Raw genomic sequence first — 223,925 nt, 5'->3', positions numbered from 1 at the left:
GATCACGCGGCGAGGCGCAATTGAGGCTGCCGTCGTCCGAACGCACCGAGTAGAACCCACCGAGCGCATGGTCCGTGAGTGCCGTCGCGCCATATCGGCTGTTGGACATCCCCAGCGGCTCGAACACGTACTTCGTATAGAGCTGCGGCAGCGACATGCCGGTCACGCGCTCGAGGACGATGCCCAACAGCACGTAGCCGGTGTCCGACGGGGCGAACTGCGTCCCCGCGTCGAACGCACGCTCCTTCGAGAGCCCGTACGCCGCGAGCTCCCCGGCGGTCCAGACCCGCTCGGGCGTTGCGAGGACGCGCGCGAGGATCGAATCGGTGTACTCGCCGATACCGCTCGTGCCGTCGCACAGCTGCCCGAGCGTGATGTCCTTCACGTTGGGATACGAGTCGGTCCACTCCGACACCGCGTCGTCCACTCCGACGGTGCCGTTCTCCACCAGGGCGTACAGCACATCGCACGTCATCGAGCGCGTCGCAGCCGTCGCTCTGATGGTCATGTCGGCGCTGACCGCCGAACCTTCCGGGCTCGTCGTGCCGAGTCCGGCAACCCACTCGCCCGCCCACGGCGCGTACACACCGACGATGGCGCCCGGAGAACCGGTCGCGGACATCGCCGTCTCGGTGGCGGCTTGGAGCTGCGCCCGGACGTCGTCGGGCAACGCGGCATCCACCTGATCGATCCCGAGATCGATGACCTCGGCCGCGGGGGCGCACGCCGCCAGACCGACGGCGAGTGCGGCCGCCGCCACCCCCGCGATCGCCCGTCGAATGCCGATGTTCCTCACGCGCCGGTCACCCCCCGTCTGAAGCCTCAGACGATTACAACACACCGCGCCCGGTCCGCCCTGCGCCGCGCAGCCTCAGTGCGGGCGCGGCTCCACGCCCAGGCGCGCGCACGCGGCGTCGTAGAGCGCCACGATCTCGCGTCGCACATGGGGTCGTTCCGAGATCGCCCCGCCCGGCCACGGCACGCGGATGACGTCCTCCGCGCCGTCGGCCGTGATGACGTGCCACTGGCCGGCGGCGCCGTCGAACGTGGTCATCGTCGAGGAGATGACGTCGGGCAGCGGCGAGAACGCGCGCGCGATGAGGACGTTGTCGTCGCGGTGGTCGTCGTTCATGTGCGCGAGGACCGCCGTCACCACCTGCGGCTCGAAGACGTGGGGCATGCCGTCAGCCTACGAGAAATTGCACCTTCAGGTTAGCTGAGCCTTACTGTACGCTTCTGGCCATGTCCGAACTCATCCCGTTCTCCACCGCCGTGCGCGAGCGCTCGTCTGCGGCGCACTCCTCCAGCGAGGGCGCCGGCTTCATGACCGACCTCATGCGAGGGAACGGGACGCGCGAGGACTACATCGCGCTCGTCGCCCAGCACTGGTTCATCTACGAGGCGCTCGAGGCTGCCGCCGCACGGATGCGCAGCGACCCGCTGGCATCCGTCTTCATCAGCGAGAAGCTGACGCGGCTCCCCGCGCTCGAGGCCGACCTGGAGTTCCTGCTGGGCGATGACTGGCGCGACCAGGTCACCCCGCTCCCGACCACCGCGCGCTACGTCGCACGCATCAACGAGGTCGGCGCGACGTGGCCAGGCGGCTTCGTCGCCCACCACTACACGCGCTACCTCGGCGACCTGTCGGGCGGCCAGTTCATCGGCAAAGTGATGGCGCGCCAGTTCGGGTTCGAGACGAACGGCATCGGGTTCTACATCTTCGACGAGATCGCCGACCCGCACGCCTTCAAGGACGTGTATCGCGAGCAATTGGATGCCGCGCCCTGGGACGCCGCCGAGCGCGAGCGCGTGATCGACGAGGTGCTCCTCGCGTACCGCTTCAACACCGAGCTGTTCGTCGACCTCGCCGCGGCGAAGGCGGCGTCCGCGGCCTGACCGGGCTCAGTCGGCGGCGGGTTCGCCCGCCGTCGCGCCGCCTGCTGTGGCGGATGCCGCGGCGCGCACGCCGGCCATGAAGCGGCGCACGTCGCGGTCGACCAGGATGTCGGCGGGGCGCAGCGGGCGCGACAGGTAGAGCCCGTCGAGCGAGGTGAGCCGCGACAGCGCGACGTACGTCTGGCCGGGAGCGAAGGCCCCCGTGCCGAGGTCGACGATCGCGCGGTCGTAGGTCTTGCCCTGCGACTTGTGGATCGTGACCGCCCACGCGAGCCGAAGCGGGAACTGCGTGTACTCCGCGACGATCTCACGCGTCAGCTTGCGGGTGCCCGGGTCGTACGCGTAGCGGAACCGTTCCCAGACCGCGGGCTCGACGTCGTGCTCCTCGCCGTCGAGCTCGACGCGGACGTTCGCGCCGGCGATGCGGGTCACCGTGCCGATCGACCCGTTCACCCAGCGCGGGCCGTCACCGCCGTAGCCGCCGATGTCGTTGCGCAGGAACATCACCTGCGCGCCCACCTTCAACTGCAGCTCCGGGTCGGCGGGATACGCGTCGTTCCGACCGAAGTCGCCGCTGATCTCGGCCCGCGCCGTCTGCACGGGACCCGGCAGCGCGTCCAGATGACGCTGATTGATGCGGTTCACGATGTCGTTCCGCGTCGCGAGGGTGATGACCGGCACCTCGCCCTCCGCTGGCTCCGGCGGCGTGCGCGAACCCGCGGCGTTCAGCGCGCCGGCGATGTCCGCCGTCACGATCCCGTGCCGCACGGCGTTCAGCATCGCCTTGAAGTCGTCATCCGACTGACGGTGGATGTCGCGCAGCTCGGCGATGTGCAGGGGCGCACCGACCCGCCCGAGGTCGAGGAGCCCGTCGGAGCGGATCGCCCCGCCATCTGCTCGGGGACCGGCCCACACCTGCGCGTCGAAGAACCAGAACGACCGGTAGTGGTCCTGGATGTAGCGCAGCTCGTCGCCGCGAGGCGGCACCGGCGACAGCTGATACGGGTCGCCGAACATCACGACCTGCACGCCGCCGAACGGCTCCGAGCGGCGGCGGCGCGCCTGGCGCAGCGACCGGTCGATCGCATCCATCACGTCGGCGTTCACCATCGAGATCTCGTCGATGATGAGCGTGTCGATCGCGTTCAGGATCTTGCGCGTGGCATCCGACTGTTCGAGCTCACTGTCGGCGATGAGCCCGATCGGCAGCTTGAACAGCGAATGGATCGTCTGCCCCTCGACGTTCAGTGCCGCGACGCCGGTCGGCGCGCAGACGGCGATCTGCTTCTCGGTGTTCCACGCGAGGTGCTGCAGCAGCGTCGACTTGCCGGTTCCCGCGCGGCCGGTGACGAACACGTGCTCACGGGTGTCTTCGATGAGACGGAAGAGCGCGTCCTGTTCGGGCGACAGGGGCGGCGTGCTCACCGGAACCATGGTAGCTATCAGCCGGGGGTTCCTAGACTGAACACGTGGAGCGTATCGGTGAAGAGGAAGGGGCGGATGCCGCCGTGCCCGACACCCCCACGCGCACCTCGACCGTCGCCGAGCGACGGCGCCGCCGCAAGCTCGCGTTCGATCTGACCGCGCTGGCCCTCGTGGGCGTGCTGTTGGCGGGCGCCCTGTACGCCGGCGGCAACGCGCTGTATCGGCAGTTCTACAGCCCGACCGCGTTCGTCCTCGAATACCTGCAGCTCCTCGCCGACGGACGCGCGAGCGACGCGCTGCTGCTCCCCGGGGTGTCGGTCGACTCGGACGAGCTCACCGGCGCGGACCTGCCCGACACCGCCAGCGCTGCGCTCCTGCGCGGTGAGGCACTCGCCCCGCTCAGCGACATCGAGGTCGTCTCCGAGAAGGTGCGTGATGACGGCGACACCGCGGTGACCGTCTCGTACCGGGTCGGCGGGCACGCCGGCACCACGACGTTCGACGTCGAACGGGACGGTTCCATCGGGGTCGCACCGACGTGGCGGTTCGCCGAGAGCCCCCTCGCGGTCATCGAACTCGCCGTGCGCGGGTCGATGCAGTTCCTCGTCAACGGGTTCGCGGTCGACAAGCGGCAGATCTCCCCTGACGGCCCCGAAGCCGACCCGCTCGAACCGGTGTCGATGCTCGCATTCTCGCCCGGGTTGTACTCCATCACCGTCGACACCGCGACGACCGCGAGCGCGGGGGTCGCCGTGCTCACCGACGCGCCGCTCGCGGCCGTCCCAGTCTCGTTCCAGGCCGAGCCCACCGCCGCGTTCATCGACGTCGTCCAGACGAAAGTCGAGACGTTCCTCGCCGACTGCGCCACCCAGAAGGTGCTGCAGCCCACCGGCTGCCCGTTCGGCTATTACGTCCGCAATCGCATCGTCGAAGCCCCGACGTGGTCGATCACCGAGCAGCCCACCGTCGCGCTCGAACCCGACGGCGCCGACTGGGCGATCACCCGCACCCAGGCCGTCGCGAAAATCGACGTGCAGATCCAGTCGCTTTTCGACGGCACGCTCTTCGACGTGAAGGAGGAGGTGCCCTTCTTCATCACGGGGAAGATCACGATCCTCCCCGATGGCACCGCCTCGATCGCGGTCTCCGCCTCGAACTGACGGGCGGATGCCGCGGCGTCAGCCTCCCGAGCGCGACGCTCGCGCGTCGCGCTCCAGTGCCGTCACCCTCCTGAGCGCGACGCTCGCGCGTCGCGCTCAGCGATCTTCGCGAGGCGGGCGTTGTAGGCCTCGAGCTCGGCGTCGCCGGTGCGGTCGGCGTGGCGGTCGGCCGACTTCTGCTGGCGCGCGTCCGAGCGGCTCCACTGCACGGCGACGACGATCGCGAGGATGAGCGTCGGGATCTCGCCGATCGACCAGGCGACACCGCCGCCCATGTACTGGTCGGCGAGCGGATCGGCACCCCAGGTGCGCCCCATCGAGCCGAACCACTCCGCGACGAACAGGCCCGACGACATCATGATCGAGATGCCGAAGAACGCGTGCATCGCCATCACACCGATGAGGGTGAGCAGCCGACCCGGGTGCGGCAAGCGGTACGGCACCGGGTCGATGCCGACGAGCGACAGCACGAAGAGGTATCCAGTGATGAGGAAGTGCGCCACCATCCACTCGTGCCCGATGTGGTCGTACAAGGTCCAGCGGAAGATGTCGGTGTAGTAGAACGCCCACAGCGAGCCGATGAACAGCCCCGCCGCGACAAGCGGATGCGTCAGCACCCGAGCCAGCGGGTTGTGCACGGCCCACAGGATCCACTCGCGTCCGCCGCGGCTGCCGTCGTCGCGCTTGCGGATCGCACGCGACGCCAGGGTCACCGGCGCGCCGAAGACGAGGCACAGCGGGATCGCCATCGACAGCAGCATGTGGCCGATCATGTGCATGCTGAACAGGTAGTCCTGGTACGCGTTCACCGAGCCGCAGGTCACCCAGAGCAGCACGGCGAGCCCCAGCATCCACAACACCGTCCGCCACACCGGCCACCGGTCGCCGCGACGGTGCAGCCGCCACACGCCGGCCGCGTAGAAGAAAACGCCGAAGCCGACCGCGAACGCCCAGATGAGGTCGACGTCCCAGGCGGTGAGCCAACGGATCGGCGTGAGCTCGGGCGGCAGCGGGGCACCTGTGAGGTACTCCGCCGGGGTCGCAGCGCTCGGGAGCGTCGTGTCGACCGGCGGCGGCGTCACGGACAGTGCGACCGCCGCACCCGACGCGATGCCCATGAACACGACCTCGACGGCGACGAGGGTCCAGAATCGGGCGGCGGTCGCCGCATCCCGGATGCCGCGGATGAGGTGCCGACGATAGATCGCCCCGAGCACCCCCATCGCCACGAGCGCGACGATCTTCACCAGCAGCAAGGCGCCGTACGGCGTGAGCAGGTCGTCGAGCGAGACGATGCCGACGATCGCGCGGGCCGTGCCCGACAGCGCGACGACGATGAACGCGGCGAGCGCGATGCTCGAGTAGCGGCCGAGCACCGCCGCGACACGATCACGGTCGAGGAGCGGCCGCAGCAGGATGACGATGAGGAGCCCACCGAGCCAGACCGCGGCGCCGATGATATGCAGCGCGAGCGCGGTGACGGCGGTGTTGTGGTTCGCCTCGGATCCGGCGTGACCGACCATCGCCATCGGGATGAGCGCCGCGATCGCGAGACCCGCGATCAGGAGCGTCGGGATCCATCCGCGGACGGCGAAGGTGAGCACCGTCAGCACGGCGGCCGCGATCGTCACGATCAACCAGGCGATACCCGGTTCCGTGTCGACGAGGAACCGGCCCAGCTGCTGCCCGAACGCCGCGTCAGCGCTGAGCTGCGTGGGGAAGGCGTTGAGGAAGGTCAGGAAGGCGGTCGTGGCGCTTGCCACGGTGAGGATCGCGGCGCCTGCGGAGGCGGCATCCAACGCCCTGTCGAACTCCGGTGTGCCCGCCTGCAGGGCGAACAGCGCCACCACGAGCGACCCGACGAGGAGCGCGGCGGAGAGGTTCACGACGAGCTCGGCGATCGGGAGCCCCCACCGCACGAAGGGACCGGCATCGAGCACCGCGAGCGGGGCCGCGCCACCACCGAAGGCCAACCCGATCAGGAGGGCGACGAGCGCGGACAGTCCCAGGATCGCGGGCCCGGCAAAGCGAAGGGCGCGCGGGTTCACCGTGCCAGCCTACGCGCGCCGCCTGTGCCTCCGCCGCGCGGGCGGTCGTGCGGGAACGCAGAAGGGGGATGCCGCGTGGCATCCCCCTTCGTACGCGTGCGTCCGTCTTACTTGACGGCAGCCTTCAGCTTCGAACCAGCGCTGACCTTGACGCGCTTGCCCGCGGGGATCTTGATCTCCGCACCCGTCTGCGGGTTGCGGCCCGTGCGAGCTGCAGTCTCGACCTGCTCGAACGCGATCCAGCCGGGGATCGAAACCTTCTCGCCCTTGGCGACGGCCTCGGAGACGGACGAGAACAGGCCGTCGACGACGCGCGAGACGGTGGCCTGGCTCTCGCCGGTGGCGCTGGCGATGCTGGCGACGAGTTCGGTCTTGGTGATGGCCATGGTGCTCCTCCAGACGGCTGATCGCCGTCTTCAGTTACTCGGACCGGCGGCGGAACCGTCGGCTGGTCTGTGCGACCGGTCCCGAATATACCCACGAACCGCGTGATTCCGCGGATTTCGGCGGAACGGGAGGTGAATTTCCCGGCGTGTCGCGTAACAGAAGTGACTGTTGCGACGAATGTCGCGTCCGACTTCGCTTTCCGCGGAATTCCGCGGCTTTCCGGCGGTTCGGCGGATGTCGGCCGCGCGGGGCGGTCGCAATTCAGGCTGCACGGCTCCGAGGCATCCGATTCGGCTCGAAATCGGACGTTCTGCCTGAGTTCTGCGCTCGACCTGGCGTTCATCTCGTCGAGTTCGTGGAACCTCGGTCACGGCGTCACGACGCCGGTCGAAGCGAAGATCGAGGCGAAGCGCGCCGCGGTCGAATCCGCCGAGCGGTCGGTGCTCATGGCCGACAGCTCGAAGTACGGCCGCTTCGCGAAGTACCGCGCCCTGCGCCTCGACGAGGTCGGCACCGTCATCACGGACGCGGGCCTCGCAGAGTAGGCGGCGTCCGATCTGACCGCCGCCGGCATCGACCTCGTCCGCGCCTGAGGCGCTGGCTCGGGCCTGCCGCGCAGCGGCATCCCGGCATCCCGGCATCCGCTCACGCCCCGGCATCCGTGGCATCCGTGGCATCCGCTCGAGAGAACACCTGCGCGCCGAGAGTACGACCGCGACCCGTTCCCTCGGCGCGGATGTGTTCTCTCGCGGACTCAGGACCACGAGACAGCAGTGGGAACCCGAGACACCGGTCGTGGACCAACGTTTCGGGCTGCGGCTGCTGTCTCGCGGTCAGCGCACGCGCCGAGCGGATGCCGCACGCGCGACGCCCCGGAACGACGAAACCCCCGTCCGAAGACGGGGGTTTCGTGCGTGAAGCGAGTGCTTACCAGCTCGACTTGGTCACGCCGGGCAGCTCGCCACGGTGCGCCATCTCGCGGAAGCGGACACGCGAGATGCCGAACTTCGACAGGTGGCCGCGGGGGCGTCCGTCGATGGCGTCGCGGTTGCGCAGGCGCACGGGCGACGCGTTGCGGGGAAGCTTCTGCAGGCCGACGCGGGCGGCCTCGCGGGCCTCGTCGGTCGCGTTCGGGTCGACGAGAGTCTTCTTCAGCTCGGCACGCTTCTCGGCGTAGCGGGCGACGATGACCTCGCGCTGGTTGTTGCGCGCGATCTTGCTCTTCTTCGCCATGCGATCAGCGCTCCTCTCGGAATTCGACGTGCTTGCGGATCACCGGGTCGTACTTCTTGAGCACGATGCGGTCGGGGTTGTTGCGGCGGTTCTTGCGCGTCACGTAGGTGTACCCCGTGCCGGCGGTCGAACGCAGCTTGATGATCGGACGGACGTCCTGAGCCTTCTTCGCCATTAGAGCTTCACACCCTTCGCGATGAGGTCCTTCACGACCGACTCGATGCCGCGGGCGTCGATGACCTTGATGCCCTTAGCCGAGACGTTCAGCGTGATCTTGCGACCAAGCGAAGGAACGTAGTAGGTCTTCTTCTGCACGTTCGGGTCGAAGCGGCGCTTCGTCCGGCGGTGCGAGTGCGAGATGTTGTGACCGAAGCCGGGAACAGCTCCTGTCACCTGGCACACTGCTGCCATAGTGATTCTCCTTAGTACCGTGAGGCCGGACGGCCCCACCCAAGATCCCTTGTCTGCATCCCGCTTCCGGACACGGCCGTAGACCGTCTTCAAGAGGTGGGATGCGAACTGCGTGCTGGAGTGCGCGCAGACGAAGAGTCAGTCTAGCACGGCCGGGCGTGTCGCCTTGACTCAGGATGCCGCAGCACGCGGCATCCGCTCGTCGGTCACCGCTGCTCGGCCTCGGCCTCGACCGCGGCGACGGCCTCGTCGAAGGTCAGCTCGGGATCGTGCAGCAGCCGTGCGGTGACCGCGGCGTGGGTGCGGACGTACGGCCCGCCCGCGGCGACGGCGCGCGCGACGACCCGCTCGGCGTGCTCACCGAGCGCGGCGAGCGCTTCACTCAGGCTGCGCTGCGTCTCGCGCTCGCCTCGGGCGAGCTGCGTCGCGAGCACACGCGCGAGTTCGGGCTTCGCCGTCTCGGGCGCGGTGCGCACGGCGGTGCGCCAGGCGACGCGGGCGACCTGATCCTCGGGATCGGTGAGGAGTTCGGTCGTCACGGCGGCCCAGACCCGCGGCCCGCCGATCTTCGAGAGCGTGTGGAGCGCCTGGCTGCGCACCTGCGCGCCGCGCGAGCCGAGTTCCGGAAGGAGAAGATCGGTGACCTGCTCGGCGTCGTGCCGGGTGAGCGCCCACGTGAGCATCTCGCGCACGAGGAACTCCGGCTCGAAGCGGCACTGCGCCACGAGCACCGGCACGTACGTGGGGTGCGGGTGCGTGCCCGCGGTCATCGCCGCCTGCACCCGAGCCGACGAGTCGGTCGCGTCGAGCGCGGCGCGCAGCCGCCCGGCGGCATCCACTTCGGTCATGTCACACCTCCCCCGCTCCAGCACACCACACCGCGGCACGGGTATGGGCCGCTCACCGCCTGCTCAGGTGGCAGAACACGCCGCTACCCCGGGTGCGAAGCGACAAGAGGTGCCACCTGAAGCGGGGCTCAGGCCTCGCGGGCGCCGCGGCCCCAGCGGAACGCCGACACCGTCGGGTCGCCCGCGATCCAGAAGCGCCACGGGAACGCGGCGGTCCCGGCGACCCCCGCGACGCCGACCCGCGGACCGGATGCCACCTCGGCGAGCGGCCGCGAACGCACGAACAGCCGCGCCGAAGCCCCCGCCTGCACCTCACCGGTCACCGCGTCGATGCCGTCGTGCAGCGGATGCCGCAGCCCCACCGCATCGCCGAACCGGCCGGGGCCGCGTGCGAGGTCGCGGGCCGACCGCGCCGCGGGGCGGCGCGCGTGCGCGGCATCCGCTCCCTCGATCACCTCGCCGGCACGGAGCAGGATACCGCCGGCGACGCCCTCGGGCCCGCTCACCACATTGACGCACGAGTGGATGCCGTGGCTCAGGTAGACGTAGAGGTGTCCGGGCTCGCCCCACATCGTGGCGTTGCGCGCGGTGCGGCCCATCCGCGCGTGCGAACCGGGGTCGGGCGCCTCGCCGGTGCCCTGCCCGTGGTACGCCTCGACCTCGGTGAGCCGCACCGCGACGACACCACCGGCCGTCTCGACGCGAAGCACGCCGCCGAGCAGCCGCGGCGCGACGTCGGCCGGCAGTCCGAGCAGGTCGTTGCGCGTCACCGGCCGCACCCCTGCCAGCGGGTCGAACCCGCTCACAGCGACGGCGCCCGCCGGCACCACGACAGGTCGAAGCCCGACACGGCGACGACCTCGGCGCCGTCGGCGAGCGCGACGACGCGGGTCTCCACGCGTTCGGGCAGGGGCAGCAGGTAGCCGTCGTACGGGTTCGACACCGCGTCGGGCGCGACGACGAGCGCCGCGTACCGGCCGCTCGGCGAGACGCATGACTGCAGCAGCGTGTCGGTGACGGCGATCGTCGCGAGAGGTGTCGCCTCGCCATCGGCGTCAACACGGGCGACCGTCGTGTCGAGCGCGTCGAGACCGTCGAACGGCGTGAGGGCGCGCAGCGTTTCGCCGCCCGGGAGCGCGAGGAGCGAGCCGATCTGCCCGAGCGACTCGTCGGTCGCGGCCAGTGCGGTCCCGTCAGCCGTCGCGAGATCGACGACGGCCGGCCCTTCGACGCGTTCGATGTAGGCCGAGGTGCCCGCGATGTCGTCGATGCCGATCGCGTTGCCGAGTGCGACCGAATCGCCGCCGTCGGGCGCGATGAGACTGAGCGCGCCGTCGAACGTGAGCATGAGGATGCTGTCGGTCGCCGGCACGAACCGCCAGTCCTCGACGCGCGCGTCGCCCGCGGAGCGTTCGACGGGCACCGGCGCGGCATCCGGGTCGGCGGTGGAACCGGTGAAGAGCAGGCTCTCGCGACCCTGGTCGGCCGAGATGTCGGCGTCCGTGAACGTGTAGCCGATCGTGTTGCCCGCCTCGGCGCTCTGCAGGTTCGTCACCGTGCCCTCGCCCGGGAGTGCGAACTCCTCGGGGCTCGAGCCGTCGAGCCGCGTCACGATGAGGTGCGAGACGTCGTCCTCGATCGTCGAGACGACGAGCCGCGCGGCCGTCGCCCGGAAGTCCTCGATGTGCGGGTGCTCGAACACTGGCACCGCGTCGCCGGCGAGGTCGACGCGGAAGATCGTGTCGGTCTCGTCGCCGCGCTGCAGCACGAACCCGTGCAGCGCCGGCGTCGTGAAGGTCTGCTCGATCGTGGCATCCGGTCCCCCGCCGACACCGCGCACGCTCTCGATCCGCACCGTGTACTCGGTGTCGTCCCACAGCGGCAGCGCGAACCGCAGGCCGACACTCCGGCCCGAGGTGTCGACGGTGAAGTCGGTCGCCGGGCTCACGGTCACTTGCGACGGGTCGACCTCGGCGAGCGACTGCGTCGTCGTGAAGATGATGCGCGAGCCTGCGGATGCCACCGACGCGGCCGGGTCCGACTCGACCGACGTGACCCGCGGGCCCTGCACCGTCGTGAGTACGCCCGTGACCACGGCGACGACGGCGAACACGCCGATGACCGCGAGTGTGCGGAGGACGAACGCGCGCGAGAGTCGGGCCCGACGCCGATCCGCGCGGCGGGGTGCGTCAGAACTCATACGGGTCCTCGGGCTCGTCGACGACCTCGACGGATGCCGCGTCGACGCGCAGCTGCCCGTTCACGTCGCGGATCGTGCCGCGCACCGTCACCCAGTTGCCGTCGGCGGGGACGTCGTCCGCCGCGATGGGGAGGCTGGCGGGCTGCGCGTCGATGACGCAGTGCGTGATGACGAGGCGCGTCAGGTCGAAGCCGTCGGAGCCTGGCGAGACGAACCCGGTGAGTGCGATCTCGGTGCCGTCGAACGCCTGCGGGTCGGTCGCCGTCGCGAACACGCTCGCCCAATCGCCGACCCCGAACGCGTCGGTGTCGCCCATCACCGCGAGGGCGACGGCGTCGGCGCCCTGGAACAGCGGCGGCGAGCCGGTGTCGCGCTGCATCGCGAGCTCCGCCGACAGTGTGGCCGGCGGGACGACGAGCATCGCGCCCGCCACCGACGCGGCGAGGACGCCGCCGACGACGCTCGCCGCCGTGCCGGCGAGCTCGCGGCGCGGCATCCGCTCGGCGTGGTCATCGTCGGTATGGCCGTGCTCGTCGTGCCCGTGCCCGTCGCCGTGGTCGTGCCCGTGGTCGGCGGCGTCGCCGAGGCGCAGGGTGCAGCTGAGCACCGCGCCGACGAGGGCGACGACGGCCATCGACACCGCGAACCAGGCCGAGTCCGGGTTGATGTAGAGCCCGAGGCGGCCGGTCAGCGCGAGCGCGACGGTGACGGCGGCGATGATCGCGGCGAGGCCGACGCCGAGCAGACGGAACCAGATGGTGTCACGCAAGGAGGTTCACCACCCCTCCGATCGCGGCGGCGAAGAGGATCACCGTGACGACCAGCACCGCGAGCACGCGCGTCCGGAAGGTCGTGCGCAGGAGCGCGAGCATCTTCACGTCGACGAGCGGGCCGACGAGCAGGAACGCGACGATCGCGCCGGGGGTGAACGTCGACGCGAACGACAGCGCGAAGAACGAGTCGACGTTCGAGCAGATCGCGACGACGATCGCGAGCAGGATCATCGCGGCGATCGACAGCGCCGGGTTCGATCCGATCGCGAGCAGCACGTCGCGCGGGATGACGACCTGCACGAGCCCGGCGATCGCCGAGCCGATGATGAGCGCCGGCATGACGGCGCGGAGCTCGACGACGAACTGCGCGAGACTGCGCCGCCAGCGGTCACCGGACGCCTGCTGCTCGACGAGGCACGCGTCGCGGAAGCGGTCGGTGAGGAGGGAGTCGGGATCAGGGTGCCGGCTGTACAGCCACCCGATCACGTTGGCGATGAGGTAGCCGCCGAGCAGCCGCGCCACGAGCACGCCGTCGTCGAAGCCGAACGCCTGGTGCGTCGTGATGATGACGATCGGGTTCACGATCGGCGCCGCGATCAGGAACGTCAGCGTCTCGGACACCGCGAAGCCGCGCATCATCAGCCCGCGCGCGAACGGCACGTTGCCGCATTCGCACACCGGGATCAGCATGCCGAGGAGCGACAGGACGGCGCGGCGACCCCACGGGTTTCGCGGCATCCACCGTTCGATCACGCCCGGCGGCACCCACACCTGCACGACGATCGACAGCAGCACGCCGAGCACGACGAACGGCAGCGACTCGATGAGCACGCTGAGCGAGAGCGTCAGGCCGTCCTGCGCGCGGGTCGGGAGCTCCGGCAGCGGTGTCCACAGCGCGAGGGCCAGCAGCGCACCGACGACGACCAGGCCGACCGACACCGCGACGAGTGTGCGGGTGCCGGGCGAATGGACGCGGACGGATGCCACCTCCCCGGTGCGTGTGCGAGCCGTCACGGCTCAGTCGGCCGAAGCCGCCGCGCGTGCCGCGCACTCGGCGCAGGTGCCGAAGATGTCGACGACGTGCTCGGCCTGCGTGAAGCCGTTCGCGGCGGCGGTCGCCTGCGCCCACGTCTCGACCTCGGTGGCCTGGATCTCGACGGCCTTGCCGCAGCTGCGGCAGATGAGGTGGTGGTGATGACCGGTGCTGGCGCAGGCGCGGTAGATCGCCTCGCCCTCGGGCGACTGCAGCTGGTCGGCCTCGCCGGTCGCAGCGAGGTTCGCGAGCGCGCGGTAGACGGTCGCGAGCCCGATCCCGGTGTTCTCGCCGCGGAGCGCTGCGTGCAGGTCTTGCGCGCTGACGAACCCGGGCGCGTCCGACAGAGCGCTGCGTACGCGCTCGCGCTGCCACGTGTTCCGCTGGGCCATGGCCGAAATCCTACCCGCGGGCGCTGGCCATGGGCTGGGTCCGGTGCGCGGCATCCGCTCTCTGAACCCGGCCGCGACGCGCGCCGATGATGCGGCACACGAGGTAGATGGCGAACGAGATGGTGGTGATGTACGGGCTGACGGGCAGCGTGCCGGCGACGGCGAGCAGGATGCCGCCCACCGCCGAGACCACGCCGAAGGTCGCCGCGAGCAGCGGGACGGCGATCGGTCCGTGCGCGACGCGCACCGCAGCGGCAGCCGGCGTCACCAGCAGCGCCATCACGAGCAGCGCGCCGATGATGTGGACGGCGACCGCGACCGTCAGGCCGAGCAGCAGCATGAACACGAGGGAGATGCCCACCGTTGGGACGCCGCGGGCGGCGGCGGACTGGGGGTCGAGCGAGTCGAAGCGCAGCGGGCGCCAGATGAGCAGCAGGGCGACGAGGACGACGCCGGCGATCACGATGAGCCAGGTCAGCTGCGCCGACTGGACCGACACGATCTGGCCGGTGAGCAGGCTGAAGCGGTTGGCGCTGCGCCCGTCGTAGAGGGCGAGGAAGAGGATGCCGAGGCCGAGACCGAACGGCATGAGCACGCCGATGATCGAGTTGCGGTCCCTGGCGCGCGAGCCCAGCCAGCCGATGAGCGCCGCGGCGATGAGTGACCCGACGATGGAGCCCGAGACGACGTCGGCGCCGATGAGGAGCGCCGCGGCGGCGCCGGCGAACGAGAGCTCGCTGATGCCGTGGACCGCGAAGGCCATGTCGCGCTGCAGGACGAAGACGCCGATGAGGCCGCCGACGAGGCCAAGGATCGCGCCCGCCCAGACCGAGTTCTGCACGAGCGCGAGGATCTCGCCGTACACGGGCAGGCCGCCGAACATGGCGTCGCCGATGTCGTCCCAGCTCATGCGTGGCCCTCGTGATCGTGGTGGTGGTGCGACGCCTCGGCATCCGGCGCCCCGACGACGACCAGGCGGTCGCCGGCGCGCAGCACGAACACCGGCGCACCGTAGAGGTCGGTGAGCACCGGTGAGGTGAGCACGTCCTTCGGCTTGCCGAGCGTGAACCGGCCGTTCGCGATGTAGAGGATGCGGTCGACCTTGCCGAGCACCGGGTTGATGTCGTGCGTGACCAGGAGGACCGCGGCACCGCTGCGGCGATGTTGGTCGATGAGCTTCACGACGGCCTGCTGGTTCGCGAGGTCGAGGCTCGTGAGCGGCTCGTCGCACAGCAGTAGCTGCGGGTCGTCGGCGAGCGCCTGTCCGACACGGAGGCGCTGCTGCTCACCGCCCGAGAGCACCCCGACCGGCCGGTCGGCGAATGCCTCGGCGCCGACCGCCGCGACGAGCTCGTCGACGCGGTCGCGGTCGGTGCGGCGTGGGAGAGGAAGGCCGAAGCGGTGCCCGCTGACGCCGAGCGCGACGAGGTCGCGGCCGCGGAGCGCGGTGTCGCGGGGCAGCGGGCGGGTCTGCGGGAGGTAGCCGATGCTGCGGTTGCCGGCGCGGCGCACCGGCTTGCCGCCGACCGCGATGGAGCCCTCGCTGAGGTCTTCGAGGCCGAGGATCGCGCGCAGCAGGGTGGTCTTCCCCGATCCACTGGGGCCGAGGACCGCGATGAGCTCGCCGGGCTCGACGGTCAGATCGAGGCCGGCCCAGAGCTCGCGGCCGTCACGGCGCAGGGCAGCGCCGTGGATCTCGAGGATGGGCTGCGATGCGCCGCGGGAATCGGATGCCGCGGGGTCACTCACTCCGTCAGGCTACCCGCGAGCGCGTCGATGTTCGCCTGCATCCAGGACACGTAGTCCTCACCCTCGGGCAGCAGCTCGGTGAACTCGATGACCGGGATGCCCTGCGCCTCGGCGATCGAGATGACCTCGGTGGTCTCGGCGCCGCCGGTCTGCGCGTTCGTGATGACCGCGCGGACGTCGCCCGACTCGAGGATGTTCGTCGCTTCGAGCAGGGTGGCCGGCGGGACGTCCTGGCCCTCTTCGACGGCCTCGCTGAACTCGGCGGGCGTCGCGTCGACGAGACCGGCTGCGGCTGCGAGGTACACCGGGACCGGCTCGGTGACGAAGATCTGCTCGCCCTCGTGGGCTGCGGCGATCTCGCCGAGCGAGGTCTCGAGCCCTTCGATGTCCTCGATCAGCGCGACGGCGTTCGCCTCGTAGGTCTCGGCGTTCGCGGCATCCACCTCGCCGAGCTCGTGCGCGATGTCTTCGACGACGTGGACGATCGTGTGCGGGTCGTACCAGACGTGCTCGTTGAAGCCCTCGATGTGGTCGTGACCCTCGTGGTCGTGGCCGTCTTCTTCGGCGTGCTCGTCCTCGTGGGCGTGGTCCTCTTCGGCGTGCCCCTCGTTCTCGGGGTAGCTGTGCGAGAACTCGACGGCCGTCAGCACGGCGGCATCCGAGCCGCTGGCTTCGACGAGGCCGTCGATGAACGCGTCGTAGCCGCCGCCGTTCTCGATGATGAGGTCGGCTTCCGAGATGGTGAGCTGGTCGCGAGCGGATGCCTCGTACGAGTGCGGGTCCTGCGAGAGGGAGTCGATGATCGACGTCACCTCGACGGTGTCGCCGCCGACGGCCGCCGCGAGCGAGCCGTAGACGTTGGTGGATGCCACGACCTGCAGGGTTGCGTCGCTCTGCTCCGCGGCCGGGGTCGCCGTCGCGCAACCGGCGAGGACGAGGGCGGAGCCGCCCAGCAGGGCGAGAGAAACGGGCACGCGAGAAGTCATGCCGTCAGTCTAGGCGGTGTTGATAATCGTTCTCAAATCGGGAGAGCGCCCCGACTGCGCCTCAGTCGAGCAGCAGCGCGGGTTCCTCGAGGACGGATGCCACGTCGGCGATGAACCGGCTGATGCCGTCGCCGTCGATCACGCGGTGATCGAACGAGCCCGACACCGTCGTGACGTAGCGAGGGCGCACCTCACCGTCGACGACCCACGGCTTCTGGCGGATCGTGCCCATCGCGATGATGCCCGACTCCCCCGGGTTGATGATCGGGGTACCGGCATCCATCCCGAAGACACCGATGTTCGTGATCGTGAACGTGCCGCCCTGCTGATCGGCGGGAGTCGTCTTGCCGTCGCGCGCGGTGACGGTGAGCTTCTCGAGCGCACGCGCGAGGCCGCGCATGTTGAGGTCCTGCGCGTCCTTGATGTTCGGCACGAGCAGCCCACGCGGGGTCGCCGCGGCGATGCCGAGGTTCACGTAGTGGCGCACCCGGATCTCGGCGCCGCTCTCGGTCTCGACCCACGCCGCGTTGATCATCGGCGTGCGACGCAGCGCCCAGATGACCGCACGCGAGAAGATCAGCAGCGGCGAGACCTTCACGTCGGCGAAGTCGGGCGACGTCTTCAGCCGCTTGACGAGCTCCATCGTCCGAGTGGCGTCGACGTCGGTCCACACCGACACGTGCGGTGCCGTGTACGCGCTCGAGGTCATCGCGTTGGCGGTCGCCTTGCGCACACCCTTCACGGTGATCGCCTCTTCGCGGGCGGCATCCGCTGCATATGCCGGAGTGGATACCGCAGCCGCGGCCACCGGGATCGACAGCTCGCGCTCAGCCGGAGCTTCGGGGGTCTGGATATTGCGGAACACCGACGCCTGCTCGGCGTGGCGGAGCACGTCGTCGCGCGTGACCTCACCGGCCGCGCCGCTCGCCGAGACGTCGGCGAGGTCGACCCCGAGGTCGCGCGCGAGCTTGCGGATCGGCGGCTTCGCGACGACGCCGACGGCCTTCGTGACCGGCTTCTCGGCGGGCTTGCGGCGACGCGACTTCACGTCGCCACCGGTGCCGTAGCCGACGAGCACCGCACCGGCGCCCTCGTCCTTCGGCTTCTCGCCGTGCTCCGACTGGCCGATGTCGCTGTCGGGCTGGCCCTCGCCACCGGCGATCGTGATGATCGCGGCGCCGACCTCGACGGTCGCGCCCTCGGCCGCGAGGATGTCGCCCACCGTGCCGGTGAACGGCGACGGTAGCTCGACGAGCGACTTGGCGGTCTCGATCTCGACGAGGACGTCGTTCACGGCGACCGCATCGCCGGGCGCGACGCGCCACTGCACGATCTCGGCCTCGGTGAGGCCTTCGCCGACGTCCGGGAGGTGGAAGGTCTGCGTGCTCATGTCGGCTCCTTCGATCGAGCCCCCACGCTACCGGCGAGGGAACAACTCCGCGCCGAGAGCACGGGTGCGAACCGTTCTCTCGGGGCGCAGATGTTCTCTCGCGGAAGAGAGGGCGCGACGCGTGTCATGTCGGCGGGGAATGGTCAGTAGGCGAGGGCGCGGTCGACGGCCTCGAGGATGCGGTCGGCATCGGGCAGGTACTGCCCTTCGAGCTTGGCGGGCGGGAACGGCACATCGAAGCCCGACACCCGGATGACAGGCGCCTCGAGCGCGTAGAACGCGCGTTCCATGACGGTCGCCGCCACCTCGGAGCCGACCGACACGTTGCCGGGCGCCTCCTGCGCGTAGACCATACGGCCGGTGCGCCGCACCGACTCGATGATCGGCGCGTAGTCGATGGGCGACAGCGAGCGGATGTCGATGACCTCGCACGACGTGCCCTCGCTCTCGGCGAGCGCCGCCGCCTGCAGCAGGGTCGTGACCATCGCGCCGTGCCCGACGAGCGTCACGTCGGTGCCGCGGCGGACGATGCGCGACGCGTGCAACGGCAGCGCGCGCTCGGCGGTGTCGACCTCACCCTTCATCCAGTACTTGGCCTTGGGCTCGAGGAAGATCACCGGGTCGGGCGAGGCGATCGCGTCCTGGATCATCCAGTACGCGTCGTTCGGCGTCGAGGGCGAGACCACGCGCAGGCCCGGGGTGTGCGCGAAGTACGCCTCGGGGCTCTCCTGGTGGTGCTCGACGGCACCGATGTGCCCGCCGTACGGAATGCGGATGACGACCGGGAAGGATGCCGCGCCCTCGTGCCGGTTCGTCAGCTTCGCCAGCTGCGTCGTGATCTGGTCGAACGCGGGGAACACGAAGCCGTCGAACTGGATCTCGATGACCGGGCGGAAGCCCGCCATCGCGAGGCCGATCGCGGTGCCGACGATGCCCGACTCGGCGAGGGGCGTGTCGAGCACGCGCTGCGGGCCGAACGAGGCGTGCAGCCCCTCGGTCACGCGGAACACGCCGCCGAGCGGGCCGATGTCCTCGCCCATCAGCAGCACGCGGTCGTCGGCCGTCATCGCGGCGCGGAGGCCCGCGTTCAGGGCCTTCGCGAACGGGAGGTTCTGGATGTCGCTCACTCGGCACCTCCCTCGAAGGATGCCTCGTAGTCGGCGAGCCACTGCTGCTGCTCGGCGACCAGCGGGTGGGCGTCGCTGTAGACGTGATCGAACATCGCGGCGACGGGCAGATCGCCGAGCGCGTTCGTGCGGACGCGCACATCGTCGGCGTAGGCCGCGGCCGCGGCATCCACCTCGTCGAAGAACGCAGCCGAAGCGCCGCGCCCCTCGAGGAACGTGCGCATGCGGGCGATCGGGTCGCGCTGCGCCCACGACTGCTCCTCGTCGGAGGTGCGGTACTTCGAGGGGTCGTCGCTCGTGGTGTGCGCGCCCATGCGGTAGGTCAGCGCCTCGATCGCGCGCGGACCGTCGCCGCCGCGCGCCTCGTCGAGCGCGAGCTTGGTGGCAGCGTAACTGGCGAGCACATCGTTGCCGTCGATGCGGACGGCCGGGATGCCGTAGCCGTCGCCGCGGCGCGCGAGCGGCACGCGCGACTGCGTGGTCACCGGCACCGAGATGGCCCAGTGGTTGTTCTGGAGGAAGAAGACCTGCGGGGTGCGGTAGCTCGCCGCGAACACCATCGCCTCGTGGACGTCGCCCTGGCTCGATGCGCCGTCGCCGTAGTAGACGATGACCGCCTCGTCCTTCTCGGGGTCGCCGGTGCCGGTGCGGCCGTCGAACACGAGGCCCATGCCGAGGCCCGTCGCGTGCAGCGTCTGCGCGCCGAGGACGAGCGTGTAGATGTGGGTGTTCTGGTGCTCGGCGGGGTTCCAACCGCCGTGCGTGAGTCCGCGCATGAGGCGGATGATGTCGATCGGGTCGACGCCGCGGGTCGTCGCGACGACGTGCTCGCGATACGACGGGAAGACGTGGTCGTGCGCGCGGGTCGCCCGCACCGAACCGACCTGCGCGGCCTCCTGCCCGAGGGACGGCGGCCACAGCGCGAGCTGTCCCTGCCGCTGCAGGTTGGTCGCCTGGCGGTCGAAGGCGCGCACCACGACCATGTCGCGGTAGAACGTCTCGAGCTCAGCGTCGGTCAGCGCGTCGATGAGCGGCAGGTACCGCTCCGCGCCGGCGGACGGGGCGTACGAACCGTCGGCCGCGAGTACACGGACGACGTCGGGGGCTTCGGCCGGAGCCTCGAACGAGGGGGTCACGCTTCCACGCTATCCCGCGAGGCATGACCCGTTCTGCATGAGGTCGACAACGGATGCCGCGATTCGCCGTGCGTTCAGGACAAGCCGGCCGCGTGCGGCCCGGCATCCGCTTCAGCCGTGCTTCAGCGTGCGCACGCCACACTGGGCGCATGCGTGTTCTGGTGGTCGACGACGAGGTGCGCCTGGCGGACGAGCCTCCACGAGAAGTTCCACGCGCGCGGGCTCTCGGCCGTGGCCTTCCATCCCGGCAACGTCGCCACGAACTTCGCGTCCGAGACGTCGAGCATCCTCCGGCTCATGTACCGGACCGTCCTGCGTCGACTGCTCATCACGCCCGAGCGCGGCGGCGAGACGCTCGCCTGGTTCATCGACGGTGTCCCCGGAGTCGACTGGGTCTCCGGCGAGTACTACGACGAGCGCGCTCGCACCGACCACGTGAACCCCCGGATCCACGACGCCGACCTCGCCGAAAGGCTGTGGCAGCGCAGCGCAGCGGTCACGGGAATCTCCGCGACCTCGGGATCCTGACCCGCGACACCGCTATTTGTTAGCGAGCCTGCTGAAATTGTCTCGCCTGTAACGGCGGTGTTTCAGCGCGATGACATTTGCCAGAACACCTTGTGGACATTTAGTTCGTTAGGTTTACTAACGCTTGTGCTCACCCACCACCAGCCCGGATCGGCCCTCCGCCCCACGCGCAAGGTCATGCCGGAAGAAGCCCGCTCGCACAATCGCTCGCTCGTGCTTCAGACGCTCTACTCGACGACGGGCCTGAGTCGCGCCGACGTCGCCCGCGAGACGGGGCTCACGAGAGTGACCGTGTCGGACCTGGTCGCCGATCTCATCGACGACGGACTCATCGTCGAGGGCGGCCCGACGAAGCGCACCGGACCCGGCAAGCCCGCGACCGTGATCGAATTCGCCAGCTCGTCGTTCGGGATCATCGGGATCGATCTCAGCGGGCACTCGCTCTTCCGTGGGGCACTCATGGATCTCAGCGGCACCGTGCTGCTTCGCGTCGAGGTGCCTCTGCGCGGCCGCACGGGCACCGAGGCGCTCGCTCTGGTCGACGAGCTCGTCGACCAGCTGATCTCGGCGGCCGAGGTGCCGCTGCTGGGCATCGGCGTCGGCTCTCCGGGCATCGTCGACCTCGCGGGCGTCGTGCTGGCGGCTCCGAACCTCGGCTGGAGCGATGTTCCCGTGCAGGCGGACCTCGCGACACGCGTCGGGCTTCCCGTCGTCGTCGCGAACGACGCCAACATGGCGACGCTCGCCGAGCACAGCTTCGGAGGCGGCGCCTCCGACATGATCCTCGTCAAGATCGGTCACGGCGTCGGCTCGGGCCTCGTCGTGGGCGGCACCGCGATCTACGGCAGCGAGTTCGCCGCGGGCGAGATCGGCCACGTCGTCGTCGGCGACGACGGGGCACGCTGCGTCTGCGGCAAGGACGGCTGCCTCGAGACGCGACTCGCGACGCCCCGACTCGACGCAGCGCTCGCCGAGACCGCGGCGCCCGCCGAGCACGACGCCGTCCTCGCCGACGCGGGACGCTGGCTCGGCGTCGCGCTCGCGCCCGTCGTGGGCGCACTCAATCTCACGGAGGTCGTGCTCAGCGGTCCCGTGCAACTCCTCGACGGACCTCTCGTCGAGGCACTCACCGACACGCTCCGCGCCCGCACGATGGCCGAGTTCCACGGCGCCGTGGGAGTTCGGATGACATCCCTCGGCGAGGACATCGTGCTGCGCGGCGCCGCAGCGATGACCCTCTCGCGGGAGCTCGGCGTGTCATAGCTGCACCACCCCCCCCATCACCCGACCGAAGTCAAACGTGGCCTCTCACACACAGAGAAGAAGATCATGAAGCGAATCGTGCAACTCGGCTCCACCCTCCTCGTCGCAGCACTCGTCCTGACGGCCTGCTCCGGCTCGCCCGGCGACGACGCCGCGCCGAGCGACGACGTGCCCCGCGAACTCATCCTCGGAAACAACGGAGACGTGCTCTCCTGGGATCCGGGCGAGATGAAGGAAGGGGCGATCATCAGCTACGCCGAGGCGGTCTACGACCCGCTTCTGCGCAAGACCTCAGAGGGCGTCGTCGAACCGAACCTCGCGACCGACTTCGAGTACAACGAGGATCTGACCGAGCTGACTCTCACCCTGCAGGAGGGCATCTCGTTCACGGACGGCGAGCCGTTCGACGCCGAGGCCGTCATCGCCAACATCGAGGCGCGCAAGGCAGGATCTGGCAGCGCGTCCGAGGCGGCTGCCTCGATCGACGAGGTCGTCGCGACCGACGACAGCACCGTCGTCCTGCAGCTCTCGGCGCCCAACCCGGGACTCCTCTCGGCCCTCGCGACCTATCTCGGCTACATGGCGAGCCCGGCGGCGATCGAGGCCGGCACGATCGGCAGCGAGCCCGTCGGCTCGGGTCCGTACGTGCTCGACAGCGGCTCGACGATCTCGGGCTCGAGCTACGCGTTCGAGCGCAACGCCGACTACTGGAACGCCGAGGCGTACCCGTTCGACACGGTCGTCATCAAGCCCTTCGAGGACTTCACCGCGCGCTTCAACGCCCTGACGACCGGCCAGATCCAGTTCATGTATGCAACGCCCGACATGGTGGAGCAGGCCGAGGCCAGCGGCCTCACCGTGCAGACCGTGCCCGGCGAGTGGCAGGGAGTGATCCTGCAGGATCGCGCCGGCACGCTCTCGCCCGCTCTCGGTGAGGTCGCCGTCCGCCAGGCGATCAACTACGCCATCGACCGCGAGGCGATCCTCGACACCTACTACAACGGCTTCGGGCAGGTCTCGACGCAGACGTTCAACCCGGCGTCGCAGGCGTGGATCGAGGAGCTCAACGAGCGCTACCCCTACGACCCCGAGATGGCGCGCGAGCTGCTCGCCGAAGCGGGCTACGCCGAGGGCTTCGAGATCCCGATCTCGTACTCCGAGGGATTCATGTCGCCGCTCGTCCCGATCGTCCAGCAGTACCTGGCCGAGGTCGGCATCACGATGACCCCCGTCCCGATCAACGGCTTCGCCAACGGCGGACTCGAGACGCTCAAGGGACAGCCCGCGTTCATGCTCTCGTTCTCGACGAACATCCCGGCGTGGACCGACGTGCTCAACAAGCTCACCCCGACCTCGCTCTGGAACAACTTCGGCTACACCGACGACACGGTGCAGTCGCTCCTCGAGGAGATCCCGCTCACGCAGGGCGACGAGCAGACCGCTCTCTACCAGGAGCTCAACACCCACCTCGTCGAGGACGCCTGGTTCGCGCCGATCGTGCTGCAGCAGAACGTGTATCTCGCCAGCCCCGAGATCGACGTGACGATGCAGCAGGCCCAGCTCATCCCGAGCCTGCGGTTCTTCGCTCCGGCCGACTGATCCACGACCGCGGCGGGGCGGGCCTCGGCCCGCTCCGCCGCCCGTGAGAGGACTATCGACAATGTTGCGATTCGTCATCAAGCGACTCCTCGCGGGGCTCTTCCTCGCGTTCGTCGTCGTGACGGGGATGTTCTTCTTCCTCGGACTGACGGGGGCGGATCCCGCGCGAGGATCCGTCGGGCTCTATGCCACCGACGCGCAGCTCGAGACGCGCCGCGCGCAGCTCGGGCTCGACCGGCCGCTGATCGTGCAGTACTTCGACTGGCTCACGAGCGCCCTGCAAGGCGATCTCGGCACCTCGTCGGCGCAGAACGTCGGTGTCTTCGAGCTCCTCGTGACCCGGCTTCCCGTGACCGTGTCGCTCGCGCTCGGCGCGGTGCTCGTGGCCGCTGTCCTCGGGGTGGCGCTCGGCATGCTGGCGGCGGTCCGCCCCGGGCTCATCGACCGCGGCCTGCAGATCCTCATGCTGCTCGGCTTCGGCCTCCCCAACTTCTGGATCGCGATGGTCCTCGCCCTTCTCTTCGCCGTCCAGCTCGGCTGGCTCCCGGCGACGGGCTACGTCCCCTTCCTCACCTCCCCCACCGGCTGGCTCATGAGCATCGTCCTGCCGGTCATCGCCCTATCGATCGGCTCGATCGCCGCGATCGCGCAGCAGCTGCGGGCATCGGTCGTGACGGTGCTCTCGCAGGACTACGTCCGCACCCTCCGCAGCCGAGGCCTGCCGCCGCGACAGATCCTGCTCACGAACGTGCTGCGCAACGCCGCGCCGCCCACACTGACGATGCTGTCCTTGCAGTTCATCGCAGCCATGAGCGGGGCCGCGATCGTCGAGCGCGTCTTCGGGCTCAACGGCATCGGCTCGGTCGCCATCAACGCCAGCGGCAACAGCGACGTTCCCGTCATCATGGGCGTCCTGCTCTTCACGGTGCTGCTCATCGTGACCGTGAACCTCGTCATCGACCTCGCCTACAGCGCGCTCAACCCGAAGGTGCGTACCGCATGAGCAGCCCCGACCCCGGATCCATCGCGCTCGACAACTCCGCGCCCGCGTCGCTGCGGAGGCTGCGTCGCTTCGCCCGCAATCCCCTGGGCGTGGGCTCCGCCGTGATCCTCCTGGCCATCACGCTGAGCGCCGTCTTCGCGCCGGTGCTCGCCCCGCATGATCCGAACCTCATCGTCCTCTCGAACACCCTGCTGGGCCCGAGCGCCGACCATCTTCTCGGAACCGACGCGAGCGGCCGAGACGTGTTCAGCCGGCTGCTCTACGGCGGTCAGGTGAGCCTCATGGCGGGCGTCATCATGATCACGACCGCCGTCGCCGTGGGGGTGCCCCTGGGCCTGCTGGCGGGCTACTACGCGAAATGGATCGACAGCCTGTCGAGCTGGGTCGCGAACCTGCTGATGTCGCTGCCCGAGATCCTCATCATCATCGTTGTGATCACGTCGCTCGGCAGCGGCCTCGCGCCGACCATGGTCACCCTCGGGATCCTCGCGTCGCCCGACCTCTTCCGCCTGACGCGCAGCGTCGTCGTCAACGTCCGCTCCGAGCTGTACGTCGACGCTGCTCGCGTGTCGGGACTCGGCGACGGACGCATCATCTTCCGTCACGTTCTCGGCGTCGTCGTCGGTCCTGTGCTCGTGCGAGCGTCGTTCGTCTTCGGCATGGCGATCATCGTCCAGTCGGGGCTCGAGTTCCTCGGGTTCGGCGATCCGAGCCGACCCAGCTGGGGCGGCATGCTGAGCGAGGCGTTCCAGACGATCTACCGGGCTCCCGAGCTCGTCTTCGCGCCGGGCGCCGCGATCGGCATCACGGTGATCTCTCTCGCGGTCCTCGGCACGGCGATCGCCGATGCGCTGGGCACCGACCGCTCGATCGCCCCGCGGCTGCGCTCGCGCAAGACCTCGGGCGCTGCGGCCACGTCCGCGACAGGTTCGGCGAACGGATCCGCGACCGCCGATCAGCGTCCGAGCGCGAACGAGCACGCGCGCGCGACCACGCAGCCGGGTCCCGCCGACGCCGGCCTGCTGCGCGTCCACGACATGCGCGTCGTGTATCCGACGGGCGACGGGGGCGAGAAGGTCGTCGTCAGCGGCGCGAGCCTGCACGTCGACCGCGGCGAGGTGCTCGGTCTCGTCGGCGAGTCGGGCTCGGGCAAGTCCCAGCTGTCGTTCGGGATCCTCGGGCTCCTCTCTCCCGAGGCGGTCACCTCGGCGACGTCGGTCACCCTCGACGGGCAGTCGCTGCTCGGGCGCAGCGCTCGGTCGCTGCAGGGCCTGCGCGGCACCACGATCGCCTACGTCCCGCAGGAGCCGATGTCGAACCTCGACCCGTCGTTCACCGTCGGCTCGCAGCTCATCCGGCCGATGCGCCACAACCTGGGCATCAGCCGCCGCGAGGCTCACGAGCGCGCGATCGCCCTGCTCGATCGCGTGGGGATCCCCGATCCGGCGCGGACCATGAAGGCGTACCCGCACGAGCTGAGCGGAGGCATGGCTCAGCGCGTGCTGATCGCGGGCGCCGTGTCGTGCGATCCCGAGCTGCTCATCGCCGACGAGCCCACCACCGCCCTGGATGTCACCGTGCAGGCGGGCGTCCTCCGGCTGCTGCGCGAACTCCAGCGCGAGCGCAACATGGGCCTCATTCTGGTGACGCACGACCTGGGGGTCGTCGCCGACATCTGCGACCGGGTCGCCGTGATGAGCGCGGGCGAGATCGTCGAGACCCGGCCGGTGGCCGAGCTCTTCGCCGCTCCCGAGCACCCGTACACGCGCAAGCTGCTCTCGTCCACACTCGAGGACGCACCCCCGCGGGCCGAGCGCACGACCGCAGGGAGGACCTCATGAACACCCCTCTCCTCGAGGTCCAAGACCTCGCCGTGACCTATCCCGTCAAGGGGTGGCGACGCCCGGACTTCCGCGCGCTGAGCGATATCTCGTTGACGGTCGAGCGCGGCGAGACCGTCGGACTCGTCGGCGAGTCGGGATCGGGCAAGACGACCCTCGGCCGCGCGGTGCTGGGCCTCGCCCCGGTCGCCTCCGGGCGCATCGTCTTCGAAGGACGCGACATCTCACGGTTGCACGCCCGCGAACGCCGCGGGCTCAGCAGCGACATCCAGGTCGTGTTCCAGGATCCGTACTCGTCACTCAACCCCGCGATGACGATCGCCGACATCCTGGCCGAGCCCCTCTCGATCAGCGGACTGTCGCGCACCGATGCGCTGCAGCGCGTCCGCGAGCTGCTCGACCAGGTCGGGCTTCCGCAGGACTCGTCGCGACGGCTGCCGCGGGAGTTCTCGGGCGGCCAGCGTCAGCGCATCGCGATCGCGCGTGCACTGGCTCTGCGGCCCAAGCTCATCGTGTGCGACGAGGTCGTCTCAGCGCTCGATCTGACGACCCGCTCGAGGGTCCTCGACCTGCTGATCGACCTGCAGGAGCAGACGGGCATCGCCTATCTCTTCATCGCGCACGATCTGTCGGTCGTCCGTCACATCAGCCACCGCGTCGTCGTCATGCGACGCGGGCGAATCGTCGAGAGCGGCGATGCCGCGACCATCACGACGGATCCCGCCGAGCCGTACACGCAGCGGCTGCTGCTCGCTGCCCCCGTTCCCGATCCCGCCCGCCAGGCGGCGCGGCGAGCCCATCTCGAATCCCTTCCCCCGATCACCGACGTGGTCACCCTCGACAAGTAAAGGTCTGCCATGCAGTTCGGCTTCAGTTCCTACTCGTTCTACCAGCACCTCCGCGACGGCCGGATGACTCTTCTCGATGTCATCGACTGGATCGCCGAGAGCGATGCGACCCACATGGAGATCGCGACCGTCTCGCTGTCGCCCGAGATCAGCAACGACACCTCGACGCTCGACCAGGATCCCGCGTTCGTCGAGGCGATCCGCGACCGCGCTGCTGAGCGCGGCGTGACGCTGTCGAATCTCGTCGTCCCGGCGGATCTGCTGGGCTCGGGCGCCGAGGCCAGCATGGCTCGGCTCAAGCGGCACATCGATGTCGCCGCCGAGCTCGGCATCTCGCTCTTCCGTCACGATGTCGCCCCGTGGGGCATGAAGGCGCGCGATGTAGCGGAGTTCGAAGAGCTGATGCCCCGCATGGTCGCGGCCTCGAAAGAGCTCGCCCGCTACGCCGCTCAGTACGACATCACGACGAGCGTCGAGAACCATGGCCTGCTCATGAACGGTGGCGAGCGCGTGCGGCGCCTCATCCACCTCGTCGACGAGCCGAACTTCAAGACGACGCTCGACGTCGGCAACTTCCTCTCGGTCGACGACAACGCGGTCGTCTCGACCGCGCTCAACGCACCCCTTGCCTCGATCGTGCACCTCAAGGACTTCTACATCCGCGACAGCTTCCCGGGCGACGGTTGGCACCACACCCCGGGCGGCAAGTATCTGCTCGGCGCGATCGTCGGCTACGGCGACCTCGACATGAGGCGCATCGTCGAGGGCATCGTCGCCTCGGGGTACGACGGATTCGTCTCGATCGAGTTCGAGGGCATCGAGGATGCGCTGGTCGGTGCCGAGCGCGGCCTCACGAACACGATGCGTCTCTTCAGCGAGGCGACGGAGGCGGCAGCGTGACCCGGCTCGGAGTCGCCGTCATCGGAGTCGGCAGCATCGCCGGTCAGCACCTGCGGGCATACGCCGCGCATCCCGACGTCGAGCTCGTCGGCGTCTTCGACGCGGTCGCCGAGCGCACCCGCGCCGTCGCCGAGCAGTGGGGCGGACGCGCGTACGCATCGCTCGAAGAGCTGCTGGCGGATCCCGCGGTCGAAGCGGTGAGCATCTGCACGTGGAACGACAGTCACGCCGCCATCGCCGATCAGGCCGTGCGCGCCGGCAAGCACGTGCTCGTCGAGAAGCCGCTGTCGAAGACAGTCGCCGATGCCGAGGGTCTCGCGGCCACCGTCGCCGAGAGCGATCGCGTCGTGCAGGTCGGCTTCGTGCGGCGGTTCTCGGCGAACGCCCGCACCCTCAAGACCTTCATCGACGCGGGTGACCTCGGCGGGATCTACTACGCCCGCGCGACGAACATCCGCCGCCTGGGCAACCCGGGCGGCTGGTTCGCCGACTCGTCGCGCTCGGGCGGCGGCCCGCTCATCGACATCGGCGTGCACGTGCTCGATCTGTGCTGGTACCTGATGGGCTGCCCTCGGCCCGTCACGGTGAGCGGCGTCACCGACTCGCGTCTCGGCAACCGTGCCGGGGTCACGTCGCTGTCGCGCTACAAGGTGGCCGACTACGACCCGACGCTCAGCGACGTCGAAGACCTCGCGACCGCCCTCATCCGCTTCGACAACGGCGCATCGCTCCTCCTCGAGACGAGCTACTCGCTGCACGCGAGCGCCGATCGTCTCGAGGTGGCGGTGTTCGGAGATCAGGGCGGCGCCGAGCTCGAGCCCCGCTTGACGATCGTGACCGAGAAGCACGACACGATCCTCAACATCGCCCCGCAGGTGGATCTCACGACGTTCGACTTCGAGGAGGGCTTCGACAGTGAGATCGGACACTTCGTCGCGGCGTGTCTGGGCGAGGGTCCGCAGATCGCGCCCGTCGAACACGGTCTTGAGATGATGCGCATGCTCACCGCGATCTACGAGTCGGCGGCCGCCGGCCGCGAGATCGTGCTCGACTGAGTGCGCCGCCTCCCGTCATGACAGGAACCTCCGCACTCTCTCCTCCCGTCCGTGTCGGCGTCATCGGCTGCGGCAATGTGAGCCGGCAGTATCTGGCGAATCTCGTCCTGCAGGACGAGACGGATCGCACCGACCCCGACGACGCGCACCTCGTCGTCGTCGCGTGCGCAGACGCCGAGTCGGCACGGGCCGACGAGCTCGCACGCGCGTTCGGGATCGTGCAGACCCTTTCCGTCGACGAGCTCGTGGCCTCGGCCGAGATCGACCTCGTGCTCAACCTGACGTCTCCGTCCGCTCACGCAGCCGTGTCGATGGCGGCGGTCCGGGCGGGCAAGCACGTCTACACCGAGAAGCCGCTCGCGACGAGTGTCGCCGATGCGCGTGCCCTGCTCGATGCGGCCGACGCCGCCGGGGTCTCGGTGGGGTGCGCCCCCGACACCTTCCTCGGACCGGGCCTCTCGCGCTGCCGTGAGCTCGTCCTCGCGGGCACCATCGGCACGCCCGTGTCAGCGAATGCGTTCTCGATGGGTCCCGGCCCCGAGGCCTTCCATCCGCAACCCGACTTCCTCTACCATCCGGGGGCGGGTCCGCTCTTCGACGGCGGCCCGTACGCCGTTTCGGCTCTCGTCAGCCTGCTGGGTCCTGTCGCCGCCGTGACGGGCATGGCGACGACCGGATCCGCCCGTCGCACGGTGCGGACGGGGCGTCGGGCGGGCGAGACCTTCGCGGTCGAGGTGCCGACGCACGTGAGCGCACTTCTGCGCTTCGCGGGCGGCGCCGTCGCGACGCTCGTCATGAGCTTCGATGTCCAGGGGACGCGCACGCCCCGTCTCGAGATCCACGGGACGGAGGCCTCGCTCGTCTGCCCCGCACCGAACTCGTGGGGCGGGCCAGCGGTGATCCTGCCGGGCGGATCCGCCGATCCCGTCACCTTTGCCGTCTCGGGGGGAGACGGCAATCGCATCGGCCTCGGCGTCGTCCAGATGGCTGCGGCACTGCGGGCGGGCTCGCGTCCCGCGGCGAGCGGAGACCGCGGCCTCCACGTCCTCGAAGTTCTCGACGCGATCGACCGATCGGCCGAGTCCGGCGGAGAGACCGTGGCACTCGATCCCCCGCGCGGCGAGATCGATGTCAGGCGGACCACATGGTGAGGATCGGCATCGACATCGGTGGCACCAAGACGGTCGGCGTTCTCTTGGCGCCCGACGGCTCGGCCCTGCACAGCGTCCGCCGCCCCACGGGTCACGGCAACGCCGATGTGACCTCGACCGTCGAAGCGGTGCTCGCCGAGCTCTCCGAGAAGTCGGGTGTCCATCGACGCGCGTACTCGTCGCTCGGGATCGGCGTCCCCGGAGTCGTCGATGCGGTCTCCGGAGAGGTGACGCACGCCGTCAACCTCGGCATCACTCGGCTGTCGTTCGCGCGGGAACTCGCCCCGTCGCTCGACCCCGGGGTCGTCGTGGCGGTCGAGAACGACGTCAACGCGGCTGCCGTCGGCATCTGGCGGCACCTCGACGATCCGATGCAGCCGTCGATGGCCTACCTCAACCTGGGCACGGGAGTAGCCGCCGGGATCGTGCTCGACGGACGGCTCTGGCGGGGTCGCGGCGGCACCGCGGGCGAGGTCGGGCACATCGCGGTGGATCCGACCGGTCCGCTGTGCGCGTGCGGGCAGCGAGGCTGCCTCGAGCTCAGCGCTTCGGGCTCCGCGATCGCCCGCGCATGGCCGGCCGGCGGATCCAAGCCCCTCTCACATCTGCTCGCGGCCGCCGACGGAGGCGACGTCGACGCGCAGCGGATCTTCCGATCCTTCGTCGAGAGCATCGCGGCGGCCGTCCGCATCCTCGTCCTGACGCTCGATGTCGATGTGGTCGTGATCGGCGGCGGTCTGATCGCGAAGCGGAGCCGACTGATCGACGGAGTGCGGCGTGTACTCGCCGAGGGCGCCGAGCAGTCGCCCTTCCTCGCGTCGCTCGATCTGCCCCGTCGTGTCGCGCACGCGCCTGACATGGGGACGATCGCGGCGGTGGGCGCTGCCCTCATCGCGGAGCCCGCGGCGGCCGCTGTCGATCCGTCGGCGACGGCCGTGGTGGCACGTCTCTAGGCTTTCGGCACCGTCACGTCGCCGAGCCGGCTTCCGGGCTGGCTCAACGTGATTCTTCTCGTCGCGGGCATCGTCGCGAGCACCGAGCGGGCGCTGCGCCTGCGCAACAACTGGCTGCTCGACGGCGGGTTCTTCGAGGGCGACGACTGATCCGATTTGATCCGGGGGCGTCCGCGACCCGGCGCGCTCTTAGCGCTGTCCGAGCTAGGAGCCTTCGTGCGGCGCGAGCCCGGGGAGGTACCGCATGCCGATCTCGTCGCCGTAGTAGACGGAGGGCATCGCCGGCCAGGTGAGGACGAGCAGGTGCGCGGCACGGGCCTGCTCGGCGTCACGGGGACCGCTGACCATGCGCGTGAAGTCGTGGTTCGCCGTCGGGAGCCCGACGACGCCACCCGGTCCGTCGCGCTCGATCGCGTCGGCGGCCTCCCGCCACGCGGCGACGAAGTCCGCCGCGTGGCCCGTGCCGTCGGCGCCGGCCCACACCTCGGTCTGGTTCCACGCCTCGTGCACGGTGCCGGCGTTGTCGTTGAAGAGGGACTTGAGCGGCCAGCCGTCGCTGTCGCCGCCGAACTGGAGGAAGAAGCCGCCGTGGAAGCCCGCCGGGACCGCCCACGCCGAGTCCCCCCATTCGGACAGAAGCACCCGGCCCGGGTGGGTGGCGTCGAGCCGGGACCGGATCCCGTTCCAGAGCTTCGCCGTCTCGACGTGGCCGGGGTCGTCCTTCACGAGCGAAGCGGCCATGTCGACACGGAACCCCTGCACCCCACGGTCGTACCAGCGGCGGATGATGTCGACGAGCGCATCCCGGTTCTGCCGGGGCCCGTCGGCGTCGACGGACTGTCGCCACGGCTCATCGGCGGCGGCGCGCGTACCCGAAGTCCAGCGCGGGCTGGAAGGCGAAGAAGTTCGGCTTGTAGAAGCCGCCGCGCGGGCCGGGAACCGGCTCGAACCCCTCGGCGGCGCGGTCCGAGAAGACATACCGATGATCAGTGTCGTCGGCGATCGCCGCCTGGAACCAGGGATGCTGGTCGGACGTGTGCCCGGCCACGAGGTCGAGCAGGACGGCGATGCCGCGTCGGTCGGCTTCGGCGATCAGCCGGTCAAGGGCGGCATCGCCTCCGTACCGCGGGTCGACGTGATCGAAGTCCGCGACGTCGTACCCGGCGTCGCGCATGGGCGAGACGAAGCAGGGGTTGATCCACACGGCGTCGACGCCCAGCCACGACAGGTGGTCGAGGCTGCCCGCGAGCCCGTCGAGATCGCCGATGCCGTCACCGTCGGCGTCCGCGAAGCTCTGCGGATACACCTGGTAGAGCACGATCCGATCGAGGCGATCGGCGAGCGTCGTTGCAGGTTAGGTAACCGGTTACCACGGGGGCTGTACCCGATGTATCCGGTTACATCCAGGCCGGGCATACGTCGACATCGACAGGGTGTCGGCCGTCGATGCCACCATGCTCACGTGTCCGATGCCCTGCGCTCGCGCTGCCGCCTCTGCGGCGGCACGATCGGCGAGCGCCACGACGACGCCTGGTACTGCACGCGCTGCGGATGGCGGCTGGGCGACGCCCCCGACCCCGACATCCCGCCGCCGCGGATCGACGTCGTCTACTACCTGCGGTACCGCGACCGCGTGAAGATCGGCACGTCGGCGACGCCACGGCGCCGGTTGGCCGCGATCATGCACGATGAGCTGCTGGCCTTCGAATCGGGCGACCGCGCTCTGGAACAGCAGCGGCACCGCGAGTTCGCCGAGCTTCGCGAGGGCGGCGAATGGTTCACGCTCACCGGGGTGCTCGCGGCGCACATCGACGCCGTGCGAGAGCGCATCGGCGACCCGTGGGCGGCCTACGACCGCTGGCTCGGCGACGCGTTCCGACGCCGATCCTCGTAGGCGCCGAAAGTTTCACCACACGAGGCTTGTCCCCCGGAAGGGGGACAAGAACGTCGCCCCACGTGAGTAGATTCTCACGTGCTGCTGGTTTGCCCGCACTCGGATTGGCCTCTGGGGGACAAGGGCGTTTCTGCACGCGGGCCCCGGAACAGCACCACGACCCGGCTGGGGTCCGGGGGAGACCCCCCTCCAGCCGGGTCTCACCCCTTCCGCTCGGGCGGATGCACGCGTATCCTCGCGGGCAACCCAGCCCCGGGTCGTCCGCGCGGAATCGCGTCTCCCCTGTCATGGCGACGCGTCCGGGAGCCCCGGGCCGTCGAGCCGACCTCCCCCCGCGGTTCGGGCCCGGGGACCCTCCCGCAGCGTCAGGCGCGGACCGCGGCGGCGATGCGCGCGACGACGACATCGACGTCAGCGGCGGCACCACCGGCATCCGCGTCGTAGAGGAACTCGGTCCGCCCGCGACGCACCTCGCAGTAGTCGAGGATGCCGGTCTCGATCTGGGTCGCGAAGGCGCGGTCGTACCCGCGCCGCTCGTAGAGCGCAGCATCCGATCCCGCGACGGGCACCAGGTGCACCGTGAGCCTGCCGAGTCCGGGACGGATGCCGCCGCCCTCGCCGACGCCGAAGGCCCACCCGTTCGCGAACACCCGATCGATCCAGCCCTTGAGGAGGGCGGGCCGGCCGCGTCGTGGTGGTCGCCGGCGAGAGCGACGACGCTCCGGCGGTTCTGGCCGACGGACACAGCGCCGCCGCGGAGCTCACCCGCCACCTCATCGAGGTGCACGGCCATCGCCGGCTCTCGTTCGTCGGCGAGCCGGCCGGATCGCCCGACACCACGCTGCGGTACGAGGGCTTCCTCGACGCGCTGCGCGCAGCGGGCCTCGGCGAAGCGGGCGATCCGCTGCGGTACGGACTCGACGTCCGCAGCGGCACCCTCGCCGCCCGTCAGGTGCACGAGACCGGACTCCCCGACGCCCTCGTCTGCGCGAACGACGAACTCGCGATCGGGCTGCTCGCGACGCTGCCCGGCCTCGGCCACCGCATCCCGCAGGACGTCGCGATCACCGGCTTCGATGACCAGTCGCTCGCCGAGATCGCCTCGCCCCGCCTGACCACGGTGCATCAGCCGGTCGCCGAGCTCGGCGCGCGCGCCGCCGCCGGCGCCCTCGGCGAGACCCTCGACCCTCGCACGGTGCTGCCGACCCGGCTCGTGATCCGCGAGTCGTGCGGGTGCGCAGCCGACCCCGACGCGATCACCGACTGAGACCCGGGCGCGAGTCGCCCCCACCCGAGGAACGAGGAGGTTCCGATGAGAAAGCGCTCGCCACCGCCGTTTGCGACAGGCGAGCGGCGATCAACCGCCACCCGTATCGGTTTTCGTCACGCGCGCAACGGCGGCCATGCCCCGTCGAGAGGGCGTACCCTCGTCCGAGTGAGTAAGACAGGAACGATCCCCGCCGACGCATTCTCGTTGAAGAGCCCCTACGGACGGCGGGCGATCGGCCTGTCGGTCGCCGCCGCGGTGGGCGGCTTCCTGTTCGGCTTCGACTCGTCGGTGATCAACGGCGCGGTCGATGCGATCTCGGGCAACTTCGAGCTCGACCCGGTGCTCACGGGCTTCGTCGTGGCGGTCGCGCTGCTCGGCTGCGCGGTCGGCGCGGTGCTCGCCGGCGGTCTGTCGGACCGCTGGGGCCGCTTGAAGACGATGATGCTCGGCGCCGTGATGTTCCTCGTGTCGTCGGTGGGTTCCGGCCTGACGTTCAGCGTGCCCGATCTCATCATCTGGCGCGTCGTCGGCGGTATCGGCATCGGCATCGCGTCGGTTGTGGCGCCCGCCTACATCGCCGAGATCGCACCGCGACAGATCCGCGGTGGTCTCGCCTCACTCCAGCAGCTCGCGATCACGCTCGGCATCTTCGCCGCCTTGCTCTCGGATGCCGTGCTCGCGAACTCCGCGGGCGGTGCAGCCGAGCAGCTGTGGTGGGGGCTGGAGGCCTGGCGCTGGATGTTCCTCGTCGGGATCGTGCCCGCCGCGGTCTACGGCGTGCTCGCGTTCACGATGCCCGAGTCGCCGCGGTATCTGCTCGCGAAGGGCCGCACCGACGAGGCCCGCGAGATCTTCGCGCGGCTCGTGCCCGAGGCCGACCTCGACAAGTCCGTCAACGAGATCCGCTCGGCGATCGACGCGGACCGCAAGAGCAAGGGCGCGTCGCTGCGCGGCCCCGTCCTCGGCCTGCAGGGCATCGTCTGGGTCGGCATCATCCTGTCGACGTTCCAGCAGTTCGTCGGCATCAACGTGATCTTCTACTACTCCACGACCCTCTGGAAGGCGGTCGGGTTCGACGAGAGCGACTCGCTGTTCATCAGCGTGATCACCTCGATCACGAACGTCGTCGTGACCCTCATCGCCATCTGGTTGGTCGACCGCGTCGGCCGCAAGCCCATCCTGCTCACCGGCTCGGTGCTCATGACGCTGTCGCTCGCGACCATGGCGCTCGCCTTCGCGTTCGCCGAAACGGTCGACGGCGAAGTCTCGCTGCCCGGCGCATGGGGACCCATCGCGCTCGTCGCGGCGAACCTGTTCGTCGTCGGCTTCGGTGCCTCGTGGGGACCGCTCGTGTGGGTGCTGCTCGGCGAGATCTTCCCGAGCCGCATCCGCGGCAAGGCGCTCGGCGTCGCGGCGGGCGCGCAGTGGATCGCCAACTTCCTCATCACGGTGTCGTTCCCCGCGATGTCGGGCTGGTCGCTGCCGATCACGTACGGCATGTACGCGCTGTTCGCGGCCCTGTCGTTCGTCTACGTGGCGTGGCGCGTGCCCGAGACGAAGGGGATGGAGCTCGAGCAGACCGAGACGCTCTTCACCAACCGAAAGCGCCGCTGACGCGGGTGCGCCCTCAGGGGGCGACGGATGCCGCGATGTCGACGATCCGCCGCAGCGACTCGGCCTCGCCGACCGAGATGCGCACGCCGTCGCCGGCGAACGGACGCACGACCAGGTCGGCGGCCTCGAACACCGCCGCGACCTCGAGGGCGCGCTCACCGGCGGGCAGCCACACGAAGTTGCCCTGCGCGGCCGGGACGTCCCACCCGGCGTCGCGCAAGCGTGCGATGAGCGCGTCCCGGCGTTCCGCCACGATCGCGACGCGAGCGCGCAGCTCGTCTTCGGCGTCGAGGCTCGCGAGTGCGGCGGCCTCGGCCTGCGCGGTCACCGACAGCGGGATGCCGGCGCTGCGGGCCGCATCGAGGATGCGGGGGTGCCCGATCGCGTAGCCGATGCGGAGGCCCGCGAGCCCGTAGGCCTTCGAGAATGTGCGCAGCAGCACGACGTTGGGGTGCCCGGCGGCCACGACCGTGACGCCGTTCACGGCGGCCGGGTCGGTCACGAACTCGGCGTACGCCTCGTCGAGGACGATCAACACGTCGCTCGGGACGGCCGCGACGAACGCGTCGAAGTCGGCCTGCGAGACGACCGCACCGGTCGGGTTGTTCGGCGTGCAGACGAAGACCGCGCGGGTGCGATCGGTGACTGCGGCGGCCAGCGCAGGCAGGTCGTTCGCCGCGGCATCCGTCAACGGCACCATCACCGGCGTCGCGCCCGTCACGGTGACGATGCCCGGGTATGCCTCGAACGAGCGCCACGGCAGGACGATCTCATCGCCGACGGATGCCGCGGCCTGCGCCAGCTGGTACAGGATCGAGACCGATCCGGCGGCGACGTGCACGTGGTCGTCGCTCACGCCGAACCGCTCGGCCAGGCGCGCACGGAGACGTCCGGCGAGGGCGTCGGGATACCGGTTGAAGGTCGTCGCGTCCTGCACCGCGGCGACGACGCTCGGCAGCGGGTCGAACGGGTTCTCGTTGCTCGAGAGCTTGAACGCCGAGGCGCCGGCCTGCTTGCCCTGCTTGTACGACGGGAGTGCGGCGATCTCGGGGCGGACCCGGACGGGGATATCGGTCACCCGCGACAGTCTACGAGCGTCCGCGCAAGTCCCTGGGCGCGCGGCATCGGGCGTGGGAGACTGCCCGCATGCGCTTCATCATCCGCGTCGTGATCAACGCGTTCGCGATCTGGGTCGTCACCCTGATCGAACCGCTGCGCGTGCAGGTCACCCCGTTCGCACCCGGCGAGACGCTGCAGCTCGTCATCTCGCTGCTCGCAGTCGCCGCCGTCTTCGCGATCGTGAACACCGTCATCGGCACAGTGCTGAAGGTCCTGGCCTTCCCGCTCTACATCCTCACGCTCGGCCTGATCTCGCTGATCATCAACGGCTTCCTGTTCTGGCTCACCGGCTGGTTCACCGAGTGGTGGGGCTGGGGTCTTACGGTCGAGAGCTTCTGGCTGGGCGTCGTCGCGGCGCTGGTCATCTCGATCATCAACTGGATCTTCGGCATCATCCTTCGTCCGCAGACGAAGCGCTGACCGCGTCGTAGACGAACACGTCGACGGATGCTGCGCCGTCGAACCCCGCGAGCCGTTCGCGGACGCCGTCCAGTCGCGGATCGCTCGACGCGTCGAGCTGCTCCGCCGATTCGACGTACGCGTCGAGGTGGTGCACCTGCGCGGTGAGGTCGCCGAGCGACGGCAGCGGATCGGCGGAGCGCTCGGCGACGAAGCTGCCGGGCGCGCCGATGGTCGCATCGTGCCCGCCGAGCGCGAGGGCCGACACCGGGTCGTCGGTGTGCCGCACGTCGACCTGCAGGGTGCCCTGGCCGAGGTCGGCCTGGATCGGGTTGCCGAAGCCGATCATCGCCGTGACGTCGTACTCGCTGTCGAGGGCGAGGTGCGAGACCGCCATCGCGCCCTGCGAGTGCCCCGCGAGCAGCACCGTGTCGCCGGGCTTCGCACCCGATCGCTCGAGCGCGATCCGCGCCGCCGCGAGCGATGACGCGTCGCGACCGCCGTACAGGTCGAGGTTCGAGCCCATGTCGAAGACCTCCGTGCCGCCGATCGCGCGCGTTCCGGTGAGATACAGCGCGAAGCGCTGCCCGCCCTGCGGCATCGAGTACCGCTCAACTCGGATGCCGCCGCCCGAGGTCCCCGGGATGCGGGCGGCGACGTCGCGGAGCGACGTGGGTGCGGCCGCGGTGCCCTGCTCGACCAGCGAGACCCGCGGCGCGGCGGCCGTACCGACGGTGCGCGCGTGGGCGTGCACCCGACCACGGTCCAGGTCGCGCACGAGTCCCAGGAGACCGGCGCCGGCAACGAGGACGCCGCCGCCGGCGACCGCGGAAGTGAGCGCCAGTTGCCCGAGAATGTCGGCGTGCGGGCTCGGGGCGGTGCTGCGGAGCTCGTCGGCGAGCGCGGCCGGTACCGGTGCCGCGGCAGCGAGTTGCGAAGCGCGCTCGGCGAGAATCCGCGCCGCATCACGGTCGCCGACGACGAGCGCAGCCGTGCGGGCAGCCTCGAGCTCGACGAGCTCGTAAGCCGTCGCGAGGATCCGCAGCGTGCCCGCGAGCGACGCCGCGCGCTGCGTCAGCGCCGCAGTGCGGTCCACGAGCGGATGCACGCGCCACCCCGACGTCGAGGCGTACAACGTCGACTGCGCCTCGGCGAGCGAGGCGTGCAGGCGCGCGGCATCCGTCTCGAGCACATCGAGCAGCCCGGCGGCGTGACGGAGGGTTTCGGGGTCGACGGCGATGATGCGTCCGCTGCGGATGTCCCAGTCGCCGTCCGCCATCAGAACCCACGCTCGAGTCGTTCGGCTTCGGCCCGCAGTTCGCCCGCCGCGATGTCGAGGTCGAGGGCCACCCGGGCGATCTCGGCCACCCACTCGCCGACCGTCGCACGGAACACCTCCGCCGCGGACGACTGCCAGTCGGTGACCCTTGCCACGCGCAACGCACCGACGTGCAGGTCGAACGCCTCGCTCTGCGCCCGGGTCAGCGGCACGAGCGCAGAGCGGATCGCGGGTGCTGCGACGTCCGCGGGTACGGCCCACGCGCCAGGGATCTCGGGAAGCGGCGCGACGTTCGTCATGCCGAAATGCTGGCCGCGCGGCATCCGTCGATCGACGGGTCCGATGCGGTCGGTGGATGCCACCGCGCGAAGCTCATCTGTGCAGAACGCCCGCAGATCACCACAATGGAGTGGTGCCACAGTCCGATGCTCCGTTCCGCGTCGTGTTCGTGTGCACCGGCAACATCTGCCGCTCCCCGATGGCGGAGGTGGTGTTCCGCTGGTTCGCCGACCAAGCCGGACTCGGCGACCGCGTCGTGTCGACGAGCGCGGGGACCGGTGAATGGCACGTCGGCGAGCGCGCCGACTCGCGCACCCTCGCCGCACTCGAGCGCCACGGGTTCGACGGGTCGAAGCACCGCGCCAAGCAGTTCACCCTCGACGACTTCGACCGTAACGACCTGATCGTCGCGCTCGACCGGTCGCACGAGCGGGCGCTGACGGAGTGGTCGCGCACGTCCGCCGACACCGACAAGGTCAGCCTGCTGCTGCCCTTCGACGCGCGGGCCGACGGGGTGCTCGACGTGCCCGACCCCTACTACGGCGGGCCCGAGATGTTCGATGACGTGCTCGGTATGATCGAGAGTGCGAGCCGGGCGCTCTTCCGGCAGCTCGAACCCGCGATTCGCCGGTGAGCACCCCCACACCCGATCGGAGTCGTGTGTCCTCCCTGCCCTCGATGTCCCTGAGTCCCCTTGACGGACGGTACGCGGCAGCTGTCGCGCCCCTCGCCGATTACCTCTCGGAGGCCGGCCTCAACCGGGCCCGCGTCGAGGTCGAGGTCGAGTGGATCATCACCCTCACCGACCGCGGGCTCTTCGGGTCGTCGCCGCTCACCGACGAGCAGAAGGCGTCGCTGCGTGAACTGTACGAAGGCTTCGGCGCAGACGAGATCGGCTGGCTCGCCGAGAAGGAGGCCGTCACCCGGCACGACGTGAAGGCGATCGAGTACCTCGTCCGCGACCGCCTGTCGTCGCTCGGACTCGACGCCATCGCCGAGCTCACCCACTTCGCGTGCACGAGCGAGGACATCAACTCGACGTCGTACGCGCTCACCGTGCAGCGCGCCGTCGTGAACGTGTGGCTGCCGAAGCTGCACGCGGTCATCGACGCGCTCTCCGCCCTCGCCGAAGAGCACCGCGACGCCGTCATGCTCTCGCGCACCCACGGTCAGCCCGCGACCCCGTCGACGATGGGTAAGGAGCTCGCCGTCTTCGCGTGGCGTCTGCAGCGCGTCGCCGGCCAGATCGCCGGCGGCGAGTACCTCGCGAAGTTCTCGGGCGCCACCGGCACCTGGTCGGCGCACCTCGCCGCCGAGCCCGACGTCGACTGGCCCGCGCTCACCCGCGAGTTCATCGAGGGCCTCGGCCTCGGCTTCAACGTGCTCACGACCCAGATCGAGTCGCACGACTGGCAGGTCGAGCTCTACGACCGCGTGCGTCACGCCGGCGGCATCCTGCACAACCTCGCCACCGACATCTGGACCTACATCGCGATGGGCTTCTTCGCGCAGATCCCCGTGGCGGGCGCCACCGGCTCGTCGACGATGCCGCACAAGATCAACCCGATCCGGTTCGAGAACGCCGAGGCGAACCTCGAGATGTCGGGCGGCCTGCTCTCGACCCTGGCATCCACCCTCGTGACCTCGCGCATGCAGCGCGACCTCACCGACTCGACGACGCAGCGCAACATCGGCGTCGCGTTCGGCCACTCGCTGCTGGCGCTCGACAACCTGCAGCGCGGCCTGAAGGAGATCTCGCTGTCGCGCGACGTGCTCCTCGCCGACCTCGACGCGAACTGGGAGGTGCTCGCCGAGGCGATCCAGACCGTCGTCCGCGCCGAGATCGTCGCCGGTCGCTCGCAGATCACCGACCCGTACGCGCTGCTCAAGGACCTCACCCGTGGCCGCCGCGTCGGTGCGCCGGAGCTGGCCGAGTTCGTGAACGGCCTCGACATCGGCGACGCCGCCAAGCAGCGCCTGCTCGCGCTCACCCCCGCGACCTACGCCGGCCTCGCCGACAGCCTGGTCGACGAGCTGCGCTGAGCGCCGCTCTGGGCATCGACACCTGACCCGGGCGCGACAGGCGGCTCACAACTCAGGCAGAACTGCTCCGGTGGGCGCCCAGCCGAGCCGCGAGCGCCGATCAGCCTGAGTTGTGCGCCGCTCGTGAGTGACGACGCGAGCGGATGCCGCGGCGCAGCTAGTGCCCGCGCGGCTCGCGCGGTGCGGCGGGGCGGTCGTCGTCGCCCGGCCCGGGCTCGGGGTCGAGCAGCAGCCCGCGATCGACGGTCTTGCCGACCTTCGACGGGTCGACGGCCAGCAGCGACAGCGCGATGATGACGAGCGTCGCGATGAACGTGACGCCGGCGACGATCGCCGCGACCATCCAGGCCCGTACGTGGGGGTGCAGCGCACCCTCGGGCACGGGGCGCGGGTCCTGCAGGATGCCCATCGACACCAGGGTCACGATGCCCGCGAACGCCGCCGCGATGAGTGCCATCGTGATGAGCTGCGCCGGGCGCAGCAGCTGACGACGGGTCGGGTCCTTCTCGGTCACGCGGTGCCTCCCGGAGCGTCGGCGACGTCTGCAGTGGATGCCACGGGGCGAGGCGAGAACGCGGCGATGCCGAGGAACACGGCGACGATCGCGGCGTACGCGCCGAACAGGCCCACCCCGATGGTGATGCCGGTGAGCGTGAACGAACGTCCCGCTTCCTCGATGAAGTAGTCGAGCCGATACGCCGGGTTCGTGACGATCAGACCGGCGCCGAGCACGAGGGTGAGCGCGCCGACGAAGATCGCGTCGCGCGAGGCATCCCAGCCGCGACGGCGGCCGACGATCCCGATCACCAGTTCGACGACACCGAACACGAACGCCCAGATCGCGACGAGGAGGAAGTAGCCCTCCGTCGTGCGCACGGCGGGGAACGTCGCGACCATGCCGGCGACGAGTGTCACAGCCCCCAGCAGCACCGACGGCCACCGGGCACCGGCGGGGAAGACGAGCCACACCGAAATCAGGAAGATCAGTGCCGTCGCGGTCGCGAATCCGCCGAACACCGAGACACCGACGGGTGCGGAGTGGTCGCTCGAGAACGTGATCATCACCGCGGCGACGGCCGCGAACAGGGCGCGCGCCATCTGCAGGTGTCGCACGGCGAAAGTGCGGGGGGCGGCGTCAGGCACGGCGAAGCTTCTCACAGACGGGGACGGACTCCCTCCAGTTTAGGTCGTCCAGCCCGTTCGGCTTCCGCCTCGGCCGGATGCCGGGTTGACTGGGGGCATGCAGCGGTCCGCGCGCCACACCTTCGCACTCGCCGCCGCGCTGCTCGCGGCATCCGCGATCACGGCCTGCGCGCCCGCCGAGCCCGACGCGACGGCGACGACGACCCCGTCGCCGAGCGCGACGCCGACACCCACACAGACCCCGACACCCACGCCCACCCCGACGCCGACCCCGATCCCCGACACGCCCCGGACCGTCATCACGGGGCTCGACTCACCGTGGTCGATCGCGGTCGCCGACGACACCGTGTTCGTGAGCGAGCGTGACACCGCGCGCATCGTCGAAGTCCCCACCGACGGCGAGATGCACGAGGTCGGCACGGTGGACGGCGTCGTGCACAGCGACGAGGGCGGCCTGCTCGGTCTCGCGGTGAACGGCGACGGCTGGCTCTACGTCTACTCGACCGCGGCGGACGGCAACCGCGTGCAGCGCTACCCGATCTCGGGCACGACCGGGTCGCACCGGCTCGGCGCACCCGAGGTCGTCATTGACGGCATGCCCGCGGGCACCCACCACAACGGCGGCCGCATCGCGTTCGGCCCCGACGGCATGCTCTACATCGCGAACGGCGACACCAGTGACGAACCGGCGTCGCAGAACCCCGACTCGCTCGCGGGCAAGATCCTGCGGATCGAGCCGGACGGCGGCATCCCGTCGGACAACCCCGATCCCGGCTCACCCGTCTACAGCCTCGGCCACCGCAACGTGCAGGGCTTCGCGTGGGACGAGGACGGCACGATGTTCTCGAGCGAGTTCGGTCGAAACTACCGCGACGAGCTCAACATCATCGAGCCGGGCGGCAACTACGGCTGGCCGTACGTCGAAGGCACGGGCGGCGAGGGCGACGGGTTCATCGACCCGGTGCAGACCTGGACGACGGATGCCGCGAGCCCCAGCGGCATCGCGATTGTGAACGAGACCATCGTGATCGCCAACCTCCGAGGCGAGGTGCTCCGCGCGGTGCCGGTCGCCGACCCGTCGAGCTCGTCCGTCCTCGCGGAAGGGTACGGACGCCTCCGCGACGTCGCCGCGGGCCCCGACGGCACGCTCTGGGTGCTGACGAACAACACCGACGGCCGCGGCTGGGCCCGCGAGGGCGACGACCGGATCGTCAGCCTGTCGGTGCCGCGGTCCTGACAAGTTCGCGGAGCTTCGCCTCGACGGCATCCGTCACCTCGAGCACCGCGAACGAGACCGGCCACATCGGGCCGTCGTCGAGGGCCGCCGGTTCGTCGAACGTGACGGTGCCGTAGCGGGTCTTGAACTTGGATGCCGGCTGGTAGAAGACGACCACCTTGCCGTCTTCGTTCGCGTAGGCGGGGAAGCCGTAGAACGTCTTCGGGCGCAGGTGCGGTGCCTCTTCGAGCACGATCACGTGCACACGCTGGCCGATCGCACGGTCGGTGCCCTCGAGCTTCTCGATCGCCTCGACGCACGCCTCGTTCTCTTTCGCGAGCTTCGCCGCGCCCTTGAGCCCCTTCATCGCCTTGAGCTCTTCGGCGCGCTGCTTCATCGCGGCCTTCTCGTCGTCGCTGAAGTCCGCGCCGCCGCTGGTCTTGTCTGCCATGGTCTGCCTTTCGTGGGTCACTGCTGCTGGATGCGGAGGAGGTTGCCCGCGGGATCGCGCACTGCGCAATCGCGGACGCCGTAGTCCTGCTCGATGGGTTCCTGCACGATGTCGGCGCCGGCGGATTCGAGCTGCGCGAACGTCGCGTCGAGGTCGTCGGTGGCGAGGTTCACGCCGAAGACCGACCCCTTCGCGACGAGCTCCTCGAGCGTCTGCCGCTCGGCGTCCGAGGCGTCGTGCCCGACCCCGATCGGGTGCAGGACGATCGCGGTGTCGGGCTGCCCGTGCGCCTCGACCGCGCCGAAATGGCGGTAGTGCTCGGCTGTCGGCGTGACCGCGGACGGGCCCCACGACGGCAGGTCGGTCATGGTGCGAGGGTACGCGGCGGCTCGGATACAGTCGAAGCGTTCTCGTGACGTGGGGAGTGGTGCGGATGACGACGGGCGACCGGTCGTTCGCGCGCGATGCCTTCGCAGAAGATCTGCAGCAGCTGCGAATCTCCGCGGGGAATGTGTCCTACGCGCTCATCGCAGAGCGGGTGGCAGCCGCGCGTGCCGCCCGCGGCATGAGCGCGTCCGCGTCGCGAGTCGCACGGTCGACGGTGTACGACGTGTTCCAGCCCGGACGTCGACGCATCGACCCCGACCTCGTCGCCGACATCGTCATCGCGCTGGGTCAGGATGCCGAAGGTGCCGAGCGGTGGCGCGCGCGATCGCTCGAGCGCCACCTGGTCGCGCCTGCGGCCCCCAGCCCTGCTCCGGAGCCGGCACCGTCACCCGCTCCTGTTCCTGCTCCTGCGCCGTCCGACCCGTTGCTCCCCCGGCTGCGGACCGCGCTGATCATCACGATCATGGCCGCGGCGGTGTTCATGAACCTCTTCGGCAGCGCGGTCGCCTCGAAGCTCCAACTGCCGCTGTTCCTCGACATGGCGGGGACGGCCCTCGCGGCATTCGTCTTCGGCCCTTGGCACGGCGTCGCAGTCGCGATCGCCACGAACGCACTCAACACCGTGATCTCGAGCCCGGAGACGATCGCGTTCGCACTCGTCAACGTCGCGGGGGCGCTGGTGTGGGGGTATGGCATGCGTCGGCTCGGCCGTTCCTGGGCGCGCATGAGTCTGCTGACCATCGCCGTCGCCCTCGCGTGCACGCTCGTGAGCGCACCGCTGAACATCCTCATGTACGGCGGGATGGGGCACGCCAGCAACACGTTCGTCCTCGCGGTCGAAGCAGTCGCCGGCATCGTCCCCGCAGTGTTCTCGGTCGGCTTCCTCGTGTCGATCGTCGACAAGGTCGTCGTGACCGTGCTGGCCGTGGCGCTCGCGCACTGGATCGCCCGGCTGCACCTCGAGCCCGATGCGCCGTGGCACGCGGCATCCGCACCCCGCCCCTGACGAGCCGCCTCGGCTCGCGCCGCGGCGCGCGGCCGCGGTTGGACGCATGCCGCGCCGCGCGGCTACTCCGCGAGGAACGCGACGGCGGCCTCGCGGAAGGCGCGAGAGCCGGGTGCGTTGAAGTGGTGGCGATCGGGGATCTCGACGAACCGGCCGTGCGGAGTCGCCGCGGCGAGCGCCTTCGAGCCCTCGATGATGCCGTCCTTCGACCCGGTCGCGAACAGCACGGGCTGCCGCGGGGCGTTCGCCGGGTCGGGATCGACGGTGCCGGTCGCGCGCATGCCGCCCGCGATCGCGAGCAGTGCGCGCAGGTCGTTGCCCGGCACGCGCTCGGTGAGGGCGATGTAGTTCTGGGTCACGGCATCCGTCACCGGCACGCCGTCCTCGACGTACGCCCGCACCTGGTCGAGGTCGAGGCGCCCGAGCGGCACGCCGTCGGGGACGCCCCCGAGCACGACGCGGTCGATGCGGGTTTCGAAGTCGCGGGCGACCTCCCACCCGACGCGCGCGCCGAGCGAATACCCGACGTAGAGCGCCTCATCGACGAGGTAGGTGTCGAGCACGGCCTCGACGTCGGTCGCCATCGTGCGGAGGGCGTAGGCGGCGGCCTCGTGCGGCTTATCACTCGCGCCGTGGCCGCGCTGGTCGACCGCGAGCACGCGGTACCCGGCCCGCAGCAGGTCGCGCACCCACCCGGTGTTCACCCAGTTGTCGCGCGCGCTCGACGCGAACCCGTGCACCAGCAGCACGGTCGTCGCGTCGTCGGGGCCCCAGGAGTAGGTCGCGACGCGGTAGCCGTCGCCGACCATCACGAACCGCGGGTCGGGCATCTCGGTCAGCGGAGCGAAGGCAGTCGACACCCCACGATTGTGCACCCTCGGTGGCGACCTGCACGAAGCGGATGCCACGAGCGCGGCATCCGCTTCGGATCAGTCCTTGCGGATGCGCGGCCTCGTCGGGCGGCGGCGCAGCGCGCGCTGCATGCGCGACGACGGCTGCGGGAGCCGCACCGGCTGGGTGACGACCGCTTCGACGTTCATCGAGCCGTCGACGGGACCGATCACCGCGATCGGCGTCGTGGGCGTGATCGTCATCGGCGCCATCGGCATGCTGGCGAGGCGCTTGTGCGCGCGGACGTAGGCGGGGACGAGGATGATCGCCGCACCGATCCAGGCGAAGGGGTTCGACCATGCGACGCCGATGAATCCCATCGTCGCGCCGAGGAGGACTGCCGCGCCGGCTCGGGCGAAGAGCTCGACCACGCCGGTGACGGTAGGGATCACGGCGTCACCGAGCCCCTGCAGCGCGCCGCGGGTGACGAACAGGACTCCGAGGAAGCTGTAGCTGAGGCCGTTGATGATGAGCATCCCGACGGCCATGTGGACGACATCGTCCGCACCGTCGCCGACGAAGAGGCGGACGAGCGGGCCGCCGAGCGTGACGAGGAGCAGACCGAGGGCGACGGCGCCGATAATCGACATCCAGATCGCCTGGACGACGCCCTTGCGGATGCGGTCGGGGCGACCGGCGCCGTAGTTCTGCGCGACGTACATCGACACGGCGAGCGACATCGACTGGAGGAGCGCGACGGCGAGGCCGTCGACACGGGACGCCGCGGTGTACGCGGCGACCGCGTCGGAGCCGAGCGTGTTCAGCGCAACCTGGACGGTGAGCGCGCCGATGGCGATGATCGAAGCCTGGAAGCCCATCGGAAGGCCGAGTCGCAGGTGCTCGATCACATCCGCGCGGGTGATGCGCCAGTCATCGCGGCGCAGGTGCAGCTCGGGGATGCGGCGGCGCATGTACTCGAGGCACAACAGCACCGAGATGGCCTGCGAGAGGACGGTCGCGAGTGCCGCACCGCCGACGCCGAGGCCCAGCCAGGCGATCGCAGCGATGACGAGGACGACGTTCAGCACGCACGCGACGATGAGGAAGACGAGCGGGGTGCGCGAGTCGCCGATCGCCCGGATGACGGCCGACAGGAAGTTGAAGAACATCAGTGCGCCCGCACCGAGGAAGCTGATCACGGTGAAGGTGGTCGCGTCGTCGAGGAGTTCGGGCGGCGTCTGCAGCGCGACGAGGGCGGGCCGGGAGAGGAACGGCGCGCCGATCGTGAGCACCACGCTCGTGACACCGCTGAGAATCGCGCCGGTCGCGACCGAGCGACGGACGGCGTCGGCGTCACGGGCGCCGTAGGCGGTGGCCGTCGGGATCGCGAAGCCCGAGGTGAGGCCCCATGCGAACCCGAGCAGCAGGAACAGCAGACTCCCGGTCGCGCCGACGGCGGCGAGCGCCTCGACGCCGAGCAGCCGACCCACGACGACGGTGTCGGCGAAGTGGTACAGCTGCTGCACCACGTTGCCGATCATCAGCGGCACGGTGAATAGGAGGATGACGCGCCAGGGGCGGCCCGTCGTGAGGGAGGTGGCCATTCGGTCTTTCAGGGGCAGGATCGAATCGATTCGAGGAATTATTGTACGGCGGATGCCGCGCCGCCCGAAAGCCCGGTGAGACGACGAATGGGCCCCGCCGGAGCGGAGCCCATTCGTGTGGCGCGTCAGAAGGTCGCGGTGTCGGGGTCGGCGCCCACGCGCTGGCCCCGGTCGAGCGCGTCGATCGCGGCGATCTCGTCGGCGGTGAGCTCGAAGCCGAAGACGTCGAAGTTCTCGGCGATACGGGCCGGGGTCGACGACTTCGGGAACACGATGATCCCCTGCTGCAGGTGCCAGCGGATGACGATCTGCGCCGGGGTGACGCCGTGCGCCGCAGCGGCATCCGCCACGGCCTGCTCGCCGAAGAGGTCGTACTTGCCCTGGCCGAGCGGACCCCACGCCTCGGTGAGGATGCCGCGCGGCTCGCCGAACTCGCGCAGCGCGCGCTGCGCGAATGCCGGGTGCAGCTCGATCTGGTTCACGGCCGGCACGGTGTCGGTCTCGGCGAGGATGCGCTCGAGGTGCGGCCGGTGGAAGTTCGAGACGCCGATCGAGCGGGTGAGGCCCTCGGCCTTGAACTGCTCGAGCTGCTGGAACGTCTCGACGTAGCGATCCAGGTCGGGCCGGGGCCAGTGGATCAGGTAGAGGTTCACGTAGTCGAGACCGAGGGTCTCGAGGCTCGCCTCGATCGCGCCGCGCGAGGTGGCCGCGCCCTGCTCGGAGTTCCAGAGCTTCGTGGTGATGAAGAGCTCGTCGCGGGGGATGCCGGATGCCGCGATGGCACGGCCGACTCCGGCTTCGTTGCGGTAGACCGCGGCGGTGTCGATGTGGCGGTAGCCGGCCTCGAGCGCGGCGCTGACGGCGCGCTCGGTCTCGGCGGGGTCGACCTTGAAGACGCCGAAGCCCAGCTGCGGGATCGTGTGGCCGTCGTTGAGGGTCAGGGTGGGAACTGTCATACCTTCAAGCCTGTCACGCCGCGCGGGGCGGAGGGGCGGGAACTTTCACGGGAGGACACGCTCACCGCGGCGGCCCGGCGTGCAGCTACCGGTCGCGACAGTCTGCCAACCCCCGCCGCGGCCACCGGCTGCCGCGACCGTCGGTGACCGCAGTTCAGGCGTGCGGGCGCACCGTGAGGGTCTGTGCGACGGTGCCGATCGGGCCGTCAAGGTCGTGGAGCACGGTCGAAGTGAGGCCGAGCCCGGTCGCACCGAAGCTCACGGTCGTGTCGAAGCCGATCCACTCACCGACGGGTGGGCGCAGCAGGTGCAGGGTCAGGTCGAGGTTCGGGAAGGCCACTTCGGTCGGGTGCACCCGCGGGGTCACACCGTTGGCGATGTCGACGAGCGCGACGAGCCGTGCCGTCGGCGACACCGACTCATCTGCGAGCAGCGGCACCTTCGGGTGGATCCAGGTGAACGCGCGTCCCGGCTCGACCTGTCGCCGCCGCACCTCGCCGACGGTCTCGATGAACGCGCCCGGCCAGAGTGCGCTCGGGTCGACGACCTCGACCTCGTCGTGCGGGGGCATGTCGGGCAGCGCCGAGCCGGCGAGCGCCGACGTGTCACGGGCGTGCTGCAGCCACGCCCGCGCGATGAGCGCCGGCCGACCGGCGTGCGACAGCGCGCCCTCCGCGAGCTCGATGCTGCGACCGGGACGGACGACTGCAGTGGTCACTTCGACGACGTCGATCGGGATGGTGCCGAGGATCTCGATGCTCAGCCGGGTGAGCTGCATCGGCTGCGGGCTGCGGGTCGCGTGGCCCTGCTCGATGACGTGCGCGAGCAGGCCCATCGGCGGAGCGACGTGCTGCTCGGCGACGTTCCACGCCCCGCCGACGAAAGAGGTGGCGCGGAAGTGCGTCGCGTCGACGCGCTCGAAGTAGGCGTTGGGGATCGCACGGTCGGTCATCGTTCCATCCTCACCCGCGGCACGTTCGCGTCACAGTCCCAATCCGCGGAGGAAGTCGTTGCGGAACGCGCCGCGGGCATCGAGACGGTTCCGCAGCTCGCGGAACCGTCGCCATTGCGGGTACAGCTCCGCCCACGCCTCGACCGGGCGCGGTGTGAACACCTTGCCCCAGTGCGGGCGCGGCGAGAACGGTGCCAGCGCGGCTTCGAGGTCGGGCAGCACGCGCGCGACGCCGTCGCCGTCCGAGGTCCAGGTGAAGTGGAACGCGACCGAGTCGCGGTCGTACGAAGGTGACAGCCACAGCCCATCGGCGGCGATCCTCCGCACTTCGCAGACCTGCAGCACCGGGCGCAGCTGCTCGGCGAGCTCGCGGACGGCGGCGAGCGTGGCGGGTCCGTGCTCGTGCGGCACGAGGAACTCCGACTGCAGCTCGTCGCCGTTCGACGGGGTGAACTCCAGGCGGAAGTGCGGCAGCCGATCGAGCCACGGCCCGGGCGTCCCGCCCTGCACTGTGCACGCCGCGGCAGACACCTCGGGGAGCGGATGCCGCGGCCCCGCCGCCTCGCGATCGATCAGCGCCGCCGGGAGCGGGGTCTGCGCGGCATCCGTCCGCGCCTTCCGCCACACCTGGTCGACGACCGCGTCGTCGCGGAGTGTGGTGAACAGCGAGGCGCTGTAGGCCGACCCCATGATCTCGTCGAAGCCGGTGGTGACCGCGTCGAACGGGATCTGTTCGTAGACCGTCTGCGCGACCTCGAACGTCGGCTCGATGGCGAGTTCGACGGTCGTCACGAGGCCGAGCGCGCCGAGGCCGACGACCGCGCCGGGCAGATCGGGGTCGCCGTCACTGAACACCACGAGGTCACCGGCCGAGGTGAGGAGCTCGAGCCCGGTGACCGCGGCAGCGAGCGAGGGAACGCCGACGCCCGACCCGTGTGTACCGGTGCTGATGGCGCCGGCGACCGAGATGTGCGGCAGCGACGCGAGGTTCGCGAGCGCCCAGCCGTGCTGCTCGAGGTACTGCGCCAGCTCGCCGTAGCGCACGCCGCCGCCGACCCGCACCCGCTGCCGGGCGGCGTCGATGCGGATGGGCACGTCGAGATCGGCGAGGGAGATGTGGATGCCGCTCGTGTCGGCGATCCCGGTGAACGAGTGCCGCGATCCGAGCGCCTTCACGGCGTCGGCGCCGGCGACGAGCTCGCGTGCCTCGTCGATGGTCGTGGGCCGCGCGATGCGCGTTGATGCGTAGTGGACGTTCCCCGCCCAGTTGACTTCGTCGCTCATGCGAGACCGTCGAACGCGAGGACCGCAGCCCCGACGAGCGGGCCGGCGCCGTCGAGCCCCGAGGGACGCACCTCGACGGTGGCCGCGTACGGCAACATCGCCTGCTCGCGGACGGCAGCCGCCACGAGCGGGATGTAGTCGGGCGATACCCCGCTGAACCCGCCGGCGATAACCGCGACATCGAGGTCGAGCAGCGTCGAGACGTTGGCGATCGCGGTGCCGACGGCGAAGGCGGAGCGTTCGACCGCGGCTCGCGCGACGGGGAGCCCTGCCGCTGCGTCGCGGGCGAGGTCCTCACCGGTCGCGCCCTCCCAGCCCTGCGACTGGGCCCAGCGCACGATGTGCGGACCCGACGCGATCTGCTCGACGGTGCCTGCGTCGATGGCCCCGTCGCCGCGGGGTTCGATGCGCACCTGGCCGACGTGACCGGCGTTGCCGCTCTTGCCGCGCACGGGCTGCCCGTCGATGATGAGGCCGCCACCGACGCCGGTCGAGACCACCAGCGCGAGCGCGTTGCGAGCACCGCGGGCGGCACCGAAGCGGTGCTCGGCGAGCGCGATGCACGTGCCGTCGAGGGCGAGTGCGACGGGAGCGGATGCCACCGCCTCGAGGTGCGCGAATCCGGCACCGGCCGCGTCGGGCATGTTGACCGGGGCGACCACGCCGCGCTGCAGATCGAGCGGACCGGCACTCCCGACGCCGACGCCGACCACGCGCGCACCCGGATCGAGGTGCGCGAGCGCCCGGGTCGCGGCATCCGTCGCCGCCTGCTCGAGACCGGCCTGCGTGATCGCCCGCCCGGTGGGGACGCGGGACCGGGAGGCTTGGACGACCTCGCCGGCGGCAGTGACGAGCGCCGCCTCGATCTTGGTCCCGCCGACGTCGACGGCCAGTGCGTACGAGGAGGCTGCTTCGCTCACGACTCCACCCTAGAGAAGCAGAGGGGCTAGAGAAGGCGGTGGAGTCGTGAGCGTCGCGTCAGCCGATCGTGTCGATCGCGCCGGTGCGGGCGAGCTTCTCGTCGCCGCGCTTGCGCGTGAACCGGGCGATGAAGAACAGCACGACACCGACGACGATGTAGCCGGCGGTGCCGAGCCAGACGATGCCGGTCTGCTGCGTCAGCAAAACGATCGACGCGATGATCGCGAGGATCGGCACGATGCGCGGCACCGAGAAGTGCTTGTGCTCGACCTTGTCCTTCTTCAGCACGAGCACGCTGACGTTCGCCGAAAGGAAGACGAGGAGCAGCAGGAGCACCGTCGTCTCGGCGAGCGTGCCGATGTCACCGATCGCGGCGAGCAGCATCGTGGCGCCGGCGACGACGAGGATCGACACCCACGGCGTGCGGCGCTTCGGCAGCACTCGACCGAAGGCGTGCGGCAGCAGCCCGGTCTCGGCGAGGCCGTAGCCGACACGGCTGGCCATGACCATGAACAGGAGCCCGCCGTTCGAGATTGCGATGAGTGCGATCGTGCTGAACAGCCACGGCGGCAGCGCGAACCCGCTGGCGGTGACGACTTCGAGCAGCGGGCCGGTCGACTGGGCGAGCACGGCCGGGTCGACGACGATGACGGCGCCGATCGCGATGAGCAGGTACACGACGGCCGCGGTGCAGATCGCGCCGAACAGCGCGCGGGGGTAGGCCTTCGACGGGTTCTTGACCTCTTCGGCCATGTTCGCCGCCGCCTCGAACCCGAGGAACGAGAAGAAGGCGACGATGGATGCCGCGAAGGCACCCTGCAGCGGCGGCACATCGGGTGCGAACGCGAAGATGCGCGCCGGCTCGCCGCCGCCGCTGCCGAACACCATCGCGGCGATGACGATCACGATCACGAGGCCGGTGACCTCGATCATCGAGGCGACGAGGTTCGCGCCGAGCGACTCCCTCACGCCGCGCAGGTTGATGAGGGTGAGGATCACGATGAAGCCGATGGCGACTGGGAGCGCGGGGACATCGAACAGCGATGCGAAGTAGTCGCCCGCGAACGAGTTCGCGAGCGCAGCGGCCGTCGTGATGCCCGACGCCATCATCAGGAACCCGACGAGGAAGGACAGGAACGGGGTGCCGAAGGCCTTGTCGACGTATCTCGCTGCGCCACCGGCGTGCGGGTACTTCGTGATGAGTTCGGCGTAGGTTCCGGCGGTCAGCAGGGCGACGACGAGCGCGATGAGCAGCGGCAGCCAGATGGCGCCGCCGACATCGTTCGCCATCGTGCCGACGAGCGTGTAGATGCCGGCGCCGAGGGTGTCGCCGACGATGAACGCGAAGAGCAGGGGGGTGCCGATCGCGCGCTTCAAGCCTGGCTGGGCCTGGACGGCACGCGAGTCCATGTCATTCGTCATCGTGACACTCCACTCGGTGGGCCTACGAAATGCTAACCACTGGTGTTCGGGTCGGATCTGTGGCAGTCGCCCCGGTTGTGTCACTGTGCCGCCATTGTGGCGCCGCCTAGGCTGACGGCATGCGGGAGTTCTTCGGCGGCGTCGGCACGCTCGTGCGCGGCTTCGGGTACTGGCGTCGCACGCCCGGCCCGATGGTCAGGGGGCTCATCCCGGCCGGCATCGTCGGGCTCGTCATGGTCGCCGCACTCGTGACGCTCGCCGCATTCCTCGGCACGATCACCGAGGCGGTCAGCCCCTTCGCCGACGACTGGGACGACCCGTGGCGTCAGGTCGTGCGCGTCGCGATCGGCACGGCGATCTTCGGCGGCGCGATCGTGCTCGCCGCGGTGTCGTTCACCGCGCTCACCCTGATCGTCGGCGAACCGTTCTACGACCGGGTGTGGCGGGCGGTCGAGGCCGACCTCGGCGGCGCACCCGCCGACAGCGACTACGGGTTCTGGCGGTCGGTGCGCGACGGCATCGGGCTCGTCGTCCGCGGCATCCTGGCGGCGATCGCCGCCGGTCTCGTCGGCCTCGTCCCGGTGGTCGGGGGCGCGCTCGGTGTCGTCACCGCGGTGTTCCTGACGGGCTGGCTCCTCGCCGACGAGCTCACGTCGCGTGCGCTTTCGGCGCGCGGCATCCCGAGCGGCGAACGGCGGCGGCTGGTGCGGGGGCAGCGCGCCCGCGCCCTCGGCTTCGGGGTCGCGACGCAGCTGTGCTTCATGGTGCCGCTGGGCGCTGTCGTGACGATGCCGGCCGCAGTGGCGGCATCCACCGTCCTCGCGCGACGACTGCTGGGCGATCAGCCCGCGGAGCGACCCGGGGAGTAGGCCCGCCACAGGATCCGCGCGTGCGCCAGCTTCGCACGGGCGACGCCCCGTTCGTCGCCGCGCAGCGCGCTGAACCACTCCGCGGCGCGCGTCATCGCGGCGTTCCACACCATCGCGACGTCCGAGTGCCGCGCCGGCGGGACGGACGCCTCCTCCGACGTGAGCTGCCCCCGCTGCGGCAGTTCGTCGCCGATGTGACGCAACACGAGGTCGGCGACACCGACCGCGTGGCCGTTGATGATCGAGTGTGAGGCGCCGAGGATCTCCCAGCGGCGGCTCCGGGACGCCGCGTCGACGAGTCGAGAGTGGAACCGACGCGGTGAGGTGGTGTCGAACTCGCCGCGGATGAGAAGGATGGATGCCTCGACGTCGGCGATCCGGTCGACGAGTCGATAACGAAGCAGGTGCGGGAGCACGGTGAGGAAGTAGACGACGCCGCAGAGCAGGTAGGCCGACAGCGCCATGAGCGCGACGTGCATCGACTCCTTCGTCGCAGACTGGCCGAACCGCAGCGCGACCTTCTGCGGCGCCGCCTCGCGGTCGTTGACGACGGGGCTCACGAGCACGCCGTGCGAGAGCTCCGTCCGGCGATGCAGCACTTCGGTGACGATCTGCGTCCCCATCGAGTGCCCGATGAGCACCGGGTTCTCGAGCGCGAACTTCTCGATCACGGCTTCGACGTGATCGGCGAAGTACGCCGCGGTGGGCTGATCGTCGGGCCGCGGCATCCCGGCGAACCCGGGAAGGTCGAGCGCGAACACCTGGCCGTGGCGCGCGAGGATCGGCGCGAGGAACTCGAAGTAGCTCGCCGCGACCCCGACACCGGCGACGAGGATGAACGACGGCGGCGATCCCTCGGCGATCGACTCGACGTGGGTGATGCGGGTGCGCGCGCCGTGCACCTCGACGTGATCGACGGTGACGTCGGTCGGTTCGTGCGCGCGGGCCATCGCTCCAGGATGCCAGTCGGATCGGCATCGCCAGGTCGAGTTGATTTCGGAGCACCGAAACCCTACGTTTTCGGTGTGCCGAAAAATCGTTGTCTCGCCCTGCCCGTCGCCGCGCTCCTCGCTGCGACGACGCTGGCCGGATGCACCGGCGAGACGGATGCCGCAGACGACCGGCCGCTCGTCCTGACGACGTTCACGGTGCTCGCCGACATCGCCCAGAACGTGGGCGGGGACCATGTCCGCATCGAGTCGATCACGAAGGTCGGCGCCGAGATCCACGGCTACGAACCCACCCCCCGCGACGTCGCCACCGCATCGGAGGCTGACCTCATCCTCGACAACGGGCTCGGTCTCGAGGCGTGGTTCGCGCAGTTCGTCGAGTCGGTCGATGCCCCGCACGTCGTCGTCTCGGACGGCGTCGAGCCCATCGACATCGCCGCCGACGCGTATGCCGGCAAGCCCAACCCGCACGCGTGGATGAGCCCGTCGAACGTGCAGGTCTACGCCGAGAACATCGCCGACGCCCTCGCGGATCTCGCGCCCGAGCACGCCGACGACTTCGCCGCCAACGCCGACGCGTACGCGGCCGAGCTGCAGACGATCCAGGACGACCTCGTCGCGGAGCTGGCGACGCTGCCCGAGCAGCAGCGTGCGCTCGTGACCTGCGAGGGCGCGTTCTCGTACCTCGCCCGTGACGCCGGCCTCACCGAGGCGTACATCTGGCCCGTCAACGCCGAGCAGCAGGCGACGCCGCAGCAGATCACTGCGGCGATCGAGTTCGTCGAGGCGAACGATGTCCCGGCGGTGTTCTGCGAATCCACCGTCTCTGACCGGCCGATGCAGCAGGTGGTGGATGCCACGGGCGCTGCCTTCGGCGGCACGCTCTACGTCGACTCGCTCTCCGAGGCCGACGGCCCGGTGCCCACCTACCTCGACCTCATCCGCCACGACGCCGACACGATCGTCGCGGGGCTGACGGGCACGTCATGAGCGCCGCGATCTCGGTCACCGACGTCACGGTCCGGTACGGCGAGGTGCACGCCCTCGACGACGTGACCCTGCAGGTACCCGCCGGCGCGGTCACCGGCCTCATCGGCATGAACGGGTCGGGCAAGTCGACGCTCTTCAAGTCGATCGCGGGACTCGTCAGGCCGCAGGCCGGCACGGTGCTGCTCGAGGGCGCGACGCCCGCGGCGGCGCGGCGGCGCGGACTGCTCGGGTACGTGCCGCAGAGTGAGGACGTCGACTGGGCGTTCCCGGTGTCGGTGCGCGACGTCGTCACGATGGGGCGGTACGGGCACCTCGGACCGCTCCGGCGAGCGCGACGCGAAGATCGAGCCGCCGTCGACGAGGCTCTCGAACGGGTCGACCTCACGGCCCTCGCCGACCGGCAGATCGGGCAGCTCTCGGGTGGGCAGCGCAAGCGCGCGTTCGTGGCCCGCGGCATCGCCCAGGACGCCGGCATCCTGCTCCTCGACGAACCGTTCGCCGGCGTCGACAAGGCATCCGAAGCGCTCATCGTCCGCCTGCTGCGCGACCTCGCCGCGGCCGGTCGCACCGTCCTCGTCTCGACGCACGACCTGCACGCGCTGCCGACGCTCGCCGATCGGGCGGTGCTGCTGCAGCAGCGGGTCGTGTTCGAGGGGCCGGTCGCCGAGGCGCTGAAGCCGGAGCAGCTCGCGAAGGCGTTCGGGTTGGACATCGCATGAACCCGCTCGACTTCCTCCTCGAACCCCTGCACTACGACTTCATGCTGCGGGCGCTCGGCACCACGGTCATCGCGGCCGTCGTGTGCGCGGTCCTCTCGTGCTGGCTCGTGCTGATCGGCTGGTCGCTCATGGGCGACGCGGTCTCGCACGCCGTACTCCCCGGGGTCGTGCTCGCCTACGTCGTCGGCGCCCCGTTCGCCCTCGGCGCCCTCGTATTCGGGCTGCTCGCGGTGGCGCTGATCGGGCTGATCCGCGGCACGAGTCGAGTAAAGGAGGATGCCGCGATCGGCATCGTCTTCACGACCCTGTTCGCGCTCGGGCTCGTCCTGATCTCGGTGACGCCAAGCCAGACCGACCTGAACCACATCATCTTCGGCAACATCCTCGGTGTCGGGGTCGCCGAGCTCGTCCAGATCGCCGTCATCGCGGTCATCGCGTTCGCGATCCTCATCGTGAAGCGGCGCGACCTCACGCTCTACGCCTTCGATCCGGTGCACGCGTTCGCGATCGGGCTCTCACCGCGACTGCTCGGTGGTCTGCTCCTCGGTGTCCTCGCCCTCACGACGGTCGTCGCGCTGCAGGTCGTCGGCGTCGTCCTCGTCGTCGCGATGCTGATCATCCCCGGCGCGACCGCCTACCTGCTGACCGACCGCTTCGGACGCATGCTCGTGATCGCGCCGGCACTTTCGGCTGCGGCATCCGTCGTCGGCATCCTGCTCAGCTACTGGCTCGACGCCGCCTCGGGCGGCCTCGTCGTGGTCGTGCAGGGCGTCGTGTTCGCGATCGTGTACCTCGTGAGCCCACGGCACGGTGTGCTGCTGCGGCTGATCCGGCGGACGCGCATCCGCGCGTGATGCGCAGGGGAAGAATGGACGCATGCCGTTCTTCGACCCGGATGCCTCAGCCGCACTGCAGGTGATCCATGGCTGAGCGCGCCGCCGAGATCCTCACGCGGTTCGTCGATGCAGTGGATGCCGCGGGCATCGCCGCCCACGGCGTGCACGTCCGGGCTGCGGGCGAGGTCGCCGAGCACCGCTGGACGCGCGACGTCCGTGAGGACGTGCAGTCCGTCGCGAAGGGCGTCTGCGCGCTCGCTGCGGCGATCGCCGTCGACGAGGGGCTGATCGAGCTCGACGCACCGGTGTCGCGGTACCTGCCCGACCTCACCCCGCCGGACTCGCCGCTTACGCTGCTACACCTGCTCACGCTCACGAGCGGCGTCGACTACCCGTGGTCGCCGACGATGTTCGAGGACTCGCCCGACGTCGCGGCGGAGTTCCTCTCCCGGCCCGCTCCAGAGCGCGCGTTCCAGTACTCCAACGCGAGCACGTACACCGCGATGCGCGCGCTCGCGACGGTGACGGGCGATCTCGTCGACTGGCTGACCCCGCGCCTGTTCGCCCCGCTCGGCATCGACGACGTCGAATGGGAACGGTGCCCGCTCGGCCACGTCCTCGCCGGCGGCGGACTGCGTCTGCGCACCGAGGAGCTCGCGCGCATCGCACTGCTCATCCGGGACCGAGGTCTTTGGGACGGGCACCGCCTGGTTTCGGCGGCGGGTGTCGACACGCTGCACACCGGCTGGGTGGCATCCGGAACCACCCCCGGCTACGAACGGTACGCGCTCGCGGGGTGGGACGGGCCCGGCGACGGCTGGCGCCTGCATGGCGCGTTCGGACAGGTCGTCGTCTTCTCGGGCGACGTCGTACTGACCGTGACCGCCGACGACTTCGAGGGCGGCTTCCAACTCCCCGACCTCGCGTTCGCCGCGATCGCGAGCTGACGCGCCGTTCGGGACTGTTGCTTCGGGTTACCGCGGAATGGAGTGGGCGGCGAGCGCGCTTTAGCGTCGGAGACAGGGCATCCCGCCCGCGCCCTTGCCCTGCACCGCCTGCCCGTTGGAGCACACCATGACCGAGCCGAGCTCGACCCAGTCCGAGATCACCGCGCACCTCGCCAAGCAGAAGTCGCGCCGCGGCTGGTTCATCGGCGGCGGCATCGTCGCCGTCGCGGCGATCGCCGCGGCGATCACGATCCCACTTGTCACGCAGAACTCCGGGACGCCCGCCGCCGGCGGCGCCGACGAGCCGATCAAGCTCACCCTCGCCGACACCGCGCAGAGCGACTTCCAGGACACGATCATCGAGGTCGCGAAGGACAAGGGCCTCGACCTCGAGTTCATCAACTTCGACGACCCGTACCTGCCGAACACCGCACTCGTCGAGGGCGACGTCGACGGCAACACCTTCCAGCACGTCGCGTGGCTGAGCCAGTTCAACAAGGAGAACGGCACCGACATCACGCCGGTGTTCTCGACGGTCGTCTCGGCCTGGGGCCTCTTCTCTGAAGACTTCGCCTCGGTCGACGAGCTTCCCGAGGGCGCCTCGATCGCCGTGCCCGATGACCCCGCGAACTTCTCGCGTGCGCTGTTCATCCTGCAGACCGCGGGGCTCATCGAGATCGACCCGGATGCCGGTGTGTTCCCGACCGAGGAGGACATCACCGCCAACCCGAACGGGATCGAGCTGACGCGCCTCGCACACGAGTCGGTGCAGACGGCGTACGGCGACCCGGCTGTCGATGCCCTCGTCATCGCGACCGACGACTTCGACCCCGCGCTCGGCATCACGAGCGAGGATGCCCTGCAGCTCGAAGACGCGACCGCCCCGACGTCGAGCCCGTACGTGATCATCGTCGCGACGACCGCCGACCGCGCCGACGAGCCCGCGTGGGACATCCTCGAGGAGACGTACCGCGACGAGCGCGTCGTGGCCGCCCTCGAAGAGGAGAAGCGCGGCGAGGCGACGATCGTCGAGCTGCCCGTCGAGGACCTGCGCGCCGCGCTGGAAGAGCTGACCAATCAGTGACACGACCTCGCCGGAGCGCATCCGTCTCTCCGGCGTGACCAAGGACTTCCCCGGCGCCCGCCGGGGAAGTCCTTCGGTGCGTGTCCTCGACGACGTCGACGTCTCGGTCGCCGCCGGCGAGATCTACGGACTGATCGGCCGATCCGGCGCCGGCAAGTCGACGCTCCTCCGCATGGTCAACGGGCTCGAGACGCCCACGTCCGGCTCGGTCGTCCTCGACGGCGTCGACGTCCACGCGCTCCCGCCGAAGGAGCTGCGGACCCTGCGCCACAGCATCGGGATGGTGTTCCAGCAGTTCAACCTCTGGAACTCCCGCACCGTCTTCGGCAACGTCGCAACCCCACTGAAGATCGCGGGCTGGAAGGACGAGGCGATCGCACCCCGCGTCGCCGAGCTCCTCGACTTCGTCGGTCTCGGCGGCAAGGCGTTCGCACACCCCCGGCAGTTGTCCGGTGGCCAGAAGCAGCGCGTCGGTATCGCCCGCGCCATCGCCGGCCGCCCGTCGGTGCTCCTCGCCGACGAGGCCACGAGCGCCCTCGACCCGCAGACGACGACCGAGATCGTCGACCTCCTCCGCTCGGTGAACCGCGAGTTCGGCATCACGATCGTCGTCGTCACCCACGAGATGGACGTCATCGCCGCCCTCGCCGACCGGGTCTCGATCCTCAGCGACGGCAGGGTCGTCGAGTCGGGCGACATCCACCAAATCCTTGCGACCCCGCGGCATCCGGTCACGGCCGGTCTCGTCGGCGCCTACACCGGCACCTCGCTCACCGACGGCGAGAAGTCGGCGCTCCGAGCGCAGTTCCCCGGTCGTCGCATCTCGGTCGTGGTGGATGCCGCCACCTCGGGCGGCCCCGTCCTCTCGCGGCTCGCGCGCCTGCACGGCGTCGACTTCGCGATCATCCAGGGCGGTGTCTCGCGCGTGAAGGACAAGCCCTACGGGCAGCTCAGCCTCGAGCTCCACGGCGATGACGCGGCGATCGACCGCTTCGTCGCGGAGCTCTCGCAGACGGCGACGGTGACGACATGGTGACTGTGGTTCCATCCGTGGCGCAGTTCATCGATCCGGCGACCGACGTCCCTCGGGTCGCGCGCGCGCTCGGCGAGACGCTGTTCATGGTGTCGGTGTCGTTCCTGTTGGCATCCGTCATCGGCCTCGTGCTCGGCATCTTCCTCTACGCGACCCGGCCGGGACAGATCCTGCACAGCCGCGTCGTGCACCTCGTGTTGAACATCGTGGTGAACACGCTGCGGCCGATCCCGTTCATCATTCTGCTCGTCGCCCTGACGCCGGTGACGCGGGCACTCATCGGCACGAGCATCGGCCCGGCCGCGGCGATCCTGCCGCTGACGATCGCGGCATCCGTCGGCATCGCCCGCGTCGCGGAGTCGAACCTCGTCGCGGTCGATCCCGGCGTCATCGAGGCGGCGAAGGCCGCCGGTGCGTCGCCGCTGCACATCCTGTTCGGCTTCGTCGTGCGCGAGGCGTTCGGACCGCTCGTGCTGTCGCTCACCTTCATCTCGGTGGCGCTCATCGACGCGACCGCGGTCGCGGGCGCCGTCGGCGGTGGTGGTCTCGGCAACCTGGCGCTGACGTACGGCTACCAGCGCTTCGACTGGGCCATCATGATCCTGATCATCCTGGTGCTGATCGGCCTCGTGCAGCTCGTGCAGTTCGTCGGCAACCGCATCGCCCGGAGGTTCATCGACCGATGACTCGTCCCCAGCACGTCGCCGTCATCGGGGCGGGTGTGATTGGCTCGTCGATCGCCGCCGCCCTCGAGGCATCCGGTGTCGAGGTAACGGTGATCGCCTCGGATGCCACCGGCACCGGCCCCGTCTCGCGGGCGAGCCTCGCATGGGTGAACGCCCGGGCGAAGACTCCGGAGTACTACCGGCAGTTCAACGCCGACGCCCGCGCCCGTTGGACCGAGCTCGCGCTGCCGTGGTTCCACGCGACCGGCGCCCGTGCCGACGGTGAGGACTTCGGGCCGGACGGCTGGGTCGACACCGCCGCCGCGATCGCCGCGAACCTCGCGTCCGTCAGCCATGTCCGCGTCGAGACGGTCACCGACACGTCGGCACTCCGCGAGGAGTTCGACGCCGTCGTGGTCGCGGCCGGCGCCGGCACGGCCGCGCTCGCACCAGGATCGCCGCGGCTGTCGACGACGACCGGCGCCGAGGGGTACCTCGTGCGGTTCGCGGCATCCGACGCGCCCTTCGACCGCATCGTCTCGATCAAAGGACTGCAGCTGCGACCCGACGGCGAGGGCCGCGTCGCGGCACAGAGCCTGACCATCGAGAACCGACTGCGCGAGGAGGGCGTCACCGCGACTGCCGAGAACGTGTGGCCCGCCCTGCGCGCCGAGATCCTCGCCGCCACCGGATGGGCACCGCCCGCCGACACCGCGGTGACGATCAACCGCGCGCACCGCACCCACCCCGTCGATGGGCTGCCGGTGATCGGCTGGGTCGGCGGTGTCTACGCCGTCGTCGCCCACAGCGGCGTGACCCTCGCACCGCTGCTCGCCGACCTCGCCGCCCGCGACCTGCTCGGTGACGAAGACCCGCGCCTCGCGCCGTTCCGCCCCTGATCTCTCGGAGTTCCATGACCGACTTCAGCACGCTCCTCGCCGGCCTCCCTCCCCGCCAGGGCTTCGGGGACGCCACCCTCATCCGGCTCGAGCCGGGGTCGATCGACCTCGGCGGCGGCAACCCCGACACCGCACTCCTCCCGGTGGACGTCTACCGCGACGCGTTCGATGCCGTGGTGACGGATGCCACCTTCCCTTCGCTCCTGCGCTACTCGCCCGCACCCGGTCTGCCTGCGCTGCGCGCCGCGATCGCCGAGCGTGAGGGCGTCGACGTCGACCGGATCCTCGTCACGAACGGTGGCGCGCACGGCCTCGCGCTCGCGGTGCTGTCGCTCCTCGACCCGGGCGACACGATCGTCGTCGACGATCCCGTGTACCCCCTGTTCCTCCGCGTGCTCGACCTCGTGCCGGGCGTGAAGGTCGTGCCGCTCGCGGCGGGGCCGGACGGCGTTGACCTCGAGGCGCTCGCGGGCGTGTTGGCCGGCGGCATCCGTCCGACCGCGCTGTTCACGGTGCCGACGTTCCAGAATCCGTCCGGCGGGACGCTCTCCGACGAGAAGGCCGCCGCGCTCGTCGCCCTCGCCGAGCAGCACGGATTCACGATCATCGCCGACGACCCGTACCGCGAGATCGCCTTCCCCGGCTTCACGACGCCGGCACATCGCGCGTTCCGCGACACCGATCGGGTGCTCGCGGTGAACTCGTTCTCGAAGACGCTCGGCCCCGGGCTGCGGCTCGGCTGGCTCGTCGTCCCCGCCGGCACGTCGGAGCGCATCACCCGGCTGCGGAACCGCCTCGACGGGCAGACGAGCGGCGTCCTGCAGGCCGTTGTCGAGCGGATGCTGCGCGATGACCGGCTCGCGCCGTCGATTGCCGCGGCCGGCGCGGGCTACGCCGCCAAGGCCGGCGCGCTGCTCTCAGCGCTGGACGAGGAGTTCGGCGACCGGGTCTCGGTCGCCGCTCCCGGCGGCGGCTTCTTCGTCTGGGCGCAGCTGCACGGCGACGTCGACACCGAGCGGCTCTTCGACGACGCCCAGACGCTCGGCGTCACCTACCAGCGCGGCGAATGGTTCGCCGCCGGCGGCGCCGACCACCGCGGCCGGGTGCGCCTGTCGTACTCCGAGCCCGATGAGGCCTCGCTCCGCGAAGGCGTCGCCCGCCTGGCTCGGGCATACCGCGCGCTCGCCTGACCCGCCCGCGCCGCCGAACAGCCGTCGGCCGCCGCGCCGCGGCATCCGCCGGCCCTGTGCACAACGTCTCCAATTCCTCGCGAGTCGCGCCGCTCAGCCCTCGAACGGCCATCTCCCCCTCGAGTTGGAGACGTTGTGCACGGCGCCCGTGCTCAACGCCGGGCGAGGACGAACCCCTGCGGGTGGGTCTCGGTTGACCGGGGCAGCCGCTCGGTCGCCTCGACGATCTGCAGCCCGGCCTCGACGGCGAGCGCACCGACGGCCGCTGCTGAGTGGAGATACGCCCGGAGGTCGACGTCGTGACCGTACGCGTGCGTGAGTTCGCGGACGCCCTCCCCCGCCTGGAATCCGAGCAGCAGGTGTCCCCCGGGCGCGAGCACGCGCGCGAGTTCCGCGATGACCTCGCCGAGCTCGGCGGGCGCGGTGTGGATCACCGAGTACCACGCGAGGATGCCGTCGACCACGGCATCCGGGAACGGCAGTGTGGCGAGCTCGCCGGTGATGAAGTCGAATCGCGGATGCCGCACCCGGGCATGCGCCAGCATCGCCGCCGACGCGTCGACCCCGAGGACCATCGCGTCCGGTCGCGCGCTGATGATGAGGTCGATCATCCGCCCGGTGCCGCACCCGGCGTCGAGGATGCGCGCATCGCGCGGCGTCGTCGCGAGGAAGCGCTCGATGAGCGCGAGGTCTTCGGGAGCCTCGTACGCCGCGTCGGGCAGCGCCGCGGCGTACGCGTCGGCCACCGTATCGTAGGCCCGGCGGGTGTGGTCGAGGTCGTTCACGCGGCACCCGGCCAGACGTACGGAAGGTCGTCCGGTTCGGTGAACCCCTGGGCGCGGTAGTGCTCGGCGTCCTTGCGGAGCAGGTTCGAGCGGTGGGACCGGTGGACGTCCTCGCGTCCGAACCACGGCGGAAGGTCGACCGTGCCCGACCGGTAGGCGTCGCCGTCGGATGCCACTTCGTCGAGCGTCGCGAGCGTGGAGGCGCGAGTCGTGTCGGCGAAGCCGCGGCGGACCCATTCGTCGACGAACGCGTCCTGATAGACCATCAGCGCCGGACGGTATCCGCGCCACATCGCCACCGCCGGGTGGTGCCGCCAGCCGTAGTCGGGGATCGTCAGCGCCCGCATCACCTGCAACGTCTCGACGCGCTGCTTGCCGAGCCGCTTGTCGTCAAGCACGGCGGCGCTGCGGGCGAAGTCGGCGTAGGGCACGAACGTCTGCATGCTCCGAGTCAACGCGATCGGCGGCGGTGGCGGCATCCCCTTGACGGGCTCATCGCGCGTGCAGCGATGTCGCACGCTCCCGGTGTCGGACGAGTCAGAGGTCGCCGGTCACAGCAGCGGCTTCCCTCCCGTGACGGGGATGACGGCTCCGGTGATGTAGCTGGAATCCTCCGAAGCGAGCAGCACGTACGTCGGTGCGAGCTCCGCAGGCTGCCCGACGCGGCCGAGCGGCACGTCGGAGCCGAACCCGTCGACCTTCTCGGGCGGCATGGTGGACGGGATGAGCGGCGTCCAGATCGGGCCCGGCGCAACGGCATTCACGCGGATGCCGCGTTTACCGAGCATCTGGGCGAGCGATGCGGTCAAGCTCGCCATCGCCGCCTTCGTGGCGGCGTAGGGCATGAGTCCGGGCGAGGGCTGGTCGGCCTGGATCGACGACGTCGCGATGATCGATGCACCTCGCTGAAGGTGCGGCACGGCCGCCTTGACGAGATGGAAGTAGGCGTCGACGTTGGTCGCCCAGGTGAAGTCCCACTCGTCGTCGGAAATCTCCTCGAGCGAGTCGCGGGTCATCTGATACGCCGCATTGCTCACCAGGATGTCGAGGCGCCCGAGTTCTGCGAGCGTCTGCGCCACCACATCACGGCAGTGCTGGGGATCGGAGAGGTCTCCTGGGAGGAGGAGCGCCCGGCGACCGGCATCCTCGACGAGCCGCTTCGCGTCGGCCGCATCCTCGTGCTCGTCGAGATAACTGATTGCGACGTCGGCGCCTTCACGCGCGTAGGCGAGCGCGACCGCTTTGCCGATGCCGCTGTCGCCGCCGGTGATGAGTGCGACCTTTCCGTCGAGCCTGCCGTGGCCGCGGTAGGTGTCCTCGCCGTAGTCCGGCCGCGGCTCCATGATGCGGTCGGTACCGGGAACGTCCTGCTGTTGCGCCGGGGGATGTGCCATCGGTCGTCCTCTCTGTCGGATGCCGCGCGACCGATCGCCGCGCTGCGGCCCAGTCTTCGGACGTCGGCCCCACACCGCGCGGGGGTTGCGTCATCCGACGGACGCCTCTACGGGGCGCGGCGTGCCGGTCAGCGCACGCGCCGGATGCGGATCGGCCCCTTCGCGGTCGACGGGTCCACGACGGCGCCGCGCTGGGTGATCTCCACCTCGCCGGCGTCGACGAGTCGCCGCGCGGCGCGGCGCGCGGGTTCCATGAGGTCGCGCCAGTCGTCTTCACCGCCGACGGCTCGGGCGGCCTCCGAGGGGCAGATCGTCGCACCGGCCGCGCGGTCGGCGAGCAGCTCGAGAATGCTCCGCGTCAGCTGTTCATCGGCGGGACGGATGCCGCGCCGGCGGCATCCGTCCGAGCAGTATCGAACCTCGTCCCAGTTGCGCTCCCACTTCGCGCGCCACTCGAAGCGGCGCCCGCACGAGGCGCACACCTTCGACGGGCGTTCCTCGCGGCGGTTCGTCACAGGTCGCACTCCGCGTTGGTCCCGGATGCGTACCAGACCGGCGTCTCGGGCGCCGCGCGGATGTCTCGGGTCACACCGAGAACATTGACCCGTACGTAGATCGGCTCGGCGCTGAATCGAGTGCACTGCGCGACGTTCTCGGTCTTGGCTGCGTCGTAGTCGACGATCGCGGTGAAGCCGAGCCGCTCGGTCGGAAGGACGTGCAGGCCCTCGATCGCGAACTCGGCTGCCGACTCGTTGTCGGGCAGCCGGGTTTGCCCGTTCGGGTTGACCATGACCGCGGTCAGCGGCCACGCCATGTCGTCGGCGAGCATCGGCAGCCCTGCCACCTCGATCGCGGCATCCACCCACCCGTCGTTGACGACAGCGAAGCGGATGCTGCATCGCATCCCGTCCTCGAGCACGATGAGCGGCTGCTGGACGTCATCCTGGAACGGATCGTCCGTGATGCCGGGGTACAGGCCGACCTCCGCGCCGTCGCACTGGACCGGTGCCGCATCGACAGCAATGCGGACTGCGCTGAGACTTCCGTGCGCCACGACCTGCCAGGCGGCGAGCGCGACCACGGCCGCCCCCAGCAGCGCGAGCATTGTGATGCGGACGCGCCGACCCTTCGGCGTTCCCCCATCGACCGTTGTCATGGCCTGATCATGACATCATCGCGGCATGGCCACGTACGTCATCGAGGGATCAAGGGTCACCGACATCGCATCCTTCTATTCGGAGCTCGACCGGCTCGTGATGGCGGACGAGGACTGGACGCTCGGTGCAAGCCTCGACGCGCTCGATGACCTGCTCTACGGGGGTATCGGTGCGCTCGTCGGCGACCACGCGGTGGTCTTCGAGTGGGCCGACTCCGAGCAGAGCCGCGATGCGCTCGGGGTCGAGGCGACCGCCGCATGGCTTCGGGGGAAGCTGGATCGACCCGACATGTTCTCAATCGCACTGCTCCGCGCACAGCTCGCCGACCTCGAGGCCGGGCTCGGCAAGACCTACTTCGAGCTGATCCTCGATGTCTTCGCCGACCACCCCGCGGTCACGCTCGTTCTTCGGTAGCCGGCTGTAGGAACCGCTCAGAAGTGTCCGCGACTGTGCCAGTTCCGGGAGTACGACGGACGAAAAATGTCCCCGCCCGCCCCTGCCATATACCAGCCAATATGTCCAAGAGGGTTTGGCGGCAAGCCGCTGGCTACATGGGTTGCCCCTTCGCGTCTGGCGACTAGCGAAGCCGACGACATCAAACTCTCCCTTACTCAGTTGGACAGGTGCGGTCCGCCGTATCGTCGTAATTGGGCACGGGGCGGTTTGCGGCTTGTTCGGCTGTGGTGGCGATCCCGTTTTCTGCGATGTCGTTGATGAGCCAGTCCATCTCACGGATTTCGCGCTTTTGAGCTTCGCTGATGTCGACCGCGAGTTGGCAGACGCGGAAGTCCTGGATCTGGGCACGTTCGGAGCGTGTAATGGCGAGCGAGTGGTGCGGGATCATTCCCTGCATGAAGGCGGTGTCGTCGACCGTGATCTGGCTGCGGTCGAGCGCGATCCCTCCGCCGATGAGGACCACACCGGCGACGATGATCGCGATGTTCGCTTTGGTGTTCTTGTACATGTTGAGCATCCAGCCGAGCATGATCAGGACCATCGTGCCGCCCATGGTGAGGGCCATGAAGATGCGGCTTTCGCTGAGGCGGATGTGGCTCCATTCCCAGGAGCCGGCGAACATCACGAAGTACATGATGACGACGGCGGTGAGGATCATCGCGCCGAAGCGGATGTACATGCTGACGGACCCGTTCTTCTGCTGCTTCTTCTGGTGAGTGGCGGAGTGCTCGTCTTGAGTGGACATCGGTTCTCTCTCCTTGTTTCGTGGGGTGACGAGGGATCGTAGGTGGGGTGGGTTGTTAGCGCGAGGGGGGTGACGGGAGCAGCGTGAGGCCGCTGTCGTCGATCACGAGCAGATCGCCGGCGTTGGTGATGGCGATCGCTTGGGCTTGGCCATGCACGGTCCCGGCTTCGCTCCAGGATGTTGCTTCGGCGGTTGTCGTCCAGATCTTTCCGCCGCTGCCTACTCCAACGATTCGTTGATGATTGGGCGAGACGCCCAGCAGCGCGATGAGCGGCGTATCCGACCATCGGCGGAACGATGCTGCACCGTCGGTGCTGATCTGTAACCCGTCGGGTGTGGATGCGATGATTCGGCCGGTGGCGTCTGCGACCAGGTTGAAGGCAAACGCCGACCCGCCCGTGGGCCTCCAGGTGTCTCCTTCGTCGGTGCTCGCCAAGACCTCTGCGGAGTCGGTGTGAATCCCGTACAAGGTGCCGTCCGGGGCTGTTGCGAGGACGTGAAAGTCCTTCTCCCCGGTGAACGCGACCGGTGTCCAGCTGCGAGCCGAATCGGTGCTACGGATAATGCCCAAGTGTGGGCTGCCCAGCTCCGCGGGGGTGGTGTTGCCGGGATGTCCCGAAGCCAGCAGGGTGTCGCCGAGGACGGTTAGACCCATGGCGTCGAAGCGAGGTCCGTCCACTTGTGGGCCGAGTTCTCCGTCTTCGGTTGCGGTGTAGATGCCGTCGTGCGTACCGATCAGGAACCCGGACCCGGACGGGTCCGCGACGACATTATGGACGTGTTCGATCCGGAACGCGGCATGGTCGTCGCCAGTGGAAGGCGGCTCACTGGCGCAACCGGCGATGAGGGCGAGGGCGGCTACCGCGGCCGCAGCGAGGATGCTGCGTCGTACATGGCAGGGCCGCGGGGGCGATGTAAGAGTGCGATGAAGAAGCATGTGGCGTCGCTTACTGAGCCAGTTGATGAGTGGGTCGGTGCGCTGTGGTCGCACCGATCCACTCGCAACGGAGTCAGAGGCTCCCGAGCAGCTCCTGCATCGTCGCGATTTCCGCGGTCTGCGTGTCGATGATGGTCTGCGCCATCGCGATCGCGTCCGGGTTCTGCCCGTTGTCGACTTCGTCCTGCGCCATCTCGATGGCACCTTCGTGGTGCATCGTCATCTGTTCGAGGAACAGTCGCGACGCCTCCGCGCCGGTAGCCGCTTCCAGCGCCGCCATGTCGTCGTCGCTCATCATGCCGCCGCCGTGGTCCATACCGTCCATGGAGCCGGTGTCGCTGTCGGCACCCCACTCGTCAAGCCATGACTGCAGCTGGTCGATCTCGGGCTGCTGGGCGGCCTTGATGTCGGACGCCAGGGTGAGGACACCCGGGTCGATGCCTTCCTTGCCCAGGATCATGTCCGACATCTCGACCGCTTGCGCGTGGTGCGGGATCATCATCTGCGCGAACATCACATCCGCGTCGTTGAAGTCTGCTGTGGTCGCGGACGAGGAGGACGGGGCGGAGCTGTTGCCGTGGTCCATGCCGGGCATGGACTCTGAGCCGGAGCCGCCGGCGCAGCCCGCGAGGGTCAGCGCAGCGGCGAGGGTGAGTGCGGCGGTTGCCGCGGTACGAATCTTCATCAGTGTTCTCCAATACAGGGGTACGTGAAAGCAGCGCCGGTCAGGGTGACGGGCGTGCGGGTGCGAGCGCTGGGGACGAAGGTCTGGCCCCGGACGCATCACGTACGGCTGATGCAGAGAACGGTGAGTGAAGGTGGAGGCAGCGCAGGCCTGGCAGTTAGTGCCGCAATCACCGATGGTTTCGGTCGCGGGAGGATCGACAACCATCGCCTGACCGCCCCGGGCCGTATCAGCAACAGCACGGTCGCAAGAAGTGCCAGGACGCACGCCATCGCGAGCATGTCGGAGTGCCCGCTGCCGCAGTCCGCGCACGGCTCGTCGGTTGCGGTGGCGCCGGAATGGTGGTCACCGGCGCCTGCCGCTGCTGCCGTGGTGACGGTGGCCTGGTGGCCGGTGTCGGTGGCGGTGTGGGCGTTGAGGGAGTGCATGGCCAGCAGGCCCACGATGACCGCGCCGGTCACCGCAATGAGCAGCAGCAGCGTGCGGGCCACAGCCCGGCCGGTGCGAAGCCGGTCCGTCAGTGCGATCAGCGACATGTCACCTCCCTCCCTTCCACGCTACGTCAGACCGGTCAGCGGCGGATAACCGCGTCGGGGCTGAGATCCAGCCGGCGCAGCAGCTGAGCGTTGAGGGCAACGACGATCGTCGACAGCGACATGAGGATCGCGCCGACCGACATCGGTAGCACGAACCCGATCGGGGCGAGGATGCCGGCGGCCAGGGGCACCGAGATCAGGTTGTACCCGGCAGCCCACCACAGGTTCTGCTTCATCTTCCGGTAGCTGGCGCGGGACAGCTCGATGACCGACAGCACCGAGCGGGGGTCGTCGCTGGCCAGGATCACCCCGGCCGATGCGATCGCGACATCCGTGCCGGCGCCGATGGCGATACCGACATCCGCCTGCGCGAGAGCGGGCGCGTCATTCACACCGTCACCGACCATCGCGACCTTCCGGCCCTCATCTTGCAGCTGCTTCACCTTGGACGCCTTGTCCTCCGGTCGCACACCGGCGAAGAACCGGTCGATGCCCAGTTCAGCGGCCACGGATGCGGCGACGGCTTCGGCGTCACCGGTGATCATCACGACCTGTACGTCGCGGGCGTGCAGCGCGTCGATCGCCTGTCGGGACTCGGGTCGGATTTCATCGGCCAGCCGGAGCGCACCGGCGACCTTCCCGTCGACGAGAACGTGCAGGATGATCGCACCTTCCTCACGCCAGGTGTCCGCGATCGACAGCTCACGGCCGCCGGTCTGCTCGAGCAGGTACGGGCCGCCCACCTGCACGACCTGACCGTCAACGGTCGCGCGTACCCCGACCGCGGGTGAGGACTCGAAGTCCGTCGACCGCGGCACGGACAGGTTCTTCTCCCGCGCGGCGGTGACGATGGCACGGGCGAGCGGATGCTCGGAATCAGACTCCGCGGCGGCCGCGAGAGCCATCAGCCGGTCTGCGTCGATCGCGTCGACCGATTCGACAGCGGTGACGGCGGGGGCACCCTTGGTGAGAGTGCCGGTCTTGTCGAACAGCACCGTGTTCACGGTGCGCATGCTCTCCAACGCCAGACGGTCCTTGATCAACACCCCGCCCCGGGCAGCGCGCTCGGTGGCGATGGACACCACCAGCGGGATCGCCAGGCCCAGGGCGTGCGGGCAGGCAATCACCAGCACCGTGATCGTGCGGATTACCGCGTCATCGGGCAGACCGACGGTGGTCCACACGACGGCGGTGATGGCCGCGGCGATCAGCGCGAACCAGAACAGCCAGCCGGCGGCACGGTCGGCGAGGCGCTGCGCTTTCGAGGACGAGTTCTGCGCCTCGGTGACCAGTCGTTGGATGCCGGCGAGGGCGGTGTCCTCGCCGACCGCGCTGATCTCGACTCGGATGCCGGAGTCGGTGGCGACGGTCCCGGCCACGACCGCGTCCCCGTCGCCGCGGCGCACGGGCTTGGATTCACCGGTGATCATCGACTCGTCCATGCTCGCCGAACCCTGCACCACCCGACCGTCAGCGGGAACCCGTCCGCCGGGGCGGACCACGACGACGTCACCGACCTGCAGGTCAGCGGGCGCCACGGTGACAGTGGTGTCCCCGTCTACCTTCTCCGCCTCGTCGGGCAGGAGCGCGGCGAGGGAGTCCAGTGCCGAGGTGGTCTGCGCGAGCGACCGCATTTCGATCCAGTGACCGAGGAGCATGATCACGATCAGCAGCGCCAGCTCCCACCAGAAGTCCAGCTCGTGATCCAGCAGCCCGAGGCTCGCCCCCCATGACGCGATGAACGCGACGGTGATCGCCAGCCCGATCAGCAGCATCATGCCGGGCTTACGGGCACGCAGCTCGCTGACCGCGCCGGTCAGGAACGGGGCACCACCCCACACGTACATGACGGTGCCCAGGACCGGGGAAATCCAGCCCACCCACGCCGCGTCGGGCAGCGGGTATCCGAGCAGCATCGAAAACATGCCCGAGAACGCCACCACCGGGACCGCGAGAATCAGGTTGATCCAAAACAGTCGACGGAACCGCGCGACATGGTCCGCACCGTGCCCGGCATGCCCACCATGAGCACCGTGCTGCATCCCCCCGTGCCCATCACTCTGCCCCTCATGAGGGCTGTTCTGCGTGGTGTGGTGCGCGTGCGGGTCGTCGACGGTGTCGGGCTCGGCGACGGTCTCGCGCAGCCCCTGCGCAGTGTCATCACCGCCGGCGCCGGTAGCCGTGGGGTGGTGGTGTGCGTGGTGGTCGTGCTGGCTCATGATGAGCGTCCTTCCACTGTTCGCATCCAGCAGATGCAGGTCAGACCCGGGCGGAAACGCGGGCCGGTTCAGGGGTAGCGGTCGTCGAGCTCGCCGGGATGGGGCGGAACCCGCGCAGGCGCAGACTGTTCGTGACGACGAACACCGAGGACAACGCCATCGCGGCTGCGGCGACAAGCGGGTTCAGCAGCCCGGCCATCGCGACCGGGATCGCGGCGACGTTGTACGCGAACGCCCAGAACAGGTTGCCCTTGATGGTGCCCAGGGTGCGGCGTGCCAGCCGGATCGCGTCGGCAACGACCAGCAGGTCACCCGAGACGACGGTGATGTCGCTGGCAGCGATCGCGGCATCCGTTCCTCCGCCCATCGCCAGACCGAGATCAGCGGCAGCGAGAGCGGCGGCGTCGTTGACCCCGTCACCGACCATCACCACAACACGCCCGTCGCTCTGTAGCTGGCGGACCACGTCGAGCTTCCCAGCAGGGGTCACCCCGGCGTGCACCTGGTCGATGCCGACCTGACGAGCGATCTCCCGGGCGGCGCCATCGTTGTCGCCGGTGAGCAGCACCGGTGTCATCCCCAACGCCCGGAACCGGGCGACCGCCTCGGCGCTGGTGGCCTTGACCGTGTCGGCGACCGCGACGATACCCAGGTGGGTGCCGTCACGACCGATGGCGACGACGGTCGCTCCCCCGGTTTGCAGCGCATCGGCGTCGTGCTGCAGCCGTGTCGTGGGATGAATGCCCCACTGCTCCTGCAGCCAGGACGGCCGGCCCGCGACGACGAGAGAGCCCGCGACCATCCCTTGCACACCGAAGCCCGCGTGAGAGTTGAACGTCTCCGCCGGTGCGACCGTGACGCTTTCGGCGACGATCGCGCGGGCGACAGGATGCTCCGACCCGGACTCCACCGCCGCGGCCGCAGCCAGCAACTCCTCCCGGGTGACACCGGGAGAGGGATGGACGGCGGTGACGGCCATGATGCCGGTGGTGACGGTGCCGGTCTTGTCCAGCACGATGGTGTCGACCTTGCGGGTCTGTTCCAGCACCTGCGGGCCCCGGATAAGGATCCCCAGCTGTGAACCGCGGCCGGTGCCCACCAACAGCGCGGTGGGCGTGGCGAGCCCGAGTGCGCACGGGCACGCGATGATGAGCGTTGCGACCGCGGCGGTGAACGCCAATTCCATGGACCCGCCGATGAGCAGCCAGCCGACGAACGCGGCGATGGCGAGCAGAATCACGATGGGCACGAAAATCCCGGACACCCGGTCGGCAAGACGCTGCACCCGGGCTTTGCCGGTCTGCGCCTCCTCCATCAGCCGCCGCATCCGGGCCAGTTCGGTGTCCGCGCCCACGCGGGAGATCTCCACCGTAAGCCGGCCACCGACGTTGACCGTCGCACCCACCACACGGGAACCCACACCAACCTCGACCGGGGCAGATTCGCCAGTGAGCATGCTCGCGTCGATCGCCGAAGACCCGTCGATGACGAGCCCATCGGAGGGGATCTTCTCCCCCGGCCGGACCAGAACGGCATCCCCCACGATCAGCTGGCTGACCGGGACGCGCTGTTCCACCCCGTCGACGAGCTTGACAGCGTCTTTCGCCCCCAGCTCAAGCAGAGCGCGCAGCGCTTCCGAAGACGACTTGCGGGCGCGGGCCTCGGCGTACCGACCGGCGAGGATGAACACCGTCACCAACGCGGCGACCTCGAGGTAGACCTCATGCCCGCCCGCCCGCGGAGTGCCGATGAGCGTGAACGTCATCGTCATCCCCGCCATGCCGGCGCCGCCGAAGAACAGCGCGTACAGGGACCAGCCGAACGCGGCGATCACCCCGACGCTGATGAGCGTGTCCATGGTCGCGGCACCATGGCGGGCGTTGACGGCAGCAGCACGGTGGAACGGCCACGCGCCCCACACCGCCACCGGGGCGGTGAGAGTGAGCGACAGCCACTGCCAGTACTCGAACTGCAGCACCGGAACCATCGACAGCACCGCAACCGGCACCGACAGAGCCGTGCTGATCAGCAGACGCTGCCGCAGCGAAACCAGGTCGCGGTCCACCGGCGTACCGGGTTCATCCGCGGCCTCGGCGACCGGCGGTGCCGGGAGCGCAGCCTGGTAACCGGCGGATTCGACCGCGGCGATCAGTGTGGCCGAGTCGACGTCCTCGCCGCGCACGCGGGCTTTCTCGGTGGCGTAGTTGACAGTCGCTTCCACACCGGGCAGCTTGTTGAGCTTCCGCTCGATCCGCATCGCACACGACGCGCAGGTCATCCCGGTGATGTCGAGCTCGACATCGACCGCACTCATGACGGGCTGCTGGCCAGCGCGTAACCAGCCTCCTCCACCGCCGCCTCCACGGCAGCGGGAGCGATTGGCGTCGAGCTGCGGATCGTCACCCGAGACGCGCCGCCCGCGTTCAGGTCAACCGACACACCCTCCACCCCGTCGATCGCCGACAGCTCCTCGGTGACGCTCGACACGCAGTGCGAGCAGGTCATCCCCGTCACCAGCACATCGGACGTCACAGCCGCCGTGACCGCATCCGCGGTCTCTGGAGCTGATGTGGTCGCGCAGCAGGCACATCCAGCGCCGGCGTCCTTCAGGCCCAGGTCGTTGCGGTTCTCGGTGTTCATCATGGTCTCCTCGTAGTGAATGGGCAGGTGGGTCAGGAACGGACCAGACGGGCGATCGCGTCGTTGGCTTCGCGGATCTTCTCTTCCGCAACCGCACCACCCTCGGCGCTGGCTTCGGCAACGCAGTGTGAGAGATGGTCGCCCAGCAGCGACAGCGCGACAGACTCGAGAGCCTTCGTGGCCGCGGAGACCTGCGTGAGGATGTCGATGCAGTACTTGTCCTCCTCGACCATTCGTGCAATCCCACGGACCTGACCCTCCGCGCGACGCAGCCGCTTCAGCAGATCGTCCTTGCTCGCCGTGTAACCGTTCATGGCAGGTACCATACCCCCCTACCGTATGTAAGACAAGCGACTCGAGTAACGGGCTCGCCCAGAACCTTCAGTGACTGGGGACGGGGGTCGCCGGGACCAATGCGGTGAGGCGACAGCAGGCAGCACGGCACGAATTGGTCAGTTGCCCTTGGCGCTGCTAGCCGCAATCAATCTCCGCGGAGGACGTGGATGCGCGACTGACGAAAAGTTGCTCATCGCCGAAATGTCCAAACGGACACACGGTGGACATTTCATCTGCGAAACGGACAACTTCAAGAAAGACCTACACCGGCTCAGTCCATCCCCACGGCCATGTCGGTGAACCGGGAGAAGTGGCCCTGGAAGGCGACGACGACCGTGTCGGTCGGGCCGTTACGGTGCTTGGCGACGATCAGGTCGGCCTCGCCGGCGCGCGGGCTGTCCTTTTCGTAGGCCGCCTCGCGGTGGAGCAGGATCACCATGTCGGCATCCTGCTCGATCGAGCCCGATTCACGCAGATCGCTGATCGCGGGCTTCTTGTCAGCACGCTGCTCGGGACCACGGTTCAGCTGCGAGAGCGCGATGACCGGCACCTGCAGCTCCTTGGCGAGCAGCTTCAGCGCACGCGAGAACTCCGAGACCTCCTGCTGACGCGACTCGACGCGCTTGCCGCTGGTCATGAGCTGCAGGTAGTCGATCACGACCATCTCGAGCCCGACGCGCTGCTTCAGCTTGCGGCACTTCGCCCGGATCTCGACGAGCGTCATGTTCGGGCTGTCGTCGATATAGAGAGGTGCGTCGTTGATCCGGCCGCGGGTCGACGCGATCGTCGTCCAGTCGCGACTGTCGAGCATGCCCTTGCGCATGCTCTGCAGCGGCACGGCACCCTCGGCGCTCATGAGGCGCATCGCGATCTCGCTGCGACCCATTTCGAGTGAGAAGAAGACCGTCGGTCGGTTGTGCTTGATCGCGGCCGCGCGGGCGAAGTCGAGCGCGAGCGTCGACTTACCCATCGCGGGTCGCGCCGCGACGACGATCATCTGTCCGCCGTGCAGCCCGTTCGTGAGCTGGTCGAGACCCTGGAACCCGGTCGGGATGCCGGTCATCTGCCCGTCGCGCCCGCGGGCAGCCTCAATCTCTTCGACCGCGGCATCCACCGCCACCTGCAGCGGGACGTAATCCTCGGCCTGCTCGGCGCCCGTGACCGAGTAGATCTCGGCCTGCGCGTTGTTGACGAGGTCGAGCGCTTCGCCCTGCCCGTTGTACCCCATCTGCACGATGCGGGTGCCGGCCTCGACGAGCCGTCGCAGCAGCGCGCGCTCGTGGACGATCGATGCGTAGTAGGCAGCGTTCGCTGCCGTTGGCACGATCGATGTGAGCGAGTGCAGATAGTCGGCGCCACCGGAACGCTGCAGGTCGCCCGTCTTGATCAGCTCGTCGGTGACCGCGACGACGTCGGTCGGTTCGCCGTGCGAGTAGAGGCTGAGGATGGCCTCGAAGATCAGCTCGTGCTTCGGTACGTAGAAGTCGGTGCCGCGAATCGACTCGATGACGTCGGCCACGGCGTCGGGCGACAGCAGCATGCCACCGAGCGCGCTCTGCTCGGCGAGCATGTCGTGCGGGGGCGTCCGCTCTGCTCCGCGGGGTCCACCGATGCGGTCCTCAGGTATATCCGCAATCGACATGAAGCCCCCCTTTACAGGCCTCCCGAACGGCCCCAGGTCACGTTAGGAGCGCCCCCCGACACACGCAAACCACCCTGTGGATAACTGTGTGGACAATCTGCGGGAAACGCCGCACACCCTGTGAACAGCGGGTGTGGAAAACGTCGCCGAATACGGCGGATGCATTCGGCAAAAACTTGGCTGATCTGGGTTTGTGTTTCGCACAGCCTGTGGACGACGGATGTGGTTCAACCAATCCTTGAAGGTTCGAGGCGCGATGTGGACATGTGCAAAAGGGTGTGGATGTCAAGTGAGAGATTCCCGCCGCGCGCGTCGCGGAGTGCGCGGGTGAAAGCGGCTCTTGTCAAGACGTTCCTTGAGGCGTAATCTCGGCCTTCCAGGCACCCCGCGTACGCGGTCATCTACGGCCGCGTCACGATGATCCATCGTGGGAGGTGACCTGTGGACACTGTCGCAGACCGTGCTCGATCCCGAGCCGTCCTTCTCGCACTGGCCGGCATCGGCTTCGCCCTGCTCTGGGCGGCGATGGTCACGGTGTTCGCTCCCTCCGCCGCACACGCGGACGATGATCGATCGGATGCCGGGGTGCTGAGGTCGCTGACCTCGAAGGTGAGCACGCTCGTCGAGAAGTCTTCCGAGCGCGTCATCGAACCGGTGACCGACAAGGTCGTCAAGCCCGTCACCGACAAGGTCCTGAAGCCGGTGACCGACGAAGTAGTCAAGCCGGTGACCGACCAAATCGTGAAGCCGGTCGCAGACAAGGTCGTCGCACCCGTGGTCGAGCCGGTGACCGAGGTCGTGAAGCCCGTCATCGAGACGGTGGTCACGCCGGTCGCGGACAAGGTCGTGAAGCCGGTCGCGGACAAGGTCGTGAAGCCGGTCGCAGACAAGGTCGTCGCACCCGTCGTCGAGCCGGTGACCGAGGTCGTGAAGCCCGTCATCGAGACCGTGGTCACGCCGGTCGCGAAGCCGGTCGTCGATGCAGTCGCGCCCCCCGCGCGAGCAGTCGTGGACCCGGTCGTCGGCGCCGTGGCCCCGGTCCTCGACCCGGTTTTCGAGGCCGTCGAGCCGGTCACCGATGTAGTCGTCGACACGGTGTCCCCGGTCGTCGACGCGCTCGACCCGGTCATCGATGCGATCGACCCTGTGGTCACGCCGATCGTGGACGTCATCGACCCCGTGATCGACGTCATCGACCCGGTGATCGACGGAGTGCTCCCGGTGCCCACGGATCCGTCGACGCCCGCGATTCCGGGCCTCGACTCGCCGAACGTCGTGCTCCCGAACGCCGACGCCACCGCCCATGCCACGGGCATCGGGACCGCGAATGCCGTCGAACGGCTGCTCGCCTCGCCCTGGACCGCGCCAACTGCCATCCCCCCTGCAGTAGCGGCGTCGATCGGTTCGGCTGCGGCGAACGCTCCGGCATCCGGCCCCGATGCGCCGGCACCCTCACTTCCGACGCTTGCGACGCTCGCCGGCACCGCGTCGGTCTCTGCAGCTTCTGGAAGCGCGCTCGGCCTGAGTGCCATCGTCCCGTTCGGATTCCTCTTCGCTCACCGTGCCTGGGTGCGACGCGGAACCGCGGGCGACGACGGCTCGCTGCCGGCGCCCTTCTTCGACACCGACGTCTCTCCCGACTGACGCGAACCCGGCCGCCTCTTCGTGCGGCACGGTTCCGGGCGCACTCACGCGCCAAGACGCACTCCTGCGTCGTCAGTGATCAATCTTTAGGAGAGATGAAAATGAACGCCATGTGCAAGCGCGCCCTTCTCGGCGTGCTCGTGGCCGGAGGCATCACGCTCTTCGGCGCCGCGGCAGCGAATGCCGCGGAAACGTCAGGAGAGGACGGACTCCTCTCGGGTACACAGGCCCTCGTCAACGTCGACATTCCTGTCGAAGTGGGCGACCTGGCCCTGTCCCTCCTGGGCGACTCGTCGACCGAGTCGTCCGACGAGACAGCCGCAGCGGACACATCCACTGGGGCATCGGCATCGACCGGCGGATCGGACGGCACGGCATCGGGCACGCAAGCGCTCGTCGACGTGTCCGTTCCCGTGACGATCGGCGACACCGCGGTCTCGGTCATCGGCGACAGCTCGACCACCAGCGAGGACGAGGCTTCGGCACCGACGGAGTCGGCGTCGGCACCGTCGGCATCGACCGACGGGTCGGACGGTACCGCCAGCGGCACGCAGGTGATCGCGCCGGTCGAGGTGCCCATCACCGTCGGTGACACCGCGGTCTCGGTCATCGGTGACAGCTCGACCACCAGCGGAGACGAGGCCACCAGCGGTGGTTCTGCTCCGGCTGCGGGCGAGCCTGAGACGAGCGGATCGGACGGGACGGCCAGTGGGACGCAGGTCGTCGCGCCCGTCCAGGTGCCGGTGACGGTCGACGACGTCGCTGTCTCGGTGATCGGCGACAGCTCGACCACCAGCGGCGACGACACCACCACCGGCGGCACGGCAGCACCCAGCGCGGGCGCTCCCACCACCGATGGCGGCGACAGCGTCGCAGGCGGCACGCAGGTCGTCGCACCGATCGGCATCCCGGTGACGGTGGACGACACCGCGGTCTCGGTGATCGGCGACAGCTCCTCCACCAGCGAGGACACCACCACCGGCGGCACGGCAGCACCCGGCACGGGCGCTCCCACCACCGATGGCGGCGACAGCGTCGCAGGCGGCACCCAGGTCGTCGCACCGATCGGCATCCCCGTGACCGTGGACGACACGGCGGTCTCGGTGATCGGCGACAGCTCGACCACCAGCGGGGACACCACCACCGATACTCCGACGACGCCGGGCTCGCCCGTCACGTCGGGTGACGACGGCATCGGCGGCGGCACGCAGATCGTGCTCCCGATCGACATCCCCATCACGATCGACGACACCGCGGTGTCGGTGATCGGTGACAGCGAGACCGAGAGCAGCGACCCCACGTCGCCGACGGACCCGACCGATCCCACGGACCCGACCGATCCGACCGATCCCACGGACCCCACGGACCCGACCGATCCCACGGACCCCACGGACCCGACCGATCCCACGGACCCGACCGATCCGACGGACCCGATGGACCCCACGGACCCCACGGACCCGACGGACCCCACCACCCCGGGCACTGACACCCCGGGTACGGGTACCGATGACCAGATCCCGGGCGGCGTGTCCTCCGGCGGCGGTATGCCCGAAGCGGCTGCCGGCGACGAGGGCACCCTCGCCGAGACCGGCGGCACTGCCTCGCTGCTGCTGCCGATCCTGGCTATGGCCCTGATCGCGATGGGTGCGCTCCTGGCCCGCCGCCGTCAGCTGGTCTGACCGCATGAGGGAGGGACGGATGCCACGGCGCCTGGCTGCGGCATCCGTCCCTCACCCGCGCGCGAGAGGTGTGCGTGGGTGCAGGGCGAGGTGGGCGGCGTGCCGTCCATGGCCTCCTGGACGCGGCATCCCCCGCCGAGTCCTTGTACCCACGTGCCGGGGCCCCGGCCCCCGGCGGGATGACCAGGCACACATCCTGCTGACGTGCGCGGGTGTCGCGGATCGCTTGTTGGGGGATGATCCGCGACATCCGCGTGCACCGTGAAACGACGGATGCCGCGACCCCGAACGGGATCGCGGCATCCGTGATGCGCGCCAGGATTACTTGGCGGCGACCACCTGCAGGGTGATCACGGCAGTCAGGTCGTCACGCAGGCGAACGGTCGCCTCGTGCTCGCCCACGGCCTTGATCGGCGAGGTGATGTGGATCTTGCGCTTGTCGAGGTCACCCAGACCGGCGGCCTTGACGGCGTCGGCCACGTCGGCGGTCTTCACCGAACCGAACAGGCGACCCTCAGCACCGGCCTTGACGGTCAGCTTGACCGTGTTCGACTCGAGCGCGTTCTTGAGGGCCACGGCCTCTTCGTGGTCGTGGATCGCACGCGACTCGCGAGCGGCGCGGATGGACGCCACCTGCTTCTCGCCACCGCGGGTCCAGGCCACAGCGAAGCCCTGGGGGATGAGGTAGTTGCGGGCGTACCCGTTCTTGACCTCGATGACGTCGCCGGCGCTACCAAGCCCGGCGACCTCGTTCGTGAGAATCAGCTTTGCCATGTCGGTGCTCCTTACCGGCCAGCGCCGGCGTAGGGCAGGAGCGCCATCTCGCGCGCGTTCTTGATCGCCTTGGCGATCAGACGCTGCTCCTGCACCGAGACTCCGGTGATACGACGGGCGCGGATCTTCCCGCGCTCCGAGATGAACTTACGAAGCGTTGCGACGTCCTTGTAGTCGATGACGCCGACGCGGATCGCCTTCGCGGGAGCGGCGTTCTTCGCGCCCTTCCGCGGCTTGCGGCGATCGCCGGTTGCCTTTCCAGCCATGTGTCTTCCTTAAGAGATGTGGATGCCGCGCCTCGCGGCATCCGGAATTCGAATCAGAACGGGGTGTCGTCGCCGTAGCTCGTCCCGGGCGCGCTCCATGCGTCAGGAGCCGAAGACCCGGGCGTCGCCCAGGGCTCGTCCTGCTGCACCTGCGGACGCGACTGCTGTCCACCGCCGCCGAAGTTCCCGCCGCCGCCGTTGCTGGCGGCACGGGTGACCTGGGCCGTGGCGTACCGGAGCGAGGGGCCGATCTCGTCGACCTCCAGCTCGATCGCCGTGCGGTTGTTGCCTTCGCGGTCCTGGTAGGAGCGCTGCTTCAGGCGGCCGGTCGCGACGACCCGCATGCCCTTGGTGAGCGAGCCGGCCACGTGCTCAGCGAACTCGCGCCACACCGACGCGCGGAGGAACAGCGCTTCGCCGTCCTTCCACTCGTTGGCCTGACGGTCGAAGCTGCGGGGCGTCGACGCGATCGTGAAGTTCGCCACGGGCAGGCCGTTCTGCGTGTAGCGCAGCTCGGGGTCTGCCGTGAGGTTACCCACGACCGTGATGATGGTCTCGCCGGCCATGAGCCTTAGGCCTTCGCAGCCTTGCGGGCAGCCTTGGCGTCAGCGCGCTCCTTCTCGGCGGCGACCTGAGCGATCGCCTCCTCGGCGCGGAGGACCTTGGTGCGCATGATCTGCTCGTTCAGCTTGAGCTGACGGTCGAGCTCCTGCGTGGCCTCGCTGGTACCCGTGAAGTTGACGACGGCGTAGATGCCCTCGTTCTTCTTCTGGATCTCGTATGCAAGACGGCGCTTGCCCCACACGTCGACGTTGTCGATCGAGCCACCATCTGCGGTGATGACCTTCAGGAACCCGTCGAGCTTGGGTGCGACCTGGCGCTCGTCGACCTCGGGGTCGAGGATCACCATGAGTTCGTACTGGTGGATGTGCGTCATTAACCCACCTCCTTCGGACTAGAACGGATGCCGGGCGGTTCCCGACATCAGGAGGGTTGATGCACGTGTCTGCGTGATCTGCGCCGGAGCGCAGGCAGACAACCACAACAGTCTAGCGGATGCCGCGCCCCACCGCCCACAGCGGTCCCGGGTACCGTGGCGACCATGGAGTGGACCCGCGATGTCTCTGCCGGCGACTGGCTGCGGGAGCGCATCGACGACCCGTGGCGCGGGACGATGCACGACGTCGTGCCGCGCGGCTTCGAGGCCTATGCGCGGGTGTTCCACCCGGCATCCCGAGATCGACCGATCGGCGCGGCATGGCCGCCGCAGCCGTACTCCGACGAGCGGGCGTGGACGGCGTTCATGGAGCGGCATCCCGGTCTCGACATCGAGGACGAGCGGGTGACGTGGGCGCAGACTGCCGTAGCGCTGGGGACGACGATGCACCCGCTGGCGCAATGGGACGCGCTCGCACGTCGCGACGAGGTCGCGAATCGGGAGAATGACCCGCGCGACGCCGAAGGGTGGCGCTATCACGACCCTGACCAAAGCGCGCTGCCGACGGACATTCTCGCCTCGGTCACGCGCGTGCTCTCCCGTCACACCAGCACACCGGATGCCGGTTTCGCCGCGCTCTGGGACGGACATGGCGGTCTGGTCGGGCACCTCGGCATCGGTCCGTCGCGTGCGTTCTATCAGGCCGACGATGACGGCTCGATCGCCCGCCACAACCAGATGCTCGGTCGCAGCTTCAAGGATGTGTGGAACAACGTCTTCCGGCGCCCGACGTGGCAGGAGGGCATCCTGTCACGGGACGTCTCCGAGGGTCCTCGCCTGCGCCTTCCGAACCGTGACTTCGTGCTGTTCTCCGGTGGTGTCTCCGCGCTCACCGACGAAGACTGGGTGCTGACAGCGCCGTGGCGCGACGTCAAGGCCGAGTCGCACGGGTTCCCGCCCGGCGCCTACAGCCCGAGCCTCGCGTGGCCCGACGACCGGGCGTGGGTGCTGGTCAGTGAGATCGACTTCGACTCGACGATCGTCGGCGGGTCGGCGGAGCTCGTCGCGGCCCTCGTCGCCGATCCACATCTCGAGGCCGCCGAGATCCCCGAGGGCACGGCACTCGGATACGACATCCCCGACCCCCTGAACCCCTGACACCCCCGCCCGGTACGGTGGCGGGCATGAGCTTCGACCCGCGCCCCCTCACCGAGCCGGTCGACCGCGCGACGGTCAAGGCCTACCGGCAGCAGCTCGTCGCATCGGGCCGTGCGCCGAGCGGCGGCACGGCCGGTCTCGTCGTCGGCATCATCGCGGCGGTCATCTTCGGCATCGTGCTGCTGAACGTCGGCATCGGTCTGATCACGGTGATCGGATCGGGCGGCGGTGCAGCCGCGGCGACCGGCGCGGTCATGACCGTGGTCGTGGTCGCTGGCGCGGGCGTGGGGGTCGGGGCGCTCATCATCCGCGGCATCGGCAGGTCGGGCGAGCGCTGGTACCGGCTCGACCGGTTCGCGCAGGCGAACGGCATGACCTGGTTCCCCACCGCGCCCGCACCGGCGCTGCCGGGCATGATCTTCTCGCACGGCAGCTCGCGGCAGGCATCCGATCTGCTGCGCGGCGACCGTCCACGGTTCGTGGAGTTCGCGAACTACCGGTACACGACCGGGTCGGGCAAGAACCAGACCACCCATCGCTGGGGATACGTCGCGATCAAGCTCGCGACCCCGCTGCCCCACATCGTCCTCGACGCCGTCGGCAACAACGCGCTGTTCGGGTCGAACCTGCCGCAGGTCTTCGACAAGGATCAGCGGCTGAGCTTCGAGGGCGACTTCGACCAGCACTTCGCGTTGTACTGCCCGCGCGGCTACGAGCAGGACGCGCTCTACCTGTTCACGCCCGACATCATGGCCCGCTTCATCGACCACGCGGCGCAGCTCGACGTCGAGATCGTCGACGACTGGCTCTTCCTCTACGCGAAGCGCGACTTCTCGACCCTCGATCCGAACACCTGGGCCTGGCTGTTCTCTGTGGTCGGCGCGCTGCTCGACAAGCTCGGGCAGTGGGAGCGATGGCGCGACGACCGACTCGCGATGACGTCTCAGACCGCGATGACGTCTGGACCAGCGGATGCCGCGGGCGCGGCATCCCTCCCGTTCACACCCCCGGTCGAAGCGCTCCGACCGCCCGTCGGTGTCGCCCTCCAGGGTCGGCGGCTGCAGGGTGGTGTGCCCTGGGTCGCGATCGTGATGGTCGCGGTGTTCGGGATCGGGTTCGTCGCGATCCAGTCCGGACTCTTCGGCAGCCTCTTCAGCGCGATCTTCCGCTGACCTGCGTCAGCGCGCCGACCAGCCGCCGTCCATCGTGTAGCTCGCGCCGCTGATCATCCCGGCGCCGTCGCCGGCGAGGAAGACGGCGAGCGCCGCGACCTCGTCGGGTTCGACCAGGCGCTTCACCGCAGCCTCGGCGAGCAGCACGCCTTCGAGCACCTCGTCCTCGCCGATGCCGTGCAGCTTCGCCTGGTCGGCGATCTGCTTCTCGACGAGCGGCGAGCGCACGTAGCCCGGGTTGATGCAGTTGCTCGTCACACCGTGGGCGCCACCCTCGAGTGCCGTCGCCTTCGACAGCCCCTCGAGGCCGTGCTTGGCCGCCACGTAGGCCGACTTGTACGGGGATGCCACGAGCCCGTGCACGCTCGACATGTTGAGGATGCGACCGAAGCCGCGCTCGTACATGCCGGGCAGGGCCGCCCGGATGAGGAGGAACGGCGCCTCGAGCATGAGGCGGAGCATGAACGAGAACCGGTCGGGCTCGAACTCCTCGAGCGGTCGCACGTGCTGGATGCCCGCATTGTTCACGAGGATGTCGACATCGAGCCGCAGATCGTGGAGCGAGGCGGTGTCGGCGAGGTCGACGTGCCACGCCTCGCCGCCGATCGACGCGGCGACGCGCTGGGCGCCGTCCGCGTCGATGTCGGCGACGGTGACGTGGGCACCGGCGGCGGCGAACGCCGTGGCGCACGCCTGGCCGATGCCGCTCGCGCCGCCGGTGACGAGCGCACGGCGCCCGTCGAGTGAGCCGACGGCCCGGCGGCCGGTGGGCTGGGGGGAGCCCACCGCACCGCCGGGAGTGTGGAGGTCGGTCATACCGCGCTCTTCTCGCCGCGCAGCTGCGCCGTGCGCGCGGCATCCGCGTCGTCGATCGCCTGCAGCGACACACCCTTCGTCTCGCGCATGACGAGGATGGTGGCGCCGGTGATGACGCAGGCGACGGCGATGTAGATCGACACCGGGGTCCAGGAGCCGAAGTCGCGCAGCCACTGGGTCGCGAGGATCGGGGCGAGCGAACCAGCGGCGATGGCGGTTACCTGCGAGCCCAGCGAGACTCCCGAGTACCGCATGCGGGTCGGGAAGAGCTCGGCCATGATGGCGGGCTGCGGCGCGTAGAGGAACGCGTGGAAGCAGAGGCCGATCGTCACGGCCAGCACGATGAGGACGGGGTTCAGCGTGTCGAACATCGGGAAGGCGAAGAACGCCCATGCCGCGCTGAGCGCGGCGCCGGTGAGGGCGACGGGACGGCGTCCGATGCGGTCGGCGAGGCGACCCACCTGCGGGATCACGAGGAAGTGCACGACGTGCGCGATGAGGAGGGCGAGCAGCAGCTGGCTGGTGTCGTACTCGTGCACCGCCTTGAGGTAGACGATCGAGAAGCTCACGACGATGTAGTAGACGATGTTCTCCGCGAAGCGGACGCCCATGGCCTGCAGCACGCCCACCGGGTAGCGGCGGAGCACCTCGAGCACACCGTACGAGACGGCCTTCTCGGCCTCGACCTGCGCCTTCGCCTCGAGGAAGATCGGTGCCTCCTCGACGTGGCGGCGGATGTAGAACCCGACGAGCACGATCACGGCCGACAGCCAGAACGCGATACGCCAGCCCCACCCGAGGAAGTCCTCCGAGCTCAGCACCCACGAGGTGATGAGCAGCACGAGCGTCGCGAGCAGGTTGCCGACCGGCACGGCGGCCTGCGGCCAGCTCGACCAGAACGCGCGCTCGCGGTTCGGGCTCTGCTCGGCCACGAGCAGGACGGCGCCGCCCCACTCGCCGCCGACGGCGAAGCCCTGGATGAAGCGCAGTGCGACGAGGAGCGCCGGCGCCCAGAAGCCGATGTCGTTGAATCCGGGGAGGCAGCCCATGAGGAAGGTCGCTGCGCCGACGATGATGATCGTCGCCTGCAGGGTCGGCTTGCGGCCGAAGCGGTCGCCGATCTGGCCGAAGACGATGCCGCCGAGCGGGCGCGCGATGAAGCCGACCGCGTAGGTCACGAACGCGGCGATGACGCCGTCGAGCGTCGAACCGGTGGGCGGGAAGAAGTAGGTGCCGAAGACGAGGCTCGCGGCGGTCGCGTAGAGGAAGAACTCGTACCACTCGACGACGGTGCCGGCCATCGAGGCGGCGACGACGCGCTTGAGCGAGCTGCGCGGGGTGGATGCCGCGGGGTCTGCGGCGGTGGGGGAAGACATGTTCTCTCCGTTCGATGTCGACGATGACATCCGGGTCGCGGGATGGACGCCTACGTCCGCAAGAAAGTCTCAGGCCATCTCGAATGGGTATCAATGACCAGTCCTGCACCATAGGTGTGCACAATTGCAGAATGGATGCCGCCCCCCGCCTGCGTGCCGATGATCTGCTCGTGCTGCTCGCCGTCGCCCGGTCGGGTCGGTACACCGCTGCCGCGGCGCACCTCGGCGTCGACCACACCACCGTCGCCCGCCGGATCTCAGCGCTGGAAGACGCGATCGGCGGCCGCCTCGTCGCCCAGACCGGCAGCGGCTGGGAGCTCACCGCGCTCGGTCGACAGGCCGTCGACACCGCCGGCCGCATCGAGTCAGCGCTCACCCAGCTCGCCGGCGCCGGCGACGACCACGACCCGATCTCGGGCGTCGTGCGGATGTCGGCGACCGACGGCTACAGCGCCTACATCGCCGCGCCCGCCATCGCGGCGCTGCGACGCACCCACCCCCGCCTGAGTGTCGAGATCGTGACCGTCACGCGCCGCGCCGCGGCCCACCGGCCCGGCCTCGACATCGAGGTCGTCGTCGGCGCGCCCCAGTCGCAGCGCGCCCAGGGCGTCGAGCTCGGCGCCTACACGCTGGGGATGTACGCGTCGCGGGAGTATCTCGACCGCGAGGGCGTGCCGACGGATGCCGCCGAGCTCATGCGGCATCCACTCGTCTACTTCGTCGACGCGATCCTGCAGGTCGAGGCGCTCGACCTGCCGCGCCGACTCGTCCCCGAGATGGTCGACGGACTCAGCTCGACGAACGTGTTCGTGCACGTCGAAGCGACCCGCGCGGGCGCCGGGATCGGGTTGCTGCCGTGCTTCGTCGCCGACCGGCACGACGACCTGGTGCGACTGCTCCCGGATGAGTTCGACGAGCAACTGCCGTACTGGATGGTCGTGCGCCCGGAGTCGCTGCGAATCCCCGCCGTCGCCGCGGTCGCCGACGCGCTCCGCGCCGAGACCGTCGCCGCAGCGGCGATGCTCGCCGGGCGGCACTGAGGATCAGCCGTCCCGCGGTGATCCTCCTTCGCGCGGAAGGAATCGTGCGAATTCGACCGCTGGAGCGCAGATCGCGGCGGGAGCGCAGGCGAGCGGATGCCGCGCAGCGGCTCAGCGCAGCGGCACGAAAGGATCAGCGCAGCGGCACGGGGTTCGCGTTGCGGGACGGCGTCAGGGTGAAGTCGTCGGCACCCCGCCAGCTCCCGACCCGCGGGCGGCGTAGCCGCTGGAGTGCGACGAGCGCGCGCACGATCGGACCTCCGACGCGCACCGCGATCGCACCCGACACGGTGCGGTCGGCGTCGCCGAGCACGCTCCGCCGGTGCCAGGCCGCGTGCAGCGCACCGCCGCGCGGCGTGGGCACACGCCTCGCGGCGAGCTCGCCAGCGCGGCGGCGCGCGACCAGTCGCTGCGCACGCGCCCACCATGTGGCATCCGCCTGGTCGTGGAAATAGTTGTCACGCATCCACACCGCATTGGGGTGCCGGAACTGGCGCTCCGCGACGTCGGCCGCGGTGCCGAGCAGCCCGCTACGCGCGAACACCGTGTTGATGTTGTCTTTCGAGACGCCGAACTCGTCGAGTGCGATGACCGGGATGCCGGCGGCGATCGCCTCGATCGCGGCGGTGGAGCTCACGGTGACGAGCCCCTCTGCGGTCTCGAGCGCCTGCGACATCGGCTCGTACGAGAACACGAGGTTGTCGGGTCGGTCCCGCAGGAGCGTTTCGAGCGAGACCCGTTCCTCGTGCGTCTGCGCCTCACCGGCGCGAGCTCGGAGCTTGACGACGACACGGCGGGTCGGGTCGGCGAGCGCGGCATCCCGCAGGATGTCGGCCATCCGCATGCGCTCCTCGGTCGACCGCGGAATGAGCGCCTGCGCCGCGAACACGAGGTCGGTGCCGCCCGCGACGGAACGCCGTCGGGCGAACGGCAGGGTCGCCAGCGCGGGCTCGGTTGCGATGCCCAACGTGGCGCCCAGCTCTCGGAATGCGCGCACCTCACGGTGCGAATGCACGACGAACAGATCCGCGTACTTCCGGTACTGCGCAGCACCGCGGAGCGCCGGGATCGAGATGCCGGGGAGTCCCGCGACGACGACCGGCCGCGGGTGCACACGGTCGATCTGCGTGCCGAGCAACCGCACGAACGGTCCCCGACCGGCGAGCACCACGATGTCGGGACGATCGTGTGTGAGCCACGACGGCACCTCGTCGAAGTCGACACGCGTGACCCGATCGCCACCGAACGTGGTGTCGGTCAGCGCGGCATCCAGCTGGGTGTCGTTCACGGTCAACGGCGTGCGCACCAGCAGCAGGTGCCGGCTCGCGCCGGGCACCGCGTCGACGAGGTGGGTGCCCCACTTCACGAACGAGTCGGCGTCGGCGATCACCACGACACGCAGTCGCGGCGCACGCTCTGCCCGGAAGGTCATGCCGGGACGCGACGCAGCTTCGCCATCGGTGCGAGCTCGCCGTCGAAGACGCGCTTCACGCCGTCGCCGAGCGCCGTCTCGATGACGCGGATGTCGCGGACGAGGTGCTCGAGTCCGGTGGGCTCGAGGGATGCCGCCTGGTCGGAGCCCCACATGGTGCGGTCGAGCGTGATGTGACGCTCCACGGCGACGGCGCCGAGTGCGACGGCCGCGAGCGAGATCTGCAGGCCGCGCTCGTGGCCCGAGTAGCCGACGGGGATGCCGGCGTAGCGGTCGCGGAGCGTGCCGATGACCTTGAGGTTCGCCTCGTCGGGCTCCATCGGGTACGTCGAGGTGGCGTGCATGAGCACGGTCTGGTCGGTGCCGAGCACCTCGAGCGCGCGGTCGATCTGCTCGATCGTCGACATGCCGGTGGAGAGGATGACGGGCTTGCCGGTCGCGCGGAGCGCCTCGAGCAGCTCGATGTCGGTGAGGCTGGCGGATGCCACCTTGTGGGCGACCACGTTCAGGTCTTCGAGGAAGTCGACGCTCGGCACGTCCCAGGGGGAGGCGAACCAGTCGAGGCCGAGCATCGTGGCGTGGTCGCCGATCTCGATGTACTGGTCGCGGTCGAACTCGACGCGGTACCGGTAGTCGAGGTAGCTCATGGTGCCCCAGGGCGTCTCGCGCTGCACGTCGCGCATGTGCGCGGGCGTCGCGATCTCGGGGGTGCGCTTCTGGAACTTCACCGCGTTCGCACCGGCGCGAGCCGCGACGTCGATGAGCTTCTTGGCGATGTCGACGTCGCCGTTGTGGTTGAGGCCGATCTCGCCGATCACATAGACGGGCTTGCCGCCGCCCAAGACGTTCGATCCGATGGTGACGGTCATGGTGGTCCTCCTCGAAACCCGGCCTTCTGCACCGGGGACTGCTCGTGCTTCCTCAGCGTCCGCCGGGGTGATGAACGAGCGTTGAACCGGGGGTGGCCGCCGCCGGACCGTCGGCTGTCAGTCCTGCAACACCCGGTCGGCGAGTTCGCGCACCGCACCGTCGCCGCCGCGTCGACCGAGGACGACTCGGGCCGCCGCGCGGACCGTCGGGTGCGCGTCGGCGGTCGCGATCGGCCAGCCGACGAGCGCGAACGCGGGCAGGTCGTTGACGTCGTTGCCGAGGTACGCGATGCGCTCGAGCGCGACGCCCTCGCGCTCCGCCCACTCCCGCAGCACCGTCGCCTTGTCGGCGACCCCGTGCACGACCGGCACCTGCAGCTTCTCGGCTCGCGCGCGCACGACCGGGTTCGTCTCGCTCGACAGGATGAACACCGGCACACCCGCCCGCCGCAGCAGCGAGACGCCCATCCCGTCCGACCGGCTCACCCGCACGGATTCGCGGCCGTCGACGTCGACCCGCGCGGTGTCGTCGGTGTGCACGCCGTCGAAGTCGGTGACGACCGCGTCGACGTCGATCTTCTCGGCCGGCGACACGAGCGGAGCCAGCGCCCGGGCGAGCTTCAGCTGATGCTTGTCGTCGATCTCGATCGCCGTGCGCTCGGGCACCTCGATGATCGCGGTGCGCCCGAAGAAGCGGTGCCCGGCACGGCGGAAGCCGGCGGCATCCATCGCATAGAACGCCCCGGTCTCGAGGTAGTGCGGCTCGCGGTCCTGCCGCCGGGGACGATGGGATGCCTCGTGGTTGATGCCCGTCGCCGTCTCGGCCCCGCGCTGCCAGAGGAAGCCGTAGGTCTCGACCGCAGAGAAGGCCGAGTCGTACTCGCCGCGGACGGCGTCGACCGCCTCGTCGATGCCCTCGCTCGGGATGAACGGCGACGTGGCCTGCAGGAACACGAGCACCTCCGGGCTGATCCCGTCGGCGTCGAGCCTCTCGAGGGCGTGGAGAAGGGCGGACTCCGACGACGCGGTGTCGCCGGCGAGGTCGGCCGGTCGCGTCACGATGCGGGCGCCGGCGGCCGTCGCGGCTGCGGCGATGTCGGCGTCGTCCGTCGAGACGACGACGAGATCGACGGATGCCGCGGCGCTGGCCGCCTGAACGGCGCGAGCGATGAGCGGTACACCGCCCACCCGTCGGACGTTCTTGCGCGGCACGCCCTTCGATCCGCCGCGGGCGGGGATCACGGCGACGACGTCGATGCTGCTCATCGGCCCTTCAATTCCTTCCATGCCCGACCCGCCCGACGGCGCGCGCCGCGGGCGACGAGTCGCGCCTGTTCGAGTCGGCTGACGGATGCCGGTGCGAACCGCAGCCGCGCGCCGAGGGAGCCGTCCGCACCCGGCAGGTGCAGCTCGGTCAGTCGGCGCGATCCGACGTACCGCTCGCGGTCCGCGGCGCTCATCGCACCGATGACCTCGACCGCGCGCGGACGCAGATGCCGCATGATCTCGGGCTGCATCGCGTAGCCGACCGCGCACACCAGATCGCGCATCGGGGTCGCGGCATCCGCTCGGGTCATCGCGTCGACGATCGTCACGGCCATGCGGTTGCTGTTCTCGTACGGACGGAACCGCGCGAGGAGGGTCTCGGTGCCGACCGCGGCGATCGGGGTCGCGGCGAGCGCGTGCACCGTGGGCAGCGCGGTGGAGAAGCCCGCAACGACGCCGACCGGGTCGAGCCGCCGGGCGACCAGCTCCGCGGGGACGTCACCGGAGTAGACGTCGACCTCGAGGTCGAGCTCGCGTGCGCGGGCCACCACGGCGTCGGCGGCGACGGGCGGCGCCGAAGGATGAGGCTTGAAGACGATCCGCTCCGGCGACCAGGCGAGGGCGGCGTCGACCATGTCGCGCTGCATCGCCGCTTCCTCGGCCGCGGACACCAGTCCGAGCGCAGCGAGATACTGCCCGAGCACGAGCACCGTGCGCGGGGAGGTCCGTGTGAGTCGCGCGAGTCGCGCGTCGACCACCTCGGCCTCGACCTCGTCGAGCACGGCCCGCATGCCCTCGACGGGGACCGCGCGGAACGGAACGCCGCGCTCCGAGAGCACGAGCGGTGCGACGCCGGGGACGATGTCGGCGGCGATGACGCTCGTCATCCGCGACAGCATCGAGGCGGGGAGTGCGACGCGCATCGGCGCATAGGTCATCAGTCCATCGCCGATGACGCCCAGCTCGGCGGAGCCGAACATCGCCGCGAGGGTGCGGGCGGGTGCGACCTGCGGACTCTGCACGTACAGCTGCACCGGCCCGGCGCCGAGCCCCCAGGTGCGTCGCAGCAGCCGTTCGACGACCACGAGGTCTTCGGGCGACGGCGCCCACTGCGTCGGGTGGGTCGGCGCGATGAGCTCGTTGAGGGACTCGACGCGGTCGAAGCGTCGGAGCAAGCCCCGCAGGTGCGGGATCTCGTCGATACCGGTGCTGGCTTCAGGCACGACGGCCGAGTTCACGGCCAACAGGATGCGCTCGCCCTTCGTCGGGGGGATCACCCCCGCGTCGATGGCGGCCACCACGGTCATGAGCCCGAACGTCGAGTGCGGGGCGAAGACCTGCGTCATGCCCGCCGCACCTCTCGCACCGTGCGGGCGAGCAGGCGTCGACGCCGATCCGAGAGTCGCGAGATCGCACCGTCGAGCTCGTCGTCCGGGATCGGACGGAGAAGTTCTCGCAGTCCGGTGCGCAGCTCCGCTCGATGCGGCGCCGCCATTGCCCGCGCCCGGAAGAGGTGGTGGGAGCAGATCGCGAGGATCGTCGCGACGATCTTGGGGCGATACAGGTCGGCGTCACGATCGGCGTCGACCAGCTCGTAGGCCTGCGCGAACGCCGGGATGAAGTCGAGCTGTCGCCGATCGAACACCTGGGTGAGCGAGGTGGAGACACCGCGGCGGTACAGGATCGACGGTGCGTCGACGACGGCGAACGACGCGTCAGAGAGGTGAAGGCGCCAGATCCAGGGTCGATCCTCGGCCGTGTGCAACCCGGTCGGGAACTCGACGAGACCGTCGTCGAGCATCCGGCGGTGGAACATACCGGCCCACGCATACGGGTAGTCGACCATCGAGTTGTCGTCGATCGGGAGGATCGCATCGCGCGCCGGCGCGACGACGCCACGCCACGGGTGCGGGGCGCGGATGATCTTGCGCTGCGTGTCGGTGACCGTCAGGTGGTCGGTGCGCACGAAGTCGCATTCCAGCTGCCGCATCGTCTCGACGAGCGCGTCCAGCCGTCCCGGCTGCATCCAGTCGTCGCCGTCGACGAAGCAGAAGTATTCGGTGTCGACGCGATCGAGCCCCTGATTGCGCGCCGCTGCGAGCCCCTTGGGGACGGGGTTCGCGATCACCTGGACGTGATCGAACTGCTCGCCGTAGTGCAGCATCTGCGCGCCGGTCTCGTCCGTCGAGCCGTCGTCGATCGCGATCAGTCGGAGCCGCGAGGTGTCCTCGAACTGTCGCGCGAGGGTCATGAGGGTCGTGGCGATGAACGGAGCGGCATCCTTCGCGGGGAGGATGACGGTCACGATCGGTTTCGGCACGCCGCCATGGTCACAATCGATCGTGACCTCGGGGTGGCGGTTCGGTGAACGTCGGCTTACGAGTGCGCATCTGCGGCACCGGATGCCGCAGCGATGCCGGATCGACGCAGTGTAGCGACCAGCGCACGCCGTGCCTAGCGGATGGGGATCGGATGTCGCTCCCGGTATCGTTGCCGCCCGTCGGGGGGCGTTTCCTGCGGGTCGCACGCCTCCGGCGCGAACCAAGGAGAAGATCACATGCCGCACAAGCTGACCGTGTCCACCGGCCTCGCCGCCGCCGCCATCGCCCTGCTCGCCCTCACCGGCTGCGCCGGCCCTGCCGAGGAGCCCACCGACGAGACCTCCTCGTCCGCCGAGGCCGAGGCGCCCGAAACCGAAACCGAAGAGGCCCCCGCGGGCGACCAGAGCGTCGCCGACGCGTGCATGATCCTCCAGACCGAGATGACGGAGCTCTCGTCTTCCCTCAACGAGGCCAGCACCGAGCTGTCCGAGGCGATGACCTCGGGCGACACCGCCGCGGCTGAGGCGCTCGTCGCCGAGACGAGCACGAAGATCGACGAGATCGCGGGGCAGATCACCAACGCCGACGTCTCCGCGGCATTCGAGTCGTACTCGACCGCCTGGGGCGAGTTCGAGACGATCTTCGGCGAGATCGCCGCAGCGGCGGAGTCGCAGGACACCGAGGCGCTGAACGAGGCTTCGGCCGGTTTCCAGGAGACCACGACGGGCCTCATCGACGCCAGCAGCGAGATCTCGACCGCCTGCGCGGGCTGATCGTGCGACGAAGAGCCCCTCACCCGGACGATCGGGTGAGGGGCTCTTCACGTCATCGGTCAGCGGAGTCCGGCGGCATCCGCCTCGGCATCGGTCAGCATGCGCGACCGGATGAGGAATCGCATGCCCGTCGGTCCTTCGACGCTGAAGCCGGCGCCGCGACCGGGGACGACGTCGATGGTGAGGTGCGTGAACTTCCAGTACTCGAACTGGCTCTCCGACATGTAGACCTCGATGGGGTCGTCGAGGCCGACATCGAGGTCACCCAGGTGCACGTCGCTCGGACCGATGACGAACATGCCGACCGGGTAACACATGGGGGCGCTGCCGTCGCAGCATCCGCCCGACTGATGGAACATCAGCGGGCCGTGCTGGGCGGTCAGGGTGCGCAGCAGGGCCGCCGCATCTGCGGTGACGGCGACCCTGCTGAACATCGTCTCGCTCATGATCCGGTGCGAGCTCAGAAGAAGCCCATCGCACCTTCGGCATACGACACCAGCAGGTTCTTCGTCTGCTGGTAGTGGTCAAGCATCTTCAGGTGGTTCTCGCGGCCGATGCCCGACTGCTTGTACCCGCCGAACGCGGCGTGCGCGGGGTACTGGTGGTACGTGTTCGTCCAGACCCGTCCGGCCTCGATCGCCCGACCCGCGCGGTAGGCGGTGTCGCCGGAGCGGCTCCACACTCCGGCACCCAGACCGTAGAGGGTGTCGTTCGCGATGCTGATCGCGTCGTCGAAGTCGTCGAAGCTGGTGACCGAGACGACGGGTCCGAAGATCTCCTCCTGGAAGATGCGCATGTCGTTCGTGCCCTCGAACACCGTCGGCTGGATGTAGTAGCCACCGCTCAGGTCGCCGCCGAGGTCGACCCGCTCACCGCCGGTGAGCAGCTTCGCGCCGCCCTGCTTGCCGATGTCGATGTAGCTGAGGATCTTCTCGAGCTGATCGTTGGATGCCTGTGCGCCGATCATCGTCGCCGGGTCGAGCGGGTTGCCCTGCACGATCTTGCCGACGCGGTCGAGCGCGTCGCCCAAGAACTGGTCGTAGACCGAGCGCTGGATGAGCGCGCGCGACGGACAGGTGCACACCTCGCCCTGGTTGAGGGCGAAGAAGGTGAAGCCCTCGAGTGCCTTGTCGTAGTAGTCGTCCCGGCCTCGCGCCACGTCTTCGAAGAAGATGTTGGCGCTCTTGCCACCAAGCTCGAGCGTCACCGGAATGAGGTTCTGCGAGGCGTACTGCATGATGAGGCGGCCGGTGGTCGTCTCACCCGTGAACGCGACCTTGCGGATGCGCTTGTGCTGCGCGAGCGGTGCGCCCGCCTCGATGCCGAAGCCGTTGACGATGTTCACGACGCCGGCGGGAAGCAGGTCGCCGATGATCTCGAACAGGAACAGCAGGGATGCCGGGGTCTGCTCGGCCGGCTTCAGCACGACGCAGTTGCCGGCGGCGAGCGCGGGAGCGAGCTTCCAGGTGGCCATGAGGATCGGGAAGTTCCACGGGATGATCTGACCCACCACGCCGAGCGGCTCGTGGAAGTGATACGCCACGGTGTCTTCGTCGATCTGGCTGAGCGACCCCTCTTGCGCCCGCAGGACACCGGCGAAGTAGCGGAAGTGGTCGATGGCAAGGGGGATGTCCGCGGCGAGCGTCTCGCGGACCGGCTTGCCGTTCTCCCACGTCTCGGCGACGGCGATCTTCTCGAGGTGCTCCTCCATGCGGTCGGCGATCTTGTTGAGGATCACAGCGCGCTCGGCGGGCGTGGTCTTCTTCCACGACGCGAATGCCTTCCATGCGACGTCCACCGCACGGTCGATGTCTTCGACCGTGCCGCGACCGACCTCGCAGAACGGCTTGCCCGTCACCGGGGTGATGTTCTCGAAGTACTGGCCCTTGACGGGTTCGACGAACTCGCCGCCGATGTAGTGGCCGTACCGGGCGCGGTACTCCGCGACGGCGCCGCGCGTTCCGGGTGCGGCGTAGACGCTCGAGACGCCCTCTTCGACGATGGTCATGTTGTCTCCTTCGACGGACATGGGTGCGGCGTCAGCGCCGCGGATCGGATGCCGGCACGCTACGCCGCGCAACGTTGCATCCGGTTGCGCCCGGCATCCCCCGTCCCCGCCTTCGCCTGTCGCAACACGCCGCGGCGGCCTGCCGTTTGCGACAGGGGAACGACCCGTCAGGCGGTGAGGGCCTCGAGCCGGGCGACGAGCCCGGGGCGACGCGGCGAGCGCGGCGGCAGCATGCGCAGGCAGAGCCGGAGCACCTCGGCATCCTCCCGTCCGTCGGCGCTGTCGGCGTAGGCGAGCAGCGCTTCGACGCCGGCTTCGCCGATCATCGTCTCGCGCAGGGTGGCCCGCACCGACGTGCGCAGCTCCTCCACCCCGGGCGCGACGGAGTCCGGCAGCACCGGCCCGGTGTACGCGGCGAGCGCGACGCGGTGCGCCCCGCGGTCGAGCAGCGACACGACGTGCTGAACGTCGGTCTCGAGCTCCGCGGGCAGCCGGTACGGGCGCGAGAGCGGCACGAGCTGCGGCGCCTGCTTCTCGAGCACCCTGCGCAGGCGCACCATCTCGGGTCGCAGGGTCTCGACCGCGGGCTCGCCGTAGACGAGATCGGCGAGCGCCTCGGCCGACAGGCCTTCGCGATGGCTGGCGAGCATGAGCAGGATCTCCGCGTGTCGTGCGCTGAGCTCGACGACGGATGCCGCGGCATCCCCCTCCGTCTCGAGCAGCGCCCGGTCGCGCCCCAGCACCCGCAGGGTCGCGTGCCGGACGGTCGCGGCGCGGAGGGCTCGGCGCCGGGGCGCCTCGGCGCGGGAGCGCAGCCGTCCGACGAGCAGCTCGCTCTCGATGGCGCGCGCCGTCGCGTCGACGAGGAGTTGGGCCTGCGGCGTGACGGCCTCGCTGCCGCCGGTGACGTCGATCACCCCGAGCAGGCGCCGGGTCTCGGGGTCGTGGACCGGCGCCGCGGTGCACGACCACGGCTGCACGAAGCGGTTGAAGTGCTCGGCCTGCCGGATCTGCACCGCCCGGTCGAGCGCGAGCGCCGTACCGGGCGCCGACGTGCCGACGGATGCCTCGGCCCAGTCCGCGCCGGCGACGAACCCCATGTCGCCGGTGAGGGTGCGCACCCCGCGGTCGCCCTCGACCCACAGGAGGCGACCCGAGGCGTCCCCGACCGCGACGATGACACCCGAGTCCTCGGCGGAACCGGGCAGCAGGAGCGATCGCACCATCTCCATGACGCTTGCGAGCGGGTGCGCCCGCCGGTAGGCGTCGAGTTCGTCGGCCGTCATGTCGAGGCGTGGGAGCCCTTCGGCGGCGGCATCCGAGGCCAGCGACCGGCGCCACGATTCCCGGACCAGCGGCCGGACGTCCTCGAGTCGCGGGTCGCCGGCGTTCCCGGCGAGCAGCTCCTCGTGCGCGCGCTCGATCAACAGGCGCGAGGTGGCGGGCGCGACCTCGACCCGGGCGGACCACGGCGAGCTCATGGGGCTCCGATCATCGTCGAAGGAGCGGTGCCGGTCAGTCTAGATCGGCGTGCCCCCCGAGCGACAGGGCGGCGGCGGCCCGCGGCGAGGCGACCACCCGCCCTCGCCCGTCACGACACGCCGTCGCCGGCGGCAGATCGTGAAAGGCGAACGGCCCCGGGGGCCCCGCCGCCGGGCGATGATGAAGCCATGAGCTCCACGAGGACCGTCGCCGCCGTCGTCGTCCGCCGCCTGACGCGGTGGGGCACGGCATCCGTCGTCATCGGCGGCGCCCTCGCGCTGTTCCCGCGCACCCGCGCGTTCGGTCTGCAGAACCTGATGTGGGGGGCGATCGACGTCGCCCTCGCGGAGTTCACCCGACGACAGGGCGGCGTCCCGAAGAAGCGGATGCTGCGCCGCATCCTCTTGGTGAACGCGGCGCTCGACGTCGGTTACGTCGCCACCGGCGCCCACCTCGCGGCGCGTACGCCCTCGTTCGGGGGGCGCCTGAGCCGGGCGGATGCCCGCGGACACGGTCTCGCGATCGTCCTTCAGGGCGCCGCGCTCTTCGTCATCGACCTCACCGCAGCGCGACGCCTTTGACGACGGCCTTGCGCCGATCGTTCCGTCTGTGTCGAGGTTGCTTTACAGTAAAGCGACCTTGACATATCGGAGGACATCATGGCCGGCATCGGCGACACCGCGCCACAGCTCGACCGCACGCGATGGGGCCGCCTGCGCGGCGGCAGCCGCACCCCAGCGATGGCGATCGCGATCCCGGCCGGCCTCGTGCTCGCCGTCGCGGTCGGCGCCACCGCCGGCGCGATGTGGAACGCCCCCACCCCGCCGTTCATCGTCGGGATCGGTTTCACCGTCGTCACCCTGCCGGCGCTCGTCGGCCTGGTGTGGGCGTTCCTCGTCGATCGCGAGACCATCCGCGGCGCGATCGACCGCCCCGAGGAGTCCATCGAGGGCGCCTGGTACGACAAGGCCGCGCAGGGCGCGTTCTCGGACACGCTACTGATCACGGGCCTCGGCACGGCGTTCTTCGCCATCACCAGCATCCGCGTCGACATGCTGATCGCCCTGATCGGCGTGCTCGTCGTCGCGATGGGCAGCTGCGGCATCCGCTATCTGATCGCGCGACGTCGGGGCTGAGCGTGCTGAACTCCCTGCCCGCACTCCGTCAGGCCCGCGGCTGGTCGCAGCAGCGCCTCGCCGACGAGCTCGGCGTCTCGCGCCAGACGATCATCTCCATCGAACGCGGGCGCTTCGACCCCAGCCTGCCGCTCGCGTTCCGCATCGCCCGCCTGTTCGAGACGACGATCGAGACCGTGTTCGAGCCGGACGGGGAGTGACCCGCCGCGTGCAAGGGCTCAGCCCCGGGCAGCCCACCAATCGAGGAGGCGCCGCTCGGCGGCATCCGGTCCGATGACGCCCTCGTCGAGGCGAATCTCGAGCAGGAACCGGTACGCCTCGCCGACCTCGCGGCCGGGGCCGATGCCGAGCAGCTCCTGGATGCGGTTGCCGTCGAGCTCGGGGCGCATGGCGTCGAGCTCCTCCTGCTCGGCGAGCTGCGCGATGCGCGCCTCGATGTCGTCGTACGCCGTGCGCAGGCGGTTCGCCTTGCGCTTATTGCGGGTCGTCACGTCGGCGCGGGTCAGGATGTGCAGCCGCTCGAGCTGCTCACCCGCATCGCGGACGTAGCGCCGCACGGCCGAGTCGGTCCAGGCACCCTCGGAGTACCCGAAGAACCGCAGGTGCTGCTCGATGAGCTGCGCGACGGCGTCGATCGTCGCACCGTCGAAGCGCAACGCCTGCAGGCGCTTGCGCGCCATCCGCGCACCCTTGACGTCGTGGTGGTGGAAGCTCACCGCGCCGCCACGCTCGAGCTTGCGGGTCGCCGGCTTACCGATGTCGTGCAGCAGCGCCGCCAGTCGCAGGGTGACGTCGGGCGCGGCATCCGGGTGACGCGCGCCTTCGAGGTCGATGGTCTGCGTCAGCACCGTCAGCGAGTGCTCGTACACGTCCTTGTGGTGGTGGTGCTCGTCGACCTCGAGGCGCAGCGCGGGGACCTCGGGCAGGAAGCGCCCCATCAGTCCGGTGTCGACGAGCAGACGGATGCCGCGATCCGGCGCCCCGGCCTGGAGGAGCTTCACCAGCTCGCCCTGGATGCGCTCGGGGCTCACGATGTCGAGCGTCGGCGCGAGGCGTTCCATCGCGTCGACGGTGGCGTCCGCGACGTCCATGCCGAGCTGGCTCGCGAAGCGCGCCGCTCGGAGCATGCGCAGCGGGTCGTCGCCGAAGCTGACGTCGGGGTCGGTCGGGGTGCGGAGCGTGCCCGCGACGAGGTCTTCGACACCGCCGGTGGGGTCGACGAGCGAGGGGCCGGGCACACGGAGCGCCATCGCGTTGACCGTGAAGTCGCGGCGCAGCAGGTCTTCTTCGAGCGTCTCGCCGAACGCGACGGTGGGCTTGCGGGTGACCCCGTCGTAGCTGTCGGCGCGGTACGTGGTGATCTCGACCTGCTCGCCCTGCACCTTCGCGCCGATGGTGCCGAAGGCGCGGCCGATGTCCCACGTCGCCGTCGCGAGCGGCTTCGCGATGCGCAGGATGTCGTCCGGACGGGCGTTCGTCGTGTAGTCGAGGTCGTTCGTCGGGCGGCCGAGGAGCGCGTCGCGCACGGGGCCGCCCACGACCGCGAGCTCGAAGCCCGCGTCGGCGAACGCGCGGCCGAGCGCCGCGGTGACCGGCGACTCGGCCAGCGCCCCCAGGCGCGCGAGACCGTCGACCATGTTCAGCATGCCTCCGAGTTTATCGGCGGCCGCGACGCTGCCCCGTGGTGTGCCGGGTCCGCGGTGGACCGAGCGGGTCGCCAAGCACGATTGCAATGGATGCCGCGCAACACGCAGGGCAGCGGCATCCATCTCCCGGAATGTCGGACCGGGTCCATTGCATTCGCGCGCCGGGGCGACGTACGAGGTCGACCGGCGCACAACTCAGGCAGAACGCGTCGCGACCGCGATGAACAGCCCGAACACGCTGAAACAGCCTGAGTTGTGGTCGCGCGCGGCGGCGACGCCCCGACGCCTCAGGCCAACCGCAGGAACCCGGTGAAGACGAGCTCGCGCACGCGCGGGAGGAGGTCGGCGCGGAGCGCGGCGGCATCCGCGTCGAGCAGGTCGGCGATCGCGTCGATGAGCACGCCGACGGGGAGGTCGCCGTCGGATGCCCCGACGAGCGCCGCGAGCGCGGGGTCGACGTCAAGCACGCGGGCGAACCCGCCGCCCTGCCGCAGCTCGATGACCGTCGGGTCCTCGTCACCGGGGCGGTGGTGTCGCGCCTCGGTGACGTCGCCCGCCACGATCACGGTCGACGCGGCGAGCGCCTCGTCGTCGAGCAGCCCGAGCCGGTCCCACGCGCCGAGCGCCTCGCCGAGGTGCGGGCCGAGGGCGCCCGCGACGGGCTGACCGATCCGCTCGTAGCGGGCGAGGGGTGGCATCCCGATCGGCGTCCGGCGCAGCAGCAGGTAGCCGAAGCCGATCGCCGTCACGCCGCGCGCGGCGAAATCGGCGAGCCACGCCTCGATGAGCCGCGCGTACTCGGGGCTGCCGGGCACCGTGCCGCCGTCGCGCACCCAGAGCTCGGCATACGCGAGCGGGTCGAGCTGCTCGCGTTCCACGATCCACGCGTCGAGCGGGACAGCGGATGCCGCGACCCAGCCGCGCACGCGATCGAGACCGTCACCGCCGCCGCGGTACTCCCAGTTGCCGAGCAGCTGCGCGGTGCCGCCCGGGATGAGCACGTCGCCGACGCCGCGGACGAACGCTGACACGAGGTCGTCGCCCGCGAAGCCCGCGTCGCGGTACTCGTACTCGGGGACGCCGGCCACGCGCGGCGTGATGACGAACGGCGGGTTCGAGACGACGCGGTCGAACTGCTCCCCGGCGACCGGCTCGAAGAGGCTGCCGAGTCTCGTCTCGACGCCGCCGAGGTCGTTCAGCGCGACGTTGAGCTCGGTGAACCACAGCGCCCGCGCCGAGACGTCGGTCGCGATGACCTGCGGTGCCGCACGTCGTGCACGCAGTGCTTGGATGCCGCACCCCGTCCCCAGGTCGAGCACGCGACGAGCGGGCGTGGTCAGCTGCAGCCCGGCGAGCGTCAGCGAGGCGCCGCCGACACCGAGTACGTGGCCGGTCGGCAGCGCACCGCCGAGCGCGGCCTCGTCGAGGTCGCTCGCGACCCACCACTGGGTGTCGCCGTCGGCGTCCGTCATGTCCTGCGGTCGCAGCAGCACCGTCGGGGTGACCTCGTCCCCGTCGATCCGAACGAGGCCGAGCGCGGCCAGCCCTCGTGCGCCGGTGGTCGGCAGCGCGGCATCCATGTCGGCGACGGATGCCGCGCCCCCGAGGTACAACGACCGCGCGAGCACGGCGAGCGGGTCGGTGCGCCCCTCGAGGGCGCGCAGCGCCGGACCGAGCAGGCCGCGTCCGGTCGCGGCGTCGGCGACCGGCCCCCACGCGACGCGGACGGCGTCGGCAGTGAAGTCGGCCGCGGCGAGGTCGGTGCGGAGGGCGGCGACGAGCGCGGAGTCGATGGCGGGGAGATCGGGCACGGTCCCATTCAACCGCTCGCGGGGGCGCACCGCTGAGGTCGGGGGTTCCACAGGCAGTGCGCCCTAGAATCGCTCCCGATGGTGCGGTCCCGTATCGCCCAGGAAAACGACCTCGCCATGACCTTCTCCTCGCCTGCCACGGGACGCGCCACCGCGCCGGTCCCGTCGCGCATCGGCGCAGGCGGGCGCCTGGCTCGTTGGGTCGGCGCCGTGGTCGCGAGCGCGCTCCTGCTCGCTCCGCTCCCGGCGGCAGCCGCGACCGACGACGAGGCTGCCGTTCCCGAGGTGTCGTTCTCGATGGCGCCGGCGAATCAGGGTGTCGTCTCCACGACGCAGCAGCTCGTGCTCTCGCTGTCGACCGCGAACCCCGGCCCCGACCCGCTCGCGGCCGGGGAGGTGACCATCGAACGGGGCGCTCGGGGGCTGACCTCGGAGGCGGCGCTCGACACGTGGCTCGAGAGCGGCACCGCCGCGGGCTCGTTCATCGAAGTGTCGACCGCTGAGACCGACGAGATCCCCGGGCAGAGCGAAGACGCGCAGACGATCGCCGTGGATGCCTCGGACGCTGGGCTCGACGACCTGTCGAACGGCATCTACCCGATCCGTGCGACGTACGAGACGGACGGCGAACGGGTGGTCGCCCGCAGCGTGATCGTGCTGCCGCGCAGTGCGAGCGGCACCGCGCCGATCGGCGTGATCGTGCCGATCACCGCCGGTGCAATCTCCACCGGACTCCTGGGTGGCGACGCCCTCGCCGAGCTGACCGGTGCCGACGGCGAACTCCGGGCCCAGCTCGACGCGGTCACCGCGACGCCCGCGATCCTCGCGGTCGATCCCGCGATCGTGGCATCCATCCGCGCGCTCGGAACGGCGGCACCGGCCGAAGCGGTCACGTGGCTCGAGCAGCTCATGGCGCTGCCGAACGAGCGGTTCTCGCTGCAGTATGGCGATGCCGACCTCGCGACGCAGATCGGCGCCGGGGTGAGCACGCCGCTCGAGATGACGACGTTTGCGCCGTACCTCGACGCCGCGAACTTCGCGTCGGCCGAAGCGGATGCCACGCCGAGTCCGACGCCCGGTGTCACCGAACTGCCGACGGCTGAGGAGCTCCTCGATGTCGGCGCCACCCGTTCGTCGGTCTACTGGCCGGCCACGGGCACCGCCGGCGCGGAGGTCGCGGCGGCACTGGCCGACGAAGACGACGCCGCACTCACCCTGCTGCCGTCATCCGTCATCACGCGTGGCGATGCTGCGGCACGGGCTGTCGGTGGCAGCGCCGACCTCCTCGTCTACGACGATGAGGTCTCGACCGCACTGCAAGACGCCTCGTCGACGACGTCCCCGGTCGACCGAGCGGCGCTGCTCGCCGCGTTGACGGCGCGCTCGACACTCGACGACAGCGCTCCCCTGCTCGTGACGCTCGACCGCGCCGAAGGGCGGTCGAGCGAGGCCATGCGCGAGAGCATCCTCGCCGTCGCCGGCTTCCCCTCGCGGCTCGCGGTCGGCTTGGACGCACTGGCGGAGACGACGCCGGCGCGCGTGACGCTCGACGAGATCGCTCCGGATGCCGATCGTGTCGAGACCCTCTCCGCATACCTGGATGCCGCGCCCGACCTGGAGCAGATCGCGAGCGTCCTCGAAGATCCCGACCTGTTGCTGTCGAACGAGCGCGCCACCGTCCTGCAGTTGCTCGGCAACGCGTGGCTGCGCACGCCCGACACCTGGACCGACGCGGCGACGGCGCATCAGGAGCGCATCGACACGTGGTCGGACGGCGTCGCGCTCATCCCGGGGCAGGACATCCTGCTCGCCGGATCCAACGCCGCGCTGCAGTTCACCGTCCGCAACGACCTCCCGTGGCCCGCGACGGTCGAACTCCTCACTGTGCCGAACGACGCGCGGCTCGTCGTGCAGCGCTCCACCCCCGTCACCGTCGGCGGCGAGCAGACCGCGCGCGTCCAGGTGCCGGTCGAGGCACTCGTCGGCAGCGGCCGCTCGTCCATCGACCTGCAGCTGCGCACCCCTACCGGCATCCAACTCGGCGATCGACAGACCTATGCCGTCGAGGTGCAGGCCGAGTGGGAGTCGTTCGCGATGATCGCGCTGAGCGTGCTCGTGACCGCGCTGCTGGTCTTCGGCGTCGTCCGAACGGTGCGACGCCGACGTCGAGGGGTGGTGCGGTCCGATGGCCGGGCTGGGTAAGGCGAGCGCGACCGTCGCCGCCGGCACCCTTGCCTCGCGGCTGACCGGCCTGGTCCGCAACATCGTCCTGACCGCCGCGCTCCCGGTCGTCGGCGGACGCGCCGCCGACGCGTTCTCCGTCGCCAACCAGCTCCCCAATTCCGTGTACACCCTGGTGTCGTCGGGCCTGCTTGCTGGCGTCATCGTGCCGCAGATCGTCAAGGCCGTGAAGACGCACACCGACGGTGGCAGCGCCTTCGTCTCGAAGCTCCTCACGCTGGGCTTCGTCGTGCTCACCGCCGTGACCGGGCTCGCGGTCGTGGCGGCCCCCGTCCTGGTGCAGATCTACGGTGGCGAGTTCTCGCCCGAGGGCAAGGCGCTCACGCTCGCCCTCGCGTACTGGTGTCTCCCGCAGCTCCTGTTCTACGGGCTGTACGCGCTCGTCGGCGAAGTCTTGAACGCGCGGCGCATCTTCGGTCCGTTCGCCTTCGCGCCGATCGTCAACAACATCGTCTCGATCATCGGCTTTGTAGCGTTCATCTGGCTGTTCGGACCGTGGCGCTCGGCATCCGGGTGGACCCCCGAGATGGTCGCGCTCATGGGTGGCACCGCGACAGCCGGCATCGTCGTGCAGGCGCTCATCCTGTTCCTGTTCTGGCGTCGCGCGGGCCTGCACGTCAGGCCTGACTTCCAGTGGCGCGGGATCGGACTCCGCGACATCGGTCGTCTCGCCGGGTGGACATTCCTCATGGTCGTCGTCGGACAGATCGCCGGTGCCTTCCAGGTGTACGTGGTGGGCCTGGCGTCGGGAGAGGCCGCCGCCAACGCGACTCTCCAGTACGCGTGGCTCCTGTTCATGTTGCCGTTCAGCGTGATCGTGCTCTCGCTCGGCACCCCGTACTACACGCAGCTCAGCGAGCACGTGGCGGAGGGCCGGACCGAAGCGGTGACGGCCGACCTGAGCTCCCTCACGCGCACCGTCGGCGTCTTCATGGTTGGTGTGCTCGCTGCAATGCTCGCCGCGATCGTGCCGCTCGCCCGTGTCTTCACCGACAGCCCGGATGCCGCGGTGGCGTTCGCCGCCGTCCTCGCCGCATACCTCGTCGCGCTCCTCCCGCTGTCGTTCCAGTTCGGTGTCCAGCGCACGTTCTACGCACTGAAAGACACGCGGACACCGTTCTTCTACACGCTCGTCCAGTCGATCCTCGTCATCGCCAGCGCGACGACCGCCGGCATCCTGGCCGCCAACGACGTCCTGCCGCTCGTCTGGCTCGCGCCGGTGATCGCACTCGGTCAGTCGGTGGCGAACATCGTGCAGTTCGCACTCGCGGTGACACTGCTCCGGCGTCGTCTCGGTCGGCTGGGGCTCGCACACGCGGGTCGTGGCATCGCCGTCTTCGTGGTCGCCGCCGTCCCGGCTGCCCTGGTCGGTCTCGGTCTCTTCTTGCTCGCCGGTGGCGTGGACGGGTGGACGACGACGAACGGCTTCCTCGGCTTCCTCGGCGCCGCCCTCATCGGCGCCGTGACGCTGCTCGTCTACGTGGGGTTCCTGGCACTGTTCCGCACCCCCGAACTCGCGGTCGCCACCCGCGCGCTCCGCCGCTTCCTCCCCGGACGCTGAGTCCGCCGGGTGCGCCCGGTGCGCCCACTCCCGCCGGAATGTCGCGCGGCTACGATTGGTTGCACATGTCCGGAGCGCGAACATCGCTCCGGAAGAGAAGGGATGCAGCGTGCACAAGGTCATCATCATCGGCTCCGGCCCCGCGGGTTTCACGGCCGCGATCTACGCGGCACGCGCGAACCTGTCCCCCCTCGTCGTGGCCAGCTCCGTCGAAGTCGGCGGCGAGCTCATGAACACGACCGAGGTCGAGAACTTCCCCGGGTTCCCCGAGGGCGTCATGGGGCCCGACCTGATGGCGAAGATGCAGGAGCAGGCCGAGAAGTTCGGTGCCACCGTCGCGTACGACGACGTCACGGCAGTTGATTTCTCGGGTGACATCAAGTCGGTCACGCTCGGCAGCGGTGTCACCCATGAGGCCGAGGCGATCGTCTTCGCGACGGGCTCCGCGCCGCGCAAGATCGGCATCGAGGGCGAGTCGCGCCTGTCCGGTCGCGGCGTCTCGTACTGCGCCACGTGCGATGGGTTCTTCTTCCGCGAGAAGGCGATCGCCGTCGTCGGCGGCGGCGACTCGGCGATGGAAGAGGCGACGTTCCTCACCAAGTTCGCCTCGAAGGTCTATGTGATCCACCGTCGTGACGAGCTGCGCGCCTCCAAGATCATGCAGGACCGCGCCATGGCGAACGAGAAGATCGAGTTCGTCTGGAACAGCGAGATCGTCGACATCCTCGGCGATGACGCGGTCACGGGCGTCGTCCTCCGCGACACCGTCGACGGCAGCACGCGCGAGCTCGACCTCGAGGGTGTCTTCGTCGCGATCGGCCACGACCCGCGCACGCACCTCGTGCACGGCGTGCTCGACCTCACCGAACACGGCACCATCTGGGTCGACGGTCGCACGTCGAAGACCTCCGTCACGGGCGTCTTCGCCGCTGGCGACGTGATCGACGACACCTACCGTCAGGCGGTCACCGCTGCTGGCAGCGGCACCATCGCCGCCCTCGACCTCGAGCACTACCTCGCCGGACGTGGCGACGCGGGCTCACCGGCAGTGGATGCCGCCGAGATCGACGGACTTCCCGCCGCCGTCTGAGCCCGGAACAATCCAGGCTTCCCCCGCGTTCCGAACACTGACACACACCGTGTCGATTCCGAAGGAGACACAGATATGACCGCCAAGGCCACGAGCGAGAGCACCTGGCAGCAGGACGTCATCGACGCCGAAGGCCCCGTACTGGTGGACTTCTGGGCAGCCTGGTGCGGACCCTGTCGCATGGTCGGGCCGATCCTCGACGAGATCCAGACCGAGAACCCCGAGAAGATCACGGTCCTGAAGCTCAACGTCGACGAGAACCCCAATCTCGCGATGGAGTACCAGATCACTTCGATCCCCGCGATGAAGGTCTTCAACAAGGGTGAGGTCGAGAAGACGATCATCGGCGCGAAGCCCAAGTTCGCCCTCGAGCAGGACCTCGCCGCCTACATCGGCTGACCCACGCTCCCCCGAAGCGCCCGTGCGATCCGTCGCCGGGCGCTTCGTCGTTTCACGTGAAACGTCGGCGTCGCATCGCCAGTGCGACCAGGAGGACGATGTCGCTCACGACGTCGATAGCGAGAACGGATGCCACGACCCACAACACCACGTCCCATGGTCCGGTCGGCGGCGCCGTCAGGAGAAGCGACACCATCGCGATCGTCACCAGGGCTTCGAGAAGGGTGAGTACCGCAGCGAGTCGTGGGCGGCGATGCGGCATCCGCTGCCATCGTGCCCACCACGACGATCCGCGAGCCGGCGCGATCGTCTGCTCCCACACCATCCGCCCGATCCCGGTGCGTTCGACACGCTGCGCGCCGGGGAGCGTGTCCACATGGACCGAGCGTTCGACGAGCGACCCGACGACGGTCGGCACTCGGAGTGCTGCGACGACTGTCGGCACCAGTTCCGGGTCGTCGGAGCGGTCCAGCACGTCGTCGATCACAGCGCGCGAGGTGCCGAGTTCGCCGAGGCCCGGCTCGATGTCACGCTCGTCACCGGAGAACAATCCACCCGAAACGGTTCCGCGCGCCAGCAGTCGCTGAACGGCTGCGATCTCGCCGTCACCTGCGAGGACGGGGAGCCACCCCGTGTGCCAGTGCAGTCGCACGTCAGGCAGCGCACGCATCGCCATCCGCTCGCGCACCGGCCCCGTCGTCCGGAGGCCCGAGGTGCTGAAGATGTCGACGACGAGTGAGCCCGCATCGTGCCGCACGGCGACCACCGGGCGTTGGGCGGGAAGCCAGTAGTCCCTCACTTCGCCGTGCGGAACGACGAGGTGCGTATCGTCCGCCGGCACGATCGTGACAGAGGATTCAAGCTGCGCAGCGATCTCGAGCCGCCGTGCGGGGTCGATCGGCACGGCGCCGCCGACGACATACACGACCGTCGCACCGCTGCGGTCGTGTTCTTCGGCCACCAGGCCATCGATGGCGTCACCACCGAAATCGGCGGCGTGGAAGACGTGCTCCGCCTCCAGGACGAGGCCGACACCCCACGCCGCCGCGAGCGAAGTGATGACGGCAGCGGCATCCGTCGTCACCATCGACCCGTCTGTCGACACGACGATGAGATCACCACGCTCGTCCACGGCGACGCGGGCGAGCGGGCCGTCCGGGTGGTCGGCATCGAGCACGACCGCCGGGATCCGACGGCGCTGCAGCTCCTCGATGATGCGATTCGCAGAGAATCCCTGATCAGCGATTGGATCGAAGTAGAGCGACGCGGCGGACGGTGTCGGGGTTCGCACACATTCAGGCTACGCGACCTCGGCGCTCAGGACGCTCGGACCGAGAGATCCCACGTGCGGTGCGGCTCACTGCCGAGCAGGCGCCAAACGGCGGGACTCAGCGGTGGAAAGTCGAGCGCGATCTGCCGAAGCACTCGGTAGTTCCGGGCCTCGGTCGGCCGTTGGCCACCGTCCGCCGCGATGTTCTCGGCGCGGAGAGTCAAGACGACGAGCTCATCGACGCTGGGGAGGTCTTCCATGAAGTCCCACGGATCCTCACCGTCGCGCAGGCGCTCCTCGATGAGGACCGACAGCTCGTCACCGGCCTCGGCGCGCAGCAGCTCGAGGCTGGCGCGACGGGGGAGGTTCGGCTGGTCGGTCACCCCTCCAGGCTACGCGCGTCTGCCGACGTCGCGGGCCGCGTGTGGACAGGAATCGGATGCCGCGTCAGCGTGCGCCGTACTCGGTTTCACCGAGCTCGGCGAGAATGCGATTCAGATCCTGGATCGTCGCGAAATCAATGCTGATCTGGCCTTTTCGGGCAGACAACGAGATCTTGACGCGTGTGTTGAGCCGATCGCCCAGTCGCTCCGCGACCTCGTCGAGGTGCCCGCGACGCCCGCCGGCCTTCGGCGGAACGGCGACCCGGTTGCCCGACGTCTTCGCTGCGGCCTCGGCCGCGCGCACCGAGAGGTCCTCGTTGACGATCTTGTCGGCGAGGCGCTGCATGCCGTCGACGGTGTCGAGCGACAGGATCGCTCGCGCGTGGCCCGCGCTGAGCACGCCTGCCGCGACGCGCTGCTGTACCGGCACCGGGAGCTTCAGGAGACGGATCGTGTTGCTGATCTGCGGACGCGAGCGTCCGATCCGCCCGGCGAGTTCCTCCTGGGTGATCCCGAAGTCCTCGAGCAGCTGCTGGTACGCCGAGGCCTCTTCCAACGGGTTGAGCTGCGAACGGTGCAGGTTCTCGAGGAGCGCGTCGCGGAGGAGGTGCTCGTCCTCGGTCTCGCGCAGGATCGCCGGGATCGAGGTGAGGCCGGCTTCCCGCGACGCGCGGGTGCGACGTTCACCCATGATGAGCTCGTAGTCGCCGTCCTCATTGAGACGGACGACGACCGGCTGCAGCACGCCGAACTCGCGCACACTGTGGACGAGCTCCGCGAGGTCGTCGGCGTCGAAGTTCGTGCGCGGCTGCCGCGGGTTCGGGACGATCGCATTCGGGTCGACCTGGATGAGTCGGGTGCCGGGGACGGCGACGAGGTCGGCCGCGGCATCCGTCTCCGCCGCCTCCCCCGCAGGAGTCGAATCCTCGATGACCGTCTTCGCGCCGGGGAAGAAGACGTCGACCGGGCGCGACTCGCTCGAGTCCGCCGTGGGGATGAGTGCGCCGATGCCTCGGCCCAGTCCGGTTCGCTTGGCCATCACTGAGCCCCTTCGTTCGTACGCTGCTGACCCTTGGTCACGATCTCTACCGCCGCTTCGCGGTAGGCGACGGCGCCCGCGGACTGCCCGTCGTAGGCGATGACCGTCTGCCCGAAGCTCGGCGCCTCGGAAACCCGCACCGACCGCGGGATGACGGTGGTGAGCACCTGCTCCGGGAAGTGCGTGCGCACCTCGTCGGCCACCTGCTGCGCAAGACGCGTACGTCCGTCGTACATCGTGAGCAGAATCGTCGACAGGTGGAGCTTCGTATTGAGGTGCTTCTGGATCATCGTGACACTGCCGAGTAGCTGGCTGAGGCCTTCGAGTGCGTAGTACTCGCACTGGATGGGGATCAGCACCTCGGTCGCCGCCGTGAAGGCGTTGATCGTGAGCAAGCCGAGCGACGGCGGGCAATCGATGAAGATGAAGTCCACGTGGTGCTCGGCGGTGTAGGTCTCGAGCGCCGTCCGCAGGCGGTGTTCGCGTGCGACGCGCGACACCAACTCGATTTCCGCGCCCGCCAGGTGGATCGTGCTCGGCGCGCACAGCAGATTCGGCGACTCCGGGCTCTCCTGCACGACGTCAGCGAGCGGCTCCTCGTCGATAAGGACGTCGTAGATGCTGGGCACATCGGCGTGATGCGGCACACCGAGGGCGGTGGACGCGTTCCCCTGCGGATCGAGGTCGATCACGAGGACGCGGGCACCGACCGATGCCAGGCCCGCGGCGAGATTGACGGTGGTCGTGGTCTTCCCGACCCCGCCCTTCTGGTTCGAGACGGTGATTACGCGGGTCGTGCCGTCGAATTCGAGGTGCACGTCAGCGAGTGCCTTCCGACGCGACGTCAGATCTGCGAGTTCCCGCGCGATCGGGCTGTCGTCGAAAGAGAAGGGTGCGGGTGCGGTCGCGTTCTCCGATTCCTGCACCTGTAACTCCTGTCGTTCTCGAGGACCATCCCACTGTAGTCGAGGACACCGTCATTGCCGGTGGCTCATGTTTCACGTGAAACGGTCGATTCGTCATGAGCACGAAGCGACCGCCCGGCGGATGCCGCTCCCGGCGTGTTTCACGTGAAACATCGCAGCCAGTCTGAACCGATGAAGCGATGTTTCACGTGAAACGTCAGCGGACCGTCGCCCGGATCACGCGGGTGGGTTCGTCGATGACGCCCTCACCCACCGGCTCGACGCGCACGTCGGTCAGGCGGAACTTCCGGATCTGCTTCTCGGCCGCGGTGATCTCGTTCGCCGCATTCGCGCCCTTGAGAAGCACGAGCTCGCCGCCATCACGCACGAGCGGTGCGGTCAGCGGGATGAGTGTGCGCAGCGCGCTCACTGCACGTGCGGTAACGGCGTCGAGGACCGGACCCTCGACCCACTCCTCGCCACGGGCGCGCACGACCTCGACGTTGGTGAGCTCGAGTGCAGCCACCTGCTCCGTCAGCCACGCGATGCGACGCTCCATCGGTTCGATGAGCACCCAGCGCACATCGGGACGTGCGATTGCGAGCACGAGTCCCGGAAGACCGGCCCCCGAACCGATGTCACCGACGCGGGCGCCGGCCTCGAAGAGCGGCGCCGCGACGGCGCTGTTCAGGATGTGTCGGGTCCACAGCCGCGGAAGTTCGAGCGGGCCGATCAGCCCGCGCTCTTCGCCCTGATCGGCCAGTGCTGCCGTGAATCGGCGTGCGAGCTCGAGCTGCGGTCCGAAGACCGTCGCTGCGGCATCCGGCTCGGACTCGAGGACGGATGTTTCACGTGAAACGTCGGACACGGAACTCAGCCGCGACGGATGACGGTGTGACGCGTCGCGCCCTCGCCGTACGACTCCGACACGAGCCCTCGCTCAGCCACGATGTCGTGGATGAGCTTTCGCTCGTAGCTCGACATCGCGGGCAGCGACGCCTGCGACGCACCTTCGTCGAGGCGGGCGATCGCACGATCGACGAGCGCAGCGAGCTGGTCCTGCCGTGCGTCGCGCGAGCCGGCGATGTCGAGGATGAGTCGCGAGAACTGCCCGGTCTTCGCCTGCACGGCGAGACGGGTCAGCTCCTGCAGCGCCTGGACGGTGTCGGGATCCGACAGCAGAGCGAGCGCCGCGGGGTCGTCATTTTCGACGGAGACGTACGCACGTCCACTGCGGACGTCCATGGCGAGGTCGCCGTCGATGTCGGCGATGTCGAGGATGCCCTCGAGGTAGTCAGCGGCGATGTCGCCTTCCTGCTCGAGCTGCTCGACGGATGCCGGCACCCGAGCGTCACCGCTCTGCTCAACGTTCGTCACGATGCGCTCCCTCCCTTGGGCGAGTCGTCGGTCGGTGTCTCGCCGGGCGTACCGTTCGTCTTTCCGTCCGGCTTGCCCTTCTGGGCCTGCTTCTTCGCGCGCTGCTTGCCCATCGGCTGCTGGCGCTTCGGCTGCTCGGCCTTCTTCTTCTCGGCCTCTTCGACCAGGCGCTGCTGCTCGGCCTCGTACTTCTCCATCGGGATGACCCGACCCTTGGCATCCAGCGCCTTGCCGCGCTTCGCGAGCCGCTCCTCACGGGCCTTCGCTGCCTCGGAGCCGGGCGTCGGCATGTTGTGGATGACGATGAACTGCTGCGCCATGGTCCAGAGGTTCGAGACGAACCAGTACATGACGACACCGAGCGGGAAGAAGACACCCGAGAAGACGAACGCCAGCGGCAGGATGTAGAGCATGATGCGCTGCATCTGGTACGCCTGGCCGGTCTTGGCCTCGGGCGAGAGGTTCTTCGAGATGATCTGCAGCTGCGTGAAGAACTGCGACGCGATCATCAGGATGACGAGGATGATCAGGATCACGACGGTGACGGTCTGACCGTTGCCCCACGCCTCGGTCATGTTCACGTGCAGGGGAGCGACGCCGAACAGCTGTGCGTCGTAGAACTGCTTGGTGAGCTCGACGTTCAGCAGGCCGACGCCGCCGACGCCCCACTCCGCGTGCTTCTTGACGTCGCTGAGGACGTAGAACATGCCGAGGAGGATCGGCATCTGCACGAGGAGCGGCATGCAGCTCGAGAACGGCGTCGTCCCGTGCTTCTTGTACATCGCCATGGTCTCGCGGCTCATGGCTTCACGCGAGAGCTGGTCGGTTTTGCCGCGGTAGCGCTCCTGGATCTTGCGCATCTCGGGCGCGAGCTCGAGCATCTTCCGCTGGCTCTTGATCTGGCGGACGAACAGCGGGATCAGCGCAGATCGCACCACGATGACGAGGCCGACGATCGACAAAACCCAGGTCAGACCGGCATCCGGTGCCAGACCGATCGCTGTGAAGATCCAGTGCCAGACGAAGAGGATCGCCTCGACGACCCACTTGAAGGGCCACATGATCGTGCTGAAGAAGTCCATGCCTCCGGGAGGCGCCGTCGTGGGGTTCGGCACCACGGGAGTCGGAGTCGCGGTCGAGGCGAGAACAGCCTGCGTCGCGGCGAAGAGATCCAGCAAGGATCAGTCCTTTCTGAGGGGCACGACGAATCCGTGCGAAGTCAATTGGTGCGGGAAGTGCGCATGTGCCGGCACGTCGTCGATGCCGCCGGCGGCCCACGGGTGGCAGCGTGCGAGTCTGCCGGCCGTCAGTGCGACGCCCTTCACCACCCCGTGCTGCTGCACTGCGCCGACAGCGTAGGCAGAACACGAGGGGTAGTACTTGCAGACGTCGCCGTACACACGTGACACAGTCGCACGGTAACCATGGAGGAAGCCGATGACGAGGTTGCGGGGGACCAGCGGGACGGCTGCGACGACGGATGCCGGAACGAAGACGGCCTCACCCCGGGTGTACGACGGCAGTGTCGACGTGCTCACACCGCCGCCTTCCGGTCGAGGCAGCGCAGGACCTCCGCCCGCAGCGCCGAGAAGTCGGCGGTCGCGGACGACGGGAGTGCGCGGATCACGATGTCGGCGCCGTCGCGAACGCCCGGAAGCGCCTCGGCACAGATCGCCTTGAGTCGGCGACGGACGGTATTGCGTACGACAGCGCCCCCCACGTGCTTGCTCACGATGAAGCCGAAGCGTGGGGGGCGTTGTGCCGAGGTACTGACGACGTGGGTCACGGTGTGCGATCCGGCACACCGGGCGCCACCGCGGACGACGGCCCGGTAGTCCGCTCCGCGGGTGATGCGATGCCCGCGCGTCAGCACTGCGACGAAGTCAGGCCGAAAGCTCGGTGCGGCCCTTGCCGCGGCGAGCCGAGAGGATCGCGCGGCCGGCACGCGTACGCATGCGGGCGCGGAAGCCGTGCTTCTTGGCACGACGGCGGTTGTTGGGCTGGAACGTGCGCTTGCTCATGAAGATCACTCCGGGATCGGCGGGGTCACCCGAACGCTCTAGACCGGGGACACAGGTACATGGGGGACTCGCCCGAGGGCAGAAGTCAACCGACCTAGGATACGTCGAGATTGCCGAGATCCCAAACCGGCGTGGTCGACCGTCCATTATCCACCGGTCGCTTATCCACAGTCGCCACGACACGCGGCGCCCGCCTACAGTTGGTTTTGCGGTGCTCGTCGCCGGTGACTAGCGTGAACGGGTCTGTTATCCACAGGCCTTACACAGAGCCTTGCACATCTTTATCCACACCCTGGAGGGTCATGTCCGAGCAGCACCTTCCGGACGTCCCGGTCTGGATCGCAGTGCTCGATGTGCTCGCCACCGACGACCGCGTCACGCCGCAGATGCAGGGCTTCATCAGCCTCGCCGTCGCGCAGGGTGTGATGGGCGGGACGCTCTATCTCGATGTGCCGAACGATCTCACCGCGGCGCAGTTGAACAAGCGCCTTCGCGGTCCGATCCTGGAGGCGCTCGCCCAGGTCGACGCGGAGCCCGCGGCATCCACCTTCCGTGTCGTCGTCAACCCCGAGCTCGGTGACGCACACCTCACCGCACCGGTCCCGGTCCAGTCCGCGCTCGCACCCACCTCGTTGGCACCCGCCCGGCCGGCCGGCGAGGAGTACAGCGAGCCGGTGGCATCCACCGCTCGGAGCGACACGCGACTGAACCCGAAGTACACGTTCGACAACTTCGTCATCGGCCAGTCCAACCGCTTCGCGCACGCTGCTGCGGTCGCCGTCGCCGAAGCACCGGCGAAGGCCTACAACCCGCTGTTCATCTACGGCGACTCCGGCCTCGGCAAGACCCACCTCCTGCACGCGATCGGCGACTACGCCATCAACCTCTACGCCGGCATCAAGGTGAGGTACGTCTCGAGCGAAGAGTTCACGAACGACTTCATCAACTCGATCGTCAACAACCGCGCGTCCGCCTTCCAGGCGCGGTACCGCGACGTCGACATCCTCCTCATCGACGACATCCAGTTCTTGCAGGGTCGCGCCGAGACGCAGGAGGCGTTCTTCCACACCTTCAACCAGCTGCACGACCACGACAAGCAGGTCGTGATCACGAGCGACGTGCCCCCGCGGCATCTCACCGGGTTCGAAGACCGCATGCGCAGCCGCTTCGAGTGGGGCCTCATCACCGATGTGCAGGCCCCCGACCTCGAGACGCGTATCGCGATCCTCCGCAAGAAGGCGCAGTCCGAGCGGCTCCAGGTGCCCGACGAGGTGCTCGAGTACATCGCGACGAAGGTCTCGAGCAACATCCGTGAACTCGAAGGCGCGCTCATCCGCGTTTCGGCCTTCGCGAGCCTGAACCGCTCGAACCTCGACATCTCGCTCGCACAGACCGTGCTCCGCGACATCGTCGACCAGGACGACGCCAACGTCATCTCGCCGACCGACATCATCTCGGCCACGGCGCAGTACTTCCGTCTGACGGTCGACGACCTCTACGGCTCGAGCCGTTCGCAGTCGGTCGCAACCGCACGACAGATCGCCATGTATCTCTGTCGCGAACGGACGAGCCTGTCCCTCCCGAAGATCGGTCAGCTCTTCGGCAATCGCGACCACACGACGGTCATGTACGCGTACAAGAAGATCAGCGAACTCATGAAAGAGCGTCGCTCGATCTACAACCAGGTCTCTGAGATCACGTCGCAACTCGGTCGTTCCGCACGCTGACGCGGATCACGTCGGCACCACGACACCGCGACGCGTCGCCGGCTGACCGCCCGACTTGACATGAACCCCGCGCCGCCCTCATCATTCGCGTTTCCCACAGTGTGGAAAGCCTGTGGATAACTGTGCGGTGATTCGGCTCGAATGTGGACGACCGGCGACAACCTGTGGATGAGCGTCCGAACGCGTGGTCGCCGCAAAACCCACTGTTCACGCGCTCTCCGCAGCCCATGCACAAGTTACACGCGTGTGGTTTCGGCTCCACGAGCGGGATCCGCCGAGTTATCCACAGTTTCCACAACCGTTAACACCATGACAGATCTCTTCTTCATGAAACCCCGTCCGATCACCTGAAGCGGTGGGCGACGGATGCCGGCACCCGCGGCACTCGATCGAATGACAGGCTTCCGGACCAGCGAACTCTGGGCACTAGCATGGGAAGGCCCATCCGCAGTCAAGGGAGCATCAGTGAAGTTCCACGTCAACCGCGACGTCTTCAGCGAAGCCGTGTCCTTCGTGGTCAAGCTGCTCCCGCAGCGCAATCCGCAGCCGATCCTCGCAGGTGTCCTCATCGAGGCCTCCGACGCAGGACTCTCACTCGCGGCATTCGACTACGAAGCATCCGCTCGCACGCTCATCGAAGCGACCGTCGATGCGCCGGGCACGATCCTCGTCCACGGCCGACTCCTCTCCGAGATCGCAAGCCGTCTGCCGAACGCACCGATCCAGATCGAGCAGGATGCCGACGGCGAGATCCTCCTCACGTGCGGATCCGCCAAGTTCACGTTGGCATCCATGCCGGTCGCCGAGTACCCCGCGATCCCCGAGGTCTCGGGCGAGTCCGGCCTCGTCAAGGGTGAGGACTTCTCGACCGCCATCGCGCAGGTCGCCTTCGCCGCGTCACGCGACGACGTGACCCCCGTGCTCACGGGCGTGCAGCTCGAGGTCACCGGCAACGAGCTCAGCCTCGTGGCGACCGACCGCTACCGCGTCGCACTGCGCGAGATCGTCTTCGACAGCGGCGCCGTCGCCCGCGAAGAGTCGACCACCGCGCTCGTTCCCGCACGCACGCTGACCGAGGTCGGCAAGACGTTCTCGAACGCCGGTGACATCCAGGTGTCGTTCTCGGGTTCGGGTGACCGAGAGATCATCGCGTTCACCGCGGGCAACAAGACCGTCACGTCGCTGCTCATCAAGGGCAACTTCCCGCCGGTCCGCCGCCTGTTCCCCGCGCAGACCGAGCACTACGCGGTCGTGAACACCGCCGAGCTCGCCGAAGCGGTCCGCCGTGTGTCGCTGGTGCTCGACCGGTCGGCGCCGCTGCGGTTCACGTTCTCGGAGGACGGGGTGTCGATGGATGCCTCGGGCACCGAGCAGGCGCGCGCGACCGAGTCCGTCGACGCGACGCTCGCCGGCGAGGAGGTCACGCTGGGCCTCAACCCGCAGTACTTGCTCGAAGCGCTCGGCGCCGTGAAGAGCGAGTTCACGCGGATCACGTTCACCTCGAGCGAGAACGCCAACAAGCTCAGCCCGGTGCTCATCACGCCGCAAACCTCGGGCACGCCCGAGAGCTTCAAGTACCTGCTGCAGCCCAATCTGCTCCTGCGCTGACCCCGCGCTTCGGGTGTCGGACCCCCGAAGGAGGGTGATCTGGTGATCGTGGAGCACCTGAGTCTCGTCGACTTCCGCAACTATGCGGCCGCCGACGTCGCGCTCCACCCGGGACCGAACGTCTTCGTGGGCAAGAACGGCCAGGGCAAGACGAATCTCGCCGAGGCGATCGGCTATTTCGCGACGCTCGGTTCGCACCGGGTGTCGCAGGATGCGCCGATGGTCCGATTCGGTGCGGATGCCGCCTTCGTCCGCGCCCGGCTCGGGTACGGCGAGCGTCGCATCCAGCTCGAGGCGCAACTCAATCGCTCGGGATCGAACAAGGCCCGCGTCAACGGCGCCCCCGTGCGCACCTCGGAACTGCCGCGCTACGCGCAGGTCGTGTTGTTCGCCCCCGAAGACCTGAACATCGTCCGCGGCGACCCGTCCGCGCGTCGCCGCTTCGCGGATCAACTGCTGATCCAGCGCGCGCCTCGACTGGCCGGCGTGCTCGCCGACTACGACCGAGTGCTCAAGCAGCGCACCGCGCTGCTGAAGTCGGCCCGTGCCCGCGGGCTCAAGGCGGAGCAGCTCACGACGCTCGATGTCTGGGACGAAAAGCTCGTCGCGCTCGGGACGGAGATCATCCTCGCGCGGGTGCGCCTGGCCGAGGATCTCGCCGGGCCCCTCCGGACCGCGTATGAGGCGATCGCCGGCGCGGATCACGATCCGCAGCTCGAGTGGGTCTCGACGATCGCGGGTGCCGACCCCGAAGACGACGGTGACGCCACTGCCGGCGCGGTGTTCGAGGGGACGGATGCCACCGCCGCGGCATTCCGCGCCGCCCTCGGCGCCAAGCGCACGCAGGAACTGGAGCGCGGCGTGACGCTCGTCGGTCCGCACCGCGACGACCTCCTCCTGCGACTGCGCGGCTTGCCGGTGAAGGGCTACGCCTCGCACGGCGAGGGGTGGTCGGTCGCACTGTCGTTGCGGTTGTCATCGGCGCAGCTGCTACGCGACCAGCTGCGACTCGGCGACCCGATCGTCATCCTGGACGACGTGTTCGCCGAGTTGGACGCCGATCGTCGCACCCGTCTCGCCGATGTCGTCGCGGACTTCGAGCAGGTGATCGTGACAGCCGCCGTCGAGGGCGACGTGCCGGCGCCGTTGCGTGCCCGGACCGTCCGGGTCGAGGCGGGGACGATCCTCACCGAAGCGGACGAACATGCGGCCGCGCCGGACCGGGAGCCCGACGATGGCTGACGACGAGATCGCCGAGACGACCGCCACCTATCTGCGTCTGCGCGGCCTCGAGCCGTCGGCCGCGAAGAAGCGTCGGCGTCGACGCCGTGAGACCGACGAGGACAACCTGCCGTTCGCGCCCGGACGCGATCCGAAGGGGCTCGGTGATCTTCTCACCGATCTCACTCGGCAGGCGGGATGGAACCCGCAGCTCGCGCGGGAGGACCTCGTCCTCCAGTGGGCCGAAGTGGCCGGGGAGGAGACCGCCCGGCATGCAGATCCGGTCGCGTTGAGCGATGGTGTCCTCACGGTCCAGTGCGACTCGACGGCCTGGGCGAAGAACCTTCATCTGATGCGCGCGACCATCGTCACCGAGCTCATCCGACGCTTCCCCGAGGCGGGTGTCGAGTCCATCCGTTTCGTCGGCCCGGACGTCCCCTCTTGGAAATGGGGCCCCAGAGCCGTTCCAGGCCGTGGCCCTCGCGATACCTACGGCTGACCCACGTCCACGATCCCCCGTTTCCATTTCCGCGCGCCACAGGGCCGTTCAGCGGCGGATGGCGACCGATTGCGGGTAGACTGTCGGGAAGCTTGATCGATGGATGTGGAGCGCGCGAAACCGATGACGTCAGATACCCCCGACAACGTTCCCGACGACGTCGAACCGCAGTCCGCATCGAAGACCCCGGCCGAGTACGGCGCCGACGAGATCCAGGTGCTCGAGGGCCTCGAGGCCGTTCGCAAGCGGCCCGGCATGTACATCGGGTCGACCGGTGAGCGCGGTCTCCACCACCTCGTCTACGAGATCGTCGACAACGCGGTGGACGAGGCACTCGCCGGCTACTGCGACACGATCTACATCACGATCCTCGCCGACGGTGGGCTCCGCGTCGTCGACAACGGCCGTGGCATCCCGGTCGATCCCCACTCCTCCGACCCGACCAAATCGACCGTCGAGGTCGTCCTCACCGTGCTGCACGCCGGTGGCAAGTTCGGCGGTGGCGGCTACGCCGTCTCGGGTGGTCTCCACGGCGTCGGTTCGTCGGTCGTGAACGCACTCTCGACCAAATTCGAGGTCGAGATCCAGCGCCAGGGCCATGTCTGGCGGCAGTCGTTCGCGAATGGTGGAGCTCCGCTCGCTCCGCTCGCGAAGGGTGAAGAGAGCGAGTCGACGGGTACGACGGTCACGTTCTGGCCGGATGCCACGATCTTCGAAACCGTCGAGTTCGATTACGACACGCTCCGCACCCGCTTCCAGCAGACCGCGTTCCTCAACAAGGGTCTGCGGATCGTGCTCACCGACGAGCGTCCCGAGGCAATCGTCGTCGTGGACCTCGAAGAAGGCGGCTCCGAGACGCGTCAGCGGCACGACGACTTCCTTTACGAGCGCGGCCTCGTCGACTACGTCGAGTACCTCAACAAGGTGCGCAAGGCCGAGGTCGTCAACGACGAGATCATCGAGGTTGAATCCGAAGACACCGTCCGCCACATCTCGCTCGAGATGGCGATGCAGTGGACGACGAGTTACACCGAGAACGTCTTCACCTTCGCGAACACGATCAACACGCACGAGGGCGGCACCCACGAAGAGGGTTTCCGCGCGGCGATGACGACGTACATCAACAAGTACGCGCGTGAGAAGGGCCTGCTCAAAGAGAAGGACGACAACCTCACGGGTGACGACATCCGCGAGGGTCTCACCGCCGTCATCTCGGTCAAGCTCTCGGAGCCCCAGTTCGAGGGCCAGACGAAGACGAAGCTCGGCAACACCGAGGCCAAGGCATTCGTGCAGAAGGTCGTCGGCGACCAGCTCACCGATTGGCTCGACCGCAACCCGGCGCAGGCCAAGCGCGTCATCATGAAGGCGATCGACGCCGCGACCGCGCGCCTGGCGGCGCGCAAAGCGCGCGAAACCGCCCGCCGCAAGAGCGTCTTCGAATCGGCGTCCATGCCCGAGAAACTCAAGGACTGCACGAGCAAGGACCCCTCGATCAGCGAGATCTTCCTCGTCGAGGGTGACTCCGCAGGCGGCTCGGCCGTCTCGGGTCGCGACCCGGAGCGGCAGGCGATCCTGTCGCTGCGCGGCAAGATCCTCAACGTCGAGAAGGCGCGTCTCGACCGGGCGCTCGGCAACGCCGAGATTCAGGCCATGATCCAGGCGTTCGGTACCGGCATCGGCGAGGACTTCGACGTCGAAAAGGCGCGGTACCACAAGATCGTGCTGATGGCCGATGCCGACGTCGACGGCCAGCACATCACGACGCTGCTGCTCACCCTGCTGTTCCGCTACATGCGCGGCCTCATCGAGGCCGGATTCGTCTACCTAGCCCAGCCGCCGCTGTACCGATTGAAGTGGTCGAACGCGCCGCACGAATACGTCTACAGCGACCGTGAACGTGACGCGTTACTCAAGGAGGGTCAGGCCGCCGGCCACCGCATCCCCAAGGACAACGGCGTGCAGCGATACAAGGGTCTCGGCGAGATGAACGCCAAGGAACTGTGGGAGACCACGATGAACCCCGAGACGCGCACGCTCCGCCAGGTGACGATCGACGATGCCGCGGCATCCGACGAGATCTTCTCGGTGCTCATGGGCGAAGACGTCGAAGCGCGGCGCGGATTCATCCAGCGCAACGCCAAGGACGTCCGCTTCTTGGATATCTGAACACCGCCATTTGAGCACCGGCATCTGCGCCGGCGGCATCCGATCACCGCGCGACGCGACGAAGAACGAAGACTGAGAGAACATGGCTGACGAAGAGCGTCCCGACCCGAACGCCGGGTACGAGCACGGCAATATCGACCAGGTCGACCTGCAGGTCGAGATGCAGCGGAGCTACCTCGACTACGCGATGAGCGTCATCGTGGGTCGCGCCCTGCCCCGCGTCGAAGATGGTCTCAAGCCCGTGCACCGCCGCGTGCTCTACGGCATGTACGACGGTGGCTACCGCCCCGACAAGAGCTACTCGAAGTGCGCTCGCGTCGTCGGCGAGGTCATGGGTCAGTATCACCCGCACGGTGACAGCGCGATCTACGACGCCCTCGTGCGACTCGTCCAGCCGTGGTCGCTGCGGTACCCGCTCGCCGACGGTCAGGGAAACTTCGGTTCGCCGGGCAACATGGGCGCCGCCGCTCCTCGGTACACCGAGACCAAGATGGCCCAGCTGGCACTCGAGATGGTCCGCGACATCGACGAGGACACCGTCGACTTCGAGGACAACTACGACGGTCGCACGCAGGAGCCGGTCGTCCTTCCCTCGAGGTTCCCGAACCTCCTGGTCAACGGATCGGTCGGTATCGCGGTCGGCATGGCGACGAACATCCCGCCGCACAACCTGCGAGAGGTCGCCGACGGTGTGCTGTGGGCACTCGAGCACCCGGATGCCACGCGCGACGAGCTGCTCGACGCACTCATGGAGCGCATTCCCGGGCCCGACTTCCCCACCGGCGCGCAGATCCTCGGCACGAAGGGCGTCCGCGAGGCGTACCGCACCGGTCGCGGATCGATCACGATGCGCGCGGTCGTGAGCGTCGAGGAGATCCAGAACCGCACCTGCCTCGTCGTTACGGAGCTGCCGTACCAGGTGAACCCCGACAACGTCGCGGCGAAGATCCGCGACCTCGCACGGGACGGCAAGATCACCGGCATCGCGGACATCCGCGACGAGACGAGTGACCGTACCGGTCAGCGCCTCGTGATCGTGCTCAAGCGCGACGCGGTCGCGAAGGTCGTGCTCAACAACCTGTACAAGCACACGCAGTTGCAGGAGAATTTCGGCGCGAACATGCTCGCGATCGTCGACGGTGTGCCGCGTACGCTGCCGCTCGACGGATTCGTGAGCTACTGGCTCGCACACCAGTTCGAGGTCATCGTCCGCCGCACCCGGTACCGCCTCCGCGAGGCCGAGAAGCGGATGCACATCCTGCGCGGCTACCTCAAGGCGCTCGATGCGCTCGACGAGGTCATCGCCCTCATCCGTCGCTCGCCGACGGTCGACGAGGCGCGCGAGGGACTGAAGTCGCTGCTCGACATCGATGACGACCAGGCGAATGCCATCCTCTCGATGCAGCTGCGTCGACTGGCAGCGCTCGAGCGGCAGAAGATCATCGACGACGCGGCCGAGCTCGAGCTGCAGATCGCCGACCTCAAGGACATCCTCGAGTCGCGCGAGCGTCAGAGCTCGATCATCCGCGAGGAACTCGGCGAGATCGTCGCGAAGTTCGGCGACGAGCGCCGCACGCACATCCTGCACGGCTTCGACGGCGACATGTCGATGGAGGACCTGATCCCCGAAGAGGAGATCGTGGTCACCGTCACCCGCAACGGGTACGTCAAGCGCACGCGCAGCGACAACTACCGCTCGCAGCACCGCGGTGGCAAGGGCGTGAAGGGGGCGCAGCTGCGCGCCGACGACGTGGTCGAGCACTTCTTCGTGACGACGACGCACCACTGGCTGCTCTTCTTCACGACCAAGGGCCGCGTCTACCGCGCGAAGGGCTACGAACTGCCCGAGGGCGGCCGCGACGCGAAGGGCCAGCACGTCGCGAACCTGCTCGCGCTGCAGCCGGGTGAAGAGATCGCGCAGATCCTCGACATCCGCGACTACGCGACCGCCGAGTACCTCGTGCTCGCGACCCGCGACGGCAAGATCAAGAAGACCGGCCTCAGCGAGTACGACACGAACCGCCAGGGCGGCATCATCGCGATCAAGCTCCGTGGCCAGGAGGAAGAGAACGGCGACGAGCTCGTCAGCGCGATGCTGGTCGACTCGACCGACGACCTGCTCCTCGTCTCGCGCCTCGGCATGTCGCTGCGCTTCACCGCCGGCGACGACTCGCTCCGTCCGATGGGCCGCTCGACCGAAGGTGTGAAGGGCATGTCCTTCCGAGAGGGTGACAGCCTCCTCTCGGCATCCGTCGTCCGTGACGAGGGGTACGTCTTCGTCGTGACGCAGGGCGGGTACGCGAAGCGCACCTCGGTGGACCAGTACCGCGTCCAGGGACGTGGCGGACTCGGCATCAAGGTCGCCAAGCTGAACGACGATCGCGGCGAACTCGCGGGTGGTTTGATCGTCGGCGAGGTGGACGAGGTCTTGGTGGTTCTTGCCAGCGGCAAGGTGGTACGCTCGGCCGTTGCCGAGGTGCCGGCCAAGGGTCGGGACACGATGGGCGTGGTCTTCGCCCGTCCGGACGACGATGACCGGATCCTCGCGATCGCCCGGAACGGCGAGCGTGGACTGGCCGAAACAGTGGCCGACGATGAGGCCGCCTCGGCTCCCGAGAACCCCGAAGAGAGTGACGCATGAGCTCTGTAGCCGACAAGTTGGCCAAGAAGTCATCGAGTAAGACGAGCGCGAAGCAGGTCCGCCTGCGGTTGGTCTACGTCGACTTCTGGTCGGCCGTGAAGCTGTCGTTCCTGACCGCAGTGGCCTTCGCGATCGTGACGATCGTCGCGACGTTCCTGGTCTTCCTGGTGCTGCAGTCGACGAATCTGATCGGTCAGGTCGACGAGCTCCTGGGCGCCGTGACCGGTGGTGAGTTCCAGCTCGCGGCGTTCCTGAACCTGCCGCAGGTCATGGCGTTCGCCGCGGTGGTCGCGATCCTCAACCTCATCGTCATCACGGTGCTCGGCGCGGTCGTCGCCGGTATCTACAACCTCATGGTGAAGGTCACGGGCGGCCTGCTCGTCGGTTTCACCTCGAACTGATCCCCGCAGGGGCGGCGGTCACAGGACCGTCGTCCCCAGCAGGGCGCCGATCGCCCAGGTCGCTGCGAGCGCGAGTGCGCCGCCGATCACGAGTCGAGCGGCCGCCCGACGCTTGCCCGCATCGCCGAGCCGCGCCGACAACGTGCCCGTGATCACGAGGGCGAGCAGCACCGCGACGAACGTGGTCGGGACCCGCCACTCAGGCGGCGGGAGCAGGATCGCAAGCAACGGCAGCAGCGCGCCGGCGGTGAACGCGATCGCCGACGAGAGCGCAGCGTGCCAGGGGTTCGTGAGCTCGTCCGGGTCGATGCCGAGCTCCACCTCGAGGTGCGCGGCGAGGGCGTCGTGTTCGGTGAGCTCCACCGCCACCCGGTGCGCGGTCTCTTCGGACAGCCCACGCTCCCGGTAGAGCGCGGTCAGTTCGGCGAGTTCCTCCTCCGGCATCTCCTCGAGCTCGCGTCGTTCCTTCTCGATGAGCGCCTTCTCGGTGTCGCGCTGGCTGCTGACCGAGACGTACTCGCCGAGCGCCATCGAGATGGCACCGCCGACGAGGGCTGCTGTGGTCGCGGTCGCGATCGGTCCGACAGCGGTCGTCGCTCCAGCAACACCCACGGCGACGGCCGCGACGGACACGATTCCGTCGTTCGCGCCGAGCACGCCGGCGCGCAGCCAGTTGAGCTTCGCGCCGATCTTCGCGTCGTGTGGTTCGTCGTGGCGCACGTCGGTCATGACGCCAGTGAACCAGATCGGAGGGATGCCGAGGGTCGTGTGGCATCCGGATTCGTCAAACGGCGACGTCTTCGGGTAAAGTCTTGGAGGTTGCAGGCGTAAGCCTGACAACGACGGGGCTATAGCTCAGGCGGTTAGAGCGCTTCACTGATAATGAAGAGGTCCCAGGTTCAAGTCCTGGTAGCCCCACTCACCCCCACGGGGCCTTAGCTCAGTTGGTAGAGCGCCTGCTTTGCAAGCAGGATGTCAGGAGTTCGAATCTCCTAGGCTCCACAATCTCCCGAATGCCGGTCCTCGTGGCCGGCATTCTGCTTTCCCCGGGCCACCGCGGGCGCTCCCGATAGGGTGACGGGATGGACATGAGGGTCGCGGCCTACGCTGTCATCAACGACGGCGACCGTGTGCTGCTCGCCCACTGGAACGACGCCCGTCGCCCATCGTGGACGCTGCCCGGCGGCGGTCTCGAGCCCGGCGAACACCCGGCGGATGCCGCGGTGCGCGAGGTCTTCGAAGAGACCGGGTTTCACGTGGAACTCGACGGCGTCATCGGTGTCGACTCGCACGTGATCGCAGCGCGCGACCGGCTTCACGGCACCGGCCCGCTCCAGGCACTGCGGATCGTCTACCGCGCCCACGTCGTCGGCGGAGCACTCCGCAACGAACTCGATGGAACGACCGACGAGGCGGCGTGGTTCTCACTCGCCGACGTCGCACAGCTCCCCCGCGTCGCACTCGTCGACGCCGCGTTCACGATGGCCGGACTCAGCGGCTGATCGCAGCCAGCTCCTCGGAGATATCGGCGACCGTCGCGCCGTAGGCGTCGATCAGGTCGTCCGCCTCGACGAAGAGGCTGTACCCGTGCGCGCCGGCACCCATCGCGATCCGCTTCCCGACGATGCGCTCGTCAGCGAAGACCGGCCAATCGGTGGTGCTCCCGATCGGCGTGATGGTGCCGCGCTCGTAGCCGGTGGCGGCGAGGGCGAGCTCGGGTTCGGGCAGCCGCAGCTTGTTCACGCCGACGACACTGCGCAGCTTCGGCCACGAGATCGAACGATCCCCCGGGATCAGCGCGAACAGGTACGTGTCGTCGCTGCGCTTGACCACGAGCGTCTTCACGATGTCCGACGGCTCGAGTCCGAGAAGGGATGCCGCCTCGTCGAGGCTCTTCGCGGCCGGACGATCCCGCACCTCGATGGACAAAGACCGGGAGCGCGCCGCTTCCGCGACGCGCTCCGACGGTGAAGATGCTGATTCAGGCATCCGGCGCGCGCAGCGGGTCGTCCGCCACCCAGAGCTCGTCATCGGCGCGGAGCGTCTGCCATGCGGCGTAGAGGACACCTGCGGTTGCGGCGACGCCGAAGATGATGGCGAGGATGCCACCGGCACCGATGCCCTTCTTGGCGGGGGGCGCGACGGTGAACTGCTTCGCCGCCTTCTTGCCGGCCTTGGAGGCCTGCTTCTTGAACGCTGCGGCGTCGAACCCGCCGAAGCTCTTGCCGTGCGCGAGGCGGTGGCGCTTCTCGTTGGCGAGATCCCACACCGACAGTGCGGTGCCGACGACGGCACCGGCTGCGGGGACGATGCCCTCGTTCAGCACGCGGCGACCGGTCTCGACGCCCTGTTCCACATAGGGGGCGGCGTACTTGTCGTAGGAGTGCTGCACGGTCGGGACGACGTGCTCGCGGTTGTAGTTGCCGAGCTGACGGCCGGCTTCGCGCGCGATGTCTCCGGCTTCGCCGACGAGCACCTGCTGCGTCTCCCACAGCTTGGTTGCCTGGCTCTGCAGCTTGCGGAGTTCCTTCTTGCGCTTGCGGTTGAGGCTCACAGTGTCTCTCCCTCTCCGGGGCATCCGGGGACGATCGTTCCCCCATACTGCCAGACGCATCCCGACGGCCAAGGGGGTTGCAAGTGAGAGAATGATCAGTATGCCGATTCACTCCGCTGTCGCGACCCTGCACACCAACCACGGCGACATCGTCGTCAACCTGTTCGGCGACCAGGCGCCGCGCACCGTCAAGAACTTCGTCGGCCTGGCCGACGGCTCGCAGTCCTGGACCGACCCGGCCACGGGCCAGCCCGGGACCGGTCCCCTCTACACCGACGTCATTTTCCACCGCATCATCCCCGGCTTCATGATCCAGGGCGGCGACCCGCTCGGGCAGGGCATCGGTGGGCCTGGATACAACTTCGACGACGAGATCAGCCCCGAGCTGACCTTCTCGACGCCGTACCTGCTCGCCATGGCGAACGCCGGCCTGCGCCGCAACGCCATCACCGGCAAGGCCGAGGGCACCAACGGTTCGCAGTTCTTCATCACGACCGACCCGACCCCGTGGCTCAACGGCAAGCACACCATTTTCGGTGAGGTCGCCGACGACGCGTCGCGCGCGGTCGTCGACGCGATCAGCGCCGTCCCCACGGGTGCACAGGACCGCCCGGTCGAGCCCGTCGTGATCTCGTCGATCGACATCGCGACCGTCTGATCGCGTGAGCTCCACCGATCCCCGGAGCAACCCGGACAACTTCTGCTACCGGCACCCCGACCGACAGAGCTTCGTGCTCTGCCAGCGCTGCCTGCGCACGGTGTGCCACGAATGCCAGACGCCCATGCCCGTGGGCGTGATCTGCCCCGAGTGCATGGCGGAGCAGCAGAAGGGACAGCGCGCCGACAACGTGCGTCGGATGCCGAAGCGCATCGCACGACGTATGGGTGGCGACCGCCCGATCGTGACCTACGCGATCATGGCCGTCACGATCGCGCTGTACCTGTTCGGGTTGATTCCGGGGATCGGCAACCAGACCCAGGGATGGCTCGCGTTCAACAGCGCGCTCCTCCTCCCCGGGTATCCCTTCGAACCGTGGCGCATCGTCACGGTGGTGCTCGTGCATTCTGGGATCTTCCACGTCGCGCTCAACATGTTGGCGCTGTGGGCGCTCGGCCGCAGCCTTGAGCCGCTGCTCGGCCGGTGGCGTTACCTGACCCTCTACGTCCTGAGCGCCGTGGGCGGATCGGTTCTCGTCGCGCTCCTTGCGCCCGGCACGACCGTGGTCGGCGCCTCCGGTGCGGTGTGGGGTCTCCTCGGCGCGATGCTCATCATCGGCCGCAATCTCGGCGTGAACGTGATCCCGATCCTGGTCCTGCTCGGGATCAACCTGGTGTTCTCGTTCCTCCCCGGCGCCGGCGTCTCGTGGCAGGCGCACATCGGCGGCGGCCTGGTGGGACTCCTGCTGGGTTGGATCTTCTCGCGAACGCGCGGCATCCGTCAGCAGACCCGACAGAAGCTGATGCTCGGCGGTGTCGCGGTGGGCCTGCTCGCGGTGATCTTCGCGGTGCCCCCGGTGCTCTACACCTGAGTTATCCACAGGTTCATCCACAGGTGGGGATGAATTACACCCGTGTCATTCAGGTGATTCGGATGCCGCGGATGCGGCCGTGATCAACGCCAGCGTGTGGTCATCAGGAAGCCGATGAAGGCGATCCCGAAGCCGATGACGAGGTTCCAGGCTTCGATGCCCGGAATCGGGTACGCCTGGCCACTCAGGTAGAACACGATGATCCAAACGAGTCCGATCAACATCAGCCCCAGCATGATGGGCTTGAACCACACCGGGTTCGGGGCTGCTTCGCCTTCGGGCTCGACGAGGCGATCCTCGTCCTTGTCTCCACGTGCCATGGGCGAAAGTCTACCCGTCAGCCCTTCGACAGCCTGTGCGGATTAGAATCCGAGCGTGACCGAGCTCACGCCGCCCGACGCGGCAGACTCCCGGCGAACCCGACGCCGACGTCCGCGACCCCGCGCGACGTTCCTCAGCGTGGTCGGCGAGCTCCTCATGACGGCCGGCGTGCTCGCCCTGCTGTACGTCAGCTGGCACATCTGGGTCGGCGACATCATCATCGCCGGTCAGCAGCACGCCGAAGCCGACGCGCTCTCGGAGCAGTGGGACCGAGAGGCCGCGAGTCCGGCGCCGGAGCCCACCGAACCCGAGTCAGATACCGGCCCGGAGCCGACCGATCCGGCGAACATCCCGGTGCTCGGGGAGCAGTCGCACGGGACGATCTTCGGCATCATGCGCATCCCGCGCTTCGGCGACGACTGGAAGTTCAACATCGCGTCCGGGATCACCCGCGCTGACGTCCTCGACCAAGGTCGCGTCGGACACTACCCCGACACGGCGATGCCGGGCGAGATCGGCAACGCCGCGTTCGCGGCCCACCGATGGACCTCGGGTGCGCCGTTCGATCCGATCGACAAGCTCGTCATCGGCGATGCGATCGTGATCGAGACGAAAGAGGGCTGGTACACCTACCGGTTCCGTTCGTCGGAGTACGTGCAGGAGACCCAGGTCGAGGTGCTGCTCCCCGTCCCGAATCAGACCGACGTCGAGGCGAACGGGCGCTACCTCACCCTCACGAGCTGTGCACCGAAGTTGAACATGCTCGAGCGGATCGTCGCATATGCCCTCTTCGAGGACTTCACCCCGCGCGCCGACGGCCCGCCCACCTCGCTGACCGAAGGGGTGGCCGCCTGATGTACGCCGCACTGTGGCGCGTCCTCCCGGGCCCGTGGTGGGTCCGCGTCCTCATCCTGCTGGTCCTGCTGGCCGGTGTGCTCTACGCGCTGTACTTCCACGTCTTCCCGTGGGTCTTCACGTTCTTCGCGCCCGACCAGGAGTCGACGATCGGCGGTGGGTGACACACCCTTGCCCGTGACACCGATGTCCCTTGACCCGACGACTGCCGACTCGGGTGGCATCCGGATTCTCGTCGTCGACAACCACGACAGCTTCGTCCACACCCTGGTCGGCTACCTCCGCGAACTCGGCGCCTCGGTCGAACTGATCGAGTCCGACGATCCCGGCGCGGTCCTGCGCATCGAGGGGTTCGACGGAGTGCTGCTCTCGCCGGGACCGGGAACGCCCGAGGACGCAGGCGCTTCGATCGAGATCGTGCGTGCGTGCGCCGACCGGCGGATGCCGCTGCTCGGCGTCTGCCTCGGACATCAAGCGATCGGCGTCGCGTTCGGCGCGACCGTCGGGTATGCGGAGGAGCTCATGCACGGCCGCACCAGCGACGTGGTGCACGACGGGACCGGCGTCTTCGAAGGACTGCCCTCCCCCTTCGTCGCGACGCGCTATCACTCGCTCACGATCGACGCAGACACGCTCGGCACCGATCTCGTCGTGAACGCGCGGACGCAAGCCGGCGCAGTGATGGGGGTGCGTCACCGCGAGCTGCCGATCGCCGGCGTGCAGTTCCATCCCGAGAGCGTGCTGACCGAGGGTGGCTACCGTGTGCTCGGTACCTGGCTCGAAAGCGTGGGACTGACGGATGCCGCGGCGCGCGGCGCGCGCCTGAGCCCGCACCGCACCGTCGAGTGAGGCGTCAGCCGCTGCAGGTCGTGAGGGTGATCTCCGACCGCACCGGCACCTCGCCGACCGCGGACTGGACCTTCACCATGCGGGGCTCCGTCGCGGGGCACGACGGATCTTCCTGCACGATCGGCGTGAGCCCGTACGCGTCGGACTCGAGGATCTCGATCGCCTTGTCGACGCTGTAGTTCAGGGCGAAGTCCTCGACCGTCACCGTGCCGGTCGCGATGACGAGGTCGACGGACGTGCCGACCGGGAGCTCATCGCCGGCAGCGATAGTCGATGTCGACACGGTCGCGCTGATGACGGTGTCCTTCGGGAGCGCAGGGTCGTTGCGGCGGCTGACCGCGCCGAGGCTGAGGTCGGCGGACTCGAGCGCCTCGGTCGCCTCGGTCAGCGTGAGCGTCTCGAGGCGGGGCACCGACGTCGTCTCGACGCCGCTCGAGACATAGACGGTGATCTCGTCGCCCGCGGCGACGCTCGTCCCGGCGAGCGGGTCGGTGCGGATGACCGCGTCGACGGGCACATCGGCGCTCGGCTCGACGACCCGGCGCGTTTCGAGCTGCGTCTCGGTCAGCACCTCGTCGGCGCGCTCCCACGACATCGTCACGACGTCGGGCACGAGGATCGCGCCCGGAGTGACCTCTTCGCCTGCCGGGCGGAATGCCGTCACCCAGATCAGCACCGAGATGAGCAGGACCGCGATCATCGCGACGCCGGCCCACACCCATGCAACGGGAGGGCCCGACTGGGTGCGTCGCATCGTGTCGTCGCTGGTGAGCTGGCGCAGCGAGCGCGCCGTCTCGGCCGCGTGGCGCGGATCGGCGCCATACAGCTCGTTGCTGAGGGACTCGACCTTGCGCTTGCTCGGCGCCTTACGGCCGGCGGCCGTCGCGAGCGCGTCGCGGAATGCCGCCGCGGTTTGAGGGCGCTGGAACGGATCCTTCGCGAGCGAGCGCAGGACGAGCGCATCGAGCGAGCGGGGCACCGTCTCGGTCACCTCGGAGGGCGGGACCGGCGCTTCGCTCACGTGCTGGTAGGCCACGGCGATCGGATTCTCACCGCGGAACGGCGGCCGACCCGTGAGGAGTTCGTAGAGGACGATGCCCGCCGAGTAGATGTCGGCGCGCGCGTCGACCGGTTCCCCCTTCGCCATTTCGGGCGAGAAGTACGACGCCGTACCGATGATCGCCGTGGTCTCGGCGACCGTCGACGAGGAGTCCGACACCGCGCGGGCGATGCCGAAGTCCATGACCTTCACCTGACCGGCATCCGTCACCATCACGTTGCCCGGCTTGATGTCACGGTGCACGACGCCCGCGAGGTGCGAGTACTCGAGCGCTTCGAGGATGCCGTCGGTGTAGCGGAGCGCGTCGGCGACGTCGAGCGGCCCCTCCTCGACGATGTCTTTCAACAGCCGCCCGGTCACGAGCTCCATGACGATGTACGGCTCGGGATGGGTGGTGCCGTCGGCGTCGACGCGGGTGTCCTCGCCGGCGTCGAAGACCCGAACGATCGCGGGGTGAGACATGCGCGACGCCGACTGCGCCTCAAGGCGAAACCGGGTGCGGAAAGCCGCGTCGGACGCGAGGTCACGTTCGAGGATCTTGATCGCGACCGGTCGGCCGAGCGTCAGATCCTCGCCGCGGTACACCGAAGCCATGCCGCCCCGGCCGATGAGGTCATCGACGCGGTAGCGGTCGGATAGCACGCGTGACTGAACGGACACATCACTCCCAGGACTGAACGGGGAAAGCCTATCCGAGTGCTCCGGAGAGCCGCTTGAAAACGGGCCGGTCAGCCGTCGCTCTCGCCGTCGCCCGGAATGGTGACCTCGGGGTCGGGCTCCTGCTGCGCGGGCACGATCGATGCGGATGCCTCGTCGGACGCGCCAGACACGCGCTCCGCATCCTCGCCCATGCAGGTGACGGTGTAGGTGACCGCGAGGGTGCCGCTCTCGTCCGCGATCACGCCGACGGGTCGGTCGCCGATGTTGAAGCTGCCGGTCGACTCGCCGGTCTCCTCGAACACCCCGCCCGACAGCGTGAACGTGTAGCTTCCCGCGGTCGGTGCAGCGGAGGGGCAGGTGTAGCTGTCCCATGCGACGCTGACGGTCGAACCACCGGTGACCGTGCCGTCGGCGTTGCCGCCTTCGATACGCGGCGTCCCGGGCGTCTCCATCTGGCTGAGCGGTCCGTAGAACGTCAGCGTGATCTCGCGGTCGAACTCGAGGTTCCCGGTGGGGTTGACCGAGTAGATGCGGTCGACCTGATCGTCGGAGGCCGCGGGGTTGCCGGGCTCGCAGACGTAGTTGTCGAAACCGGCCCCTTCGAGCAGCGCCGCAGCCTCGTCGCACGTCTTGCCCTCGAGGCCGAGCGTGCCGGGGTTGCCCCGCGTCGGTTCGGTCTCAGTGGGCTCGGGCTCCGGCTCGGTCTGCGTCGTCGTCGGGCTCGTGGGCGGAGGCGAGGACGGGTCGGCGTCGCCACCCTGGTTCGCGAACAGCGCGATCAGCGTGCCGATGAGCACGATCGCGAGGAGCGCGATGAGGGCGATCAGCGGCCACGTCCACGGGCTGCGCTTCTTCTTCGGCTTCTCGGCCACGTCGGCTTCGGCGACGGGAGCGACCGGCTGCGGGGTCGTGGTCGGGAGGATGCGCGTCGCGGCGCCAGTCGATCCCGCCGAGGTGAGCAGCTGCGTGAACTCGTCGTCCGCCGCAGTGCCGCCGATGGCGGGCACGATCGCGGCGGCGCCGGCGATGTCGCCGCGGCGCAGTGCGGTCGCGGCACGCGCGACAGCCGACGTCGAGGACGGACGGTCGTCGGGCTTCTTCGCGATCATGCTCATCACGAAGCGCTGCACGGGCTCTGCGACCGTGTCGGGCAGCGGCGGCGGGGTGTCGTTGATCTGCGCCATCGCGATGGCGACCTGCGACTCGCCCGTGAACGGGCGACGACCTGCGAGCAGTTCGTACGCCACAATGCCGAGCGAGTAGATGTCGGTCGACGGCGATGCCGCGTGCCCGGACGCCTGCTCGGGCGACAGGTACTGCACGGTGCCCATCACCTGACCGGTCGCGGTCAGCGGCACCTGGTCGGCGATGCGGGCGATACCGAAGTCGGTGATCTTCACGCGACCGTCGGGCGTGATGAGCAGGTTGCCCGGCTTGATGTCGCGGTGGACGAGACCGGCCGCGTGCGCGGCCTGAAGCGCCGACGCGGTCTGCGCGACGATGTCGAGCGTTTTGTCGGTGGAGAGGGTGCCCTCGCGCTCGAGGATCGTCGAGAGGGCCTCGCCGGGGACGAGTTCCATGACGAGGAACGCAGAGCCGTTCTCTTCGCCGTAGTCGAACACGCTGGCGATGCCTTCGTGGTTGACGAGCGCGGCGTGACGGGCCTCGGCGCGGAACCGCTCGAGGAACCCGGGGTCGCCCATGTACTCGTCCTTGAGGATCTTGATCGCGACGGTGCGGCCGATGACGTGATCAGTCGCCTCCCAGACCTCGCCCATGCCGCCGATGGCGATCCGAGAATCCAGCTCGTACCGTCCACCGAAGCTCACACCCTGAGTGGGTCTCATTCGCTCAGCACCGCCTCAATCACTCGTTTCGCGATCGGGGCCGCGATCCCACTGCTCGTGCCCTCTTGGCCGAGCCCTCCACCGTTTTGCACCATCACCGCGACGACCACTTCGGGATTCTCGGCGGGCGCGAACCCGGTGAACCACAGCGTGTACGGGTCCCCCGGATTGTGCTCCGCGGTACCGGTCTTCCCGGCCACGTCGACACCGTCTATTCTCGCACCGCTCGCCGCGCCGTTTTCGACATTGCCGACCATCATCTCGGTGAGCGTCGCGGCGTCTTCGGCGGTCATCGCCCGACCGAACTCCGTGTCGGCCGGCTCATCCTGCACGGTCAGATCGGATGCCACGACACGGTCGACCATGCGCGGGTTCATCACGATGCCCTCGTTGGCGATCGCGGCCGAGATCATCGCGACCTGCAGCGGCGTGGCCCGGACGTCGGTCTGCCCGAACCCGCTGAGCGCGGTCTGCGGCTCGTTGAGGCCTTCGGGGTACGACGAGGCTGTCACGTCGAGCGGGATCTCGAAGGTCGAGTTGAATCCGAACTTCTCGGCCTGCTCGCGGATCGCGTCGGTGCCGAGTTCGAGGGCGAGTTCGGCCATCGGGATGTTGCAGCTGAGTCGCAGCGCCGTCTCGAGCGTGACCTCGTCGCCGCGGCCGCACGTGCCGCGGTCGAAGTTGTGGATGTCGGTGTCCGTCCCGGGCAGCGTGAAGGTCGCCGGGTTGTCGAAGGTCGACTCTGGTGTGTACTCCCCCGACGCCAGCGCCGCGGCGGTCACCACGAGCTTGAAGGTTGATCCGGGCGGGTCGGTCTCGCTCGTCACCCGGTTGATCTTGGGTCGCAGCGGGTCGTCGTTGAGCTGCTGGTCGGCGGCGTTCACCTCGGAGCTGTTGTGCGAGGCGAGCAGGTTCGTGTCGAAGCTGGGGCTCGTCGCGAGGGCGAGGATGCGACCGGTGTCGGGCTCGAGCGCGACCACCGCGCCCTCGTAGCCGTCGAGCGAGTCGTAGGCCACCTGCTGCAGGGCGGGGTCGAGCGAGAGGAGCACGTTCGACCCGCGTGCCGGCTGACCACTGACGATCTGCTCGACACGGGTGAGGAACTGCTGGCTACCCGTGCCCGCGAGCGCCGCGTTCATCGCCTGCTCGAGCCCCGTGGACGAACGCAGCACCGGGTTGATGAACCCCGTGACGGGTGCCCACATCTCGGCATCCGGGTACGAGCGCGACCAACTGTAGAGGTCGTTGCTCGGTACGGACGTCGCGATCGCGGTGCCGCCGGCGAAGATCGTGCCGCGCTGCACCTCGTACGAGTCGTAGAGCGTGCGTCGATTCTCGGGGTTGGCCGACAGCTCGCCGGCGATGGCGACCTGGATCCAACTTGTCGCCGCGAACAGGCTGATGAACATCAGCAGGACCACGACGCTGAGCCTTCGGAGCTGCTTGGTCATCCGATCACCACCCGGGGACGTGAGCGAACGGCGTCGGAGATCCGCAGCAGGATGCCGACGATGAGGAAGTTCGCGATGAGGGATGAGCCACCGGCGGCGAGGAACGGCATGGTGAGGCCGGTCAGCGGGATGAGTCGCGTCACACCGCCGACCATGATGAACACCTGCAGCGCGAGCGTGAACGACAGGCCGGTCGCGAGGAGCTTGCCGAAGTCGTCCTGGCCGGCGATACCGACGCGGATGCCACGGCTGACGAACACCATGTAGAGCGCGAGGATCGCGAAGACGCCGACGAGGCCCAGCTCTTCACCGAGGCTCGGGAGGATGTAGTCGTTGTGCGCCAGCGGGGTGAGGTCGGGTCGACCGAGGCCCCAGCCGGTGCCGAGCAGCCCGCCGTGCGCCAGACCGAAGAGCCCCGAGACGAGTTGGTAGCTGCTGCCGTTGATGTAGTCGGGGTTGAACGCGTCGAGCCAGTTCGAGAAGCGCAATCCCACGTACGGAAGGATCTGCGACGCGACGAGTGCGCCGGAGACCGCGAGTCCGACCCCCAGGATCACCCAGCTGGTCTTGCCGGTCGCGACGTAGAGCGTCGCGATGAACATGCCGAAGATGAGGATGCCGGTGCCGAGGTCGCGCTGCAGCACGATGATGCCGAGTGACGCGACCCAGATGATCAGGAGCGGTCCGAGCTGCCGGGCCTTCGGCCACGTGATGCCGAGGAACTTCGTGCCCGTCGAGGCGAGGGCCTCTCGAGTGCGAACGAGGTAACCGGCGAAGAAGATCGCGAGGCAGATCTTCGCGAGCTCACCGGGCTGGAAGGTGAAGACGCCGGCGACGGAGACCCATACGTCCGCGCCGGCTTCGACGCCGAGACCCGGGATGAAGGGCAGGAGGAGCAGAAGGATGCCGCTCAGCCCGAACAGGTAGGTGTACCGGAACAGCACGCGGTAGTTGCGCAGGAAGATCACGATCGCGATCGCGCCGGCCACCGCAATCGCAGCCCACACCAGCTGGCGCAGACCGAGGGAGCCCCACCCGCTGGAGTCATCGGCGATGTCGAGTCGGTAGATCATCGCGATGCCGAGACCGGTGAGCAGCGTCGCGATCGGGACGACGAACGGGTCGGCGTCCCGCGCCTTGATCCGGTTGACGACGTGCAGGGTCAGCGCGAGTGCGGCGAGGCCACCGCAGTACGACAAGAACGTGGGGTCGATCTCACCGTGGGTGCCGAGCTGCACGAGGATCGTCGCCGACGTGGTGATGAGGATGGCGAAGAGCAGCAGCCCGAGCTCGCGGTTGCGCTGCGTCGCCGGCATCCGGAGCTTGCGGAGTGCCTTGATGACGGTGGTGTCCGTCTCGATCGTGTCGCTCACGGGGTGCCCTCCCCTCGGAGGTTGTCGACGATCGCCTGCGCGTCGGCGAGCGAGCGCGCCGAGATCGTCTGCTCCACCGACAGCCGCTGGTATGCGGGCAGGTCGGCGAGGAGGATGTCGGTGTCTTCGTACGGCGTCGACAGCGAGATGGGACCGATGTCCTGCTGGATGCCACGGTAGATGACGACGCTGTCGTCGTCGGGGCCCACGAAGTAGCGCGTCTGGGTCCACGAGTAGGCGACGAATGCCGCCGCCGCGATCGCCGCGACGATCGCGATGAAGCCGACGAACCACCAGACCCGCCGGCGTCGCGAGCGGCGACGGTCTTCTTCGATGAGCTCTTCGAGGTACTCGGCAGCCGGCTCGAAATGCGTCGGCTCGTTGGCCGCCTGCTTGCCGGTCTGGAACCAGCCGGTGCGGCCAGGTCGCTCGACGGGGATCTCAATGCCCTTGGGCGTCGCAGCCGATCCGACGATCGTCGCGGTGCCGCTGAACATCGGGTGCCGACCGCCCACGTCGGCGAGGACGATGGTCACGTTGTCGGGCGCGCCGGCGTCGAGTGCGAGCTTGAGCAGCAGGTCGGCGGTGCGACCGGGTGCGAGGTCCTGGCGGAGCACCTTGGCGGTCTGGGCGTCGTCGACGACACCGCAGAGTCCGTCCGAGCAGATCAGCCAGCGGTCCCCCGGCTGCGTCTGCATGATGAACGCGTCGACCTCGGGGTCGGTGCCCATGTCGCCGAGCACGCGCATCAGCACCGATCGGCGCGGGTGGTACCGGGCTTCTTCGGGCGTGATGCGGCCCGAGTCCACCAGCCGCTGCACGAAGGTGTGGTCGGTGGTGATCTGGGTGAGGATGCCGTCGCGGAACAGGTACACGCGGGAGTCGCCGATGTGCGCGATGACCGCGTACTCGTCGACCATCAGCACGGCGCTCACGGTGGTGCCCATGCCGGCGAGCTGCGGCCGCTCGGCGACCGTGTCGACGAGGACATGCGCGGCATCCGTGATCGATTCGCGCAGTTCGCGTTCGGCCTCGGCCGGCGTCGGGAACGGGTGGTCGAGCGCCTTCAGCTGGTGCACCGCGATGCTCGAGGCGATGTCACCGCCCGCGTGCCCGCCCATGCCGTCGGCGACCATGAACAGGTTCGAGCCGGAATAGCCCGAATCCTGGTTGTTGGAGCGCACCTTCCCGGTATGGGAGATCGCGGTGCTCGAGCCCTCGAAAGCCATCGAAGCGGGCCGTTACTTCCGCAGCTCGAACGTCGTGGCGCCGACCTTGATCGGTGCGCCGACGATGATCGGGACGGGGGATGCCACGCGCTCGCCGTCGTGCCAGGTGCCGTTCGTGGAGTCGAGGTCCTGCACCATCCACTGCTCGCCCCACAGCACGAGACGCGCGTGGTGGCTCGAGGTGTAGTCGTCGCGGATGACGAGGCCGGATTCGCTCGAGCGGCCGATCGTGAGGGGCTCGTCGCCGAGGGCGAGCTCGAGGCCCGCCTTCGGTCCGCTCGTGATCACGATGCGCGAGACGGTGTTCGTCGTGGCCTTCTGCGGTCCTGACGGGGATGCCGCAGGACGCTGCCCGAGCGGCGCGACGAGCGACGTCTCGGCGCCGGGCGACGCCGTGGGGATCGGACCGGGCGCGGCCGGTGCAGGTTCCGGCATCCGCCTGACCTTCACGCCGAACAGGTCGGCGCGCAGCGAATAGACGACGGCGAACACGAAGAACCACAGCAGGATCAGGAACCCGATCTGCAGGAGGAGCAGGGTCAGTTCACTCACGCCGAGCCTCCGAGGTCGAACATCCGCGTCGCGTCGTCATCGGCGGGGCGGGAGGGGATGCGCGGCGCCTGGGCGACGACGCGGAAGGTGATGCGGGTGCGGCCGATCGTCACGACGCCATCCGGTTCGAGGGCGGCCTCGCTCACCTTCTGGCCGTTCAGCTGCGTGCCGTTGGTCGACCCGAGGTCGCGGACCATCGCCCGGCGGCCGTCCCACAGGATCTCGACGTGGCGGCGGCTCGTGCCCGCGTCGGGGATCGTGATGTCGGCATCCGACCCGCGACCGATGACCGTGCGGCTCTTGGTGAGCGGATGCCGCGTGCCGTCGATCTCGACGACGCCCTGCCACGACACGTCCTCGGCGGTGGCCGCGGAGCGCGAGTTGACGCGCACTGTGCCGGTCGAGAGCTTCTCGTCGGTGACGAGGCGGATCGAGATGGGGCCCGCGAAGCTGTAGTTCTGGTCCTTGGCGTGCCGCTCGACCAGCTGGCGGAGCTCGTCGTCCAGCGCCGATCCGATGGCCTGCATGCGCTCATGGTCGGCGGCGGCGAGCCGCACCTCGAGGGTGTTCGGGACGAGGATGCGGTCGCGAGAGACGACGGCAGCCTTCGCGTCAAGCTCGCTGCGCAGTGCGGAAGCGATCTCGACGGGCTGCACGCCGCTGCGGAAGGTCTTCGCGAACGCACCGTTCACGGCGCGCTCGATCCCCTTCTCGAAGCTGTCAAGTAGTCCCACGGGGCTCCTCAGGCAGTCTGGACCGGTGCGTACATGCTAGTTGCAGACCCTGGCAGGGTCTGGGGAAGACGGGCTGGACGCGATTCTCGGGGTCGCTCGCGCCATGATATCCTCGGAAAGTTGATCCCGTGGCGACACGGGCTCGCGCGAGTGGCGGAATTGGCAGACGCGCTGGCTTCAGGTGCCAGTGCCCTTATGGGCGTGGGGGTTCAAGTCCCCCCTCGCGCACCAGCAGGTGCGAGACAAGCCGGTCGGTGGTGAGAACCCCGACCGGCTTCGTCGTTTTCGCGCCAAGACGACGTGAGTCAGCGGACGACGGGGTCGCCGGCGCCGACCGTGTCGACCACGTCGATGACGAAGCCCGGGGCGATGACGGGCGCGCCACCGTCGAACAGCGTCGCGCCGGCGGCGCCGTCCTTCAAGACGACCTGGCGCGCACCGCCCTCGAGCAGGCGGGATGCCGCGCCCGCGGCATCCGTCTCGGGGAACCACAGCACGAGTTCCTCGGCCCCGCCGAACACAACGTCGGCGCGCTCGGCGATCTCGCGCAGCACGGGGCGGGCGTCGTCTGCCGCGGCCAGCCGCGACCGGTAGTTCACGTCGAACGTGACCGTCGTCCCGGCCGCCTTCGCGCGGTCGATCGCCGCGTGCACCGTCTCGCGCCGGCCCCGCAACGTTTGTGTCACCTTCTCTTTCGGGGGGAGACACCGTCGGTGGTGGCGGCTAGGTTGGGGAGGGACCGGCGGACGTGTCGCCGGCAACTATCAGTAAGGCAGTTCATGAGCGTCAGCGGCACCGTCAAGTGGTTCAACTCGGAGAAGGGCTTCGGGTTCATCGCTCCCGATGAGGGCGGCGCCGACGTCTTCGCCCACTACTCGGCCATCGACTCCTCGGGCTACCGCTCGCTGGAAGAGAACCAGCGCGTCGAGTTCGACATCGCACAGGGCCCCAAGGGCCTGCAGGCGGAGAACATCCGCCCCCTCTGAGGTCCTCGGTCAGACCTCGTCTGACACCAGGAGCAGGCGGCGGAGTTCGGCCACCGTGTCGACCGCCGCCTGCGCTCCCTCGGATTCGTGCGGCCAGCTGAAGCCCCACCGCACGAAGATCACCGGCACGCCCTGGGCGGCGCCACCGTCCACGTCGTGGTGACGGTCGCCGATCAGGACCGGCCGACTGACGTCGACACCGTCGGCCTTGAGGCGCCGCAATGCCTCGGCCACGATGTCGGCTTTGGATGCCAGGGTCTTCTCGTCGGGCGTCGCCCCGACCATCTCCTGCAGTCGCGGCGCAATGGCGAAGTGCTCCATGAGCGCGACGACCTGGTTCTCGGGCTTCGAGCTCGCGGTCGACTGCGGCACACCGGCATCCGCGATCTCGGCGATCAGCTCGCCGACACCCTCATAGAGGCGCGCGCCGGTCGTGTGCCCGTCCGCCTTGCCGATCGCGCGGTAGTACGCGACAGCCTCGGTCGCCTGCTCGGGCGTCATGCCGACGTTCTTCTGGAACGACTCGAACATGGGCGGGCCGATCCAGTGCACCAGCTCCTCGCGCGTCGGGGCGGGTCGGCCGAAATGCTCGAGGCAGCGGGTCAGCCGGCTCAAGATGCCCTCTGACGCATCGACGATGGTGCCGTCCACGTCCCAGAGGATGCAAGACCAGGGAGAGCGCGTCGTCATGGCTCCAGCCTAGGGGGCGGCTGGAACCCGCCGACCGACGCCGTCGACCCGGCGCAGGAGCGTCGCGATCGCGAACGCTGCGGCGCCGACCGCCAGCTTGTCGACGAGCGACACGGTGAAGTTCACGATGCCGATCGCGAGATCATGGTCGACTCCGGTGACCGCGAGCACCGCGTCACGGAGACCGTCGAGCCCCCGATCGGTGGCGCCGCCCAGCATGATCACGGTGATCGGCACCGCGATCAGCGAGGTGACGACGGCGACGAGCGCGCTCAGGGCGAGGAATCGCGGGAGCGTCTCAGCGAGCCGGAATCGACGCGCGCCGAGACCCCAGATCACGCCGGCCGACACCATCGTCACCGCGAACACCGCCGCGATGACTTGGCCCTTCAGGAGTTCGACGACGATGAACAGCACACCGACCCCGGCAGCCGCCCACGGCCCGGCAAGGATCGCGACGAGCGCCGTCCCCACCATGTCGAAGAAGAAGACGTCGCCGAGCAGCGGGTTCACGAACTTCCCGGTCGAGTTCAGGAGGAGACCGGCGAGCATCACGAGGAGCACCCATCCCGGCGACGAGCGGGCGGCCGGCGTCGTCGCCGGCTCGAGCTCGGGCGCCGGCTCGAGCTCGGGCGCCGGCTCGGCCGCGGTCGCGGCGGCGACACGGGCACGCCAGGCATCGACCGCCGCGGCATCCTCGTCGAGCGCTCGCACGATCTCGGCGATCAGCCCCGCGTTCAAGCGGCGACGGCCGAGCCGGAACGCGTCGGAGATGGTGGTGTGCGGCACCCGCGCCGCTGCAGGACTCGTGCCGTCGGCGATCCGTCGGTCCGTGATCCGGGTTGCGAGGTCGCGGTACGAGACGCCTTTCGCTGCGCGCAGCGCGCGGAGGTCGGTGATCAGCGCATCGATCGTCGCCGCGCTCGTGTCGCTCGTACCCCCCACATCGTCATTCTATGAGGCCCGTCTGACGCGGCTCAGCGGGCGACCTTCGACGTGCTGCGGCTCGTCATCTTCTTGGTCACGTACCCCGACTTCGTGCCGGTGACGGTCACCGTGATGCGCTTTCCCCGAACGGATGCCGGGAGCTTGTAACTCGACTTCGTCGCGCCCTTCAGTGCGACGCCGTTCGCGCGCCATTGGTAGGTGAGCTTCGTGCCCGACGTCCACTTCCCGGCGACGACCTTGACCGTCCGCCCGACCTTCGCGGTGCCGGTGATGCGGGGAGTGGACGCCGCGAGCGTCGCCTTCGCCACGGTCACGGTCGCGGACGTGCGCCGGATCGTGGGGACCGGGCCCCACGCGGAGCTCGGGCCTGACACCCGAACGGAGAGCTTCGCGCCGGCATCCGCTGCGGTGATCGTGTACGTGGAGCCCTTGGCGCCTGCGATCGCCTTGCCGCCCCGGAGCCACTGGAAGGTCGGCTTCGAGCCCGCCGGCCAGGTGCCGGTGGAGGCGCGCAGGCGCTGGCCGACCTTTGCTGTGCCGGTGATCTTGGGCCGCTGCTCGACGACGTCCATGGTCGCGGTGCCGAAGGCAGGCACGGTGACGCGCTTCGAGCCGACGTAGCGCCACACCTTGTACGTGCCGTCGACGTAGGCACGTGCCACGGCGTCGACGTCGAAGGTGCCGGCGTCGACCGCGCGACGCCACGTCTGGCTGAGGACGCCGGGGCGTACGGGCGCTGTGGTTCGCCAGATGTCCCACGGCATGCCGCCGATCTCGGTCGCCTCGAGGAACAACACGGTCTCCTCGCCGCGCGGCAGCGCGTCGGTGAGGATGAGTTTGCCTGTCACGGCGCCGAACGCCGGTGCGATGAGCGGCTCTGCCGTCGCGTCCGCGCCCGAGACGGTCACCCACGTATTCGGCGTGTCCACGCCCCAGCCGTACCCGCCGCCGCCCGTGGCGCCGCCCGATCTCGGCTCGACCGGTCCGGGTGTCCCGTCCCAGTCGACGGTGATGCCCTTCACCGTGGTGCTACCCGCGAGCCGGATGGTGTAGCTGCCGGCATCCACTCCGGTGATCGAGAACGCCCCGGTTCGCTCGTCGAGCGTCGCCCGGCCGTACGCGTTGTCCGCGCCGACCTTCCAGGCCGCGTTCCGCCACTCGAGGCTCACGCCGTCGAGATAGTCGGCGGGGCTGACGCCCTTCGGCACGACGATCGATCCACGGATCGTGAGCGTTGTCGCTGCGGCATACGCGGGTACGAGCGCACCGCCGGCCATGACGAGCACGACCGAGACCAGCAGGGCGAGTGCGAGCCGCGCGCGGCTGCGGACGGCGATGGAGCCGGACATGTCTTCCTCCCCAGGAGACGACGAGCGGACCCCAGTGCACCCGCTCACTCCACACGCTAGGAACCCTCGGACCGCTCGCTCGGCAGATCGAGCGTTCTCGGACGATCCCGTACACCGCCGCGGGTAGGCTCGTCGCCGTGCGTCTCGTCATCGCCCGCTGCTCCGTCGACTACACGGGCCGCCTCAATGCCCACCTGCCGCTGGCCACGCGCCTGCTGGTCCACAAGGGCGACGGCAGCCTGCTCGTGCACTCCGACGGCGGCTCGTACAAGCCGCTCAACTGGATGAGCCCGCCGTGCACCCTCACGGTCGTCGAACCGGGGGAGGACGACGAGGACGTCGTCGAGATGTGGCGTGTCACGCACGCGAAGTCCGGCGACGCGCTCACCGTCCGGCTGTACGAGGTCATCCACGACAGCTCGCACGACCTCGGTGTCGACCCCGGCCTCATCAAGGACGGCGTCGAGGCCGACCTGCAGCGCCTCCTCGCCGAGCAGGTGGGTGTCATCGGCGAGAATCTCACCCTCGTGCGTCGCGAGTTCCCCACCGCGATCGGTCCCGTCGACCTGCTGCTGCGCAACCCCGAAGGCGGCACGATCGCCGTCGAGGTGAAGCGCCGCGGCGACATCGACGGCGTCGAACAGCTCACCCGCTACCTCGAGCTGCTCGGCCGCGACCCGCACCTGGCTCCCGTCACCGGCGTGTTCGCTGCCCAGGAGATCAAGCCGCAGGCGAAGGTGCTCGCCACCGACCGCGGCATCCGCTGTGTGACCCTCGACTACGACGAGATGAAGGGTGTGCAGTCTGGCGCACCGCGCCTGTTCTGACCCTTTGTCAGTGGCCGGTGCCGCGCGTGCCGGGGAGTGGCTTCGCCGCACCTGACGCGAAGCCGGATGCCACGACGAGGGCGACGATGATGTACAGCGTGTTCAGCAGCCCGATGTGGTCGCTGATGACGCCGAGCACGGGCGGGCCGCACAGGAACGCGACGTAGCCGATCGTCGCTGCCGCGCTCACTCGGGCCGCTGCCTTCGCGGGATCGTCGGCCGCGGCGGACATGCCCAGAGGGAAGCCGAGCGACGCGCCGATACCCCACAGCGCCGCGCCGACGAAGACGAGCGGCAGGTTCGGCGCGAGGATGAACAGCAGGATGCCGGCGGTCGCCGTCACCGCGAGCACGCGGAGGGTCACGACGCGGCCGAACCGGTCGACGAGCGGGCCGCCGATCACGCGGACGACCGTCATCGCGACCGAGAACACCGTCAGCGCGACGGCGCCGAGTGCCGGGCCTCCCTCGTGGTCCTCGCTCACGCCGAGCGCCATCCAGTCGTTGGCGCCACCCTCGGCGAACGCCATTCCGAGCATCACGACCCCGAGCACATAGGTGCGGGGCTCGCGCCACGCCGACAGCGCGGTCGACAGCCGTTCGCGCCAGCCCGACGGCGCGGCATCCGGTGCACCGAAGTCCCGCTGCGGGACGAACGCGAACGCGATGAACGCGAGCACGACGATCGAGATCGCGACCGCCACTGCGTGTGAGAAGACGTCGATGCGGGCGCCCGCGGCTGCGGCGCCGAGGCCGGCCCCGATCACGGTGCCGAAGCTGAAGAAGGCGTGGAACAGCGGCAGGATCGTCTTGCCGACGGCGACCTCGATGGCCGCACCGTCGACGTTCATCATCACGTCGAGCGCGCCGTTGCCGAAGCCGAACAGCGCCAGGCCGATCAGCACGAGGGTGAGCGACGGCGCGGCATCCGTCCCGACGCCGATCGTCGCGAGCCCGGCCGCGAGCATCAGCATCATCGCGAGCATGCCCCGGCGAGTGCCGATGCGCGCGGCGATCACCGACGAGCAGGACAGGCCGATGATCGACGCAGTGCCCATGCCGAGCAGGAGAAGACCGATCGCCGAGTTGTCGATGTCGAGCGCCGTCTTGATCGACGGGACGCGCGCGGCCCAGGTGGCGATGCTCAGACCGCTGGCGGTGAAGATCGCGAAGACGGCGAGACGCCAGGCGAGTAGGCGCGAGGGGGCGACGACGGTGTTCACGCGGATACTGTAACGGAAGTGTCGAAACGATTCGAATCCCGTCTCGCCAGGGGTTACCATCGGCGCATGGGTACCCGTCGCGCCACCATCAGTGACGTCGCGCGCGAAGCCGGAGTGTCGCCGTCGACGGCGTCTGTCGTCTTTAGCGGGAAGGCGCCGGTGTCGGATGCCACGCGCGAGCGCGTACTCGCCGCCGCCGAGTCGCTCGGCTACACCGGACCCGACCCGCGCGCCGCGTCGCTGCGCACCGGTCGCGCGGGAATCGTAGCGGTCCTCTTCCGTGAACGCCTCGGCGCCGCATTCCGTGACCCCGTCAACGCCGCCACCATGGACGGCCTCAGCGATGCGCTCGCGCCGATCGGCGCCGGCATCCTGCTGCTCCGGGAAGACGACACGGGCACGGTCGAAGCCGCGCCCAGCCTCACCTCCGTGCCGATCGACGCGGCCGTGCTGCTCGGATGCAACGAGATCATCCGCTCGTCGGTCGAGACCGCCCGAGGGCGCGGCATCCCCGTCGTCGTGATCGAGGGCGACGCGGGGGAGGACGTCCCGAAGGTGATGCTCGACAACCGCGACGCGCAGCGGACGGTGGCCGAGCACGTGCGTTCGCTCGGACACACCGACGTGTCGTTCGTGACCCTCCGTACCGACGACGGCGGGCGTCGGGGGTTCATCGGTGATGACACCGAGATCCTCATCGATGTCACCCGCGACCGCCTCCGCGGCGCCCGCGACGTCTTTCCCGACGCGCCCGCGTACGCTGCGGCGGACAGCTCGATCGACGAGGGGCTCGCCGCCGGACGGGTCCTCCTGTCGGGGCCGCGCCCGACCGCGATCCTCGCGCAGAGCGACATGCTCGCAGCGGGCGTCATCCGCGCCGCCGAGGAGGCGGGTCTCCGCGTTCCCGAAGACCTCAGCGTCACCGGATTCGACGGGGTGGTGGTCGACGGGCTCGCACCGTACGTGCTCACGACGATGGTCCAGGACGCGACCGCGAAGGGGCATGCCGCCGGCGAAGCCGTCGTCGCCATGCTGGTCGATCGGGCACCGGCATCCGTCACCCTCACCTGTACATTCCGCCGCGGGAACACAACCGCAGCCCGCTGAGCACGCCGATTCGCGGCCCTCGGGCCGCCGGGCATATCCGCCCGAGTAGACTGGACATCTCGACCCCCGCGACATACAGAGGAGGCCAGGTTGCTGACCTTCCTCCTTGCGTTCGCACTGGTACCGATGATCCTTCCGGTCCTGGTGAAGCAGTGGGGGTCGCGCACGTTCCTCATCGCTGCGGTGGTTCCGAGCCTCGCGTTCGTCCACACGGCTTTGCAGGGTCCTGCCGTCCTCCGGGGTGACATCCCGTTCGAGACATATGCCTGGATCCCCGATCTCGGCGTCGAGCTCTCGATGCACATGGATACCCTCGGTTGGGTCATGGCGCTCATCGTCACCGGCGTTGGCGCGCTCGTGCTCATCTACTGCCGGTGGTACTTCGCCGGGAAGACCGAGGGGCTCGCGCTCTTCTCTTCGGTGCTGCTCGCCTTCGCCGGCGCCATGTACGGCCTCGTCCTCACCGACGACATCGTCGTGCTCGTCATGCTGTGGGAAGTCACGAGCGTCCTCTCGTACCTGCTGATCGGCTTCTACCACCGCCGCGGCGCCAGCCGCCGTGCGGCGCTCCAAGCACTCCTGGTCACCACCCTCGGCGGGCTCGTGATGCTCATCGGCGTCGTGATGCTCGTCGTGCTCTACGACACCACCAGCATCCGGGCGATGCTCGAGGCGGGTCCGATGTTCGAGGGCGGCGAGGCCTTCGCCTTGGATGCCGCGCTCGTCATGCTGCTGGTCGGTGCGATCAGCAAGTCGGCCATCTTCCCGTTCCACTTCTGGCTCCCCGGCGCGATGGCCGCCCCCACCCCGGTCAGCGCGTACCTGCACGCCGCGGCGATGGTGAAGGCCGGCATCTACCTGATCGCCCGCTTCGCTCCGGGGTTCGCGGAGGTCGAGCCGTGGCGTCCGATCGTGATCGGGCTGGGACTGTTCACGATGCTCCTCGGCGGCCTCCAGGCGCTGCGCGAGTCCGACCTCAAGCGCATCCTCGCCTTCGGCACCGTCAGCCAGCTCGGCATGCTCACCGTCGTGCTCGGCTACGGCGAGCGGACGACGGCCCTTGCCGGCCTCGCGCTGCTCATCGGGCACGCGCTCTTCAAGTCGGCGCTGTTCCTCGTGGTCGGTGTCATCGACCGCCAGCTCAACACCCGTGACATCGGCGAGCTCTCGCGCGTCGGGCGGCAGGCGCCGACCCTCGCCGTGTTCTCGATCATCGCCGTCGCCTCGATGGCGGGGCTCGCGCCGACGGTCGGCTTCGTCGCGAAGGAAGCGACCCTCACCGCCTTCCTCGACGGCGGCGCCGATCCGATGTCGATCGTGCCGCTCGTCGGCATCCTCCTCGGATCCGCGCTCACCGCCGCCTACGGCATCCGGTTCGTCTGGGGCGCCTTCTGGACGAAGCGGGATGCCGCCGGCCAGCAGCTTCCGACGACCGAATGGCCCGACCCGCCGATCGGCTTCATGGTCGCGCCCGTCGTGCTCAGCGGGCTGACGCTCGTTGCCGGCGTGGCATCCCCCCTCCTCGACATCGGCATCGCGGGGTACGCCGACACCGCCCCGGAGGCCGAGGGCGCGAAGGCGTACCACCTGGCGCTCTGGCACGGGTGGGAGCCGGCGCTGTTCCTCTCGCTCGGTTCGATCGCCGTCGGCGCGCTCGTGTTCTGGCTCACGCAGCGCACCCGATGGACGTCGCGCATCCTGCCGTTCACGGCGAACGACGTCTATAACGGCGCGCTCCGCGGTGTCGCGCGCCTGTCGGTGTGGACCACCTCGCTCACGCAGCGCGGTTCGCTGCCGTTCTACGTCGGCACGATCTTCGTCGTCTTCATCGCCGCAGAAGCCACGGCGCTGCTCGCGAGCACCGAGTGGAAGATCGCGTTTGAGGCGTGGCATCACCCGGCGCAGCTCATCGTCGCGCCGATCATGATCCTCGCCGGGTTCGTCGCCGTCCGCGCCCGCAAGCGGTACACCGGTGTCGTCCTGGTTTCGGTGACGGGGCTCGGCATGGTGCTCCTGTTCGCGACGAGCGGTGCGCCCGACCTCGCGCTCACGCAGATCCTCGTCGAGACCGTGACCCTCATCGCGTTCGCGCTCGTCCTCCGCCGCATCCCGGCCCGCCTCGGCGATCACAACGCGTCGGTTCTGCCGGTCCTTCGGGCGATCCTCGGCATCGGCGTGGGTGTGACGATGGCGGCGATCGCGCTGATCGCGACCGGCGCGCGCGTCGCCCAGCCGATCTCCGACCGCTTCGCCGACCTTGCCTACGAGATCGGCCACGGCAAGAACGTCGTGAACGTCACACTTGTCGACCTGCGCGGGTGGGACACGATGGGTGAGCTGTCGGTCCTCATCCTGGCCGCCACCGGTGTGGCATCTCTCGTCTTCGTTACCCACCGATCCGACACGCTCGCGCAGCGCGTCCGCTCGTTGCCCACGGGCGCCGCCCGCTTCCGTCGTCCGCTCGTCGAGACCGCCGAGGGCCCGCGCCCGCGCGGCGCAGCGTCGGGCAGCACGCGCCAGGCGTGGCTCATCGGCGGGCAGAAGGTGCGGCCCGAAAACCGGTCGCTCATGCTCGAGGTCATCGTGCGGGTGCTCTTCCACACGATCATCGTGGTGTCGCTCTACCTGCTGTTCGCGGGCCACAACCTTCCCGGCGGCGGCTTCGCCGGCGGCCTCGTCGCCGGCATGGCGCTCGTCATGCGCTACGTCGCCGGTGGCCGCTACGAGCTCGGCGCCGCGGCGCCCACCGACGCCGGCCGCCTGCTCGGGGCGGGCATGCTCATCGCGGTCGGCACGGCGCTCGTGCCGCTCCTCTTCTTCGCCGACCCGCTCACGAGCACCTTCTGGGAGGCGAACCTGCCGCTGCTCGGTCACGTGGAGTTCGTCACCTCGACCCTCTTCGACGTCGGGGTGTACCTCGTCGTCATCGGCCTCGTGCTCGATGTCCTGCGCTCGCTGGGCGCCGAGGTCGACCGCCAGACGCAGGACCAGCAGGAACGGGTGAACGCATGACCGTCTCGCTCGTCCTCGTCATCATCATGGGTGCGCTGTTCGCGGCCGGGGTCTATTCGATGCTCGAGCGCAGCCTCACCCGAGTGCTCATCGGCTTTTTGCTGCTCGGCAACGCGGCGAACCTCTTCCTCCTCATCGTGATGGGGGAGCCCGGCGTCGCGCCGTTCTTCGGCGCGGCCGAGCCGGATGAGATGAGCGACCCGCTCCCGCAGGCGCTCACGCTCACCGCCATCGTCATCACCTTCGCCGTCTCGGCGTTCCTCCTCGCCCTCATCTACCGGTCGTGGCAGCTGGGCCAGGCCGACACCGTCGTGGACGACGAGGCCGACCGCGAGGTCCGCGAACGCGCCGCCGCCGACGAAGACACCATGGACGACGAGATCACCGACGAGGACGACGATGCGACGACCGACTTCATCGGCACCGAGACCTCGCCGATCGTGATCCTCCACCAGCAGGACATCGCCGAACTCCGCGACGACGCACCCGTCGACCGACCCCGAGGGGGTGACGACCGATGACCGCGCTCGTCCCACTCCTCGTCGGCATCCCGATGATCGGCGCCGCCGTCGCCCTCATCTTCGGCCGTCGCCGTCGCGTGCAGGTCGGCGTCTCGATCACAACGCTCACCCTCGTCGCGATCGTCGCGGCGATCCTGCTGTACGCGGTGGATGCCAGTGGGATGCCGCTGGCCGTGTCGGTCGGCGGCTGGCCGATCCCCTTCGGCATCGTGCTCTACGTCGACCGGCTCGCGGCGCTGCTCGTCGTCGTCTCGAGCGTCGTGCTGCTCGCCGTCCTCCTCTTCTCGGTCGGGCAGGGTGCCGCAGATGGGGACGAGGAGACGCCGGTCTCGATCTTCCACCCGTCGTATCTGATCCTCGCCGCGGGCATCTTCAACGCCTTCATCGCCGGCGACCTCTTCAACCTCTACGTCGGGTTCGAGATCCTGCTGGTCGCGTCGTACGTGCTCATCACGCTCGGCTCGACCGAGTCCCGCATCCGCACCGGCGTCGTCTACATCGTCGTGTCGCTCGTGTCGTCGATTCTCTTCCTCGCGGCGATCGCCGCGATTTACGGTGCGCTCGGCACCGTGAACATGGCGCAGCTCGCCGACCGGATGGGCGAGCTCCCAGATGAGGTTCAGCTCGTGCTGCACCTCATGCTGCTGCTGGCATTCAGCATCAAGGCCGCCGTCTTCCCGCTGTCGTTCTGGCTGCCCGACTCGTACCCGACCGCGCCCGCACCCGTTACCGCCGTGTTCGCGGGCCTGCTCACCAAGGTCGGCGTCTACGCGATGATCCGCACCGAGACGCAGATCTTCCGCGAGAACGACGTGAGCATGCTGCTGCTGATCGTCGCGCTCGCGACCATGATCGTCGGCATCCTCGGCGCCGTCGCACAGGCGGAACTCAAGCGCATCCTGTCATTCACCCTCGTCAGCCACATCGGCTACATGGTGTTCGGGCTCGCGATCGGCACCGAAGAAGCACTCGGCGCGACGATCTACTACATGGTCCACCACATCGTCGTGCAGACCACCCTGTTCCTCGCCGTCGGCCTCATCGAGCGTCGCGCGGGATCGACCTCGATCCTCAAGGTGAAGGGGCTCATGCGGGCGGCGCCGTTCCTCGCGGTGCTCTACTTCATCCCCGCGATCAACCTCGGCGGCCTGCCGCCCTTCTCGGGGTTCATCGGCAAGTACGCGCTCTTCGACGCCGCCGCGGCCGTCGGCACCCCGATCATGTACGTCCTCATGGTGGGCGGCATCCTCACCTCGCTCCTCACGCTGTATGCGCTCATGCGCGCCTGGAACCTGTCGTTCTGGCGCGAGGACGAGGAGCAGGGCGACGAGGGCATGACCGACCGCATCTCGTACCTCGACGACGCGCCCGCCTCGGGCGTGCAGACCGAGCGCCGCGTGATCCCGCGCATCATGACCGCCTCCACGGCGGGCATGGTGGCCGTCACCGTGGCGCTCACCCTCTTCGCCGGCCCGCTCTACAACCTCTGCGCGAGCATCGGCGCGGCGCTTCCCTACCCCGTGAGCCTCACACAGCTGCAGGACGAGGTGAACGATGGGAACTGACGTCAAGCGCAGCGCGCTGATCGGGATCTGGCGGCAGCTGCCGTTCTTCCTCTGGCTCATCGCACTCTGGATGCTGCTGTGGGGTCAGTTCACGGTGCTCGCCTTCCTCACCGGGACCGTCGTCGCCGTGTTCGTGACGAGCGTCTTCCGTCTGCCGCCCGTCGAGCTGTCCGGTCGCCTCAACCCGTGGTGGCTGGTCGTCTTCCTCGCGCAGTTCCTCGGCGCCGTCGTGAAGGGCTCGCTCGTCGTGGCGTGGCAGGTCGTCAGGCCCGGCCGGCAGCCCGGCGTCTCGGTCGTCGCGGTGCCGCTCGTGACCGACGACGACCTGATCATGGCCCACGTCGGCGTCACGGCATCCCTCATCCCCGGTTCGCTCGTCCTCGAGACCGACCGCGACCGGCGCATCCTCTACCTGCACGTCCTCGGCGCCGCGACGGATGCGGAGGTCGACGAGCAGCGGCGGATGGTGCAGCGCTGGGAGGCGCGCATCGTGCGGGCCGTCGGCTCGCCCGCCCAGCTCGAGGCGATCCGCGCGTCGGGCGCCGGCAGCGCCGAGATCCGCAACCGCGTGAAGGAGGAGCGCTCGTGACCACCGCCCTCATCGTCGTCATCTGCGCCGTCTTCGGTGTCGCCGCCCTGCTCACGGTCTGGCGGATCATCGTCGGGCCCTCGATCCTCGACCGCGCCGTCGCCTCCGACGTCCTGCTGACGCTCCTCATCTGCGCGCTCGGCGCCGAGATGGCGATCAACCACCACACGCGGACGCTTCCCGTGCTGCTGATCGTCGCGGCCGTCGGCGTGTTCGGGTCGGTCTCGATCGCGCGGTTCGTCGCCCGCCGGGACGGAGCCGAGCGATGACCGAGATCCTGCACGTCGTGTCGCTCGTCCTCATCCTCGCGGGGGCACTCCTGTGCCTGACGGCCGCGATCGGACTGCTGCGCTTCCGCGACGTGCCGACCCGCCTGCACGCGGCGACCAAGCCGCAGGTGCTCGGGCTTCTGCTGATCGCCATCGCGGTGGGGATCGAGCTGCAGTCGTGGGCGGTCGTCGCCTTCCTCGTGCCCGTGCTCGTCATCCAGTTCGCGACGGCGCCGCTGTCGGCCCACATGGTCGGGCGCCAGGCGTACCGCAACGGCACCGTCGACCGGCGGACCCTGCACGTCGACGAGCTCGCCGACGCGAAGGAAACCCCGCCCGGCGCGAGCGGCTGAGCCTCAGCCGATCAGGCTCGGCTGCAGGTCGCGCATCGTCCGGCGGAACGTCATGCGCGTGACCCCGGCGACGGCGAGCAGCAGGGCGCCGACGAGCCACGTCGCGAGCACCGCGGCATCCGCCCAGGCGCGGCCAGCGACACCGCCGTACATGACCTGCCGCATCGCGTCGACGACGTACCCCATCGGCAGCACGTGGTGCAGGGCCGCCAGCGGAGCCGGGAGCGTCTGCCACGGGAACGTGCCGCCGGCGGTCACGAGCTGCAGCACCATCAGCACGAGGCCCAGGAACTGCCCGACCGACCCCAGCCACACGTTCAGCGCGAGGATGATGGCCGCGAAGGTGGCCGACGCGAGCAGCAGGATGCCGAGGGTCGGCAGCGGATGCGTGAACGAGAAGCCGAGCGCGATCGAGAGCACCCCGAACAGCGACACCATCTGCACGGCGCCGAGGGCGGCCGGCGTCAGCCATCCCGCGATCGCGACGCGGACGGGGGAGCGGAGCGCGGTCACCGCACGACGGGACACGGGCTTCACGATGAGGAACAGTGCGTAGATCCCGATCCACCCGGCGAGGGCGGCGAAGAACGGGGCGAGTCCGGCGCCGTAGTTCTGCGCCTGGGTGAGCGAGTCCTCGGCGACACCCACCGGGTCGGCGAGGGTCGCCGCCTGCGCGGCGCGGGTCTCGGCGCTGTCGTCGGGCAGCTTCTCGGCGCCCGCCTGCAGGGCGTCGCGGAGCGTGCCCGCACCGTCCTCGAGTCGGTGGATGCCGGTGGCCAGCGAGTGCGCGCCGGTGTCGAGTTCATGGGCCCCGGCATCCGCCGTCGCGATGCCGTCGGCGAGGGTGTGGGCTCCTGTCGACGCCGTCGCCGCCCCCTTTGCGAGAGTGGAGCTGCCGGCGGCCACCTGGGACGCGCCGTCGTCGAGCGCGTCGATCTGCGAGACGGCCTGCTGCACCCTGGTGTCGAGGTCGTCGACGCGGGTGCCGATGGGGTCGAGCACGTCCAGCACCTTCGCGATCTGCGCGTCGTCGAGTCCCTGGTCGGTCAGCGCGCTCGTGAGGTCGCTGCGGAGGGTGGGGACGGCGGAACTCACCCGGTCGGTGACCGATCCGACGCGGTCGGCGACGCTGCGGAGTTTCGCGGTGCCGCCCGAGACCTGCGCGGCGCCGGAGGAGAGCGAGCGCAGTCCGTCGGCGAGCGTGTCGACACCCGACGCGAGCGTCCTCGCGCCGCCCTCGAGCTTCGTCGTGCCCGCGGCCAGGGTGCCCGCGCCGTCCGCGAGGGTGTCGGCACCGTCACCGGCGGTCACGAGGCCGTCGGTCAGGGTGCCGGCGCCGTCCGCGGCGTCGAGGAGCTTCACGCGCACGGTGTTCAGCGCGTCGAGCATCGTCAGGCCGGCTTCGCGGACGACCTTCTCGCTCACGGTCGTGCGGATGCGCTCGACCGCCTGCGTGCCGATCGTCGAGGCGAGGTAGTTGTTGGCGTCGTTCGTCGTCAGGTCGATCTCGGCCTGACGCGGGTTCGCCGACGAGATCGAGGCGACGGCGGCGGTGAAGTCGGCGGGCAGGGTGACGGCGAAGTCGAACGCGCCGTCATCGAGGCCGCGGCGGGCACCGGCGGCATCCACTTCGTGCCAGTCGAAGCTGCCGTCCTCGAGCAGCGAGTCGGCGACCTCGTCGCCGAGGTTTCGGGCGCTGCCGTTGAGCGTCGCGCCCTCGTCGCTGACGACCAGGGCGACCGGCACTTGCGACAGGTTGCCGTACGGGTCCTGGTTCGCCCACAGGTACAGCCCGCCGTAGAGGACGGGCACGAGGGTCAGGGCGATGAGGGCGATCACCCGCATGCGGGTGGAGGTGAGCCGCCGCAGCTCGGCGGCGAACAGGGCGGGGATCTTCACGGACGGATGCCTCCGGTCGAAGGGCGAGCGGTGACGGATGCCGGGCGGCGGCGCGCGCGGCGGAGCGCGGCGCCGGCGCGGATCCGCGGCCGACCGACGTGCGCGGGCGCCGTCGTCGCGCTCGGCGTGAGCGCGGTCGCCGCGGCCGTCCCGGCGATGACGAGCACGGCGAAGCCGCGGGCGGCGAACTCCTCGGCGATTCGCTGCCAGTGCACGGGATCCCCGCCGTGGCGGTCGGGCGAGACGAGGACGAGGGCCTCGATGCCGCGGCGGAGCGCCGCGAGCTCGAGCAGCATGCGGATGCGGTCGTCCGCCGGGACCTGGCCGAACGGTGTGCGGGTGAGGTGGCGCCAGCCGTGGTCGTCGAGCCAGTGCCGGGCCGACAGGGGGTCGGCGCGGCGCCCCGCGAACATGAGCTCCTCCTCGACGACACCGACGACGGCGACGTCGGGGGCCGGGTCGTTGACCTCGGGGGCGTCGACGAGCGCGGCGACGCGGCGCAGCCGACGGGCGCCGCTGTGTCCGCCGAGGGTCACCGTGCCGGCATCCGGACGCATCCGTCCCGTCGCGATGAGACCGAGCACCGAGGGGCGCTGCTCGGTCTCGGCGGTGGCGAGGGTGACACGTCCCGTCTCGAGGACGAGCGAGGTGGGGGGCAGGATGCCGCCGTCCTTGCCCTTCGCGACGGCGTCGAGGGCGATCCTCATGCGCGCGCCTCCGCGAGCACGGCGTCGGCCTCGCGCCACCCGAGCCCCGCGACACCGAGGATCGCGCGGACGGCCACTCCGGCGGCATCCGGTCGACTCGAATCCAGCCGCGTGATGACGGTGCGTGCCGCCTCTTCGACGAGGCGCGCGACCGTCGTGACGTGCAGGTCGCCGCGGAGGGTGCCCTCGCAGCGACCGCGGTCGACGATCTCGAGTACGCGGCGGCGGACGGGGGTGAGGATGGCGGCGGTCTCGCCGACGTGGGAGTCGTCGAGGGCGACGGCGGCGGCGAACTGCACGTGCGCGGCGCCTTCCCAGAGGGCGAGGGCCAGCCGGGCGAGGGCGAGCGGCGCGGGGCCGTCGTCGTCGACCGTGTCGGCGACGACGTTGAAGCGCTCGGCGCCGGCGTGGATCATCTCGCGGATGAGCGCGTCGCGATCGTCGAAGTGGCTGTAGAGGGCGCGGCGGCTGAGTCCCGCGGCACGTGCGATCGTGTCGACGGAGGCATTCGGGTCGGCCGCCAGGGTCTGTGCCGCAGCCGTCAGCAAGCCGGCGCGGTTGGCGACGGCATCGCGCCGGGTGCGGCGGGGAGCGGAGGAGTCGGTCACGAAGCCAGTGTAATTATCTTGCACACATGTGTGCAAGATAATTCAGCGAACCCACAGCGGCTCGCTCGTCAACTACTACCTGGACGTGGCTCGTCCGCCGCTCGGGCGAGACCCGTGCCCGGGTCGCGTGCCGCCCGCCGCGAGGCTGAGGCTCAGTCGGCGCCGAAGTCGAACGAGGCGGACTCGCCGGCCTCGTCGAAGGCCTCGGCGAGTTCTTCGCGGGAGGCGTCGAACGGCATCGCGTGGCCGGTGATCTCGGCCGCGCCGCCGCGCTCGAGCTCGCCGACGAGCTCGCCGGTCGCGCCGCCGATGAGGCCGAGCGACACGAAGTGCTCGAGGCGGGCACGCGAGTCGGCGATGTCGAGGTTGCGCATGGTCAGCTGGCCGATGCGGTCGGTCGGACCGAACGCCGCGTCGCCGACGCGCTCCATCGAGAGCTTTTCGGGGGAGTACGACAGGTTCCGCGACTCGGTGTTCAGGATCGTGTAGTCCTCGCCGCGGCGCAGGCGCAGGGTGACGGTGCCGCTGATCGACGACCCGACCCAGCGCTGGATCGACTCGCGCAGCATGAACGACTGCGGCTCGAGCCAACGGCCCTCGTACATGAGGCGGCCGAGGCGGCGACCCTGCTCGTGGTACGTCGCGAGGGTGTCTTCGTTCAGGATGCCGTTGACGAGGCGCTCGTACGCGATGAACAGCAGCGCCATGCCCGGCGCCTCGTAGACGCCGCGGCTCTTCGCCTCGATGATGCGGTTCTCGATCTGGTCGCTCATGCCGAGGCCGTGGCGCCCACCGATGGCGTTCGCCTCCATCACGAGGGCGACGGCGTCGGCGTACTCGACGCCGTTGATCGCGACGGGGCGACCCGCCTCGAACGTGATCGACACGTCCTCGGTCTCGATCTCGACGGCCGGGTCCCAGAACCGCACGCCCATGATCGGCTCGACGATCTCGAGCGAGACATCGAGGTGCTCGAGCGTCTTCGCCTCGTGGGTGGCGCCCCAGATGTTGGCATCCGTCGAGTAGGCCTTCTCGACCGAGTCGCGGTACGGGAAGTCGTGCGCGACGAGCCACTCGCTCATCTCCTTGCGGCCGCCGAGCTCGGTGACGAAGTCGGCGTCGAGCCACGGCTTGTAGATGCGCAGGGCGGGGTTGGCGAGCAGGCCGTAGCGGTAGAACCGCTCGATGTCGTTGCCCTTGTAGGTGGAGCCGTCGCCCCAGATGTCGACGCCGTCCTCCTTCATGGCGCGCACGAGCATCGTGCCGGTGACGGCGCGGCCGATCGGGGTCGTGTTGAAGTAGGTGCGTCCGCCCGAGCGGATGTGAAAGGCGCCGCACGAGAGGGCGACGAGGCCCTCTTCGACCATCATCGGCTTGCAGTCGATGAGGCGCGAGCCCTCGGCGCCGTACTGCAGCGCGCGACCCGGGATCGACTCGATGTCGTCTTCGTCGTACTGGCCGAGGTCGCCGGTGTAGGTGAAGGGGACGGCGCCCTTGTCGCGCATCCACGCGACGGCGACGGAGGTGTCAAGGCCCCCGGAGAAGGCGATGCCGACGCGCTCGCCGACGGGCAGGGACTGGAGGACCTTCGACATGCCTCGAGTCTACTGAGCGCGGATGCCGCGTTTCGGCCGCCCGCGTACGGTCGGCCCGGGTCGTGGTCAGCTCTGGGCGACGGATGCCGCGGCGCGGCGTGCGCGCAGGCGGCCGATCCACACCACGAGCGCACCGACTGCGACGAAGGCGAGTGCGATGCCCACGATGTAGGCGCCGACCCCGCCCCATCCGTTCACACCGTTCGGGTTCAGGAACGGGTAGGGGTACCAGAACGCGACGCCATCGGTGGGATCGACGACGAACGGGCCACGGATCAATGTGTAGACGATCCAGGCGATCGGGAACGACAGGATCACGAAGATCGCTCGCCAGCGAAGGGCGCGACGCATCGGCGCGACGAGCAGGTCGAGCACGAGGAAGGCGGGCGCGATGACGTGCATCACTTCGTTCGCCCAGGCCACTTGATCGTCACTCGGTGCCAACCCGCGTAGCAACAGGTTGTAGACGATGCCGGTGATCGCCAGGTAGCTCGTCGCCGCGGCGAGCACGACCGCGAGGCTGAGTGGTTCGGTGGTCTCGTGACGCGGCCGCATCCAGAACCACAACGCTGCCGCGAGCAGCGCGACGGCCGCCAGCAGGTTCGAGAGGATCGTGAAGAAGCTGAAGTAGTTGGCGATCGTCGTCGCGAGGTCGCGGCCGTCGTCGATCGTGTCGGTCACGGTGGAGACGAATTGCGCGACGACTGCGGCGATGATCGTGGCCGCGGCGAGCAGACGGGCGACCGCCCACGTCGCGGCCCAGGGGGTGGAGCGCATGCCTGGAACCGTAGCCGCTCCGCGGCAGCTCCGTCCGTTTACGAACGGTTTTGGGTGCTTCAGTGGCGCTCAGAACGCCCAAAGTCGTGCGTAAACGGAGAGGGGCCCCGCACGTGGTGTGCAGGGCCCCTCGAGCGTGGCGGTGTCAGCCGTTCACGACGGGGACGACGAGGCCGCCCCAGGTCTCGTTCTCGAAGTCGGCGGTCTCCTGCGAGGTGAGCAGCTCGTAGAGCTTCTCGATGCGCGGGTCGTCCTTGAGCTCGGGCGTCGTGGCGAGCACGTTGTAGTACGGGCTGTCTTCGCCCTCGAGCAGGATCGCCTTGTCGCTGCTGAGCCCGGCGGGCAGGGCGAAGGAGATCGTCACGAATGCGGCATCCACATCGGGGAGCGCCTGCGGAAGCGTGGCGTTCTCGATCTCGCGGAACTCGAAATCGCGCGGGTTGGCCGTGATCCCGGACAGGTCGACCACGTCGTCGGTGGTCTCGATGAGGCCTTCCGCCGCCAGCAGGAGCAGCGCGCGGCCTTCGTTCGTCGGGTCGTTCGGGATGGCGATCGTCGCGCCGTCTTCGAGCTCGTCGAGGCTCGAGACCTTGTCGGAGTAGAACGCGGCGCTCGGCAGGTACGCCTCGCCGACGCTGATCAGGTCGGAGCCGGTCTGCTCGTTGAAGTTGTCGAGGAACGTCTGGTTCTGGAAGAGGTTCGCGTCGATCGAGCCGTCGACGACCGCCGTGTTGGGCGTGTTGTAGTCGGTGAACGGCACGAACTCGATCTCGAGACCGGCCTCGGCGGCGCTCGTCTCGGCGATGTGCTGCAGGATGTCGCCGGCGGGCGTCTGGAGGGCACCGACCTTGAGCGTGCCGAGGCCTTCACCGTCTGCGGGCGCGGTGTCGTCGGAGGCGCCGGCCGCGCAGCCGGTGAGTGTGAGCGCGACGACGGCGGCGGCGGCGAGGACGGTGGAGCGGAGCGTGCGGGACACGGAGGTTCCTTTCATCGGGTGGAGCAGGGGCCGGCGTCAGAGCGCGCCGGAGATCTCGGTTCGCCGGCGCCGTGATGAGGACGAGCGGCGTGCCAGCCGGCGTGCGCCCCAGGCCGCGAGGCTCTGCAGCACCATGACGATGGCGAAGATGATGAGGACGACGGCGACGATGTGGATCCAGCTGTACTGCTGGTAGCCGTACCGGATCGCGACGTCGCCGAGGCCGCCGCCGGCGACGGTTCCGACCATCGCCGAGAAGTTGATGATCGAGGTGACGGTGGTCGAGAGGCCGAGGAGCGCCGACGGTGCGGCCTCGGGGAGCAGTACCTTGATGACGAGCTGCCAGCGGCTGGCGCCGAGCGACGATGCCACTTCGAGCAGCCCCGGGTCGACTTCCTTGATCGCAATCTCGACCATGCGGGCGAAGAACGGGATCGCGACGGCCGACAACGGGACGATCGCTGCCGTCGAGCCGATGAAGGTGCCGACGATGAGCCGGGTGAACGGGATGAGCGCGACCATCAGGATGATGAACGGCACCGACCGGCCGAAGTTCACGATGAAGTCGAGCGTCTTGTTGATGACGACGCCCGCAGTGCGCGACCCGAACGGCTTCTCGAGGAAGCGGCCCTGCTCGGTGCCGACGAGGATGACGCCGAGCGGGAGCCCCACGATGATCGTCACCGCGAGGGCGACGCCGACCATGTAGAGCGTCTCGCCCGTGGCCTTCAGCAGGATGTCGAACAGTTGCTGGTTCATGCCGCGACCCCCTGGAGGACCTCGACGAGCAGGCCCTGGCCGCGCAGGTCTGCGATGACGGATGCCGCGACCTCGCCGGGCACCTCGAGACGGGTACGCCCGGCCTGGGTGCCGGCGATCCGCTCGACGGCGGCGCCGAGGATCGAGACGTCGACGCCGTGGTCGCGGGCGAGCCGCGCGATCACCGGGCGATCGGCGTTGCCGCCCGCGAACGTGATGTCGATCACCGTGGCATCCGCCGGCACACCCTCGGGGATCGGGCCGAGCGGGAAGAGCTGGCCGGTCAGGCGCGAGCCGGGCGTCTTGATGACGTCGACGAGGCGACCCTGCTCGACGACCTTGCCGGCCTCGATGAGGGCGGCGGAGTCGCACGTCGACTTCACGACGTCCATCTCGTGGGTGATGAGGAGGACCGTGAGGCCGAGCTCGCGGTTGATGCGGCGGTAGAGCTCGAGGATCGACGTGGTCGTTTCGGGGTCGAGCGCGCTCGTCGCCTCGTCCGAGAGCAGGACGCTCGGGCGCGCGGCGAGGGCGCGGGCGATGCCCACGCGCTGCTGCTGACCACCCGAGAGCTCGTGCACCGAGGCATCCGCTCGGTGACCGAGCCCGACGAGGTCGAGCATCTCCTGCGCGCGGGCGCGGCGGTCCTGGCGGCTCGTGCCGTCGAGCTCGAGGGCGAGCTCGACGTTGCCGCGGACGCTGCGGCTGTTCAGCAGGTTGAACCGCTGGAAGACCATGCCGATGCGGCGGCGTGCGGCGCGCAGGTCGCTCTCGCGCAGCGAGGTGAGCTCGACGTCGTCGACGGTGACCGTGCCGCTGTCGGGGCGCTCGAGCAGGTTGACGATGCGGGCGAGCGTGCTCTTGCCCGCGCCCGACTGCCCGACGATGCCGAAGACCTCGCCGGTGGGGATCGTCAGCGAGACGTCGTCGACCGCCGCGACGCCGCCGTAGCGCTTCGAGACGTGTTCCAGCGCGATCACCGGTGTCCCCTTCGGTGGAATGGATGCCGCGGGCGCGGCCGATGCTCCTATCCCAGTGCCGCCGCGCACGCCGCCCAAATCGTGTGACGCCCCGTGTCGGCTGCGGTTGCGCGAATCCGGAGCCGATGCCCCGGCGGGCTCGGAGGCGGCGCCCGATAAGATGGGGTGTAACCGTCCGATAACGGGGGAGTAGCCCATGCCAGGGATTGTGATCGTCGGCGTTCAGTGGGGAGACGAGGGCAAGGGCAAGGCCACCGATCTCCTGGGTGAGCGGACCGACTGGGTCGTGAAGTTCAACGGCGGCAACAACGCCGGCCACACCGTCGTCATCGGTGACGAGAAGTACGCGCTCCACCTGCTGCCCAGCGGCATTCTGTCGCCCGGCGTCAACGCGGTCATCGGCAACGGCGTCGTCATCGACCTCGAGGTGTTGTTCGCCGAGCTCGGCGCGCTGCAGGCCCGCGGCGTAGACATCTCGCGCCTGAAGGTGAGCGCGAACGCGCACATCATCACGCAGTACCACCGCACCCTCGACAAGGTCACGGAGCGGTTCTTGGGCAAGCGCATGATCGGCACGACCGGTCGCGGCATCGGCCCGACCTACGCCGACAAGATCAACCGCACCGGCATCCGGGTGCAGGACCTGTTCGACGAGAACATCCTGCGCCAGAAGGTCGAGGGTGCCCTCGACCAGAAGAACCACCTGCTGGTGAAGGTCTTCAACCGTCGCGCGATCACGGTCGACGAGGTCGTCGAGGATCTCCTCTCCTACGCCGAGCGGCTGCGCCCGATGGTGTGCGACACCGGTCTGCTGTTGAGCCAGGCATTGGATGCCGGTGAGGTCGTCGTCTTCGAAGGCGGCCAGGCGACGATGCTCGACATCGACCACGGCACCTACCCCTTCGTCACGTCGTCGTCCGCCACCGCAGGTGGTGCGGCCACCGGCTCGGGTGTCGGCCCGAACCGCCTCGACCGCATCGTGGGCATCGTGAAGGCCTACACGACCCGAGTCGGATCGGGCCCGTTCCCGACCGAGCTGTTCGACGAGAACGGCGACTTCCTGCGCTCGCGCGGATTCGAGTTCGGCACAACGACCGGCCGTCCGCGCCGCGTCGGCTGGTACGACGCCCCGATCACGCGGTACGCGACCCGGATCAACGGCATCACCGACCTCGTGCTGACCAAGCTCGACATCCTTACCGGCCTCACCGAGATCCCCGTCTGCGTCGCATATGACGTGGACGGCGAGCGGTTCGACGAGGTCCCGGTGAACCAGTCGGACTTCCACCACGCGACGCCGATCCTCGAATACTTCCCCGGCTGGACCGAGGACATCTCGACGGCGCGCACGTTCGAGGACCTCCCGGTCGCGGCGCAGGAGTACGTCCTCGCCCTGGAGAAGATCAGCGGCACCCGCATCTCGGTGATCGGTGTCGGTCCTGCTCGTGACGCCGTGGTCGTGCGGCACGACCTGCTCGACTGACCCGTGCGGTACCTGCTCGGCGGGTACTCGGCGGATGCCGGTGGCTCGGCGCCCGGCATCGGCCTGCTGACCGCGGGGTCGGCGGACTCACCGCTCGCGAGCGGTCCGCTCGGGTTCGGCGGGGACGTGGCCGCTGCGGTGTCGCCGTCGTGGCTGGCGTGGCATCCGTCGCTCGAGGTCGTCTACGCGGCACTCGAGACCCGCGGTGCCGTGCAGGCCTACCGGCGGACCGGTGACACGTCGTTCGCACCGCTCGGCCAGCCGGTGCGCGTCGGCGACGGGCCCTGCCACGTGCTCGCCCTCTCGCAGGCGCTGGTCGTCTCGAACTATGGCGACGGTCGCGTCGTGCGGGTCGCGCTCGACGCCGAGGGTCGCCCGGGCGCGGCGAAGGTGTGGACGGATGCCGCGCCGTCGGCGGACGACGAACCCGTGCTCGACCTCGCCTCGGCGGCACGCGCGCTGCGTGAGGCCGCCGGTGACGAGTACGCGCATCTGATCCCCGACGTGCCGGAGCCCGATGCCGCGGTTGCGGAAGCGACCGGCCCGGTGTCCCGGGCACATCACGCGACCGCACTGCCGGGTGGGCTGATCGCGACGACCGACCTCGGCCTCGACCTCGTCCGCATCTGGCGCGCCGGTCGCGAGTGGCAGCGCGTGCAGCTGCCCGCCGGCAGCGGGCCGCGTCATGCCGTGTGGCATCCGAGTGGGCATCTCTACGTCGTCACCGAGACGTCGAACGAGATTTTCGCGCTCGCTCCGGATGCCACCGACGTGTGGCGCCTCGTCACCGGCGTCGCGCTCGGCGGGCTGCCGACCGACGCCGCCGCCGAGCTCGCGCTGTCGCACGACCGCGAGGTGCTCTATGCGGCGCTCCGCGGCAGCGACACGATCGCCGCCGTCCGCATCCGCGGCGGCGGGGAGACCCTCGCGGCCGTCGCGCTCGCCGAGGCCGGGGTCACCTGGCCGCGGCACCACCTCGTTGCCCGCGACACGCTGCTCGTCGCGGGGCAGCAGTCCGACGAGGTCGCGTCGCTGTCGCTGGACCTCCGCACCGGGGCGCCCGGCAAGGTGCGGCACCGGACAATAGCACCGTCGCCGACGATGATCCTCCCCTTCCCGACCTGATCGGACCGGCGGGTAGCCTGGGGCCGTCGAGGCGGAGGGGCACATGAGTTCGGGGCGAGTGGCGGGGACAGGCACCGGCATGTACGCGGGCGCGCGGATCGCCGGATTCAACGCGCTCGTCTGGGTCATCGGTCTCGTCGTCGCCGGCTCGGTCGCCTGGTTCTACGCCGACGAGGGCGGGTTCGATGTCGAGGGCGTCGGCGGTGTCGACGACGACTATCGCCTCGCCCCATGGGAGGCGGACGCACCGGTTCTCGCCACCGACCTCGGCGACGGACGGTACGAGGGGCGCGACGGCGCCATGATCAGCCTCACCGGCGTCGACGTCGACCAACCGCTGGTGCTCACTCCGGAGGACGGGACCTACCTCTTGGGTGTCTGGGTGACCGGCCCGGGTGGCCGGATCGTCACCGCGGGCGAGTACGGGGACCCGCCCGACTTCGATTACCTCTCGGACGACAGCGTCGTCGTCTTCGTGACCCAACCCGACGTCGAGCTGTGGGTGAACGGACCGAACGACGACACGTGGAGCGCGACCCTGTCGGTGGGCGGCGTGCCCGCGGCATCCGAGGTCGTGTCGGGGTTCGAGTCGGACCTCTTCGTCTACGACGGCGGCGCCAGCACCGCACGGCTCAGCGCGCGCGGCGACGGCGACGTCATGATCACCGCGACGACGATCCACGGGACGACGACGGTGCTCTCGGCCGAGACGCCGCTCGACCAGTCGATCGCCTGGGCCGATGCCGACCGGGTGCTGTTCGACGTGGAAGCGTGGGGCGACGCGGGGTGGCGGATCGAGTTCCCGCCGGATGTCGCTGGAACAGATGACCCCGCGAAGGATGACGCGACGCCGACGCCGGGAGCGACGCCGTGAGCCTCGCCGACGCCCGCATCCGGCGCTTCTCGGTGTTCACGTGGCTCGGCGGGACCGCCGCAGCGGTAGTCGTGGCCGTGATGACGATGCCGTTCCTCGCGATCAACCCCGAGACCGGTGGCCTGCTGTTCCAGGACCCGAACGAGCACGAGTACCGACCGTGGACCGATCCCGGCGCAGCGGAGGTCGTCGTCGAGGACGGTCGGATCGTCGGGAGCGCCGACACCGGCTTCCTGGACCTGCCTTCGGGTGACGAAGTGTGGGTGCTCGGCCCGTTGACCGGCGGGCAGGACGACAACACGGCCGTCTATCAGCAGCTCGACCGGAGTGTCGGCGTCGCAGAGGATCGTCCCGAGTTCCTGGGCCTCTTGACCGGCACCCGCGAGTTGGTCGTCTTCCCGGGTGCAACGGACGGGCGCCTGTGGTTCTCACCCCGTCTCACCGACTGGACCGCGCCCGTGCAGCTCGAGACCCCGACGCCGATCGAGGCGGCAACCGTCTCGGGCGAGGGCGACGCCCTGCTCTCCTATCGCGGCGACGCGCTCAGCGGCCGGTTCGTCTTCGACGGCGATGGGTTCTTCACCGTGGACGCCATCACCCCCGGCGTCATCACCGACCTCGTCGAAGGCGTCGACGAGGTCGACGCCCGTGCCTCGTGGGGCGCGGGCGAGGTCGTCGTGTTCCGAGTGAACGCCGACGACGGCCCCTGGACGATCACCCTCGACGAACCGGCATCCGCCCCGTAGAAAGGACCGGCAGTGACCTTCGCGCAGACCCTGGACGAGGCCTTCAAGGCCCGCCTCCCGCTGTTGTACCTCGAGACGGGCGAGGAGGTGCGCGCCGTCGCCGCGATCACGGATGCCGCGCACGCGCAGCGGAACCGCCGCGCGGTGTGGACGTGGACCTCGGCGCTCGGCCTCATCGGGCCGGACGGCAAGAGCGTGTCGAACACCGCGAACCCGGCGCGTGCACTCCAGCACATCGCGGGGGTGCACGAACCGAGCGTGTTCGTGTTCTGCGACCTGCACGCCTACTTCGGCACCGAGCACCGCGCAGGCGACCCCGCGATCGTGCGGACCGTGCGCGAGACCGCACTGGAATTCCGGCACGGCGACGTGTCGCGCACGCTCGTGGTCACCGCCCCCGTGCGCGTGATCCCGCCCGAACTCGACGAGCTGACGCACCTCTTCGACTTCCCGCTGCCGACGGCGGACGAGATCCGTGGGCTCCTCGACACGATGATCGACAACAACGCGCGCGACATCGAGGTCAGCGCCGATGACGCCGCTCGCGAGCAGTTGGTGCACGCGGCGCGCGGGCTCACGATGGCCGAGGCCGAGAACGCCTTCGCCCGGGCGATGGTCAACGACGGCACCCTCTCGGGCGCCGACATCGACGTCGTGCTCGACGAGAAGCGCCAGGTCGTGCGGAAGTCGGGCGTCCTCGAATTCGTGAAGGCCGGGATCGACCTCGACGACGTCGGCGGCCTGAACAACCTCAAGCGCTGGCTCGAACGCCGCAACGGGTCGTGGTTGCGCGGCGCGCAGGACTACGGGCTCCCGGCTCCGAAGGGCGTGCTCATCACCGGCGTGCCGGGCTGCGGCAAGTCGCTCACCGCGAAGGCCACGGCGGCCTCGTGGGGGCTGCCACTTCTGCGCCTCGACATCGGGCGCATCTTCTCGGGACTGGTCGGTTCGAGCGAGCAGAATCTCCGCACCGCCATCGCGACCGCAGAGGCAGTCGCGCCGTGCATCCTGTGGGTCGACGAGATCGAGAAGGGCTTCTCGAACACGACCGGGCAGGGCGACTCGGGGACGACGGCTCGCGTGTTCGGCACATTCCTGACCTGGATGCAGGAGAAGCGGCATCCGGTGTTCGTCGTCGCCACGGCGAACAACATCGACGTCCTGCCGCCCGAGTTCATGCGAAAGGGACGATTCGACGAGATCTTCTTCGTCGATCTCCCCACCGGTGTCGAGCGCGAGGTGATCTGGGACCTGCAGCTGCGCAGCCGGGCGACGGAGGCGAACGGGCTCGAAGCGATCGCCGGCGATGCCGCCGCCGTCGACGCCCTCGTGTCGGCCAGCGAAAACCACTCCGGTGCGGAGATCGAGCAAGCCGTCGTGTCGGCGCTGTACGAGGGGTTCAGCACGAAGGGATCGGTCACCCTCGACACGATCTCGGGCGTCGTCGGCTCGATGATCCCACTCGCCGTCACCCAGGCCGAAGAGGTGCAGCGCATCCGCGAGTGGGCCGCTCAGCGCGCCGTCCGCGCCACCGGGTCGGAAGACTTCGACTCGGCGGAACTCGCGGGGGCGGCATCCGAGGGACCGCTCTCGTCACGCCGTGGCGGTCGTACCGTGGACTACTGAGGAGCATCATGAAGCAGCTTGTCGTTCAGCTCCGCGCCGACGGATCGGTCGCGGCGGAGACGTTCGGGATGACCGGGCCCGAGTGCCTGGAGTACATCCAGCAGCTCGAGGCGCTCCTCGACGCCGAGACCGCCTCGTCGCAGTTCACCGACGACTACCACCGGGTCGGTGCACCCGTCTCGTCGGAGTCGCACGTCGAAGAGGGATTGTGAGCACCTCGCTCGGCCAGGCGGGGGGCGCGACCTCGCTCGGCACCGCGATGCCCGCAGCCTGCGACGGTCCGCTCCGCTGGGCCCGCTTCGTGCCGGCGACCGAGGCCGAGGGGCCCGGCGTGCGCGCCGCGATCTGGGTGCAGGGGTGCGCGGTGCGGTGCCCCGGCTGCTTCAACCCCCAGCTCTGGGCGGCGCGCGGCGGCTCGCTCGACGACCCGACGACCCTTGCCGACCGCTGGGTGGCCGACGCGCTCGCCGCGGGTGCCGAGGGCGTGACGCTCCTCGGCGGCGAGCCGTTCGACCAGGCCGCCGCCATGGCCGCGGTCGCAGAGGCGTTCCGCGCCGCGGGCCTCACGGTGATGGCCTTCAGCGGATACACCCACGAGCGACTCGTCGAGTGGGCCGCGGAGCGCCCGGACATCGCGCGGCTGCTCGCAGCGACCGACCTGCTCTGCGACGGGCCGTACCTGCGCGACCTCCCCGACACCACGCGGCCCTGGATCGGGTCGCGCAACCAGGAGATCCGCGCCCTGACGCCGGTCTACGCCGAGCGGGTGCGCGAGATCGCGGCATCCGGTGGCGCGGATTCGCTCGAGGTACGCATCGCCCGCGACGGCACGGTCGCCGTCAACGGGTGGGCGACGGATGCCGCGCTCGCGGCGCTGCTGGACGATCTGGGGGTGCGCGGCGACCGGCTGGCATCCCGTCGTGTGAGAGAGGACCTGTCATGAGCATCTCGCTGATCCTGATCCCCGCCGCCCTCGCCGCCGCGGCGGCCGTGAGCGCGACCGGGATCGCAGGCGCCGTGAGCGTCGGGAGGGGAGACCGCGCGGACGGTGACGGCGGCGGCGCGGTGCCTGTCGCCGTGCAGACGCGGATGAAGGACGAGGGGCTGCTGGCTGCGGCGCTCGCCGACCTCGGCGCGTCGACGGTCTCTTCGGTGGGCGGGACGCTCCGGGCGACGGTCGACGGCGTGGAGATCGAGATGGCCCGGAACGATGACGGCATCTGGGCCGCGCATCTCGAGCGCGTCGACGGCCACGAGTTGACCGAGGCCGAGGCGGCGTCGGTCATCGAGCGGTTGGATGCCGCGTACGCGACGCATGTGCAGCGTGCTGTCGCCGAGCGGATCCGCGCCCGCGCCGACACCGCCGGGTTCGAGCTCGTCTCCGAGACGCGCGACGACGAGGACACCCTGACGATGGTGCTGAACGTGAAGGACCATGCATGACGACGCCCCGCTCCGCGCAGGCACCCGGGTACGGGTGGTTGTTCGGCATGAGCACCTGGATCCTTCCGGTGCTCTTCGGTCCCGGGTTCGCCTGGCTCGGGTTCCTCGTCGTCGGCGCGGTCTCGCGCCGCGTGGCGGCGATCGTCGCCGGCATCGTGATCTCGATCGTCGCGGTCACGCTCGGTGTCGAGCTGTGGGGTGGCTTCGGCGACCTCGTCAACTCGATCGTGCACCTCGGCGGCATCCTGTTCGCCCTGGCGCTCAACCCCGGGTGGCTGCGCACCATGTGGGAGCGGCGGTCGGTCGGGCAGAATCTGCTCACTGGCGCTGGGGCGGGTGGCGTGGCATCCGCTCCGGCAGCACCCGCGAAGCGTCAGCCGCCGCGCTCGTCGCGTCGTGGCAAGCGGAATCAGCGGGCGAAGGATGCCGCGGCGAAAGCGGCCGCGGCGCAGCGGGCGACTGCGCCCGCGAAGAGCGACGCAGCACGGCTCGCGGCCGACCTCGGCGCCGATTCGAGCGATCTGCTCGCGACGAGGGAGCCCGCTGAGCCCGTCGACGTGCAGACCGCGACCGCCGACGAGCTGCGTGAGCTTCCCGGCATGGACCGCACGAAGGCGCGTCGCCTCGTGAAGGAGCGCACCAAGCGCGGCGGGTTCTCGTCGCTCGAGGACTTCGGCGAGGTCGCCGGTCTGCAGCCGCACGAGATCGTGCGTCTCCGTGCCGCGGCGACCTGCTCGCCCCGCCCCCGGAGCGCCCGCAGCTTCGGCCGTCGCGTCGACCTGTGAGCCGTCCGGCGGTCGACCCCCGCACGTGTCCGACGTGCGGCGATCCGCTGCGATTCGAGATCCTCGACGATGAACGGTTCCTCGTGGTGTGGTCGTGCCTGAACTGCGGGCTCGTGCGCACGACCGAGCCGACGTGAGCTGCGGCATCCGCTCGCGATAGGGTCGGCGCGGAGGAATCATGACCGACCCGATCGCCCAGCTGCACAGCCTGCGTTCCAGCATCGACAACATCGACGCTGCGCTCATCCACATGCTCGCGGAGCGCTTCCGCTGCACGAAGCAGGTCGGTGTGCTGAAGGCGGAGTATGGGATGCCGGCATCCGATCCCTCCCGCGAGGAGCAGCAGATCGCCCGCCTCAAGCGGCTCGCCGCCGATGCGGACCTCGACCCGGAGTTCGCCGAGAAGTGGTTCAACTTCGTCGTCGCCGAGGTCATCCGCCACCACACGGCAGCGGCCGAAGAGCGCTGACGCGCTCCCCGGCCGCGGGCCGCGATCAGGCGACGGTGCGCCGCAGCATCCCGTAGGACGCGATGCCCAGCACCGCGGTCACGGCGAGCATCGCGGCACTCAGGCTCGGCGCGGTGAGGCTGCCGAACCAGGCCATGACCTCGGGCCACGCCTGCAGCTGCCCGATCAGCCACATCGCGCCCACGAGCACGAGCGCGAGCCCGACCAGGGTGACGGTGAGGATGAGATTGCCCCACCGCTTGTAGACCGTCGCACCGCAGAAGCCGACGACGAAGAACAGCAGCGCCAGCGAGAAGAAGAACAGCCCCGCCACAACCGGTCCGTACTCCCACACCCAGGTGAGGCGGAACATGTAGCCGCCGATGCCCCACCCAGCGGTCCACTCTTCGATGAAACCGCCGATCACGAACAGGGCGGCGAGTCCGAACGAGGTCATCGCCGCAGTGAGCAGCGTGCCGAGGAAGAACTCCCTGCGGGTGACGCTCATCGCCTGTGAGAACGGGAAGGTGAGGGTGAGCGCTTGCACGCCGACGACGGCGAAGTACCACAGTGGCGCCTGGGCGCCGCCGCCGAACATGTCGGTGTCGACGCCGTTCGACGCGATCAGCCCGAAGATTGCGAGCGAGATCACGACCGTCCCGCCGAGCACGATGAGCGGCACCCAGATGTAGGTCTGCCGGTTCACCAGCTGCATGCGGACGACGTTCAAGGTGCGGTTCATCGCAGTGCTCCTTCATCGGTAGGGGCGGAATGCTGGGTCTGTCGAACGATGAGTTGTTGCAGAGAGACCGGTCCGACGTCGAGTCCGGATGCCGCGAGCTCGGCGCGCTCGGCGGGGGTGAGGGTGCCGAGCACGGTGACGCTCGTGACCCGGCCGAGGCTCTCGCGGTGGAGGACCTCGCGGCCCGCGACGAACGCCTCGACGGCGGCCGAGTCACCGAGGATCGTCACGGCGCGATCCCGCACCGACTCGGTGTCCTCGTCCATGATGATCCGGCCACCGTCGATCACGATGACGCGTTCCAGGAGGTTCGCGACCTCGTCGATCAGGTGGCTCGACAGGATGATCGTGCGCGGATGCTCGGCGTAGTCCTCGAGGAGCCGGTCATAGAAGATCTGCCGCGCTACGGCATCCAATCCCAGATACGGCTCGTCGAAGAAGGTGATCTCGGCGCGCGCGGCGATGCCGATGATGACGCCCACGGCGCTGAGCTGGCCGCGCGAGAGCTTCTTGATCGTGCGCTTCAGTGGCAACTGGAAGTCGGCGATGAGGCGCTCGGCGAGGGCCTGATCCCAGTTCGGGTAGAACAGCCGGGCGATGCGGAAAGCGTGCAGCGGGGTGGCGTCGTCGGGGTACTTCTGACTCTCACGGACGAAGCACATCCGACGCAGGACGCCCGCGTTCTCGTAGGGCGCTTCGCCGAAAACGCGCACGTCCCCGCTGGTGGGGAAGTTCTGCGCTGTCAGGATCGACATGACGGTGGTCTTGCCGGCGCCGTTGCGCCCGAGCAGTCCGTAAATCGAGTCCCTCTCGATCGTGAACGAGATGTCGTCCACCGCGGTCTTCTCGCGGTAGCGCTTGGTGAGGTTCTTCACCTCGATGACGGCGGTCATCGTGTCGTTCCTTCCGTGGTCGTGGCGGTGCTGGAGGCGGCGCGCTCGGTGAGCAGTCGCGCCAGGTCGTCGGGGCCGAGCCCGAGCTTGCGGGCTTCGGCGAGGAGGGGGTCGAGGTAGCGGTCCGCGAACGCGGTCCGCCGTTCGGTGAGCAGCAACTCGCGGGCGCCGTCGGCGACGAACATGCCGATGCCGCGCCGCTTGGTCAGCACGCCTTTGTCGGTGAGCATGGCGATTCCTTTCGCAGCGGTGGCGGGGTTGATGCGGTAGAACGCGGCGAGCTCGTTCGTCGACGGAGCCTGCGCCTGCTCGGCGAGGCTGCCGTCGATGATCGAGTCTTCGACGCTCTCCGCGATCTGCAGGAAGAGCGGACGTCCTTCTTCGACCATTCCGACTCCCCTCTGGCTCGGGATGAACCGGTTCGTGGGTTAGTTACATGACTAAGTAACCAAAGAACCGAGCGCACGTCAACCCTCGATTTCGACCCCAGCGGATGCCGCGCGCCCGCGCGAATACCCGAGTGGTCGGCGTCCGGCAAGGGGCGCGCTCGGTTTGATCCCTGTGAATGCATTACATATGGTCGATGAGGGCCTTGTGCCCGACGACGACCAGTCCGCGGTCGCTCGAACCGGTTCTCTCTGGGGATGCCGGCGCCGGGCGGGCGTACGGTCGGCGGTCTGGGGAACGATCCCGATGTTCGTTTCCGGAGCGCTGCGCTGGAGGTGTTCTTCGAACGCTCGCGCGCGCCTGTGATCGCCACCCGGGCGCAACCGATGCGGACGCCTGCGCGCGCCCGCCGAGGTGCAGACACGTGACCACCCCCGCAGTCGAAGCGAAGGGCCTGTACAAGGTCTTTGGACGGAATCCCGCTCTGGCGGTGAAACGCCTGAAGGCAGGCGAACCCCGCGAGAAGGTGAAGGACGCGGGGACGGCAGCCGTCATCGACGCGAGCTTCACGGTCGAGCGCGGCGAGATCTTCGTCATCATGGGGCTCTCGGGCTCAGGCAAGTCGACGATCATCCGCATGCTGAACGGTCTGCACGACGCGACCGGCGGCGAGGTGCTCGTCCACGGCGACCCCATCACCGGCATCCCGGCGTCGAAGCTCCGCGGCATCCGTCGCGAGCGCATCGCCATGGTCTTCCAGCACTTCGCGCTGCTCCCGCACCGCACCGTCGCGGCGAACGTCGCGTACCCGCTCGAGCTGCAGGGGGTCGGCAAGACCGAGCGCCTCGCCAAGGCCGAGGAGATCCTCGAACTCGTCGGGCTCGGCGGCTGGGGCGACAAGCTCCCATCGGCGCTCTCGGGCGGCATGCAGCAGCGCGTCGGCATCGCCCGCGCGCTCGCCGCCGACACCGACATCCTGCTGATGGACGAGGCGTTCAGCGCGCTCGACCCGCTCATCCGTCGTGAGATGCAGGAGCAGCTGCTCGAGCTGCAGCAGAAGCTGCAGAAGACGATCGTCTTCATCACGCACGATCTCAACGAGGCGATGTTCCTCGGTGACCGCATCGCCGTCATGCGCGACGGTCGGATCGTCCAGATCGGCACGCCCGAAGACATCCTCACCGACCCGGCCAACGACTACGTCGAGCAGTTCGTACAGGACGTCGACCGCGCCCGCGTGCTGACCGCCGCGAATGTCATGGAGCGCCCCGGCACCGTCTCGGTCACCTCAGGCACCGGCCCGCGCACCGCGCTCCGTGCCATGAGCGACAACCGCATGGCCGCCATCTACGTCACCGACCGCGGCCGGAAGCTGCTCGGCATGGTCACCGACCGCGACGCGCTCAAGCTCATCCGCCGCGGTGAGACCGACCTCACCACCATGCTGAAGCCGGTGGCGCAGACCGTCGGTCAGGACGACGTCCTCATGGACCTGTTCGTCCCCGCTGCAGAGTCCCCGCTGCCACTGGCCGTGACGGATGCCGAGGGTCGACTCGTCGGCATCATCCCGCGCATCACGCTGCTGACCGCCCTCGGCCCGCAGACGACCGAGACCACCGAGATCCCGGTGATCCTTGACCCGGTGTCGCAGACCGAGATCGACGAGGTGCTCGCGGCCGTCGAAGGTTCGACCCCCGACACGGAGGAGGTGCGCTGATGGACGGCTTCCGCATTCCCATCGGAGACTGGGTCGACGCAGGCGTGGACTGGATCCGCGACAACCTCGGCTGGCTGCTCTCGGCCATTTCGAGCGCAGTGAGCTGGCTCGTCGACACGCTCGCCGACGCGCTCCTGAACCTGCCGATCGTCGCGGTGATCGTCATCCTCGCGATCCTCGCCTGGGCCTTCCGCTCGTGGCAGTTCGCCCTCGGCACCGTGTTGAGCTTCGCGCTCATCCTCGGTGTCGGACAATGGGTCAACGCGATGCAGACGCTCGCGCTCGTCCTGATCGCCGCACTCATCGCGGTGATCATCGCCGTGCCCGTCGGCATCGCCGCCGCCAGGAACGACCGCCTCAGCGCGGCGATCCGGCCCGTGCTCGACCTCATGCAGAGCATGCCGGCGTTCGTCTACCTGATCCCGGCGATCGTCTTCTTCAGCATCGGCGTCGTCCCCGGCGTCGTCGCGACCGTCATCTTCGCCCTCCCACCGGGCGTCCGCCTCACCGAGCTCGGCATCCGCGGCGTCGACTCCGAGACGGTCGAAGCCGGCCACGCGTTCGGCGCGACACCCGGCCAGATCCTCCGCGGCGTGCAGCTGCCGCTCGCGATGCCCAGCATCATGGCCGGCGTCAACCAGCTCATCATGCTCGCCCTGTCGATGGCCGTCATCGCCGGTATCGCCGGCGCCGACGGACTCGGCAAGGAGATCGTCCAGGCCATGTCGACCGTCGACATCGCGAAGGGCGTCGAAGCCGGCCTCAGCGTCGTCATCCTCGCCGTCTACCTCGACCGCCTCACTGCCGCCCTCGGCAACCTGCGCGGGCAGCGCTGGTCGCTGCTGGGCATCCTCGCCCGTCGTCGGACCGGCAAGGGCAGCACCCCCACCGGCGGCGCGACGCCGCGGGCGGCATCCGCCGAGGCGAAGACCGAAGCAGAGCGCGAGCAGGCGTCGCCCCGGCGCGCCGGCGTCGCGGTCTGACACCCCAGACGTGCGGCCGCGCGAGCGACCGCACGGTCCGGATGCACCCGGACCACAGCACGATACGGAACGCACGCAATCACATACGGAAGGTTCACGATGAACAAGCGACACCTCACCGGTCTCGTGGCGCTCGGCGCCGCGGCATCCCTCACCCTCGCCGGCTGCGCCAGCGGCAACCAGGCCGAAGGCGGCTCGGGCGAAGGCGGCGACGCCAGCCTCGGCACGATCACGCTGGGCTTCCTGCCCTCGTGGACCGACGGCCTCAGCACCGCGTACCTGCTCGAGGACCAGCTCGAGAAGATCGGCTACACGGTCGAGATGGAAGAGCTCACCGAAGCCGGCCCGCTCTATGCCGGGCTCGCCCAGGGCGACGTCGACATGTACCCGTCGGCGTGGCCCGAGGTCACCCACGCGTCCTACATGGAGAAGTACGACGGCCAGATCGACGACATCGGCGCCTACTACGAGGGTGCCGTCCTCACGATCGCCGTCCCCGACTACGTCGACATTGACTCGATCGAGGATCTCGCCGACAACGCCGACCGCTTCGGCGGCAAGATCTACGGCATCGAGCCGGGCGCCGGCCTCACCAAGCAGACGCAGGAGTCGATGATCCCCGAGTACGAACTCGAGGACTCGTTCGAGCTCGTCACCTCGTCGACCGCCGCGATGCTCACCGAGCTCGACAGCGCGATCGCCGCGGAGCGCGACATCGTCGTGACGTCGTGGCGTCCGTTCTGGGCGAATGACGCCTACGGCCTGAAGGACCTCGAAGACCCGCGCGGCGCCATGGGCGAGCCCGAGGCGCTGCACTTCTTGGGGACCGCCGGCTTCGCCGAGGAGTACCCCGAGGCCGCCGAGCTGATCGCCGGCATCAAGCTCACCGACGAGACCTACGCCTCGCTCGAGGACATGGTCGTGAACGAGTACGGCGAGGGCAAGGAGGCCGAGGCCATCGACGCGTGGATCGAGGCGAACCCCGACGCGTTCGAGACGCTGATCGCCGAATAAGCTGCGGCATCCGCTCGAGGGGGATTCGGCTTCGGCCGGGTCCCCTTCGTCGTGTTGGAACTCAGGCGACGACGCCGAAGAAGCCGATGAGCTGCACCGCGCCCTCGTAACCGCGGAGCGCGATGATCAGGACGGCGGGGACGAGTGGGAGCAGCAGCATCCACAGCCGGAAGCCGCCGCTGGATTCCTCGCGGCGGAGCAGCCACCCCTGCACGACGAGGATTACCGCGACCAGGCACAGCATCACCGCGACCGCGACGGTCACCGCGAAGAAGCACAGCGGGATCGCGATCACGACGGCGGCGAGGGCGCCGAACATCTTCGACGATGCGGTCGGGCTCGCGGGGGCGGGGGTACTCACCCCGAAAGCCTACGCGTGGGCGCCGGGCTCAGCGGTGCGGCCGGGGTCGGCGGGGTGCGGCACCGTGGTGCCGGGTGGCGGCGGGGTCGTCGACGGCCTGCCGGCGGGGAGCTCGCGCGCGACCTTCTTTTCGAGCACCTCGACGGCCTCGTCCGACAGGGCGATGAGCCCGTCGATCTCCTCGCGCACCCGCTGGTACGCGACGTGCCGCTCGGCGGGCGTCGCCGCCTGGTCGGTCGCCACCGCGAGCAGGCGCGACGCCGTCGCGAGACGCTTGCGCTCGGAGTCGGTGAACCCGGAGTCGCGGACCCGTCGCGCCTCGTGCTCGGCGAGGTCGAACGCCACCTCGAACTCGGTCACGGCCTTGCGGTACTCCGTCACCTGCTCGGGGGTCGGCTTCGCGCCGTCCGCCGGGCGTGCACGATCGGCGACCTTCTTCGCGCGCAGGAATCCCGCCGTCAGCGGGTCTCGCCCGTCGCTCATCGACGGGAACGCGATGAGCTTCGCCACATCGAGCTCGTAGTCGAGCCAGCGCTTCACGACCTCGTCGTGCACCGCGCGGAGGTCGTCGAGCTGCGCCGGCAGCGTATCGGCCGGAGCGGATGCCTCGGATGCCGCGGCAGCGCCGACCCCGCGCTTGGCGGCTGTGAGCTCCGCCTTCGCCCGGATCACCTCGAGCCGCTGCTGATGCCGCCGCTTCGCGTTCTTCGTCCACGCGTTGCCGGCGGCGGAGGCGAGACCGAACATCGGAAACACCAACCACCAATAGGTGCCCGCGAACGTCCAGAATGCTTCCACGGGTTCAGCCTATTTGCCGGGCCGGTCTCGGCGGTCACGGTGGGCATCGAGTGCGGATGCCGCGGCCTCGGCCGCCCGCGCCAGCCCTTCCGCCGAGCGGGTGATCGCCTCCGTCGCGGTGGTCGTCCATCGCTGCGTCATCGTCGGCGGCTCAGGCGGTGCGTCGTCGGGACGTCGACCCGCGAGGCGCCAGGCCTCGTGCTCCGCCGCGTCGAACGCCCGCGCGAGGCGGTCGACGACGCCGCGGTAGGCGGTGTAGTCCGCGGGGGAGACGCGGGTGCGCGGCGTCGCCGGGCGGAGCGTGCGCGCCTCGGCGTCGAGCCGCAGGAACTCTGCGGTGGTCGGTACGCGCGCGTCGCTCATCGCGGGGAAGGCGATGCGGCGCGCGGCATCCGTCTCGTACTCGATCCACCGCGCCGCGACCGCATCGTGCGCGGCCATCGTGCGTGCGAGTGGCAGGTGCACGGGGTCGGTGCCGCGGGCGGGGACGGCGGCGCGCTCGACCCCGATGCGGGCGCGGGCGACGCGGATGTGCGCGGCCGCCGCGGTGCGGGCGCGAGCTGCGACGTCGAGCGCGCGGCGCGCGGCATGCACGTCGGCGGCGGTGGCCTTGCCGGCGGCGCGTTCGGCTTCGACCCGGGCCACCTCAGCCTGCGCGACCTTCGCCGACGCGCGGGCGGTGATGCTGTCGGTGCGCGCCTGCTGCAGCTCGAGCCGCGCGGCGGTCACCCCGAGTCGGCGGGCTTTCGTGGAGCGGCTGCGGCGCACGCCGAGCACCCCGGCCGCGCCGGCGCCGGCTGCGGCGGGTGCGATCCACCAGAACTCGACCAGCGCGGCCCCGAATGCGACGACCCAGGGCGTTCCGAAGGTCCAGGGCTCCACCCCGCCATGCTAACCGGCCCCGCCGCGCGGGCGCTCGGGTGCGGCATCCGCTGGTCGCCTCTTGACCGCGAGACAGCAGTGGCAGCCCGAGACGTTGGTCTGTTGTCAACGTCTCGGGCTGTGCGCGCAGTCTCGCGGCGCGGCGCCGCGGCGCGGCATCCGGGCGAGGGAACATCTGGCGGACGAGGGAACGGTTGCGGCCCGTACTCTCGGCGCGGAAGTGTTCTCTCGCGGTCAGGGTGGGGCGAGCGGATGCCGCGGGCGTGCCCGCCGCTGGCGTGGCCGCCGCGGGCGTGGCCGCCGCGGGCCGCACCGCGCGCGTCAGCCGAAGAGGAGGCTCAGCACCGTGGCGCCGCCGCCGACGAGCACCATCGCGATGATCACGACCCACGCGACGACGCGGGTGCGGGCGCGCCGCTTGCCCGCGAACTCCGCGTATTCGGGGTCGTCGGTCATGCAGGCACCTCGTCGACGATCGGTCCGAAGGCAGCCGGGAGGGTCGCCTTCGAGATGCCGCGCAGCTCGGATGCCGCGAGCGTGAACACACCCTGCACCTCGAGCTCGGCCTCGCCGCTCGCGGGCGCGTCGGTGACGCCGATGCGAAGCACCGGGTAGCCGCGTCCCTCGCAGAGACCGCGGAACTTCACGTCCTCTTCGCGGGGCACCGACACGATGACGCGGCCGGTCGACTCGCTGAACAGTGCGGTGGCGGCATCCACACCGTCACGCTCCATGATCTCGCGGAGCCAGACGCGGGCACCGACGCCGAAGCGCATGACCGCCTCGGCCAGCGCCTGCGCGAGACCACCCGACGACAGGTCGTGCGCGCTCGAGACGAGCATCTCGTCGCGCGCCGCCTGCAGCAGGCCCGCGAGGGTCTTCTCGCCGGCCAGGTCGACCTTGGGCGGGCGTCCGCCGAGGTGACCGTGCACGGTGCCGGCCCACGCCGAGCCGTCGAGCTCGGTGGACGTCGTCCCGAGCAGGTAGATGTTCTCGCCGGCATCCTGCCAGCCGCTCGGAATGCGGCGGGCGACGTCGTCGATGATGCCGAGGACGCCCACGACCGGGGTCGGGAAGATCGGCTGGTCGCCGGTCTGGTTGTAGAACGACACGTTGCCGCCGGTGACCGGCACGCCGAGCTCGAAGCAGGCGTCGGCGAGGCCGTCGACGGCCTGCCCGAACTGCCACATCACCTCGGGGTTCTCGGGGCTGCCGAAGTTCAGGCAGTCCGTGACGGCGGTCGGCACGGCGCCGGTGACGGCGACGTTGCGGTACGCCTCGGCGAGGGCCAGCTGCGCACCCGCGTACGGGTCGAGCTGGCAGTAGCGGCCGTTGCAGTCGGTCGCGATCGCGAAGCCGAGGCCCGACTCCTCGTCGACGCGGATCATGCCGGCGTCGTCGGGGAAGCTGAGCGCGGTGTTGCCCATGACGTAGTAGTCGTACTGGTTGGTGATCCAGGACGTGTCGGCGAGGTTCGGGCTGCCGAGCAGCTGCAGGAACTGCGCGCGCAGGGTGTCGGGGTCATCGCTCCGCTCCAGAGCGGATGCCGAGTCCTCACGCAGCGCGTCGATCCAGGTCGGGTACGCGACGGGGCGCTCGTAGACGGGGCCGTCGACCGCGACGGTCGAGGGGTCGACGTCGACGATCTGCTCGCCGTGCCAGAAGATCTGCAGGCGGCCGTCGCCGGTGACCTCACCGAGGACGCTCGTCTCGACGTCCCACTTCTCGACGACGGCGAGGAAGGCGCCCAGCTTCTCGGGAGCGACGATCGCCATCATGCGCTCCTGGCTCTCGCTCATGAGGATCTCCTCCGGCGTGAGCGACGGGTCGCGCAGCAGCACGTTCTCAAGGTCGACGCGCATGCCCGAGCCGCCGTTCGCGGCGAGCTCGCTCGTGGCGCACGAGATGCCCGCGGCGCCGAGGTCCTGGATGGCTTCGACGAGCTCGCCCTTGTACAGCTCGAGGCAGCACTCGATGAGCACCTTCTCGGCGAACGGGTCGCCGACCTGCACAGCGGGGCGCTTGGTGGGTCCGCCGTCGGCGAAGGTGTCGGATGCCAGGATCGAGGCGCCGCCGATGCCGTCGCCGCCCGTGCGGGCGCCGAACAGGACGACCTTGTTGCCCGTGCCGGTCGCGTTGGCGAGCTTGATGTCTTCGTGGCGCATGACGCCGACCGCGAGGGCGTTCACGAGCGGGTTGCCCTGGTAGACGGCGTCGAAGACCGTCTCGCCGCCGATGTTGGGCAGGCCGAGGCAGTTGCCGTAGAAGCTGATGCCCGAGACGACGCCGTGCACGACGCGCGCGGTGTCGGGGTTGTCGATCGCGCCGAAGCGGAGCTGGTCCATGACGGCGACCGGGCGCGCGCCCATCGAGATGATGTCGCGGACGATGCCGCCGACGCCGGTCGCGGCACCCTGGAACGGCTCGATGTAGCTGGGGTGGTTGTGCGACTCGACCTTGAAGGTGACCGCCCAGCCCTCGCCCACGTCGACGACGCCGGCGTTCTGCCCCATGCCGACCATGAGGCGATCCTTCATCTCGTCCGAGACCTTCTGCCCGAAGCGGCGCAGGTAGATCTTCGACGACTTGTAGGAGCAGTGCTCGCTCCACATGACGGAGTACATCGCCAGCTCGCCCGAGGTGGGGCGGCGGCCGAGGATCTCGCGGATGCGGTCGTACTCGTCGGCCTTGAGGCCGAGCGCGCCGTACGGCTGCTCCTTCTCCGGCGTGTCGACGGCGTTCTGGACGGTATCTGCGACGGGGGTGCTCACGCGGCTGGGCTCCAAGACTCGGGATGCCGGGGGATACCGGCCAGTCTAGTTCCCGGGGCTCACTCGCCGTGCGCGTCGAGTGGATGCCGCGTCAGGCGCCCCGCGCGTCTTCGTCGGGGACTTCTGACTCGACGACACCGATGCCGACCGCGTGATGTGACTTGCCGTCGTCGGAGGGGTCCTCGCCGCCGTCGGATGCCTTCGGTTCTTCGCCGGGGTCCTTCGCCGTGCTCGGCTCCTCGAGTTCCTCGGTGTCGGGCTCGCGGTCGTCGTCCTGGGGTGCGGTGTCTGGTGCGTGCTCGGGGGTGCTGTCGCTCATGCCACCACCCTGCGCCGCGGCAGCGTGCCATGGCGATGGGGTTGACGGGGCGGCATCCGCTGGTCTCGCGTGCCGACCGCGCTCAGCTGCGCCAGGAGGTGCGGCCGAACCGCTCCCAGCGTTCCACCACGCGCGGGGTGACGTCTTCGGCCCCAGTGGGTTCGACGACGTCGCGGCCGCCGATGAACACGCGCTCCACGCGCGAGTCGATCGCGAGCGGATCGCCCGACCACACCACGATGTCCGCGTCGCGGCCGGCCTCGAGCGCGCCGACCCGGTCGTCGAGCCGGAGGATCGCGGCCGGGTTGACGGTCAACGCCTCGAGCGCGATCTTCGGGTCGAGCCCTTCGCTCACGGCGAGGATCGCCTGCAGGCGGAGCTGGTCGATCGGCACGACGGGGTGGTCGGTCGTGATCGCCACGGTCACGCCGGCCTCGGCGATGAGCGCGAGGTTCCCGATGCCGCGGTCGCGCAGTTCCACCTTCGATCGCGAGGTGAGCATCGGTCCGAAGATCACGGGGATGCCCTTCTCGGCGAGCACGTCGGCGATCTTGTGGCCCTCGGTGCCGTGGTTGACGACGAGCCGGTATCCGAACTCCTCGGCGAGGCGGATGGCCGTGGCGATGTCGTCGTGGCGATGGCAGTGCTGATCCCAGGCGAGGTCGCCGTCAAGGACCGCGGCGAGGGTCTCGTGCGTGAGATCGCGGTCGAACGGCTCGCCCTTCGAGGCCGCCGCTGCGCGCTTCTCGGCGTACGTGCGCGCGCCGACGAACGCCTCGCGGAGGACCGCGGCCACGCCGAGCCGCGTTGAGGGCGTCTGCTTCTTCTCGCCGTAGACGCGCTTCGGGTTCTCGCCCAGCGCCGACTTCACGGACACATCGGCCCGCAGCACCTGCTCGTCAACGGTGCGACCGCCCCAGGTCTTGATCGCGACCGTGCGCCCGCCGATGGGGTTTCCCGAGCCGGGCTTGATGACGGCGGTGGTCACACCGCCGCGCAGTGCGTCACGGAAGCCGACCTCTTCGATGTCGATGCCGTCGAGGGCGCGAAAGCGTGCGCCGTTCGGATCGGTCATCTCGTTGGTGTCGTTGCCCGACCAGCCCTCGCCGTCCTCGTGGACGCCCAGGTGACCGTGCGCCTCGACGAGCCCCGGGAGCACCCAGCTTCCGGTCGCGTCGACGACGCGTGCGCCGTCGGGGATCGCGATGTCCGCCCCGACCGCGGTGATGACGCCGTCGACGGCGATCACCGTCCCGCCTTCGATCGGGTCGCCCACGACGGGGACGACGTGACCACCGGTGATCGCCAGGATGTCAGCCATGCGTTCCAGCCTAAGCACCCGCACCCATGCCGCGGCATCCCTCTGCCCAGTCCGTATACGCACGACTTTCGGCGTTATCGCGGCGCCCGAAAGCGCAGAAGTCGTGCGTAAACGGACGGGAGGGGACGCATACGCTGGGGGCGTGCCCGCAGACGACCCCGCCGCGCGGCTCGCGGAACGCGAGCGAGAGCTGACTGCGCTGCTCGCTCGGCTCGACGCGGACGACGCATCGCTGAGGGCCGACCGAGCGGATGCCACGGCCGACGACGAGCACGATCCTGAGGGGTCGACGCTGTCGGGGGAGTGGCAGCGGGTCGCGGCGGTCCGCTCGGCGACCGCGCGGGAGCTCGACGACGTCCGTGCGGCGCTCGCGCTCGTCGAGGCGGGGACGTACGGCGTATGCGAGCACTGCGGGAACCCCATTCCGGCCGCCCGGCTCGAGGCGCGTCCGCAGGCCACGCGGTGCGTCGCCTGTGCGGCGCTCGGCTGAGCTCGCGGCATCCGCTCGACGCGAGCAAGGCAGCGTCGGCGATCGTTCGGGAAGAGAGGTCTTGACGCGCGTCACGTCCGAATCTAACGTACAACCAAATGGTTGTAGAAAAGATGCCCCAGCAGAGCGAGCTGACCGATGAGCAGATCGACCGGGTGTTCCACGCCCTCGCGACCGCCACGCGGCGCGACATCCTGCGCCGCACGATCGAGCGCGAGCAGTCCGTCTCGACCCTCGCGGCCGAGTACGACATGTCGTTCGCGGCAGTGCAGAAGCACGTCGCCGTGCTCGAAGCGGCCTCCCTCATCATCAAGCGCGCCGAGGGGCGCGAGCGACTCGTCCGGGCGGACCCGGCCATGATCGCCCGCGCGAAGGCGCTGCTCGCCCGCTACGAGGAACTCTGGCGCGCACGCATCGACCGCCTCGACGCCCTGCTCGCCGAACCCGACGACCACACCTGAACACATCCGACCGCAGACCACGCAGCATCCATCCGACGAAGGAGAAGGACATGCCCGTCACCGACATCACCACCGACCCCGAGGCGCTCACCATGACCCTCACCGCCGATCTCGACGCCCCCGTCGACCGGCTCTGGCGCGCCTTCACCCAGCCGCGTCAGCTCGAGCGCTTCTGGGGTCCCCCGGGATGGCCGGCCACCTTCACCGCCTTCGACTTCACCGTCGGCGGGCATGCGCACTACGCCATGACGAGCCCGCGGGGTGAGACCTCCCGCGGCACCTGGGAGTTCGTCGCCATCGATGAGGGCCGCAGCTTCGAGGTCATCGACGCGTTCGCCGACGCCGATGGGCGGCCGCTCGCGGACTTCCCCTCGATGCGGATGGTGTTCTCGTTCGACGAGACCCCGGGAGGCTCGCGCCTGTCGAACGTGACGTACTTCACCTCGGCGGAGGCGCTGGAGCAGGTCGTCGCCATGGGCGCCGTCGAGGGGTCGCGCCTCGCGATGTCGCAGCTCGACGCGGTGCTCCACGACCTCCGCGAGTATTCGAAGGGCAAGGGGACCGTCGTCGAGCTGCTCGACGACACCCACGTCCGCATCACCCGGCTCGTGGAGGGTTCACGCGAGCTCGTCTGGCGCGCGCATCACGAGTCCGAGCTGCTGCGGAAGTGGCTGCTCGGCCCAGACGGATGGGTGATGACCGCCGCGGAGCCCGCGAACGAGGTGGGCGCGCAGTACCGGTACGCCTGGGAGCAGGAGGGTCAGCCCGAGACCGCCTTCGGCTTCGAGGGCGAAGCCGTGCTAGTAGACGCGCCGCGTCGCACGGTGACGACCGAGAAGATGTCGGGGATGGAGGGGCCTTCGACCCTCAACGACCTGCAGCTCTACGAGGAGAACGGCGCGACCCTCCTCACCCTTCTCATCGAGTACCCCGACAAGGAGACCCGCGACATGATCCTCGCCACCGGCATGTCCGACGGCATGGAAGCCTCGTACGCGCGGCTCGAGGAGACGGTGCTGCAGACGACTTGACGCCGTGGCATCCGCTCGCCGGCAGTGTGGACGGATGCCGCAACGCTGCCGGCGTCGCGCGACGGGCGCGCGAGCGGCAGGCGGCCGGCACCGCGGGTCAGGCGCGGGCGAGGGCGTCCTCGAGGGCGACCCAGGCGAGCATCGCGCACTTCACGCGGGCGGAGAACTTCGAGACGCCCGAGAGTGCGGCGGCATCCGCGTACGTCTCCTCGTCGAGGGGGATCGTGCCCCGCGACCGCAGCGCCTCGCGGAAGCCCTCGATGAGCCGGTCGACGTCGGCGCGGGCGAGGCCCGTCTCACCGCCGTCCTCCTCGACGAGGGCGGCCAGCATCGAGGCCGACGCCTGCGAGATCGAGCAGCCCGAGCCCTCCCAGGTCACATCGAGAAGGTGCTCGCCGCTGTCGTCGACGTGCGCGCGCAGCGTGATGTCGTCGCCGCACATCGGGTTGTGCTGGTGCGAGCTCGCGGTGCGCCCCTCTTCGGGCCCGAGCCCGCTGCCGCGCGGATGCTTCGAGTGGTCGAGGATGAGCTCCTGGTAGAGCGAGTCGAGACCGTTCATGCGTTCACTCCGAAGTAGGGACGGATGCCGCTGACCGCGTCGAGCAACGCATCGACGTCGTCCTCGGTGTTGTAGAGCGCGAGCGAGGCGCGCACCGACGCGGTGATGCCGAAGCGGCGGTGCAGGGGAGCTGCGCAGTGATGGCCGACGCGGACGGCGATGCCCTGCGCGTCGAGGAACTGCCCGGCGTCGTGTGCGTGCACGCCGTCGACGTCGAACGACCACAGGCCCACACGCTCCGCCCCCGGTGCGTCGCCGAGGAGGCGGATGCCGGGGATCTGCACGAGCCCTTCGCGCATGCGCGCGGCGAGGCGTGCCTCGTGCGCGTGGATCGCGTCGATGCCGGCGTCCTGGATGTACGTCACCGCGGCGGCGAGACCGACGGCGGGGCCGATCGGCTGGGTGCCGGCCTCGAACCGCTGCGGCGGCGGGAGGTAGCCGGCCTCGTCGAGCGTCACGGTCGTGATCATCGACCCGCCGGTGAGGAACGGCGGCAGGGTCTCGAGCACGTCGCTGCGCCCATACAGGCCGCCGACGCCGTAGGGGCCGAGCATCTTGTGGCCGCTGAACACCGCGAGGTCGACGCCGAGCGCGGGCAGGTCGAGCCGCAGATGCGGTGCCGACTGGCAGGCGTCCAGCACGGTGAGGGCGCCGACCCGCTGCGCGAGGGCGACGAGATCCTCGACAGGGTTGATGATGCCGAGCACGTTCGAGACGTGCGTGAACGCGACGATGCGCGTGCGCTCGCTGATGACCTCGGCCGCGGCATCCATGTCCAGCGTGCCGTCGTCGTGTGCCGGGATGTGGCGGAGCACCGCGCCGGTACGGGCGGCGAGCTCCTGCCAGGGAATGAGGTTCGCGTGGTGCTCGATCTCGGTGGTCACGATCTCGTCGCCGGGCGCGAGGGCGAACCGAGCGGATGCCGGGGCTCCCCGCCCCGCCGTCGCGTTGCCGATCGCGTACGCGACGAGGTTGATCCCGAGGGTCGCGCCGCTGATCCAGACGAGTTGTTCCGGGCGGGCGCCGACGAAGCCGGCGACGACCGCGCGCGCGTCTTCGAAGTGGTCGGTCGCCTCTGCGGCGAGGGTGTGCGCGCCGCGGTGGACGGCCGCGTTCGCGCCGGTGAGGAAGTCGTATTCCGCCTGCAGTACCTGACGGGGCCGCTGACTCGTCGCGCCGGAGTCGAGGTACACGAGCGGATGCCCGTTCACCTGCTGCTGCAGGATCGGGAAGTCCGCACGCAGCGCCGCGGCGTCGAGCGTCGCAGGCGTCATCGTCGCGGACCTCGCGGTGTCGGGCAGGGCGGGAAGACTCACCCCTCTAGGCTACGCCGGTGCAGGCGGGCCGGGTCGGTCGTGACCGGGGCTGCGGCAGCGGCCGTCGTCAGAGTTCGGAGTACGGCAGATAGATGATCTCGTAGACCGCGCCGTCTTCCTCGGCGCCGATCGCCAGCGCGTACTCCCCGTTGACGACTTCGGGCGCGCTGAAACCATTGCGCTCCGACTCGAGGAAGAGGCGGACCGTCCCGTCACTACGCTCGAACTCCGAGTCGGGCTCAAGGGCGCGGACCTCTTCGATGCTCGACCCGATCACGAGATTGAACTCGGCCACGAGCGCTACCCCGTTCTCGCGCTCGGCGGTGATGACGGCGTAAGACGGCTGAACATACTCCGCGCGCGGCTTGCCGTCTTCGGTCTCCACCATGTCGCGGAGCTCGAACCCGCCCCATCGGTACGACGTGTAGTCGGGGAAATGCGTCCCGTCGCCCTCGAGGACTGACTCCTCCGGAGCCGAGCCGAATGCGTCGGTCAGTGCGTCGACGGCGGATGCCGCATCATCGTGCCACCGGTAGGTGAACAGGTCCGACCCGTCGTCGCCGACGAGGGTGAAGCCGGTCGCCGCCATCGCGACCTCGCTCGCTGCGGGCGCGACCGTCGGCGTGGGGCTCGGCGTCGGCGGAGGGTTCGGTGCCGCTGACGGCGTCACGCTGGGTGACGTCGGTTCTGACGGCGACGCAGCAGGCTCACCTGGCCGCGTCAGCAGCACCACCATCACGACGACTGCGGCCACCGCGAGCACCCCCGCGACGATCAAGACGGGCAGCAGCGCTTTCGGACGTTCCCCCATACGCGGAAGTCTGACAGGGCGAGTGCCACGGTCGCGCCGTTGCGACGGGATCGTTATCGCGGCGACCTGACACGATGGTCCTCATGAGAGCCCAGACACCGTCCGACGCCCTCCGCGATGCCGCCGCCGCCCGCACCCGCCGCGACCAGCTGACGGTGCAGGCCGCCGCAGCCGGCGAGCTCGTCGCCCGCCGCGAGCGTGAAGCTGCCGACCTGCAGCAGCGCGTCCAGGGCGAGGCCACCGACGTCGCGAAGCTCGAGCGGCTCTCGCCCGCGCAGCTCTGGGCGAGCCTGCGCGGCGACCTCGACGACCGCCTCGCGGTCGAGCGCGCCGAGCATCTCGCGGCCCAGCAGGCCGCCGCCGGCGGTCAGGAACGACTCGCCGCAGCCCAGCACGACCTCGACCGGCTCACCGCCGCGATCGTGGATCTCGGTGACGTGGATGCCGCGTTCGCAGCGGCGCTCGCCGCGCGAGCCGAGCAGGTGCGCGGCGGCGGGAGCGCGGCATCCGAGGAACTCATCGCGATCGACACGCAGCTCGGCGCGCTCGCCGGCGAGGGCATCGAGATCTCCGAGGCGCAGCTCGCGCTCGCGGTGACGCAGCAGGCGCTGGGCCTGGCGCAGCAGGCGCTCGACTCGGCGGGCGGCTGGTCGACGTACGACACCTTCTTCGGTGGCGGGATGATCGCCGACCTCATGAAGCACGACCGCATCTCGAGGTCGGCCCAGGCCTTCGCCGCCGTCAACCGCTCGCTCGAGCACCTCGCGACCGAGCTCGCCGACCTCGGCGCGGCACCGGTTGAGGCCGTGCAGATCTCCGACTCGCTCGCCGTTTTCGACGTGCTGTTCGACAACATCTTCAGCGACTGGATGGTGCGTGAGCGGATCGCGAATGCCGCCCACGAGGCCAACCTCCTGGGCGAACGCCTCGCGCTCCTCGACGCCGACCTGGTGGGCCGCCACGACGGCCTTATCGAACGCCGCGGCTGGCTCATCGAGCGCCGCGAGGAGCTGCTCCTCGCTTGACTTGTCCGTTTACGCACGGTTTCCGGTGTTACGCGACCTGCCGAAGCACCCGAAACCGTGCGTAAACGGAGTGGGTCAGTTCTCGGCGTGCTCCACCAGCCCGAAGTGGGGCTGCTGGCGGCCACCGCGGTCGTCACCCGGCAGCGGGCGTGACCGTCGCCCGTAGATGATCTCCGACGAGTCGAGCAGCCACGGAACGAGCGTCACGGTCACGCCGTGCACGAGCATCAGCTGGTGCGCGATGCGCTTCGCCCGCCGGTTGTGCAGCGGCGCCTCCCACCAGTGGCCGACGATGTACTGCGGCAGGTAGACCGTCACCACGGCCGGACCGTGCTTCTCGCGGTACTTCTGGATGAAGCCGATGAGGGGTGCCGCGTAGTGGCGGTACGGCGAGTCGATGACCACGAGGGGCACCGGCACCTCGTGCACCTCCCAGTCGGCCTGCAGTTCAGCGATGTCGTCGTTCGTGACCGCGACGTGCACGGCGAGCGTCTTGTCGTGCTTCGCCGCGAGCGCGTAGTCGATCGCCTTCGCGACGGGCTTCTGCAGCCTGCCGACGAGGACGATCGCGAGGTCGCCGGTCGCGCCGTAGCGCACCGTGTCATCCATCGCGATCTCGTGCTCGACGTCGCGGTAGTACCGGTTCACGCCGATCATCAGGAACGACAGCAACGGGATCAGCAGGAACACGAGCCATGCGCCGTGGGTGAACTTCGTCACGGTGACGATGAGCAGCACCGTCACGGTGAACGCGGCACCGACCCCGTTGATGATGAGGCCAGTGGATGCCGCGCGTTTGGCGGCGGCATCCGTCCGGCAGAAGCGGATCTCGCGCCGCCAGTGCCGCACCATGCCCAGCTGCCCGAGCGAGAACGACACGAAGACGCCGATGATGTACAGCTGGATCAGCGTCGTGAGATCGGCCTGGAAGATCACGAGGACCGCGATCGCGGCGGCGCCGAGGATCACCATCCCGTTCGAGAAGACGAGGCGGTCGCCGCGCGAGTTCAGCGCCTTCGGTGCGTAACCGTCGCGGGCGAGCACGGCCCCGAGCAGCGGGAAGCCGTTGAACGCGGTGTTCGCCGCGAGCAGCAGCACGCACGCCGTCGCCGCCTGCACGAGGTAGAACAACGGTGACGTGCCGCCGAAGGTGGCGGCCGCGACCTGGGCCATGAGGCTCGGCTGCGGGCCCGAGGTGCAGTCGAAGCCGACGAGGTGGCACGGGTCCTCGGCGTAGTGGACGCCCGCGACGAGGGCGAGTGCCGTGAGTCCGGCGAAGAGCATGACGGCGATCGTGCCCATCAGTACGAGGGTCGCCTGGGCGTTGCGCACCTTCGGCGCGCGGAACGCGGGCACGCCGTTGCTCACCGCTTCGACGCCGGTGAGTGCGGAGCATCCGCTCGAGAAGGCGCGCAGAAGCAGCAGCAGCACCGCGACCTGCGAGAGGTTCTCGGCTTCGACCGCGAACTCCGCACTCGACGCGACGGGCGGGTCGCCGAGTGCCCAGCGGATGAGGCCGGTGACGATCATGAGCGCGACCGAACCGATGAAGACGTACGTCGGGATCGCGAACGCCTGCGAGGCCTCGCGCACACCGCGGAGATTCACGATGACGAGGAGGATGACGAAGCCGATCGCGAGCTCCACGCGCCACGGGTCGAGAAACGGCAGCGCGGAGATGATGTTGTCGACGCCCGACGAGACCGACACTGCGACCGTCAGGACGTAGTCGACGAGGAGCGCCGAACCCACGACGACGCCGGCCTTCTCGCCGAGGTTCACGCGCGCGACCTCGTAGTCGCCGCCGCCCGACGGGTAGGCCTTGATGAGCTGCCGGTAGCTGAGCACGACGACCGTCAGCAGGACGACGACGGCGAGAGCGATCGGTGGCGCGAACGCGAGGAACGCGGTGCCGCCGATCATCAGGATCATCAGCAGTTCCTGCGGTGCGTACGCCACCGAGGACAGTGCGTCGGACGCGAAGATCGGCAGGGCGCGCTTCTTGGGAAGCAGCTGCTCGTCGAGCTCCTCGGAGGTGAGGGGATCGCCGATCAGGATGCGTTTGGCGATGGGCGTGGCGGCCGGTTCGGGGTCGCGACTTTCAGGAGTCACGGCGGGCGACATTACGCCTGCCGCGAACCCTTGCGCAACATGGGCTGTGCGCGTTTCTGCCGCGGGTGCCGGCTTACTGCCCCCGCGCGCGGAAGGTGTAGGTGACGGATGCCACGGTCTGCGCCGATCCGTCCGATTCGACGAAGGCGTTGAAGGCGCGCTTGCCGTCGTTGTAGAAGGTGCCACGGCCGTTCCCGAGCACGATCCGCACCCGTCCGTCGGAGAGCTCGACCTCGTCGGTGGGGTCGAGCCCACGGACCTTGTCCATCGAGTCGCCGACGACGACACCGAACTCGTCGACGATGCCGACGTCGGCCGGGGTGGTTCCGGTGATCGCGACGTAGGTCGGCGCCGGAACCTCGTCGCGCGAGCGTCCGCCGTCGCCGAGGAAGACGTCGTAGAGGCGGAAGCCCTCCCAGGCGTAGATGTCGTAGGCCCAGTTCTCGGCGTCGCCGTTCTGGAAGTCCTCGGTGGGCGCTTCGCCGAACAGTTCGGTGAGGGCTTCGATGACGGGCGCCGAGTCGTCGGCCCAGGCGTGCGTGAGCTCGGTGCCGTCGGCCTGCGTGATGGTGAGTCCGAGACCGTTCACCGCGACCTGCGCCGTCGGCGGCGGTGCCTCGGTCTCCTCCGGAGCCGACTCCTGCGGTGCGGGCTGCTCGGGCTCGGGCTGTCCGGGTGCCGGCACTGGCGGCGCCGCGGCGTCACCGTTCGGGCGGGTGACGAGCAGCACGAGCGCGATGATGACCGCGACGGCGAGGATACCCGCGACGATGCCGAGGATGAGCGGCGTGCGGTCCGACTCTCCCTGCGGCTCATCGATGATGTCGAGCGGTTTCGTCATGCCAGGAACTCCCGTGCGGCGACCGTGAGCGCGTCGACGCCACGCTCGATCGTGGGGTGCAGGATCGGCGCGAAGAACGGCGAATGGTTCGTGGGGATGTCGCGCGCGACCGTGCCCGCGGCGACCGCCTCGGCGTACTGCTGCGGGTCGACGCCGCCCCAGAACCAGTACACGAGGGGCACGCCGGCCTCGCGGGCGAACCATGAGACATCCTCGCTGCCGGTGAACATCCCGGGGTCGATGACGGTGCCGTCGCCGAAGGCGCGGTCGAACGCCGCGGTCACCTTCGCGGTCGCCGCGTGATCGTTGATCGTCGGGGGGAGGGTGTGCTGCGTCGTGATGACGGGCTCCTGCTCCGCGCCGGATGCCATCGCCTCGGCCCGCACGATGCGCTCGACGCGGGCGAGGACGTCGGCCCGCGCGTCGTCGTCGGGGTAGCGGAGGCTGAGCTCGAGTGTCGCCTCGGCCGGGATGATGTTGTTCTTGAGGCCGGCATGGATCGAGCCGACGGTGACGACCGCCATCTCGCGGGGGTCGATCTCGCGCGACACCACGGTTTGCAGGCGCATCACGGTGGCCGCCGCCATGACCACGGGGTCGATCGTCGAGTGCGGGCGTGAGCCGTGGCCGCCGCGTCCGAGCAGCTTCACGGTGAGGCCGTCCGAGGCCGCCATCTGCGTGCCCGGGCGGACGCCGATCGTGCCGGCCGGGAGCGGGGTGAGGTGCTGACCGAGCACGATGTCGGGCTTCGGGAACCGGTCGAAGACGCCGTCGGCGATCATCGCCTGCGCTCCCGCGCCGTACTCTTCGGCGGGCTGGAAGACGGCGACGACCGTCCCCGACCACTCCTCGCGGGTGGCCTGCAGTCGCTCGAGCGCGCCTAGCAGTGCGGTGACGTGCATGTCGTGGCCGCACGCGTGCATGACGGGCACGTCGGTGCCGGCAGGATCGACGCCGCGCGCGGTGCTCGCGTAGGAAAGGCCCGTCTGTTCCTCGACGGGGAGCCCGTCCATGTCGGCGCGCAGCCAGATGACCGGACCCGACCCGTTGCGGATCGCGGTGATGACGCCGGTGCGGCCGACGCCCTCCTCGAACTCGAGGCCCATCTCGGCGAGTTCACGCGTCACGACACCGGCGGTGCGGGTCTCCTGGAAGGAGAGCTCCGGGTGCCGGTGCAGGTCGAGGTAGAGCGCTTCGAGGTCGAGGGTCATGCCTCCGAGCCTACGGGGAGCGCCCTGAACTCCGCCCGCGAGCCACTCCTCGCGCGGCCGGTTCAGTGTGCGGGTGCGGCGGTGGAGGCGCGGACGACGAGCTCGAAGGGGAGCGCCGCGTCGGCGGCATCCGCACCGTCTTCGACCACCCCGAGGATCGTCGCGGCGGCGCGCTCGCCCTGTGCGTGCGGGAACTGCGCGACCGTCGTCAGCCCGAAGAAGTCGCCCATCTCGTGGCCGTCGACGCCGACGACCGAGAGGTCGTGGGGGATGTCGAGTCCTCGCTCGCGAGCGGCGAAGATCGCGCCGAACGCCATCTCGTCGGATGCCGCGAAGATCGCCGTCGGCGGTTCATCGAGGTCGAGCACCTCGCCCGCGGCGCGGTGGCCGTCCTCGAGGGTGAGATCGGCCGGACGGAACAGCGCCGTCGCGTCACCGACATCGGCCATCGCCGCCTCGAACCCGCGGCGCCGCAGCGACGGGGTGTCGAAGCCCGGGTCGCCGTCACGGCTGTAGCCGATGTGCGCAATGCGCCGGTGCCCGAGCGCGAGCAGATGCTCGGTCGCCAGTCGTGCGATGGCCGTGTCGTCGATGCGCAGCACCGGCAGTCGCCCACTCGTCGCGCCGAGCCCGACCACGGGAAGCTCGAGCGCCAGCAGTCGGTCGAGCTCGTCTTCGGCGAGCTGCAGCGAGAGGACGATGAGCCCGTCGACGCGGCCGCGGCGGAGCGAGACGTCGAGCACGTTCGCTCGCTGCGCGGGGTCGTCACTCATGCTGTAGAGCGTCACGTCGTAGCCGCGTGCGGCGAGCGTCTCGGCGATGCCGTCGATGACGTTCGCGTAGAACCACCGGTCGAGCAGTGGCACGACGACGCCGATGTTCGACGTCCGTCCCGTCGCGAGGGTCGATGCCGCCGACGAGACGACGTAGCCGAGGTCGGCTGCCGCGGCGCGCACGCGGGCGCGGGTCGCATCCGAGATGCGTCCGCGCCCGCTGAGCGCGCGCGACACCGTCGCCGCCGAGACACCGGCGGCGGCGGCGACGTCGTCGATGCCCGCCACGTCAGTCGGTGGCGAGCCAGACCGTCGTGTCGGCGGGCAGCTCGGTGCCCTCGAACGCGGTGCTCGCGACGAGGAGCGTCGCCTTCGGCAGCGCGACGGGCGCGGTGCCGAGGTTCGTGATGACGGTGACATCGCCGTTGCGGACGGCGATCACGTCGTCGCCGTAGCCCTCGAGCCACTCGAGCGTGCCGGTGCCGAGGTCGTGGCTGCGACGCGTCGCGAGCAGGCTCCGGTACAGCCACAGGGTCGACTCCGGGTCGCCCTCGAGGGTGTCGGCGGCGTAGGCGGTCCAGTCCGCGGGCTGCGGCAGCCAGCTCTCGCCGGTCGGGCTGAACCCGAACGCGGCATCCGCTGCCGTCCAGGGCAGCGGCACGCGGCACCCGTCGCGGCCGTAGCGCTCGCCGTTGGTGCGGAACCAGGTCGGGTCCTCGCGGACGTCGTCGGGCAGGTCCATCGCCTCGGGCAGGCCGAGCTCTTCGCCCTGGTAGATGTATGCCGAGCCGGGGAGGGCGAGCATGAGCGCCGTCGCCGCGCGGGCGCGTCGGACGCCTGCGACAGGGTCGGGCTTGCCGGGGGTCTTGGGGCCGACGCCGTGCCCCTGCGGGTGTCCGGTCATCGCGAGGCGGGTGGCGTGACGCACCACGTCGTGGTTCGAGAGCACCCAGGTCGCCGGAGCGCCGACCGCGGGGAAGGCCCGCAGCGACTCGCGGATGACCTCGCTGAGCTCGGCGGCATCCCACTCGCTCATCGCGTACGGGAAGTTGAACGCCTGGTGCATCTCGTCGGAGCGCACCCAGAGCGCCGTCTCGTCGACGGTCGGCAGCCACGCCTCGGCGCAGAGCGCGCGGTCGCCGTCGTACTCGGCGAGCACGCGGTGCCAGTCGCGCCAGATGTCGTGGACGCCCTCCTGGCCCCAGTACGGCACCGGCTCTTCGCCGCCCATGGAGTCGCCGTCGACCGGCGGCGTGTAGTCGGGCAGACCCTCGGCTTTGACGAGCCCGTGCGCGACGTCGACGCGGAAGCCGTCGACACCTCGGTCGAGCCAGAACCGCAGCACGCCGCGGAACTCCTCCTTGACCTCGTCATTCGACCAGTCGAAGTCGGGCTGCGACGCGTCGAAGATGTGGAGGTACCACTGGCCGTCCTCAACCCGAGTCCATGCGGGACCGCCGAAGACCGACTCCCAGTTGTTCGGGGGCAGCTCGCCGTGCTCGCCCTTGCCGTCGCGGAACATGTAGCGCGCGCGCTCCGGGCTGCCGGGCGCTGCGGCCAGTGCCGCCTGGAACCAGACGTGCTGGTCCGAGGAGTGGTTAGGGACGAGGTCGACGATGACCCGGATGCCGCGAGCGTGCGCCGCCTCGAGCATGTCGTCGAAGTCGGCGAGCGTGCCGAACAGCGGGTCGACGTCGCGGTAGTCGGCGACGTCGTACCCCGCATCCTTCTGCGGGGAGGTGAAGAACGGGCTGAGCCACACGGCGTCGACGCCGAGGGACGCGAGGTGGTCGAGGCGCGAGGTGATGCCCGGCAGGTCGCCGATGCCGTCGCCCGACGCGTCCGAGAACGAGCGGGGGTAGATCTGGTAGATGACGGCGGTGCGCCACCACTCGGCGCCGGGGCGGGTCTCGCTGAGCGGGGTCGAGATCGAGGTCGAGGTCATGCGCGTCAGCCTAGCGCAAGCGCTTGCGCAGCGCAGGCGGACTTCTCGGCGCGGACGCGTAGCCTGGAGCGGTGACCGCAGCCCCGTCCGCCGCCGACCTCGCCCGCGCCGAATCGCTCATCGCAACGATCCCGGACTTCCCCGAGCCCGGCATCCTCTTCCGCGACATCTCGCCGCTGCTTGCCGACGCCGCAGGGCTCCGCACCGTCGCCGAGGCGATGGTCGCGCCGTTCGCCGGCACCTTCGACGTGGTCGCCGGTGTCGAGGCGCGCGGCTTCCTGCTCGCGGGCGCCCTCGCCGTGGCATCCGGCACCGGCCTCGCACCGATCCGAAAGGCCGGCAAACTGCCGCGGCCCGCCGGCTCGGTCGACTACGCGCTCGAGTACGGCACCGCGACGATCGAGATGTCCGACGACCTCGCACCGGGCACCCGAGTGCTGCTCGTCGACGATGTGCTCGCGACCGGCGGCACGCTGCGCGCCGGTCAGCAGCTGCTCGAGCAGCTCGGCTACGCGCTCGCGGGCACCGCGGTACTCATGGAGCTGGCAGAGCTCGGCGGCCGCGACGTCTGCGGGCCGGTGCACAGCGTGTTCACCGTTTGAACGACTGATCGAAGCCGGGGGGCACGATGGGGGAGCAGGGGGAGGGCTCGACGACCGACGTCGACGAGCTCGATCGATTCGAGGCGCTGCTGAACGAGACCGCGCCGGTCGTGGCGCCGGAGGTGCACCGCGATCCCGTGGCGCGACGCCGCCGTATCCGTCGGGTGATCCTCGGACTCGGGATCCCGATCGCGCTGGTCGCGGCGACGGCCGGTGGCTACGTCGGCTGGGCGCTGCACGCGCCGCTGCCCGAGCCCGAGGCGCGCGCGGTCGTGACGCCTCCGGTTCCGACGACCCGACCGGCGGACGTATCGCTGCCGACGTCGGGTGCCGCCGCCGTGTCGGTGTCGGGCGCCGAGGAGTATCTGGGCACCGACGGCGACGAGATCTGGCAGGCGACCGGCGGTGACGAAGCGCGCCCGATCGCGAGCATCACGAAGCTCGTGACCGCCCTCGTGGTGCTCGACGCATACCCGCTCGAACCGGGTGAGCCCGGGCCGTCCGTCGGCTTCGGGAACGCCGACGTCGCGATCTACGAGGACTACTACGTGCGCGGCGCGGCGCTCCGGCCGGTGCAGCGCGGCGCGGAGATCCCGCTGCGCGACGTGCTGGCGACGGTGCTCATCCCGTCGGCGAGCAACTACGCGACGAGCGTCGCCCGGTGGGCCTTCGGGTCGGATGCCGCGTACGCGAGGGCCGCCGCCGCGTGGCTCGACGAGCACGGGCTCACCGATACCCGCATCGTCGATGCAACCGGACTCGATCCGCGGAACACCAGCACGCCGTCTGATCTGCTCGCGTTGGGCAAGATCGCGCTCGCGCATCCCGTCGTCGCCGAGATCGTCGCGACGCCTCAGCTGACCCTCGACGTGCCCGGTCGACTCGTCAACACGAACACGTTGCTGGGCGCCGAGGGGTTCACCGGTCTGAAGACCGGCACGCTCACCGGGAGCGGCTCGAATCTGCTCTACTCGGCGACGGTGTCGGTCGGCATCGGCGCGCCCGTCGACATCGTCGGCGTCGTGCTGGGCGGGAGCACCGGCGGCGCGGTCGCGAGCAGCGCGCAGCGCACCGTTGCGTCGCTCCAGGACGGCTTCCAGCGGGTCACGCCCGTCGCGCGCGGCGACGTCATCACCGGCTATACGACAAGTTGGGGCGGCGAGGTCGATGTCGTCGTCGGCGGAGGCGAGGCGTTGACGGTCTGGGGTGACACCCCGATCACGGCGGACCTCGATCTGCGCCGCCCGGTCGACTTCGTCGACGGGGAGCAGGTCGGCACGATCACCTGGACCGCCGGCCCCGCGACGGCCACCGCGGAGCTCGTCGTCAGCGGCACGATCGAGCCGCCGACCGACGAGTGGCGGCTCCACAACCCGCTGGTGCTGCTCCGCGGGGACTGACGGCAGGCCGAGCACCCGTCGCGGATGGTCGCTCCTGCGGGCGGCATCCGCTCATCGGCTACGGAATTTCACACCAGGCGAGCGGATGCCGCCCCGACGCGCCCACGCGGGTCAGTCCACGAGCGTGCGGAGCAGCGCCGCGACGCGCGCAGCGGTCTTCGGCTCATGCGCGGCCAGTGCGGGCAGTCCGGCGGCGGGCACGCCGTCGGTGAGCCACTGCCGGGCAACGGCCGATACCACCGGCGGCTCGGCCGTCGCGTCCGCCCCAGCGGCCAGCGCCACGGCCGCGAGCCGACGACGCAGCGGGTCGGCGACGCCCGCCGCCCGCAGGGCCGCCTCGGCCAGCGTGCGAGCGTGCACATCCTCACCTGCGCGAGCCGCGCGATCTGCGAGCAGTGTCAGCGACGCAGCATCGCCGTGCCGTCGAAGCAGCAGTTCGGCATGGTCGCGCATCGCACGCAGCGCATCGGCACGGAGATGCTCGGCGGTACGAGCGGTGGCCGCCGCGGCGCTCGCGACCGCCAACGCCGCATCGGCATCCCATGGGCACAGCGGTGCCGTCACTGCCGCCCAGGCGCGCGTCGCGACATCGAACGTCGCCGGATCTCGCGCGGGAAGCAGTGTCGCGACCACATCAGCCAGTGGTCGGGCTCTCGCGGCGACCGGAACACGACCGCACACGTCGACCGCCAACGCCGCCGTCGTCGTGCTCGCCTCGAGGTCGCCGAATCCCGCGAAGGCAACCGCGGCTTCCGCGAGGACAACTGCGTCGGTGCGCGCGCGAGCGCGGCGCTCCAATGATGAGGGATATCGCATCTCACGGATCCCGTCGACGACCGCGTGCACGGCCGCGACGGTCCTCGGATCGCCGGCAGGCAGCGCGTTCACGGCCACTGTGAGCGCGCCGCGGGTGAGGGCTGTCTGTGGATGACGGTCGACTGGTGTCGCGTGGGCGGCGACGAGGATCCGCTCGGCCGCTGCAGCCACGCGGGCACGGTCCGGCACCGCCGGAGGGTCGGTCCAGTCGCCGTCGAGGACGGTCTCCCCTGAGAGCAGGCGGGCAACCTCGGCCAGCTGTGCCGGCGCCGCAGCGGACGCGAGTGCCAGCTCGGCGACCGCGTCCGCGATCGGTTCGAGGACATCGGATGCCACGACCCGCAGCCGCGCCGCGACCGCAGCAGCCGCGACAGCCCGTTGCGCGGCACCCTCGATCGAGTCGCAGAGCGACTGCGCATCGTTCGCCGCCTGCACGGCGGCATCCGCGTCACCGATGCGACCGAGCGCGGCCGCGGCCGTCGCAGCGGCGGTGGCCCCGATGCCGCGCTCGTGGTCTCGAGCCGCGCGAAACAGTTGCTGCCGGAGCCCGGCCACGACGGCATGCACCTGCGGGGATACGGCAGCTCTCCGCACCAGCACGCGTGCAAGCTGCGCGAGTCGGTGAGCGTCGGATGGGTCCGCGGTGTGCAGTGCGCACCCCGCGACCGCGTGCGCCGTGCGCAGCAGCGCCCCGGTGGCGGCCCGTTCATGGGCAGCCACAGCGCGGAGGGCGATGTCCATGGCGCCCGGGTCACCCGCCTGCGCGAGCGCCTGCGCGACGTACGCGAGCTCGATCTCGGGCTCGGTGCGCACCCGCTCGGCGAGGAGCACGGCGCGTTCCCCGTCGCCGAGGAGCGCGTACACCGGGGGGAGGCGCCGCGGGACGGCACCCGGAGACTCCTCGAGGCTGTCGTCGGCGACGAGTAGCGCGGCGAGCGGCACGAGATCTTCGGGGGTGCGGGCCGCCCGGGCGAGATGTGCGGCAGCGTCGTGTCGCTGACGACCGGGTTCGGCGGGGTCGTGCACCGCGAGCAGACGCGCTCGACCCGGGTCGGTCAGCAGCGTCACGAGTGCGTCGCGTTCGCCGTTTCGGTGGTGCATCGAGCGGGCGAACGCTGCTGAGGAGAGCACCGGCGCGGCACGGTCCCACTCGCCGGATGCATGCGCGGCCGCGGCGGCCGAGAGCAGCGCCGCGCGGAAGGGGGCGAGCGCCCGCTCCTGTGTGCGCGCAGACAGCTCCTTCCCCGGGGCGAGCGGCCCGACGTGCAGATTTCGCACCACCCGTCCCAGCGCGTCGGCGCCGTCGAGGGCGAACCCCGCAGCATCGACCCGGATGCCGTGGATCGTTGCCGCAGGCAGCGTGCGCGCCACCCGGGGCCGACCCGCCAGGCGCTCCAGGTCGATCAGGGTGAGCGGTATCGCGGCGGCCGCGAGCAGACCCGCGAGGTGCGCCCCCAGCGCCGAGCGCATCATCGCGTCGAGTGCCGCCCACGGTTCCGAACCGGTCGCGGGGCGGCGGGGGGCTCGGCGTGCGCTCACGTGTGCCGCAGGCCGCCGCCGAGATGTACCGGGGTTCCGTCGATGTTGCCGACGATGCCGCGGATGATTCCGGCACCGTCGGTGCCGCGCAGACTGTCGTACCACGCCTGCGTCGCCACCGGGTCGAACGCGTGCGTCTCGTGGCCGCGCTTGCGGGCCCGCAGCACGAGGTCGCCGGCGCGGGCGGCGCGGACGTCCTGGTACCGCAGCAGCGTGTCTTCGACGCTCACCGTGTTCGTCGCGAACGCGATGCCGAGGGCGAACGCGTCCTCGAGCGCGAGGCACGCGCCCTGACCGATGTCGGGCGCGGTGTTGTGCGCAGCGTCACCGAGGATCGCGACCCGGCCTTTCGCCCATGTCGGGAACGGGGTGATGTCCCAGATCTCGACCCGGTTCAGCGATACGGCGGGGTCGATGCCGTCGATGAGCGCCTGCACGCCCGGCGCCCAGCCGGCGAACGCCTCGCGCAGCGGCGCGACGCCGTCAGCGCGGTCGAACGGCACGCCCGACGGCTGCGGCACGTCGAACCAGAAGTAGAACCGGTCACCAGCCACGGGCATGACCGCAGCGCGCTTGCCGTCGGCGACATATGTCGTCCACGCGGTGCTGCGGCCGATGCGTTCGTCGAGTGCGATGAGGCCGTTGAAGTTCGTGTAACCCGAGTACTCCCGCTCGATCGGCGGGGTGCCGTCAGGTTGCACATACGCCCGGGTGATCGAGCGGGCGCCGTCGGCACCGATGAGCAGGTCGGCGGTGTCGGTCGAGCCGTCGGCGAACGTCGCGGTTACCTGACTGCCGTCGTCGTCGATGCCGACGAGCTTCATCCCCAGACGGATGCCGCTCATTCCGAACCGTTCCATCATGAGCGACTGCAGGTCGGCGCGCGCCACCGGGTACGGGCGCTGCCCGGTCTGGGCCGTGACGGGGGCGAGCGAGAAGTCGCACAGCGTCTCGCCGGTGTGTCCGTCGATGTATGCCATATCGGCCATGTCGCCGCCGAGTGCGGCGACCTCGGCACCGAGGCCGAGCCAATTGAGCACCTTCACACCGTTCGACCACAGCGACAGCGCTGCGCCGACCGGCTTGTTCTCGCGCATCTGGTCGTAGATCACGACCTCGTGACCCAGGCGCTGCAGGGCGATGCCGGCACTCGTGCCGCCGATGCCCGCGCCGACGATGATGACCTTCATGCGCTGCACGCTACGACGCCCGTGTCACGGTCGCGTTTCGGACGCATGGCTCAACTTCCCCGATATGTCGAGTACGCGAAGGGGCTGAGCAGCAGCGGCACGTGGACGTGCGGGCGCTCGTCCAGCGTGAACGCGATCGTCGCGGACGGGTAGAACGTCTCCTGCCCGAGGGCGGCGAAGTACGCGCCGGTCTCGAATCGCAGCGCGTACTCGCCCGGTGCGAGGACGTCGGGTCCGATGCCGGTACGCCCGTCGGCGTCGGTGGTGCCGCGGGCGACGATCTCGCCCGCGGCATCCGACAGCACGACGGCGACGCCGGGAGCGGGGGCGCCGCGTCCCGCATCGAGCACATGCGTGGTCACGTGGGTCATCGGTCGTCCTCCGTCACGGTCGATCGCAGTCGCAGGAGCGCGATCTCCCGCAGCTGGGTCAGGGCTTCGGCCGACTCGGCCGGGTCGTCGTTGCCGAGTCGGCGACGCGCCTCGGCAAGCATCTCCTCGGCGGATCGCCCCGCCGCCCGGATGAGGAAGACGCGCCCGAAGCGCTCCTCGTACGCCGCATTCGCCGCGGCCATGTCGGCGGCGATCCCATCGGATGCCACGGCCATGGCCGATTGTTCACTGCGGGAGTGCGTCGCCTCGGCGCTCGCCCCGGCGACGCGCTGCCCGATCCGGGGATGGTGGGCGAGCGCGGCATCCAGGTCGGCGGCGTCCCACTGCCTGGCGAGGCCGTCGGCGTGCGCGACGAGCGCGTCGACCGATGCATAGGGGCGCGCCGCGACGATCGCGGACGCCCAGGCGGGCACGGCCGCCCACACCGCGACGGTGCTCGTGGCGGTGTCGGCGTCCATCGCGTTGAACTCCGTGAGGTGCACGGCGACTCCTTCCGGTCGGCTCACGCTACCGTCACACGTGGTCGCCGACACCGTGCACGAGGTCGGAGATCTCGCGCTTGTACTCGTTGAAGGCGTGGTCGGTGACGTCTCGTTCTGTCGGCAGGTCGATCTCGACGATGCGGCTGATGTGGCCGGGGACACCGTGCGACGCACCGCCGGTCATCACGACGACCCGGTCGGCGAGGAACACGGCCTCTTCGATCGAGTGGGTGACGAAGACGACGGTCGTCTTGGTCTCGACGTGGATGCGCTTGAGTTCTGCTTGCAGGTCGGAGCGGGTGAGCGCGTCGAGCGCGCCGAACGGCTCGTCCATGAGGAGCACCTTGGGTTCGTTCGCCAGCACGCGGGCGATCGCGACGCGCTGCTGCATGCCGCCGGAGAGCTGTCCCGGGAACTTGCCCGCGAAGCGGGTGAGCCCCACCGCCTCGATGAAGCGGTCGGCCAACTCGGTGACGCGGCTCTTCGGCAGGCGCCGCCGGCGCGGACCGTACGACACGTTCTCGCGCACCGTCAGCCACGGGAAGAGCCCGTAGTCCTGGAACACCACGCCCCGATCGGGACCCGGGCCGGTGACGGGCGTGCCGCCGACCGAGATCGAGCCGCTCGAGGCGTCTTCGAAGCCCGCGAGGATGCGGAGCACGGTGGATTTGCCGCAGCCGGATGCGCCGACGACGGCGACGAACTCGCCCGAGGCGATGCGCAGGTCGACGCCCTCGACGGCTTGGACGCCAGCCCATTCCGGCCCGTAGCGCTTGCCGAGCGCGACGATGTCGACGGACGCGGAGTCGTTGATCATGTCGGTCCCCTTACTTGATGAGCGGACGACCGCGGGTGAAGAGGCGGAAGGCACCGACCAGGAGGCGATCGGAGAGGAAGCCGGCGGCGCCGATGACGACCATGCCGACGACGACCATGTCGGTGCGGACGACATCGCGGGCGAGGATGATCGACGAGCCGAGTCCGACGTTCACACCGACGGACTCGCCGAGCACCAGCACGACCCACGCGATACCGAGGCCGACGCGGAGACCGTTCATGACGGCCGGCGCCGAGGCGGGAACGACCACCTGGGTGAGGATCTCCCACCGGCGCGCGCCGAGCATCTGGCCCGCCTCGACCAGGCGTACGGGAACCTCTTTCGAGCCGCTGATCGCACCGAGCACGATCGGGAAGAAGGCCGACAGTGCGATGAGGAAGATGGTGGCCTGATCGCCCCAGCCGATCAGGAGACCGACCAGCGGCACCCAGGCCGTGGCGGGGATGGGGCGGAACAGGTTGATGAACGGATCGAACAGCCCGTCCATCGTGTACGAGCGGCCCATCAGGATGCCGAGCGGGATCGCAATCGCCGCGGCGATCGCGAAACCGACGAGCACGCGGAGCGCGGAGGTGCCGAGGTTCAGCCACAGGTCGGACGAGAAGGCGTCGTCGCGGATGCCGCCGAAGGCGTAGTCCACGAGGGAGGTGACGACGTCACCGGGGGTGGGCAGGAACCCCATCCGGATGCCGACGAACGGCACCTCCCACGCGAACTGCTGACCGAGTTGCCAGAAGACGAGGAACAGCACAGGGACCGGCAGTGCCAGTGCGAACCGCTTGATCGCCGCCCGGTTGTTGGGGCGCCTGGCGGGGGGACGCCGCCGCGGGGGTGCGGCCGGTGCCGCCGCGCCGGGCGCCGGGGTGGTGTTCGTCACGGCGTGCTCCGCGTCTGCTGGGTGGCTCAGTCGGTGAAGGACGTGTCGACGATGTCGTCGGCGGTGGGCGCGGTCTCGAGCAGGCCGATCGACTGCATGGCAGTCGCGAGCGCCTCGAGCTGGCCGACGTACTCGTCCGACAGGTCGGAGCGGAGCCAGAAGTTCTCGAGAGCCGAGGTGAGCACCGCCTCGTCGCCCCCGAACTCCTCGACCATGCCGGGGAGCCACTCTTCGATGTTGTCGGCCATGTACTCGGTGGTGGCGGCGTGCGTGTCGACGACCTTCTGCACGAGCTCGGGGTCGGACTCGACGAGCTCGCCCGTGGTGACCAGGCCGATGTTCACGCGACCGATGTCGGTCGAGTAGGGGTCCATGACCTCGGTGCCACCGGCGTTCTCGGCGATCGAGACGCCGATCTCGACACCCATGAACGCGTCGATGTCGCCGGCGATGAAGGCCGATGCCATCTCGGGGACCGGGATCGGGGTGAGCTCGAAGTCTTCGGGCGTGAGGCCGGCCTCGTCGATGAGCAGGCGCAGCGCGACTTCCTGCGCCGAGCCCTGCACGATGCCGATCTGCGAGCCGACGAGCTCGTCGAGCGACGTCTCGCCGTTGCCGATGAAGCCAGATCCGCCGTCGGCGGCGCTCGCGACGATCTTCAGGTCGCGGTCCTGCGCGATCGAGGAGATCGTCGGGGTGACGCCCGAGATGGCGAAGTCGATCGAGCCCGAGACGAGGGCGTCCGAGAGTGCGGGGGTGGTGTCGAGCGTGACGACCTCGAACTCGACGCCGTCTACGGCGTGGTCGTTGTAGAGGAACGGCTGGTAGAAGTGCGGCTGGCCGCGGAGGGTGCCGATGGTGACGGTGACCGTCTCCTCGCCGCCCTCGGTGGTCGAAGCGCTCGAGCAAGCGGTGACGGCGAACGTCGCGGTGATGGCGGTCGCCGCGGCGAGGGCGAGGCGCAGGGAACGTGCAGGCATGTGGTGGGTGCTCCTGGTGGGAGGGTCCGTCGCGGACCGGTGCGGGTGCGGAAGGTGGCGCTGCGGTTCATTCAACGACCGGCGATCGCACGGGGCGTGAATCCCGTGTAACAGCCTTGTTAAGTGATCGCTTAACGCGTGACGTCCACAGCGCGCGCCGAGAATGCGGGTGCGTGCGTCGCCCTACGATGTGACCGTCGCAATGGTCGCGACGACGAGGATCGGAGGATCGATGGCGGATGACGCGCAGATCGGCGCGAGGTTGCGCCGGGTTCGCCAGGCGCAAGGACGCTCGCTCGCGTCCGTCGCGCAAGAGATGGGCATCTCATCGAGCGCGCTCTCGCAGATCGAGACGGGCGCGATGCAGCCCTCCGTCAACCGCCTCATCGAACTCGTCGGCGTCCTCGGCGTGCCGGTGTCGACCATCTTCGACGACGTCGACGTCTTCGCGCCCCAGGTGAACCCGCACGCCGACGCGACCGAACCGCTCCCCGGAGTGCTCGTCGCGCAGGGACCGGCCGAGCCGGCAGCGCTCGGGCAGGGGGTGACCTATCGACGCCTCACGCCGGGTGCGCTCGCCGGCGCAGACTGGTTCGAGTCGGTGTACCCGCCGGGGTCGTCGTCGAGCGCCGACGGGGCGATGCTCGTACACGCGGGCCACGAGAGCGGGCACGTGACCCGCGGGCGCCTGACGTTCGAGTTCGACGACGGCGCCGTCACGCTCGACGTCGGCGGGTCGCTCTCGTTCGATGCCCGCCGCCCGCACCGCGTGGTCAACGACACCACCGAGGTCGCTGTCGCGATCTGGCTCACCGTGGGTGCGGGCGAGCACTCTTGAGCCTTCACGTGGGCGTTACACACGAGAAACCCGCCCGCCGACGTTAAGCAATAGCTTTAGACCGTGAGCAGCCGTCACCCGCACCGCACCGTCGTCCGCGCCGCGCAGGCGTGGCTCGACGGACGATTCCAGCCCGTCGCCGTCGTCGTCGAACGTGGGACGATCGTCGACATCGCCGGCATCGGCGAGCGGGTGGCCGATGCCCGTGCGGTGCTCGTCCCCGACGACGCGGTGCTCCTGCCCGGCCTCGTCGACTCGCACGTGCACGTCAACGAGCCGGGGCGCACCGAGTGGGAGGGCTTCCGCTCCGCGACGCTCGCCGCCGCAGCGGGCGGCGTGACGACGTTCGTCGACATGCCGCTGAACTCGATCCCGCCGACCACGACCGTCGCCGCGCTCGCGCTGAAGAAGGCGGTCGCCACGCCGTCGGCGTTCGTCGACATCGGCTTCTGGGGCGGTGCGGTCCCCGAGAACCTCGGGCAGCTCGGGCCCGTGCACGACGCGGGCGTGTACGGCTTCAAGTGCTTCCTGTCGCCGTCGGGCGTCGAGGAGTTCGGTCACCTCGACCGCGCACAGCTCGCGGCCGCGATGGAGGAGATCGCGGCGATCGACTCCCGCCTCATCGTCCATGCCGAGGACCCCGCGCTCCTCCACGACCATGGTGCCCTCGGCCGGGAGTACACCGCGTTCCTCGCGTCGCGACCTCCCGAGAGCGAAGCATCCGCCATCGACGCGGTCATCGCCGAGGCTCGCCGTACCGGTGCCCGAGCCCACATCCTGCACCTCAGCGACGCGGCATCCCTCCCCGCCATCCGGGCGGCGAAAGCCGACGGCGTCCGGATCACCGTGGAGACGTGCCCGCATTACCTGACCATCGCAGCCGAGGAGATTCCCGACGGCGCCAGTGAGTTCAAGTGCTGCCCGCCGATCCGCGGCGCCGGCAACCGCGATCTGCTCTGGCAGGGCATCGTCGACGGCACGATCGACGCGATCGTGAGCGACCACTCACCGTCGACCGTCGACCTCAAGCGCACCGGCGGCGGCGACTTCGGCCTCGCGTGGGGCGGCATCGCCGGCCTGCAGGTGGGCTTGTCGGCGGTGTGGACCGAGGCCCGCGGCCGCGGCATCCCGCTGGAGCAGATCGTGCCGCTCTACACGACCGGGCCGGCGCGGGTCGCGGGCCTCGAGGGGCTCGGCGAGATCGCCATCGGCGCGCCCGGGCACCTCGCGGTCTTCGGTGTCGACGACCCGTACCGGGTGGCGGCCGCCGAACTGCTGCACCGCAACCCGATCACCGCCTACGACCACCGCGAGCTCACCGGCCGGATCCGCCGCACGCTCCTGCGTGGTCGCACCGTCTACGACGTGACCGAGGGCGGCGCCGGCGAGGCGCCGCTGCGTCGCGGCAAGCCGAAGGGCCAGCTGCTGTCGCGTTCGCACACCGAAGATGCACGCGAGGAGGCGTCATGACGACAACGACGGTGGGGTCGCAGGTGCTCCCGATCCTGCAGCCCGGCATGGGCGAGATCCCCGGCGACCACTATCTCGACGCGGGCGTCGACCACGTCATGTGGGGCCGGCTGCCGTGCGCCGCCGACGCACCCGTGCTCACCGTGGCATCCGGTGCCACCGTCACGTTCGACACGGTCAGCCACGAAGGCATCCTCGAAGACCAGGGCAAAGACCCGGCCGCGTACTTCGCCGGGCACGGTGTCGCCGCCGACGCCGTGCTGACGGATGCCGTCGCGATCGCTGCGCAGCTCTCGCGGGACCCCGCCGCAGACGGGCCGCACGTCGTGACCGGCCCCGTGTTCGTCGAGGGCGCGCAGCCGGGCGACCTGCTGAAGCTGACCGTGGAGCGGCTCACCCCACGCGTTCCCTACGGGGTCATCTCGAACCGGCACGGCAAGGGTGCGCTGGTGGGTGAGTTGCCGCGTCGACCCGAGAACGTGAGTGTCTTCACCCCCGTCATCGACGCACCGGGCGGGCTGGTCGGCGCCCTTCCCCTCATCGACGGGGGACCGGCGACCGTGACGTTCCCGCTCGCCCCGTTCCTCGGGACGATGGGGGTCGCTGTCGCGGGTGACGCCCGCCCGCACTCGGTCCCGCCCGGCGCGCACGGCGGCAACATCGACATCAAGCTGCTGGTCGAAGGCGCCGTGCTCTACCTGCCGGTGCAGGTGCCGGGAGCGCTGGCCTACGTCGGCGACCCGCACTTCGCGCAGGGCGACGGCGAAGTCGCGCTCACCGCGTTGGAAGCCTCGCTGCGGGCGACGGTGCGGTTCGACGTCATCCCCCGGGACGAGGCGATTGCGGCGTTCGGCGAGCTCGACGGCCCCCTGGTCCGCACCGACGAGTACCTCGTGCCGACGGGCCTCGACCCCGACCTGAACGAGGCCATGCGCAAGGCGGTCCGTGCGGCCCTGCGGCTGCTCCATGCCCGGTACGGCATGGACGAACATTTGGCGTACGCCTACCTGTCCGCCGCGACCGACTTCGACATCTCACAGGTGGTTGACATCGTCTGCGGCGTGCACGCGCGCATCCGCGAGGCCGACTTCGCTGCAGTCCGCGGCATCGGGGACGGCGCATGAGCGGCATCCCGGACGACCTTCGACGCGCCTTCGAAGCGTATGAGCGCGCGATCCTCGCGAACGATCTCGACGCACTCGATGCCGCCTTCGCCCCCGGCGCCGACACGATGCGGGGGGATGCCGCGGGCCTGCTCGTCGGCCATGACAGCATCAGCGCGTTCCGCAGCACCCGCGGTGGCGTGGCCGCCCGGACCATGGAGCGCGTCGAGTACCGTCCGCTCGCCGAGGATGTCGCCCTCCTCGTCTCGGTGTCGCGCTTCGACGGCGGTGGACGCGGCCTGCAGACGCAGGTGTGGCAGCGCCAGGACGGCACGTGGCGGATCACCGCCGCCCATGTCACGCCGAGGGCGACGGGCATCGACCGGACGGTGTGGCGCACGATCGGCGATCCGCTCTGGCAAGGCGCGTGGGAGGGCCCGCTCGAGGGGCTCACCGTCGCGGTGAAGGACCTGTTCGCGATCAAGGGCTACCGCATCGGCGCCGGGAATCCGACCTTCCTCGACTCCGCGCGTGCGGAGACCACGACGGCCCCCGCCGTCGCGGATCTCCTGCGCGGCGGCGCGTCGCTGCGGGGCATCGCGCGCACCGACGAGTTCGCCTACTCGATCGCCGGGGACAACCCGCACTACGGCACCCCGCCGAACGGCGCGGTCGCCGGCGCCCTCCCGGGCGGCTCTTCGAGCGGTCCGGCGACCGCCGTCGCCACCGGGCAGGCCGAGATCGGACTCGCGACCGACACCGCCGGGTCGGTGCGGGTACCCGCGTCGTACCAGGGGCTGTGGGGGTTGCGCACGACGCACGACTTGGTGCCGCGCCAGGGCATGCTGCCGCTCGCGCAGAGCTTCGACACCGTCGGCTGGCTGACCCGCGACGGGCAGACCATGCAGCGCGTCGCGGACTGGTGCCTCAGCTACGACGGCTCCGACTCGACCGAGTCCGTCTACGGCGCTTCGGGGGTAGACCTGCCGTGGCGGTTCGTCGTGCCGGACGAGATCGTTGCGGCTGCGGACGCCGACACCCGACGCGCCTTCGATGAGCTGCTCGGCCGCCTCGCGGCATCCACCGATCCGGCACACGTCGGCACCGCGCCGATCGGCGACCTCGACGACTACCTCACGCCGTTCCGCACCGTGCAGGCCGCCGAAGCCTGGCGCAACAACGGCGCCTGGCTGCGGGAGCACCCCGGCGCGTGCGGATCGGCCGTCGCGGCACGGTTCCGCGCCGCCGCCGAGGTGACACCCGCGCAGGAGACCACGGCGCGCGCCGCGCTCGCGCCGCTGCGCGCACGGCTCGAGGCGCTCGTGGTCGACACGGTGCTGCTGTTGCCGACCGCGCCCGGCCCCGCCCCGTCTCGCACCGCCGACCCCGCCGCCGTCGACGCCGCTCGCACCGCCACGCTGCGGATGACCGCACCCGCCGCGGTCGCGGGTCTCCCCGCCATCAGCGTGCCGCTGCTGCGCGTGCGCGGCGCACTCGGCGACGCCCCGGTCGGCGTGTGCCTGGTGTCGGCGCCCGGCACCGACATCGCGCTCGTCCGCCTCGCGCGTCGCCTCGCCGACGCCGTCGCAGCCTGATCATCCCGGCCCCGCCGGTCGCAGACCCACACGAAGGACCCCCATGACCCACACCATCCCCGGCCCGATCGACCCGCCCGCCCGTCTGCTGATGGGCCCGGGTCCCATCTCGGCGTATCCGAGCGTGCTGCGTGCGATGTCGGCACCGCTGGTCGGTCAGTACGACCCGTTCATGACGGCGGCGATGACCGAGACCCAAGAGCTGTACCGCGCGGTGTGGGCGACGCAGAGCGACGCGACGCTGCTCATCGACGGCACCAGTCGCGCCGGCATCGAGGCGGCGATGCTCTCGCTCATCCGCCCGGGCGACCGGGTGCTCGTGCCGGTGTTCGGTCGGTTCGGGCACCTGCTGGCCGAGATCGCCGAGCGTGCCATGGCCGAGGTGCACACCATCGAGACCGCGTGGGGACAGGTCTTCGCCCCGTCGGCGATCGAGGAGGCGATCATCCGGGTGCGCCCGACGCTGCTCGCGCTCGTGCAGGGCGACACCTCGACGACGATGAACCAGCCGCTCGACGAGATCGGCGCGATCTGCGAGCGCCACGGCGTCCTCTTCTACACCGACGCGACCGCCTCGCTCGGTGGCAACCCGTTCGAGGCCGACGCCTGGGGAGTGGATGCCGCGACCGCGGGCCTGCAGAAGTGCCTCGGCGGGCCGTCGGGGTCGGCGCCCATCACCCTGTCGCCTCGCGCCGTCGAACTGATCCAGAATCGCAAGAAGGTGGAGGCCGGCATCCGTGAGGCAGGCGACCCGTCGTCGCCCGACTTCGTGCGGTCGAACTACTTCGACCTCGGCATGATCCTCGACTACTGGGGTCCGCGGCGGCTCAACCACCACACCGAGGCGACCACGATGCTCTACGGCGCCCGCGAGTGCGCGCGGGTGCTGCTGCTCGAGGGCCGCGACGAGGTCATCGCGCGCCACGAGCTGGCCGGTCGGGCGATGCTCGAGGGCGTCCGTGCGCTGGGACTGACGGTGTTCGGCGATGTCGCGCACAAGATGCACAACGTCGTCGCGGTCGAGATTCCCGAGGGGGTGCCCGGTGATGTCGCGCGCGGGGCGCTGCTCGAGGACTTCGGCATCGAGATCGGCACGTCGTTCGGTCCGCTGCACGGCAAGGTGTGGCGCATCGGCACGATGGGCTACAACGCGCGCAAGGATGCCGTCCTCACGACCCTCGCCGCCCTCGAGCAGGTGCTCCGCCGGTTCGGTGCACCCGTGCCGGCGGGCGGCGGTGTCGAGGCCGCCGTCGACGTGTACGCCGGGGCGGCCGCGGGGGCGCGATGACGACGTTCGCACCGACCCTCGCCGAGCTGCCCCACGAGGTCACCGCGGCGGCCGCCCGGCGCGTGATGGCGCGCTGCGACGAGCTGGCGCGCGTGACCGCGACGCCGGGCACCATCGAGCGGGTCTACCTGTCTCCCGAGCATGCCAGGGTGAACCGGCTCGCCGCCGAGTGGATGCGCGAAGTCGGCATGAAGACGAGGCAGGATGCCGCGGGCAATCAGCTCGGGCGCATCGCCCCCGCCGGTGCGACCCACGACGACGGACCGGCGCTCATGCTCGGGTCGCACCTCGACACCGTGCTCGACGCGGGCAGGTTCGACGGGATCGTCGGGGTGCTGATGGCGCTCGAGGTGGTGCGACTACTGCGTTCGCCCGAGCGCGGCGGAGCTGCCGGAGGCGGCATCCGCTTGCCGTTCGCACTCGAAGTGGCGGCGTTCTCGGACGAGGAGGGGACCCGATTCGGGACGGCGCTCCTGGGCTCGTCGGCGGTCGCGGGCCGCTGGGACGAACGGTGGTGGGACGTCACCGACGCGGACGGCGTCACCCTGCGTCAGGCGTATCGGGAGTTCGGGTTGGACCCGACGCGCGTGGGCGAGGCGGCTCGCCGCCCCGACGAGCTGATCGGGTACCTCGAGGCGCATATCGAGCAAGGGCCAGAGCTCGACCGGTCGGGGCAGTCGCTCGCCGTCGTGTCGTCGATCGCGTCGGCGCGGCGGTTCCAGCTGGTGGTCGAAGGCGAGGCGCGGCACGCGGGCGGCACTCCGTACGACATGCGCCGCGACGCGCTGCTCGGCGCGAGCGAGGCGGCGCTCGCCGTCGAGCGCATCTGTGCCGCGGAGCACCACATCATCGGCACCGTGGGCCGGTTCGAGGCGTTCCCGGGGGCGGTGAACGTGATCCCCGGCGAAGTGCAGTTCAGCCTCGACCTGCGCGGCGAACTCGACGACGAGCGTGATCGCGTGTGGGACCACCTCACCCGAGAGCTCGACGAGATCATGGGGCGGCGGGGGCTGCGGTGGCGCTCGCGCGAGATCCACCGTGCCGCGGCGGTGCCGTGCGCGCCGCTCCTTCAGGACGTCGTGCGCGCGGGCATCGCGGGCACCCTGTCACCGCGGCGCGAGGAGCCCCCGGTGATCTTCAGCCGCGCGGGCCACGACGGCATGGCGTTGGGTGCGATCACCGGCGTCGGGATGCTGTTCCTGCGCAACCCCGACGGGGTCAGCCATCACCCCGACGAGGCGGTGTCGGCCGGCGACGTCGCGCACGGGATCCGCGCGCTCACCTCGGCCGTCCTGCACCTCGCCGCCGAGCACCGCGCCTGACCCCGCTGCCCGCGGCACGGGTCAGGGGCGGACGGTCTCGGAGATCTCGCTGCTCATCTCCGCGCCGGGGGATGCCGCGGAACGGGCGGGCGGCACGTACGCCTGAAGCCGGGTGAGCGCGTCGTCCGGTTCGTCGGCCACGACGAGCATGTCGGTGTAGCGGGGGTGGGTGAAGCCGCGGTCGCGCATGTTCGCCACGAAGGCGAGCAGCGGATCGAAGTAGCCGTCGACGTTGAGGATGCCGACCGGCTTCTCGTGGATGCCGAGCTGTGCCCACGTCCACTGCTCGGTGAGCTCCTCGAGGGTGCCCGGTCCGCCGGGCAGCGCGAGGAACGCGTCGGCGCGGTCGGCCATGAGCATCTTCCGCTCGTGCATCGTGTCGACGAGGATCAGCTCGCTGAGCTCGTGGTGCACCGCTTCGCGCGCCTGCAGCGCCCGCGGGATGACCCCCGTCACGCCGGCGCCGGCGCGGAGCGCGGCATCCGCCACCGTCCCCATCAGCCCGACGTGTCCGCCGCCGTAGACGAGATCCATGTCGAGGCGGCCAATCGCGGTGCCGAGCGCAGCGGCGGCCTCGACGTACAGCGGGTCGAATCCGGGGGAGGATCCGCAGAAGACCGTGACCGTGAAGCGTGCCATGCACTGACGCTAAACGGCCCGTGTTTCCGTGCCGTGACAGCCCGGAAACATCGTCCGATTAGCGTCGAATCATGTCCCTCCTGGTCACGCACGCGCGTCTCATCACGGTGCCGGCAGGCACCGACGATCCCGGCTACATCGACGACGGCTGGATGCTCGTCGAGGGTGGCCGGATCGCCGCGATCGGCTCGGGCACGCCCGACGTCGTCGCCGACGAGACGCTCGACGTCGCGGGTGCGTTCGTCGCGCCTGGCTTCGTCTCGAGTCACTCCCACCTGTTCACCTCGGGCCTGCGCGGGCTCGGCGTCGCCGACACGCTCTACGGCTGGTGCGATTCGATGCTCGGCTCGACCGCGCACATGACGCCCGAGCAGATGTACTGGTCGACCCTGCACGGCAGCCTCGACTTCTTGAGCAACGGCGTCACGACGGCGTACAACTTCACCGACCCGCTGCAGGCGTGGGAGTCGATGGTCGACGGCAAGCGCACCGGCACCGCCGGTATCCGAGGGCTTGAGTATCACTTCCGGCAGGCGGATGCCACGCGTGATGCCGGCATCCGCTTCGTCGACGCGAGCGGGATGGACGTCACCGCCGGCACGGCGGACGAGGTGTTCGAGCGTTTCGCCGCCGAGGTGGCCCACACCCGGAGCATGGACCCCGACTTCGCACTCGGCTCATCGATCATGGGCCAGGTGCAGTGGTCGCCGCACCCGGATGCCGCGGAGTTCGAGGTGGAGGCGATGCGCCGGTACGGCGTGACGAACCAGGCGCACTTCCTCGAGTCGCCCGAGGCGATCGAGCACCAGCAGTCGAAGTTCGCGCTGTACCGCGATGCCGGGGCGCTCGGCCTCGGCCTCATGTTCGGCCATTTCATCCAGACGACCCCCGAGATCATCGAGCAGGCGGTCGCCGGCGGCGCGTCGATGTCGTGGCAACCGGCATCCAATGGTCGGCTCGCATCCGGCGTGGCACACGTGCCCGAGATGCTCGCGATGGGGATGAAGGTGGGCGTCGGCCTCGACGACCAGGCGTGCACCGACGTGAGCGACCCGTGGCAGAACATGCGCATGGGCATCTACATGCAGCGCGCCCGCACGAAGGACCCGTTGTCGATGATGCCCGAGCGGATGCTGCGGCTGCACACCCTCGGCGGCGCCGAGATCATGGGGGTCGACGACCGGGTCGGCAGCCTCGAGGTCGGCAAGTTCGCCGACTTCGTGGTGGTGGATCCGCGCTCGCCGGACGTCGGTCCGCTGTGGCATCCGGTGCGCTCATACGTGCTCGCGATGAGCCCGCGGAACTTGAAGGCTGTCTACGTCGGCGGTCGACTCGTGGATGCCGCCGGGGTCTCGACGAACCCGCTCGCCGCCGAGGCGTCGGCGAAGGTGCACGAGCTGCCGGCGGCGCTCGTGCCGCTGCGCGGCCACCCGCACTGACGCACCGGTCGGCACGGTCACCGGCGCCGACCCGCCGCGAGAGCGGGCGCGGATCAGCGCGCGGTGGTCATGCCCATCCGGGTGAGCACGATGTTCTCGGCCACCTGGACGATGTTGTAGAGCAGCAGCGTGATGACGGTGATTAGTGCGATCGACGTCCACAGCTGGGTGAACTGTGCCTGCGCGTTGAATTTCAGAATCGATCCGCCGATGCCCTGACCGGTCGAGAGCCACTCGGCCAGCAGTGCACCGGTGACCGCGCCGGGCACCGAGACGCGGGCCGCCGCGAACACGCTCGGCAGGGCGCCGGGAAGGTTCACTTTGCGCAGGGTCATGAGCCGGCCGCCGCCGAACACGTGGACGACATCGAGGCTTTGCTGGCTCGAGCGGCTCAGGCCGAAGAGGATGTTCGCGAGCGCCGGGAAGAGCACGACGATCGTGCCGATGACAGCGACGGATGCCGTCGTGCCACGCCCCGTGATGAGGATGATGACCGGCGCGATGGCGACGAGCGGGATCGTGCGCAGCAGCAGGACGAGCGGCATCACGCCCGCCTCGACCGACTTCGACAGGTTGAACAGGACCGCGAAGACGAGCGCGACGACCATGCCGACCACGAACCCGAGGGTGGAGTCGGCGAGGGTCTGGCCCACCAGGGGGAACATCGCCGCACGGTGCTCCGCGGCGTCCTCCGAGACGAAGAGAAAGTCCCAGACGTCGAGCGGGCCCTTGGCGATGTACGGCGAGATACCGGTGAAGCTCACCACCGCCTGCCACAGCGCGACGAGCACGATGAGGGTGATCGCAGCGTTCCCGAGTGAGCGGAGGATCGCCTTGGAGAGGGCCCGGCGGCGGTCCACCCGCAGCCGGGCCTGGGCGGCGGCCTCAGCGGCGAGTGCGACCTGGACGGTGCGGTCCTGTGGAGCGGAGACCGTGTCGATCGGCGAGTGCTTGCGGGCCATCAGTGCGCCTTTCCGGACACCCAGGGGGTCACCATCCGTACCAGCAGCCCGACCAGACCGTAGGCGACGAGGGCGAAGACCGCGCTGAGCAGGAACACCGACCACACGCCCGCCGAATCGAGCTGGCCCTGCAGTCGGATGAGGGTGGGCCCGACCCCTGCGGTGATCGAACCGAGGTATTCGCCGAGCACGGCGCCGAGGAACGCGGTGGGAACCGCGATCTGCAGCGCGTTGAGGATCGAGGGCAGCGCGGCGATCAGCCGCACCTTGTACAGCTGCGTCCACGCGCCGCCGCCGTAGACGCGCACGACATCGAGCGAGGCCTTGTCGGCGGACTTGAAGCCGAGGATCGAGCTGACGACGGTCGTGAAGACGCAGACGAGCGCCGACAGGAAGATCGCGGTCGGCGACGGATCGCCGGGGTTTCGGGCGCCACCGATAACGACGATCGAGATGCCACCCACCGCGACGATGGGCAGGCAGTAGGTGACGACGGCGATCTGAGTGATCAGTGTTTCCAGGCGCGGGAGGACGAGCACGATCGCCGACAGCAGGAGCGCGATCCCGTTGCCCCACAGGTAGCCGATCCCCGCGGCCGTCACCGTCGGCTGGAACACGTTCCACGCGCCGGCGATGTTCCCCTGCAGGATCAGCCAATCGAAGACTGCGTACGGAGACGGGACCGGCGTGAACGTCGTGCCCTCACGCTGCTGGAACGCGGTGATCGAGAACAGCCACCACAGCAGGATGAGCGCCACGCCACCGATGAGCCCGGCCGCCCACCCGGGGATGCGCCGTCTCGCCATGGGTCACGCCTCCGCTTCGGCGCGGCCGTCGGAGCCGAACAGCAGCTCGGACGCCCGATCGACGTACGCGTGGAACTCGGGCGTACGCATCATCTCGGGCGTGCGCGGGCGTGGCAGGTCGATCTCGATGATCTCCTTGATGCGCCCGGGGCGGGGCGACATGACGGCGACGCGGTCGGCGAGGAAGATCGCCTCACTGATCCCGTGCGTCACGAGCAGCGTGGTGGCCGGCTTCTCGGTCCAGATGCGCAGGAGCTCGAGGTTGAGGTTCTGCCGCGTCATGTCGTCGAGCGCACCGAACGGCTCGTCGAGCAGCAGCACCGAGGGCTTGAGTACGAGGGCGCGCGCGATCGAGGCGCGCTGGCGCATACCGCCGGAGAGCTGCGATGGCTTCGCGCTGGCGAAGTCCTTCAGCCCGACGAGCTCGATGAGCTCATCGACGTAGGCCTTGTCGACCTTTCGCCCGGCGACCTCGAACGGCAGTTCGATGTTCTTGCGGATGCTGCGCCACGGCAGCAGCGCGTGGTCTTGGAAGGCGATGCCGAGCTCGCTCTTCGCCCGCAACTGGTCGGGGGTTTCGCCGTCGACCAGCGCCGCCCCGTGGGTGGGGTGGTCGAGCGCCGCAAGGATGCGCAGGATGGTCGACTTGCCACAGCCCGACGGGCCGAGCAGGGCGAGGAACGACCCCTTCTCGGTGTGGAGGTCGGTGTCCTGCAGTGCGGTCAGCGTCTTGCCGCCGCGGAGAGGGAAGGTCTTGGAGACCCCGGTGATCTGGATGCCGGTGCCCGTGGGGGCACCGGCATCCGTTACGTCAGTGACGGTCATGATCTCGCAGCGTGGTCGCTCAGGGGAGGTAGTCCAGCAGATCGGGGTTCTCTGCGTAGATCTCGTCGATGATCGTCGTGTCGAAGAGCTGGTCGGCCTCGAGTTCCCATCCCGAGGTCGCGAGGGACGCGAGCGTCTGCTTCTTGAGCTCGTCCGAGATGGTGAAGAGGCCGTTGGCCTCGGTCTCCTCGGTCGAGATCAGCAGTGCCTGTGCCTCGATGCCGGCCTGCACCTTTGCCGGGTCGAGCTCGCCGAAGGTGAGGTCGCCGGCGGCGGCCGACTCGTTGTAGTGCTCGATGACCATCGCGACGGTGTCGTCGATCGGCTCGGTGAACGTGTCGGCCCAGCCCTTGATCTCGGCCGTCAGGAACGCCTTGATGAGGTCCGGGTTCTCGGCGAGGTACTGGTCGGTGACGGTGAACGTCTCGGCCACGTACGGCAGTCCGTTCTCGGCGTAGGCCAGGTTGGTGACGTCGAAGCCGGCCATCTCGACCGTGATGGCCTCGTTGGTCAGGTAGGCCATAAAACCGTCGACTTCACCGTTCATGAGGGGGGTCGGGTCGAAGTCGACGGGCACGATCTCGAGCTCGCTCTCGTCGATGCCGTTCGCGGCGAGGAGGGCCGCGAACACCGAGGCGTTCGAGTCCTGCACACCGATGCGCTTGCCCTTGAGGTCCTCGGGGGTCGCGATGTTGCCGCCGTCGGCGAGCGAGAGAATCGTGAAGGGGTTCTTCTGGAACGTCGCTCCGATGATCTTCAGCGGTGCGTCCTCTTCGGCGACGGCTGCGCCGACGGATGCCGCGTCGCTGAGCGCGAACTGCACCGTGCCGGAGAGGAGCTTGGCGACACCGGTGTCGGGGCCGGCGATGCCGGTGACCTCCGAGAAGCCGGCGTCCTCGTAATAGCCCTTGTCGTATGCGTAGAACTCGCCGGCGAACTCTTCGTTCTTGATCCACGAGTACTGGATGCTCACCGAACCGTGATCGACGGCTTCACCGGGCTCGGCGGAGCCGGCCGGCTCGGGCGTCGACGACGCGCAGGCGGAGAGGGCGATCGCGGCGGTGGCCGTGAGTGCGAGGGCGATACCGCCGCGGCGGCGCGAGGTGAGCTGTGTGTGCATCGGGATTCCTTCTGTTGAGAGGTGCTGTCGTGACGCTAGACCGGTCACATTTCCGGGGCGTGATCGGTCATGTTTCCGACGTGTGACGGCCAAGGGCCCACACGCGATCGCGCGAGAACGGCTGGGCGTAGGGTCGGGAGCCGAGGGCCCGTGCGATCGCGTTCCCGATGGCGGGGGCGACCGGGTTGTACGGCGACTCGCTCATCGACTTCGCGCCGAACGGGCCGAGGTCATCGCTCGTGTCGGCGAAGAGCACTTCGGTCTCGGGGATGTCGGCGAACTGCGGCATCCGATACAGCCGGAACACCGGGGACGTGACGACGCCGTCATCGACCATGACTTCTTCGTACAGCGCGCTGCCGATTCCCTGTGCGACGCCGCCTTCGATCTGCCCGCGGCACTGCGCGGGATTCATGACGAAGCCCGCGTCGGCGCTCTGCACCGACTGCAAGATCCGCACCTCGCCGGTGGCGGGGTCGACGGCGACCCGCACGGCGTGGACGTTGAAGGCGAGCGAGCGCTGGTCGCCGAGCTCGCTGCCGTCCGCAGTGAGTTCGCCTGCCGCGGTGAGCTCGGCGAAACCGATGAACCGCCCGGCCGTTTCGACACCGCTCGCCGTGACGACCGCGGCATCCGGTTCGGTCCGGGTCAGTGCCGCGGCTCGCTCACGCATGCGGCGGGCGAGGGCGAGGCAGGCGGCATGCAGCGCCTTGCCGGCGACCGTGATGCCCGCCGATGCGAAGGCGCCGGTGTCGTGCGCGACGGCGTCGGTGTCGGCGTGCCACAGTTCGATCCGGTCGAAGGATGCCGCGAGGTCGGTCGCGGCGATCTGGCGCAGTACGGTCGTCGTGCCGTTGCCGAACTCGGTCGTGCCGACACGCAGCAGGTAGGTGCCGTCGGAGCGCAGCGTCGCAGAGGTGTGCGCGACGTGGCCGAACGGCGCCATCGTGGCGATCATCGCCGCGGCGACGCCTTCGCCGACCCGCCAGCCCTCGGGCGCATCGACACCGTTGCCGCGCCGCAGCGCTGCCTGCGCGAGATCGAGGCACTGGTCGAAACCGTAGCTGCCCCAGACGAGGTCGTCGTGGCCGGGGTCGTCGCCGGGGCGGATCGCGTTGCGCCGCCGCAGGTCGAACGGGTCGATGCCGAGGCGCTCGGCGAGCATGTCCATCGCCGACTCGACGCCGAGGATCACCTGGCCGAGTCCGTAGCCGCGGAACGCGCCAGAGGGCACGTTGTTCGTGTAGACGACCTCGGCGTCGATCCGCTTACGCGGGATCCGGTAGATCGTCGTCGACTCGGCGAGCGAGTGGAACAGCACGCCACGCGAGTGGTTGCCGTACGCGCCGGTGTCGCTCAACACGTCGAGGCGCATCGCCGTGAGGGTGCCGTCAGCGGTCGCCCCGAGCTCGACCTGCACGCGCATCGGATGCCGCACCGAGGTGCGCTGGAACTCGTCGGCGCGCGACAGTTCGTACGCGACCGGCCGTCCGGTGCGCAGGACGGCGAGGGCGACGAGGTCTTCGGCGAAGATCTCCTGCTTGCCGCCGAAGCCGCCCCCCACGCGTGCGGTGTGCACGCGTACGCGATCGCGGTCGAGGTCGAAGATGCGCGCGATCTCGTCGCGGGTGAGGAACGGCACCTGGGTGGAGGCACGGAGGACCAGCCGGCCGTCGTCGTCGAGCCACCCGAGTGCACCGTGCGTCTCGAGCTGGCCGTGGCTGACGCGCGAGGTCTGCCACGTGCCGCTGACCGTGACTGCGCTGCCGGCCAGCGCCTCGTCGACGCCGTCGTCAGCTGTGGCGATGGACAGGACCACGTTGCGGTCGGCGTGGTCGACGCGGTCGTCGGAGGTGAGGGAGGGATGCAGCAGCGGGGCGCCCGGTTGTCGGGCAGCCTCGGCGTCGAACACGGCGGGAAGCACCTCGTAGTCGACCCGCACGAGGGCGCGGGCGGCGTCCGCCGCCTCGGCGGTCTCGGCGACGACGGCCGCGATGCGCTGCCCGACGTGCCGAACGACGTCGTCGAGCATGCGGGTGTCGTCGGGGTCGTCGCCCCGGTGCTCGTGTCGTCCCGTGGAATACCGCCCGCCCGGGACGTCGGCGTGCGTGAACACCGCGACGACGCCGGGCACCGCCAGCGCGGCATCCGTCTGGATCGACCGGATGCGCGCGTGCGCGTGCGGGCTCGTCACGACCCGCAGGACGAGCGCGTCGGACGCCGGGTGGTCGGGCGGAAGGTCGAAGGTGAACGCCTCGCCGCCCTGCACGATGCGTCGCGCGGCGTCGGGTCGCACCGAGCGCCCGACCCGCTGATCGGCGGCTGCCGGCGCGTGCGCCGGTCCGGTCTCGCGGACCGGGCCGAGGACCGCTTCGGTGATGGCCTGCCGGATCGGCCGGTACCCCGTGCACCGGCAGAGGTTGCCCTTCATGCGCCGGTCGAGGTCGTCGATGTCGTGCGCGCACAGCGTTGACGCGGTGACGCTCATGCCGGGGGTGCAGAACCCGCACTGGAAGCCGAAGCCGTCCGCGATCGCCTGCTGCACGGGATGCAGCTCATCGCCCGGGGCGAGTCCGGCCGCCGTCGTGACCGCGCGACCCTCGACCCGCACGGCGGGCACGATGCACGAGTGCACCGGCTCGCCGTCGAGCAGCACGCTGCACGCGCCGCAGTCGCCGGCGTCGCAGCCCTTCTTGACGGTGGTGTGCCCTGTCTCGCGCAACAGCGTGCGCAGGCACTGCCCGGGTCGAGGTTCCGCGAAGACCGACGCACCGTCGACATCGAACTTCATTCAGCGACCTCCTCGGCAAACTCCGCGCGGATGCGCTCGGCGAGCACGCCGCTCACCGCACGACGCCACTCCGCTTCGCCGAGCGGGTCGGTGTAGTACCCCGGCGCGGCTGCGACCGCGGACCCGAGCGCCGCGGCTGTCGGCAGCGCCTCGAACCGCAGCACCACCGGTGCCCACGTCGACGCCGTCAGGCTGAACACTGTGGCGCCGTCGCCGTCGACCCGTCCGGTGACGACCGCGCCCGAGCGGCCGTGCTCGGCGAGGGCGATCTTGCGGAGGCGCGCGCGGGCGCGCAGTGCGTGCGCGGGCAGATCGACGGCGCGGAGCACCTCGCCCGGGCTCAGCGCGTTGGTGCCGTTGCCGGTGACGAGGTCGGCGACGGCGAGGCGGCGCTCGCCGCCGTCGGGCGTCCATACGATCGCCGTGGCGTCGAGCGCGGCGCTGAGCGAGACCATCGCGCCGGCGGCGAACGAGCGGCACACGTTGCCGCCGACGGTCGCGGTGTTCCAGACCTTGAACGATGCGAGCAGGGCGTTCGCGGCATCCGGAATCAGGGATGCCGCGTGCCAGTCATCCGGCACGTCGGCGCTGCGAGCCCACGCCACCAGCCGGGCGATCGTGCAGGTCGCCGAGATGCGCAAGCCGGTCTCGGTGGGTTCGAGGTCTGGCCATCCCAAGGTCGTCAGGTCGACGAACCCGGTCGTACCGGGCTGCGGCTCGCTCATGAGCCACGTCCCGCCGGCGATGAAGACCTCACCGTCGACGAGTGCGAGGTCTGCTCGGGTCCGGGCGCGGCGGTACGACGTGACCGAGGTGATGTCCATACGCCTCCCGTCGTGCATCGGATCGGTCGATCGAACCACTCGGGCGTTTCAGCGGTGTTTCCCGCGGTCGAAACCCCAGCGCAACATGTGCGCTTTAGCATGCCGCCCATGCAGGAGATCCTCGCGAAGGCCGCGGACTGGGTGCGGGACGGGCGGTCGTTCGCGATGGCGACCGTTGTCGCGACGTCGGGCAGCGCGCCCCGCGATGTGGGGGCGAGCATGATCGTCTCGGCCGACGGCGAGGCGTTCGGGAACGTCTCGGGCGGCTGCGTCGAAGGCGCCGTGTACGGCACCGCGCTCGAGGTCATCGCAGACGGCGCGGCGCGGATCGAGCGATTCGGGTACAGCGACGCCGATGCGTTCGCGATCGGTCTGACGTGCGGCGGCGAAGTCGAGGTGCTCGTGCGCCCGGTCCCGGCGGGATCGGATGCCGCGAGGGACGTCGCGCTGCTCGCCGAACGGGCGAGCGCCGGCATGCCGACGCGGCTCGTGTTCACGGCCGCGGGGCGGATGTTCGTCGGCGACGCAGACGAGGTCGGCGTGGTCGTCGATGTCGTCGCTCCGCCGCGCCTCGTCATCGTCGGCGCCGTCGAGTTCGCCGTCGCGCTCAGCGCGCTCGCGCAGGCGGCGGGCATGCGCGTGACGGTCGTCGACGCGCGCAGCGTCTTCGCGACGGCGGATCGGTTCCCCGGTGCCGAGGTCATCGTCGACCGACCCGGCAGGTACCTCGAGGCGCAGCGGTTGGGCGCGCACGACGCAGTCTGCGTCCTGACTCACGACGCGAAGTTCGATGTCCCAGCGCTGAGCGCGGCGCTCGCCGCGCCGGTCGGTTACGTCGGTGCGATGGGGAGCCGGCGCACCCATGACGATCGGCTGGGTCGCCTCCGTGAGGCCGGGGTGACGGATGCCGCGCTGTCGCGGCTCCGCTCACCCATCGGGCTCGACCTCGGCGGCCGCACGCCCGCCGAGACGGCGGTGTCGATCCTGGCCGAGATCGTCGCCGACCGGCACGGGGGCTCGGGTACACGGCTGTCGACGCAGACCGGTCCGATCCACGCCGCCGCCGCGTGCGCGATGCCCGCGGCATCCGTGCGGTGAACGTCCTCGGCGTGGTGCTCGCCGCCGGTGCGGGCACCCGGTTCGGTGGTCCCAAAGCGCTCGCACGAGGGGACGACGGCACGCCATGGCTGCACCGGGTCGTCGCGGCGCTCTTCGACGCCGGCTGCGACCGCGTCCTCGTCGCGCTCGGTGCCGAATCGGATGCCGCGCGGATGCTCGTCCCTGCCGGCGCCGAGTCGCTCGTGGTCGACCGCTGGAGTGTCGGGCTCGCTGCCACCATGCGCGCCGTGCTCGCGCACGCGGTCGCCACCGATGCCGATGCTGTGCTCATCGCCCCTGTGGACGTGCCCGACCTGCCCGCTGCGGTGTGCCGCCGTGTCGTCGCGGCCGGCTCGCAGGATCCCCCTGCGGCGCTTGCCCGCGCGGTCTTCGGCGGCGAGACCGGTCACCCCGCGATCGTCGGTCGGCTGCACTGGTCGGCGGTGACGGCGCAGCTGTCGGGCGATCGGGGAGCCGGGGGCTACCTGACGGCGCACGGGGCGCTCGCCGTCGAGTGCGCCGACCTGTGGGATGGTCGCGACATCGACGCACCCGTCTGACGCCGCGGCATCCGGTTGGGTCGTTCTCGGCTGCGCGGCACACGAATCCGTCGCGAATGATCGGTTCGGCATGCGGCATCCGACCATCCGCGACGGAATCTCAGATCGGGTGAAGGGATGCCGCTGCCCCGTCAGGTGCGCAGGACGATGTTCTCGGGGGTCTCCCCGCGCTGCAGGTGCGCGATCTGACGGCGGATCAGCGCCTCCGCGCGCGGCGCCATCGCGCTGGTCGCGCCACCCACGTGCGGTGCGATGAGCACGCCTTCGAGTGTCCACAGCGGGTGGTCGGCGGGTAGGGGCTCGGGTTCGGTGACGTCGAGCGCCGCGCGGATGCGGCCGCGCGAGACGTGGTCGACGAGTGCGTCGGTGTCGACGAGCGAGCCGCGGCCGACGTTCACGACGAGGGCACCGTCGGGCAGTGCCGCGAGGAATGTGTCGTCGATGATGTGTCGGGTCGCGTCGCCGCCGGGCAGGGTCGCGATGACGATCTCGGCCGTCGGGAGCAGGTCCGCCAGCTCGTCCACACCGTGGACATGGATGCCGTCCTCGTCGCGTGCGCGCGTGGCGACCGGGACCACCACGACCTCGAACGGCGCGAGGCGTGCGGCGACCGCCTTGCCGACCCCGCCGTAGCCGAGCACGAGCACCCGACGATCGGCCAGGCTCTGCGCCATCACCGGTGACCACGTGCCGGTCGCCTGTGCCTGCACGAACCGCACGAACTCGCGCTGCGCGGCGAGCACGAGCGCCAGAGCCAGCTCTGCGGTGGACGTCTCGTGCACGGTTGCCGCGTTCGCGAACACGACACC

Annotated in this window: 231 protein-coding genes, 3 tRNA genes and 1 pseudogene (2 of these 235 cut by a window edge); 99 read left to right on the top strand and 136 right to left on the bottom strand. The window is 69.8% G+C overall.

What is annotated here, in order from left to right; all coding sequences use genetic code 11:
* Both QNI14_RS06955 and QNI14_RS06950 read right to left on the bottom strand, forming a co-directional pair.
* A protein-coding gene (locus QNI14_RS06955; protein WP_283715773.1) for a serine hydrolase domain-containing protein crosses the window boundary here: on the bottom strand, positions 1–796 show its 5' portion. 455 nt of this gene lie to the left of the window's left edge; the window shows 796 of its 1,251 coding nt (coding positions 1–796); its start codon is at positions 794–796; its stop codon lies off the left edge, out of view.
* A 75-nt stretch (positions 797–871) separates the two neighbouring features.
* Positions 872–1,180: a DUF2470 domain-containing protein gene (locus QNI14_RS06950; RefSeq protein ID WP_283715772.1), complete on the bottom strand. Its 309-nt coding sequence runs from the start codon at positions 1,178–1,180 to the stop codon at positions 872–874.
* Positions 1,181–1,242: 62 nt separating this feature from the next.
* Between QNI14_RS06950 and QNI14_RS06945 the strand changes: the two genes are divergently transcribed.
* On the top strand, positions 1,243–1,896 hold the full coding sequence (locus tag QNI14_RS06945) for a biliverdin-producing heme oxygenase (RefSeq protein ID WP_283715771.1): 654 nt from the start codon (positions 1,243–1,245) through the stop codon (positions 1,894–1,896).
* Positions 1,897–1,902: 6 nt separating this feature from the next.
* Here the strand turns inward: QNI14_RS06945 and QNI14_RS06940 are convergent, their stop codons facing one another.
* Complete coding sequence (locus QNI14_RS06940; protein ID WP_283715770.1) at positions 1,903–3,330, bottom strand: ATP-dependent DNA helicase; 1,428 nt, start codon at positions 3,328–3,330, stop codon at positions 1,903–1,905.
* Positions 3,331–3,374: 44 nt separating this feature from the next.
* Between QNI14_RS06940 and QNI14_RS06935 the strand changes: the two genes are divergently transcribed.
* Entirely contained in the window at positions 3,375–4,481 is a 1,107-nt protein-coding gene (locus tag QNI14_RS06935; RefSeq protein ID WP_430539253.1) for a hypothetical protein, read from the top strand.
* A gap of 62 nt (positions 4,482–4,543) precedes the next feature.
* Here QNI14_RS06935 and QNI14_RS06930 read toward each other — a convergent pair whose 3' ends face one another.
* The gene (locus QNI14_RS06930) at positions 4,544–6,529 is read right to left on the bottom strand and encodes a bifunctional copper resistance protein CopD/cytochrome c oxidase assembly protein (protein ID WP_283715768.1); all 1,986 of its coding nucleotides are present in this window, start codon (positions 6,527–6,529) and stop codon (positions 4,544–4,546) included.
* A 107-nt stretch (positions 6,530–6,636) separates the two neighbouring features.
* Positions 6,637–6,915, bottom strand: a complete 279-nt coding sequence (locus QNI14_RS06925) for an HU family DNA-binding protein (protein ID WP_184214831.1) — start codon at positions 6,913–6,915, stop codon at positions 6,637–6,639.
* A gap of 162 nt (positions 6,916–7,077) precedes the next feature.
* Here QNI14_RS06925 and QNI14_RS06920 point away from each other — a divergent pair, with 162 nt between their 5' ends.
* The gene (locus QNI14_RS06920) at positions 7,078–7,461 is read left to right on the top strand and encodes a sugar phosphate isomerase family (RefSeq protein WP_283715766.1); all 384 of its coding nucleotides are present in this window, start codon (positions 7,078–7,080) and stop codon (positions 7,459–7,461) included.
* Between the two features lie 382 nt (positions 7,462–7,843).
* Here the strand turns inward: QNI14_RS06920 and rpsN are convergent, their stop codons facing one another.
* The 16 genes from rpsN to QNI14_RS06840 all read right to left on the bottom strand — a co-directional run bounded on the left by rpsN (position 7,844) and on the right by QNI14_RS06840 (position 20,493).
* Positions 7,844–8,149, bottom strand: coding sequence for a 30S ribosomal protein S14 (gene rpsN / locus QNI14_RS06915; RefSeq protein WP_018187657.1), 306 nt, complete (start codon positions 8,147–8,149; stop codon positions 7,844–7,846).
* Between the two features lie 4 nt (positions 8,150–8,153).
* Positions 8,154–8,324, bottom strand: coding sequence for a 50S ribosomal protein L33 (rpmG, locus tag QNI14_RS06910; protein ID WP_005051772.1), 171 nt, complete (start codon positions 8,322–8,324; stop codon positions 8,154–8,156).
* A complete protein-coding gene (gene rpmB / locus QNI14_RS06905) occupies positions 8,324–8,560 on the bottom strand; it encodes a 50S ribosomal protein L28 (protein ID WP_005051771.1) in 237 nt (78 codons plus the stop codon). Before rpmB ends, rpmG begins: the two co-directional genes overlap by 1 nt.
* Before the next feature lie 206 nt (positions 8,561–8,766).
* Positions 8,767–9,408: a HEAT repeat domain-containing protein gene (locus QNI14_RS06900; RefSeq protein WP_283715758.1), complete on the bottom strand. Its 642-nt coding sequence runs from the start codon at positions 9,406–9,408 to the stop codon at positions 8,767–8,769.
* Positions 9,409–9,536: 128 nt separating this feature from the next.
* Positions 9,537–10,187 (bottom strand): DNA-3-methyladenine glycosylase, encoded by a 651-nt coding sequence (locus QNI14_RS06895; protein ID WP_430539252.1) that lies wholly within the window; start codon positions 10,185–10,187, stop codon positions 9,537–9,539.
* A 23-nt stretch (positions 10,188–10,210) separates the two neighbouring features.
* Positions 10,211–11,608: a hypothetical protein gene (locus tag QNI14_RS06890; protein WP_283715757.1), complete on the bottom strand. Its 1,398-nt coding sequence runs from the start codon at positions 11,606–11,608 to the stop codon at positions 10,211–10,213.
* The gene (locus QNI14_RS06885) at positions 11,598–12,377 is read right to left on the bottom strand and encodes a TIGR03943 family putative permease subunit (RefSeq protein WP_283715755.1); all 780 of its coding nucleotides are present in this window, start codon (positions 12,375–12,377) and stop codon (positions 11,598–11,600) included. Before QNI14_RS06885 ends, QNI14_RS06890 begins: the two co-directional genes overlap by 11 nt.
* Positions 12,370–13,368 carry a permease gene (locus QNI14_RS06880; RefSeq protein ID WP_430539251.1) on the bottom strand — a complete coding sequence of 333 codons (999 nt, stop codon included), beginning with the start codon at positions 13,366–13,368 and terminating at the stop codon, positions 12,370–12,372. Before QNI14_RS06880 ends, QNI14_RS06885 begins: the two co-directional genes overlap by 8 nt.
* Before the next feature lie 30 nt (positions 13,369–13,398).
* Positions 13,399–13,806 (bottom strand): Fur family transcriptional regulator, encoded by a 408-nt coding sequence (locus QNI14_RS06875; protein ID WP_283715753.1) that lies wholly within the window; start codon positions 13,804–13,806, stop codon positions 13,399–13,401.
* A gap of 10 nt (positions 13,807–13,816) precedes the next feature.
* Positions 13,817–14,716: a metal ABC transporter permease gene (locus tag QNI14_RS06870; protein WP_283715752.1), complete on the bottom strand. Its 900-nt coding sequence runs from the start codon at positions 14,714–14,716 to the stop codon at positions 13,817–13,819.
* Positions 14,713–15,555, bottom strand: a complete 843-nt coding sequence (locus QNI14_RS06865; protein WP_283715751.1) for a metal ABC transporter ATP-binding protein — start codon at positions 15,553–15,555, stop codon at positions 14,713–14,715. Before QNI14_RS06865 ends, QNI14_RS06870 begins: the two co-directional genes overlap by 4 nt.
* Positions 15,552–16,541 carry a metal ABC transporter solute-binding protein, Zn/Mn family gene (locus QNI14_RS06860; protein ID WP_283715750.1) on the bottom strand — a complete coding sequence of 330 codons (990 nt, stop codon included), beginning with the start codon at positions 16,539–16,541 and terminating at the stop codon, positions 15,552–15,554. Before QNI14_RS06860 ends, QNI14_RS06865 begins: the two co-directional genes overlap by 4 nt.
* A 61-nt stretch (positions 16,542–16,602) precedes the next feature.
* A complete protein-coding gene (locus QNI14_RS06855; protein ID WP_283715749.1) occupies positions 16,603–17,931 on the bottom strand; it encodes a dihydrolipoamide acetyltransferase family protein in 1,329 nt (442 codons plus the stop codon).
* 143 nt (positions 17,932–18,074) lie between these two features.
* On the bottom strand, positions 18,075–19,058 hold the full coding sequence (locus tag QNI14_RS06850; RefSeq protein WP_283715748.1) for an alpha-ketoacid dehydrogenase subunit beta: 984 nt from the start codon (positions 19,056–19,058) through the stop codon (positions 18,075–18,077).
* Positions 19,055–20,194, bottom strand: a complete 1,140-nt coding sequence (locus tag QNI14_RS06845) for a thiamine pyrophosphate-dependent dehydrogenase E1 component subunit alpha (RefSeq protein WP_283715746.1) — start codon at positions 20,192–20,194, stop codon at positions 19,055–19,057. Before QNI14_RS06845 ends, QNI14_RS06850 begins: the two co-directional genes overlap by 4 nt.
* Before the next feature lie 122 nt (positions 20,195–20,316).
* The gene (locus QNI14_RS06840; RefSeq protein ID WP_283715745.1) at positions 20,317–20,493 is read right to left on the bottom strand and encodes a hypothetical protein; all 177 of its coding nucleotides are present in this window, start codon (positions 20,491–20,493) and stop codon (positions 20,317–20,319) included.
* On the opposite strand from QNI14_RS06840, the gene QNI14_RS06835 reads away from it, so the two are divergent.
* The 10 genes from QNI14_RS06835 (at position 20,492) to QNI14_RS06790 (ending at position 31,335) form a co-directional block, all read left to right on the top strand.
* Positions 20,492–20,722: a Rossmann-fold NAD(P)-binding domain-containing protein gene (locus tag QNI14_RS06835; RefSeq protein ID WP_283715744.1), complete on the top strand. Its 231-nt coding sequence runs from the start codon at positions 20,492–20,494 to the stop codon at positions 20,720–20,722. The two genes, QNI14_RS06840 and QNI14_RS06835, sit on opposite strands and share 2 nt — an antisense overlap.
* 213 nt (positions 20,723–20,935) lie before the next feature.
* Positions 20,936–21,985, top strand: coding sequence for an ROK family transcriptional regulator (locus tag QNI14_RS06830; protein WP_283715743.1), 1,050 nt, complete (start codon positions 20,936–20,938; stop codon positions 21,983–21,985).
* Between the two features lie 66 nt (positions 21,986–22,051).
* Positions 22,052–23,584 (top strand): ABC transporter substrate-binding protein, encoded by a 1,533-nt coding sequence (locus QNI14_RS06825; RefSeq protein WP_283715742.1) that lies wholly within the window; start codon positions 22,052–22,054, stop codon positions 23,582–23,584.
* Positions 23,585–23,645: 61 nt separating this feature from the next.
* Positions 23,646–24,587: an ABC transporter permease gene (locus QNI14_RS06820; protein WP_283715741.1), complete on the top strand. Its 942-nt coding sequence runs from the start codon at positions 23,646–23,648 to the stop codon at positions 24,585–24,587.
* Positions 24,584–26,428, top strand: coding sequence for a dipeptide/oligopeptide/nickel ABC transporter permease/ATP-binding protein (locus tag QNI14_RS06815; RefSeq protein WP_283715740.1), 1,845 nt, complete (start codon positions 24,584–24,586; stop codon positions 26,426–26,428). The genes QNI14_RS06820 and QNI14_RS06815 overlap by 4 nt, the downstream gene beginning before the upstream one ends.
* The gene (locus QNI14_RS06810) at positions 26,425–27,276 is read left to right on the top strand and encodes an ATP-binding cassette domain-containing protein (RefSeq protein ID WP_283715738.1); all 852 of its coding nucleotides are present in this window, start codon (positions 26,425–26,427) and stop codon (positions 27,274–27,276) included. The genes QNI14_RS06815 and QNI14_RS06810 overlap by 4 nt, the downstream gene beginning before the upstream one ends.
* Before the next feature lie 9 nt (positions 27,277–27,285).
* Positions 27,286–28,176, top strand: a complete 891-nt coding sequence (locus QNI14_RS06805; protein WP_283715737.1) for a sugar phosphate isomerase/epimerase family protein — start codon at positions 27,286–27,288, stop codon at positions 28,174–28,176.
* Positions 28,173–29,231, top strand: coding sequence for a Gfo/Idh/MocA family protein (locus tag QNI14_RS06800; protein WP_283715736.1), 1,059 nt, complete (start codon positions 28,173–28,175; stop codon positions 29,229–29,231). Before QNI14_RS06805 ends, QNI14_RS06800 begins: the two co-directional genes overlap by 4 nt.
* A gap of 17 nt (positions 29,232–29,248) precedes the next feature.
* The gene (locus QNI14_RS06795; RefSeq protein WP_283715734.1) at positions 29,249–30,382 is read left to right on the top strand and encodes a Gfo/Idh/MocA family protein; all 1,134 of its coding nucleotides are present in this window, start codon (positions 29,249–29,251) and stop codon (positions 30,380–30,382) included.
* A complete protein-coding gene (locus QNI14_RS06790) occupies positions 30,376–31,335 on the top strand; it encodes an ROK family protein (RefSeq protein ID WP_283715733.1) in 960 nt (319 codons plus the stop codon). The genes QNI14_RS06795 and QNI14_RS06790 overlap by 7 nt, the downstream gene beginning before the upstream one ends.
* 204 nt (positions 31,336–31,539) lie before the next feature.
* Here the strand turns inward: QNI14_RS06790 and QNI14_RS06785 are convergent, their stop codons facing one another.
* Positions 31,540–32,076, bottom strand: a complete 537-nt coding sequence (locus QNI14_RS06785) for an alpha-amylase family protein (RefSeq protein WP_283715731.1) — start codon at positions 32,074–32,076, stop codon at positions 31,540–31,542.
* Positions 32,077–32,185: 109 nt separating this feature from the next.
* On the bottom strand, positions 32,186–32,653 hold the full coding sequence (locus QNI14_RS06780; protein ID WP_283715730.1) for an alpha-amylase family glycosyl hydrolase: 468 nt from the start codon (positions 32,651–32,653) through the stop codon (positions 32,186–32,188).
* 144 nt (positions 32,654–32,797) lie between these two features.
* On the opposite strand from QNI14_RS06780, the gene QNI14_RS06775 reads away from it, so the two are divergent.
* Positions 32,798–33,229, top strand: a complete 432-nt coding sequence (locus tag QNI14_RS06775) for a GIY-YIG nuclease family protein (protein ID WP_283715728.1) — start codon at positions 32,798–32,800, stop codon at positions 33,227–33,229.
* A gap of 365 nt (positions 33,230–33,594) precedes the next feature.
* Here the strand turns inward: QNI14_RS06775 and QNI14_RS06770 are convergent.
* Positions 33,595–33,897 (bottom strand): annotated as a pseudogene (locus QNI14_RS06770) (NAD(P)H-dependent oxidoreductase); the annotation flags it as partial.
* A gap of 23 nt (positions 33,898–33,920) precedes the next feature.
* On the opposite strand from QNI14_RS06770, the gene QNI14_RS06765 reads away from it, so the two are divergent.
* Together QNI14_RS06765 and QNI14_RS06760 are read left to right on the top strand one after the other, a co-directional pair.
* A complete protein-coding gene (locus QNI14_RS06765; protein ID WP_283715727.1) occupies positions 33,921–34,496 on the top strand; it encodes a LacI family DNA-binding transcriptional regulator in 576 nt (191 codons plus the stop codon).
* Between the two features lie 168 nt (positions 34,497–34,664).
* Positions 34,665–36,113, top strand: a complete 1,449-nt coding sequence (locus QNI14_RS06760) for a sugar porter family MFS transporter (RefSeq protein ID WP_283715725.1) — start codon at positions 34,665–34,667, stop codon at positions 36,111–36,113.
* Positions 36,114–36,126: 13 nt separating this feature from the next.
* Here QNI14_RS06760 and QNI14_RS06755 read toward each other — a convergent pair whose 3' ends face one another.
* The gene (locus QNI14_RS06755; protein WP_283715723.1) at positions 36,127–37,191 is read right to left on the bottom strand and encodes a histidinol-phosphate transaminase; all 1,065 of its coding nucleotides are present in this window, start codon (positions 37,189–37,191) and stop codon (positions 36,127–36,129) included.
* Positions 37,192–37,259: 68 nt separating this feature from the next.
* Between QNI14_RS06755 and QNI14_RS06750 the strand changes: the two genes are divergently transcribed.
* On the top strand, positions 37,260–37,652 hold the full coding sequence (locus tag QNI14_RS06750; protein ID WP_283715722.1) for a phage holin family protein: 393 nt from the start codon (positions 37,260–37,262) through the stop codon (positions 37,650–37,652).
* On the opposite strand, the gene QNI14_RS06745 is transcribed toward QNI14_RS06750, so the two are convergent.
* Positions 37,624–38,910, bottom strand: coding sequence for a hypothetical protein (locus tag QNI14_RS06745; RefSeq protein ID WP_283715721.1), 1,287 nt, complete (start codon positions 38,908–38,910; stop codon positions 37,624–37,626). The genes QNI14_RS06750 and QNI14_RS06745 overlap by 29 nt on opposite strands.
* Complete coding sequence (locus tag QNI14_RS06740; RefSeq protein ID WP_283715720.1) at positions 38,910–39,272, bottom strand: hypothetical protein; 363 nt, start codon at positions 39,270–39,272, stop codon at positions 38,910–38,912. The genes QNI14_RS06745 and QNI14_RS06740 overlap by 1 nt, the downstream gene beginning before the upstream one ends.
* Positions 39,273–39,388: 116 nt before the next feature.
* Between QNI14_RS06740 and QNI14_RS06735 the strand changes: the two genes are divergently transcribed.
* Together QNI14_RS06735 and purB are read left to right on the top strand one after the other, a co-directional pair.
* Positions 39,389–39,823: a low molecular weight protein-tyrosine-phosphatase gene (locus QNI14_RS06735; protein WP_488192548.1), complete on the top strand. Its 435-nt coding sequence runs from the start codon at positions 39,389–39,391 to the stop codon at positions 39,821–39,823.
* A gap of 44 nt (positions 39,824–39,867) precedes the next feature.
* Positions 39,868–41,232, top strand: coding sequence for an adenylosuccinate lyase (purB, locus tag QNI14_RS06730; RefSeq protein ID WP_430539246.1), 1,365 nt, complete (start codon positions 39,868–39,870; stop codon positions 41,230–41,232).
* A 157-nt stretch (positions 41,233–41,389) separates the two neighbouring features.
* Here purB and QNI14_RS06725 read toward each other — a convergent pair whose 3' ends face one another.
* On the bottom strand, positions 41,390–41,746 hold the full coding sequence (locus QNI14_RS06725; RefSeq protein WP_283715717.1) for a hypothetical protein: 357 nt from the start codon (positions 41,744–41,746) through the stop codon (positions 41,390–41,392).
* Positions 41,743–42,375, bottom strand: coding sequence for an acyl-CoA synthetase (locus tag QNI14_RS06720; RefSeq protein ID WP_283715716.1), 633 nt, complete (start codon positions 42,373–42,375; stop codon positions 41,743–41,745). Before QNI14_RS06720 ends, QNI14_RS06725 begins: the two co-directional genes overlap by 4 nt.
* Positions 42,376–42,472: 97 nt before the next feature.
* Between QNI14_RS06720 and QNI14_RS06715 the strand changes: the two genes are divergently transcribed.
* Positions 42,473–43,612 (top strand): PQQ-dependent sugar dehydrogenase, encoded by a 1,140-nt coding sequence (locus QNI14_RS06715; protein WP_283715714.1) that lies wholly within the window; start codon positions 42,473–42,475, stop codon positions 43,610–43,612.
* On the opposite strand, the gene QNI14_RS06710 is transcribed toward QNI14_RS06715, so the two are convergent.
* Complete coding sequence (locus QNI14_RS06710; RefSeq protein WP_283715713.1) at positions 43,587–44,042, bottom strand: hypothetical protein; 456 nt, start codon at positions 44,040–44,042, stop codon at positions 43,587–43,589. The two genes, QNI14_RS06715 and QNI14_RS06710, sit on opposite strands and share 26 nt — an antisense overlap.
* A gap of 17 nt (positions 44,043–44,059) precedes the next feature.
* On the bottom strand, positions 44,060–44,410 hold the full coding sequence (locus QNI14_RS06705) for a VOC family protein (protein ID WP_283715712.1): 351 nt from the start codon (positions 44,408–44,410) through the stop codon (positions 44,060–44,062).
* Between the two features lie 44 nt (positions 44,411–44,454).
* On the opposite strand from QNI14_RS06705, the gene QNI14_RS06700 reads away from it, so the two are divergent.
* Entirely contained in the window at positions 44,455–45,435 is a 981-nt protein-coding gene (locus QNI14_RS06700; RefSeq protein ID WP_283715711.1) for an ECF transporter S component, read from the top strand.
* 62 nt (positions 45,436–45,497) lie between these two features.
* Here the strand turns inward: QNI14_RS06700 and QNI14_RS06695 are convergent, their stop codons facing one another.
* The 7 genes from QNI14_RS06695 to QNI14_RS06665 form a co-directional block, all read right to left on the bottom strand.
* A complete protein-coding gene (locus tag QNI14_RS06695) occupies positions 45,498–46,265 on the bottom strand; it encodes an alpha/beta fold hydrolase (protein ID WP_430539250.1) in 768 nt (255 codons plus the stop codon).
* A gap of 99 nt (positions 46,266–46,364) precedes the next feature.
* Positions 46,365–47,870 carry an MATE family efflux transporter gene (locus QNI14_RS06690; RefSeq protein WP_283715709.1) on the bottom strand — a complete coding sequence of 502 codons (1,506 nt, stop codon included), beginning with the start codon at positions 47,868–47,870 and terminating at the stop codon, positions 46,365–46,367.
* 125 nt (positions 47,871–47,995) lie between these two features.
* Positions 47,996–48,826, bottom strand: a complete 831-nt coding sequence (locus QNI14_RS06685; RefSeq protein ID WP_283715708.1) for an aldo/keto reductase — start codon at positions 48,824–48,826, stop codon at positions 47,996–47,998.
* A 154-nt stretch (positions 48,827–48,980) separates the two neighbouring features.
* Positions 48,981–49,778, bottom strand: coding sequence for a thioesterase family protein (locus tag QNI14_RS06680; protein ID WP_283715706.1), 798 nt, complete (start codon positions 49,776–49,778; stop codon positions 48,981–48,983).
* 30 nt (positions 49,779–49,808) lie between these two features.
* Positions 49,809–51,062 (bottom strand): FAD-binding protein, encoded by a 1,254-nt coding sequence (locus tag QNI14_RS06675; RefSeq protein WP_283715705.1) that lies wholly within the window; start codon positions 51,060–51,062, stop codon positions 49,809–49,811.
* Positions 51,059–51,982: an ROK family protein gene (locus QNI14_RS06670; protein ID WP_283715704.1), complete on the bottom strand. Its 924-nt coding sequence runs from the start codon at positions 51,980–51,982 to the stop codon at positions 51,059–51,061. Before QNI14_RS06670 ends, QNI14_RS06675 begins: the two co-directional genes overlap by 4 nt.
* Positions 51,983–52,040: 58 nt before the next feature.
* Positions 52,041–53,405 (bottom strand): APC family permease, encoded by a 1,365-nt coding sequence (locus tag QNI14_RS06665; RefSeq protein ID WP_283715703.1) that lies wholly within the window; start codon positions 53,403–53,405, stop codon positions 52,041–52,043.
* A gap of 119 nt (positions 53,406–53,524) precedes the next feature.
* Between QNI14_RS06665 and QNI14_RS06660 the strand changes: the two genes are divergently transcribed.
* Positions 53,525–54,274 carry an EI24 domain-containing protein gene (locus QNI14_RS06660; protein WP_283715702.1) on the top strand — a complete coding sequence of 250 codons (750 nt, stop codon included), beginning with the start codon at positions 53,525–53,527 and terminating at the stop codon, positions 54,272–54,274.
* Here the strand turns inward: QNI14_RS06660 and QNI14_RS06655 are convergent.
* Positions 54,247–55,224 carry an alpha/beta fold hydrolase gene (locus QNI14_RS06655; RefSeq protein ID WP_283715701.1) on the bottom strand — a complete coding sequence of 326 codons (978 nt, stop codon included), beginning with the start codon at positions 55,222–55,224 and terminating at the stop codon, positions 54,247–54,249. The genes QNI14_RS06660 and QNI14_RS06655 overlap by 28 nt on opposite strands.
* Before the next feature lie 75 nt (positions 55,225–55,299).
* On the opposite strand from QNI14_RS06655, the gene QNI14_RS06650 reads away from it, so the two are divergent.
* The 9 genes from QNI14_RS06650 to QNI14_RS06610 all read left to right on the top strand — a co-directional run bounded on the left by QNI14_RS06650 (position 55,300) and on the right by QNI14_RS06610 (position 63,587).
* Entirely contained in the window at positions 55,300–56,214 is a 915-nt protein-coding gene (locus QNI14_RS06650) for a metal ABC transporter substrate-binding protein (protein ID WP_283715700.1), read from the top strand.
* Entirely contained in the window at positions 56,211–56,933 is a 723-nt protein-coding gene (locus tag QNI14_RS06645; RefSeq protein WP_283715699.1) for a metal ABC transporter ATP-binding protein, read from the top strand. The genes QNI14_RS06650 and QNI14_RS06645 overlap by 4 nt, the downstream gene beginning before the upstream one ends.
* Positions 56,930–57,787 (top strand): metal ABC transporter permease, encoded by an 858-nt coding sequence (locus QNI14_RS06640; RefSeq protein ID WP_283715698.1) that lies wholly within the window; start codon positions 56,930–56,932, stop codon positions 57,785–57,787. Before QNI14_RS06645 ends, QNI14_RS06640 begins: the two co-directional genes overlap by 4 nt.
* A 68-nt stretch (positions 57,788–57,855) precedes the next feature.
* Positions 57,856–58,716 (top strand): serine hydrolase domain-containing protein, encoded by an 861-nt coding sequence (locus QNI14_RS06635; protein ID WP_283715697.1) that lies wholly within the window; start codon positions 57,856–57,858, stop codon positions 58,714–58,716.
* A 127-nt stretch (positions 58,717–58,843) separates the two neighbouring features.
* Positions 58,844–59,800: a MetQ/NlpA family ABC transporter substrate-binding protein gene (locus QNI14_RS06630; protein ID WP_283715696.1), complete on the top strand. Its 957-nt coding sequence runs from the start codon at positions 58,844–58,846 to the stop codon at positions 59,798–59,800.
* Positions 59,801–59,834: 34 nt separating this feature from the next.
* On the top strand, positions 59,835–60,836 hold the full coding sequence (locus QNI14_RS06625; RefSeq protein ID WP_283715695.1) for a methionine ABC transporter ATP-binding protein: 1,002 nt from the start codon (positions 59,835–59,837) through the stop codon (positions 60,834–60,836).
* Positions 60,830–61,519, top strand: a complete 690-nt coding sequence (locus QNI14_RS06620) for a methionine ABC transporter permease (RefSeq protein WP_283715693.1) — start codon at positions 60,830–60,832, stop codon at positions 61,517–61,519. Before QNI14_RS06625 ends, QNI14_RS06620 begins: the two co-directional genes overlap by 7 nt.
* The gene (locus QNI14_RS06615) at positions 61,516–62,397 is read left to right on the top strand and encodes an FAD-dependent oxidoreductase (RefSeq protein ID WP_283715692.1); all 882 of its coding nucleotides are present in this window, start codon (positions 61,516–61,518) and stop codon (positions 62,395–62,397) included. Before QNI14_RS06620 ends, QNI14_RS06615 begins: the two co-directional genes overlap by 4 nt.
* Positions 62,398–62,411: 14 nt before the next feature.
* A complete protein-coding gene (locus QNI14_RS06610) occupies positions 62,412–63,587 on the top strand; it encodes an aminotransferase-like domain-containing protein (protein WP_283715690.1) in 1,176 nt (391 codons plus the stop codon).
* A gap of 152 nt (positions 63,588–63,739) precedes the next feature.
* On the opposite strand, the gene QNI14_RS06605 is transcribed toward QNI14_RS06610, so the two are convergent.
* The 5 genes from QNI14_RS06605 to QNI14_RS06585 form a co-directional block, all read right to left on the bottom strand.
* Positions 63,740–64,333 carry a class I SAM-dependent methyltransferase gene (locus QNI14_RS06605; protein ID WP_283715689.1) on the bottom strand — a complete coding sequence of 198 codons (594 nt, stop codon included), beginning with the start codon at positions 64,331–64,333 and terminating at the stop codon, positions 63,740–63,742.
* A gap of 35 nt (positions 64,334–64,368) precedes the next feature.
* Complete coding sequence (locus QNI14_RS06600; protein ID WP_283715688.1) at positions 64,369–64,815, bottom strand: MSMEG_6728 family protein; 447 nt, start codon at positions 64,813–64,815, stop codon at positions 64,369–64,371.
* Between the two features lie 108 nt (positions 64,816–64,923).
* Positions 64,924–65,766: an SDR family oxidoreductase gene (locus QNI14_RS06595; protein ID WP_283715687.1), complete on the bottom strand. Its 843-nt coding sequence runs from the start codon at positions 65,764–65,766 to the stop codon at positions 64,924–64,926.
* A gap of 128 nt (positions 65,767–65,894) precedes the next feature.
* The gene (locus tag QNI14_RS06590) at positions 65,895–66,281 is read right to left on the bottom strand and encodes a DUF2256 and DUF3253 domain-containing protein (RefSeq protein ID WP_283715686.1); all 387 of its coding nucleotides are present in this window, start codon (positions 66,279–66,281) and stop codon (positions 65,895–65,897) included.
* A complete protein-coding gene (locus tag QNI14_RS06585; protein WP_283715684.1) occupies positions 66,278–66,922 on the bottom strand; it encodes a hypothetical protein in 645 nt (214 codons plus the stop codon). Before QNI14_RS06585 ends, QNI14_RS06590 begins: the two co-directional genes overlap by 4 nt.
* 25 nt (positions 66,923–66,947) lie before the next feature.
* Here QNI14_RS06585 and QNI14_RS06580 point away from each other — a divergent pair, with 25 nt between their 5' ends.
* Positions 66,948–67,337: a barstar family protein gene (locus QNI14_RS06580; protein WP_283715683.1), complete on the top strand. Its 390-nt coding sequence runs from the start codon at positions 66,948–66,950 to the stop codon at positions 67,335–67,337.
* Positions 67,338–67,530: 193 nt separating this feature from the next.
* Here the strand turns inward: QNI14_RS06580 and QNI14_RS06575 are convergent, their stop codons facing one another.
* The 9 genes from QNI14_RS06575 to dnaB form a co-directional block, all read right to left on the bottom strand.
* Entirely contained in the window at positions 67,531–68,058 is a 528-nt protein-coding gene (locus tag QNI14_RS06575) for a DUF305 domain-containing protein (protein ID WP_283715681.1), read from the bottom strand.
* Positions 68,059–68,179: 121 nt separating this feature from the next.
* Positions 68,180–69,061 carry a F510_1955 family glycosylhydrolase gene (locus QNI14_RS06570; protein WP_283715680.1) on the bottom strand — a complete coding sequence of 294 codons (882 nt, stop codon included), beginning with the start codon at positions 69,059–69,061 and terminating at the stop codon, positions 68,180–68,182.
* A 73-nt stretch (positions 69,062–69,134) separates the two neighbouring features.
* On the bottom strand, positions 69,135–69,746 hold the full coding sequence (locus QNI14_RS06565; protein WP_283715679.1) for a DUF305 domain-containing protein: 612 nt from the start codon (positions 69,744–69,746) through the stop codon (positions 69,135–69,137).
* Positions 69,747–69,844: 98 nt separating this feature from the next.
* On the bottom strand, positions 69,845–70,282 hold the full coding sequence (locus QNI14_RS06560; protein WP_283715678.1) for a DUF6153 family protein: 438 nt from the start codon (positions 70,280–70,282) through the stop codon (positions 69,845–69,847).
* A gap of 35 nt (positions 70,283–70,317) precedes the next feature.
* On the bottom strand, positions 70,318–72,501 hold the full coding sequence (locus QNI14_RS06555) for a heavy metal translocating P-type ATPase (protein ID WP_430539245.1): 2,184 nt from the start codon (positions 72,499–72,501) through the stop codon (positions 70,318–70,320).
* 40 nt (positions 72,502–72,541) lie between these two features.
* On the bottom strand, positions 72,542–74,815 hold the full coding sequence (locus tag QNI14_RS06550; RefSeq protein WP_283715677.1) for a heavy metal translocating P-type ATPase: 2,274 nt from the start codon (positions 74,813–74,815) through the stop codon (positions 72,542–72,544).
* Entirely contained in the window at positions 74,812–75,141 is a 330-nt protein-coding gene (locus tag QNI14_RS06545; protein WP_283715676.1) for a heavy-metal-associated domain-containing protein, read from the bottom strand. The genes QNI14_RS06550 and QNI14_RS06545 overlap by 4 nt, the downstream gene beginning before the upstream one ends.
* Positions 75,142–75,173: 32 nt before the next feature.
* On the bottom strand, positions 75,174–75,455 hold the full coding sequence (locus QNI14_RS06540) for a metal-sensitive transcriptional regulator (RefSeq protein WP_283715674.1): 282 nt from the start codon (positions 75,453–75,455) through the stop codon (positions 75,174–75,176).
* A gap of 293 nt (positions 75,456–75,748) precedes the next feature.
* Positions 75,749–77,119, bottom strand: coding sequence for a replicative DNA helicase (gene dnaB / locus QNI14_RS06535; RefSeq protein ID WP_283715673.1), 1,371 nt, complete (start codon positions 77,117–77,119; stop codon positions 75,749–75,751).
* Between the two features lie 441 nt (positions 77,120–77,560).
* Here dnaB and QNI14_RS06530 point away from each other — a divergent pair, with 441 nt between their 5' ends.
* Complete coding sequence (locus tag QNI14_RS06530) at positions 77,561–78,763, top strand: hypothetical protein (protein WP_283715672.1); 1,203 nt, start codon at positions 77,561–77,563, stop codon at positions 78,761–78,763.
* 110 nt (positions 78,764–78,873) lie between these two features.
* Positions 78,874–80,442: a chaplin family protein gene (locus QNI14_RS06525; protein WP_283715671.1), complete on the top strand. Its 1,569-nt coding sequence runs from the start codon at positions 78,874–78,876 to the stop codon at positions 80,440–80,442.
* Positions 80,443–80,763: 321 nt separating this feature from the next.
* On the opposite strand, the gene rplI is transcribed toward QNI14_RS06525, so the two are convergent.
* The 4 genes from rplI to rpsF are packed head-to-tail and all read right to left on the bottom strand — an operon-like array spanning position 80,764 to position 82,419.
* On the bottom strand, positions 80,764–81,216 hold the full coding sequence (rplI, locus tag QNI14_RS06520) for a 50S ribosomal protein L9 (protein WP_283715670.1): 453 nt from the start codon (positions 81,214–81,216) through the stop codon (positions 80,764–80,766).
* Positions 81,217–81,227: 11 nt separating this feature from the next.
* Entirely contained in the window at positions 81,228–81,482 is a 255-nt protein-coding gene (gene rpsR / locus QNI14_RS06515; RefSeq protein ID WP_005054609.1) for a 30S ribosomal protein S18, read from the bottom strand.
* A gap of 53 nt (positions 81,483–81,535) precedes the next feature.
* Positions 81,536–82,048, bottom strand: coding sequence for a single-stranded DNA-binding protein (locus QNI14_RS06510; protein ID WP_283715659.1), 513 nt, complete (start codon positions 82,046–82,048; stop codon positions 81,536–81,538).
* 5 nt (positions 82,049–82,053) lie between these two features.
* Positions 82,054–82,419, bottom strand: coding sequence for a 30S ribosomal protein S6 (gene rpsF / locus QNI14_RS06505; protein WP_283715658.1), 366 nt, complete (start codon positions 82,417–82,419; stop codon positions 82,054–82,056).
* A gap of 165 nt (positions 82,420–82,584) precedes the next feature.
* Between rpsF and QNI14_RS06500 the strand changes: the two genes are divergently transcribed.
* Both QNI14_RS06500 and QNI14_RS06495 read left to right on the top strand, forming a co-directional pair.
* Entirely contained in the window at positions 82,585–83,577 is a 993-nt protein-coding gene (locus QNI14_RS06500) for a hypothetical protein (protein WP_283715656.1), read from the top strand.
* A gap of 26 nt (positions 83,578–83,603) precedes the next feature.
* Complete coding sequence (locus tag QNI14_RS06495) at positions 83,604–84,749, top strand: hypothetical protein (RefSeq protein ID WP_283715654.1); 1,146 nt, start codon at positions 83,604–83,606, stop codon at positions 84,747–84,749.
* A 6-nt stretch (positions 84,750–84,755) separates the two neighbouring features.
* Here the strand turns inward: QNI14_RS06495 and QNI14_RS06490 are convergent, their stop codons facing one another.
* Entirely contained in the window at positions 84,756–85,565 is an 810-nt protein-coding gene (locus QNI14_RS06490; protein ID WP_283715652.1) for a 3-hydroxybutyrate dehydrogenase, read from the bottom strand.
* Positions 85,562–86,941 (bottom strand): MFS transporter, encoded by a 1,380-nt coding sequence (locus QNI14_RS06485; RefSeq protein WP_283715650.1) that lies wholly within the window; start codon positions 86,939–86,941, stop codon positions 85,562–85,564. The genes QNI14_RS06490 and QNI14_RS06485 overlap by 4 nt, the downstream gene beginning before the upstream one ends.
* A gap of 131 nt (positions 86,942–87,072) precedes the next feature.
* On the opposite strand from QNI14_RS06485, the gene QNI14_RS06480 reads away from it, so the two are divergent.
* Complete coding sequence (locus QNI14_RS06480; protein ID WP_283715648.1) at positions 87,073–87,981, top strand: LysR family transcriptional regulator; 909 nt, start codon at positions 87,073–87,075, stop codon at positions 87,979–87,981.
* Positions 87,982–88,114: 133 nt separating this feature from the next.
* On the opposite strand, the gene QNI14_RS06475 is transcribed toward QNI14_RS06480, so the two are convergent.
* The 5 genes from QNI14_RS06475 to QNI14_RS06455 all read right to left on the bottom strand — a co-directional run bounded on the left by QNI14_RS06475 (position 88,115) and on the right by QNI14_RS06455 (position 93,868).
* Positions 88,115–89,413 (bottom strand): DUF6716 putative glycosyltransferase, encoded by a 1,299-nt coding sequence (locus QNI14_RS06475; protein WP_283715646.1) that lies wholly within the window; start codon positions 89,411–89,413, stop codon positions 88,115–88,117.
* On the bottom strand, positions 89,410–90,282 hold the full coding sequence (locus QNI14_RS06470) for an N-acetylneuraminate synthase family protein (protein ID WP_283715645.1): 873 nt from the start codon (positions 90,280–90,282) through the stop codon (positions 89,410–89,412). The genes QNI14_RS06475 and QNI14_RS06470 overlap by 4 nt, the downstream gene beginning before the upstream one ends.
* A 117-nt stretch (positions 90,283–90,399) precedes the next feature.
* Positions 90,400–91,548 carry an acylneuraminate cytidylyltransferase gene (locus tag QNI14_RS06465; RefSeq protein WP_283715643.1) on the bottom strand — a complete coding sequence of 383 codons (1,149 nt, stop codon included), beginning with the start codon at positions 91,546–91,548 and terminating at the stop codon, positions 90,400–90,402.
* A complete protein-coding gene (locus QNI14_RS06460; RefSeq protein ID WP_283715641.1) occupies positions 91,545–92,894 on the bottom strand; it encodes a polysialyltransferase family glycosyltransferase in 1,350 nt (449 codons plus the stop codon). The genes QNI14_RS06465 and QNI14_RS06460 overlap by 4 nt, the downstream gene beginning before the upstream one ends.
* The gene (locus QNI14_RS06455; protein WP_283715640.1) at positions 92,891–93,868 is read right to left on the bottom strand and encodes a glycosyltransferase family 2 protein; all 978 of its coding nucleotides are present in this window, start codon (positions 93,866–93,868) and stop codon (positions 92,891–92,893) included. The genes QNI14_RS06460 and QNI14_RS06455 overlap by 4 nt, the downstream gene beginning before the upstream one ends.
* Positions 93,869–94,105: 237 nt before the next feature.
* Between QNI14_RS06455 and QNI14_RS06450 the strand changes: the two genes are divergently transcribed.
* A complete protein-coding gene (locus QNI14_RS06450; protein ID WP_283715639.1) occupies positions 94,106–94,642 on the top strand; it encodes a hypothetical protein in 537 nt (178 codons plus the stop codon).
* A gap of 59 nt (positions 94,643–94,701) precedes the next feature.
* Here QNI14_RS06450 and QNI14_RS06445 read toward each other — a convergent pair whose 3' ends face one another.
* From QNI14_RS06445 to QNI14_RS06435, 3 genes are all read right to left on the bottom strand, one after another.
* Positions 94,702–95,088 (bottom strand): DUF779 domain-containing protein, encoded by a 387-nt coding sequence (locus tag QNI14_RS06445; RefSeq protein WP_283715637.1) that lies wholly within the window; start codon positions 95,086–95,088, stop codon positions 94,702–94,704.
* A gap of 14 nt (positions 95,089–95,102) precedes the next feature.
* Positions 95,103–96,650: an acetaldehyde dehydrogenase ExaC gene (exaC, locus tag QNI14_RS06440; protein ID WP_283715635.1), complete on the bottom strand. Its 1,548-nt coding sequence runs from the start codon at positions 96,648–96,650 to the stop codon at positions 95,103–95,105.
* A 167-nt stretch (positions 96,651–96,817) separates the two neighbouring features.
* Positions 96,818–98,131 carry a helix-turn-helix domain-containing protein gene (locus QNI14_RS06435; protein ID WP_283715633.1) on the bottom strand — a complete coding sequence of 438 codons (1,314 nt, stop codon included), beginning with the start codon at positions 98,129–98,131 and terminating at the stop codon, positions 96,818–96,820.
* A gap of 189 nt (positions 98,132–98,320) precedes the next feature.
* Here QNI14_RS06435 and QNI14_RS06430 point away from each other — a divergent pair, with 189 nt between their 5' ends.
* The 3 genes from QNI14_RS06430 to QNI14_RS06420 all read left to right on the top strand — a co-directional run bounded on the left by QNI14_RS06430 (position 98,321) and on the right by QNI14_RS06420 (position 99,468).
* Positions 98,321–98,713 carry a DUF6992 family protein gene (locus tag QNI14_RS06430; protein ID WP_283715632.1) on the top strand — a complete coding sequence of 131 codons (393 nt, stop codon included), beginning with the start codon at positions 98,321–98,323 and terminating at the stop codon, positions 98,711–98,713.
* Positions 98,714–98,791: 78 nt separating this feature from the next.
* A complete protein-coding gene (locus QNI14_RS06425) occupies positions 98,792–99,268 on the top strand; it encodes a hypothetical protein (RefSeq protein ID WP_283715631.1) in 477 nt (158 codons plus the stop codon).
* A gap of 2 nt (positions 99,269–99,270) precedes the next feature.
* Positions 99,271–99,468 (top strand): helix-turn-helix transcriptional regulator, encoded by a 198-nt coding sequence (locus QNI14_RS06420; protein ID WP_283715629.1) that lies wholly within the window; start codon positions 99,271–99,273, stop codon positions 99,466–99,468.
* An 18-nt stretch (positions 99,469–99,486) separates the two neighbouring features.
* On the opposite strand, the gene QNI14_RS06415 is transcribed toward QNI14_RS06420, so the two are convergent.
* Complete coding sequence (locus QNI14_RS06415; protein WP_283715628.1) at positions 99,487–100,914, bottom strand: CCA tRNA nucleotidyltransferase; 1,428 nt, start codon at positions 100,912–100,914, stop codon at positions 99,487–99,489.
* Positions 100,915–101,201: 287 nt separating this feature from the next.
* The gene (locus tag QNI14_RS06410) at positions 101,202–102,725 is read right to left on the bottom strand and encodes a class I SAM-dependent methyltransferase (protein ID WP_283715626.1); all 1,524 of its coding nucleotides are present in this window, start codon (positions 102,723–102,725) and stop codon (positions 101,202–101,204) included.
* 78 nt (positions 102,726–102,803) lie between these two features.
* Between QNI14_RS06410 and QNI14_RS06405 the strand changes: the two genes are divergently transcribed.
* The 4 genes from QNI14_RS06405 to trxA all read left to right on the top strand — a co-directional run bounded on the left by QNI14_RS06405 (position 102,804) and on the right by trxA (position 108,016).
* A complete protein-coding gene (locus QNI14_RS06405) occupies positions 102,804–104,927 on the top strand; it encodes a DUF6049 family protein (protein ID WP_283715624.1) in 2,124 nt (707 codons plus the stop codon).
* The gene (gene murJ / locus QNI14_RS06400; RefSeq protein ID WP_283715622.1) at positions 104,911–106,527 is read left to right on the top strand and encodes a murein biosynthesis integral membrane protein MurJ; all 1,617 of its coding nucleotides are present in this window, start codon (positions 104,911–104,913) and stop codon (positions 106,525–106,527) included. Before QNI14_RS06405 ends, murJ begins: the two co-directional genes overlap by 17 nt.
* Positions 106,528–106,636: 109 nt before the next feature.
* Entirely contained in the window at positions 106,637–107,617 is a 981-nt protein-coding gene (gene trxB / locus QNI14_RS06395) for a thioredoxin-disulfide reductase (RefSeq protein WP_283715621.1), read from the top strand.
* A 75-nt stretch (positions 107,618–107,692) separates the two neighbouring features.
* Positions 107,693–108,016 (top strand): thioredoxin, encoded by a 324-nt coding sequence (gene trxA / locus QNI14_RS06390; RefSeq protein WP_283715619.1) that lies wholly within the window; start codon positions 107,693–107,695, stop codon positions 108,014–108,016.
* Positions 108,017–108,068: 52 nt separating this feature from the next.
* Here trxA and QNI14_RS06385 read toward each other — a convergent pair whose 3' ends face one another.
* The 10 genes from QNI14_RS06385 to rpmH form a co-directional block, all read right to left on the bottom strand.
* A complete protein-coding gene (locus tag QNI14_RS06385) occupies positions 108,069–109,307 on the bottom strand; it encodes a hypothetical protein (protein WP_283715618.1) in 1,239 nt (412 codons plus the stop codon).
* 26 nt (positions 109,308–109,333) lie between these two features.
* Positions 109,334–109,669: a tryptophan synthase subunit alpha gene (locus QNI14_RS06380; protein ID WP_283715617.1), complete on the bottom strand. Its 336-nt coding sequence runs from the start codon at positions 109,667–109,669 to the stop codon at positions 109,334–109,336.
* A 64-nt stretch (positions 109,670–109,733) separates the two neighbouring features.
* Positions 109,734–110,708, bottom strand: coding sequence for a ParB/RepB/Spo0J family partition protein (locus QNI14_RS06375; protein WP_283715616.1), 975 nt, complete (start codon positions 110,706–110,708; stop codon positions 109,734–109,736).
* Positions 110,708–111,634, bottom strand: coding sequence for a ParA family protein (locus QNI14_RS06370; RefSeq protein ID WP_283715614.1), 927 nt, complete (start codon positions 111,632–111,634; stop codon positions 110,708–110,710). The genes QNI14_RS06375 and QNI14_RS06370 overlap by 1 nt, the downstream gene beginning before the upstream one ends.
* Before the next feature lie 196 nt (positions 111,635–111,830).
* A complete protein-coding gene (gene rsmG / locus QNI14_RS06365) occupies positions 111,831–112,481 on the bottom strand; it encodes a 16S rRNA (guanine(527)-N(7))-methyltransferase RsmG (protein WP_283715613.1) in 651 nt (216 codons plus the stop codon).
* A 5-nt stretch (positions 112,482–112,486) separates the two neighbouring features.
* Positions 112,487–112,990: a Jag family protein gene (locus QNI14_RS06360; RefSeq protein ID WP_430539244.1), complete on the bottom strand. Its 504-nt coding sequence runs from the start codon at positions 112,988–112,990 to the stop codon at positions 112,487–112,489.
* The gene (gene yidC / locus QNI14_RS06355; protein WP_430539249.1) at positions 112,987–114,165 is read right to left on the bottom strand and encodes a membrane protein insertase YidC; all 1,179 of its coding nucleotides are present in this window, start codon (positions 114,163–114,165) and stop codon (positions 112,987–112,989) included. The genes QNI14_RS06360 and yidC overlap by 4 nt, the downstream gene beginning before the upstream one ends.
* 6 nt (positions 114,166–114,171) lie before the next feature.
* Positions 114,172–114,528 (bottom strand): membrane protein insertion efficiency factor YidD, encoded by a 357-nt coding sequence (gene yidD / locus QNI14_RS06350; protein WP_283715612.1) that lies wholly within the window; start codon positions 114,526–114,528, stop codon positions 114,172–114,174.
* The gene (rnpA, locus tag QNI14_RS06345; protein ID WP_283715611.1) at positions 114,525–114,863 is read right to left on the bottom strand and encodes a ribonuclease P protein component; all 339 of its coding nucleotides are present in this window, start codon (positions 114,861–114,863) and stop codon (positions 114,525–114,527) included. Before rnpA ends, yidD begins: the two co-directional genes overlap by 4 nt.
* Positions 114,864–114,873: 10 nt before the next feature.
* Positions 114,874–115,011 carry a 50S ribosomal protein L34 gene (gene rpmH / locus QNI14_RS06340; RefSeq protein WP_036304730.1) on the bottom strand — a complete coding sequence of 46 codons (138 nt, stop codon included), beginning with the start codon at positions 115,009–115,011 and terminating at the stop codon, positions 114,874–114,876.
* Between the two features lie 302 nt (positions 115,012–115,313).
* Here rpmH and dnaA point away from each other — a divergent pair, with 302 nt between their 5' ends.
* The 7 genes from dnaA (at position 115,314) to QNI14_RS06305 (ending at position 125,274) form a co-directional block, all read left to right on the top strand.
* Positions 115,314–116,738, top strand: a complete 1,425-nt coding sequence (gene dnaA / locus QNI14_RS06335; RefSeq protein WP_283715609.1) for a chromosomal replication initiator protein DnaA — start codon at positions 115,314–115,316, stop codon at positions 116,736–116,738.
* A 465-nt stretch (positions 116,739–117,203) separates the two neighbouring features.
* Positions 117,204–118,346, top strand: coding sequence for a DNA polymerase III subunit beta (dnaN, locus tag QNI14_RS06330; RefSeq protein WP_283715608.1), 1,143 nt, complete (start codon positions 117,204–117,206; stop codon positions 118,344–118,346).
* A 42-nt stretch (positions 118,347–118,388) separates the two neighbouring features.
* Positions 118,389–119,588, top strand: coding sequence for a DNA replication/repair protein RecF (gene recF, locus QNI14_RS06325; RefSeq protein ID WP_283715607.1), 1,200 nt, complete (start codon positions 118,389–118,391; stop codon positions 119,586–119,588).
* On the top strand, positions 119,581–120,066 hold the full coding sequence (locus tag QNI14_RS06320; RefSeq protein ID WP_283715605.1) for a DciA family protein: 486 nt from the start codon (positions 119,581–119,583) through the stop codon (positions 120,064–120,066). The genes recF and QNI14_RS06320 overlap by 8 nt, the downstream gene beginning before the upstream one ends.
* Before the next feature lie 123 nt (positions 120,067–120,189).
* Positions 120,190–122,232 (top strand): DNA topoisomerase (ATP-hydrolyzing) subunit B, encoded by a 2,043-nt coding sequence (gene gyrB, locus QNI14_RS06315; protein ID WP_283715604.1) that lies wholly within the window; start codon positions 120,190–120,192, stop codon positions 122,230–122,232.
* Between the two features lie 82 nt (positions 122,233–122,314).
* Complete coding sequence (gene gyrA / locus QNI14_RS06310) at positions 122,315–124,873, top strand: DNA gyrase subunit A (RefSeq protein WP_283715603.1); 2,559 nt, start codon at positions 122,315–122,317, stop codon at positions 124,871–124,873.
* Positions 124,870–125,274 carry a DUF3566 domain-containing protein gene (locus tag QNI14_RS06305; protein WP_283715602.1) on the top strand — a complete coding sequence of 135 codons (405 nt, stop codon included), beginning with the start codon at positions 124,870–124,872 and terminating at the stop codon, positions 125,272–125,274. Before gyrA ends, QNI14_RS06305 begins: the two co-directional genes overlap by 4 nt.
* Positions 125,275–125,292: 18 nt before the next feature.
* Here QNI14_RS06305 and QNI14_RS06300 read toward each other — a convergent pair whose 3' ends face one another.
* A complete protein-coding gene (locus QNI14_RS06300; protein ID WP_283715601.1) occupies positions 125,293–126,003 on the bottom strand; it encodes a VIT1/CCC1 transporter family protein in 711 nt (236 codons plus the stop codon).
* A 115-nt stretch (positions 126,004–126,118) separates the two neighbouring features.
* Here QNI14_RS06300 and QNI14_RS06295 point away from each other — a divergent pair.
* The 3 genes from QNI14_RS06295 to QNI14_RS06285 all read left to right on the top strand — a co-directional run bounded on the left by QNI14_RS06295 (position 126,119) and on the right by QNI14_RS06285 (position 126,776).
* Positions 126,119–126,192, top strand: a tRNA-Ile gene (locus QNI14_RS06295).
* 11 nt (positions 126,193–126,203) lie between these two features.
* Positions 126,204–126,276 (top strand) — tRNA-Ala (locus QNI14_RS06290).
* Positions 126,277–126,356: 80 nt separating this feature from the next.
* Complete coding sequence (locus QNI14_RS06285) at positions 126,357–126,776, top strand: NUDIX hydrolase (protein ID WP_283715600.1); 420 nt, start codon at positions 126,357–126,359, stop codon at positions 126,774–126,776.
* Here the strand turns inward: QNI14_RS06285 and QNI14_RS06280 are convergent.
* Both QNI14_RS06280 and QNI14_RS06275 read right to left on the bottom strand, forming a co-directional pair.
* Positions 126,766–127,263 carry an aminoacyl-tRNA deacylase gene (locus QNI14_RS06280; RefSeq protein WP_283715599.1) on the bottom strand — a complete coding sequence of 166 codons (498 nt, stop codon included), beginning with the start codon at positions 127,261–127,263 and terminating at the stop codon, positions 126,766–126,768. The two genes, QNI14_RS06285 and QNI14_RS06280, sit on opposite strands and share 11 nt — an antisense overlap.
* Complete coding sequence (locus QNI14_RS06275) at positions 127,256–127,828, bottom strand: DNA helicase (protein ID WP_283715598.1); 573 nt, start codon at positions 127,826–127,828, stop codon at positions 127,256–127,258. Before QNI14_RS06275 ends, QNI14_RS06280 begins: the two co-directional genes overlap by 8 nt.
* A 100-nt stretch (positions 127,829–127,928) precedes the next feature.
* Here QNI14_RS06275 and QNI14_RS06270 point away from each other — a divergent pair, with 100 nt between their 5' ends.
* Together QNI14_RS06270 and QNI14_RS06265 are read left to right on the top strand one after the other, a co-directional pair.
* A complete protein-coding gene (locus QNI14_RS06270) occupies positions 127,929–128,486 on the top strand; it encodes a peptidylprolyl isomerase (RefSeq protein ID WP_283715597.1) in 558 nt (185 codons plus the stop codon).
* A gap of 4 nt (positions 128,487–128,490) precedes the next feature.
* On the top strand, positions 128,491–129,357 hold the full coding sequence (locus QNI14_RS06265) for a rhomboid family intramembrane serine protease (RefSeq protein WP_283715596.1): 867 nt from the start codon (positions 128,491–128,493) through the stop codon (positions 129,355–129,357).
* Positions 129,358–129,440: 83 nt separating this feature from the next.
* Here QNI14_RS06265 and QNI14_RS06260 read toward each other — a convergent pair whose 3' ends face one another.
* The gene (locus tag QNI14_RS06260; protein ID WP_283715595.1) at positions 129,441–129,677 is read right to left on the bottom strand and encodes a cell division protein CrgA; all 237 of its coding nucleotides are present in this window, start codon (positions 129,675–129,677) and stop codon (positions 129,441–129,443) included.
* A 55-nt stretch (positions 129,678–129,732) separates the two neighbouring features.
* On the opposite strand from QNI14_RS06260, the gene QNI14_RS06255 reads away from it, so the two are divergent.
* The 3 genes from QNI14_RS06255 to QNI14_RS06245 are packed head-to-tail and all read left to right on the top strand — an operon-like array spanning position 129,733 to position 131,382.
* Positions 129,733–130,533 carry a class E sortase gene (locus QNI14_RS06255; protein WP_283715593.1) on the top strand — a complete coding sequence of 267 codons (801 nt, stop codon included), beginning with the start codon at positions 129,733–129,735 and terminating at the stop codon, positions 130,531–130,533.
* Positions 130,533–130,697: a hypothetical protein gene (locus QNI14_RS06250; RefSeq protein ID WP_283715591.1), complete on the top strand. Its 165-nt coding sequence runs from the start codon at positions 130,533–130,535 to the stop codon at positions 130,695–130,697. The genes QNI14_RS06255 and QNI14_RS06250 overlap by 1 nt, the downstream gene beginning before the upstream one ends.
* A gap of 22 nt (positions 130,698–130,719) precedes the next feature.
* Positions 130,720–131,382, top strand: a complete 663-nt coding sequence (locus QNI14_RS06245) for an anthranilate synthase component II (protein WP_283715829.1) — start codon at positions 130,720–130,722, stop codon at positions 131,380–131,382.
* A 4-nt stretch (positions 131,383–131,386) separates the two neighbouring features.
* On the opposite strand, the gene pknB is transcribed toward QNI14_RS06245, so the two are convergent.
* The 7 genes from pknB to QNI14_RS06210 all read right to left on the bottom strand — a co-directional run bounded on the left by pknB (position 131,387) and on the right by QNI14_RS06210 (position 140,288).
* Positions 131,387–133,084, bottom strand: a complete 1,698-nt coding sequence (pknB, locus tag QNI14_RS06240; protein WP_283715590.1) for a Stk1 family PASTA domain-containing Ser/Thr kinase — start codon at positions 133,082–133,084, stop codon at positions 131,387–131,389.
* Positions 133,085–133,170: 86 nt separating this feature from the next.
* Positions 133,171–134,949: a serine/threonine-protein kinase gene (locus QNI14_RS06235; RefSeq protein ID WP_283715588.1), complete on the bottom strand. Its 1,779-nt coding sequence runs from the start codon at positions 134,947–134,949 to the stop codon at positions 133,171–133,173.
* Entirely contained in the window at positions 134,946–136,400 is a 1,455-nt protein-coding gene (locus tag QNI14_RS06230) for a peptidoglycan D,D-transpeptidase FtsI family protein (RefSeq protein ID WP_283715587.1), read from the bottom strand. Before QNI14_RS06230 ends, QNI14_RS06235 begins: the two co-directional genes overlap by 4 nt.
* Positions 136,397–137,716 (bottom strand): FtsW/RodA/SpoVE family cell cycle protein, encoded by a 1,320-nt coding sequence (locus tag QNI14_RS06225; RefSeq protein WP_430539248.1) that lies wholly within the window; start codon positions 137,714–137,716, stop codon positions 136,397–136,399. The genes QNI14_RS06230 and QNI14_RS06225 overlap by 4 nt, the downstream gene beginning before the upstream one ends.
* Positions 137,717–137,769: 53 nt before the next feature.
* The gene (locus QNI14_RS06220) at positions 137,770–139,002 is read right to left on the bottom strand and encodes a PP2C family protein-serine/threonine phosphatase (protein ID WP_283715585.1); all 1,233 of its coding nucleotides are present in this window, start codon (positions 139,000–139,002) and stop codon (positions 137,770–137,772) included.
* Between the two features lie 12 nt (positions 139,003–139,014).
* Complete coding sequence (locus tag QNI14_RS06215) at positions 139,015–139,554, bottom strand: FHA domain-containing protein FhaB/FipA (protein WP_283715584.1); 540 nt, start codon at positions 139,552–139,554, stop codon at positions 139,015–139,017.
* Positions 139,551–140,288: an FHA domain-containing protein gene (locus tag QNI14_RS06210; RefSeq protein WP_283715583.1), complete on the bottom strand. Its 738-nt coding sequence runs from the start codon at positions 140,286–140,288 to the stop codon at positions 139,551–139,553. Before QNI14_RS06210 ends, QNI14_RS06215 begins: the two co-directional genes overlap by 4 nt.
* Positions 140,289–140,432: 144 nt before the next feature.
* Here QNI14_RS06210 and QNI14_RS06205 point away from each other — a divergent pair.
* Positions 140,433–140,519: transfer RNA gene (locus QNI14_RS06205), tRNA-Leu, on the top strand.
* Between the two features lie 74 nt (positions 140,520–140,593).
* On the opposite strand, the gene QNI14_RS06200 is transcribed toward QNI14_RS06205, so the two are convergent.
* Positions 140,594–140,974: a carbohydrate kinase family protein gene (locus QNI14_RS06200; RefSeq protein ID WP_283715582.1), complete on the bottom strand. Its 381-nt coding sequence runs from the start codon at positions 140,972–140,974 to the stop codon at positions 140,594–140,596.
* 93 nt (positions 140,975–141,067) lie between these two features.
* Between QNI14_RS06200 and QNI14_RS06195 the strand changes: the two genes are divergently transcribed.
* Positions 141,068–141,274 carry a cold-shock protein gene (locus QNI14_RS06195; RefSeq protein WP_253035713.1) on the top strand — a complete coding sequence of 69 codons (207 nt, stop codon included), beginning with the start codon at positions 141,068–141,070 and terminating at the stop codon, positions 141,272–141,274.
* Between the two features lie 9 nt (positions 141,275–141,283).
* Here QNI14_RS06195 and QNI14_RS06190 read toward each other — a convergent pair whose 3' ends face one another.
* Genes QNI14_RS06190 through QNI14_RS06180 form a run of 3 tightly spaced genes read right to left on the bottom strand, consistent with a single transcriptional unit; the run spans position 141,284 to position 144,261 of the window.
* Positions 141,284–141,964: an HAD hydrolase-like protein gene (locus QNI14_RS06190; protein WP_283715579.1), complete on the bottom strand. Its 681-nt coding sequence runs from the start codon at positions 141,962–141,964 to the stop codon at positions 141,284–141,286.
* Positions 141,965–141,973: 9 nt separating this feature from the next.
* Complete coding sequence (locus QNI14_RS06185; protein ID WP_283715578.1) at positions 141,974–142,909, bottom strand: helix-turn-helix domain-containing protein; 936 nt, start codon at positions 142,907–142,909, stop codon at positions 141,974–141,976.
* 32 nt (positions 142,910–142,941) lie between these two features.
* Positions 142,942–144,261 (bottom strand): hypothetical protein, encoded by a 1,320-nt coding sequence (locus QNI14_RS06180; RefSeq protein ID WP_283715577.1) that lies wholly within the window; start codon positions 144,259–144,261, stop codon positions 142,942–142,944.
* 137 nt (positions 144,262–144,398) lie between these two features.
* Here QNI14_RS06180 and nucS point away from each other — a divergent pair, with 137 nt between their 5' ends.
* Positions 144,399–145,088, top strand: coding sequence for an endonuclease NucS (gene nucS, locus QNI14_RS06175; RefSeq protein ID WP_283715576.1), 690 nt, complete (start codon positions 144,399–144,401; stop codon positions 145,086–145,088).
* 7 nt (positions 145,089–145,095) lie between these two features.
* On the opposite strand, the gene QNI14_RS06170 is transcribed toward nucS, so the two are convergent.
* On the bottom strand, positions 145,096–146,310 hold the full coding sequence (locus tag QNI14_RS06170; RefSeq protein ID WP_430539243.1) for an MFS transporter: 1,215 nt from the start codon (positions 146,308–146,310) through the stop codon (positions 145,096–145,098).
* A gap of 66 nt (positions 146,311–146,376) precedes the next feature.
* On the opposite strand from QNI14_RS06170, the gene QNI14_RS06165 reads away from it, so the two are divergent.
* The 7 genes from QNI14_RS06165 to mnhG all read left to right on the top strand — a co-directional run bounded on the left by QNI14_RS06165 (position 146,377) and on the right by mnhG (position 153,726).
* Positions 146,377–147,417: a LacI family DNA-binding transcriptional regulator gene (locus QNI14_RS06165; protein ID WP_283715575.1), complete on the top strand. Its 1,041-nt coding sequence runs from the start codon at positions 146,377–146,379 to the stop codon at positions 147,415–147,417.
* A gap of 90 nt (positions 147,418–147,507) precedes the next feature.
* Entirely contained in the window at positions 147,508–150,429 is a 2,922-nt protein-coding gene (locus QNI14_RS06160) for a Na+/H+ antiporter subunit A (RefSeq protein WP_283715574.1), read from the top strand.
* Entirely contained in the window at positions 150,426–150,950 is a 525-nt protein-coding gene (locus QNI14_RS06155) for a Na(+)/H(+) antiporter subunit C (protein ID WP_283715573.1), read from the top strand. Before QNI14_RS06160 ends, QNI14_RS06155 begins: the two co-directional genes overlap by 4 nt.
* Positions 150,947–152,515 carry a Na+/H+ antiporter subunit D gene (locus QNI14_RS06150; RefSeq protein WP_283715571.1) on the top strand — a complete coding sequence of 523 codons (1,569 nt, stop codon included), beginning with the start codon at positions 150,947–150,949 and terminating at the stop codon, positions 152,513–152,515. The genes QNI14_RS06155 and QNI14_RS06150 overlap by 4 nt, the downstream gene beginning before the upstream one ends.
* Positions 152,505–153,104: a Na+/H+ antiporter subunit E gene (locus QNI14_RS06145; protein ID WP_283715570.1), complete on the top strand. Its 600-nt coding sequence runs from the start codon at positions 152,505–152,507 to the stop codon at positions 153,102–153,104. The genes QNI14_RS06150 and QNI14_RS06145 overlap by 11 nt, the downstream gene beginning before the upstream one ends.
* Positions 153,101–153,373 carry an MrpF/PhaF family protein gene (locus tag QNI14_RS06140; protein ID WP_217528955.1) on the top strand — a complete coding sequence of 91 codons (273 nt, stop codon included), beginning with the start codon at positions 153,101–153,103 and terminating at the stop codon, positions 153,371–153,373. The genes QNI14_RS06145 and QNI14_RS06140 overlap by 4 nt, the downstream gene beginning before the upstream one ends.
* Positions 153,370–153,726 carry a monovalent cation/H(+) antiporter subunit G gene (gene mnhG, locus QNI14_RS06135; RefSeq protein ID WP_283715567.1) on the top strand — a complete coding sequence of 119 codons (357 nt, stop codon included), beginning with the start codon at positions 153,370–153,372 and terminating at the stop codon, positions 153,724–153,726. Before QNI14_RS06140 ends, mnhG begins: the two co-directional genes overlap by 4 nt.
* 3 nt (positions 153,727–153,729) lie before the next feature.
* Here the strand turns inward: mnhG and QNI14_RS06130 are convergent, their stop codons facing one another.
* The 8 genes from QNI14_RS06130 to QNI14_RS06095 all read right to left on the bottom strand — a co-directional run bounded on the left by QNI14_RS06130 (position 153,730) and on the right by QNI14_RS06095 (position 162,027).
* On the bottom strand, positions 153,730–155,625 hold the full coding sequence (locus QNI14_RS06130) for a YhgE/Pip family protein (protein WP_283715566.1): 1,896 nt from the start codon (positions 155,623–155,625) through the stop codon (positions 153,730–153,732).
* On the bottom strand, positions 155,622–156,332 hold the full coding sequence (locus QNI14_RS06125; RefSeq protein ID WP_283715565.1) for a hypothetical protein: 711 nt from the start codon (positions 156,330–156,332) through the stop codon (positions 155,622–155,624). The genes QNI14_RS06130 and QNI14_RS06125 overlap by 4 nt, the downstream gene beginning before the upstream one ends.
* Entirely contained in the window at positions 156,329–156,940 is a 612-nt protein-coding gene (locus QNI14_RS06120) for a TetR/AcrR family transcriptional regulator (protein WP_283715564.1), read from the bottom strand. The genes QNI14_RS06125 and QNI14_RS06120 overlap by 4 nt, the downstream gene beginning before the upstream one ends.
* 152 nt (positions 156,941–157,092) lie before the next feature.
* The gene (gene argG, locus QNI14_RS06115) at positions 157,093–158,535 is read right to left on the bottom strand and encodes an argininosuccinate synthase (protein ID WP_283715563.1); all 1,443 of its coding nucleotides are present in this window, start codon (positions 158,533–158,535) and stop codon (positions 157,093–157,095) included.
* 66 nt (positions 158,536–158,601) lie between these two features.
* Positions 158,602–159,312, bottom strand: a complete 711-nt coding sequence (locus QNI14_RS06110) for a Pr6Pr family membrane protein (protein ID WP_283715562.1) — start codon at positions 159,310–159,312, stop codon at positions 158,602–158,604.
* A gap of 145 nt (positions 159,313–159,457) precedes the next feature.
* Entirely contained in the window at positions 159,458–160,288 is an 831-nt protein-coding gene (locus QNI14_RS06105; RefSeq protein WP_283715561.1) for a MetQ/NlpA family ABC transporter substrate-binding protein, read from the bottom strand.
* 36 nt (positions 160,289–160,324) lie between these two features.
* Positions 160,325–161,047, bottom strand: coding sequence for a methionine ABC transporter permease (locus QNI14_RS06100; RefSeq protein WP_283715560.1), 723 nt, complete (start codon positions 161,045–161,047; stop codon positions 160,325–160,327).
* Entirely contained in the window at positions 161,044–162,027 is a 984-nt protein-coding gene (locus QNI14_RS06095; RefSeq protein WP_283715558.1) for a methionine ABC transporter ATP-binding protein, read from the bottom strand. Before QNI14_RS06095 ends, QNI14_RS06100 begins: the two co-directional genes overlap by 4 nt.
* 196 nt (positions 162,028–162,223) lie before the next feature.
* On the opposite strand from QNI14_RS06095, the gene QNI14_RS06090 reads away from it, so the two are divergent.
* Genes QNI14_RS06090 through QNI14_RS06040 form a run of 11 tightly spaced genes read left to right on the top strand, consistent with a single transcriptional unit; the run spans position 162,224 to position 170,578 of the window.
* Entirely contained in the window at positions 162,224–163,510 is a 1,287-nt protein-coding gene (locus QNI14_RS06090) for an adenylosuccinate synthase (protein WP_283715557.1), read from the top strand.
* A gap of 3 nt (positions 163,511–163,513) precedes the next feature.
* A complete protein-coding gene (locus QNI14_RS06085) occupies positions 163,514–164,635 on the top strand; it encodes a lactonase family protein (protein ID WP_283715556.1) in 1,122 nt (373 codons plus the stop codon).
* Positions 164,636–164,678: 43 nt separating this feature from the next.
* Positions 164,679–165,509: a hypothetical protein gene (locus tag QNI14_RS06080; protein WP_283715555.1), complete on the top strand. Its 831-nt coding sequence runs from the start codon at positions 164,679–164,681 to the stop codon at positions 165,507–165,509.
* Positions 165,506–166,255, top strand: coding sequence for a hypothetical protein (locus QNI14_RS06075; protein WP_283715553.1), 750 nt, complete (start codon positions 165,506–165,508; stop codon positions 166,253–166,255). The genes QNI14_RS06080 and QNI14_RS06075 overlap by 4 nt, the downstream gene beginning before the upstream one ends.
* A 12-nt stretch (positions 166,256–166,267) precedes the next feature.
* Positions 166,268–167,881: an AAA family ATPase gene (locus QNI14_RS06070; RefSeq protein WP_283715551.1), complete on the top strand. Its 1,614-nt coding sequence runs from the start codon at positions 166,268–166,270 to the stop codon at positions 167,879–167,881.
* 8 nt (positions 167,882–167,889) lie between these two features.
* Positions 167,890–168,093 carry a DUF2997 domain-containing protein gene (locus QNI14_RS06065; protein WP_283715549.1) on the top strand — a complete coding sequence of 68 codons (204 nt, stop codon included), beginning with the start codon at positions 167,890–167,892 and terminating at the stop codon, positions 168,091–168,093.
* On the top strand, positions 168,090–168,824 hold the full coding sequence (locus QNI14_RS06060; protein ID WP_283715548.1) for a 4Fe-4S single cluster domain-containing protein: 735 nt from the start codon (positions 168,090–168,092) through the stop codon (positions 168,822–168,824). The genes QNI14_RS06065 and QNI14_RS06060 overlap by 4 nt, the downstream gene beginning before the upstream one ends.
* Positions 168,821–169,324: a hypothetical protein gene (locus tag QNI14_RS06055; protein ID WP_283715547.1), complete on the top strand. Its 504-nt coding sequence runs from the start codon at positions 168,821–168,823 to the stop codon at positions 169,322–169,324. Before QNI14_RS06060 ends, QNI14_RS06055 begins: the two co-directional genes overlap by 4 nt.
* Entirely contained in the window at positions 169,321–170,109 is a 789-nt protein-coding gene (locus QNI14_RS06050; RefSeq protein WP_283715545.1) for a ComEA family DNA-binding protein, read from the top strand. The genes QNI14_RS06055 and QNI14_RS06050 overlap by 4 nt, the downstream gene beginning before the upstream one ends.
* A complete protein-coding gene (locus tag QNI14_RS06045) occupies positions 170,106–170,246 on the top strand; it encodes a hypothetical protein (protein WP_283715544.1) in 141 nt (46 codons plus the stop codon). Before QNI14_RS06050 ends, QNI14_RS06045 begins: the two co-directional genes overlap by 4 nt.
* Positions 170,247–170,287: 41 nt before the next feature.
* Positions 170,288–170,578 (top strand): chorismate mutase, encoded by a 291-nt coding sequence (locus QNI14_RS06040; RefSeq protein WP_283715543.1) that lies wholly within the window; start codon positions 170,288–170,290, stop codon positions 170,576–170,578.
* A gap of 25 nt (positions 170,579–170,603) precedes the next feature.
* Here the strand turns inward: QNI14_RS06040 and QNI14_RS06035 are convergent, their stop codons facing one another.
* The 3 genes from QNI14_RS06035 to QNI14_RS06025 are packed head-to-tail and all read right to left on the bottom strand — an operon-like array spanning position 170,604 to position 172,581.
* Complete coding sequence (locus QNI14_RS06035) at positions 170,604–171,299, bottom strand: hypothetical protein (protein WP_283715542.1); 696 nt, start codon at positions 171,297–171,299, stop codon at positions 170,604–170,606.
* Positions 171,296–172,192 carry an ABC transporter ATP-binding protein gene (locus QNI14_RS06030; RefSeq protein ID WP_283715541.1) on the bottom strand — a complete coding sequence of 299 codons (897 nt, stop codon included), beginning with the start codon at positions 172,190–172,192 and terminating at the stop codon, positions 171,296–171,298. Before QNI14_RS06030 ends, QNI14_RS06035 begins: the two co-directional genes overlap by 4 nt.
* Positions 172,189–172,581, bottom strand: coding sequence for a GntR family transcriptional regulator (locus QNI14_RS06025; protein WP_283715540.1), 393 nt, complete (start codon positions 172,579–172,581; stop codon positions 172,189–172,191). Before QNI14_RS06025 ends, QNI14_RS06030 begins: the two co-directional genes overlap by 4 nt.
* Positions 172,582–173,003: 422 nt before the next feature.
* Between QNI14_RS06025 and QNI14_RS06020 the strand changes: the two genes are divergently transcribed.
* The 3 genes from QNI14_RS06020 (at position 173,004) to QNI14_RS06010 (ending at position 176,293) form a co-directional block, all read left to right on the top strand.
* Entirely contained in the window at positions 173,004–174,296 is a 1,293-nt protein-coding gene (locus tag QNI14_RS06020) for a quaternary amine ABC transporter ATP-binding protein (protein ID WP_283715539.1), read from the top strand.
* The gene (locus QNI14_RS06015) at positions 174,296–175,279 is read left to right on the top strand and encodes an ABC transporter permease (RefSeq protein WP_283715538.1); all 984 of its coding nucleotides are present in this window, start codon (positions 174,296–174,298) and stop codon (positions 175,277–175,279) included. The genes QNI14_RS06020 and QNI14_RS06015 overlap by 1 nt, the downstream gene beginning before the upstream one ends.
* Positions 175,280–175,378: 99 nt before the next feature.
* Positions 175,379–176,293 carry a glycine betaine ABC transporter substrate-binding protein gene (locus QNI14_RS06010; RefSeq protein WP_283715537.1) on the top strand — a complete coding sequence of 305 codons (915 nt, stop codon included), beginning with the start codon at positions 175,379–175,381 and terminating at the stop codon, positions 176,291–176,293.
* A gap of 61 nt (positions 176,294–176,354) precedes the next feature.
* Here the strand turns inward: QNI14_RS06010 and QNI14_RS06005 are convergent, their stop codons facing one another.
* From QNI14_RS06005 to QNI14_RS05975, 7 genes are all read right to left on the bottom strand, one after another.
* Complete coding sequence (locus QNI14_RS06005) at positions 176,355–176,654, bottom strand: hypothetical protein (RefSeq protein WP_283715536.1); 300 nt, start codon at positions 176,652–176,654, stop codon at positions 176,355–176,357.
* A 9-nt stretch (positions 176,655–176,663) separates the two neighbouring features.
* On the bottom strand, positions 176,664–177,452 hold the full coding sequence (locus QNI14_RS06000; protein ID WP_283715535.1) for a hypothetical protein: 789 nt from the start codon (positions 177,450–177,452) through the stop codon (positions 176,664–176,666).
* A gap of 9 nt (positions 177,453–177,461) precedes the next feature.
* Positions 177,462–178,334: a hypothetical protein gene (locus tag QNI14_RS05995; protein ID WP_283715534.1), complete on the bottom strand. Its 873-nt coding sequence runs from the start codon at positions 178,332–178,334 to the stop codon at positions 177,462–177,464.
* A 321-nt stretch (positions 178,335–178,655) separates the two neighbouring features.
* On the bottom strand, positions 178,656–178,790 hold the full coding sequence (locus tag QNI14_RS05990; RefSeq protein WP_283715533.1) for a hypothetical protein: 135 nt from the start codon (positions 178,788–178,790) through the stop codon (positions 178,656–178,658).
* Positions 178,787–181,105, bottom strand: a complete 2,319-nt coding sequence (gene purL, locus QNI14_RS05985; protein ID WP_283715532.1) for a phosphoribosylformylglycinamidine synthase subunit PurL — start codon at positions 181,103–181,105, stop codon at positions 178,787–178,789. Before purL ends, QNI14_RS05990 begins: the two co-directional genes overlap by 4 nt.
* 91 nt (positions 181,106–181,196) lie before the next feature.
* Positions 181,197–181,424 carry a hypothetical protein gene (locus QNI14_RS05980; protein WP_283715531.1) on the bottom strand — a complete coding sequence of 76 codons (228 nt, stop codon included), beginning with the start codon at positions 181,422–181,424 and terminating at the stop codon, positions 181,197–181,199.
* An 82-nt stretch (positions 181,425–181,506) separates the two neighbouring features.
* The gene (locus QNI14_RS05975) at positions 181,507–182,745 is read right to left on the bottom strand and encodes an amidohydrolase (protein ID WP_283715530.1); all 1,239 of its coding nucleotides are present in this window, start codon (positions 182,743–182,745) and stop codon (positions 181,507–181,509) included.
* A 142-nt stretch (positions 182,746–182,887) separates the two neighbouring features.
* On the opposite strand from QNI14_RS05975, the gene QNI14_RS05970 reads away from it, so the two are divergent.
* From QNI14_RS05970 to QNI14_RS05960, 3 genes are all read left to right on the top strand, one after another.
* Positions 182,888–183,235, top strand: a complete 348-nt coding sequence (locus QNI14_RS05970) for a TraR/DksA family transcriptional regulator (protein ID WP_283715529.1) — start codon at positions 182,888–182,890, stop codon at positions 183,233–183,235.
* Between the two features lie 113 nt (positions 183,236–183,348).
* Entirely contained in the window at positions 183,349–183,696 is a 348-nt protein-coding gene (locus tag QNI14_RS05965; RefSeq protein WP_283715528.1) for an ArsR/SmtB family transcription factor, read from the top strand.
* A 50-nt stretch (positions 183,697–183,746) separates the two neighbouring features.
* Positions 183,747–184,727, top strand: a complete 981-nt coding sequence (locus QNI14_RS05960; RefSeq protein WP_283715527.1) for an SRPBCC family protein — start codon at positions 183,747–183,749, stop codon at positions 184,725–184,727.
* A gap of 97 nt (positions 184,728–184,824) precedes the next feature.
* On the opposite strand, the gene sufU is transcribed toward QNI14_RS05960, so the two are convergent.
* The 3 genes from sufU to QNI14_RS05945 all read right to left on the bottom strand — a co-directional run bounded on the left by sufU (position 184,825) and on the right by QNI14_RS05945 (position 187,413).
* Positions 184,825–185,286, bottom strand: coding sequence for a Fe-S cluster assembly sulfur transfer protein SufU (sufU, locus tag QNI14_RS05955; RefSeq protein WP_283715526.1), 462 nt, complete (start codon positions 185,284–185,286; stop codon positions 184,825–184,827).
* Entirely contained in the window at positions 185,283–186,560 is a 1,278-nt protein-coding gene (locus QNI14_RS05950; RefSeq protein WP_283715827.1) for a SufS family cysteine desulfurase, read from the bottom strand. The genes sufU and QNI14_RS05950 overlap by 4 nt, the downstream gene beginning before the upstream one ends.
* 109 nt (positions 186,561–186,669) lie before the next feature.
* Positions 186,670–187,413, bottom strand: a complete 744-nt coding sequence (locus QNI14_RS05945; RefSeq protein WP_283715525.1) for a hypothetical protein — start codon at positions 187,411–187,413, stop codon at positions 186,670–186,672.
* An 83-nt stretch (positions 187,414–187,496) separates the two neighbouring features.
* On the opposite strand from QNI14_RS05945, the gene QNI14_RS05940 reads away from it, so the two are divergent.
* A complete protein-coding gene (locus QNI14_RS05940) occupies positions 187,497–188,438 on the top strand; it encodes a hypothetical protein (protein WP_283715524.1) in 942 nt (313 codons plus the stop codon).
* Positions 188,439–188,513: 75 nt separating this feature from the next.
* On the opposite strand, the gene QNI14_RS05935 is transcribed toward QNI14_RS05940, so the two are convergent.
* From QNI14_RS05935 to QNI14_RS05915, 5 genes are all read right to left on the bottom strand, one after another.
* Positions 188,514–190,562, bottom strand: coding sequence for an APC family permease (locus QNI14_RS05935; protein WP_283715523.1), 2,049 nt, complete (start codon positions 190,560–190,562; stop codon positions 188,514–188,516).
* Positions 190,563–190,623: 61 nt separating this feature from the next.
* Complete coding sequence (locus tag QNI14_RS05930; protein ID WP_283715522.1) at positions 190,624–191,391, bottom strand: hypothetical protein; 768 nt, start codon at positions 191,389–191,391, stop codon at positions 190,624–190,626.
* Positions 191,388–192,602 (bottom strand): amidohydrolase, encoded by a 1,215-nt coding sequence (locus tag QNI14_RS05925; protein WP_283715521.1) that lies wholly within the window; start codon positions 192,600–192,602, stop codon positions 191,388–191,390. The genes QNI14_RS05930 and QNI14_RS05925 overlap by 4 nt, the downstream gene beginning before the upstream one ends.
* Before the next feature lie 62 nt (positions 192,603–192,664).
* Entirely contained in the window at positions 192,665–193,663 is a 999-nt protein-coding gene (locus tag QNI14_RS05920) for a LacI family DNA-binding transcriptional regulator (RefSeq protein ID WP_283715520.1), read from the bottom strand.
* Position 193,664: 1 nt separating this feature from the next.
* Positions 193,665–195,320: a glycoside hydrolase family 13 protein gene (locus tag QNI14_RS05915; RefSeq protein ID WP_283715519.1), complete on the bottom strand. Its 1,656-nt coding sequence runs from the start codon at positions 195,318–195,320 to the stop codon at positions 193,665–193,667.
* A gap of 71 nt (positions 195,321–195,391) precedes the next feature.
* Here QNI14_RS05915 and QNI14_RS05910 point away from each other — a divergent pair, with 71 nt between their 5' ends.
* Together QNI14_RS05910 and QNI14_RS05905 are read left to right on the top strand one after the other, a co-directional pair.
* Positions 195,392–195,922 (top strand): adenine phosphoribosyltransferase, encoded by a 531-nt coding sequence (locus tag QNI14_RS05910; RefSeq protein ID WP_283715517.1) that lies wholly within the window; start codon positions 195,392–195,394, stop codon positions 195,920–195,922.
* 26 nt (positions 195,923–195,948) lie between these two features.
* On the top strand, positions 195,949–197,322 hold the full coding sequence (locus QNI14_RS05905) for a D-alanyl-D-alanine carboxypeptidase family protein (protein ID WP_283715516.1): 1,374 nt from the start codon (positions 195,949–195,951) through the stop codon (positions 197,320–197,322).
* Between the two features lie 111 nt (positions 197,323–197,433).
* Here QNI14_RS05905 and QNI14_RS05900 read toward each other — a convergent pair whose 3' ends face one another.
* The 7 genes from QNI14_RS05900 to QNI14_RS05870 are packed head-to-tail and all read right to left on the bottom strand — an operon-like array spanning position 197,434 to position 204,436.
* Positions 197,434–199,677: a hypothetical protein gene (locus QNI14_RS05900; protein WP_283715514.1), complete on the bottom strand. Its 2,244-nt coding sequence runs from the start codon at positions 199,675–199,677 to the stop codon at positions 197,434–197,436.
* Positions 199,674–200,867: an FAD-dependent urate hydroxylase HpxO gene (gene hpxO / locus QNI14_RS05895; protein WP_283715512.1), complete on the bottom strand. Its 1,194-nt coding sequence runs from the start codon at positions 200,865–200,867 to the stop codon at positions 199,674–199,676. Before hpxO ends, QNI14_RS05900 begins: the two co-directional genes overlap by 4 nt.
* A 50-nt stretch (positions 200,868–200,917) precedes the next feature.
* Positions 200,918–201,238 carry a hydroxyisourate hydrolase gene (gene uraH, locus QNI14_RS05890; protein ID WP_283715511.1) on the bottom strand — a complete coding sequence of 107 codons (321 nt, stop codon included), beginning with the start codon at positions 201,236–201,238 and terminating at the stop codon, positions 200,918–200,920.
* A complete protein-coding gene (gene uraD, locus QNI14_RS05885; protein WP_283715509.1) occupies positions 201,235–201,741 on the bottom strand; it encodes a 2-oxo-4-hydroxy-4-carboxy-5-ureidoimidazoline decarboxylase in 507 nt (168 codons plus the stop codon). Before uraD ends, uraH begins: the two co-directional genes overlap by 4 nt.
* A 31-nt stretch (positions 201,742–201,772) precedes the next feature.
* Positions 201,773–202,558: an ABC transporter ATP-binding protein gene (locus QNI14_RS05880; protein ID WP_283715508.1), complete on the bottom strand. Its 786-nt coding sequence runs from the start codon at positions 202,556–202,558 to the stop codon at positions 201,773–201,775.
* 10 nt (positions 202,559–202,568) lie between these two features.
* The gene (locus QNI14_RS05875; protein WP_283715507.1) at positions 202,569–203,456 is read right to left on the bottom strand and encodes an ABC transporter permease; all 888 of its coding nucleotides are present in this window, start codon (positions 203,454–203,456) and stop codon (positions 202,569–202,571) included.
* Between the two features lie 26 nt (positions 203,457–203,482).
* Positions 203,483–204,436, bottom strand: a complete 954-nt coding sequence (locus QNI14_RS05870) for an ABC transporter substrate-binding protein (RefSeq protein ID WP_283715505.1) — start codon at positions 204,434–204,436, stop codon at positions 203,483–203,485.
* Positions 204,437–204,668: 232 nt separating this feature from the next.
* On the opposite strand from QNI14_RS05870, the gene QNI14_RS05865 reads away from it, so the two are divergent.
* The 6 genes from QNI14_RS05865 (at position 204,669) to QNI14_RS05840 (ending at position 212,052) form a co-directional block, all read left to right on the top strand.
* Positions 204,669–205,274 (top strand): helix-turn-helix domain-containing protein, encoded by a 606-nt coding sequence (locus tag QNI14_RS05865; protein WP_283715503.1) that lies wholly within the window; start codon positions 204,669–204,671, stop codon positions 205,272–205,274.
* A gap of 63 nt (positions 205,275–205,337) precedes the next feature.
* Complete coding sequence (gene allB / locus QNI14_RS05860) at positions 205,338–206,744, top strand: allantoinase AllB (protein WP_283715502.1); 1,407 nt, start codon at positions 205,338–205,340, stop codon at positions 206,742–206,744.
* Positions 206,741–207,868, top strand: a complete 1,128-nt coding sequence (locus QNI14_RS05855; protein WP_283715500.1) for an acetamidase/formamidase family protein — start codon at positions 206,741–206,743, stop codon at positions 207,866–207,868. Before allB ends, QNI14_RS05855 begins: the two co-directional genes overlap by 4 nt.
* The gene (locus QNI14_RS05850) at positions 207,865–209,442 is read left to right on the top strand and encodes an AtzH-like domain-containing protein (RefSeq protein ID WP_283715498.1); all 1,578 of its coding nucleotides are present in this window, start codon (positions 207,865–207,867) and stop codon (positions 209,440–209,442) included. Before QNI14_RS05855 ends, QNI14_RS05850 begins: the two co-directional genes overlap by 4 nt.
* Before the next feature lie 43 nt (positions 209,443–209,485).
* Positions 209,486–210,730: a pyridoxal-phosphate-dependent aminotransferase family protein gene (locus QNI14_RS05845; protein ID WP_283715496.1), complete on the top strand. Its 1,245-nt coding sequence runs from the start codon at positions 209,486–209,488 to the stop codon at positions 210,728–210,730.
* Positions 210,727–212,052: an allantoate amidohydrolase gene (locus QNI14_RS05840; RefSeq protein ID WP_283715494.1), complete on the top strand. Its 1,326-nt coding sequence runs from the start codon at positions 210,727–210,729 to the stop codon at positions 212,050–212,052. Before QNI14_RS05845 ends, QNI14_RS05840 begins: the two co-directional genes overlap by 4 nt.
* A 21-nt stretch (positions 212,053–212,073) precedes the next feature.
* On the opposite strand, the gene QNI14_RS05835 is transcribed toward QNI14_RS05840, so the two are convergent.
* On the bottom strand, positions 212,074–212,691 hold the full coding sequence (locus QNI14_RS05835) for an LOG family protein (RefSeq protein ID WP_283715493.1): 618 nt from the start codon (positions 212,689–212,691) through the stop codon (positions 212,074–212,076).
* Positions 212,692–212,762: 71 nt separating this feature from the next.
* Here QNI14_RS05835 and QNI14_RS05830 point away from each other — a divergent pair, with 71 nt between their 5' ends.
* A complete protein-coding gene (locus QNI14_RS05830) occupies positions 212,763–214,130 on the top strand; it encodes an amidohydrolase family protein (RefSeq protein ID WP_283715491.1) in 1,368 nt (455 codons plus the stop codon).
* 53 nt (positions 214,131–214,183) lie between these two features.
* Here QNI14_RS05830 and QNI14_RS05825 read toward each other — a convergent pair whose 3' ends face one another.
* From QNI14_RS05825 to QNI14_RS05800, 6 genes are all read right to left on the bottom strand, one after another.
* Entirely contained in the window at positions 214,184–215,092 is a 909-nt protein-coding gene (locus tag QNI14_RS05825; RefSeq protein ID WP_283715490.1) for an ABC transporter permease, read from the bottom strand.
* Complete coding sequence (locus QNI14_RS05820) at positions 215,092–215,898, bottom strand: ABC transporter permease (RefSeq protein ID WP_283715489.1); 807 nt, start codon at positions 215,896–215,898, stop codon at positions 215,092–215,094. Before QNI14_RS05820 ends, QNI14_RS05825 begins: the two co-directional genes overlap by 1 nt.
* A gap of 3 nt (positions 215,899–215,901) precedes the next feature.
* Positions 215,902–216,723, bottom strand: a complete 822-nt coding sequence (locus QNI14_RS05815; protein WP_283715487.1) for an ABC transporter ATP-binding protein — start codon at positions 216,721–216,723, stop codon at positions 215,902–215,904.
* 19 nt (positions 216,724–216,742) lie between these two features.
* Positions 216,743–217,843 (bottom strand): ABC transporter substrate-binding protein, encoded by a 1,101-nt coding sequence (locus tag QNI14_RS05810; protein ID WP_283715486.1) that lies wholly within the window; start codon positions 217,841–217,843, stop codon positions 216,743–216,745.
* A 67-nt stretch (positions 217,844–217,910) separates the two neighbouring features.
* Entirely contained in the window at positions 217,911–220,634 is a 2,724-nt protein-coding gene (locus QNI14_RS05805) for a molybdopterin-dependent oxidoreductase (protein ID WP_283715485.1), read from the bottom strand.
* Complete coding sequence (locus QNI14_RS05800) at positions 220,631–221,458, bottom strand: FAD binding domain-containing protein (RefSeq protein WP_283715483.1); 828 nt, start codon at positions 221,456–221,458, stop codon at positions 220,631–220,633. Before QNI14_RS05800 ends, QNI14_RS05805 begins: the two co-directional genes overlap by 4 nt.
* 108 nt (positions 221,459–221,566) lie before the next feature.
* Between QNI14_RS05800 and QNI14_RS05795 the strand changes: the two genes are divergently transcribed.
* Positions 221,567–222,556 (top strand): XdhC family protein, encoded by a 990-nt coding sequence (locus QNI14_RS05795; RefSeq protein ID WP_283715481.1) that lies wholly within the window; start codon positions 221,567–221,569, stop codon positions 222,554–222,556.
* A complete protein-coding gene (locus tag QNI14_RS05790) occupies positions 222,526–223,116 on the top strand; it encodes a nucleotidyltransferase family protein (RefSeq protein WP_283715479.1) in 591 nt (196 codons plus the stop codon). The genes QNI14_RS05795 and QNI14_RS05790 overlap by 31 nt, the downstream gene beginning before the upstream one ends.
* Positions 223,117–223,247: 131 nt before the next feature.
* Here the strand turns inward: QNI14_RS05790 and QNI14_RS05785 are convergent, their stop codons facing one another.
* Positions 223,248–223,925, bottom strand: the 3' portion of a protein-coding gene (locus tag QNI14_RS05785; RefSeq protein WP_283715477.1) for a 2-hydroxyacid dehydrogenase. 237 nt of this gene lie beyond the right edge of the window; only the last 678 of its 915 coding nucleotides appear in the window; its start codon lies off the right edge, out of view; its stop codon occupies positions 223,248–223,250.

Source organism: Microbacterium dauci, from assembly GCF_030065535.1.
Classification (GTDB): domain Bacteria; phylum Actinomycetota; class Actinomycetes; order Actinomycetales; family Microbacteriaceae; genus Microbacterium; species Microbacterium dauci.
The sequence above is the reverse complement of the archived record's forward strand: the minus strand, read 5'-3'. Positions and strand labels throughout refer to the sequence as shown.

What these genes read in the sequence shown, in the direction of transcription:
- QNI14_RS06950 (WP_283715772.1), bottom strand. Translation starts at nt 1,180, where the DNA reads ATGCCCCACGTCTTCGAGCCGCAGGTGGTGACGGCGGTCCTCGCGCAC.
- QNI14_RS06945 (WP_283715771.1), top strand. Translation starts at nt 1,243, where the DNA reads ATGTCCGAACTCATCCCGTTCTCCACCGCCGTGCGCGAGCGCTCGTCT.
- QNI14_RS06940 (WP_283715770.1), bottom strand. Translation starts at nt 3,330, where the DNA reads ATGGTTCCGGTGAGCACGCCGCCCCTGTCGCCCGAACAGGACGCGCTC.
- QNI14_RS06925 (WP_184214831.1), bottom strand. Translation starts at nt 6,915, where the DNA reads ATGGCCATCACCAAGACCGAACTCGTCGCCAGCATCGCCAGCGCCACC.
- rpsN (WP_018187657.1), bottom strand. Translation starts at nt 8,149, where the DNA reads ATGGCGAAGAAGAGCAAGATCGCGCGCAACAACCAGCGCGAGGTCATC.
- rpmG (WP_005051772.1), bottom strand. Translation starts at nt 8,324, where the DNA reads ATGGCGAAGAAGGCTCAGGACGTCCGTCCGATCATCAAGCTGCGTTCG.
- rpmB (WP_005051771.1), bottom strand. Translation starts at nt 8,560, where the DNA reads ATGGCAGCAGTGTGCCAGGTGACAGGAGCTGTTCCCGGCTTCGGTCAC.
- QNI14_RS06900 (WP_283715758.1), bottom strand. Translation starts at nt 9,408, where the DNA reads ATGACCGAAGTGGATGCCGCCGGGCGGCTGCGCGCCGCGCTCGACGCG.
- QNI14_RS06890 (WP_283715757.1), bottom strand. Translation starts at nt 11,608, where the DNA reads ATGAGTTCTGACGCACCCCGCCGCGCGGATCGGCGTCGGGCCCGACTC.
- QNI14_RS06875 (WP_283715753.1), bottom strand. Translation starts at nt 13,806, where the DNA reads ATGGCCCAGCGGAACACGTGGCAGCGCGAGCGCGTACGCAGCGCTCTG.
- QNI14_RS06870 (WP_283715752.1), bottom strand. Translation starts at nt 14,716, where the DNA reads ATGAGCTGGGACGACATCGGCGACGCCATGTTCGGCGGCCTGCCCGTG.
- QNI14_RS06860 (WP_283715750.1), bottom strand. Translation starts at nt 16,541, where the DNA reads ATGACTTCTCGCGTGCCCGTTTCTCTCGCCCTGCTGGGCGGCTCCGCC.
- QNI14_RS06855 (WP_283715749.1), bottom strand. Translation starts at nt 17,931, where the DNA reads ATGAGCACGCAGACCTTCCACCTCCCGGACGTCGGCGAAGGCCTCACC.
- QNI14_RS06835 (WP_283715744.1), top strand. Translation starts at nt 20,492, where the DNA reads ATGTACCGGACCGTCCTGCGTCGACTGCTCATCACGCCCGAGCGCGGC.
- QNI14_RS06840 (WP_283715745.1), bottom strand. Translation starts at nt 20,493, where the DNA reads ATGAGCCGGAGGATGCTCGACGTCTCGGACGCGAAGTTCGTGGCGACG.
- QNI14_RS06825 (WP_283715742.1), top strand. Translation starts at nt 22,052, where the DNA reads ATGAAGCGAATCGTGCAACTCGGCTCCACCCTCCTCGTCGCAGCACTC.
- QNI14_RS06820 (WP_283715741.1), top strand. Translation starts at nt 23,646, where the DNA reads ATGTTGCGATTCGTCATCAAGCGACTCCTCGCGGGGCTCTTCCTCGCG.
- QNI14_RS06815 (WP_283715740.1), top strand. Translation starts at nt 24,584, where the DNA reads ATGAGCAGCCCCGACCCCGGATCCATCGCGCTCGACAACTCCGCGCCC.
- QNI14_RS06810 (WP_283715738.1), top strand. Translation starts at nt 26,425, where the DNA reads ATGAACACCCCTCTCCTCGAGGTCCAAGACCTCGCCGTGACCTATCCC.
- QNI14_RS06805 (WP_283715737.1), top strand. Translation starts at nt 27,286, where the DNA reads ATGCAGTTCGGCTTCAGTTCCTACTCGTTCTACCAGCACCTCCGCGAC.
- QNI14_RS06795 (WP_283715734.1), top strand. Translation starts at nt 29,249, where the DNA reads ATGACAGGAACCTCCGCACTCTCTCCTCCCGTCCGTGTCGGCGTCATC.
- QNI14_RS06790 (WP_283715733.1), top strand. Translation starts at nt 30,376, where the DNA reads ATGGTGAGGATCGGCATCGACATCGGTGGCACCAAGACGGTCGGCGTT.
- QNI14_RS06785 (WP_283715731.1), bottom strand. Translation starts at nt 32,076, where the DNA reads ATGGCCGCTTCGCTCGTGAAGGACGACCCCGGCCACGTCGAGACGGCG.
- QNI14_RS06750 (WP_283715722.1), top strand. Translation starts at nt 37,260, where the DNA reads ATGCGCTTCATCATCCGCGTCGTGATCAACGCGTTCGCGATCTGGGTC.
- QNI14_RS06745 (WP_283715721.1), bottom strand. Translation starts at nt 38,910, where the DNA reads ATGGCGGACGGCGACTGGGACATCCGCAGCGGACGCATCATCGCCGTC.
- QNI14_RS06735 (WP_488192548.1), top strand. Translation starts at nt 39,389, where the DNA reads ATGGCGGAGGTGGTGTTCCGCTGGTTCGCCGACCAAGCCGGACTCGGC.
- purB (WP_430539246.1), top strand. Translation starts at nt 39,868, where the DNA reads ATGTCCCTGAGTCCCCTTGACGGACGGTACGCGGCAGCTGTCGCGCCC.
- QNI14_RS06715 (WP_283715714.1), top strand. Translation starts at nt 42,473, where the DNA reads ATGCAGCGGTCCGCGCGCCACACCTTCGCACTCGCCGCCGCGCTGCTC.
- QNI14_RS06710 (WP_283715713.1), bottom strand. Translation starts at nt 44,042, where the DNA reads ATGGCAGACAAGACCAGCGGCGGCGCGGACTTCAGCGACGACGAGAAG.
- QNI14_RS06705 (WP_283715712.1), bottom strand. Translation starts at nt 44,410, where the DNA reads ATGACCGACCTGCCGTCGTGGGGCCCGTCCGCGGTCACGCCGACAGCC.
- QNI14_RS06695 (WP_430539250.1), bottom strand. Translation starts at nt 46,265, where the DNA reads ATGCCCGACCCGCGGTTCGTGATGGTCGGCGACGGCTACCGCGTCGCG.
- QNI14_RS06690 (WP_283715709.1), bottom strand. Translation starts at nt 47,870, where the DNA reads ATGGCCACCTCCCTCACGACGGGCCGCCCCTGGCGCGTCATCCTCCTA.
- QNI14_RS06685 (WP_283715708.1), bottom strand. Translation starts at nt 48,826, where the DNA reads ATGACAGTTCCCACCCTGACCCTCAACGACGGCCACACGATCCCGCAG.
- QNI14_RS06680 (WP_283715706.1), bottom strand. Translation starts at nt 49,778, where the DNA reads ATGACCGACCGTGCGATCCCCAACGCCTACTTCGAGCGCGTCGACGCG.
- QNI14_RS06675 (WP_283715705.1), bottom strand. Translation starts at nt 51,062, where the DNA reads ATGAGCGACGAAGTCAACTGGGCGGGGAACGTCCACTACGCATCAACG.
- QNI14_RS06665 (WP_283715703.1), bottom strand. Translation starts at nt 53,405, where the DNA reads ATGACGAATGACATGGACTCGCGTGCCGTCCAGGCCCAGCCAGGCTTG.
- QNI14_RS06660 (WP_283715702.1), top strand. Translation starts at nt 53,525, where the DNA reads ATGCGGGAGTTCTTCGGCGGCGTCGGCACGCTCGTGCGCGGCTTCGGG.
- QNI14_RS06655 (WP_283715701.1), bottom strand. Translation starts at nt 55,224, where the DNA reads ATGGCCCGCGCGCACGAACCGACCGACGTCACCGTCGATCACGTCGAG.
- QNI14_RS06645 (WP_283715699.1), top strand. Translation starts at nt 56,211, where the DNA reads ATGAGCGCCGCGATCTCGGTCACCGACGTCACGGTCCGGTACGGCGAG.
- QNI14_RS06640 (WP_283715698.1), top strand. Translation starts at nt 56,930, where the DNA reads ATGAACCCGCTCGACTTCCTCCTCGAACCCCTGCACTACGACTTCATG.
- QNI14_RS06635 (WP_283715697.1), top strand. Translation starts at nt 57,856, where the DNA reads ATGGCTGAGCGCGCCGCCGAGATCCTCACGCGGTTCGTCGATGCAGTG.
- QNI14_RS06630 (WP_283715696.1), top strand. Translation starts at nt 58,844, where the DNA reads ATGACCGAGCCGAGCTCGACCCAGTCCGAGATCACCGCGCACCTCGCC.
- QNI14_RS06620 (WP_283715693.1), top strand. Translation starts at nt 60,830, where the DNA reads ATGGTGACTGTGGTTCCATCCGTGGCGCAGTTCATCGATCCGGCGACC.
- QNI14_RS06615 (WP_283715692.1), top strand. Translation starts at nt 61,516, where the DNA reads ATGACTCGTCCCCAGCACGTCGCCGTCATCGGGGCGGGTGTGATTGGC.
- QNI14_RS06610 (WP_283715690.1), top strand. Translation starts at nt 62,412, where the DNA reads ATGACCGACTTCAGCACGCTCCTCGCCGGCCTCCCTCCCCGCCAGGGC.
- QNI14_RS06600 (WP_283715688.1), bottom strand. Translation starts at nt 64,815, where the DNA reads ATGCAGACGTTCGTGCCCTACGCCGACTTCGCCCGCAGCGCCGCCGTG.
- QNI14_RS06595 (WP_283715687.1), bottom strand. Translation starts at nt 65,766, where the DNA reads ATGGCACATCCCCCGGCGCAACAGCAGGACGTTCCCGGTACCGACCGC.
- QNI14_RS06585 (WP_283715684.1), bottom strand. Translation starts at nt 66,922, where the DNA reads ATGACAACGGTCGATGGGGGAACGCCGAAGGGTCGGCGCGTCCGCATC.
- QNI14_RS06580 (WP_283715683.1), top strand. Translation starts at nt 66,948, where the DNA reads ATGGCCACGTACGTCATCGAGGGATCAAGGGTCACCGACATCGCATCC.
- QNI14_RS06575 (WP_283715681.1), bottom strand. Translation starts at nt 68,058, where the DNA reads ATGTACATCCGCTTCGGCGCGATGATCCTCACCGCCGTCGTCATCATG.
- QNI14_RS06570 (WP_283715680.1), bottom strand. Translation starts at nt 69,061, where the DNA reads ATGCTTCTTCATCGCACTCTTACATCGCCCCCGCGGCCCTGCCATGTA.
- QNI14_RS06565 (WP_283715679.1), bottom strand. Translation starts at nt 69,746, where the DNA reads ATGAAGATTCGTACCGCGGCAACCGCCGCACTCACCCTCGCCGCTGCG.
- QNI14_RS06560 (WP_283715678.1), bottom strand. Translation starts at nt 70,282, where the DNA reads ATGTCGCTGATCGCACTGACGGACCGGCTTCGCACCGGCCGGGCTGTG.
- QNI14_RS06555 (WP_430539245.1), bottom strand. Translation starts at nt 72,501, where the DNA reads ATGAGCCAGCACGACCACCACGCACACCACCACCCCACGGCTACCGGC.
- QNI14_RS06550 (WP_283715677.1), bottom strand. Translation starts at nt 74,815, where the DNA reads ATGAGTGCGGTCGATGTCGAGCTCGACATCACCGGGATGACCTGCGCG.
- QNI14_RS06545 (WP_283715676.1), bottom strand. Translation starts at nt 75,141, where the DNA reads ATGAACACCGAGAACCGCAACGACCTGGGCCTGAAGGACGCCGGCGCT.
- QNI14_RS06540 (WP_283715674.1), bottom strand. Translation starts at nt 75,455, where the DNA reads ATGAACGGTTACACGGCGAGCAAGGACGATCTGCTGAAGCGGCTGCGT.
- dnaB (WP_283715673.1), bottom strand. Translation starts at nt 77,119, where the DNA reads ATGTCGATTGCGGATATACCTGAGGACCGCATCGGTGGACCCCGCGGA.
- QNI14_RS06525 (WP_283715671.1), top strand. Translation starts at nt 78,874, where the DNA reads ATGTGCAAGCGCGCCCTTCTCGGCGTGCTCGTGGCCGGAGGCATCACG.
- rplI (WP_283715670.1), bottom strand. Translation starts at nt 81,216, where the DNA reads ATGGCAAAGCTGATTCTCACGAACGAGGTCGCCGGGCTTGGTAGCGCC.
- rpsR (WP_005054609.1), bottom strand. Translation starts at nt 81,482, where the DNA reads ATGGCTGGAAAGGCAACCGGCGATCGCCGCAAGCCGCGGAAGGGCGCG.
- QNI14_RS06510 (WP_283715659.1), bottom strand. Translation starts at nt 82,048, where the DNA reads ATGGCCGGCGAGACCATCATCACGGTCGTGGGTAACCTCACGGCAGAC.
- rpsF (WP_283715658.1), bottom strand. Translation starts at nt 82,419, where the DNA reads ATGACGCACATCCACCAGTACGAACTCATGGTGATCCTCGACCCCGAG.
- QNI14_RS06500 (WP_283715656.1), top strand. Translation starts at nt 82,585, where the DNA reads ATGGAGTGGACCCGCGATGTCTCTGCCGGCGACTGGCTGCGGGAGCGC.
- QNI14_RS06495 (WP_283715654.1), top strand. Translation starts at nt 83,604, where the DNA reads ATGAGCTTCGACCCGCGCCCCCTCACCGAGCCGGTCGACCGCGCGACG.
- QNI14_RS06490 (WP_283715652.1), bottom strand. Translation starts at nt 85,565, where the DNA reads ATGACCGACCTCCACACTCCCGGCGGTGCGGTGGGCTCCCCCCAGCCC.
- QNI14_RS06485 (WP_283715650.1), bottom strand. Translation starts at nt 86,941, where the DNA reads ATGTCTTCCCCCACCGCCGCAGACCCCGCGGCATCCACCCCGCGCAGC.
- QNI14_RS06480 (WP_283715648.1), top strand. Translation starts at nt 87,073, where the DNA reads ATGGATGCCGCCCCCCGCCTGCGTGCCGATGATCTGCTCGTGCTGCTC.
- QNI14_RS06475 (WP_283715646.1), bottom strand. Translation starts at nt 89,413, where the DNA reads ATGACCTTCCGGGCAGAGCGTGCGCCGCGACTGCGTGTCGTGGTGATC.
- QNI14_RS06470 (WP_283715645.1), bottom strand. Translation starts at nt 90,282, where the DNA reads ATGACCGTCACCATCGGATCGAACGTCTTGGGCGGCGGCAAGCCCGTC.
- QNI14_RS06465 (WP_283715643.1), bottom strand. Translation starts at nt 91,548, where the DNA reads ATGAGCAGCATCGACGTCGTCGCCGTGATCCCCGCCCGCGGCGGATCG.
- QNI14_RS06460 (WP_283715641.1), bottom strand. Translation starts at nt 92,894, where the DNA reads ATGACGCAGGTCTTCGCCCCGCACTCGACGTTCGGGCTCATGACCGTG.
- QNI14_RS06450 (WP_283715639.1), top strand. Translation starts at nt 94,106, where the DNA reads ATGCCGCACAAGCTGACCGTGTCCACCGGCCTCGCCGCCGCCGCCATC.
- QNI14_RS06445 (WP_283715637.1), bottom strand. Translation starts at nt 95,088, where the DNA reads ATGAGCGAGACGATGTTCAGCAGGGTCGCCGTCACCGCAGATGCGGCG.
- exaC (WP_283715635.1), bottom strand. Translation starts at nt 96,650, where the DNA reads ATGACCATCGTCGAAGAGGGCGTCTCGAGCGTCTACGCCGCACCCGGA.
- QNI14_RS06435 (WP_283715633.1), bottom strand. Translation starts at nt 98,131, where the DNA reads ATGAGCTCGCCGTGGTCCGCCCGGGTCGAGGTCGCGCCCGCCACCTCG.
- QNI14_RS06430 (WP_283715632.1), top strand. Translation starts at nt 98,321, where the DNA reads ATGAGCTCCACGAGGACCGTCGCCGCCGTCGTCGTCCGCCGCCTGACG.
- QNI14_RS06425 (WP_283715631.1), top strand. Translation starts at nt 98,792, where the DNA reads ATGGCCGGCATCGGCGACACCGCGCCACAGCTCGACCGCACGCGATGG.
- QNI14_RS06415 (WP_283715628.1), bottom strand. Translation starts at nt 100,914, where the DNA reads ATGCTGAACATGGTCGACGGTCTCGCGCGCCTGGGGGCGCTGGCCGAG.
- QNI14_RS06405 (WP_283715624.1), top strand. Translation starts at nt 102,804, where the DNA reads ATGGTGCGGTCCCGTATCGCCCAGGAAAACGACCTCGCCATGACCTTC.
- murJ (WP_283715622.1), top strand. Translation starts at nt 104,911, where the DNA reads ATGGCCGGGCTGGGTAAGGCGAGCGCGACCGTCGCCGCCGGCACCCTT.
- trxA (WP_283715619.1), top strand. Translation starts at nt 107,693, where the DNA reads ATGACCGCCAAGGCCACGAGCGAGAGCACCTGGCAGCAGGACGTCATC.
- QNI14_RS06375 (WP_283715616.1), bottom strand. Translation starts at nt 110,708, where the DNA reads ATGGCCAAGCGAACCGGACTGGGCCGAGGCATCGGCGCACTCATCCCC.
- rpmH (WP_036304730.1), bottom strand. Translation starts at nt 115,011, where the DNA reads ATGAGCAAGCGCACGTTCCAGCCCAACAACCGCCGTCGTGCCAAGAAG.
- dnaA (WP_283715609.1), top strand. Translation starts at nt 115,314, where the DNA reads ATGTCCGAGCAGCACCTTCCGGACGTCCCGGTCTGGATCGCAGTGCTC.
- QNI14_RS06320 (WP_283715605.1), top strand. Translation starts at nt 119,581, where the DNA reads ATGGCTGACGACGAGATCGCCGAGACGACCGCCACCTATCTGCGTCTG.
- gyrB (WP_283715604.1), top strand. Translation starts at nt 120,190, where the DNA reads ATGACGTCAGATACCCCCGACAACGTTCCCGACGACGTCGAACCGCAG.
- gyrA (WP_283715603.1), top strand. Translation starts at nt 122,315, where the DNA reads ATGGCTGACGAAGAGCGTCCCGACCCGAACGCCGGGTACGAGCACGGC.
- QNI14_RS06305 (WP_283715602.1), top strand. Translation starts at nt 124,870, where the DNA reads ATGAGCTCTGTAGCCGACAAGTTGGCCAAGAAGTCATCGAGTAAGACG.
- QNI14_RS06300 (WP_283715601.1), bottom strand. Translation starts at nt 126,003, where the DNA reads ATGACCGACGTGCGCCACGACGAACCACACGACGCGAAGATCGGCGCG.
- QNI14_RS06285 (WP_283715600.1), top strand. Translation starts at nt 126,357, where the DNA reads ATGGACATGAGGGTCGCGGCCTACGCTGTCATCAACGACGGCGACCGT.
- QNI14_RS06280 (WP_283715599.1), bottom strand. Translation starts at nt 127,263, where the DNA reads ATGCCTGAATCAGCATCTTCACCGTCGGAGCGCGTCGCGGAAGCGGCG.
- QNI14_RS06270 (WP_283715597.1), top strand. Translation starts at nt 127,929, where the DNA reads ATGCCGATTCACTCCGCTGTCGCGACCCTGCACACCAACCACGGCGAC.
- QNI14_RS06260 (WP_283715595.1), bottom strand. Translation starts at nt 129,677, where the DNA reads ATGGCACGTGGAGACAAGGACGAGGATCGCCTCGTCGAGCCCGAAGGC.
- QNI14_RS06250 (WP_283715591.1), top strand. Translation starts at nt 130,533, where the DNA reads ATGTACGCCGCACTGTGGCGCGTCCTCCCGGGCCCGTGGTGGGTCCGC.
- QNI14_RS06245 (WP_283715829.1), top strand. Translation starts at nt 130,720, where the DNA reads ATGTCCCTTGACCCGACGACTGCCGACTCGGGTGGCATCCGGATTCTC.
- QNI14_RS06235 (WP_283715588.1), bottom strand. Translation starts at nt 134,949, where the DNA reads ATGAGACCCACTCAGGGTGTGAGCTTCGGTGGACGGTACGAGCTGGAT.
- QNI14_RS06230 (WP_283715587.1), bottom strand. Translation starts at nt 136,400, where the DNA reads ATGACCAAGCAGCTCCGAAGGCTCAGCGTCGTGGTCCTGCTGATGTTC.
- QNI14_RS06225 (WP_430539248.1), bottom strand. Translation starts at nt 137,716, where the DNA reads ATGCCGGCGACGCAGCGCAACCGCGAGCTCGGGCTGCTGCTCTTCGCC.
- QNI14_RS06220 (WP_283715585.1), bottom strand. Translation starts at nt 139,002, where the DNA reads ATGGCTTTCGAGGGCTCGAGCACCGCGATCTCCCATACCGGGAAGGTG.
- QNI14_RS06195 (WP_253035713.1), top strand. Translation starts at nt 141,068, where the DNA reads ATGAGCGTCAGCGGCACCGTCAAGTGGTTCAACTCGGAGAAGGGCTTC.
- QNI14_RS06190 (WP_283715579.1), bottom strand. Translation starts at nt 141,964, where the DNA reads ATGACGACGCGCTCTCCCTGGTCTTGCATCCTCTGGGACGTGGACGGC.
- QNI14_RS06180 (WP_283715577.1), bottom strand. Translation starts at nt 144,261, where the DNA reads ATGTCCGGCTCCATCGCCGTCCGCAGCCGCGCGCGGCTCGCACTCGCC.
- QNI14_RS06165 (WP_283715575.1), top strand. Translation starts at nt 146,377, where the DNA reads ATGGGTACCCGTCGCGCCACCATCAGTGACGTCGCGCGCGAAGCCGGA.
- QNI14_RS06155 (WP_283715573.1), top strand. Translation starts at nt 150,426, where the DNA reads ATGACCGTCTCGCTCGTCCTCGTCATCATCATGGGTGCGCTGTTCGCG.
- QNI14_RS06150 (WP_283715571.1), top strand. Translation starts at nt 150,947, where the DNA reads ATGACCGCGCTCGTCCCACTCCTCGTCGGCATCCCGATGATCGGCGCC.
- QNI14_RS06145 (WP_283715570.1), top strand. Translation starts at nt 152,505, where the DNA reads ATGGGAACTGACGTCAAGCGCAGCGCGCTGATCGGGATCTGGCGGCAG.
- mnhG (WP_283715567.1), top strand. Translation starts at nt 153,370, where the DNA reads ATGACCGAGATCCTGCACGTCGTGTCGCTCGTCCTCATCCTCGCGGGG.
- QNI14_RS06125 (WP_283715565.1), bottom strand. Translation starts at nt 156,332, where the DNA reads ATGAGGATCGCCCTCGACGCCGTCGCGAAGGGCAAGGACGGCGGCATC.
- argG (WP_283715563.1), bottom strand. Translation starts at nt 158,535, where the DNA reads ATGTCGAAGGTCCTCCAGTCCCTGCCCGTCGGCGAGCGCGTCGGCATC.
- QNI14_RS06110 (WP_283715562.1), bottom strand. Translation starts at nt 159,312, where the DNA reads ATGCGCTCCACCCCCTGGGCCGCGACGTGGGCGGTCGCCCGTCTGCTC.
- QNI14_RS06100 (WP_283715560.1), bottom strand. Translation starts at nt 161,047, where the DNA reads ATGAACCAGCAACTGTTCGACATCCTGCTGAAGGCCACGGGCGAGACG.
- QNI14_RS06090 (WP_283715557.1), top strand. Translation starts at nt 162,224, where the DNA reads ATGCCAGGGATTGTGATCGTCGGCGTTCAGTGGGGAGACGAGGGCAAG.
- QNI14_RS06080 (WP_283715555.1), top strand. Translation starts at nt 164,679, where the DNA reads ATGAGTTCGGGGCGAGTGGCGGGGACAGGCACCGGCATGTACGCGGGC.
- QNI14_RS06065 (WP_283715549.1), top strand. Translation starts at nt 167,890, where the DNA reads ATGAAGCAGCTTGTCGTTCAGCTCCGCGCCGACGGATCGGTCGCGGCG.
- QNI14_RS06055 (WP_283715547.1), top strand. Translation starts at nt 168,821, where the DNA reads ATGAGCATCTCGCTGATCCTGATCCCCGCCGCCCTCGCCGCCGCGGCG.
- QNI14_RS06050 (WP_283715545.1), top strand. Translation starts at nt 169,321, where the DNA reads ATGACGACGCCCCGCTCCGCGCAGGCACCCGGGTACGGGTGGTTGTTC.
- QNI14_RS06040 (WP_283715543.1), top strand. Translation starts at nt 170,288, where the DNA reads ATGACCGACCCGATCGCCCAGCTGCACAGCCTGCGTTCCAGCATCGAC.
- QNI14_RS06035 (WP_283715542.1), bottom strand. Translation starts at nt 171,299, where the DNA reads ATGAACCGCACCTTGAACGTCGTCCGCATGCAGCTGGTGAACCGGCAG.
- QNI14_RS06030 (WP_283715541.1), bottom strand. Translation starts at nt 172,192, where the DNA reads ATGACCGCCGTCATCGAGGTGAAGAACCTCACCAAGCGCTACCGCGAG.
- QNI14_RS06025 (WP_283715540.1), bottom strand. Translation starts at nt 172,581, where the DNA reads ATGGTCGAAGAAGGACGTCCGCTCTTCCTGCAGATCGCGGAGAGCGTC.
- QNI14_RS06015 (WP_283715538.1), top strand. Translation starts at nt 174,296, where the DNA reads ATGGACGGCTTCCGCATTCCCATCGGAGACTGGGTCGACGCAGGCGTG.
- QNI14_RS06010 (WP_283715537.1), top strand. Translation starts at nt 175,379, where the DNA reads ATGAACAAGCGACACCTCACCGGTCTCGTGGCGCTCGGCGCCGCGGCA.
- QNI14_RS05990 (WP_283715533.1), bottom strand. Translation starts at nt 178,790, where the DNA reads ATGACCGACGACCCCGAATACGCGGAGTTCGCGGGCAAGCGGCGCGCC.
- QNI14_RS05980 (WP_283715531.1), bottom strand. Translation starts at nt 181,424, where the DNA reads ATGAGCGACAGCACCCCCGAGCACGCACCAGACACCGCACCCCAGGAC.
- QNI14_RS05975 (WP_283715530.1), bottom strand. Translation starts at nt 182,745, where the DNA reads ATGGCTGACATCCTGGCGATCACCGGTGGTCACGTCGTCCCCGTCGTG.
- QNI14_RS05965 (WP_283715528.1), top strand. Translation starts at nt 183,349, where the DNA reads ATGCCCCAGCAGAGCGAGCTGACCGATGAGCAGATCGACCGGGTGTTC.
- QNI14_RS05960 (WP_283715527.1), top strand. Translation starts at nt 183,747, where the DNA reads ATGCCCGTCACCGACATCACCACCGACCCCGAGGCGCTCACCATGACC.
- sufU (WP_283715526.1), bottom strand. Translation starts at nt 185,286, where the DNA reads ATGAACGGTCTCGACTCGCTCTACCAGGAGCTCATCCTCGACCACTCG.
- QNI14_RS05950 (WP_283715827.1), bottom strand. Translation starts at nt 186,560, where the DNA reads ATGACGCCTGCGACGCTCGACGCCGCGGCGCTGCGTGCGGACTTCCCG.
- QNI14_RS05945 (WP_283715525.1), bottom strand. Translation starts at nt 187,413, where the DNA reads ATGGGGGAACGTCCGAAAGCGCTGCTGCCCGTCTTGATCGTCGCGGGG.
- QNI14_RS05940 (WP_283715524.1), top strand. Translation starts at nt 187,497, where the DNA reads ATGAGAGCCCAGACACCGTCCGACGCCCTCCGCGATGCCGCCGCCGCC.
- QNI14_RS05935 (WP_283715523.1), bottom strand. Translation starts at nt 190,562, where the DNA reads ATGTCGCCCGCCGTGACTCCTGAAAGTCGCGACCCCGAACCGGCCGCC.
- QNI14_RS05930 (WP_283715522.1), bottom strand. Translation starts at nt 191,391, where the DNA reads ATGACGAAACCGCTCGACATCATCGATGAGCCGCAGGGAGAGTCGGAC.
- QNI14_RS05925 (WP_283715521.1), bottom strand. Translation starts at nt 192,602, where the DNA reads ATGACCCTCGACCTCGAAGCGCTCTACCTCGACCTGCACCGGCACCCG.
- QNI14_RS05915 (WP_283715519.1), bottom strand. Translation starts at nt 195,320, where the DNA reads ATGACCTCGACCTCGATCTCGACCCCGCTCAGCGAGACCCGCCCCGGC.
- QNI14_RS05905 (WP_283715516.1), top strand. Translation starts at nt 195,949, where the DNA reads ATGGGGGAGCAGGGGGAGGGCTCGACGACCGACGTCGACGAGCTCGAT.
- hpxO (WP_283715512.1), bottom strand. Translation starts at nt 200,867, where the DNA reads ATGAAGGTCATCATCGTCGGCGCGGGCATCGGCGGCACGAGTGCCGGC.
- uraH (WP_283715511.1), bottom strand. Translation starts at nt 201,238, where the DNA reads ATGACCCACGTGACCACGCATGTGCTCGATGCGGGACGCGGCGCCCCC.
- QNI14_RS05880 (WP_283715508.1), bottom strand. Translation starts at nt 202,558, where the DNA reads ATGATCAACGACTCCGCGTCCGTCGACATCGTCGCGCTCGGCAAGCGC.
- QNI14_RS05870 (WP_283715505.1), bottom strand. Translation starts at nt 204,436, where the DNA reads ATGCCTGCACGTTCCCTGCGCCTCGCCCTCGCCGCGGCGACCGCCATC.
- QNI14_RS05865 (WP_283715503.1), top strand. Translation starts at nt 204,669, where the DNA reads ATGGCGGATGACGCGCAGATCGGCGCGAGGTTGCGCCGGGTTCGCCAG.
- QNI14_RS05855 (WP_283715500.1), top strand. Translation starts at nt 206,741, where the DNA reads ATGACGACAACGACGGTGGGGTCGCAGGTGCTCCCGATCCTGCAGCCC.
- QNI14_RS05850 (WP_283715498.1), top strand. Translation starts at nt 207,865, where the DNA reads ATGAGCGGCATCCCGGACGACCTTCGACGCGCCTTCGAAGCGTATGAG.
- QNI14_RS05845 (WP_283715496.1), top strand. Translation starts at nt 209,486, where the DNA reads ATGACCCACACCATCCCCGGCCCGATCGACCCGCCCGCCCGTCTGCTG.
- QNI14_RS05840 (WP_283715494.1), top strand. Translation starts at nt 210,727, where the DNA reads ATGACGACGTTCGCACCGACCCTCGCCGAGCTGCCCCACGAGGTCACC.
- QNI14_RS05835 (WP_283715493.1), bottom strand. Translation starts at nt 212,691, where the DNA reads ATGGCACGCTTCACGGTCACGGTCTTCTGCGGATCCTCCCCCGGATTC.
- QNI14_RS05830 (WP_283715491.1), top strand. Translation starts at nt 212,763, where the DNA reads ATGTCCCTCCTGGTCACGCACGCGCGTCTCATCACGGTGCCGGCAGGC.
- QNI14_RS05825 (WP_283715490.1), bottom strand. Translation starts at nt 215,092, where the DNA reads ATGGCCCGCAAGCACTCGCCGATCGACACGGTCTCCGCTCCACAGGAC.
- QNI14_RS05820 (WP_283715489.1), bottom strand. Translation starts at nt 215,898, where the DNA reads ATGGCGAGACGGCGCATCCCCGGGTGGGCGGCCGGGCTCATCGGTGGC.
- QNI14_RS05815 (WP_283715487.1), bottom strand. Translation starts at nt 216,723, where the DNA reads ATGACCGTCACTGACGTAACGGATGCCGGTGCCCCCACGGGCACCGGC.
- QNI14_RS05810 (WP_283715486.1), bottom strand. Translation starts at nt 217,843, where the DNA reads ATGCACACACAGCTCACCTCGCGCCGCCGCGGCGGTATCGCCCTCGCA.
- QNI14_RS05805 (WP_283715485.1), bottom strand. Translation starts at nt 220,634, where the DNA reads ATGAAGTTCGATGTCGACGGTGCGTCGGTCTTCGCGGAACCTCGACCC.
- QNI14_RS05800 (WP_283715483.1), bottom strand. Translation starts at nt 221,458, where the DNA reads ATGGACATCACCTCGGTCACGTCGTACCGCCGCGCCCGGACCCGAGCA.
- QNI14_RS05795 (WP_283715481.1), top strand. Translation starts at nt 221,567, where the DNA reads ATGCAGGAGATCCTCGCGAAGGCCGCGGACTGGGTGCGGGACGGGCGG.